Below are 163,292 nucleotides of genomic sequence, written 5' to 3'. Positions count from 1 at the left end.
CACCCCCTCCTCGCGGTTCTGGGCGACTCTCACGACATCGTCGCGGAACTCCTTCGGGTATGGCTTCGGCACAGCAACATCCTTCCAGGCCCACCCCGAGGGCAAGCCAGATCAGATGTCACCGAACCGTGCAGCAGCCCCAAAGCGTGCGCGTCACATAGGATCGGCGGAGTGTCCAAGGCTTGTGAACCCGCAGTGGTATCCCGTTGTGGAGAGCAGATGACGAAGCCGGAATCGGTTTCCGTCTTGTGCGTCGGGGACACCGACACGCGCCTGAAGTGGACGTCGACGATCGCCCAGTCTCTGATCGGATCGCTACCTGGTTCGTCCGTTCGGTACATCGCAGCTGGTAACGCCGCGCCGACGCCGATGCAACTTGCGTCGGTTGGTTTGCACGGACCGGTTGTTCGGGTCGCCGACCGGGAGTTTGCAGCGTCGCTCGGAGACTGCGAGGTGATCGTCGTGTGCATGCGGATGTATCGACTGCATGCCGTCCTCGAACACGTCAGGTCGGTTCAGGCGAGTGGGCAGCGACGCCCGATCGTCATCACCGGGTACGCCGGCGTGGTGTACGAAGGACACGAGATGGGAGCGCTGTGGCGGGCCGGTGCCGACGTCGTGTGCTGCAATTCCGAACGCGACTTTCGGCTCTTCGAAGATCTTTACGACGAGTTAGGCCTCGATCCAGGCGTGCTGGTTCGGTCAGGTGTCGGGGTGATGGCGCAAGATCGCATGACGATCGACTCGATCATCGATCGATGCCGGACCCTCGACGAGCCGACCAACGTGGTCTTCGCTGTTCAGCCAGATGTCCCGCGCAGCCGCGCCGAACGGGTTGTCGTCCTGGATGCACTCGTCGCCTATGCGGAGCGTTGGCCTGAGCGAGTGGTCACCATCAAGCTTCGGTCTCGACCAGGCGAGACGACAACTCACCCGGAGGCGCATCACTATCAAGATCTCGCCGACACCCACCTCGATGTGATCCCTGCGAACCTGCGGTTCAGCTACGGGTTGATGTCCGCTGTTCTCGAGGAGACCGACCTCCTGATCACGGTCAGTTCGACGGCGGCCCTCGAGGCGCTGTCCTACGGGGTGCCGGCTGCAATCCTCACCGACTTCGGAGTCAGGGCCAACTATGGCACCCCGTTCTTCCTGCGTTCGGGTCTGCTTCGCTCGATGGCGCAGTTGACGGACGGTGATCTACCGGTGCCCAACGCTGAATGGCTGGAGCAGAACGGGTTTTCCGTGTCCGATAACCCGGTCGCGGTCGTCGAACGGCTTGAGGAACTCTTGGAGATGACCGATCTCCCCGCCCCACCGCCCAGGTTCATGGACGAGGCGAACACACCCTTTCTGGTCGGGCAGGCGATGGGCTGGGTGGGAGCCGAGGCGACTTGCCGGTCGTCGATGCGGCACCGCCTCCGGCGATTACTCAATGGCCCATTGCGCCGCTCCTATGTCCGCTTCGACGGCTGGTTGCGGCGATGACGGTGACAGCGGTGATTCCCGCTCGCGGCGGGTCCAAAGGTGTGCCTGGAAAGAACCTCCGCCGTGTGGGTGGGCGAACCCTCGTGGACCGTGCGATCCTGGCGTCGAAACGCTCGGGGGAGGTCGACCATGTTCTGGTCTCCACCGACGACTCAGCCATCGCCGATGAAGCGGTCCGGTCCGGTGCGAAGGTCGTCCGACGACCCCCGGCGCTGGCGACGGACACGGCGTCTTCAGAAGCAGCCCTTCGTCATGCGATCGAAGCCCGTCCGAAGATGCTCGCTGCGCCGGACGACGTCCTGGTCTTCATCCAGTGCACCAGCCCGTTCATCGACCCCGAACTATTGGGCGAATCGATCCGGCGAGTCCGTGATGGCTTGTGCGACGTATCGTTTTCGTGCATCCGATCCCACGGTTTCCTCTGGAAGGATTCTCCAGACGGCGCCCGCGGAATCAATCACGATCATCGAGAGCGGCTCCGCCGACAGGATCGCCCACCCGAGTACCTCGAGACCGGCGCCTTCTACGTCATGCGCTCACAGGCGTTCGTCGAGGTCGGTCACCGCTTCTTCGGCAGGATCGATCCTCAGGTCATCGATCCTCTCCACGCGATCGAGATCGACGACCCGTCCGACCTCTCGATCTCCCAACGGCTGGCGAGCCTGGTCGACCCTCTCGGCGTCGCCGGTCTGGATTCGGTGGCGGTCGACGGGCTCGTGATGGACTTCGACGGAGTCCACACCGACAACACGGCGATCGTCACCCAGGACGGGGACGAGGCAGCTCGGGTCAACCGATCCGACGGGATGGGTGTCTCGATTGCTCGGCGCGCGGGTCTCCCGATGCTGATCCTTTCCACCGAAGTCAATCCGATCGTTCGACATCGAGCGGCGAAGCTGGGCGTCGAGTGCATCGCCGGATGTGATGACAAGCTTCCAGCTCTCAAGGAGTGGGCCGAGAGAAACGGCCTCGGTGCCGATCGAATCGCCTTCGTGGGCAACGACGTCAATGACCGGGAGTGTCTGGAATGGGTCGGAGTTCCGATTATCGTGTCGGACGCACACGAGTCGCTTCTCGACACGGGCGCCATCGTCACGTCTGCTAGAGGCGGCTCCGGAGCTGTCAGAGAAATCATCGACATGCTCATGCCTACGAACCCAGAGGCCGTCGCGACGGCAGGAAGAGATCGACAATGAATGAGCTCAGTATCGGTGGACGTCCCGTCGGAGAAGGCCAACCCGTCTACGTCATCGCCGAGATCGGAATCAACCACAACGGCGATGTCGACATCGCCAAGCAGTTGATCGACGTCGCTGCAGACGCCGGTTGCGACTCCGTCAAGTTCCAGAAGCGCACGCCAGAGATCTGTGTTCCGATGGATCAACGCTCCAAGATTCGTCAGACCCCCTGGGGGGAGATGACCTACATGGAGTACAAGGAACGCACCGAGTTCTGGGAAGACGAATACCAGGCAATCGCTGACCACGCCTCTAGCCGTGGCCTGCAGTGGTTTGCATCGCCGTGGGACGTTCCGTCAGTCGACTTTCTTGAGAAGTTCGACGTGCCCACCCACAAGGTGGCGTCCGCAAGCATCACCGACGAGCCGTTGCTCGAAGCGTTGAGAGCGACCGGAAAGCCATTGATCGTCTCGACGGGCATGTCGACGATCGAGGAAATCGACCGAGCCGTCGAGATTCTCGATAGCTCACCGATCGTCTTGCTCCACTCGACATCGACGTATCCGTGTCCCCCCGAGGAATCCAACTTGCGAACCATCGCCACGCTTCGCGAGCGCTACGACGTCCCGGTCGGCTACTCCGGGCACGAAAAGGGATTGCAAGTCAGTCTTGGAGCGGTCGCGCTCGGCGCCGTAGCCGTGGAACGGCACATCACGCTCGATCGGACGATGTGGGGTTCGGATCATGCCGCCAGCGTCGAGCCGGGCGGGTTGACCCATCTCGTTCGCGACATTCGGATCCTCGAAGAAGCGCTCGGTGACGGAGTCAAGCGAGTGTTCCCCGGAGAAGAGGAGCCGCGCCGTCGGCTTCGTGTTAGCTGAACCGGCGACGGGTTGCTTCGAGCTCCCGTTTCACGGATGGTGTCGACCCACCGCAGCGAGGTAATTGTCCTCGTCGCTGGAGAGTATCGACTCGAGCCTGTCGTCCACCTCGATGGTCCCTCTCCGGGCCAGTGCCTTCAGCCAGCGATGATCTTCCCGGACGTCGTGGCCGTAACCGATGAGTTGTTCTTCGAGAACGTCGGATGAGTCCGGTGAGCTCCGGTATCCAGCGTCATACGACCTTCCGCTCGTGAACAGATCGGTGTTGAAGACTTGGACCCGTTGCGGGCCGTACCGCAACACATCGTAGATCGCACGTGGCACGGCGTACGGGGTGGCTTCGAGAAGCGAGGCGTCTTCACTCGGGCAGAATCGAACGTCCGAGCGGTGCCGAAGGTCGGTTGGAACATGGCGACGCGCAGTCGGGCGGGCGACGAGAAGGTCGATGACCCCTTCATCGAGAAGTCCACAGAGTTCTGCTGCGAACCGAACGACGCTGGTGTTGGCGACGTACGCAATCTTCGTCTGGTCAGTGCGGTCGAGGTGATCAGGCATGTGGCCGTCGGCGATGCCCGTCGACAGCGTTGTCACGATGACATCGGCCCGTGCGATCTCGCGATTATTTCCAGTTGTGTTGCGCGGTCCGACGACTGCGATGTGTCGGCCTTCGACGAGTTGACGAAATCGCCGTTCGGCTTCACCGAGATCCGGATGTTCGGTCGGGTTGTGCAGCGGAGGACCGGAGGTCGTCGTCTCCGGAGGGCACAGAGGACCCAGATCATTGTGGAGTTTCGACAAGACCGCTTCGTGTCGCCGGTCCACCGAAAGGCTGATCTGATGAGAGAGCATCTTTCTGGCTTCTTCTGGACGGTTCAAGCATCTCAATGCACGGGCACGGCCAACGTGGGCGTTGAGCGTCTGGGAGGGTGCGCTTCCGGCGAGCAGTGCGCTTGCGTGTGCGTCCTTCGCTGCGAAGGCCTCGGTGGCGAAACCGTTCGCCATCAGTTGCCAGTACGCCACGAGCCAAAGATCCATGTCAGGAGGATTCGGACGACTCGTTGCCTGCGCTGCCAAGTCGCGTATCGATGCGGCCGAAGACGGGGTGATTCGAGCCGACATCATTTCTTCGAGGTGGCTCGTCGCTCCCTCAGGCCGAGACGCAACCTTGATCGCCGTCGACCAATCGGCTGCCCGGAGCGCAACACGGATGAGGTGATACGTGGCGTCTCCGTGGCCCGGCTGGAGTTCGAGAACGCGTTGAAGACATCGCCGATGATGATCGAACTCTGTTTGACGAAACCCGCCGCGTCGAGATGCTGTCGCGGCATGTGTTCGGGCGAGCTGAAACCAGGATGACGCCGAGGCCGGGTCAGCAAAGACGGCACGCTCAAACGCCTGCTGAGCCGCAGGAATGTCGTGGAGAGCGGCCATGCTCAAGCCGAGTTCGTGAAGGGCTCGAGAATTCTCGCCGCCGATTTGAACGGCATAGTTCGCTGCGGAGGCGGCAGCGTGAGCGTCACCGGTTCGTCCGGTAGTGAGGCCCAGCACGGGATCCTCGGAGAGCCCAGTGACGCCGGCGAAACGCAAAACCCGACTCGCGTTGATCCACCCCTCGACCGAGCGAGGGCTCATTCGCAGCGAAATGTCGGTCAGCAGCAGACCTGACGGCCACTGCCGCTGCTGAGCGAGAAACAATGACAACGGTCCCAGTATCCGGGCGGGAGTGTCCGATGACCGTGGGGCAAGGTCTCGATGTCCACGCGTCAAGAAAGGTGGTCGGCGATATTTGTAGTCATCCGTGGGTTCCAGCCAGTCTCGAAATCGGTAGGCGAGGCGGCTCAGCGGTCTTGCGACGAACCGAGCATGGATCACAAATCGGGGCGAGCGCCGCCGGAACCGGATCCAGCCCTGCGGATTACTGGTCTTCGTATTGGTCGATGACATCGTTTGTAGGCCCATCGGCCATCTTCACCCCCTGATCGAGCCACACGGCGCGGGAACAGGTTTCGCGGATCTCGTTGAGGTTGTGGGTCACCATGATCACGGTGCCGGCTGTTGCTTGGATCTCTCGGACCTTCTGCAGGCTCCTCTCGCGGAACTCCTTGTCGCCGACGGCGAGAGCCTCGTCGATCAGCAAGATGTCGGGGATCCGCAGCGTGGCGATCGAGAAGGTCAGGCGGGCCCGCATGCCCGACGAGTACGTCTGCATCGGTCGCGCCATCGCGTCGCCGAGCCCGGAGAACTCGACGATGTCGTCCATCTTCTCGTCGACCTCGGCGCGACTCAGCCCCATCGCCAATCCACCGAGCACGACGTTCCGGAAGCCGGAGAGCGTCGGCTTCAGCGCAGCGCCCACGCCGAGCAGGCCGACGTCTCCGCGTACCCGGATCTTGCCGGACTCGAGCGACTGCAGGCCTGCGATCGCTCGCAGCAACGTCGACTTGCCCGACCCGTTCGATCCGACAATCCCGAGCGCCTCGCCCACTGCGACGTCGAAGCTGACGTCCTTCACGGCGTGGACCTCGGTCGACTCGCGACCTCGGAACCCGCGACCGACCAGCTCCCTCGCGCTCAGGTGGCGCTCGGCGTAGACGCGATACCGGATGTCGGCGTGGTCGATCTCGACCGCGTTGAGCGGCGTGCCCAGGAGCGCGCCGATCGGCTGTTCGACCGGTCGCTGATCAGTCACGGGCATACCGTTCCTCGGCGGCACGGAACCAGAGGAACCCGCCCACGAGCGACACGACGCTCCACGCGAACGCCGAGACCAGGAGGTCGGTCTGCAGGTTGCCCGCCGAGATCGACCAGCGCGCCAGCGTGATGAAGCAGTAGTACGGATTGAGCGTGAACAGCGTGTTGGCGAGCGGATTGTCCTCCACGTACGCATCCACGCTGAAGATGACGCCGGACATGTAGAGCGCCAGGCGGAAGATGAACGGCAGGATCTGCGTGGTGTCCGCGAAGTGGGTCGTGAGGCGGGCGGCGACCATCGCCGTCCCGACGTTGAACAGCGTCATCAGCAGCAACAGCGGTGGCAGCATCAGCCAACGCCACGTGATGTCCGTCCCCGACACGAGCGCGACGATGTAGGCGACGACGAAGGTCGGGATGGACGCCAGCGCCTCGGTCACGGTGGAACTGATCGGCAGCAGAGCCCGCGGGAAGCGGACCGCCTTGATCAGCCCCTTGTTGTTGATGATCGAGCGTGACCCGTCGATGGTCGACTTCTGCCCGAACTGGAACACGAAGAGGCCGATGGTCAAGAAGAGCAGGAAGTCGTCGACGCCGCGATCGGTCTTGATCACGACCCCGAAGATGATGAAGTACACGCCGATCGTGAGCGCCGGGTTCAACAGGTGCCAGAAACTGCCGAGCACACTCGTGATCTGGCGACTCCGCAACTCGTTGAACGCCACGTGGCGGATGTAGCTCCGACGCTCCCACAGTTCCCGCAGGTAGGGAACGAGCTTGGCCGACTCGTGGGCGTCTCTCAGATCCGCGCCCGCGCGAGCCACCACGTGTGCCGACATCGAGACGAGCCTATCGACCGGGGCGGTGCCGGAGTCGGTCATGCAGCGCCTCCGGATGAGGGGTGGCGCACAGTAGGTTCGACTCGTGACCGACGCAGAGACCGGTGACGACGTGCGCATCGGATGGGTCGTCCTGACCATGGGGGACCGGCCTGCCGCCCTCGACGCCGCGACCGCGTCGCTCCCGTCGGGCTCGTGTCTCGTGGTCTCCAACGGCGCCGGGCCGGTCACGACGGGTTCGGCGACGGCGACACTCGAGCTCGCGGAGAACGTCGGCATCCCGGCCGGCCGCCACGCGGGACTCCGCCACGGCAGCGCCCCGATCGTCGGATTCCTGGACGACGATGCCGTCCTGCTGGGCGATCCCGACGCGATCGCCGCGGCCTTCCGCGCCGATCCGCAGCTCGGCGCCGTGGCGCTGCGGCTGGTGGACGAGGACGGCGGCACGGCACGCCGCCATGTTCCACGTCTGGGCGGACGCGATCCGGACGTGTCGGGCGACGTCGCTCTGTTCCTCGGCGGGGCATGTGCGGTGCGGCGCACGGCATACGACCAGGTCGGGGGGTACTTCACCGAGCTGTTCTACGGCCACGAGGAGGTCGAACTGTGCTGGCGGCTGGTCGACGCCGGCTGGTCCGTCCGGTACCTCGCCGACGTGCAGGTGTTCCATCCGCGATCGACCATCGAGCGTCACGCGGACGGCTGGGAGTCGACCGGGCGCAACCGCGTCCTCATCGCCCGCCGGACGCTGCCGTGGCCCGTGGCGATCGTCCACGTGACCGTGTGGCTGGTACTCGGCCTTCGCCGGGCTCCGTCGGCCGAACTCCGACGTCGCTACCTGGCGGGGTGGCGGAACGGCTGGAGACCGGACGTCGACCGTGTGCCGATCTCCTGGCGGGGTGTGTGGCGCCTCACTCGCCTGCGCCGTCCTCCGATCGTCTGAACCAGCCGTCGGACCGCACCGTTAGTCTCGTCGCCATGTCGCGGCTGGAGAGAGGGCGAAAGCTCGTGCGGCGATACCGCATCGACCGCCGCCTCCCACCGCCCGTCCTCGACCTGTACCGGACGTCGTCGAGTCTGCGCTCGGCCGACGCCGTGGCCCGCACCGCCGCCGAATCCCGCGGGGTGATCGGGCATCCGACCACCGGGGGAGTCGACGTCGCCCGTCTCGGATCCCGCCGGATGCACACGGCGGGGGACCTGTCGATGTCGACGCACGAACTGGGAGGTCGTACGTCGGCCGTCGTGAGCTCGACGCTCGACGACGCGGGGATCGCCCACTTCGTGGCCGACCGGCGCGGCGACGGTCTCGTGTTCGGCGTCGAGTTGTCCGATCGGAGTGCGGCACTGGAAGCGCTCACCGCGATCGACGAATCGGCGTGGTACCTCGAATGGTCCGACGGGTCGGGAACCGGGATCGAAGCGCTCTCCGACGCTGCGGCCAGCCGTCGCGTGCGTCGAGCGCGATCGTGGAACGTGTTCCGGGCGTACCGGTGGGGTGACCGCGTCGTGGGACCGGAACAGGGAGCGGACGTGACCTTCTGGGACCCTGGTGCGTCCGGACTGCTGGAGAAGATCGGCTCACGCGGCCAGGACCGATTCGACCCGTCGAGCCCGTCCACCACCGAGACCATCGGTGGCCGCACGTACCCCGGCCGCACCGCGTTCCCGGTCGGATCGAACTTCGAGTTCGTCGACGACCCGATCGATCTGGTGTACACGTGGGTGGACGGAGCGGACCCCGACTGGGCCGCAGCGTTCCGCACGACCGCGCAGAGCGCGGGCAGGACTCTCGACGAGACGGCGCTCGACCCCGCCCGGTACCGGAGTCGGGACGAGCTCCGGTACTCGCTGAGATCGGCGTGGGCCCACTGTGGTTGGGCACGCACGATCTGGATCGTCACCGCAGGTCAACGGCCCGACTGGCTCGTCGACGACCCGCGGGTCCGCATCGTCGACCACGCCGACATCCTCCCGCCGGACGCGTTGCCGACCTTCAACTCCCACGCCATCGAGGCGTCGCTGCACCACATCGACGGTCTCGCCGATCAGTTCGTCTACTTCAACGACGACATGTTCATCGCTCGACCGATCCGACCCGAACTGTTCTTCACGCCCAATGGCCTCGCCCGCGTGTTCCAGAGCGACGCACGCCCGCCCGGTGTCGAGGACGACGACACGCTGGCGGTCGACACGGGCGCGCTGCGCGGTCGCGAACTCCTGGCGCAGCGGTTCGGCCGGGTGGTCACCGCCAAGCCGTACCACTCGCCGTATCCGCTGTTGCGATCCGTCATGGAGGAGATGGAGTCCGAGTTCGCCGACATCGTCACGAGAACCCAGCGCAGCCGGTTCCGTTCCCCGACCGACCTGAGCACTGCCGCGTCGTTCGCTCAGCACTACGCACTCGCCACGCGACGCGGGGTGCTCGGCGACGTGTCGACCGAGTACGTCCACGTCGAGTCGGGCCGGCTCCGACGACACCTCGACCGGATCCGACTCGGACGCGACCTCGACACATTCTGCATCAACGAGACGAGCGACACCGGCGGATCCCACGAGGAACGCGAAACGCTCATCGCCGACTTCTTCACCTCGATGTTCCCGATCGCCGCACCGTGGGAAGCTTCCGGCGCATGAAGGTCGACGACGTCGTGCGACGGGGATGGAAGGAGTACGCCGAGTTGCGCCGCCGGATCACCCGGAGTGGCTCGGCCGACGCAGCGCTGCGTCACTTCGACGACGTCGACCGCAGCGACATCGACGCATGGAACCGGGTCACCGCCGAGCGCCACGAGGAGTACCGGGCGGCGCAGTCGATGCCCGAGGGGGCGGTGGCGGTGATCTGCGTCACGAACCGACCCGGGTACATCGCCGACGTCGTCGACAACGTGATGCGTCAGTCCCGCCACCCCGAGCACGTCGGCGTGGTCGTCAACCTCGACGAAGCCGACGCAGACCTCGCAGCGGTCGACGCACGCCTCGAGGACGTCCGCCGCGCCGGGATCGACGTGACGCTGTCGGCGAGATCCGCGGTGACGTCGCTCGGCTCCTGTCTGAACGGAGCCATGGCAGCCACCGACGCCCGGTTCGTGGCCAAGTTCGACGACGACGACCGGTACGGGGCGCACTACCTGGCGGACGCCCTGCGTGCGCACGGCTACGCCGGTGCCGGCATCGTCGGCAAGCACACCACCTATGCCCGACTCGCAGAGACCGACGACACCATCCTGCGGTTCCCCGGGCGGGAGTTCGTCTACACGTCGACGCTCGCAGGACCCACGCTCGTGATCGACCGCGCACGAGTCGGCGATCTGCGGTTCCGCGACCTCTCGCTCGGCGAGGATCGGGCGATCATCACCGACTGCAACCGGCGCGGCATCGCCACGTTCGCCGCGGACCGCTTCAACTTCCTGTACCGCCGGTCCATCGGGAGCGCATGGGGGCAGTCGAACGAGGAGTTCGTCCGCAAATCCGTCCCGGTCGCCGCCGACCGGATCCTCGACGAGATCGACCGATGAGCGCCTGACGGTGACGTACCGCATCCCACTTCCCGTCGGCGGACGACTCGCCACGCTCGACATCGTGGACCCGTCCACGAGCGGGGTCCAGCGCCAGTTGCGACGATCGGGTCTGGCGTCGTACGAGCCCTCCACCGCCGCGGCCCTCCTCGCTCTGTTCGAGGTTGCCGGCGACGGTTTCGTGTTCTTCGACGTCGGTGCGAACATCGGCTTCTACGCATCGATGGCCGCGGCACTCTTCGAGCCTGCGTCCGTGGTTGCGTTCGAGCCGATGCCCGCCATCGCGGACATCGCGTCGGCGATCGCCGTCGCGAACGGCCTGCACGTCCGAGTCGAGCGCAGCGCGGCATCCGACACCGTGGGTTTCGCCGATCTCCACGTCTCGCCGTTGGCAGACACGTCGAATTCACTCGACGCGTCGTTCCGCAACGGATCCGAGACGGTACGCGTCCCGCTGGTACGACTCGACGACTTCACTGCGACGTCGTCGGGCCCTCAGGTCATCAAGATCGACGTGGAGACCCACGAAGCGGCTGTGCTCCGAGGAGCCCGCCAGACGATCGGGACGTACCGGCCGGCGCTGGTCGTCGAAGTACTGAGTTCACGACGGGGACGGGACTTCGCATCTGAGATCAGCAGCGCACTCGATGGGCTCGGCTACTCGATGTACGAACTCCTCGAACAGCCGACGTTCCGTGCCGAGACCGCATTGCGAGCGTCGGTCGGCGGCACACGGGACTGGCTGTTGACACCCACACCGATCGGGGACGACTTCGCGATCCGTTGGGAGACGTGGTCCCGACGCCTCGCCGAATGCACCGCGGATCGCAACTCCAGAGCCCCGCTCGGTCCTGCGGTGCGACGCGCCTGGAACCGCGGAGGGACGGGGGAGATCGTGGCGACGATGCGCCGAGAGATCAGCCGTCGGCTCGAAGGGCGCCGCCGCCGGCGGACCGACACCTCGGCGCGTGCACGGCGGTCAGTATGACGTCGATCGGTGGAGACCAACTCGGCTCGCGGCATCGGTCGCTGCCGACCCACGTCCGTCGGTGGGTGCTGGGGTCCACCGGTGCGGTCGCCGCGGTGATGGTGCTCTTCGTGGCGACCACCGCATCGAACCGTGTGGTGGAGACCGCCGAGTTGAAGCAGATGTTCGACATCGGTCGCGAATCCAATGTGCCGACGCTCGTGAACACGGTGCTGTTGGTCACCGTTGCGGCGTTGGCTGCGGGTCTCGCCCTGCTGCGACGCGACGACCGCAAGCTCCGCCGCTCGGTGTGGTGGGTCGCAGCCATCGTCACGTTGCTCGCCGTGGACGAGGCGACGGGGCTGCACGAACGCTTCGGCGGGCCCGCCGGACGCTGGTTGGAGCGCGTCGGCATCGACTGGCCGACCTACGCCTGGCTGGTGCCCGGGATCGCCGTCGTGTGCGTGGGCGGGGTCGTCTCGTGGCGGGTCGGCCGACACCTTCCACGAGTCCTCGGGCGCCGGCTGACCATCGCCGCAGGGATCTTCTTCGCCGGCGCGATCGGGATGGAGGGCGTGAACGGATGGCTCCGTGACCGCCCGAACCGACCGGGATACTTCGTCGGCACGATGGTCGAGGAGATCCTCGAGATGATGGCCTGCGTGTACGCCGGGGTCGCCCTGTTGCGCATGGTCGCCGTCGATGCGTCCAGGGGCCGCATCACGATCACCGCCGCCGACGCCGACCGTGAGGCGCAGCGTCTCCCGCGTCACTGACCCCGACGCTGCCGCAGCCATCCTGCGGTGATCCCTGCGGTCCACGAGACGTGCGTCGTCGACAGCACGACGGCGGTCCGCCACGGGCTTCGTGTCGAGCGCGCTGCCGCTCCGACGGCGGCGACGTATGCGAGGGGAACGAGGAGAGCCGGCCGCCACCGCGAACCGATGATCGACCCGAGCAACACCCCGGCGATACCCACCGGCGGAATCAGTTGGCGCAGTCTCAGCGACGAGGGGTGCCTGCGCAGCACGACGGACTTCCACCATCCGTACTCGTAGTACTGGCGCGCGAGCTTCGCCCACGTCGGCCGCGGTCGGTACCCGACCGACAGTGCGGGATCGAACCACACCACCCCGCCCGCAGCGCGGAGTCGGATGTTCAGTTCGTAGTCCTGGTTGCGGATCAACGACTCGTCGAACAGCCCGAGCGACTCGATCGACGCCCGGTCGAACACACCGAGGTACACCGTGTCGGTCGAGTGCGCCTCGGTGCCGACCTTGTACGACGCCCCGCCCGTGCCGAGCCACGACGACGTCGCGTCGGCGACCGCTCGCTCGAACGGCGTGGTCGGCTCGGGACGCTGTGTGCCACCGACGTTGGCGGCGCCGGTCTCGCGCAGGGTCTCGACGGCACGCTGCACGTACCCGTCGGAGAGAACGGAGTGCCCGTCCACACGCACGACCACCGGCGCCGACCCGGCACGGATGGCCCGGTTCAGCGCCGACGGTGTGCGCCCCGACGGGTTCGTCACGACCACGACGTCGTCGGAATGGTCCGCGATCGTGGCGGCGAGTGCCTCAGTGCCGTCGTCGCTGGGTCCCACACCGAGGATGATCCGCATCTCGCCGGGATACGCCTGTGCGCGCACCGATGCGATCGCCGCCTCCAGGTGCGCGGCCTCGTTGCGGATCGGCATCACGACGTCCACGGCGGGCCACGCCGGGTCCGCACGCCAGGCGGTGTCAGACACGTCGCGACAACACGACCCAGACCGTGCGCAGCAGGATCTGCACGTCGACCACCAGCGACCAGTTGACGAGGTACTGGATGTCGTAGCCCAACTTGAACTCGGCATCGGTGCCGTAGCGGCCCTCGACCTGGGCGAGCCCGGTCAGGCCGGGAGGCAACTCGTTGCGGCGGACGTACCCGGGAACACGACGTGAGATCTCCGCGACGAGTTCGGGGCGTTCCGGTCGCGGTCCGACCAGGGACATCTCGCCGCGGATCACGTTCCAGAGTTGCGGCAGTTCGTCGGCGCGCATCGACCGCATCCACTTCAGTGCCGGAACGATGCGGTCGTCGTCGAGCGTGGCGAGACGGGCACGCCCGTCCTCCTCGGCGTTCTCGACCATCGTGCGGAACTTCAGGCACTCGAACGGGACCCCGTTGCGTCCGACCCTGGTCTGGCGGTACAGCACGGGACCTCCCGCAGCGACGCGGACGTAGAGCGCGATCAGAGCGACGAGCGGCAACCAGAGCGCAGCGAACACGACGATCAGCGACAGGTCGAAGACGCGCTTCAGCCGGACCTTGTGCGCCGGCACGGTGTGTGAACGCAGGGCGACGAACGGCATCCCGCCGATCTCGCGCACCGACCGCAACCCCAGCAGGGTCTCGCGAGCGCTGACCCGTTGGAGGAAGCCCACGCCGGCGAGTTCGAGCGAATTCAGTGGCTCCGGGTACACCGACCCGAACGCCGTGACGTCGAGCAGCAACACGTCGGTCGCATCGGATTCGACGACCGCATCGACCAGTCGGTGGGGGTGATGGACCCGGCCGGCGACGACCGCATCGCGGTCGCTGACCGCGAGGTGTTGCAGCGCGAGGTCGATCGATGCGTCGTCGCCGGACAGGACCACGCGAGCTGGCCCCTGTCGACGCAGCGCGAGACGACGTGACAACCCCCGGTTGAGCACCAGAACGAACGACGCCAGCATCAGGAAGATCGCGAGATTCCATCGCGGCATCAGGTAGCGGTCGAGCACGACGAAGGCGACACCCTGTACGCCGACCCCGACCCCCGTGGCGATGATCGCCCGGGGGAGCAACGGCTTGCGCCCGAGGCGGGGTTCACGCTCGTAGAGGCCGGTGAAGTAGTTGACGCTCACGTGGATCGCCGTGGCCATCGTGAACCCGATGACGTAGTGGCCGGTGGGGTAGGTCGCCCACCCCGGATCGAAGATCGAGCGCACGAGGCTGATGGCCGTCATCAAGGAGAGAAGCGCAACCGCGTCGAGCACGCCGAGCATGCGGAACCCCCGGTCCCACAGCCACGACAAGGGACGGGCGAAGATCCGCACGACCCACTCCGCCCACGCCGGAAACGGGCGCGACGTGGTCACGGCCTCGGGCTCCGATGCATGTGACGTGAGGGCCATGACACGCCACAGGCTATTGCATCGGCGGGCTGGCGGACCGGGCATCGGTCTCGTTCGGTGCACGGCTGTGGGGCTTCATGCCGACCCGGGGTGACCAGGTGTCAGTCGGCTGTGGCCGCGTAGAGTCCTGTCGATGATCGAGGAGCCGCAGAGCGAGCAACGATGCCTGTCGGTCGTCGTTCCCTGTTTCAACGAGGCCGACACGATCGGCGAGATCCTGAACCGTGTGCTGGCATCGCCTCATGTCGGCGAGGTGATCGTCGTGGACGATGCGTCGACGGACGGAACTCTCGACATCGCTCGCCGAGTGGTCGACGAACGCGTGCGGATCGTGGCGGTGGAGCAGAACCGAGGGAAGGGTGCTGCTCTGCGTGAAGGCTTCCGGCACGCGACGATGGAGTTCGTCATCGTCCAGGACGCCGATCTCGAGTACAACCCCGATGAATACGGCCGCATCCTTCGACCCCTGTTGGCCGGAGACGCCGACGTCGTCTACGGGTCGCGATTCAAGGGAAGCAACGAACAGCGCGTCCTGTACTTCTGGCACTCACTCGGGAATCGGCTCCTCACCCTGGCGTCGAACGTCGCGACCAACCTGAACCTCACCGACATGGAGACGTGTTACAAGGCCTTCCGTCGGGAGGTGATCCAGGCGATCGAGCTCGAAGAGGACCGGTTCGGGTTCGAACCGGAGGTCACGGCGAAGTTGGCCGCCCGGCGCGTCAGGATCTTCGAGGTGGGGATCAGCTACCACGGTCGGACCTACGAGGAGGGCAAGAAGGTCGGATGGCGCGATGGCGTCCGTGCGGGGTACTGCATCCTGGCGTACTCCCCACTGGGAGGAGTCCTGCGGATCCGCCGACTCCACCGCGTGCTCGAGGTGCTCACCGGGGCCTGAGCGGCTGTCGAGGCGCGACCCCCCGCTGCACGCCGTCCGACGCACCCCGGACCGGTCCACGCCCGGTTCGGGGTTGCTCTCAGCCGAGTTCGATGTCGGGGCTGACGCCGTCGCCCGTCCACGACCACGTCGGGCGGAGCGTGACGAGTCCGTTGGTCTCGGCCGAGTCCCCGGCCATCACGTCGAACGTGCGGGCGTGGTGCAGGTGGTCGTAGATGTGCTTCAGACCCCAGCCGGTCACGGCGGTGTGCACGACGTACGGTCCGGGCATCAGGGGAATGTCGGCCATCGAGATGTCGACGTGGCCCTTCCCGCTGATCTGCTTCGGGACGGCGTCGGCATCACGACTCGACGGTGCGGTCACCCCGATGCCGTCGAGTCGGGCGAGCGTGATCGTGAACACCGGGTTCGGGACGGGTTCGTCGGCCTCGAAGTGGAGGCGGAAGGTGACGTCGTCGCCGGTGCGGATCCGGTCGACCCGGTTGCCGTCCACGAGGATGTCCACCTTGTCGACGTGGATCTTGCCGTCACCTCGGCGTGACGAGCCGTCGGCACCCTCCTCGGAGCCGAGCATGTACTCGGTGTACTCGTCGATCACGTCGGCGGGTCGGCCTTCGGTGCGGATGACTCCCTTGTCGAGCCAGATCGCCCGATCGCAGAAGTGACGCACGCTGCTCGTGTCGTGGGTGACCAGGACGAGGGTGCGGCCCTGCTCGCGGAACTCGACGAACTTCTCCATGCACCGCTGCTGGAACGTGACGTCGCCCACCGCGAGGATCTCGTCGATCAGCAACAGTTCGGGGTCGACGTTGATCGCCACGGCGAACGCCAGGCGGACGTACATGCCCGACGAATACGTCTTGACCGGCGCGTCGATGAACTGCTCGAGACCGGAGAAGCGGACGATCTCGTCGAAGCGCAGCGCGATCTCCTGACGGGCCATTCCGAGGATCGCCGCGTTGAGGAACACGTTGTCGCGGCCCGAGAGCTCGGGGTGGAAGCCGGCGCCGAGTTCGAGCAGTGCGGCCATGCGCTTGTTGACCGTGATCGTGCCCGACTTCGGGGTGAGGATCTTGGCCATGCACTTGAGCAGCGTCGACTTGCCCGACCCGTTGTGGCCGATGATGCCGACGGCTTCGCCGACCTTCACGTCGAGCGAGACGCCGTTCAGCGCCGTGAACTCCTCGTACCGGTTGCGGCCGCCGCTGGCGATGAACTGCTTGAGCGACGACGCCCGCTCGGAATGGATCTTGAACGTCTTGGTGACCGAGTCGACCGACAGGGCGATCTCCGTCGACCGGTCGCGGCTCTGCGACCTCGTGCCCATCTCCGAGTCGTTCAACTCGTCGTCACTCATCGCATCGATGCTCACAGTTCCTCCGCGAACCGCGGCGACAAGCGGTTGAAGGCCCATGCGCCGACGCCGAACATCACGAGCGAGTACATCGCGACTTGCGCCCAGCGGGCAAGACCCGGCCACTGCCCGTCGTAGAGGATCTCCTGGGATGCACGCACGAAGGCGCCCGTCGGTCCGAAGTTGACGATCAGCCGGAGCCACTCGTACTGGATCTCCTCGAGCACGAAGATGATCGGCGACGTGTAGAAGAGGAGTTGCGACACGATCCCCCACAGGTAGTTGACGTCGTGGAAGAACACGTTGGCGGCCGACAACAGGAGGGCCACGCCGGTGGTGAACAGCGTGACGAACACCATCAGGAGGATCATCGGGAACAGCCACGGCAGGACCATGTGCCCGAAGATCAGGAACGCCACCGAGAGCACGGCCAGTTCGATCGCGAACGTGACGAGTTGGGCGATGATGATCGACAACACGAGTTGCTCGTGGGGGAACGCGACCTTCTTGATCAGGCTCGCACCGCCCTGGACCGACCCGATCGACGCCGAGACCGAGATGGTGAAGAACTGGAACGGCAGGAGCCCGGCGAGGAAGTACAGGGGGAAGGTCTGGAGGCCGCTCGGATCGCCGACGGGGGCGGGGCGATTGAACACGTAGAGGAAGATGACCGAGAAGATCACCATCTGGCTCAACGGGTTGAGCAGGCTCCACGCCCACCCGAGCACCGACTTGCGGTACCGGGTGCGCAACTCCTTCAGCGACAGGAGGTAGAGGAGGTTGCGGTGCGCGACCGCAGTCCGGAGCGACATGCGATCCACGACGCTAACGCGCTGGCTAGCCTCTCCCACGTGACCGATGAACCGGCGACAGAAGCCGTTCGTCGCGTCGACGGCGACTCGCGCCCGACACTCGCCGGTCCATTCGAGGAAGGGGCTCCTTCCGTCTGGGATCGCACGGATTGGTGGGCCGTCGGCGCCCTGTTCCTCGTCTCGCTGATCCTCGTCGGTCTCCACGTCCGGGCGTACACCCAGTTGTCGCCGATCGACGAGCTCCAACACATCGACTACGTGATCAAGGCAGGTGACTTCGAGCCGCCGCACGTCAACGACCCGGTCGGGTTCGAGGCGATGGCGGAGGCCGCGTGCCGCAGCGTCGACGCTCCCGGCTACATCGGCCCGCCCTGTGGGCTCGACCGGTACGACCCGGAGGACTTCCAGGAGAACGGTGTGAACACCGCAGCTCGTCAGTTCCCCGTCTACTACACCATCACCGGTGTCATCAGCCGGTTCGTCGTCGCAACGGGCGCGATCGGCAGCCAGGTCACCGCGGCGCGCCTGGTCGGTGGGCTGTGGGCGGGTGCAGCGTGGTCGATGATGTGGTACGTGCTGGCGCTGCTGCGCATCGGCCGGGCGCGCCGGGTCGTCGCACTGGCCGCCCTCATCGCCACGCCGTTCACCCTGTTCCACGCGGCGACCGTCAACGCCGACGGACTGCTGATGTTCACCGGGAGCCTCTCTCTGGTCGCCACGCTGAAGTTCGAGGCGCGGCGCCTCAACGGCTGGCTGCTCCTGGTGTTCTTCGCAGCGCTCTACTTCTTGGAGGCGACCAACATCCTCGCGATCGCCACGTGCGCCGCCTACCTGGCCGTTCGCGTGTCGCGCTCGGCCGACGCTCCTGCACTTCGCCGGATCCTTCCCGCCGTCGCGATCGCGATGGTGCTGGTCTTCCGGCTGCGCGTGGCCGCCGCCGTCCAGCGGTTCCTGTTCCCGGCATCGCCGCGCACGCTGAGCGCCACGATGTTCACCGACAATGCTGCACCCGACGGCGTGGTGTGGGACCGCGTGCTCGCCCAACTCGACACGCTCTTCACCCCCGTGAACTACGCCTACGTCCCGTCGTTCCTGCAGAGCCAACGCACCTACGCCCTCCAGGAGGTCGTGAACTGGCTGCTGATCGGTGCGATGTTCGCCGTGGCGATCGGGGTGACGAGCGTTCGGTCGGCGTGGGCTCCCGGCCGACACGACGTACAGGGCGGTCCGGTCGCCGACGACCGCAACGCGGACCTCGCCGACGACCGCTCCGGAGATCCTGCCGGGGACGTGACCGTGCCGGTCGGTGGTTCCTCCGCGGACGACGACGTCGCTGACGGGATCGCCGACGAGCAGAGCCGGTGGCTGACCCGCTTCGGGATGGTGGCGCTCATCGCCGCGGGCCCGTTCTACACCTTCTCGTTCGCGTACTTCAGCGACGCCGACTTCCCGTCGCAGGCACGCTTCGCCCTCCCGCTGGTGACACTCCTCGTGGTCGGCCTCGCATCGGCGCTCACGACGAGATGGGCGATGGGGATCGCGTCGGTGGTCGTGACGCTCTCGAGTGCGAACCTGCTGTGGCTGCTGCTCACGCCCTGAGCACCGACCGAGAGTCGTGGCGTTCGGGGATGGATACCGTTGACGCGATGAACGATCGGGCGTCCGAGAGCGACATCGAGCGTCGGTTGACCGCTCTCGAAGCTGCGTCCGACGCCCGCCGCGCGGAGCTGCGCGCCGTGCTCGACGATCTGCCCGCTGCGCTGAGTCGCCGTGCTCTCGTGCGGGCTGCGGCGGTCGACCTCCGGCGCGCACCGGGAAAGGTCGACGTGGTGCGTCGGGGAGCGAACAAGGTCGCGCGGACCGTCCGGGCCGGTGTGGTGCGACGCCCGTCCACCGACCGATGACCTCCACTCCGGCCGCGCCTGCCGTGAACGTCTTCGTCTCGCCCGACGGCAACGCGTTCATGGCCGACATCGCCGCCTGGCTGGTCGACGCGGCGACGACGTGCGGTCGCACCGCCCGACTCGTCACGGACCGACTGCCCGAGCCCGACGGATCGGTCAACCTCGTCGTGGCTCCCCACGAGTTCTACGTCCTGCGGTCCGACACCGATGCCGAGGTCCGCGCTGCGGCCCGGTGCAGCATCCCGATCTGCACCGAGCAGCCCGGTACGCCGTGGTTCCGACTGACCGCAGGACTGTGCGAGGGCAGCCCGATGGTCGTCGACATCAACGAGGTCGGTGCCGACGCACTGCGCGACCAGGGCTTCCACGTGCACCGGCTCCGGTTGGGTGCGACCCCCACGATGCTCCATCCGTCGGGTGCCGGCCGCCGTGACGTCGACCTGCTCTTCCTCGGGGGTTCGACGCCGCGACGTGACCGGGTGCTCGCCTCGCTGGCGCCGGTGCTGTGGGACCGCTCGAGCGAGATCCGCACGTTCAGCTTCAGCCGACCCGTCACCGGCGACGAGCCCGGCCTCGTGTTCGGCGACGACAAGTACGCGCTGCTGGGACGGTCGACGATCCTCGTCAACGTCCATCGCGGCGGCGAGGACGGCACCGACGACGAGGTCGAGTACTTCGAGTGGGCACGGATGGTCGAGGCGATGGCCAACGGCTGCCTCGTCGTGACCGAACCGTCGACGGGTCACGAGCCGCTCGTGGCCGGCGAGCACTTCGTCGAGTGCGCCGCGGATGACCTCGCCGACACGGTGGTCGCCCTGTTGGCCGACACCGAGCGGCGAGATCGCATCGTCGAGGCCGCCCGAACAGCGGTGACCGGGTCGCTGGCGCTCGACCGAGCGGTGTCCGACCTGCTGGCTCTCGCCGACCCGGTCGCACAGCGGTTGTCGGGACGCGATGCGGACGAGCGGGTCGGCGTCGATGCCGAGGGAGTGGCGACCGATCGTCCGGGTCTCGGGTGGAGCCGTCGCCTCCGTGATCGCGTCGGTCGGTCGGGTCGCCGCGGCGGTGGATCCGTCCGGCCGGTGGTGCGGACGGCGCCGCCCCCGCTGCTCCCGGTCTTCGCGCCGTACCGAGGTCTGCGGCGAGACGTGTACGACCAGTTGCTCGCCGAGATCGCCCACCGTCGCGAACTCGGTCGATTCCGTTCGCTGCTCGATCACGGCGACCCCGACCACGTGGGCCGTACGCCGACCCCGGCGTGGGGACGCACCACGGATCCCCACGCGACCCGGACCGCCACCGATGCGGTCACCGCCGGCCCGGGCGGGGTGACGGACGCAGCCGACACCGTTGCGGACCGTGCATCGACTGCGGAGGTGAGCGTCGTGGTCACCGTGTTCGACTACGCCGACGTGGTCGTGGACACGCTGGACTCGATCGTCGCATCGCACGACGTGGACGTGGAGATCGTGATCGTCGACGACGCGTCGCGCGACGATTCGGTGGCGGTCGTGCGGGACTGGATGGGCCGTCACCCCGACACGCCGGTGCTGCTGCTCACGCGTGCGGCCAACCAGGGTCTGACACGGGCACGCAACCTGGCCATCGGCCATGCCCGGGCCGACCTCGTGATGATCATGGACGCCGACAACCTCGTGTACCCCACCTGTCTTCGTCGTCTCGCCGACGCGCTGTCCGACGACCCCGATGCCGCGTTCGCCTACTCCACGCTCGAAGCGTTCGGTGCCGACCCGGGCCTGCGCAGCGCGCAGGGGTGGTACGTCCCGTGGCTGTGCGACGCCAACTACATCGACGCGCAGGCGATGATCCGCAGATCCACACTCGACCGCTTCGACGGGTATCGGGTCGACGACACGATGTACGGCTGGGAGGACTGGGACCTCTGGCTGCGCATCGCGGCGGCCGGCGAGCACGGCGTCCACGTGCCCCAGATGCTGGGTCGCTACCGCACGCAGTCCGGATCGATGGTGTCACTCACCAACCTCGCCGCCGCCGACCTCCGAGCGGACCTGGTCGCCCGCTACCCGGACCTGCCGTGGCCCCCCACCGACCGGCCCTGACGCCCACCCCCGTCGCGCCCGGACCCGGTACACCAGCTCGGCCGAACCGTTCCTGTCAGCACATGTGGGCGAACATCCCCGTTGGGCTGGCAGGAACTCGGAGGTCGGATCTTCCGTCAGCGCAAGTCGGCCGATGGGCGAGATGCGCTGACAGGAAGAGCGGGACCGGGAGGAGGTGCTGGGAGTTGCGCAGGGCAGCTCTTACGATGCGGCCGATGGATGAGGTGGCTGGCGAACTCGAACGACTGCGTGAGCTGGTGGGCCCGTCGGAGACGTCGTACGCGTCGCTGCGCGAGGACCGGGACGAGGCCGTGCGGGTCGCCAAGGAGGCGATGGCCGACGCCGGCGAGTTGCGCGGTCACATCGTCGACCTGAGCGTGCAACTGTCGCGAGCCCGCCAGGAGCAGGAGTACCAGGAGGTCAGCGCTGCGATGACCCCGGCGGAGCGCGTGGTCTACCGGGCCCGCCGACGCTGGGCCACGTCGGCCACGCCGCGCCTCGCCGCCGCGTACCGTCGCGTCGAGCAGGCGTTGAACCGGTGACGGATCGGACCGGGCAGCCGGGTCCCGAGGCGGTGGTCGGGGAGCCGGATGACGACGACGTGACCGCGCCGATCGAGCGGCCGGGATGGGGCGCGGTGACCGTGCACACGCCGCGCTTCAGCGTCGTCACGACGGTGTTCGATCCGGAGCCCGAGCACCTCCTGGCGTGCATCGCGTCGGTCGATGCGCAGGCGGCCGATCCCGCCGTGGCCGCCTCCGGGATCGAGCACGTGCTCGTCGACGACCGGTCCACGCGGCCGGAGGTGGCCGCCGTTCTCCGAGGGGCCGCCTCGACGTCGCACCCGGTGACCCGCGCCGTGATCCGTCGTGATCACAACGGCGGCATCGTCGCTGCATCCAACGACGCACTCGCCGCCGCGACCGGCGACTTCGTGGTGTTGCTCGACCACGACGACGTGCTCGCCGACGGTGCGCTCGCCTCGGTCGCCGCCGTCCTGGACGCCGACGACTCGATCGACGTGGTGTACAGCGACCACGACCTGATGCGTCCCGACGGCCGGTGTGCCTGGCCGATGTACAAGCCCGACTTCTCGCTCGAACGTCTGCGACACCACAACTACATCACCCACCTCGTCGTGGCCCGACGCTCTCTGGTCGACGAGGTCGGAGGGTTCACCCCCGGTACCGACGGCGCCCAGGACCACGACCTGCTGCTGCGCCTCGCGGAGGTGGCGGCACCGTTCCATCACGTTCCCGAGATCCTCCTCCATTGGCGCCAGGCGCCGAACAGTTCGGCGCTCGACAGTCGCAACAAGCCGGCCGCGATCAGCGCGGAGGTCCGTGCCGTGGCGGCGCATCTCGAACGGTGCGGCATCGACGCCGAGGTCACCGAGACCGGCCGGCCCGGTGTGGTGCGGACCCGTCGTCGCATCGTCGGGCGACCGCTCGTGTCGGTCGTGATCCCCACCCGTGGCAGTCGGGGAAGGGTGTGGGGTGCGGAGCGGATCTTCGTCCACGACGCGGTCTCGTCGATCGTGGGTCGTGAGCCCGACGTCGATCTCGAGTTCGTCGTCGTCCTCGACGCCGGGAGCGAACCCGTGGTCGAACGAGGGCTGCGGCGGATCGCGGGCGACGCGCTGCGCATCGTCCACTACGACCGACCGTTCAACTTCTCCGACAAGATCAACGAAGGCGTCTCGGCGGCAGCGGGGGAGTACGTACTGCTGCTGAACGACGACACCGAGATGATCGAGCCGGGCAGCATCGCCGAGATGGTCGGCCTCGCACAGCAGCCCGACGTCGGCATGGTCGGCTCGAAGTTGCTCTTCGACGACGGCACCCTCCAGCACGGCGGGCACCTGTACCACGGCACCATCACGCACTCGCTGCTCGGGTGGGCGTCGACGCACCCGGGTCCGTACAACATGGCCAACGTGGTGCGCGAGTGCGTCGGGGCGACCGCAGCCGGGTCGCTGATGCGACGCGACGTGTTCCTGCGCGTCGGCGGGATGAACACCGACTTCCCCGCCAACTACAACGACGTCGACCTGTCGATGACCGTGCGCCACGCGGGCTACCGCATCCTGTGGACGCCCGAGGCGAGCTGGTACCACTTCGAGAGCCGCAGCTTCTCCCACCCGATCGACCCGGCCGAGACGGCGCTGATCGAACAGCGGTGGGGGCGCGAGCTGTACGTCGATCCGTACTCCAACCCGAACCTCACTCCGGGACGCAACGACTGGCTCGAGCTACCCGGTCGATCCGGCGCGCCGCCCTACGAAGACCTCCCCGACGGTCGCCGCTCCTGGGGCTGACACCGAGCAGAGTCGCGCCCACGCGGCCGGATCGGGTCCGACCCACTGGGGATTCGTTCAGAGGCGGCGCCTGATCGCTCCGGAGATGCGGCGGGTCTGGTCGCTCACTCGTCGAGCGAGAGGAGTGTCGGCGAGTCGCTGGTCGTCGTCGAGGTTCCAGCACCGGAAGCCGACGGTGACCTCCACCGAGCGCACGGTCGGGGCCAGAGCGGGGTCGATGTCGAGCAGGAGGTGACCGCCGGGCCGGTGTGCGAACCGGCTCCGGTCGATCGGGTGCGCATCGACCCACGTCAGGTCGTCGTCATCGAGTTCGACGAGGCGGGTTCCCTCGTCGAAGGTCCGCGTCGTCGTCAACCTGACCGCGAAGTGGGCGACCTGGACGAGTGCCGCATGTTCCCCTGCGTCGAAGCGCAGGCTGCGCAGCGATCCGACGTCACCGACGAGGCGGATCACCGACCAGCCCGCCGGAGCGACGTGGACGGCGCGTGCGATCTGCACCTCGGCCAGGTCGGATCCGACCTCGAACGCCGCCAGGCGTGCCACGCCCGACTCGCTCTCCGGTGCCAACCGGTCGAGTGGCACGCCGGCCTGCTGGGCGGCCAGTTGGGCGGTCAGCGACGGGTTCACCGCTCCCGCCAGTCCGGCGATCCAACTGCGGCCGTGGGGGTCGAGCAGGTCGACGTCACGTGCCGTGGCGTACTTCGTCGCAGCGGCGAGATCGCCCCCGGCGATCGACTGGAAGGAGGTGCCGGCGACGTCGTCGTGCGGCCACGCACCGAGCGCTTCGGCGAGATGCGGGCTCGGGGCCGTGACCGAATCCGACAGGAGGTGCGCGAACGCGGCCCGGAGATCGGAGTCGAACCAGTGGTCGTCGGTGAGGTCGCTGAGCCCGGTGGTGCGGTCGGCGAGACGGTCGACGACGAGACGCATCGCTCGCTGAGCGGACTGCAACGTCGGAGGGATCGGGTCGTGATCGACCGGTCGGCTCACGGGTTCGCCGGCCTCGTCGACGTCGATGAGGGTGCCGATGGCCGGGGTCATGATCCGCTCGATCGTGTCGGCGTGGTGAGCCACGGCTCGGCTGTACACCGATGCCGGAGCGTCGTCGGTGACGTTGGGCAGGTACGACAGCATCCGTGCGCCGCGTGCGAGACGTTCCTCGCCCGGCGCGGACAGAGCGAGGTACAGGCCGATCACCTCGTGGTCGATCCCACCGGCGCGCAGGATGCGGGTCAGCCCCTCCTGGATCGTGCCGCCCCAGCCCACGTCGGCAACGACCAGAGGGCCGTCGCCGAGCACGAGTCGCTCCCGGAGGTACGTGAGCACACGGGAGCGCAACTCGGCTGCGTGTTCGACGATCTGCGCGCGCAGCACGCTGTCCGCGGCCAGCGCTTCGTAGGCCTCGGCGATGTGGTCGGGGTCGGCCGCATCACCACCGAAGGCCGCCCGGACGCGTTCGGGGTCGCAGTCGAACGCCCGCACGACGTGGTCGACCGTCAGCCCGGATCGTCGAGCCAGCGCCGTGGACAACTCCTCGGGCGTCGCCTCGATCACGGCGGCGCGCATCGTCACCCATCGCGACACGTGGATCGGCACGGGCGTCGGTTCGGTGACGCGCCCCGTCGCCGTTGCGTCGAGCAGGTCGACGATCGTGGCTCCCTCGCGCAACATGCAGTGCACGTGCGTCGCGCCGAGATCGTGGGTGGTGGCGGCGACCCAACGGGTGAACCCGGTCAGCACGGGGCCGACCACGGCCGCGCCGAACTGGAACGACGGATCCCGCCCGAAGCGACCCGCGCCGACGAGTACCGCACGGGTGGCCGCCGAGATCCCGAGGTCGGTCCCCGACGCGGCGGACCACGTACGGATCGGGAGTGGCGGCAGGTCGACGTGGTGGTGTGACCACGGGATCTCGACGTGCACCGGGTGGGCTCCGAGCTTCGTCGCGGTCTCGGCATCGGCGATCTCGTTGTCGCCGACGTGCGCGACTCGATCGCGATCGACACCACGTCCATCGATGATCCGGGCGAGCAGACCGTGGGCCTTGCCGAGACGGTGGTCGGCGGACGTGACCACCTCGTCGACGAGGCTCATGTCGACACCCGCTGCGGCCAGGACCGTCTCGAGCTGGGGTGACGTGAAGTAGATGTCGCTCACGAGCACGACGGGCACACCCGCATCCTTCGCCCGCCGCAGGGCGTCGACGGCTTCGGGGATCGGCTGGAGCAGCTCGGATTCGAGCGCCAGTTCCGCCTCCCGCATGACCGTGCGGTCACCCCACGTCGCAGGCATCCGGTCCCAGATCTCGTCGAGCGTCACCTCGGGCGCGGCCACCTGTGGATCCACGATCAACTGAGCTTCGGTGATGTCGGACGACCCCTCGACCAGCTGCCGGCGACGCCGCTCGGACCAGTCCTGACGCGCCCTGCGCTCGGCCGCCCGACGCGCCGAGGCGAACACCGCCGGGGTGACGTGGTCCGGGAGCTGGATCCGGTGTGCAAGGCAGACGAAGACGTCGCCGGGCGTGGCGGCCGGGCGCGTGACGAGCGTGTCGAACACGTCGGAGGTGACGAGATCGACGCGGCCACCCGCGAGGAGGTCGGCGAGGCGCTCGAGGACGGTCGGCTCGCTCCACGCGGAGTGCGACGTGCCCAGCACGTCGAAGCGTTCGACCCATGCGTCGGGGTGGGTGCCCCGCGCCCGCGCGATGTCGTGCTGGTGCTCACGGCCGTCGGCAGGCTCGTGTTCGACACCTGGTTGGTCGCCGGAACCGAGTTCGGGCGGAGCGTCCGCCGGCACACGCAGCACGACGTCCGGACGGACGATCGCAGGGCGACCGTCGGCTGCGAGGCGTGCGCACAGGTCGGCGACGGCGACGTCGATCGACACGCCGGTGAGGAGCCCACCGGCCGCTTCGAACGTGGACCGCCGGATCGTGAACCCGGCAGGGGCGAGCGCCGACACCTCGCGGGCGACGAAGAACGCTCCCCACGGGCCGGGCGCGTCGCCGGGTTCGCCGACGAGACGATCATCCAAGGTCGGCTGGACGACCCGACCGATGCTCACCAGACGATCGTTCGAGTCGACGATCTTCGGCCCGGCGGCGCCCACGCCGTCGTCGAGCACTTCGACCGCGAGCGCCATGGCCCACTCGGCGTCGTCGCGTGCGTCGGGGTGCGTGTCGGGAGCGAGGAGACAGATCACGTCGGCTTCGGACGCGATGACCGCAGCGTTGACGTCGTCGACCGACGACTCGGCAACGATCCTGACGACGTCGATCGACGGCTCGTCGACGGTGTCGAGCGGCCCGAGGAGGACCGATGTGGTGGGTGTGCCGTCATGGATCACCGTCGTGGCCGTGCGGGCGATCCCCCTCCGGTCGAGTGCGGCCTGCGCGCACCGGCGCACTGCGTCGCACATCTCGGGCTTCTCGTTCGCGTCGAGGGCGCTCGAGCCGCTGATCGCCCGCCACGAGTAGAGGACTCGTGGAATGTGCCCCACGCGTCGGCCCGCGGCCTCCGAGCGCTCGATCACCCGCAGCCAGAAGTCGTAGTCCTGGGACGGCTCGAACTCGCGCTGCACCCGAATGTCGCCGATGGCGTCGCGCCGACCGGCCACGAGGTGGGCCAGGTAGTGATGACCCAGGTGACGACGCGGGCTGTAGTCGGGCTTGGGATAGTCGGCGAGCACCACACCGTCGGCGTCGATCAGTTGTTCGTCGGTGTAGACGACGTCGTGATCGGGGTGATCCCGGAAGTGCCGGACCAGCGCGTCGACGGCATCGGCGTGGACGACGTCGTCGTGGTCGCAGATCGTGACGATCGACCCGCTCGCGGCATCGATGCCGTCGTTGGTCGCGACGGAGATCCCACCGTTCACCGGGCGACGGATCAGCCGGCGGTTCGATGCGAGACCGACCCACTCCTCGAGCAGCGCGACCACCACGGGATCCGTCGAGGCGTCGTCCACCGCGATGCACTCCCAGTCCGACGACGTCTGTCCGGCGATCGCATCGAGCTGTGCGACGAGGACTGCAGGTGGTGGGTCGTACACGGCCAGCACGATCGACACCGTCGCATCGGCGGTCGGCGCGACCGCCCGGATCCGGGACGTGCCGGAGCGTTCGAGAGGTCGTCGTGGCACGCCGAGATGCTACCGAGGTCGCCCGGACCGCTTCCGGACCCGCATCGGGCGCCCGTCGGGACCGGTGCGTTCCGCGCCTGACGGAAACGTGTGCGACCGGACTCGGCCAGCGGCCTCGGGCGCACGAGTTTCGGCACGGAAGCGACGGCACGGCGGTGACATCGGCGAGCCGGACCGAGGGTCGGAGTGTCACCACGGGAGGACGGGCGGTCCCGACGACGCAGGAATGCGTCTCTACACTCGCCCGGATGTCCATCACCCGTGTCGACGTCGTCGTGCTGACGTTCGACCCTTCGCCGGGGATGCTCGAGGACGCGATCCGATCGCTGCTCGATCACACGCCGTCGGGTGGCGACACGGCGGTACGCATCCACGTCGTCGACAACGGGCGACGCGGAGCCGACCTGCTCGCGGCTGCCACGTGGGACGGACGTCCGCTCGACGAGATGGTCGACGTGACGGTCACCGATCACAACGGTGGCTATGCGGGTGGGATGAACGTCGGGATCGACGCAGCGGTCGACGACGACGCCGACGTGATCGTGCTGCTCAACGATGACGTGATCGTGACCGACGGATGGCTCACTGCGATCCTCGCCGAGTTCTCCGCGGACGATGTCGGAGCAGTGCAGCCACTGCTGGTCACCCCGGGCGGCACCGAGATCAACAGCGCAGGCGTCGTCCTCGACCGTTTCGGTGCCGGTCGTGATCGTCTGCGGGGCGACGCGGTCGCCGCAGCGGGTCTCGACGCCGTCGACATCGACGTGTTCACCGGAGGGGCGCTCGCCCTGTCGCGTGCGTTCGTCGACGACGTCGGCCGGTTCGACGAGCGGTTCTTCCTCTACTACGAGGACGTCGACCTGGCGCTCCGGGGCCGTCGTTCCGGGTGGCGGTACCGGCTCGCGCCGACATCGCTCGTGGAGCACCGGGGGAGCGCGACCACGGCCGATCTCGGCGACCGGGTCGTGTTCCTGCGCGAGCGCAACCGCCTCTGGTCGGTGGCGATGCACGGCCCGGCCTCCCAGATCGCTCGTGCGTCGTGGCTGTCGGTCCGCCGCCTCCGGCACGCCCCGCAGCGGGTCCATGCTCGCGCGCTCCTCCACGGAGTCGTCGGCGGGGGGCGGCGACTCGGCGAGCGTGCCGTCGCCCGGGCGACCGAACGTGCGGTCGGCCGACCGGCGTCGGACGTCGAGCCGGAGCCCGACGGCGGTCGGACGGACACGGGATCGACGGTCGGTCGCACTCCGATCACTGGGTTGCCGCGCCGGGTCGTCGCGAGCCGGCGCACTCGATCCGACGGCCGACGGGCGCGGCGCGTCGTCGGCACCCCCGGCGTCAACATCGTCGGCTACCACCACATCAGCAGTGGTCTCGGGAGCTGCGCCCGGCTGATGTACGCTTCGCTGCAGGCGGCGGGCGTCCCGGTCGTCGAGATCGACAACGACCTCTCCTCGAGCCCGCGACGCCGACCGGCTCGTCCGGTCCCCGTCGACCTCCACGACACCACGATCGCGATCGTCACGGCCTTCGAGTTCGACCACTTCGTCGAACGTTTCCCGCAACTCGTGGGACCCGGCAAGCGGATGATCGCCTGTTGGCTGTGGGAGCTCGAGGAGATCCCACAGCAGCACGTCGATGCAGCACGCCACACCCACGAGGTGTGGGCCACCACGACGTTCGTCCGCGACGCCTACGACGCCGTGATCGGCGACGAGGTCCAGGTCCGACTGGCACCGTTCCCGCTCGAGACCCCGACGCCCTCGACCGGCGGGGTCACGGCCTGGCGCAGGCAGTGGGGCGACGACACCGTGTTCGTGGTCAGCTTCGACTACCTGAGCATCGTCGAGCGCAAGAACCCGATCGGAGCGATCCGGGCGTTCCGAACCGCGTTCGACGAGACCGATGTGGCGGTGCGACTCGTCGTGAAGTCCATCAACGGCCACCATCGACCCGACGACGTCGATCGGGTCGCCGCGGAGTGCGCAGGCGACCCCCGGATCGAACTCGTCGACGAGCATCTCGACGACGACCGCCACCACGGCCTGCTCGCCGCCGCCGACGTTCTGGTGTCGTTGCACCGCAGCGAGGGGTACGGCCTGCATCCCGCCATCGCCATGTGGTTGGGCACCCCGGCCGTGGCCACGCGCTACTCCGGCGTGGTCGACTTCATGGACGACGACGTCGCCGCGATGGTCGACCACGAGTTGGTGGCCGTGACCAACGGCCAGGGCATCTACCCCGAGTCGGCGGTGTGGGCCGAGCCCGACCTCGCCGATGCGGCGCGCCAGATGCGTCGACTCGCCGATGACGCCGACCTGCGCCGGAGGCTCGGTCGCGCCGGCCATCGACGCATCGCCGACCAGCCGACACCGTCCCAGTTCGGCGAGGGCTACGCCGCCCTGCTGCGCTCGCCCGGACGCACGTCCGCCGATGCGCCCGACGCCTTCTTCACCGGACTCGACGCCGCCCGGTCCGCGTACGCGACCCGGATCCGCCAACGCCTCCGCGGCCTCGCCTGGCCCGACACCGCACGCCGTTAGGGTCACCCCGATGAGGGCCGGAACGATCGTCGCATCGAACTACCTGGCCATGGCCCGGGTGCTCGGCGAGTCATTTCTCGAACACCACCCCGACTCGACGTTCTGCGTGCTCGTGGTGGACGACGGCCCCGCCGACCTGCCCGAGAGCATCGGTGTCGTACGCCTGGGTGACCTCGACCTCGCACCCGCCGACGAACGCATGATGCGCACGGTCTACGACGTGATGGAGTTCTCCACGGCGGTCAAGCCGGCGTTCCTGCGCCACCTGCTCGCGGCCGGGCCGCAGACCGAAGCGGCCTGTTACCTCGATCCCGACATCCAGGTGTTCGCGTCGTTCGATGCGCAGGTCGACGCCGCCCTCGAACACGGCATCGTGCTCACGCCACACGTGCTCGCGCCCGTCCCGCGAGACGGCATGCGCGTGGACGAGGAGACGATCATGCAGTCGGGCATGTACAACTGCGGGTTCCTCGCAGTCGGTCCGTCGGCCGGTCCGTTCCTCGACTGGTGGGACGAACGGCTGCGTTTCGACGCCCTGGTCGACTTCGGGCGTGCGCGATTCACGGACCAACGGTGGGTCGACTGGGTGCCGTCGCTGTTCGACTTCACCATCGAGCGCGACCCCGGGATGAACGTCGCGTGGTGGAACATCCACGACCGTCCCATCGATCTCGCCGAGTCGGGTCCGATCGTCCAGGGCGTCCCGCTGCGCTTCGTCCACTTCAGCGGCTACGACCCGCAGCAGCCAGGCCTGCTGTCCAAGCACCAGATGCCGCGGCCGCGCACCGACCACGCGATCGGTACCGGGATCCGCACACTCGCCGACGCCTACGGCGCGCGTCTGATCGAACTCGGGCACGTGGTGAGCCGGCGGCGCGAGTACCCGTGGAACCGTTCGCACGACGGGGTGGAGTTGACCACCGACCTGCGGCGTGTCGTGCGCGACGCAGCGCTCGACGAGATCGACCGCCTCGGCGAGGTCCGGACCGTTCCGGACGCCTTCGACCCCACATCCGATTTCGCCGCGTGGGTCGCGGCCCGCACCGGCCATCGGGCCGCGCCGGCCTCCACCACCGACTCCACCACACCCGGCATCACCCGCACCGCCCCGAAGGTGGTGCATGGGTCGAAAGTGGTGCGGGGGTCAGACACCCGCACCACCGACACCCGCGACAACACGGTCGGTGATGAGGACGAGCGGAGGAACTACGACGTCGAGTTCGAATGGACCGACGCACACGGCCACGCCGTGCGACTGCTGCTCGATCACTGCGAGCCCGGCGTCGTCGTCGACCTCGGATGCGGCTACGCCCCACACGCCGAGGTCCTGCGCGATGCCGGATTCGAATTCGTCGGCCTCGACGTCGACGAGACGTCGTTGCAGGGCCTCGCCGATCGTGGCTTCGTCGCGCGCCGTGCCGACCTCGGTCGACCGGATCAGCTCGAGGAGATCATCGCGGCCGGACTCGCCGACCTCGGGAGTCGCTCGGACGTGGTCGCCGTGATGGCGCTCGACGTGCTCGAACACCTGGTCGAGCCCGAACTCCTGCTGGCGATGCTGTCGGACTGGATGCGACAGTTCGACACGGCGGTGTTGGTGACGAGCGTGCCGAACGTGGCCCACCGCGACATCGCCGCCAAGCTCCTGGCGGGACGCTGGGACGTCACCCAGACCGGGCTGCTCGACCACACCCATCTGCGTTTCTTCACCGATTCCTCGATCACGGAGGTGATGGCGTCGGCCGGCTTCGCCGAGGCGATGCGCAACGATCGCACCGCGTTCCGTTCCGACCAGCGGTGGCCCGCCGGGTCTCCCTTCACCAGCCCGCACACGCCGCTGGCATCGACCGTCGCTGCGATCCGCGACCTCGCCGACGCTCACGGGGACACCTATCAACTGATCCGCGGCTACCGGGTCGACGCAGGCCCGTCGGCTCCCACGCTGATGGTGGCCGATCCGAGTCCGGCGGGCGTCGCGCTCACCGTGATCGCCGATCCGGGCCTCGACGCCGACGGCCTCGCCGCGTTGCGGGTCCAACTCGACGCACAGACCGCTGCGGACTGGGAACTCCTGGCCGTCGAGCGTCCGGTCACGGGCGGCGCCGAACGAATCCTGGCGCTCGACTCGCTCCTCGCCGAGGTGTCGGGTGCGTACGTGGCGTTCGTGGAACGCGGTGAACGGGTCGACCCGCGGTGGGTCGAGCAGTTCGTCGCAGCGATGACCGTCACGGTGGCGGGCGGCGCGCTCGACGCCGACGTGAGCGGCCGCGTCCTGCGCTGTGCCCTCGAGGCGTCCGACTCCGGGTCGGAGGATCCCGACGCTCCCGTCGCCGTGTCGCCTGCGTCGGCCGCGTTCGCGTTCCCGACGTCCGCTGTTCGCTCGCTCGGCGGTGGATTCGACGGCCTCGCGCATCCGGCGCTCCGCCTGCGCGGCGAACTGGTTCCGTACTGCGGAGAGACGGCCACGGACGTCGCGGCGGTCACGGCGTCGGACGCAACTCCGGAGGGAGACGACGGTCCGGCCGACACCGCCAGAGCTCTCGACTCGTCGCCGGTCGCCGCGATGCTGCGATCGGCCGCCGAACTCCCCGGCGTCGTCGAGGCGTTGCACGCCGAGATCGACCACCTCCGTGCTGCGAACATGCGACTGACGGAACACCGGGACCGGCTCGTCCGCGACAACGAATGGCTCAACTCCGAGTTGGCGCCCGTCCCCGTCCGCGTCGTCCGCCGGGTCCTGCGACGCAACGCCTCCCCCGACTGAACCCGACGGCATCGGGCACATCCCCGGTCTGCGTGACACTTCCGGTCGCCCGGACGCCCGAAAGTGTCACGCAAACGGGTGGTGGAGCAGGGTGCCGATGGTGGCGACCATGTCTGCTTCGTCGGGACGTGCGGCCATCCGTGATCGGGCGGCGGCGCCGAGCGCCCGCCGTCGATCGTCGTCGCCGACCAGTTCGCGCAACGCGGTGACCGCGTCGTCGAGGTCGGGGTCGGCCCACTGCGTTCCCGTCGGATAGATGGTTCCGCCGTCGGCGGCATCGATCATCGAGAACCCGACGAGGCGCGCACAGGTGTCGTTCATGAAGTCGAGGTTGCCGGAGTAGCCGGTGGCGATGCACGGCACTCCCATCCACATCGCCTCGGCAAGATGGGCGCCGAAGCCTTCGCCGCGATGCAACGACACGAGCACGTCGAGGTGGGAGAGGAACGCGAACTGGTCGGAGCGGGACAGGTGTGCGTCCCAGACGCGGATGTCGCGGCGCCCGGCAGCCCGCTCGAGCAGATGCCCGTGTGGCTCGGGGTGCATCTCGGCGTTGAGCGTCTTGATCACGAGGATCGGACCCTCGTCCTCGGTGAACGCCTGTACGAACGCGTCGATCGTGGCGAGCGGGTTCTTGCGTTCGAGGACGCTGAAGTGGTCGAACGTGACGCCGACCACGGTGCGATCGCCGGTGTCGGCGAGCGGTTCGAACGACGACCGGGCCCGCGACGAGGGAACCGGCTCGGCGATCGGGAGCGGGACCCGCCGGACCGGCACGGTGCCGACCCGCTCGAATGCGTCGCGGACGAAGTCGGTCGCGACCCACACCTCGTCGACCAGATCGAGCCCACGGACACCGGCGTCGGACAGCTGCGACATCTCCCAGAAGCAGTACGCGATCATCCGGTCCGTCGCCTCGAACAGTTCGGGGTGCCACTCCTGCAGCACCGGGAGCTGGTCGGCGGCGACGACGGCCAGCGTCGTCCGGTGAGCGATGACCTCGTCGGTGGGGAACGGCGGATCGACCGCCGGGCTCGGGGCGCCCGAGAAGGCCAGCGACGACGAGTCCACGCCGTGTTCGGGGATCGCACGCGCCATCAGGCGACCGATGTCGCCGAGTGCCAGCTGTTTGCCCAGGTAGCCGACGACGTTCACGCCGTCGCCGAGCGTGGCCTCCACCGGCCAGGCCGGCACGGGCGACGTAGCCGACGTGATCCGGTCATCGACGACGTCGGACGGGTTCTCGTCCGGTTCCTGCCGCGGGGGATCGGGGCGGGGGGCCGTGTCGTGCGGCCGAGCGGATCGCCTCGCGCGCACACGACGGACGACGGGACGGAGGAGGTCCTTGCATCTCGACACGGCCGACACCGAGCGGACCGTAGCGGCGAGACGACCTCGAGTCGGGCGCGATGCCATGTGGAGCACCCTCCTGCGACCACGATGCCCAGCGTCCGACCCTGCGGCCGCTGCCCTGCGTGACCGGCGGTTCACTGTCCGGTTCCGGTCCTGGTACTCCCTGAGTAACGTCCTCGGCGTGGAATCCGAGTCGACCTCAGTGATCGAACGCGGTCGTGCACTGGTGCGCGACGCGACACGGTCGGCCCGACGTCGGATCGCCGAGCGGACGTCGCTGATCGATCCGCCCGAGGTCGATCACGCCCGTCGGAACGCAGCATTCGGGGCCCACCGCAGGATCGGCGTCGTCCACATCCCCAAGTCGGCCGGCAGCTCGGTGTCGGCTGCGCTGGAGGAGGCTCTCGCCGACCGGACGTGGTCGCCGTGGGACTTCGACCCGGCGATGTTCGGCCCACTGCGAGACGAGCCCGTCCCCCCGACCGAGATCCCCCGCGTCATCCCGGACCCGGCGAGACTGCGAGAGTTCGACGCCGCGTCCGGGCACTTCGCTCTGTCCACGATGCTCGCCGGCTTCGATGCCGCCGACCTCGTCATGCTGCTGCGTGAACCGCGCAGCCGGTTGCTGTCGCACTACGAATACTGGCGGGGCCTCCCGGCGAACCTGCGCAGCGAGGACAGCACGTGGTCGGTCACCGCGTACGCCCGGGAACTCGATTTCGACGAGTGGCTCGTCGACCCGCGTACGGCGTACCAGACCGACAACGTCGTCGTACGGACCCTCCTCGACGGTCATGCGGCGATCCCGGACGACGATTTCATCGACCGGCGCGACCTCGCGTCGTTGACCGCACAGGCCGTGCGCACCGCGGCGTCGATCGGGTGGGTCGACGTCGTCGAGAGGGGACCCGCGATGTGGGACGGTCTGGCTGAGCGGATCGACCGGCCGCTCGACCGGCCGCAGGTGAACACGACCGAACGTCGTGCGGATCTGCCCACGAATGTCTCGGCCATGTTGTCGGATCGTGCCGTCACCGCGCTGCACCACAGCACGTCGGGGGACCGGGCGATCTGGACCGCTGTGGCACGCCGTCGTGGGATCGACGACCCCGACCTGCTCGCGGAGACCGCCTGGTACCGCAGGATGGGCACCACCCTCGACGCCCAGTCGACAGCTCCGGCACTCCTCGATCGGTCGGACTGAGCGCCGAGGTTCAAGATCGCGTCGGTTCGTGCCGATCAACGAGCGTGACGTCATTCGAACCACCGTCGCCTTTCGCGCCTCCCGCCCCCTTCGTCCCAGTCGACCCGGAGCCGATGGTCGCCCCGGTGTTCTCGCCTCCTGCGGCGATCGAGATCGTCGACGTCGGCGTCGCGCTGTCCACCCTCGACCCGAGCTGGACCGTGTACACCACGCCACGGATCGGCCTCGATCGGCCCGACTTCCTCGCGGTCCACGACCGCTTCGGCGTGTGCATCATCCACGTCCTCGACTGGACTCCGGACACCACGTGCGTCCTCCCCGACGGGCGCATCGGTCGACTGGGTGTCGACAACCAGTGGGCCCCGATCCCGCTCGACCCGCGCATCCCCGCCGCACGCAGCCGCTCGTCGATCTTCGACCAGTTCTACGCGATGCCCGAACACGGCGGCTCACCCACGGCGGCGATCCGCAGCGTGCTGATCCTCCCGGCCTTCACCACCGCTGCGGCCGGCGGCGTGTTCCCCCGATCGGACAACGATCGCCTCGCCCTCGTAGGCATCTCGGGTGGCGACGCCGTTGCGTTCGACATCGGCGAGGTGGTCCGCGGGTTCGGCTGCCAACCTCCGCCTGCACCCTCGATCGAGAAGCTGCGCCGCCACGTCGCCGCAGTTCCCGACTCCGTTCGACGCTCGTCGTGGGACCCGACCACCCCGCAGTCGATCATCGACATCGCGGAGAATCCTTCACAGCATCAGCACCGCCGGATCGACGGTGCGGCCGGCGCGGGGAAGTCGTCGGCCCTCGCGGCGCGTGCGGCCCGCCTCGCATCGGACGGCAAGCGGGTCCTCGCGCTGTCGTTCAACGTCACGTTCGCCAACGGGCTGCGCTCGATGGTCGACGGCTACTGCCGCCAGATCGGTGCCGATCCGACGCTCGTCACGTGCGCCAACTTCCACTCGTTCTGCACCCGCGTCGTGTCCGACGCGGAGTTGACCGGTGGCCACCTCGAAGCAACACGCGGCGCGCCGTGGACCGTCGCGATCGTCGAGAAGGCCGCACAGGCGTACGTCCAGGGTCGGGGTCCCCTGTTCGACGCCGTGATGATCGACGAGGGTCAGGACTTCACCGACGCGTGGTGGGACCTGCTCCACGACCACGTCCTCGTCGCCGGCGGCGAGACGTTGCTCGCCGTCGATCGGACGCAGGACATCTACGGGCGAACCGAGTGGCTGGACGACCCGCGACGATCCGACGCGCTCGGCGTCGAGACCGTGGGTCTGTCGACGACGATGCGACTCCCCGACGACCTGCTCGCGCTCACCAACGAGTTCGCGACCTCGAAGCTCGACGGGTCGTTGCAGTTGCCGACCCCGTCGATGGACACGTCCGCCGATCACGGATCGGTGCGGCGATGGGGCGACGTCGCCCGCGTCAACGACATCGGAACGGCGATCGGGCAGGAGGTCGTCGAACTCCTCGCATCGGACCCGACGTTGCGCCCGAGGGACATCGCGTTCGTGTGCGACTACCACCACGACGGCGTGCGCGCCGCCGCCGTGATCGAGCGCGCGGGCATCGCCGTGCACCACATCTTCAGTCGCGACCCCGACGATCCCCGTCGTCGCCGCAAGCACCGGTTCTGGACCGACGCCGACGCCGTGAAGGGGTGTACCGCCCACAGCATCAAGGGATGGGACTCCACCGCCGTGGTGTTGGGCATCGGTGCCGACGATCGCGCCAAACGCCTCGCGTACGTGGCGATGACACGGGTGCGCCGGTCGCCGGATCGTCCGTCGATCGTGTCCGTCGTCAACGCCGACGCAGCGCTGCGACCCTTCGGAGAACGTTTCGTCGCCGGGACGGCATCGCTCGGCGCTGCCTCCTCGACCCATGCGTCACCCCCGCCGCCACCACCACCGCCTCCGGTCACCGTGCAGCCGCCGCCTGCGCCACCCGCACCGAACCAGTCGGCGCCGTCACCGATGCGGGCGCCGTCACCGTCGTCGCCGTCACCGATGCGTGCGCCCGAACCGAACCAGACGACGCCGCCTCCGCCCGCTCTGGTGCCGCCCGCGCCGGCTCCGTTCGCACTCGTCGAGCCGGCGATGATCGCGACCGCCTCGGGGCTGGACGCCCCGGCGCCGGCGTTCGCCCCGCCACCGCAGCACTGACGCCCCGAGACCCGATCGTCGGGTACTCCGGCGGCCCGATCCCATCACCCGCCTGCGACCGAGCGGGTGTCAGGATGCCGAGGGACCGTCGACGATCGGGTTGTCCTGCTTGTCCTTCTTCGCGGCCTTCTGGGCCTTCTTCCACTCCCGCACCGCTGCGAGCGACGCCTCGTCGTGGATGTCGGCCACCGAGCGGGGAACGTCGTCGCCGAACTTGCCCGCTGCGTCTCGCCAGTCGTCGGGCTGCACACCCTGCGTCTTCGCGAGGATGGCCACGAAGATCTTCGACTTCTCGTCGCCGTACCCGGGGAGCGCTCTCAGCCGCCGATGGATCTCGCGTCCCGACTCGGCGTCGCGCCAGATGTTGCCCGCATCGCCCTCGTAGTCCTCGACGAGTGCGATGCACACCTGGTGGATCCGCTTGCCCATCGACCCCGGGAAGCGATGGATCGCCGGCTTGTCGCAGCACACGGCGACGAAGTCGTCGACGTCCATCGCGGCGATGCGAACCGGGTCGAGGTGCCCGAGTCGGGTCCGCAACGTCGAGGGACCCATGAACGCCCACTCCATCGGCACCTGCTGGTCGAGCAACATCCCGATCAGCAGTGCGTTCGCGTCGGTGTTCAGCAGCCCGTCCGCCGCCTCGTCACCGGTGATGTACAGCGATCCCGTCACACTCAGAACGTACTCCGGCCACCCCGTCACGGTGAGCCTGCGCCGGGCCGGGGGCGACCGAGACTCACCGGACCGACGGGACCTGCACGAACCCGGTTGGTCGGTGAGTCTGCGTCGGGCCTGGAGCGACCGAGACTCACCGGACCGATGCGATCCGTACGAACCTGGCTGGGCGGTGAGTCTGCGTCGGGCTGGGAGCGACGCAGACTCACCGAACCGAATGGCTCTTACGCGGTGAAGGAGTTCCAGGGATCGATGGCGTCGGGGTCGATGTCGTAGCGACGCATCGCGTCCTCGACGGTCCCGGCGTCGACCCTGCCGTCGGCGAGGAGACCCGAGAGGGTGGCGACGACGACGTGGCCGGTGTCGATCTCGAAGAAACGACGCAGTGCCTCGCGGGTGTCGGAGCGACCCATCCCGTCGGTGCCCAACGTGGTGAAGGTGCGGTGACCGTCACCACCCGAGGGCAGGAACTGACGGATCTGGTCGGGCACGATGGACATGAAGTCGGTGACCGCCGTGATCGGGCCCGACGACTCGGCGAGTCGCCGAGCGACGAGCGGGACGTGTGCCTCGCCGCTCGGGTGGAGACGGTTGTGCCGCTCGGCGGCCAGCCCGTTCTCGCGCAGCGCCTTGTACGAGGTGACCGACCACAGTTCGGCGCGCACGCCGTAGTGCTCGGCCAGTTCGTTCGCCGCCGCACGGGCAGCGCCCTGCGCCGACCCGGAGAACAGGATCGTGGCCCGCTTCGCGTCCTGGTCGGCGCCCTCGATCACGGGAGCCTCCGCGAACCGGTAGATGCCCTCGACGATCTGCTGCTTCAGGCCCGGCTGACCCTCGACGTCGCCCGGCAACGTCGGCATCTCGTAGTTCTCGTTGTAGAGCGTGATGTAGTAGATCACGTCGGTCCAGTTGGCGTCGAGGCTCCCGCCGTACATCCGCTCGATGCCCGCCTCGACGATCGCGCCGACCTCGTAGGCGTACGCCGGGTCGTAGGCCTGCACCGTCGGCATGGTGGAGGCGAGCACCAGGCTGTGGCCGTCCTGGTGTTGCAACCCCTCGCCCATCAGCGTCGTGCGTCCCGCCGTGGCCGCCATGAGGAAACCGCGGGCGCGGATGTCGGCCGCCTGCCAGATCAGGTCGCCGACCCGCTGGAAACCGAACATCGAGTAGAAGGTGTAGAACGGCACCATCGGCACGCCGCGCGTGGAGTACGACGATCCGGCGGCGATGAAGCTCGACATCGCACCGGCCTCGGTGATGCCCTCCTCGAGGATCTGGCCCTGCTTGGACTCCGAGTAGGAGAGCAGCAGGTCGTGATCGACCGACTCGTACTTCTGGCCCTGCGACGCATAGATCTCGATCTCCTTGAACAAGCCGTCCATGCCGAAGGTTCGGGCCTCGTCGGGGATGATCGGCACGATCCGCTCGCCGACGTTGGCGTCACGTGTCAGGTTCCGCAGCAGCCGGGTGAAGCCCATCGTCGTCGACACCTCCTGGCCACCCGAACCACCCCACATCTCGGCGTAGGCCTTCGCATCGGGCATCGACATCGCCTTGCGGACCCGCGTGCTGCGGCGCGGGATCGATCCGTCGAGCGCACGGCGACGCTCCATCATGTACTGGTACTCGACGGAGTCCTCGGCAGGCTTGAAGTACGGCGGATCGTCCGCCTCGATCGAATCGGCGGGGATCTCGTCGTGGAGATGCAGGCGGTCGCGCAGGGCGACGATCTGCTTCTTGGTCATCTTCTTGATCTGGTGCGTCGAGTTGCGACCCTCGAAGCCCTCGCCGAGCGTCCAGCCCTTGACCGTCTTCGCGAGGATCACCGTCGGGCGACCCGATCCGAGGTTGTCGACGGCCGCCTTGTACGCGGCGTACAGCTTGCGGTAGTCGTGGCCACCACGCGGCAGGTTGCGCAGGTCGTCGTCGGACAGGTGCGACACCATCTGACGCAGCCGGTCGTCGGGCCCGAAGAAGTGGTCGCGGACGTAGCCGCCGTCCTCGATCGCGTAGCGCTGGTACTCACCGTCGACCGTGCTGTTCATCTTGTTCAGCAGTACGCCGTCCTTGTCCTGGGCGAGCAGGGGATCCCACTTCGAACCCCACACGACTTTGATGACGTTCCAGCCGGCGCCGCGGAACGTGGCCTCCAACTCCTGGATGACCTTGCCGTTGCCGCGCACCGGGCCGTCGAGGCGCTGCAGGTTGCAGTTGACGACGAACACCAGGTTGTCGAGGTTCTCGCGCGACGCGAGGGAGATCGCACCGAGGGTCTCGGGCTCGTCGCACTCGCCGTCACCGAGGAACGCCCACACCCGGCTGTTCGACGTGTCGTCGATCTGGCGGTTGTGGAGGTAGCGGTTGTAGCGGGCGTGGTAGAGCGAGGTGATCGGGCCGAGGCCCATCGACACCGTCGGGAACTCCCAGAACTCGGGCATCAGCCGCGGGTGCGGATACGACGACAGGCCGCGACCGCCACGACCGATCTCTCGCCGGAAGTGGTCGAGGTCGTCGGCCGTGAGTCGACCCTCCATGAACGCCCGGGCATAGACGCCGGGCGCGGCGTGACCCTGGAAGTACACGTGGTCGCCGGGCGTGCCGTCCTCGTTGCCGCGGAAGAAGTGGTTGAACCCGATCTCGTACAGCGCCGCCGACGAGGCGAACGTGGACAGGTGCCCACCGATGCCGTCGGCCATCTTGTTCGCCTTGACCACCATCATCGCGGCGTTCCAGCGCACGAAGGCCCGGATCCGGCGCTCGATGTGCTCGTCGCCCGGGAACCAGGGCTCCTGCTCGAGGGGAATCGTGTTGACGTACGGCGTGGACACCGTGGCCGGGAACGACACCTGGGACTCGTTGGCCCGATTCATCAGCCGCGTCAGCAGATAGCGCGCACGGGTCTTTCCGTGCGTTTCGACGACGGCATCGAGGCTGTCCAACCACTCATCGGTCTCGGTCGGGTCGATGTCGGGCAGCTGGTGCGCGTATCCGTCGAAGATCATGTCGGTCATTCTTGCAGCGTTCTCCACAGTGACCGGTCGGTAACTTCTCCGACCACCCCATCGCCTCGCACGAGGTGTGGAGTGGGTCAGACCCCTGCCACACCCAGGTGGTGTGGAGTGGGTCAGACCCCTGCCACACCGCGTGTCGCCCGTCGGGTCGGGCCGTGTCGTGGCGCGCCGAACCCGTCAGGCGTCGATCCACCAGCCGTTGGTGTCGAACACGGTCTGGGCACGCGCCGAGGACGTGAGACACATCCGGCCGTTCGTGACCGACGTGGTGACCGAGTTCGCACCGATCACGCCTGCGCCCGCGTTCGCCGACGACGTGGGCGGCGCGCCGACGCAGCCGAACGCGGTCGCGAAACCCGTCGAGACGGGACGGACCAGCGTGAGCGTCCCGGTCACGGCGGCGGCCGTCGACGGGGCGACGCCGACGTCGAGCGTCTGATCGGCACCGTGCACCGGTGCCCAGCCGCCGGTGCCGTCGCGGGTGTCCAACGTGCGCGTGGCGACGATCGGGACGTAGGCCAGGTCGCCGTCGCGGCCGAACCCGGCGGTCAGGTCGACGACGATGTCGGTCCCGATGCTCGCGTCGACGCAGAACGTGCCGTCCGCCCCGACCGGTACGAACGCCGACGACGACACCGGCGCCCCGGGCGCGAAGTTCAGGGCAGCGGTTCCGGGAGGGTCGTCGCAGCGCGAGGCGGTCAGGAACCCGATGCCGTCGGGACCGACGGAGGTGAGATTCACGGCGACGGCGTCGACCGGTCCGGCCAGCGCCGCTGCGGCGTCGACGACGACGCGCTGCAACCTCCCCGTTCGTCGGGTGTCGTGCAGGCGCGACGGTGTCTCCAGCGGAGACATCCGCTCGCCTGCGGAGCCGGCCACGAACACCCCCTGCAGGTCGACGACGACGTCGGTGTCCTCGCTCGCGAACACGCACACCGTCCGATCGTCACCGATCGGGGTGACGGTGGGAGCGCCGATCGGTCGTCCGGAGCGGAAGTTCAACGTGGCGCCGCTCGGCGGAGCGTCACACGGACCGGTCGACAGGTGCCCGTCGCCGGTGGCGCGCGCCGAGGTGACGTGGAGCGCCACGGCGGTCGCGTCGTCGGGAACACCGTCGGGAACATCATCGGCGACGTCGTCGAGATCGATGCGGAGTCGGGATCCGGCGCGGACCGGGCCGGTGGTCGCCACACGCGTGTCGACGAGTCGCTGCGGTGTTCGCACCACGAAGGTGCTCGCATCGGTCGTCGGGGTCGGGAGTGCCACGTCGCCACCGGTTCGTCGGGCGACGGAGAACCGTTCGGTGAACTCGGTCGCCATCCGGTCCGACCGCCGCCGGTAGCCGTCGGGGTCGAGGTGCACCTGGTCGCCCGATCGGTATCCGCCTGCGTCGAACTCGGCGAGCCAGTCCCAGACGTGCACGTCGTCTCGCTCGGCATCGACGACGCGTAACGCTCGGTTGAACGTGTCGCGGGCCGACGTCGACGACTTGGTGATGGTCGGCCACCAGATCTCGTGGCCCGGACCGATCGACTCGACGACGTGCATGATGCTGTCGACGGCACAGGCGAGGTCGGTGCCGCAGAAGCCGGAGTCGTTCACGCCGAGGTTCACGATCACGTGGCGTGGGTCCCACCCTTGCGATTGCCACCGGTCGATCCAGAACGACGAGCGGTACTCGTCGGCCACCGGGAACTTGCCCGAGGTCGCGCTCCCGGCGGCGCGGAACCGGATCGGTCCCCACCCTCTCGCGGACAGTTGATCGGGCAGCGTCGGCCCGTACAGGCCGGCGCCGAGCAGGACCGAGTCACCGATCACCGTGACGGGTCCGAGGGGGCCGGCCCGGTCGACGGTGATCTCCGTCGCGGCCTCGACGCCCTCGTGGGAACCGCCGACGACGAGGCCGACGCACAGCAGCGTCGTCGCCGTGAGCTTCGACATCGATCGGAGCATCCGACGCCCGGGACGGGTCATCGGGTGCGGCTGTCGACGAGTCGCTGCGGCGGTCGAGGCGCGAAGCCGGCGCCCGTCGTGGCGAGGAGGTCGAACACGATGTGGGCGTTCCCGGTGTTGGAGATGCACAACTTCCCATCGGCGTCGGGCTGGAGCACGACGGCGTTGGCGATGGTCTGGCCCGCCCGGTAGTTGATGTTCGACGTGCTGGGTCGCCCCGACGCGCACGGGTACGCCGTGGCGAAGCCGTCGGTCGCCGGAGCGACGATCGTCAGGTTTCCGATGACGCCAACCGCATCGGCGGGGGTGTGGTCGTCCGACTCGGGAATCCGGATCACGACCGTCGCGTCGACGACACGACCGGCTCCGGTCCTCGTGTCGAGGAGTCGATCGGCGGTGCCGGCGGTGATCGTGGTGTCCTGACCGAACGTCGCGAGGACGTCGACCACCACGTGGGCGTCGCGGTCGGCGGTGAGACACACCCGTCCGGCGGCATCGGTGGGGGCGAACACCAGGTTCGGCGACGGAAGCCACGCACCGAAGTTGACGTTCGACGTGTTCGGCGCCTCGACGCCGCACCGGTGGACGGTCAGGAACCCGGGGCCGTCGGCGCGCGTGACGGTGACGTTGAGCGCCACGACACCTGCGGCCGATGAACCGGGGACCGCGACCACCTCGCGCGCCACCCCCGCCGGTTGGCGGGTTCCGTCTCGCGTGTCGAGCACGCGGGTGGGCTCGTCGCTCGTGATGTCGGCGTCGTGTCCGAACGTGCCGAACCCGTCCACGATGACGTGTCCCGCCCGCTCGTTGAACACGCAGACGTCGCCGGAGGCGCCGAGCGGAACCACCGCAGCAGCGGCGATCACCTGATCGCGCACGTGGTTCAGGTTGCTCGACGGACTCGAGCCCTGTTCGCACGGGAACGCCGACAGGTATCCGCCGAGTCGGCCGCGCACACTCGTGAGGTTCACCGCGGCCGCCACCACGTCGCCCGACGCCACCTGCGCCGGCGTCGCCACGTTCACCCGGGTGATCCCGCCGTTGTCGGGTCGGGTGCGCGCATCGGCCACCGCCCGGGTGATCAGCGACGTGTACAACTCGGCACCCGTCCGGTTCAGGTGGATCGCGTCGTAGGTCACGTCGCTGCGGTCGGCGGCCGCCGCCCAGTCGACCAGCGTCAGTTCGGGGTGCCGGTCGAGGGCGCGCACCAGGTGTTCGTTCACGGTCGGGAAGTACCAGGAATAGGGCTGCACCTGTCGCCAGGCGGCGGGCGTGACGTACTGCTGCTTCACGTCGCGCAGGGTCACCCAGTACACATGCTTGACACCGGCACCGGTGAGCGTGTCGATGATCGAGTCGACACTGCGTTCGAAGCGAGCCGGGTCCCAGAATGGATAGTTGTAGCCGCCGGCGATGACGACGTGGTCGCCTGTGCGGAACAGGTTCGGCCGGACGAAGTTCGACTCGAGTTGCTCGACGAATCGGGCCGGTTCCCCGACCACCACGGCCTCCCAGCCCGGCGGGAACGCGGTCTCGAACACGCCTCGGGTGCCGAGCCCGACGGAGTCGGTGACGAGCATCACCCGCTGGTCGCGCGGCGCCGTTGCCCCCACAGGCGCCCCGCCCGTCGACGCGGTCGCCGTGACGGCAGCGGCGACGGTCGCCATGGCGACCAGGGAACGCGCGATGCGGGAACGTGTGACGAGAGAGCGTGTCGCGAGGGGACGTGACACCGGGCTGCAGGAGGCATGTGCGCAGGAACTCGGGGTCACGGCACCCACCAACCGGTCGTGTCGAAGAGCGTGTGGCCTGCGGTCGATGCCGTGAGGCACAGGCGTCCCGCGCCCGTGACGCCGACCGTCACCGAGTTGGCGATCACCGCCCCCTGGCCTGCGTTGGCCGACGACGTCGCGGTCGACCCGGCGCACGGCTCGGCGCTGACGAAACTGCTGTCGAACGGGTTGACGATCGTGAGGGTCCCCGTCACCGCAGAGGCATCCGGTGGGGCGACCCGGATGTCGAACGTCTGACCGGCGCCGTGGATCGGACCCCACCCGCCCGTCGCGTCGCGGGTGTCGATGGCACGCGTCGGCGCCACGGGCACGAACCGGAGTCCCGGTCCCGTCCCGAAGGTTCCGGTGATGTCGACGGCGATGTCCGTCGACACGTTCGCCCGGACGCAGATCGTGTCGTCGTCGGACACCTGCACGATGGCCGAGGCCGCCCACGCTCCGCCGGTGCGGAAGTTGAGGTTGGCGGCCTCCGTGGGCGTGCCGCACGGGTAGGCGCTGAGGAAACCGTTCTCGGACGCCCGAACCGCCGTGAGGTTCACGGCGACCGCCGACGCCCCTGCGGGGACCGCCACGACGAGTTCGGCGGGTCGAGCGGCACCGCGGGTGTCGACCAGGCGTCGCGGTGTGCCGAGTGGCGTGAGCGTGAGGCCGTCGGGGCTGCCGGTGAACGCACCCTGCAGGTCGACCACGAGATCCGACGCTCCGGAGCTGGACACGCACACGTCGTCGCCCGTGCCGAGGGCGACGATCGTCGGCGCCCCGATCGGTGTCGACGTGCGGTAGTTCACCGTGGATGCGTCGGACGTCTCCCCGCACGGTGTGGCCGTGAAGAACCCGTTCGTGGTGGCTCGCGCCGAGCCGAGGTAGAGCGCGACGGCGGTCGTGCCGTCGGGCACCGCGTCGGCGAAGTCCACGCGACGCGTGGTTCCCGGCGCCAGCGGACCCGAGCCGTCGGACCTCGTGTCGACGATGCGCGTCGACGGCAGCGACACGAACGTGCTGGGAGACCGTCCCGCAGACGGCAGTACGGCGTCGCCCCCCACCCGGGTGCCCCGGGCCATGTCCCTCGTGAACACCTCGGCCATGCGGACCGACCGGGCCCGGTACCCGTCGGGGCTCAGGTGCGTCCCGTCGGGCGACGGGTACTGCGAGAGCTCCGCCGGCCAGTCCCACGTGGTGAAGTCGCTGCGCTCGTCGGCGAACTGGCGCAGGGCTCGGTTCCAGTTCTCCTGCTCCGGGAACTTCGTGTAGAAGCGGGTGATCTGTGGCCACCAGATGCGGTGGCCGGGCCCGATCTCGTCGATCACCCGCTGGATGCTCGTGCGCGCGCACGCGAAGTCCGTGACGCAGATTCCCGAGTCGTTCGCACCCAGGTTGACCAGGACGTTCGGTGCGTCCCAGCCCTCCGCGCGCCAGCGACGGAACCAGTTCCCGGCGCTGAAGTCGCCAGTGCTGCGCGTGTTGTAGCCCTCGCCGGCGCGGAACCTGATCGGCCCCCAGCCGCGCTCGGCGAGACGGTCGGGCAGGGTCGGCCCGTACAGCGCCGAGCCGAGCAGGACCGAGTCACCGAAGACGGTGACCGCTCCGAGGGGGCCCGGAGCGGGGATGTCGATCGCCACCGGCGCGGCCTCGGCCACGCCGTCGCTCGATGCCGCTCCGATCGCCACGGCCGCTGCGGGAACCAGCAGCGTCACAGCGAGGAATCCGTGCGCGAGACGACGCCCGAGGTCGCGCCGTCGTTCCATGATCCTCTCGGTCCCCATCGCGCCGATCGTAGTGGGGGTCGTGAGGTCGGGCGGGTGCCCATGTGGACACTTCGGAGTGGTCGTCGCGGCGATGATCGGCCGTGGCGACCCGAGGTGGCAGGGATCGAACGGGGCGCCAGACCTACACTCGGTCCGAGTGGACGGCGTGACGCAGGACGGCGACTCAGTGTCCCGACGACACGACGGAGCGCAACGCTCGACGTCGGTGATCGCGTACCAACCAGCGCTCGACGGGGTGCGGGCCCTGGCCGTCGCCGCCGTGTTGCTCTTCCACGCCGAGGTCGCAGGTTTCGGAGGCGGATATCTGGGCGTGTCGGTGTTCTTCACGCTGTCCGGATTCCTCATCACCAGCCTGCTCGCCGCGGAGGTCGACACGAAGGGATCCGTCCGCCTCGGAGCGTTCTACGCCCGACGCGCCCGACGTCTCCTCCCGGCCAGCGTCCTGCTCGTGGTGCTGGTGATGGTCGCGTCGGTCACGACCGACTGGTTCGAGGGCGTGACCGACCTGCGGGCGCACATCGTGGGCAGCCTGCTGCAGGTCGCGAACTGGGTGTTCCTCCTCGGTGGCGGTTCGTATCAGGAACTGCTGCAGCAGGCGGCGGGAGCGGCATCACCACTCGAGCACTACTGGTCGCTCGCGATCGAGGAACAGTTCTACTGGCTGTGGCCGGTCGCGTTCGTCGGGATCTGGAAGCTCGGTCGGACGATGCGCGGCCGACTCTGGCTGCTGGGTGCGGTGACCGCCGTCTTCGTCGTGGCCGCGCCGGTGACCGCTGCCGTGTGGGGGAGTGACGCCGCCTACTGGGCGTCACCGGCCCGAGCCGCGGAGATCCTGCTCGGAGCGTTCCTCGCGTTGGCGATCGCCGGCCGGACGGTCCCGTCCGGGTGGTGGGTGCTCGCACCCATCGCACTCACCGTGCTCCTCGTGTGCATCGTCGTGTTCCCCACGTCGGGCGGACCGGCCTACGCCGGATGGTTGCCTGCGATCGGTGTCGCGTCGTCGGCGTTGCTGCTCGGTCTCCAGGCCGCCTCGCCCGTGCGGACCGCCCTGTCGGTGTCGCCGCTGGTGTGGCTCGGCAAGGTCAGCTACGGCGTCTACCTCTTCCACTGGCCGATCTTCGTCGTGCTCAACTCCGATCGGGTCGGCGTCGACGGCCCGCTGCTGTTCGTCCTGCGGATCGCCGTGACCCTCGGCGTGGCACAGGTGTCGTTCACGTTCTTCGAACAGCCGATCCGGCGTGCGTCGAGCGTCGGCATCCGCCCGACGATGGGCTATGCAGCTGCCGCGACCGTGGCCGTGATCGTCGCCGCGGTCGTCGTGGTTCCCGGCGCCGACAGCGACTACTGGTCCACCAGCGACGAGGTCACCGAGGCCGCAGCTCTCGAGATCGACGACACCCCGCTGCTCGCCGATCCTGCGTCCGACCCCGCTTCCACCGGCCCGGCCGCGTCCGAGCCGTCCGACCCGTCGCCCGGGGACCAGGGATCGTCGACGACCGCGACGGCGACCGCGACGGAGTCGCCGACCAGCGGCGCCCCCGCAACGCCCGACCCGACACCTGATTCGGCACCCGACCCGACACTCGATTCGGCACCCGACCCGACGACGAGCACCTCGACCAGCAGCACGACGACCACGAGCACGGTGCCCGCGATCCCGGCGTTGGCGCGACCGGTGCGGATGATCGTGGCCGGCGACTCGACCGCCGAGGCCTACGGCAACGGCGTCGTGGCGTGGGCGGCGGCCTCGCCGGACGTGGCGCAGGCGGAACTGAACGTGCGTCGTGGCTGTGGGTTCCTGCGTGGCGGGCAGTACCGCCTGGAAGTCGAGTGGCTCGACATCCGCGAGGACTGCGACGAGTGGCTCGACGCCGACCTCGTCGACCGCGTCGCCGAGGCCACGCCCGACGTCGTGCTGATGGTCACCACGTCGTGGGACGTGCTCGATCGTCGCTGGGACGACGGCGACGGACTCGCCACGGACTCCGACGAGGTGAGAGCGCGGCTGCGCACCGACTTCGGCTCGATCACCGACCGACTCCTCGAGGCGGGCGCCGGCGCCGTGGTCTGGGTGGAGGCACCGATCCCCGACCCACTGTGGTTCTCCCGGGGCACACCGCAGGAGCAGCCGGCACGCCACGACGTGCTCCACGAGGTGATGGAGGAACTCGCAGCCGAGCGTCCCGGTGACGTGTACACCACCGACCTCCTCGGCTACTTCGACGAGGTGGGGATCACGACCGACGTCGACACCCGCCCCGACGGCGTCCACGTCACTCCCGAGGCAGCCCGGTCGATCGCCGACGACTACCTCGGTGAACAGATGCTCCGCGCCGCCCTCGACCTCTTCTGACCGCCATCGCGGTGTCGGGTGAGCGCGGCCGGGCGGTCCGCTCGTCGAGGGTCAGCGCGGTGTCGCCGCGACGGCGAGTCGATCGGCCAGGTCGTTCATCGGGTGGCCGCTGTGACCCTTCACCCACGTGAACTCCACGTCGCTGTTGCGCACCGCGTCGATCAGCGGCTTCCACAGGTCGGTGTTGGCGACGGGCTGCTTCTTCGCGTTCTTCCAGCCGTTCTTCTCCCACTTGACCCACCACCGGTCCTTGAAGCAGTTGACGACGTAGGTGGAGTCCGAGACGATCTCGATCGGCGTGCCGTCGGCGCCGAGCGTGCGGATCGCGTCGAGCACGGCGTACACTTCCATGCGCTGGTTGGTGGTGGCGGCCTCGCCGCCCGAACCATGCGGTTCGCCGTTCGGGGACACCGCCCAACCCCATCCGCCGGGGCCCGGATTCCCGCTGCACGCTCCGTCGGTGTACACGACCACTCGTTCCATCGGGGCGAACCTACCGGGGCGCCACTCCGGGGCCGTTCGTCACGGTGGTCTCCAGGTCGTGGCAGGAATTCCTCAAGACCGCAGCACGACGTGCCGATGAAAGCCTCATGCTGAACTCGAGACTGCGCGCCCCGAGGTTACGGTTCGGTGACATGGGACCCCGTCGGCGCAGTGCGCGCATCCTCCTCGCCGGCGCGACCGCATGCACGGCATTCGTCGTGGCACCGGGTGCGGGGCCGGACCCCGTCGCCGAGGCTGCTCCCGACGACATCGTCGCCATCGTGATCGACGGTGTCGGCAACGGCCACGGACGTGGCATGAGTCAGTGGGGCGCGTACGGCTACTCGGTCGATCACGGTTGGGACTGGAATCAGATCCTCGCCCACTACTACGGCGGCACGGTCTCGGCCACCACGTCGGCGGGTCAACGAATCAGCGTGCGTCTCACCAAGTACGACGGGATGAGCGAAGTCGGTGTGATCTCGCACGGGTCGCCGGTTCGCTGGGGTTCGGCGTCGGGCCGGTCGATGCGTGCCGTCGAGACCACGCAGGGAACGTTCGACATCTACGCCTCGTCGCAGATCGCCTGCCCCGGCGGCACGTCGATCACGGTGCCAAACGGACCCGTCGTCCAGTCCGGCAGCTTCAGCGCGGGGGCCCAGCAGGTCCAGCAGTTCCTCGACCGGTACCACGACTCGGCCATCGCGGTCGACGGCTACTTCGGAAACCAGACCGTCGGATTCCTCGCCTCCTGGCAGCAGGCCCAGGGCCTGCCCGTGAACGGTGCGCGCTGGGACCAGGACGACGCGACCCGGGCGCGCCAGATCATCGGATCGGCCACGGGATCGGTGTCGTGGAACAAGGTCGGCACCCACGTCCAGTCGGCGGGTAACCCCGTGCGCTTCACGTCGATCGACGGCGAGAGCGGCTCGACCGACCGGGGTGACGTGCTGGGCGTGTGCTCCTCGGGCGGTGCCGTCACCCACTATCGCGGGGCCGTCGAGGTCCTGAGTTCGTCCGACGGCAACCGCGTCGTGAGCGACGTCGGCGTCGAGGGCTACGTCCGGGGTGTGATCCCGAAGGAGATCGCCGCCTCCTGGGCCTACGCGAACGACGGAGCGGGCGCGAACGCCGTTCGGGCCCAGGCGGTCGCCGCACGTTCGTACGGCCTCTCGCAGAATCGCTCGTACACCTACCCGGGCTCGTCGACGCGGTATGCGTCGACCTGCGACACCACGTCCTGTCAGGTCTACGGTGGTTCGGCCACGCGCAGCTCGGCGAACGGCTCGGTGACGAACGTCGAACACGTGGCCACCGATGCAGCCGTCCTGGCCACCGCGAACGTCGTGCGCAGGTGGCCCGCAGGTCACCCGAGCGCCGGCCAGATCGTGTCGACCGAGTTCTCCGCGTCGAACGGTCCGCGCACCGCCGGCGGAGCGTTCCCGCCCGTCGACGACATCGGCGACGACACCCCGTCGAACCCGCTTCATCGCTGGACTCGGATCATCGATGCCGACACATTTGCAGCCCAGAACGGCCTCGGATCGATCACCGGTGCGTCGATGGAGCCGACCACCGCATCGAACTACCAGGGCTTCGACGGCGTCTGGTTCGACGACATCGTCATCACCGGCACGTCCGGCACGTACCGCAAGCAGGCGTGGGACTTCCGCAATGCGATGGGATACAGCTCACCTGGGATGACCGTGAGGGTCATCCGGGAGAGCACGACATCGTCGTCGATGGCCTTCATCGGCGATTCCGTCGGCAACGGCATCACCGCCGACAACGGTGCCTTCCGCAAACTCACGGACGGCACGTTCACCTCCCAGACCATCGACGCCGTGGACAGTCGGTGCACGACGAAGGACTCGTGCCCCGGCACCAGCGGCGTCCAAGCGGCGAACGCACTCCCGAGCGGGCTCGACCTCGTCGTGGTCGAACTCGGCTACAACGACAACCCGGCCACGTTCGGTTCCGACGTCGATGCGATGATGACCGCCCTCACCGCCAAGGGCGTGAAGCGGGTGGCGTGGGTCAACATGGCCGACATCCGCCGGTCCAACGGCAACCTCGTCTACACACCGGCCAACGCCGCTCTCTCGGCCGCGACCTCGCGGTGGGGAAACCTCGCAGTGCTCGACTGGAATGCGTCGAGCAACACACCCGAACGCTCGCGCTGGTTCAACAGCGACGGCGTCCACCTGACCGCCACCGGTTCGGCGGAGTTCTCCCTCTTCCTGCGTGACCAACTCGTCGGTCTGGCGCCGAGCAGCTATCTCTCACCGCCACGTCGGATCGAGTTGCCGGTGGTCGGTTCCACGATGACGGCACCCGACGGTCGGACCGTCACCATCCCCGCCGATGCCGCCGGAGTCTCGCTGAACGTCACGATGGTGCGCCCTGCGTCCGGCGGGTTCGCCACGGTCTGGCCCTGTCAGCAGGAACGACCCGAGGTGTCGAGCCTGAACGCACGGTCCGGCGAGATCGTGGCCAACAACGTGATCGCTCCGATCAGCGCAACCGGCACCGTGTGCTTCTACTCCTCGGTCGGCACGAACTTCCTCGTCGACATCGCCGGATGGTTCGCGGGTGCGTCGAGCTCCGACTCGACCGCGCCGTTCGTCGGCCTCCTGCCCCAACGCCGGGTCGACACCCGATCGGGCATCGGGCGCACCACGCAGGTCACGCCGTCGTCTCCGCTGGTGGTTCCGGTGACCGGGCTCGCCGCTCAGCTTCCCGACGGCACCGCCGTCACCGTGCCGTCCGATGCCGCGGCCGTGGCCGTCAACGTCACGATCGCCCGGGCAACGGCCGGGGGATTTGCGACCGTGTGGCCGTGCGGCACGACCCGACCGCTGGCCTCGAACGTCAACTTCGAGGCGGGCAACCCGACCGGCAACGGCGTCGTCGCCCCCGTCGGCGCCGACGGAACCATCTGCGTCCACACCAGTGCGACCGCCGACGTGATCGTCGACCTCGCCGGGTACTTCGACGGCTCGGCTCCCGACGGAGCCGACGCCACCGCACTCGCCGGTGCCACGGCGTTCACGCCGGCCACACCGACCCGACTGGTCGACACACGCGACGGGACCGGCGCGGCGGACGGACGCGTCGAGCCCGGCACGACACTGCGTGTCGGCGTGCGCGGGGCGTCGCTCGACGTCGACGAGTCGACGGGCGGTTCCTCCACGCTGACCGTGCCCGCCGATGCCGCCGCCGTGGCGATGAACGTCACGGTCGCCGCTCCGTCGGGCAGGGGATTCGCCGCGGTCTGGCCGTGCGGTTCGCCGCAACCCACCGCATCGAACCTCAACTACGTCGCAGGTCAGAACCGTGCCAACTCGGTCATCGCCCCGATCGGCGCCGACGGCGACGTGTGCATCAGTGTCTCGGCGTCGGCCAACGTGATCGTCGACGTCGCCGGATGGTTCCGAGGCGGCAGCGCCGCCAGCTTCGTCGGTGCCGTTCCCGAACGCCTCGTCGACACACGCATCGCCCTCGGCCCCGTGCCGGCCTGACCACGGGCCGGGTCGGGGCGACGGCTGCGTCGCCGGCATCGGTCGTCGCGGCGCACCTCGGCCATCCGTGCCGCGCACCGGACCAGCGCGTACCCGATTGCGTGGCGCGACGGTGTGCGTTCTAGGTTCTGGGACATGGACATCAATGGTGCAAGTGCAATCGTCACGGGTGGTGCCTCCGGTATCGGAGCGGCATCGGCCCGAATGCTCGCCGAGCGTGGAGCCAAGGTCGTCATCGCCGACCTCAACGAGGAGGCCGGCAACGCGCTGGCCGACGAGATCGGCGGCGCGTTCGTCAAGGTCGACGTCACCAACACCGACGACCTGATCGAGGCCGTCGAGATGGCGAAGTCGATGGGACCGGTCCGCGTACTGGTCAACTCCGCCGGGATCGGCTGGGCGCAGCGCACGATCGGTCGTGACGGCACGCTCGAATCGGCAGCCAACCTCGACGCCTTCAAGAAGGTCGTCGCGATCAACCTGATCGGCTCGTTCGACGCGATCCGCGTCGCCGCGACCGCGATGAGCACGACCGAGCCGCTCGAGCACGGCGAGCGCGGTGCGATCGTCAACATCGCCTCCGTCGCAGCGTTCGACGGCCAGATCGGTCAGGCCAGCTATTCGGCCTCCAAGGGCGGCGTCGTCGGCATGACGCTCCCGATCGCCCGTGACCTGTCGGCGGCAGGCATCCGCATCAACACGGTCGCCCCCGGCCTGATCGACACGCCGATCTACGGCGAGGGCGAAGCGAGCGAGGCGTTCAAGGAGAACCTCCAGAAGGGCGTCCTGTTCCCGAAGCGCCTCGGCGACCCCGAGCAGCTCGCGTCGATGGTCGTGGAATGCATCACCAACAGCTACATGAATGCCGAATCGATCCGGGTCGACGGCGGCATCCGCATGCCCCCGAAGTAGTCGCCTCTCGCCCGATCCGCCGAACCGGCGGATCGGGCCCGGGGAACATCTCGGGGCGGGATCCGGTTGTGGAACCGCATGAGAGCAACGTTCAACGGTCAGGTCATCGCAGAGTCCGACGAGACGGTCGTCGTGGAGGGAAATCACTACTTCCCGCCCGCATCGGTGAACATGGACTACTTCTCCGATCCCACGGGTCGGTCCACCCATTGCCCGTGGAAGGGCGACGCCTCGTACCGCGACATCACCGTCGACGGCGAGACGGCTTCGAACGCGGCGTGGTTCTACCCCGAGCCGAAGGAGAAGGCGGCCGAGATCAAGGACCACATCGCCTTCTACGGCGTCGTCGACGTCAGCTGACGAGCGCGTCAGCTGAGACGCGCGACCGGCGACACCAGCGCAGCGGCGGTGGGCGTGTCTGCTGTCGGTCCGGCTCGGTCGCGGATACGGCTCACGTCAGCAACGGGATGGTGTTCGGTCGGCGGTCCATTGTTTGGCCGTCGTAGTGGATGGTGCCGTCGGGTCGGGTCCAGGTGGCGACACGGTCGGGGGCCATGGTGAGGGACCAGCGACCTTCGTGCACCAAGTGGTGGTGTGGCTCGCAGACCGGCAGGAGATTCTCGATGTCGGTGGTGCCGTGGTGTTGCCACCAGAACCGGACGTGATGGATGCGGCACGCGTCGAACGGCACGTCGCACGACGGGAATGCGCAGGTGGAGTGCATCGCCGAGAGTGCTCGGCGTTGTTCGCGGTCGGCCGTGCGAATGCTGCGCCCTTGGTCGAGGACGACACCGTCGGCGCCGAGCACGACCGGGAACACGTCTGCGTCGCAGCACATCCGTCGTACGGTCGACACCGGAATCGGCACACCGGCGTCCGTTTCACAGATCAGGCCGACACTGGTGGCGAGCCCGCTGAGGAGTGCCCAGTCGACCAGAACTGCGATCTCGGGGACACGCGCCGCCGACGCGCAAGCACCGACCCGTGGAGCGGGCGTGCTGCCAGGCAACGTGACGGTTGTGTCGGTGCCGGGTCGGGTGTCGGGCGTGGTGGCGATCGCGTCGACGAAGGCTTGGGCTTGGAGCTGATCGAAGCTCGACCGGTCGCCGGGAGCCTCGCCGTGTTGGCGCTGGCGCAGTGACGCCGTGCGGGCGTTGACGGCCTTCCAGAGTTGGCTGTCGCGGACGGGATCGAGCGAGAGCAGTGTGTGGCGCATGCCCGTGTGTCGATCGGGCCCAGCGTTTCACGGTCGACGCAACGCGTTGGCGGTCGAGTTCGCTGGTCTCGGCGGTCTGGTCGTGCTGCGCGGTGACGAACCGGGCGAGATCGCGGCACTCGCGTTCGAACTGATCGACGTCGAGCCGGGCAGCCCGTTCGATGAGGTCGGTGGCGTGGCTGGCGAACTCGGCGACCACGTCGTCTCCTTCGAGTCGGCCGATCGCGGTTGCCACGGCGTCGAGGTGCCCGCCGGTCAACGTCCCATCTGCGAGCGCCGCCTGGAGACCGGGTGCGGCATCGCACGCAGTGTTGCGGGCGGCTGCACGGCGTGCGTCACGTGCGGACCGACCGGTCTCGTTGACCAGAAGTGCTTCGACGGGTTCGCTGCGACCGGTATCGGCAAGCTTCCGCGTGCGGGCGGTCACATCGAGCTCGACAGCGTCACACAACGAACGAACCACCTGCAACGCCCTCAACACCGCACCGAGTTCGCTGCGGTCCATCCTCGACGGATCCGCATCCACGACCGAACGCCACGCGACGGTCGCAGTGGGAGTGAAACGCATGGATTGATCCTCCGATCTTCGGTCGAGACGAGTCGAACATCAGGGGGAGTCGGTAGGTCGAACAGTACCGCACGAGACAGACGAACACAACACATGTTCGATCATTCATCCCGTCGATGTGACGCGCAGGATTCGAGACGGCGGCGACACGGCGCAGGCGAGACGACGACGGCTACGTCGTGTAGTCGGCGTTGAAGCGGACGTAGGTGTCCGACAGGTCGCAGCCGTAGACCGTCGCTCGGTCCGAGCCCGTCGAGAGCGACACGTGGATCACGACGTGCTCGCCCTTCATGTAGCCCGACAGCGCGGCCAGATCGTCGTCGTCCAACAGCCGCGGGTACACCTCGGTCTCGCCGAAGCGGATCACCACGACGTCCTGATCGATGTCGGTGTCGTCGGAGCACTTCCCGATGGCCATGGCCACGCGTCCCCAGTTCGGATCGCCTCCGTGGACCGCAGTCTTCACGAGCGGTGAGTTGACGATCGCCTTGGCCACACGCTTGGCCTGCGCGTCGTCGCGAGCGTCGTCGACGATCACCTCGATCAGCGAGTTCGCACCTTCGCCGTCGCGGGCGATCTGCTTGGTCAGGTCGAGACACACGGCGTGGAGTGCAGCCTCGAACGCATCGGCGTCGACGCCGCCTGCCGCGCCCGACGCCAGGATCACCGACGTGTCGCTGGTCGAGGTGTCGGTGTCGACCGACACACAGTTGAACGTGCGGTCGACGACGCGACGGAACGCAGCATCGAGGTCGTCCGACGAGATGTCGGCATCGGTGAACACGAGCGAGATGTGGGTGGCCATGTCGGGCTCGATCATCCCGACGCCCTTGGCCATCCCGACGACGCGTGCCCCGCTGCCGGCGACGGTCGCCTCGGCGACCTTGGCCACGGTGTCGGTGGTCATCATCCCGGTCGCCGGTGACAGCGCGTCGCGTCCGGTGGGCGACGCCGGAAGTGTGTCGATGCCGGCGCGGACCCGGTCCATCGGGTAGCGACGCCCGATCACGCCGGTCGATGTCACGAGGACGTCGGTGGCGGCGGCACCCAGACGTGATGCGACCGAGGCAGCGACCTCGCGAGCGTCGCGCATGCCCGCTGCACCGGTGGCGACGTTGGAGTTCTTGGAGATGACCACGACGGCCTGAGCCAGCCCGTCGGCCACGTGCTCGCGGCTGACGATCACGCTCGCCCCGGCGAACCTGCTCTTCGTGAACATCGCCGCACAGGGAACGGGTCGATCGGCGGTGATCACGACGAAATCCTCGGTGTCGTCCTTGATCCCGATGTTGGCGACGTGGTGCGTGAAGCCGCGTGGCAGGTCGATCACGAGTGACGCCGGTTCAGCAGTCGGTGTCGCCGGCGGCCGATTCGGCTGCCAACCCGGCGCCGATCGCGGTGAAGATCGACGCCATGGCACTGACCTGTTCGGCGTCGAGTCGGTCGAAGATGTGCCGCCGAACGCTGGCCACGTGGTGTGGTGCGATGTCGGTCAGCAGTGCCTGGCCGGCCGGGGTGAGCACGGCCATCATGACGCGACGGTCCTCGGTCGACGGTTCGCGCACGACGTGGCCACTCTTGACGAGGCCGTCGAGGCGACGGGTCAACCCGCTGGGTGACAGCTGCAGGATCTCGGCGAGGTCACGCATCCGCATCGAGTGGTCGTCGGCTTCGGACAGATACACCAGGACCTGGTAGTCACCAAGGGTGACCCCGTGCGGGGTAAGGTCTCGCTCCAAGGCCGTCGCCAGGTCACCGGAGGTCTCGATGTACGCGCGCCACGCACCCATCTGTGCGTCGGTCAACCAGATCGTGTCCATCTTCGGCCACTCTATGTGGTGACGGTCTTCGAGTCACTACTGGGTGATGTGTTCACCCGTTCGGGGTGCCGAATTGGTCCGCGAGTCGGGTGAGGGTCTTCTCGATCGCAGCAGCGTTGTCGGCGGGAGCGCCGATCAACTTCAGGGCCGGTGGAAAGATCGCCGTGCGCCAGTCGAACTCCTCGGTGACCTTCGTTCCTCCGCCGTCGAGGGCCTCGAGGCGGTAGCGCCACACGTGCTTGCCGAGGTGGCGCCAGGCGATCAACTCGTCCTCCACGAAGTCGACGACGGTGTTGGTGATCGTGTACGGCACGCCGTACTTCATCTTCATCCCGAACTTCGCGCCGGGCGACAACCGTTCCGGAGCCGACAGGCCGGCCTCTCGAACCGTGCCCGAGCCGTCGATCTCGTGATGTCGGCGCGGGTCGGCGAGGAGGTCGAACACCTCGCTCGGCGTGGCATTCACGACCACGCTGCGGCGTTCCACGCGATCCGGGGCTTCTTCGACGATCACGTCACTCATGGTTTCTCCACTTCGGTCGGTCCGCGACGATCCGTGTCGGGCACGGCGTCGTCGTCGGGTGGCTTCATCACATCATGTCCGTCGGGCGAGCGAGGCGACGACAGCGTCGGCGCAACGCCGTCCGGAGTACAGCGCGCCCTGGATCGAGGCGGTGTCGCGATGATCGCCGCACACGAATCGGCCGTCGGTGAGGGCCACCGACTGCTTGGGTGAGAACGGAGGTGTCTGGGTGGGCTGTCCGTGTGAGATGCGGTACGTCGCGAGGTGATCCCAGCTGTCGACCTGGCGGCCCCACCACGAGCGGAGTTGCGTGCGCGCGACCGTTTCGAGGTCGCCGTCGGCGACCGCGGGGAGCGCCGCCGCCACGAGGTGGCGTCCGGCCGGGGCGTACGACGGTGCGATGTTGCTCATCACGGCGACGTTGAGCACCGGGCCGTCACCCGTGCCGTCGAGGACCACGCACTTCGATTCCGTCGGCGCCGCATCCGCCGCGAAGTACACGCAACCGGCAGCCTTCGAACCGACGGGCTCCAGGCCGAGCATCGCCGCTGCCGCCGGGCCCTCCGTCGCGACGACGACGGCAGCGGCCGAGACCTCGGTGCCGTCGACGCGGACCGACGTGGCGGTGGCCGACTCGACCCGTGAATCGAGATGGACGACGTCGGCGGGGAGTCGAGCGGCGAGCTGGTCGGGAATCGCCTGCATCCCGGCGGCGGGGACAGCCGAATCGCCGTCGGACAGCATGCGGAAGATGATGTCGAACATCCGGCGACTGTCCTGCAGATCCGGATCGAGTTGGATCCCGCCGACGAGCGGCCGGAAGAACCGCCGGATGATCGTGTCGGAGAAGCCCGCGGCCCGCAGCGCCTCGTGGGTGGTGATGTCGTCACCGCGCAGCAGATTCGAGGCGTGACCGCGCCGCAGCGAGGTCCGGAGCCAAGCGATGCGCGCCTTGTCGAGGACGTTGCCGATCGGTGCGAGTGCGGTCGACAGGACCGTGGTCGGCTTGCGGAACGGGTCGGACACCTCGGAGCCCTTGCCGTTGCGCCACACCAGGGCTCCCGGGTCGAACGCCTGCAGGTCGAGCGCGTCCATGTCGAGTTGCCGGTGCATCTCGGGGTAGGCGGTCAGCGCGACCTGGAAGCCGCGGTCGAGCGTGAACCCGTCGACCACGTCGCTCCGGACGCGTCCGCCCACGCCGTCGGATGCCTCGAACACCCGCACCGGGACACCGGCCGCGTCCAGGGTCGTGGCACATGCCAGACCGGCCAGGCCTGCGCCGACCACGACGACCGGCTCGCCACTCACGTCGCGCTCCGGATCGGCACCGACGCCTCCGCTCGCTTCGCCCTCACGCTGCGGTCGATCACTTCTTCAGCAGGTCGCGGAGAGCGCCGTCGAGCGTCGGGTGTTGGAACGTGAAGCCGTCGTTCTCGAGTGCAGCGGGCACGACGTTCTGACCCGTGAAGAGCAGGTTGTCGGCCAACTCCCCTCCGAGCAGCAGCTTCGGACCGAACTTCGGGATCGGCAGGAACGTGGGGCGCCCGAGCACGTCACCCAGCGCGTCGGCGAAGCCCGCCTGCGGGACGGGGTTCGGCGCGGTGAGGTTGACGGGTCCTGCGACCTCGCTCGTGAGCAGGTGGACGATCGCGCCCACCTCGTCGTCGATGTGGATCCAACTCTGCCACTGATCGCCGGTGCCCATCTTCCCGCCGAGGCCCAGCTTGAAGAGCGGGAGCTGCTTCTTCAGCGCCCCGCCCTTCGCCGAGAGGACGATGCCGGTGCGCAGCAACACGACGCGCGTCCCGTCGACCTGTGCCGGTGCTGCGGCGGCTTCCCACGCCTCGCACACGTCGGCGAGGAACCCGGTGCCTGCCGGTGAGGTCTCGTCGAAGGTCTGGGTGGGGCTCGAGCCGTAGTAGCCGACGGCCGATCCCGACAGCAGGACCTTCGGGCCGTTCGTCGCCTCGTTGACGGCCTGGGCCACCAAGGCCGTGCCGACGGTCCGGCTCTCGAGGATCTCGCGCTTGTAGTCGTCGGTCCACCGCTTGTCGCCGATGCCCGCACCGGCGAGGTGGACGACGGCGTCGATGCCGTCGAATGCTCCTGCGTCGATCCGCTTGTCGTCGATCGACCAGCCGATCTCGTCGTCGCCCGGTGCACGTCGTACCACGGCGACGGTTTCGTGACCGTCTGTCTGCAGACGGGAGGAGAGGGCGGAGCCGACGAGGCCGGAGGCCCCAGTGATCGCGATGCGCATGATGTCAGGGTAGGCCCGATCCCGCCGGCCCGAACCACGGAGCACGGAGGCGCCGACAGGCCGTGCGCTCCACCGGCGCCGTCACGTCCTGCGCAGCGGATCAGGCCTCGGAGAGGATCTGGTCGAGCAGGGTCTCGTCGAGGGCTCCGGCGACCGTCTCGGTGGAGCCGTCGGCCTTGACGATCACGAAGGCGGGCTGGAACGCGACATCGAAGCGAGCGAAGACGTCGCCCGAGTCGTCCTGGATCTGCGGGAAGGTCAGGCCGTGCTCGTCGACGAAGCCCTGATAGCTCTCGTCGCTGCCGGTCCACGCGACACCGACGAAGTTGACCGTGTCAGCGAATTTCCGTGCTGCCGCCTCGACCGAGGGGGCTTCTCGATTGCACGTCACTCAAGTGGGAGCCCAGAACCAGAAGGCGGTGGGCTTGTCGGCCAACCGTTCGCCGGAGATGTCGCCACCCCCGACCAGTGGTGCGGTGAACTGGAGGAGTGACGGGACCGCCCCATCGGTCCGGACGCCGGACTCGCCGACCTCGGCGACCTGTGCGGTGGCACCCGGAGCGGACTCGGCGGCCGGTTGCGATCCGCCCTGTCCGTCGCTCGAGCCGCCACAGGCGACACCTGCCAGGGCCGCTGCACATGCGAAGGCGGAAATGCGGAACGACCGCGACGGGACCATGGGCGTCAACGTACTCGTGACGGGTTCGGAGATCGCCCCATCGGGTGAACGTTTCGGCCCCGTTCAGGGTTTCCCGGAACGGGGCCGGGTGAGCGCCGAGTCGGGCGTCGTAGCCTGGCGACGTATGGAGAACGTGGTCACCGCATGAAGACACGGACGCTCCTGCTCCTGTCCGTCGGCACGGCACTGATGATCCTGGTCGCCGGTGGCGTGCTGCTGTTCCAACTCTCGAGCCAGGAGGCGACGACGCGCACCACGCCGCTCGGCACACGGGTGCAGGTCGGCGATGCCGAGATCGTGGTCTCGGGGAGTTCGCTCGACGGTGCCGTCCTGCGCGTCGACGTGGAAGTCGGAGGGGTCGCCGACGAGCAGGGGATCGAGACCTTCGCCCTGGTCACCGGCGACCAACGACTCGACCCACTCTCCACTCGGTCGCCGGGACGCTGCACCACGATCACGATCGAGGCGCAGACGTGTTCGATCGACTTCGACGTGAGCGCGTCGGAGGGGACGAGCCGTGTTCTCGTGGTCCGCCGCGGTGAGGAGCAGGCCACCTGGCGGCTGACGTGACCGGCGGGCGACGGCGCGGGCAGCACGTCGCCGACCGGCTGCCGACGCCGCCGACGGCGTCACCGATCGGGCCCCCGATCGCGGTGACGCCGGTCATGGTGTCGGGGCCACCGGTTACCGGCCGGTCACTTCGACCCGACCGGCCACGACCAGGCCGCGGAGCGCTACGGTGAGCCCCGTGAGCGAACGATCTGACCACTTCGATCTCGTCGTCATCGGCGGCGGACCCGGCGGATACTGCGCCGCCCTCTACGGGGCATCGGCCGGCCTGAACGTGGCCCTGGTGGAGAAGGATGCGCTCGGCGGCACGTGCCTCAACCGCGGGTGCATCCCGGCCAAGGCGTTCCTCGAGACGGCTGCGGTGAAGCGACACGTCGACCACGCAGCGGACTTCGGCATCGAGACCGGAGCACCCGAAGGGAGCGCCGCGAGCGTCGCGTTCGCCCGGACGCAGGAGCGCAAGCAGGGCATCGTCCGACAGCTCGTCGGGGGCATCGGCGCGATGTGCAAGAACCGCAACGTCGAGGTGTTCAACGGCACCGGCTCGTTGTCGGCGGGTCGCACGGTCCAGGTGGCCATGGGCGACGGAGGCTCGGCAACGATCACGGGCGACTTCGTCATGCTCGCATCGGGGTCGGTGCCACGCCTCATCCCCGGGTTCGAGCGTGGCGGGCCGATCATGACCAGCGACGAGGTGCTCGACCTCGACACGCTGCCCGCCCGGGTGGCGGTGATCGGCGGCGGAGCGATCGGCTGTGAGTTCGCTTCCACGTTCGCCGACCTCGGCTCCGAGGTCACGATCCTCGAGGGCCTCCCCAAGATCCTCCCCGGCCTCGACAACGACGTCGCGAACGTCGTCGTCAAGTCGTTCAGGAAGAAGAACATCGCGATCAAGACCGGCGTCATGGTCAACGGCCACACGCCCGACGGCAACGGTGCGACCACGGTCGCCTTCGGCGACGGCGAATCGGTCGTGGTCGACGCCGTGGTCGTGTCCGTGGGCCGCCGACCCTTCGCCGACGAACTCGGCCTGGACGGCACCGGGGTGCAGGTCGACGAGCGCGGCTTCGTCGTCGTCGACGAGTTCTGCCAGACCGGCGAGAGCGGCGTCTACGCAGTCGGCGACCTCATCAACACCCCGCAACTCGCTCACGTCGCCTACGCCGAGGCGATCCTCGTCGTCAAGCACCTGCTCGGTGAGAACCCGATGCCGGTCATGTACGACCGGGTGCCGTGGGCGATCTACTGCCACCCCGAAGTCGCGTGGGCGGGGCCCGACGAACAGCAGGCCAAGGACGCCGGTCACGATGTCGTGGTCGCCAAGCACCCGTTCAAGTTCAACAGCCGAGCGATGATCCTCGGCGAGACCGAGGGTCTCGTGAAGGTCATCGCCAAGAAGCGCGCCGACGGCACCGCCGGACAGGTGCTGGGCGTCCACATGGTGGGCCCCTGGGTCACCGAGCAACTCTCGGGCGGCTACCTCGCCGTCAACTGGGAGGCGACGGTCGACGAGATCGCCGAGTTCATCCAGCCGCACCCGAGTCTCAGCGAGCTGTTCGGCGAGACCGTGCTCTCGCTCACCGGCCGCAACTTCAACGGCTGACCCGGCCGGCCACCCGCAACCGAATCACCGCAACCCCGAATCACCGCACCAAGGACACCATCGACATGGCAGACGTCACCCTCCCGCAGCTCGGCGAAACCGTCACCGAAGGCACGATCACGCAGTGGTTCAAGGCCGTCGGTGACACGGTCGCCGAGGACGAGCCCCTGTTCGAGGTGTCCACGGACAAGGTCGACACCGAGGTGCCGTCGCCCGTGTCGGGCACGCTCACCGAGATCCGCGTCCAGGAAGGCGACACCGTCGAGGTCGGCACCGTGATCGCCGTGGTCGGCGACGCCGACGGCGCGCCCGCCGATGCACCGGCACCCGCCGCCGAGGAGGCGCCGGCACCGCAGGCCGAGGAGGCGCCTGCGGCCGCTCCGGAGCCCGACGCCGCTCCTGCGCCCGAGCCGGCCGCCGAGGCCGCTCCCGCTGCGCAACCGGCGCCCGAGCCGTCGCCGGCTCCCGCTGCCGAGCAGCCGGCACCGGAGCCGACCGCTCCGGCCGGCGACAACCGGCTCCTGTCACCGGTCGTGCGCCGCCTCGTCAACGAGCACTCGCTCGACCCCGATCAGATCACCGGCACGGGCCCGGGCGGTCGCATCACGCGTGACGACGTCCTCGACCACATCGATGCCAGCGGGGCCACCAAGCAAGCCGACGCGGCCGTGCCCGAGGGTGGGCCCCAGGCGTCGGCGCAGCAACCGACCGATGCCGCCGCAGGAGCGGTCAAGCCGGATCCCGGCTCGTCGTCACCGGCCGATGCGTCGTCGCCCGCGTCCGAGCAATCCACGGCACCGGCACCGGCCGCTCCGAAGCCCGCCGCGTCGGCTCCGTCCGTCAAGGTCGGTGAACGCGATTCGGCGATCCGGCTGTCGAAGATCCGTCAGCTCACAGGCGACCACATGGTGATGAGCAAGGCGGTCAGCCCGCATGCGTTCAGCGTCGTGGAGGTCGACTTCGCCAACGTCGACGTCGTGCGGTCCGCCAGGAAGGCGGAGTGGAAGGCACAGCACGGCTTCAGCCTCACCTACCTGCCGTTCATCTCCCGGGCGATCATCGACGCACTCGGCGAGTTCCCGCACCTCAACGCGAGCCTGTCCGACGACCAACTGATCGTGCACGACTACATCGACCTCGGCATCGCCGTCGACCTCGACTACGAGGGCCTGCTCGCCCCCGTGATCCGTGACGCCGAGACCAAGCGCCTCGGAGCGATCGCGTCGGAGATCTCCGACCTCGCCGACCGCGCCCGCAACCGGCGGCTCGCACCCGACGAGATCTCGGGCGGCACGTTCACCATCTCGAACAACGGCTCGGCCGGCTCGGTGCTCACCATGCCGATCATCAACCAGCCCCAGGTCGGGATCATCTCGACCGACGCGATCGTCCGCAAGCCCGTCGTCATCGGCGAGGGCGGATCGGAAGCCATCGCGATCCATCCGGTCGGCAACCTCTCCATGGCGTGGGACCATCGCGCATTCGACGGTGCCTACGCCGCGGGCTTCCTCAAGAAGGTGAAGGAGCTGCTCGAGACGAAGGACTGGGCCGGGGAGTTGTGACCTCGCCTTCCGCGTCGACGCCGGTAACGGCCACCGGCCGGGACGCGCTCGCCGTCCGCTGGCTCGGCACGGTGCCGTACCGCGAGGCGCTGGCCGTGCAGCAGTCGCTGTTCGATCACGGTTCGGGGCAGCACCTGCTGCTGCTCGAACATCCGCACGTGTTCACCCACGGCCGCACCGCCGACCTGGCGAACAACCTGCGGTGCGAGCCCGCCGCGGTCGGAGCCGAACTCGTCGCCGTGAAGCGCGGCGGCGACATCACCTACCACGGCCCCGGTCAACTCGTCGGCTACCCGATCCTGAACGTCGAGAACAGCCTCGGAGCGTCGGATCACGTGTGCGGAGTCGAAGGCCTGGTCATCGACGTCCTCCACGAACTCGGCCTGGCCACCGCGGGTCGACTCGACGGGTTCGCCGGAGTGTGGCTCGATCCGGGCACGCCTCGGGAACGCAAGATCTGTGCCATCGGTGTGCGGCTGCGTCGCGGTCGCACGATGCACGGGTTCGCCCTCAACGTCACGACCGACCTCACGTACATGCGCGAGCACATCGTGCCGTGCGGGATCGGTGACAAGCCGGTCACGTCGCTCGCCGAGGAGGGCGTCGACGTGTCGATGCGTCACGTCGCCGAGATCGTCGCCCGACTCGCTGCCGAACGGTGGGCCGACGGAGCGATCGAGCGTCAGGACGTCGCGTGGACCCATGCGGCCGACGGCCGCGATCTCACCGCATTCAGCCGAGGCGAGGGCCCGGGCGAACAGGTGAAGCTCGTGTCGTCCCGCGCCGCTGCCCGTCTGGAGGCCGCCGGCGTCACCGACGGCCTGTCGATCGAGACCCGCAAGCCCGACTGGCTGCGCCCCAAGGTCGATCTGGGCCCCGAGGTGATGGAGCTGAAGAAGACGATCCGCTCCCTCGATCTGGTCACGGTGTGCGAGGACGCCGGTTGCCCGAACCTGTCCGACTGCTGGTCCGACGGCACGGCCACGTTCATGGTGCTCGGTGAGCGGTGCACGCGCGCGTGCGGCTTCTGCCTCGTCGACACCCGCAAGCCACTCGGTCCGGCCGCCGACGAACCCGAGCGGGTCGCCGAGGCCATCGACCGGATGGAACTCGACCACGCCGTGCTCACGATGGTCGCCCGCGACGACCTCGCCGACGGTGGCATGGCCCACGTGGCGGCGTGCGTCGACGCGATCCGATTCCGTCGACCGCGCGCACGGATCGAGACGTTGATCTCCGACGCGAAGGGCGACGACGCATCGCTCGACCTGCTGTTCGCATCGCGTCCCGACGTGATGAACCACAACGTCGAGACGGTCGCCCGACTCCAACGGGCCGTTCGCCCCTCGGCCGGATACGCCCGCTCGCTCGGCGTGCTCGCTCGTGCGAAGGCCGCTGGGTTGGTCACCAAGACCGGGTTCATGGCGGGTCTCGGGGAGACCGACGAGGAGATCGTCGGCCTGCTCGGCGACCTCGCCGACCTCGGCGTCGACATCGTGACCATCGGTCAGTACCTGCGGCCCACGTCGCACCACCTCCCGGTCGTCCGTTATGCCGAGCCCGCCGAGTTCGACCGGTGGAAGCGGATCGGCGAGTCGTTCGGCATCGGCCACGTCGAGGCCAGCCCGCTCACCAGGTCCAGCTACCACGCCAAACAGGCCTCCGACGCCGTGAGCGGTCACCGAGTCGCCGTCGCCCTCTCGTCGCGCTGACGTCCACCCCGTGCGTGACCCGACGGGACGGGCGGAAACCGGGGCATCGATCACGCGGTGGATGCGACACACTTCGTCGATGACCGTTCCGCCGTTCGACTCGTTGAGGACCGAGCGCCTCGTCGTGCGGATCGTGCGACCCGACGACGTCGATCCCCTGTGGGAGCGTCGCAACGACCCGTCGACCGCAGAGTTCCAGAACTGGTCCCTTCCATATCCGCGTGACATGGCCCGGGAGGTGATCGAGATGAGCGTGTCGTGCGGCTCCGCCCCTCCGGCGAACGGATGGATGCAACTGGCGATCGACGACGTCGCGACCGGCTCGCCGGTCGGGGACCTCGCGCTCGGCCTGACGTTCGACGGGCGATGTGCCGAGATCGGCTGGACGGTCGACGCTGCGCACCGCGGGCGCGGCATCGCCCAGGAAGCCGCGACGGCACTGACGCGCTGGCTGTTCGACACGGTCGGGGTGGCGCGGGTGCAGGCGACGATGCACCCCGAGAACCTGGCATCGGTCCGCGTCGCCGAGCAGCTCGGCATGGTCGTCGAAGGGCACACGCGGAACTCCTTCTGGGTCGGCGACGTGAACTCCGACGACTGGATCCTCGCGATGACGGTCGACGACTGGCGAGCCTGGATCGCCCGCCCGGACCATCGACCCGAGGAGGTCGCCCTGGTCGAGATCACCGAGGCGAACCTGCGCCGCGTGTTCCGACTGGCGACACATCGCAGCCAGGAGCGCTTCGTGGCACCCGTGGCCGCCTCGTTGGCGGCGGCACTGGTACCCGGGACACACGACGGTGAGGACGTCGTGCCGTGGTACCGGGCGATCGAGGCCGATGGTGAGATCGTCGGCTTCGTGATGACGGCCGAGCCGACAGCCGGCGAACCCGTTCCGTACCTCTGGCGGTTCCTGATCGACCGGATGCACCAGCGCCGGGGGATCGGCTCGATGGCGCTCGACCTCGTGATCGATCGGGCGCGGGCGATGGGCGCCACCGCGCTCGACCTGAGTTGGTCGGAGGGCCGAGGATCGCCCGAGGCGTTCTACCTCGCGCGCGGCTTCGTCCCGACCGGCGAGATCGAGGACGACGAGATCGTGGCCCGCCTCGACCTGACCAGGTGACCGCGGCGGTCAGACGCCGGCGGGATCGCTCGCGAGCGTCGGCGTCGTGACGTCGGCCACCAGCGCCAGATGATCGCTCGGCCACACGTCGGCGTCACCGCCGTGGCCGACGAGCCGAGCTCGGATCGGATTGCCGACGGGTTTGGGTCGTGGCCAGGAGACGAGCAGGTAGTCGAGGCGTCGGTTCGGCCAGGCCGAGACGCGCGAGTGGGGGTTCTCGCGGAGCCACGTCGCACCCGGCCCGTCACCGACCTGTTCCCACACGTCGGAGAACACGATTCCCTCGACCCCTGCGGTGCGACCCGTCGCCATCCGTACCTCCTCGGTGTCGGCCACTGCGTTGAGGTCGGCACCGATGATCACCGGCAGATCGACCGTCGGATCACCCCGCCAGCGGATCGCGGACTCCATCAGATGGCGGATCTGGGCAGAGCGGTCCGCCGACCGGTCGAAACGGTGGTCGAGATGTGTCGACGCGATCGGCCACCGACCGAACGGCGTGTCGACCATCGCGGCCACGACACGCCGGTGACTCGCCTTGCCGTCGGCGCGTGGCAGCCGTTCGTCGGCCAGGCGATCCACCGGCCAGCGTGACATCACGGCGTTGCCGAACGACTGGCCGTCGTAGAACACCGGATCGGTGCGCACCGCGTACATCTCGAGAGCGTCGGCGAGGTGATCGAGTTGGTCGTCGTCCTCGTCGGACCACACCTCCTGCAGGCACACGACGTCCGGCGCGGCAGCGAGCAGAGCATCGACGATCAGCGCCTGGCGTTGCTCCCACGGTCCGAAGTGCCACCACAGGTTCCACGTCATCACCCGCATCGACATCGCTCCATCATGTCTCGCCCGCCGCAGGTCGGAGAAGATGCGGCGGGTCGCCGGACCATCGGCCGATCGCTCCGGCGCGTGCACCTCCGCGTGGCCGCACGTGGGTACGGTCATCACGGTGAGGTGGTCGGTCGAACAGGTCGAGTCGGTGGCGCCGTCACCCTCCGCCGTCACCGCTGCGCAACCGTTGGCCACGCCGCAGCGGTGGAGCGGACTCGGTGCCGACGACCGGGGCATCTGGGGATCGTGCCAGGGGAGTGGCGCCGAGCCGTACGACACGGCGGTCGACCACGTCGGCGTCGGCTTCCGTTGCTCGTGCCCGAGCCGCAGGACGCCGTGCAAGCATGCCCTCGCACTGCTCCTGCTCTGGGCGCGCGATCAGGTGCCCGCCGGCGTGCCCGCTCCGTCCACCGAGGTCTGGATCGCCCGACGCATCACGACGAGAGCGGCATCCGCGGCGTCGACGCCCGAATCCGCCGACTCGACGTCGGGCGGAACGGCGGAGTCGACATCGGGCGACGGATCCGCTGGGTCCGATGGACCCGGTCGGCGGTCGGGTGGAGCAGGCGGAGGCGACTCCGACGACGGCACGGCCACCGAACCGCCGCCCGAACACGAGCGCAACGACGCCCGTGACGAACGTGTCGAGCGGATGTTCGCCGGGCTGACCGAACTCGACCGGTGGCTCGACGACCGCATCCGCACCGGTCTGGCCGACCCCGCGCTCGCCCGCTACGCGACGTGGGACGACCTCGCGGCGCGCCTCGTCGACGCGCAGGCCGGCAGCCTCGCCAACCGGGTCCGGCGTCTCGCCGGGCTGGTGGGAGCATCGGTCACGTGGCACGACGACGTCCTCGGCGAACTGGGCGTGCTGCACCTGCTCTCCCAGGCCGGTCGTCGCCTCGGCTCGCTGCCCGATCCGCTCGCCGACGCCGTGGCCACCACGGTGGGCTGGCAGGTGCGCAAGGCCGACGTGTTGGGTGGGGTTCCCGACACCGACCACTGGGTGGTCGCCGGGCGCAGCGACCAGCGCGAGGACCGGATCGAAGTGCGTCGGCACTGGCTGCGAGGCGAGTCCAGCGGCCGTTGGGCGCTGCTGCTGTCGTTCGCCGCCTACCAGCAGAGCCTCGACGACACCCTCGAGGTCGGCACCGCCGTGCACGCCGACCTCCACCGGTACCCCGGGCCCGCGCTGCGCGCCCTGCTGGGCACCCGTCACCCCGATCCGGTCGACCTGATCTTCCCGAACGAACCGGGCGCCGGCCCGCCTGCCGGGCGTCCGCCGGGCCAGACGATCGCCGCGGCCTGCGACGAGATCGGGCGGATGCTCGTCGGTGAGCCGTGGCTCGATCGTCTCCCTGCGTCGGTCACCGCTGCGGTGGCGCGATCCGGCAACGGATGGAGCCTGAACGATCACACCGGCTCGCTCCCGTTGCTCGGGTCGTCCGAGAGGAGCGGACGTTCTGGCGAGCACGGGCTGGCCGCCCTGCTCGCCGCGTCGGCCGGTGCGGAGGTCGATCTGACGATCGAGTGGACGCCGCACGGCGTGGTCCCACTCGCGATCCACGTCGACGACCGCTCGATCGACATCGGCCCGCGTGCGGAGGAGTCGTTCGTCGGGTCGGGAGGTGAGCGGTGACGATCGACGAACTGTGGCGAGGACTCGTGACCACGGCGCTGCTCGGCACCGATCGTCGCGATCCGCCGTCGGCGCAGGGCGAACTCGGCGACCTCGTCGCCGACTCGGTGCGCGCCGACCCGTCGTCGCGCATGCTGGCCCAGGTCGCGGCGTGCACCGCGGTCCGGCGCGCCGGCGTGCTCCCCGGGCCACCGCTCATGCCGCTCGCACCCCCGGTCGCCGACGATCGGCCGCCATGTCCCCGAGCGGCCGTCGACCGGTGGCGACACATCACCACGTCGTGGCCGGTCCTCGAGGACGAGTGGATGCTCACGCTGATCGAGCAGGGATGGCGGCTCGCGCCGGAACTCGTGCCGCAGGTGCTGCGGCGCCAACGTCGTGACCCCGTGCGTCGCATCCGCGTCCTGGTGGCGGCAGGCCCACTCGCTGCGTGGCTCGGCGAACATCTGCCCGAACTCGACTCGGCGTCCACACGCCGGCCGACGGGCGTGGAGATGGAACGGATGGCCGTCCTGCCCGACCTCCCGGTCCCGCCCGATCTCGTTGCGCTGCTCACCGCCGGCGGCGCCGAGATCGGCGGAACCATCGCGATCGGGCTCGAGGAACGGACGCTCGGCGAGGCCCATCGGGCCGTGTTGATCAACGTGATCGCCCGGTGTCGGACCGATGCGCTCGTCGACGTGGCCGACGTCCTCGACTCCGTCGACCCGTCGTCACCCGGGCGAGGGCTGGCGTCGGTGCTCGCCGATCTCGCGACCACCCGCCATCGCATGCTCGACGAACTGACGGCGAGATGACCGACGACGCGACACGACGAACCACTCCACAGGTCGGCGCTCGCCCGCCGTCAGGTCCCGACAAGTCCGCCGCCGGTGGCGTGCGGATCTGACATGATCGAGGTCGTGAGGGCCCTGACGATCGTCGACCAGTCGTCGTCGCGACGATGACGTTCGAGATCGAGGGGTTCACGCCGCTGGGCGTGATCGGCCAGGCGGGTTCGGCACGGTGCACCGGGCCGCGGACGACGCGCACGGACGCGAGGTCGCCGTCAAGATCCTCGCCCGGATCCACGACGACTCGGCCCGCCGCCGCTTCGATCGCGAGCGGCGTGCGATGGGCATCCTGTCGGGCCACCCGACGATCGGCATCGTCTACACGTCGGGCTTCACGGCGAACCAGGAGCCGTACATCGTGATGGAGATGATCCGTGGCGGCTCGCTCGCCGACCGGCTCGCACGCGAGGGTCCGCTTCCGGCCGCCGACGTGGTCGGACTGGGCGCCACCCTGGCCGAGGCGCTCCACCACGCCCACGAGGGCGGAGTGCTCCACCTCGACCTGAAGCCCGAGAACATCCTGATCTCACGGTTCGGGCAACCCAAGATCGTCGATTTCGGCATCGCGGCGCTCGTCGACGACGAGTCGGTCACGTCAACGATCCGGGCGACACCGTCGTACGCCGACCCTCAGGTCCTCGACGGCAAGCCGGGCACGGAGCAGTCCGACGTGTACGGCCTGGCGGCCACGCTGTTCACGCTGCTCGACGGGTCGCCGCCCTACTCCGGGGAGCCGAGCGGGCTGTACCGGGTGATGCAGCGGGTGGCGCTCGACCCGGTTCCGAGGATCGAGCGCAGCGACGTCTCGCCGGAACTGGCCGACCTCCTGCACCGCGCGATGGCCAAGGACGCCGCCGATCGACCGGAGTCGATGGGCGAGTTCGCCCACCTGCTCCACGAGGTCGATGCCGAACCGGTCACGAGGAGCCGCGCGAAGCGGCGTCGTGTCGACCGGTCGTCGGTGACCCCACCTGCGCCGGACCGGCAGAGCCCGGACCAGCAGAGCCCGGCGGGCGCGACTCCCCGGGTCGACGAGGACAGCGGAGCGGTCGACGACTGGCCGGGGGAGGGCGAGCGGCCGCGTCTGCCCGGCGCCGTCGACCAGTCGAACCCGGTGCCGATCGTCGATCCGACGCCGCCACACCAGCCGTCGGTCGCGTCGTCCCAGCCCCTCGGTCCGCAGACGTCCGGTCCCCAGCCGCTCGGTCCGCGAACGTCGGCCCCCCAGCCCCAGGTGGCGCGTCCGCCGGCGGGCCCACCGCCGCCTTCGCCGGGTGGCTCGTCCGTCTCGACACCGGCGAGGCCCGCTCCTCCCGTCCCGTCACGGGCGTGGGCCCCGGCGGGTCCGTCGGTCGGCGGCCCGCCTGCCTCGTCCGGCTTCGTGCCGGGTTCGGTGACCTCGTCGGGTGACCTGCCCCAGGGTGGAGTCTTCCCGGCCACTGCGTCGGAGCAGTCGATCAGCCACCGCAACCACCAGCGGGCCGTCGCAGTACTGGCCGCCCTCGCCGTGATCCTCGCGGTCGTGCTCGCCTTCGTGGTGATCCGTCGCGGCGACGGGGGCGATTCGGCCGACTCCGGGGCTGCCTCGACCCGGAGCGAATCGACCGGGAACGAGTCGAGCACGTCGATCGACGTGGCCGCTCTCGCGACCGACGACGGCTCGCTCCCCGACGTGGTCGGCCTGCGAACCGCCGACGCTCGTGCCGTGCTCGACGCGTCGGGGTTCGGCGTGGCGATCCCGTCGCACTGCTTCGACACCGTCGAGTCCCAGACCCCCGAGTCCGGTGCCGTCGCCGACGCATCGACGACGGTTGCGCTGCAGTACGCGCCGTGCGTCGTTCCCGACTTCGTCGGACTCCGGCTGCCCGAGGCCGAACGCATCGTCGAGGAGGAGTTCGTCGTCGGCCTGCTGATCTCCTGGCCGTCGCACTGCGACGACCTCGTCGTCGAACAGAGCGTCGAGTCCGGCAGCGTCGTCGAACCCGGGACCGAGGTCGAGCTGACTCTCGCTGACGACTGTGCAGGCTGACCCGCCCCGAACCCGGTGACGCGGATCATCGGGGGTGAGCTTCGGTAGCGTCGACGCCGATGAGCGAGTCGCCCGCCACTGCCGTGCTGCGGCCCCACGCCGAGGACGAGTACGCGCACGAGTTGGCCGCCATCGCCGCTGCCGACGACCGACCCCGCCCACCCGGGTGGAAGCTGTCGCCCTGGGCCGTCGTGCGCTATCTGATGGGTGGGACGCTCGCCGACGGCACGGTCGTCGTCCCCAAGTACGTCGGCTCACGTCGTCTCATCGAGATCGCCACCGCCACGCTCGCCACCGATCGGGCCGTGCTCCTGCTCGGCGTACCGGGAACCGCCAAGACCTGGGTCGGAGAACACCTCGCTGCGGCGATCAGTGGCGACTCCACACTGCTCATCCAGGGAACGGCCGGCACGACCGAGGAGACGTTGCGGTACGGCTGGAACTACGCCCGCCTCCTCGCCGAAGGACCCACCCCCGACGCACTCGTGCCCAGCCCGATCCACCGCGGCATGGCGCGCGGGGCGATCGTGCGCGTCGAGGAACTCACCCGGATGCCGCCCGAAGTCCAGGACGCACTCGTCACGGTGCTCTCCGAGAAGGTCCTGCCGATCCCCGAACTCGACACCGAACTCTCCGCGGTGCAGGGCTTCAACCTGATCGCCACCGCGAACGACCGCGACCGCGGGGTGAACGACATGTCGTCGGCACTGCGACGCCGCTTCAACACCGTCGTCCTGCCGCTGCCGGCCACGGTCGAGGAGGAGATCTCGATCGTGTCGCAGCGCGTCGCCGAACTCGGGCGTGCACTGGCACTGCCCGAGGTGCCTGCGGCCGCCGACGAGATCCGTCGGGTCGTCACGATCTTCCGCGAACTGCGTTCGGGTGTCACGGTCGACGAGCGCACCGCGCTGAAGGTTCCCAGCGGCACGCTGTCCACTGCCGAGGCGATCTCGGTCATCACGAACGGCACGGCACTCGCGGCGCACTTCGGCGACGGGACGCTCGGGCCGGTCGACGTGGCGGCTGGCATCGTCGGTGCGGTGATCAGCGACCCGATCCACGACGCCGTCGCGTGGCGCGAGTATCTCGAAGGTGTCGTGCGCGAACGGCCGGACTGGGGCGAGTTCTACGAAGCCTGCCGTGACCTCGACGCCTGATCACGTGGCGGCGCAGGCACCGCCGCCTGCGCCGTCCGCGTCGCAGAACGCGGGTCCACGTTGACCGTTCGTCTCCTGGGCGTCCGTCACCACGGGCCCGGCTCGGCGCGGTCCGTCCTCACGGCACTCGACGAGTTGCGGCCCGACGTGGTGTTGGTCGAGGCACCCGCCGACGTGGAGTCGGCGTTGCGCTGGGTCGGCGACCCCGGTCTGGTGCCCCCCGTCGCGCTGCTCGGCTACGTGGCCAACGAACCCGGGCGCGCGATCTTCGCCCCGTTCGCATCGTTCAGCCCGGAGTGGCAGGCGATCCGGTGGGCGAACGCCCGCGGCATCCCCGTCCGGGCGATCGACCTCCCGATGGCGGTCACGTTCGCCGCCCGGCCCGACGACGAGTTGCTCACCCACGCGACTCCCGGAGGTGGGGCACCGCCCGACCCACTCCGAGCGCTCGCCGCAGCAGCCGGGGATCCCGATCCCGAGCGGTGGTGGGAGGACGTGATCGAACACCGCGGGGACGGGACTCCGGCGTTCGACGCGGTCGCCGAAGCGATGGGCGCAGCCCGTGCGGGCACCTTCTCCTCGGCGGGAGAGGAACGGCGCGAAGCGCACATGCGTCGCGCCATCCGCCAGGCGATCAAGGACGGGCACGACGACATCGCCGTCGTGTGCGGAGCGTGGCACGTCCCGGCGCTCGACCTCGACGTGCCGGGCGCACCGACCGCATCGGCCGATGCCGCGACGCTGCGCGGCCTGGCTCGGATCAAGGTCGCAGCGGCGTGGGTGCCGTGGACGCATCGACGCCTCACCAGCGCATCGGGGTACGGCGCCGGCGTCGACAGCCCGGGCTGGTACCGCCACGTGTTCGAGCACCCGGGGTCCGACGGCGTCGCCCGTTTCCTGGTCGACGGTGCCCGACTGCTGCGCGACCGTGGGCTCTCGGCGTCGCCCGACCACCTGATCGCAGGGACCCGGCTGGCCGATGCGCTCGCCACGATGCGCGGGCGCCCTCGGCCCGGTCTGCGTGAGGTGTTGGATGCCGCCGACGCCGTGATGGGCGGTGTCGACGTCGTCCGATCCGAACTCGTCGTCGGCGATGCGCTGGGGACCGTTCCCGACGGTGCGCCCCAGGTGCCGCTCGCCCGCGACCTCGCCCGCCTGCAGAAGTCGGCGCGCCTCCAGCCCGTCGCCGCGACGAAGACCGTCGAGATCGACCTGCGCACGCCGACCGGCCGACGCAAGTCCCACCTGTTGCATCGCCTCCTCGCTCTCGGCGTGCCGTGGGGCGTCCCCGAGGAGGGTCGCGGATCGTCCGGCACGTTCCGTGAGACGTGGAGGGTGGCGTGGGAACCGGAACTGTCGGTCCGGCTCGTCGAGCGATCGGGCTACGGGAGCACCGTCGAGACGGCAGCCTCCGCCCGACTCGTGGAACGTGCGAACGAGGCGACGGGGCTCGCGGAACTGATCGGCGTCCTCGAGGCCGGACTGTTCGCCGACCTCCCTGCCGCCGTCGCACCGAGCGTCCGGCGTCTGGCCGACCGAGCGGCGACCGACCCCGATGTGGGCCACCTGATGGACGTCGTCGTCCCGCTCGCCACCGCGCTGCGCTACGGCGACGTGCGCGGCACCGACGCAGCAGCGCTCGGCGGCGTGTTCGACGGCATCGTCGTACGCGTGCTCGCCGGCCTCGTGCCCGCCTGTGCGTCACTCGACGACGACGCTGCCGCCCGGATGGTCGAGCGGCTCACCGCGGTGCAGACGTCGCTGGCGATGCTCGACCACGACGCCCGTCGGACCGCATACCCCGCGGTGCTCGCGCAACTCGCCGACCGGCACGCGATGCGCCACGGTCTGATCTCGGGGAGGGCGACCCGTCTGCTGCACGACGCCGGGACGTGGGATGCCGGCCACGTGGAGCGCCGATTCTCCCAGGCGCTCAGCGCGGGGACCCCGCCGGCCGTCGGTGCCTCGTTCGTCGAAGGTTTCCTCGCCGGCTCGGGCACCGTGCTGGTCCACGACGTGGACCTGCTGGGCGTGGTCGACCGGTGGCTGTCGTCGCTCACGATCGATTCCTTCGATGCCGTGGTCGCGCTCCTGCGCCGGACCTTCGGTGCGTTCGAGCCGGCCGAACGCCGCCAGATCATGAACCTGCTGATGGGTGGGGCCACGCGACGGTCGGCGGGCTTCGGTGCCGGTGTCGACGCAGATCGGGCGCACGACGTCCTGGTGACGGTCCGCCACCTGCTCGGCATCCCGATCACCGCGGACGTTCGTCCGTGAGCGACCTGCAGGTGTCCGACGCGGAGCGGCGTCGACGGTGGAGGTTGGTCCTCGGGGGCGCAGCCGACGACGCCGACGGGGACGACACCGCCGGGGCGGCCGGTGACGGCGACTCCGTGTCGGACGGGGCGGGTGACGCTGACGGTGGTGACGATCGAGGTGGTGACGATCCAGGTGGCGGCGATCCAGGTGGCGGCGATCGGGGTGGCGACGCGGCAGCGTCCGGAGATCGGGACGGTGGTGGGCGACTGACGGGTGACGACGCGCGTATCGATGCAGCGCTCGGCGCTCTCTACGACCGTGAACAGACCGACGGCGGGCGACGCTCGGGCGGGTCGCGTGCGGGCGGTCTCGGCCGCTCCCGACCCGGCGTCGTGCGGTGGCTCGGCGACATCCGCACCTACTTCCCGAAGCCGATCGTCCAGGTGTTGCAACGAGATGCGGTCGAACGGCTCGACCTCCGTCAGATGTTGCTCGAACCCGAACTGCTCGACGCGGTCGAACCCGACATCGGCCTGGTGACGATGCTGGTGGAACTCAACCGGGTGCTGCCCGACGAGACGCGGGCATCGGCCCGCCAGGTCATCGCACGAGTTCTCGCCGATGTCGAGGCGCGCCTCTCCGATCAGACCCGCCAGGCGGTGCGTGGAGCGCTCGCCCGGGCCACACGGACACGCCGTCCGCGACCCGGGGACATCGACTGGCCGCGCACGATCCAGGCGAACCTGCGCCACTGGCTCCCCGAGCACTCCACGCTCGTACCCGAGCAGTTGATCGGACACGGACGTCGCCAGCAGAGCCTGGCGCGCGACGTCGTCATCGCCGTCGACCAGTCGGGTTCGATGGCCGACTCGGTCGTCTATGCGTCGCTGTTCGCCGGGGTGTTGGCGCAGCTCCCGACGCTGCGGACCACGTTCCTCGCATTCGACACGTCGATCACCGACCTCACACCGTTCCTCCACGACCCGGTGGAGGTGCTGTTCGGTGTGCAACTCGGCGGGGGCACCGACATCGCCGGCGTGCTCGCGCACTGCTCCCGGGTGATCGAGCGGCCCCGCCGGTCGGTCCTGTTCCTGATCTCGGACCTCTTCGAAGGCGGCAACGGCACCGTGATGCGCCAGCGGGTCGGCGAACTGATCCACTCGGGCGTGACCGTCGTCGTGCTGCTCGCCCTGAGTGACGAAGGCACGCCGGCACACGACCACGAACACGCGGCGGCGCTCGCAGCACTCGGGGCGACCGTGATGTCCACCACACCCGACGGCTTCCCCGAGATCCTGGCGCGCTCGCTCGAACGCACGTGACCACGTCGACATCAGGTCGCGCTCGGCTCCGCGTGCCGCAGCGGCAGGGGCGAGCGTTCGGGGCCTGCGGAGCTCGACCCGGTAGTCTTGCTGCCGCATGGGTCAGTTGGTCGCCGTCACCGAGAAGCCGAGTACCTCGCCGGGCGTCGTCCGCTTCGAACTCAACCGCACGCTGTCGGGGCAGGGTCACGAACGATTCGCCACCGTCGCCGACGCCGCTGGGGTCACCCCGTCCGACGAACTCGCCCGTCTGCTCTTCGGCACCGGCAAGGTCGCCGGCGTGCACGTGTACGCGAACATCGTCACGGTCGATCTCGAGAAGGGATTCGACTCCGATGGACTCGCCGACCTGGTTCGCAACATGTACCAGTACTGGCGCGAAGGCGTGGAGCCGCCCACGTTCGAGGACCTCGCCCCCGAGGAGGCCGAGAGCGGTGGCGACGACGCCGCTGCCGCAGGTGGCGATGCGGCGATGACCGAAGCGGCCAAGCGGGTGCCGATGCACCTGCTGGTGCGCGGTCGCGAAGCCCGCGAGCGTTGGACCGCCAAGCAGGGCTGAGCCTCCATCGGTCCGCCGGCAGGGAATGTCGGCGCGTGATCGTGCACAGTCGGGTCGGCGTCGCGGCGGAGCCGTACTGTGACCGGGACTCTTCACGAGGTCCCGACATGATCCCGCCGACGTTCACGCTCCAAGAAGCTGCCGATGAACTCGGCGTGCACTACATGACCGCGTACCGGTACGTGCGACTGGGCCAGTTGGATGCATCGAAGGTGTCGGGGGTGTGGCAGGTGACCGATCAGGCGATCGCCGACTTCCGCAACGGTGCGGCTGCGGGCCCGGTGGCGCGCGGGAAGCGCGCACCGTGGGCGGCCCGCCTCGAGGACCGCCTCGTCGAAGGTGACGCCCAAGGTGCATGGAGCGTCATCGAGGCCGCCATGGCATCGGGGGCCGACGTCCGCTCGGTGTATCTCGATCTGTTGTCGCCTGCGATGGTCCAGATCGGTGCCCGATGGGCGAGCGGCGAGTTCGACATCGCCGTCGAGCACCAGGCGACCGGCATCGTGATGCGGATCATCGGCCGGCTCGGTCCCCGCTGCATCCGGCGCGGTCGATCACTCGGCAACGTCGTGCTCGGTGCGCCGGCGGGGGAGTCGCACGGGCTGCCGACAGCGATGCTCGGCGACCTGCTCCGACTGCACGGGTGGGAGGTGACCGATCTCGGCCCCAACACACCCACGGCGTCGTTCCTGCACGCGGTCCGTCACGGAACGGAGGTGAAGGCGGTGGGCCTCTCGGTGACGCACCCGGTGCACCTGATCGACGCCGAGGCGTGTTGTCGCGCGATCAAGAAGGAGCAGCCCGACGTGTTCGTCGTGGTCGGCGGCAGCGGTGTGAGCGGCGTCAGCGTGAGCGATCTCGGAGCCGACGCTCAGGCCACGAGCGCCGACCAGTTGCACGAATTGCTCCGGGCCCGCTGACGCCGCGGCGTCCTCACATCGGTGTCAGCTCGTCCGACATCGACGAGTCGTCGTACGCGCTCGTGTCCGTTTCGGTCGCGTGGACTCGTCGAATTCCGCTGACGTGAGCCGTGCGGTGGTCGTGAGCAGCCCACTGTCGAAGTATCGACCTCGATCTTGTGTTCTCGAACAGGTGTTCGATATCGTTCGGACGATGGAACTCGCTGTCGATCATCGTACGCCGTTGCTCTCCGCTGCACCATCGCGGTCCGATGTCGCCCGCCGCACCCGTTCCGGCCAGTCGGAGGCACTCCAGCAGGTACTCGCTGAGCTGGGGGAACGTGTCAAACCGATCACCCTGGCCCGGGAGCGGACGCTGCCCGTCGCCGCTCCTTTCGACCGGTTGCTCCCCGACGAGGGCCTGGTCCGCGGTCGGGTGCTGTCCTGTCGGGGTGTCGCCGACACGTCCCTGGCGTTCGGACTGATCCGGGATGCTCTGGCGCAGGGAGCGTGGGGCGCACTGGTCGACGTGTCCACGTTCGGAGCCGACGCCGCGAGCGAGTTCGGCATCCCGCTCGAACGGATCGTCCGTGTCGAGACCGGGGCTGCCGAGGCCGAGTCCACCGCTGGCGTCGGCGCCGTGGCCTCCTGGATCGACGTGATGGGTGCAGCAGTCGACGGTTTCGACGTGGTCGTCACCACGGTGCCGGCCGAGGTGCGCAGCGCGAGGAGCCCGGCGGCGGTCCGCAAACTCGCCACGCGTGTCCAACAGAAGGGGGCGATCGTCGTGGTTCTGGGCGAGTCCGGGGCGCTGACCAGCGATCTCGTGTTCTCGACCGAACGGACCGAGTGGAGCGGGGTGACCGAGGGTGCCGGTCACCTGCGTTCACGGATCATCCACGTGGTGGCGGGAGGTCGCCGACTCCCGGTCTCGCGGAATGTCTCGTTGCTCGTCGACGCCACGTCGGGTCGTGCGGTCTGCTCACTCGCTCCCGCTCCGACCATCGGTTCCGTTTCCGGCACCCGTGCCACGGTCGACATCGTCGACATGGCGGAGGAGTCGAGCGAGCGTGACCCACAGGCCGAACTGCTCGCCGAGATGGCCGACAGCCTCGCTGCCACGACGGATCCGGACGCCGGTCTCCGCGGTCTCGATTCCGACGCTTCCGACCGTCGCCTCGCCGGCTGACCATGGCCACTCGACACCCGTCCGGTGATGATCCGGCTCCGGATGGTCCGGCTCCGGATGGCCCGTCCATGGATCCGGTGCGGATGGTGACGGTGTGGTGCCCTGACTGGCCGGTCACCGCTGCGGGGTGTCGTCACGACGTGCCTGCTGCGGTGATGCGCAATCACCGGGTCGTGGCGCGTACGGCTGCGGCGGCTGACGACGGCGTGGTGATCGGCCAACGCCGTCGACAGGCGCAGCAGCGATGCCCGCACATCGTGTTGCTCGACGACGATCCCGCACGTGATGCCCGCGAGTTCGAGTCGATCGTGCGGGCGGTCGCCGAGATCGCACCGAGGGTCGATCTCGTCGAACCCGGCTGGTTGAGCGTGGCGGCCCGCGGGCCGTCGCGGTACTTCGGCGGTGACGCCGCTCTGGCCGAGCATCTCCGCCGCATCGTCCAGCAGTGCATCGCTTCAAATCGCACCGGAGTCGATCGTGACGTCGACGACCGTGGCATCGACGCAGGAGGAGACGCGGGTGTGGGTGTGGGCGTGGGTGTGGGTGTGGCCGACGGTCGGTTCGCTGCGAGCATCGCGGCACGCCTCGCTGTCCGACGTCGGCACTCGGTCGTGGTCGAGGCATCGGGGTCGCCCGCGTTCTGTGCCTCGCTTCCGATCGGGTGGTTGCAGACGCTCGGTGAGGTCGATGGAGACCTGGTCGACCTCTTCACCCGCCTCGGCATCCGTCGCCTCGGCGACTTCGCTGCACTCGCGCCGTCCGACGTGCTGGGCAGGTTCGGTCCGGTCGGCCTCCACGCTCACCGTCTCGCATCGGGCATCGACATCCGCCCGGCCAACACGACCGACCCGGCTCCCGAACGCCGTCTCGCGAAGGTGCTCGACGACCCGGCGGCCCAGACCGACGCCGTCGTGTTCGTCGCGAAACAACTGGCCGACGAACTCGCCGGACGACTGGGCGCCGATGGTCGGGTCTGCACCCGGTTGGTCGTGCTGCTGGAGACCGAGCACGGCGAGCGGTCCGAACGATCGTGGTACCGGTCGGGCGGTCTGTCGGCTCCGGCGATGGTCGAACGGGTGCGCTGGCAGCTCGATGCCTGGATCAACCTGCCGCGGGGAAGTGAGCACGAGATCACCGGAGGTGTTGCGTCGGTGCGCCTCTCACCGGAGGAGGTGCGCGCCGACGAGGGTGTGCAGCTCGGTCTGTGGGGTGGCCAGTCCGACGCCGATCGGCGAGCGATCCGTGCCGTTGCGCGACTGACCTCGCTCACGTCGGAACAGGCGGTGACCGTTGCGGTGTGGCACGGCGGGAGGCTGCCGAGCGATCGGTACCAGTGGATGTCGGCCACGCTGGTCGACCTCGACCAGCGCGAGCGGGCGGTGTCACGGACGTCGACGGGCGCCGGGATCGACGGACGTTCGGGCCCATGGCCCGGTTGCCTCCCGGCGCCATCTCCGACGACGGTCTTCGACGAGCCGTTGCCGCTCGACGTACTCGACGTCGACGGGGACGTGGTCGAGGTCAGCGGGCGTGGGATGGTGTCGAGCGCGCCGGCTGCGATCCGGTTGTTGATCGGGAGCGAGGCCGAAGGCTGGCGGCGCGGCGCAGTGCGTCGGGTCCGGTCGTGGGCGGGGCCGTGGCCGATCGATCAACGATGGTGGGAGCCGGGTCGACATCGACGACTCGCACGATTCCAGATCGTGGTCGACGACGACACGGCCGGTCAGCAGGCCCACCTCGTCATCGCGGAACACCGGAGGTGGTTCCTCCTGGCGACCTATCGCTGAGATGAGTGCTCGGACAGTGCGACCACTCTCCATCGGCGGCCGACGCCGCAAGCCCGAGTGATCGCTGGATGCCGCTCGCATCCGTGGTGATCAGGCCGCGAGCGTGGGTGTTCGCTGACGCTTCTTGTTCCAACGCCTCGCGCCTTCCTCGTCGTCCAGTGCCGGGACCGTGCCGCTGAGCTGCTCGCATCGACGACATCGGTCAGGACTGGGGATGCCGTCCAGGGGAGCGAATCGGAGATGACTGAAACGCGAGGGGGTGTCGATCGACATGCGGCCGAAGGCGCCGCACGCGGTGATGCCGCGACCGATCGAATCGCGGCGTCCGCTCGACACGTCGACGAACTCGCGGATTGCGTGCACCCGATCGCGCGTGGTCGCCCGGATCGGTCGAGGGTCTCGATGCGCCGTCATGGGATGTTGACGGCGACTGACACAGCGCAGTCGGTACGCACGTTGCCGGCAGGCGTTCGTGCAGTAGACGCGATGCCGGCCGGCCCGCGGAAGGCGCGGAACCGGCGTGCTGCAGACCGGGCAGCTCCAGATCGCTGTCGTCCGAGTGTGCGGGTACGGGGAATCGGCGAGACGACGCCGTGCTTCGTGCCCCAGCTGCCATTCGATGACGGGGACGCAGGACCGTTGCCGGTTCGCATCGAGGGTGGCCTCGCGTGGTGGAGGTGGTGGCACGTAGAGGCCGAATCCGAATTGTTGCATGACGTCATCATGCGCATGGGGGTGTCGCAGAGTTGTCGGAGGTGCCGCGAGCACGATCTGGGTGCCACAGGGGAGGCCCCTCCCGAGGGCCCACGGCCGTGCGTCACGAATCGTCTCGTCCGGCGTTCTCGATCCGCGTCACGAATCGTCTCACCGCCCGGCGTGACGATTCGTGACGCGGATCCGGTGAGGGTGCGTGACGATTCGGAACGGCCTGATACGAGGCGGACCGTGACGATTCACCGACAGCCGGTGACGGCAGCAGGGAGGTGTCCGAACGCACACGACGGCACCGGGACCGGCCGGCAGCGACGGAGCGTCGGGCGGCGCTTCCAGCGGTCGGGTTCAGCCGAGGACGGCGAGCGCTGCGGTGGGGATCTCCAACGCATCGGTCACGTCGTTGGCCAGGCGGAAGCCGACCCCGCGAACGGTGTGGATCACCTTCGTGTCCGGTGCGGCCTTGTCGAGCTTGCGGCGCAGGTTGGAGAGATGGACGTCGACGACGTGGCTGTCGCCGACCCACTTCGGGCCCCAGACCGCATCGAGCAGATCCTCGCGAGTGCACACCTCCGTCGGTCGCCGACAGAGTTGCTCGAGCAGCGAGAACTCGATCCTGGTCGTCTGGACCTCCTCCTCTTCCACGCGGACCTCGCGTCGACCGAGATCGATGACGAGCGGACCGAGTGTGAGCGTCGACGACATCACGGTGTCCGGGCGATTGTGGATCTGACGCGGACGGCGAAGCAGTGCGTGGCAGCGGGCAGCCAGTTCGCCGGCGTGGATCGGAGCCGAGATCGCATCGTCGGCGCCGCTGTGCAGGACCGAGGTCCGTACCTGGTGACCATCGTCGGTGACGCAGAGCAGGTACTGCTCGGATGATTCGCGGAGTCGTTCGTAGAGCGGGCGGCCGTCGGGGGACGGCAGGTAGGAGTCGACGATCAGGACATCCGGTGAGAACGACTCGGCCAGCATGACCGCCGCCTCGCCGTCCGTCGGAGCGCTCACGCAGAATCCTGCGGCGCGCAGACCGGCGACGCTGATGCGCCGCAGATCGGGATCTCGAACTGCGATCAGGATTCGGTGGGAAATGCTCGTGTCGTTGTCCATGCGTTCTTCCTCCGGTTCCGCCGAACCGGATTCGTCTGCTCTGTCGGCCGGGCGGCCTTGCGCATCATGTATCGGTCCTCGTGTGGCTGAACTGAAACGAAACTCTGGACATCGACAAGATGGCGACACGGCTGTCAACACGTGGGCCTCGCGCACGCCCTCGCCACACGCGCCGCGCCCGGCTGCTACAACGGCGTCATGACGGTTGAACGACTGCGATCCGACGTCGCTGCACGCACGCCGCTCGACGATCGAGAACGCAGATCGATCGAGCGGTTCCTGACAGCGCTGGACGGGTTGGCGCACCCTCTCGACGAGCATGCCGATCCGACACATGTGACGGGTTCCGCGATCGTCGTCGGGCCCCGTGGTGTGTTGCTGCTCAAGCACAAGCGCCTCGGCATCTGGCTCCAACCGGGCGGTCACGTCGATGCGAACGAGACGCCGTGGGATGCGGCATTGCGCGAAGCGCGTGAGGAAACCGGTCTCGAGGTCTCCTTCGCCGGACCGCTCGACGACGACGGCGTTCCCGAACTGATCCACGTCGACGTCCACGAGGGCGGCCGCGGTCATACACATCTCGACACCCGATACCTGCTCGACGGTGGCGACGCCGACCCGTCCCCGTCCGCCGACGAGAGCCAGGAGATCGGATGGTTCTCCTGGGACGAGGCGATCGACCTCGCCGACGACGGGGTGCGCTCGATCCTCGATCATCTGCGATCGACACGGTCGTCCACGACGCTCGACCGGCGGTGACGACGACCGGGGTCAGCAGGGCGGGTCGAGTCGGTCGGTGGCTCGGGCCGCCGGTTCGGGCGTCGTGTCGCGTGATGTGTCGGCGGAGCAGGCAGTTGTGCTTGAATTCAGTTTTCCACGCCATTCGACAACACCAGGGAGACAGACATGCTGCAGGAATTCAAAGACTTCGTGATGAAGGGCAACATCCTCGAGATCGCCGTCGGTCTCGTGATGGCGTTGTACTTCCAACAGGTCGTCGACGCCTTCCTGGACTCCGTCCTGTACCCCCTGATCGCCGGAATCGTCGGTCAACCGAGCTTCTCGAGCATCGGCTTCTCGATCGGTGACGTGGACCCCGAAACCGGAGTTCGTCCGTTCGTGAGCATCGGGAACGTCATCGATGCGATCATCAGCTTCGTCATCGTGGCCTTCGTTCTCTTCATCATCCTGAAGGCTGCGGCGAAGGTGCAGAAGCCGAAGGAAGAAGTGGCGGGTGGGCCGTCGGAGGTCGAACTCCTCATCGAGATCCGCGACCAGCTGCGCGCCAACAACGGCTGAACCGGTTCGACGGAGGGCGCCGGCGCGTCCGGCGCCCTCCGTCGCGTCCGGACTCGTGTCGATACCCGGATCTGCCCGCCGGGACCCGTGTCGGGTGCCGGAGCGATGTGACGTGACTTGCGTGCCGCGACGCGGTTGAATGTCGACATGTTCCGCCGCTGCTCCGTCGCTCTCGCGTTCGTGCTCGGCGCCTGCGGAACCGCCGGGGCGGTCGACACCGAGGAGTCGACGCCGCCCACGGCCATTCCGACGGTTCCCGGCGTCGGCAACCTTCCCGACACCATCCCGATCCCGGTGTTCGACGACGACGAGGTCGACGAGCCTCCGATCTCGGTCGTCGTCACCCGGCCCGTCGACGAGGACGGAGTGGTCGTGGAGTCGGTGGCCGAACGGGTCAACGGCAACCGACTGCTCGTGATCGGCGATTCGATCCTCGCGTCGACGGCGACGCGCTACGGCGGAGAGCTCTGCGAAGCGCTGAACCCGATCGGCTGGACCGTCGAGGTCGACGCCGAACCCGGCCGGTTCGTGTCGTTCGGCAACGAGGTCGCACGCGCTCGGATCGATGTCGGTGGCGAGGAGGAGGACTTCGACGCCGTGGTGATCCATCTGGGCAGCAACTACGGCCGCGATCGAGATGCGTACTACGAGGAGCTCAGTGAGCTCCTGTATCGGGCCGCGCCACGACCCACGTTGCTGATGACGGTCACCGAGTACCGGCCGCAGTGGCGCGAGGCGAACGAGGTGATCCGCGAGCTCGCAGCGCTCTACGACAACGTGACCATCGTGGACTGGGAGAAGATCGCGCGTGCGCCGGGGGTGCTCAGCCGGGACGGCCTGCATCCCGGCAGTCAGGGTGAAGCCGTGCTGGTGGAGCAGATCGCCGTCGCACTCGGCGAGTTGAACGCCGGCGAGGGGGAGTGCCTGAGCTCGTCGTTCACCGATGACTCCGCCGTTCGAGGAAACGGCGGATCGGCATCGGGTGGTGCGAGCACGGGCGGGTCGTCGACCGGTGGTTCCTCGTCCGGTGGATCGTCGTCCGGTGGTTCGTCGTCGGGCGGGAGCACGGGCGGGTCGTCGTCGGGTGGTTCGTCGTCGGGCGGGGGTTCGGGCGGGAGCAGTACGGGAGGCACGACGGGTGGGACGACCGGTTCGTCCGGCACGACGGGTTCCACGTCGGGCACCACGACCGGTTCGACGTCGGACGGCACGACCGGCGGCACGACGGGTTCGACCACCGGCATCACCGACACGACGGGTGGGACCACGGGAGGAACCGACACGACGGGTGAGACCACGGGCGGCACGACCGGATCGACGGATGGCTCGACGACGGGCGATCCGACGACGGGCGGTTCGACCGGGACGACCGACGGGGGCACGAGCGGATCGACGGGTGGTTCCACCACGGGTTCGACGTCCGGTGGCTCGACGACCGGGACGACGGACGGTTCGACGACGGGCGGTTCGACGACGGGTGGTTCGACGACCGGGACGACGGGTGGAACGTCGGGTGGTGCAGCCACGACCGGAGCAGCGACCGGTGGAGACAACGAGTCCACCGGAGCCGACGGCTGACGCCGACACGTTCGGACGGATCAGCCGGGAGGCGTCGGATCCACGGGTCCCCTCGGCGCCGGCCGACTCGTCTCGCGTCCGTCTCGTCACGGGCCCACGGTCACGTCCGACGGCACCGCTGACTTCGTAGCCTGTTGCGATGCTCCAGGCACAGGCGATCTCGGTGGAAGTGGGTGGCAAGCTCCTCGTCGAGCGCGCCAGCTTCACCGTCATGGCCAAGGACAAGGTCGGCATCGTCGGTCGCAACGGAGCGGGCAAGACCAGCCTCTTCAAGGTGCTGGGCGGAGCGAACGAGCCGGCAGCCGGGCGCGTGATGCGCAAGGGTGGCTTCGGCTACCTCCCTCAGGACCCGAAGATCGAAGGCGATCTCGACGGGCGAACCAGCGTCACGCACATCCTGTCCGGCAAGGGCATCGACGAGGACATTATCCGGATGGAGAAGCTCCGGATCGCGATGGAGGAGAACCCCGACGAGCGCAACGTCACCCGCTACGTCAACGCCGAGGAGTCGTTCCGCACCAACGGTGGATACGCCGCCGACTCCGAGGCACGCGCCATGGCCGTCGGTCTCGGCCTCCCTGATGACCGCCTCGAACTCCCGCTGAGCGTGCTCTCGGGTGGTGAGCGTCGTCGGGTGGAACTGGCACGCATCCTCTACGCCGGCACGGACATCCTGTGTCTCGACGAACCGACGAACCATCTCGACATCGACGCGAAGACGTGGTTGCTGCAGTACATGCGCGAGTACAAGGGCGCTCTCCTCGTGATCAGCCACGACCTCGACCTGCTCGACGAGGCGATCACCCGCGTCCTGCACCTCGACCGCAGCGGTGAGGACGAGGTCGGTGACGTGATCGAGTACCGCGGCACCTACTCGCAGTACAAGCGGTCGCGTGCCGAGGACGAGGCACGCCTCACCAAGAAGGCCGCGCAGCAGGCCAAGGAGATCGACCGGATGCAGGGTGTGGTCGACCGCTTCGGGGCCAAGGCCACGAAAGCGGCGATGGCGCACTCGATGGAGAAGAAGATCGCCCGCCTCGAATCCACGAAGGTCAAGGCGCCGAAGAACACCAAGACGTTCAACGTGCGGTTCCCGCCGCCCCCACCGTGCGGTCAGACCGTGATCACCGCCGAGTCGATGTGCAAGGGCTACGGCGGCGTGACGGTGTTCGAGGACATCGACTTCGACCTCGGTCGTGGCGAGCGACTGCTCGTCCTCGGTCTGAACGGAGCGGGCAAGACGAGCCTGCTGCGGATCCTCGCCGAGGAGACCGAAGCCGACCTCGGCGACTTCGAGTTCGGGTACCAGGTCCAGGCCGGCTACTACGCCCAGGAACACGACAACCTCGAAGTCCACGAGACGTTGCTGACCAACCTGCGCAACTCGATTCCGCCGGGCGTGGAGATGACCGACACGCACCTGCGTGGGCTGCTCGGCATGTTCGGCATCTCCGGCGACAAGGTCTTCCAGGACTCAGGGACGCTGTCGGGCGGCGAGAAGACGAAGCTCGCGCTGGCGATGCTGATGACGGGCAAGAACAACCTGCTGCTGCTCGACGAGCCGACCAACAACCTCGACCCGCCCTCGCGTGACGCCGTGGCGAGTGCGCTGATCGACTGGCCCGGTGCGATCATCTTCGTGAGTCACGACGAGGACTTCGTGCGCGAGCTCGCCCCGACGAAGGTGCTGCTGATGCCCGACGGCGACGTCGACTACTTCAACGAGGACTGGCTGGATCTCGTGTCGATGGCCTGAACCCTGTGCCCGGGCGCGTCGCCGAGGGCGTGAGGTTCGAGTCCGGTGCCGGGCCGGGCGCGAGGTACCTTCGGCACATGCGCATCGGATACTTCGGCGGGACGGTCAACGACGGGACGATCGACGACGTCGTCGCCGAGGCGAAGCAGGTGGAGGCCGACGGATTCGCCGCCTACTGGGCGCCGAACATCTTCGGTCACGATGCCCTGACGGCGCTGGCGATCGTCGGGCGCGAGGTCCCGCGGATCGAACTCGGCACCTCGGTCGTGCCGACGTACCCCCGCCACCCGATGGCGATCGCACAGCAGTGCCACACCGTGAACGCCGTGTCCGGCGGCCGCCTCACCCTCGGAATCGGGCTGAGTCACAAGGTCGTCATCGAGAACATGATGGGGATGAGCTACGCCACGCCGATCCGCCACATCCGCGACTACATGCACATCCTCGGTCCGCTGTCGCGCAACGAGCAGGTCTCCTACGCCGGCGAGGACTACACGACCCACGGCGGCATCCAGGCCCCCGGGATGTCGCCGTTCGGCACCGTCATCGCGGCGCTCGGCCCGCAGATGCTGAAGGTCGCGGCCGAACTGGCCGACGGGACGCTCACCTGGTGCACCGGTCCGAAGACGCTCGGCGACCACATCGTGCCCACGATCAACGCCGCTGCCGACGCGGCCGACCGGCCCGCGCCCCGTGTGATCGCCGCGCTGCCCGTCTGCGTGACCGACGACTTCGAGGCATCGAAGGCACGCGCCGCGAAGGTGTTCGAGATCTACGGGTCCCTGCCCAGCTACCGGGCGATGCTCGACCGCGAGGGCGCAGCGGGACCCGAGGACATCGCGATCACGGGCACCGCCGACGAGGTCGTCGCACGGATCGGTGCACTGGCCGACGTCGGTGTCACCGACTTCGCCGCCGTCGAGTTCCCGGGGACCCCGGACGAAGCCGCCGCCACACGCGCCGCGTTGAAACAGTTGCTCTGACACGCAGCACGGGCGCTCGTCGGCCAGACTCGGGGTCGATGACCTCGTTCCACACCGATCTCGACGCTCGTGGCGTCGCCGTCGTCACCATCGACGGCCCACCGGTCAACCTGATGACGGTGGCGATGTTCCTCGAGCTCGCCACCGAGTTCGAGCGCCTCGCGGGAGACCGCGCCGTGCGTGTGGTCGTGATCCGTTCGGCGAACCCGGAGTGGTTCATCGCCCACTTCGACGTCGAGGCGATCCTCGGGTTTCCGACCGATCACCCACCGGCCGCCGAGCTCAACGGCTTCCACCGGATGTGCGAGACGCTGAGGACGATGCCGAAGCCGACGATCGCCGAGATCGCCGGCCGCGTCGGCGGAGGTGGCAGTGAACTGGCCCTGAGCTGCGACATGAGGTTCGCGGCGCCTGCGGCGATCTTCAGTCAACCCGAGGTGGCGCTCGGCATCCTTCCCGGCGGCAGCGGGACGGTGCGCCTCCCGCGCCTCGTCGGCCGGAGTCGCGCACTCGAAGCGATCCTCGGGTGTGACGACATCGACGCCACCACCGCCGAACGGTGGGGGTGGATCAATCGGGTCGTGCCGGCCGACGAACTGCGGCCCTTCGTCGATCGCCTCGCGGCGCGCATCGCGTCGTTCCCCGCCCACGCTGTTGCGGCTGCCAAGGCGAGGGTCGTGGCAGCGGAGGGAACGTTGACCGACGACCTGCTCGCCGAAGGCGATGCGTTCAACGCCACGCTCGGCGGCGCGGGGACACAGGCGGCCATGCGCCGTTTCCTCGAACTCGGTGGGCAGACGCCCGACGGAGAGCGACGTCTCGGCGAACTCGCCGGACAGGTGAGCGGCGCGCCACACGTCGGCGTCGACGGTGAGTCGAACCCGTCGTGACGCGTCACCGTCGATGGGCCGCTCTGGCGATCGCCTGCGTGGCGGTCACGGCCGCGTGCAGTGATGCACCACCGGTGGCCGTCGAACGGTCCGACCGGTCGGGAGTCGGACCGGTCGTGCCCGACGGTCAGGCGGGCATGCCACCCGGTGGACCGCCCACGATTCCGGCACAGGACACGGATCTCCCGGTCGTGGACACGCCGGCGTCGACGATCGAGTGGGGTGACTGTTCTCCGTTCGGGATCCCGTCGGTCGACCGGCTGGGAACGTCGGGATGGGAATGCGGAACCCTCACCGCCGACATGGACCCGTTCGGCGACAGTGGAAGCGACGCAACGGTGGAACTGGCGCTGACTCGACACCCGGCGACGGGGGAGCGGCGCGGGTCGATCCTGATCAATCCCGGCGGGCCCGGAGGCGCCGGGCTGCCGACCGCGTGGAGCGTGCGCGGAGGGATGCCCGCCGAACTCCTGCGAGCCTTCGACATCGTGTCGTGGGACCCGCGTGGCGTCGGGCAGTCCGTTCCGAAGATCGACTGCGACGACGAGGTCCCGCCCGGAGACGCCGAGTTCATCGCGGCCTGTGTCGCCGCGACCGGTCCGCTCGCGGGCTTCCTCACGGCGCCGTACTCGGCGGCCGACATCGAGGCGATCCGGGTCGCACTCGGCGAGGACACGCTGAACTACCTCGGCTATTCCTACGGCTCGATCCTCGGGGCCACCTACGCGGCGGCCCATCCGGAACGGGTCGGCGCATTCGTGCTCGACGGCGTCACCGACCCGTTGGCCGGATCCGCCGAAGGCCCCTTCGAGGACGGCTTCGCCGTGCTGGCCGACGACGGCACTCCCGCCGCGCTCGACCGCTTCGCCGAACTCTGCGACGCGACCGACCGCTGCCTGTTCAGCCTCGACGCAAACACGGTGATCGGCGACCTCGCGACGCAGGTGCCGTTCCTCCCGACCGGCGACTTCGCCGGCGCGCCCGACGTGGTCGACGCCGAGGGGTACCGGCAGCTCCTCGAGTCGTCGATGACCTACGCAGGCGACTGGGAACTCCTCGCGACTGCGCTCGAGGACGCCGATCGGGGTGACGCATCGTCGCTCGCCGCGCTGATCAACGGCGACGCCGCCCGAGAGGCGGGCGAAGGATCGGGCGACGAGCCGCAGAACGACGGTCCCGGTGGCGAGAGCGACTTCGCCGAGGCGAACTACATGATCTACTGCGCCGACCTGGGTCCGTGGATCACGGAATGGTCGTTCTGCGACGATCGCCTCGACGCCGCCCGCCCGATGCAACCCGTGCAGAGCGTCGACGTCGAGCGCGACATCCTCGTGATCGGCACGGAGTTCGATCCGTTGACGCCCGGCTACCACGCCCCGGAGTTCGCCGACGCCCTCGGCGACGCCGTCCACATCATCTGGGAGGGCGTCGGCCACACGGCGTTCCCCGGGTGGACTCCGTGCATCGACGACGTGGTCGCCGACCAGTTCCTGGCACGAGCGCTTCCCGAGGACGGTCTACGCTGCTCGTTCCTCGACGGGGTGGAGGACGACACGACGTTGGGCGACGACCTGTTCGGACACGGTGACATCGAGTCGAGGAATCTCCTCGAACGCACGCTCGCCGTTCGCGACGGCGACCCCGATGCGGCGTGCATTGCCGATGCCGTCAACCAGTCACCGGACCGCGTGATCAGTCACGTCGTGCTCGACATCACCTCCGACGACGCCGGCAGCGCTCTCGACGCCGCCCGCTCCTCCTGCTGACCGTCACCTCCGGCGGACCGACCCCCGGACGTGTCGATCAGGCGTCGGGTGCGGCGTTCTCGTCGCCGAAGTGGGCGGTCTCCTCGTCCGCCGAGCGCGCCGGCTGGGTGATCCCGACCGGCATCGCCGCCTGGGCGCGGACCTGGGCGTAGAAGTCGTTGCCCTTGTCGTCGACCACGACGAACGCCGGGAAGTCCTCGACCTCGATCTTCCAGATCGCCTCCATCCCCAACTCGGGGTACTCGAGGACGTCGACCTTGCGGATGTTGTCGAGCGCCAACCGAGCGGCCGGCCCGCCGATCGATCCCAGGTAGAAGCCACCGTTGTCCTGGCACGAGTCGGTGACCTGCTGGGACCGGTTGCCCTTGGCGAGCATCACCATCGATCCGCCGGCGGCCTGGAACTCGGTGACGTAGGAGTCCATGCGGCCTGCCGTGGTCGGCCCGAACGAACCCGACGCATAGCCGTCGGGGGTCTTGGCCGGCCCGGCGTAGTACACGGCGTGGTCCTTCCAGGACTGCGGCATCTCCTCACCGGCGTCGAGACGTTCCTTGATCTTGGCGTGCGCGATGTCGCGAGCGACGATCATCGGCCCCGTGAGCATCACCTGCGTGGTCACGGGGAGCTCGGACAGCGTGGCGAGGATCTCCTCCATCGGGCGGTTCAGGTCGATGCGGACCGGTTCGGCGTCGGAGAGTTGCTCGGACCCCACGGCGGGAAGGAACCGGGCCGGGTCGGTCTCGAGTTGTTCGAGGAACAGACCCTCGGCGGTGATCTTGCCCAGGGCCTGGCGATCGGCCGAGCACGACACGGCCATGCCGACCGGGCACGATGCTCCATGGCGCGGGAGGCGGATGATCCGCACGTCGTGGCAGAAGTACTTGCCGCCGAACTGCGCACCCACACCGGTGCGCTGCGCGAGTTCGAGGACCTTGGCTTCCAGATCGAGATCGCGGAATGCGTGGCCGGAAGGCGACCCCGACGTGGGCAGCGAGTCGAGGTAGTGCGTGCTCGCGAGCTTGGCCGTCTCGACGGACAGCTCGGCCGATGTGCCGCCGATCACGATCGCGAGGTGATACGGGGGGCATGCGGACGTGCCGATGGCCTGGATCTTCTCGAAGATCCAGGGCAGCAGCGTGGCTTCGTTGAGCAGCGCCTTGGTCTCCTGGAACAGGAAGCTCTTGTTCGCCGAACCGCCGCCCTTGGCGATGAACAGGAACTTGTAGGCGTCGCCGTCGATGGCGGTGATCTTGATCTCGGCGGGCAGGTTCGTGCCGGTGTTCTTCTCGGTGTACATGTCGAGCGGCGCCATCTGGCTGTAGCGCAGGTTCGTCGTGAGGTAGGTGTCGGCGATGCCGCGGGCGATCTGCTCCTCGTCGCCCCCGCCCGTGAACACGTACTGGCCCTTCTTCGCCTTGACGATCGCCGTCCCGGTGTCCTGACACATCGGCAGCACTCCGCCGGCGGCGATCGCGGCGTTCTTCAGCAGGTCGAGCGCGACGAACCGGTCGTTGTCCGACGCCTCGGGGTCGTCGAGGATCTTGCGGAGCTGCTCGAGGTGACCGGTCCGCAGGAAGTGGGCGATGTCGTGCATCGCCTCGGCCGTGAGCCGACGGATCGCCTCGGGCTCGACCTTCAGGAACGTACCCTCGGGGGTGTCGAACGTGGACACACCCTCGGTCGACACGAGGCGGTAGGTCGTGTCGTCGGGACCGAGCGGGAACATCTCGGTGTAGTCGATGTCATCGGGCACCTGTGCAGCATCGTCGGCCATGAAATCGAGCCTACGGCCCGGGCATGGTGCGCACCGCGTGGGAGCGGGACCGTTGCGCCACTACGGTCGAGAGCGATGACATCCAGCGCGGACTCGACCGAACGCCCGGCGTGGCGGGGGCGGATGCACGCCGCCGCGTTCTTCGTCGCGATCCCTGCAGGCATCGCCCTCGTGTTCGTGTCCGAGCGCACCGTCGCGCGCACCGCAGCCTCCATCTATGCCCTCTCGCTCCTCGTGATGCTCGGCATGTCGGCCGCCTACCACCGCCTTGCCCGTTCACCTGCCGCTCGCAGGTGGATGCAGCGGCTCGACCATGCGGGGATCTACGTCCTGATCGCCGGCACCTACGTCCCGATGACGATCGTGGCGATGCCGCTGGTCTGGGGGATCCCGGTCCTCAGTGTCATCGCCGGTGCAGCACTGCTCGGGATCGTCGTCAAACTGACCGGTTTCCGACGGCTGCAGAGGACCGCATACATCCTGTACCCGGCGATGGGCTGGGCGGTGGTCATCGCCCTCCCGGTGTTGTTCGAGAGCCTGACGGGCATCCAGTTCGCACTCGTGGTGGCCGGCGGACTCGTGTACACGATGGGCATCCCCGTCCTGGTCTTCAAGCGCCCCGACCCGTGGCCACGCGTCTTCGGCTACCACGAGGTGTGGCACACCTTCGTCGTGGTGGCGGCTGCGCTGCACTTCGCCGCGGTGGCGAGCGTCCTGGCCTGACGAGGCGCCGGGCCGGCCGAGCCCGACCCGGTTCGCGCCGTGCGGATCGGCGTGCGTGGCTCTCCGTGTTCGTAGGATCGCCCGATGCGCCGGATCGGGATACCGAGCATCGTCCAGAATCCGGCGCAGTTGGTGCTGCTGGCGTTCGCGATGTTGATCGGTCTGGGCACCGCGTTGCTCACCCTGCCGGTCGCCGCCGACGGTCCGGACGGCGTCGGCCTCGAGAACGCCCTGTTCCTCTCCACGTCGGCGACGACCGTGACCGGTCTGTCGACCGTCGACATCGCCGACTTCAGCCTGTTCGGCGAACTGGTGATCCTGGCGCTGATCCAGGTGGGCGGGTTCGGGATCATGACGATCGGTTCCGTGGTCGCACTCCTGACGTTCCAGCGGATCGGTCTGCGTCAGCGGATGCTGGCCCAGGCCGAGATCGGCAACGTCGACATCGGCGAACTCTCCGGGTTGCTCGGGGTGATCTTCCGGATCACCGTCGCGGTCGAGGGCACGCTCGCGGCGGTCCTGTTCGTCCGACTCTGGCAGGGCGGGTACGAGGACGGGCCGATCGACGCGGCCTATTCGGCGATCTTCCACTCGGTCGCAGCGTTCAACAACGCCGGCATCTCGCTCTACTCGGACAACCTCGCGGGTTTCGCCGGTGATCCGCTCGTGTCGATCCCGATCACCATCGGGTTCATCGTGGGCGGGTTGGGCTTCCCCGTCTACGTCGAGTTCCTGCGACGCTGGAGGCACGAGCGCGAGTCGCGACGCGGCGACGACTCGTCGGCACGACGCGACCGTGCGCGGCCGTGGAGCCTGCACGCCCGGATCACCGTCGGCGCGACCGTCGTGCTGCTGGTGGTGGGGCCGGTCATGGTGCTCGCCTTCGAGTGGGCCAACCCCGGGACCCTCGGGCCCATGGGGTGGTTCGACAAGCTGGTCAACGCCTGGTTCCAGGGCGTGTCGCCGCGTACCGCCGGCTTCAACCTGGTCGACAACGGTGCCCTGAAGGAGACCACGCTGCTCGGCACGAGCGTGCTGATGTTCATCGGCGCCGGGCCGGCATCGACCAGTGGCGGCATCAAGGTGACCACGTTCGCCGTGCTCGCCTGTGTGATCTGGGCCGAGGTGCGCGGCGACAGCGACGTCAACGTCTTCCGGCGTCGACTGCCGACCCCGATGATCCGCCAGGCGGTGGCGATCGCACTGCTGTCGGTCGGCTTCGTCGTGGCGACCTCACTGTTCCTGATGACCAGCGACGGTCTCTCGCTCATCGACGCGCTCTTCGAGTCGACCTCGGCATTCGGCACGGTCGGGCTGTCGACCGGGGTGACCGGGTCGATCAGCACGGTGGGCCACGTGCTGCTCGTCGGTGTGATGCTCTGTGGCCGTGTCGGCCCACTGACCTTCGCGACGGCGTTCGCGCTCAGGGAGCGGGCACGCCTCTATCGTCATCCCGAGGAGCGACCGATCATTGGCTGAGAAATTCATTCACAACATGTTCCGCGGGCTCGGCCCCGAGATCGAACACCGCGGGGAGATCGTCGTGATCGGCCTCGGGCGGTTCGGCTCCTCGCTGTCGCGCACGCTCGTCGACATGGGCCACGAGGTGATGGGCGTCGACCTCGACTCCGCCAACGTCCAGGCGCACGCCGGCGTCCTCACCCACGTCGCGGAGGCCGACACCACCAACGAGCAGGTACTCCGCCAACTCGGTGTCGCCGAGGCCACCACGGTGGCGGTGTGCATCGGGGCCGACATCGAGGCCAGCGTGCTGACCGCGGTCGCCCTGTCCGACCTCGGTGTGCCGAACATCTGGGCCAAGGCGATGACCGAGCCCCACGGGCGGATCCTGAGTCGCGTCGGCGCGCACAACGTCGTGTTCCCCGAAGCCGAGATGGGTCAGCGCGTCGCCCACCTGATCACGGGCGGCGTGCTCGAGTACGTCGCGCTCGACGAGGACTTCGTGCTCGCCGAGATGACGGCCCCGGCGTCCCTCGTGGGGGTGCCGCTCGGCGAGTCCAACCTGCGCCGCGATCACCGCGTCACCATCGTGTGCCACAAGCCGGATTCGGGCCGTTTCACCCACACCGACCGCGACACGGTGCTCAGCCCGCAGGACCTGATCGTGATCGCCGGTCGCCGCAAGGACGTCGACTCCTTCGGTCCGTCCCGCCGCTGACCTCCGTTCAGCTCACCTTGGAGTCGAAGATCACGTCCTCGGGGATCTCGGTGTCGTCCGGGGTGACCATCTCCCCGCCGGCGAAGATCGAGTCGAGGAACGACACGGCGAACGTGTTCGTGAGTTCCTTGACACGCTCGATGGGCATGTCGTCGGGTGAGCAGCCCTCGCCGGCCACGGCGTCGATCGCCGCGATGACCGCTTCGGACGGTGGCGGGTCGAGTGTCGGGAAGAAGTCGAGGTAGTCGCACACGTCGGTGAAGCTCTGGTGCTCACCGGCGACCAACTCCACCCGGTACAGCGGATCGCTGGTCGTGAGGTCGAAGGCGCGGGTGACGTTCGGGACGACGGGCGTGGTCACGTCGTCGGTGCCGACCATGACGAGTTGGGGAACGTCGACGGTCGAGAGGGCCTCGTCGGAGAGCAACGACTGTTCCGACGTGCCGTCGCCCACCGCCGGGGCGAGCGGGATGATCGCGTCGATGCGGTCGTCGGCGGGCGAGGATCCGAGTTCGTTCTCGTAGCCGGACACCACGGCGTAGGTGGTGAATCCGCCGAAGCTGTGGCCGGTGACGGCGACCTGTTCGGGGTCGACCGATCCGACGAAGCCCACGGTCTCGGTGCTCTCCGGGTTCAGCATCGCGTCGATCACGGCGATCACGTCGAGGGGACGGTCGAGCGCGACACGCGAGCGGTCGATCTCGACTCCCGACACGCGCTCGATGGCGGTGTTGCCGGTGTGGTCGGGGGCCACGACGATGTACCCGTGGCTGGCGATGGTCTCGGTGTAGTCCGAGGCGATGTAGCGCTGACCGCCCGAACCGTGCGAGTAGACCACGAGTGGGAAGGGACCGTCGGGGGAGATCAGGTCGGGCGTGGCCGAGATCGCTCGGGGAGATTCGTAGTAGTCACCCGTGACGAACGTGTAGCGGTGCGGGTCGCCCTGTGAATCGGCGGCGAGCGGGAACCACACGTCGGTGGTGAGCGGCCGTTCACGGGCCGGGTCGGTGATGGTGATCGTGGCGACGCCGACGTCGTACTCGCCGGTTCCGATCGGTGCGAAGGCGGCCAGGTCGGTCGCCGGCGGATCGGTCGCGGGCGGGTCGCTGGCGGGTGGATCGGTCGCGGGTGGGTCGGTCGCCGGGGCTTGCGTGGACGCTGGTTCGGTGTCGGCGGGTTCGGTGGCCGGCGGGTCGGTCGGCTCCGGGTCCGTCGCGCCCGTGGTGACGGCCGGCTCGGTGGCCGGGCTGGACTCGGGTGCGGTGGTGGCGTCCCCGTCGCTGCTGCCTCCGCAGGCGACGACCAGGAGGGAACCCACGAACAGGACGGTCAGACGACGCATCACGAGATCATCGCAGAACGGCCCGACTCCACCACATCCGTGCCCGCCGCACCGGTCGGACCGGCCTCGCTGACGACGGTCAGCGATCCTTCATGCGCTTGGGCACGGCGGTGGCTGGGTCGTCGGGCCACCGGTGCTTCGGGTATCGGCCCGCCATCTCCTTCTTGACGTCGGCCCACGTGCCCTGCCAGAAGCCGGGGAGGTCGGCGGTGACCTGGATCGGGCGGTCGGCGGGGGAGAGCAGTTCGAGTCGGATCGGAGCACCGCCCGCGGTGGGGTGCTCGGTCACGCCGAAGAGGTCCTGGACGCGAACCGCGGCCGAGGGGACGTCGCCCGAGTAGTCGACCTCGACGGAGCGTCCGGTCGGCAACTCGAGGCGACCCGGCACGACGGACTCGAGGTCGGCGCCCTGGGGCCACGGCAGTTGCGACCGCAGCACCATCTCGACGTCGAGTCCGTCGAGGTCACGGCGGCCGACGGCACCGGGGAGGTACGGCGCGAGCCAGTGGTCGACGTGGTCCACCAGTGAGTCGATCGACCAGTCGGGCCACGGGTCGCCGACCGTGCGGTGGAGGAACTCGACGCGTTGGCGGAGTCGGGTCGCGGCTCCGGACCAGCCGAGAACGGCGAGGCGCGTGTCGCGGACGCGCTTCATCAGGGCGGCCGTGGTCTCCTCCGACGCCGAGGGACGTTCCTCGCGCCTCCCGAGTCGGATCGCGCCGAGGCGCCGTTCCACGATCTCGACCAGTTCGTCCCGGTCGGCGTCCCACACGAGGGTCCGCTGGTCCTTGACGTCCTCGCCTCCCGAGCGGATGACGTCGTCGCCGTCGACGGCCGCAGCGAGGCGGATCCGCGCCCGATCCGCCTTGCCGTCGAGGTCGGCAGCGACCACGAAGAGTTCCTCGGCCAGCGGATCACCCTCCCGGATGAACGCACCGCTGCCGTTGCGCATCGTGAACTGGCCGGGTCGGCGGCGGCCGGCGAGCCGGTCGGGGAAGGCGAGCAGCAGCAGGGCACCCGTGCGGTCGTGGTCGATCGACCGGCGGTCGAAGCCGATGCCGAGCCGTCGAGCCAACTCCTCCGCACGCTCGCGCAGCCGATGCACCGCACCTCGGTCGGCAGCGTCGTGGCCGGCCGCTCCCGAGACGACCGCGACCCGCAGGGAGAGGTCGACCGGGAGGTCGTCGGGGCGTCCGCGGAACACGTCGCGTTCGTCGACCAGCGTGGCGATCACACACGCGAGGGCGGACCGGTCGAGTGCGACCATCCGGGCCAGGCGCGGGTGCACCGGGAGTGCCAACATGTCGCGCCCGAGTGAGGTGAGGGTCCCGGTGGCGGGGTCGAGCGCGTGGAGATCGCCGAGCAGTTCGCGCGCCTGGCGCAGCGCCGCCGTCGGCGGCTCGTCGATGAACGTCAGTGCGCCGGTGGGTGCGTCGGGGTCGTTGCCCACCCCCCAGGACGCGAGCTCCAGCGCGAACCCTGCGAGGTCGGCCTGCAGGATCTCGGGGGATCGGTGCTTGGGCCGCGTGCCGTGTTCGAGCTTGCTCCACAGGCGGTACGCCGCCCCGGGCTCGGTGCGCCCCGCGCGGCCGGCGCGCTGTTCGGCCGAGGCTCGACTCGTGGCCACCGTCGTCAGACGGGTCATGCCCGATCGCGGGTCGAATCGCGGCTCGCGAGCGAGGCCGGCGTCGACGACGATCTTCACGCCGTCGACGGTGAGCGACGTCTCGGCGATGTCGGTGCTGAGCACAACGCGACGCCGACCCGCCGGCGACGGTCGGAGCGCGAGATCCTGGTCCTCCTGGCTGAGGGCGCCGGCCAGTGGATAGACGTCGATGCCGTCGCCGAGCACCTGTTCGAGTTGTCGTTGCGTGCGGCGGATCTCCCCGATGCCGGGAAGGAACACGAGGACGTCGCCGTCGTGTTCGCCGAGCGCCTGGAGGACGGCGGCCACGACGGCCGGCTCGATGCGGTCGGGCCCGTTCGGGCGACGAGGTCCACGGCTCCTGCGGCCCGCGCCGCCCTTGTTCGCTGCGCCGGTCGACCGGGGCAGCCAGTGCATCTCGATGTCGAACGTGCGACCCTCGCTCGTGATCACGGGGGCGCCGAGCGCACGCACGAGTCCATCGGTGTCCGGCGTGGCCGACATCGCCAGGATCCGCAGGTCGGGCCGGATCGAGTCGGCGGCGTCGAGCGCCAGCGCCAGTCCGATGTCGGTCGGCAGGTTCCGTTCGTGGACTTCGTCGAACACGATCGCACCGACGCCCGGCAGCTCCGGGTCCCGCTGCAGCCGGCGCGTGAGGATGCCTTCGGTCAGCACTTCGATCCGCGTCTGGGGTCCGATGTGGCGCTCGTCGCGTGTCTGGTAGCCGACGAGCCCTCCGACCCGGGTCCCGGTCAGGTCGGCGATGCGTCGGGCTGCGGCGCGGGTCGCGAGACGCCTGGGTTCGAGCATCACGATCTTCTGGTCGCCGAGCCAGTCGGCGTCGAGCAACGCAATCGGAAGCACCGTCGTCTTGCCCGCGCCGGGTGGGGCGACGAGGATGGCCCGACCGACGTCGGCGAGTGCGGCCTCCACGGCCGGGATCGCCTCGAGGACCGGCAGGTCGGGCAGCGGTCGTCGAGTGCTCATCGGTCAGCGCCCCGCTGGGTGTCGGACACCGGGAGGGACGCCGTTGCGGTCCTGGTCAGCCCAGTGCGGGCGAGCCGCTGAACGGCACCGGGTCGCCTGAGGAGGGGAGTTCGATCGACGACCACTTGGTGATCTCGGCGATCGCGTCGCAGACCTTCTCCCACGTGCGAGGGTCCCACCCCTCGGCCTTGGCACCGATCACGCCGTCGACCTGGGTGAGCACGAACGCCGGGAGTTCGGTGAGGCCCATCGCCTTCACCGCAGCGCGGTCGGGGTCGCAGAACACCAGGAACTTGTCGGCGAGCGGTCCGAGGAACGCCGAGGCGTCGGCCGGGCCGGCGGTGACGATCATGTTGATCCGCACGTCGCACCCACGGAACTCCTCGAGCACCCGCGACGCGGTGCGCAGGATCCACGAGGACTCGTTCGTGTACGGGTCGAGCACCACCGAGGCGAGGTGGAACGTCGTGAGCCACTCCATCACCGGGCGGCCCTTCCCGGCGGCGCCCTTCACCAGCGGGGTGAGGACGAGGTCGGTGGGAAGCTTCAGGTCGGTTGCGGCCACGCAGTGAGGATAGCGGTGACCAGGTCGGACCGAGAAGAGCACCGTGGCTGCGGTGCGGAACCCCAGCGAGTCGGCTGCGGCGTCCGGGTCCCGTGCAGCGCTGTCCACTCGTGCGCCCGGTGGCGTACGGTCGCGTCGTGCACCCGATCGAACACCTCCGCTACGTCGCTCGCGCCCACGGGGTCGACCCGGCGGCGCTGGTCGAGGAGACGGCGCATGCGCTCGGCTCGCTGCACTTCGACCCCGCCGGCCTCGTGGTCGCATGCCGACGGATCGTCGAGCGGCACCCGTTCACCGGTGCGCTGTGGTGGCTGTGTTCCAACGTCACCACGTCGGCGGAGCCGTTCGAGGCGGTCTGGGAGTTGGCCGAGCAGATCCGTTCGGACCGTACGGCGTCCGAGCTCGCTGCCGAGCTGCCCGACGAGTCGACGGTGGTCACGATCGGCGACCCGTCCGTGATCGGTCACGGCCTCGCCCGACGTGGCGACGTGCGTGTGCTCGCTCTCGACGTCGATCATTCCGCCACGTCCTTCGTGCGGCGTCTCGAGCGCTACGACGTCGACTACGAACCGGTCGATGCCGGCGCGGCGGGTGCCGCCACCCGCGTCGCCGACGTGGTGTTGGTCGAGGCGTTGGCGCTCGACGAGTCCCGCGTCGTCGTGCCGTCGGGATCGTCCACGGTCGCGGCCGCAGCGTCGGCGTGGGGAACCCCGGTCTGGCTCGTGGCCGGTGTCGGGCGCCGCCTCCCGACTGCGTACATCGACGCGATGGAAGCGCGCCGTGCCGAGATCGCTGCCGAGGTCGACGACTGGTCGGTCGACGTCGAGATCCTGCCGACCCGGCTCGTCACCGACGTCGTCGGCCCTCACGGTCGCATGCCGATGGGCCCACCGGCGGCCCGCCCCGAGTGCCCCGTCGCCGCCGAACTCCTCACCCGCCCCGCCATGTGACCCGCCCACCCGCCCCCGCCCCACCCGCTCCATTCCCGTTTGCGTGACAGTTCCGGGGGTCGGGGCGACGAAAGGTGTCACGCAAGCCGGTTCGGGGTGGATCGGAGTCGGCGGATCAGGTCGGTTCGGACCCAGTTCGGGTGGTTCCAGATCTGTGTCGAGGTGTACTCGATGACCACGAAGCCGAGGTCCTGCAGTTCGTTGCGCCGCTGAGCGTCCCGTGATCGTTCCGCATCCGACACGTGCCCCAGCCGTCCGGTGACCTCGACCACCATGCGGTGTTCCGCGAACAGGAAGTCGACCCGTGCGACGTGGCGGCCCGTGGTCGAGCGTTGGACCGATTGGGTGACGGGTCGGGGGAGCTCGGCTTCGCGCACGATGCGCAGGAACGTCCGCTCCAGCGGCGAGTGTCCGCCCGAATCGGGCAGGATTCGCTCGATCAGGGCGACACCCCACCTCCCCGATCCCCGCAGGGTCGCAAGCCGGCTCGCAAGCACCTGCGGATGCGACAGTCCCATGCGAACTGCGCTGTCGAACGCGGCTTCGACCCGCTGCCGGGTCGCTCGCGCGTGCGCGAGATCGAGCACCGTCCGAGTCGCCGACGTCACCCGGAAGCCGTCGACGACGACCGTGTCGTTGGCGGCGACGAACTTGGTCGTGTGGACCTGCCAGGGAAGTCGCGTCGGGCGTCTGCCCCGTTCGATGGTGAACTCCACGGCGTCGGGGTCGGAGCGATCCATCCCGTGCAGGGTCGCCGCCGCCTCGTAGCTGACCCAGCTCCGCACGCCGAGGCTGAGGAGGCCGATGGTCAGACGCTGTTCACGGGTGTCGGGACTCCCCGAGATCCGGTACACGCGGGGCGCGACCCGCTGCAGGCGACCCGAGTCGAGTTGCCACCGTCGCTGCGACTCGCCGAGCCCGGCGTCCGTGAGGTCCTGCTGGGAGACGACGCCGTGTTGGCCGGCCGCCCGCTCGTGCAACGCCCACCGTGCGTCGCGGCTCTGATCGTCGATGTCGGATTCGTCCACACCCCGCCGTGGGTCGCCAGACGAGCGAAAGGGAAAACCAGGTCTGCGTCACGCTTCTCGCGGTCCTGGCAACAGAAGGCGTCACGCAAACGGGAGGGAGGTCACAGGGGGCGGTGTCTCGGGGGGTGGCCCAGGATCTCCTCGATGATCGCAGTCGCTTCGACGAGTCGGTCCTCCGTGACGAAGATGCGTGCCATCGGCTCGCGGCTGTACATCGTCATGTTCAGGTTGAAGTCGTCGGTGACCACGGCGGGGATGCCCGATGCGACGAGTTCGTCGGTGATCATCCGGCTCTGCCACAGCGGGAGCCAGGCCGCCTCGGCACTCCGGCCGGCATCGGGCGTGTCCTCGTCGTCCTTGCGCCAGAGGTAGTCCCAGAACTGGCCCCACACGCCTCGTGGCGGTCGGTCGGCGGGTTCGTGTCGGTTCATGCGGTGGCTGCCGTGGCGATCGCGTCGACGATGCGGTCGAGGTCGGTCCGGGCGTTGCCGAGACTGATGCGGATGTGGTTCGACGGGTCGGACGCATCGACGCGGAACGGTGCACCCGGTGCGACGCCGATCCCGGCGAGCGCCAACGCCAGCACCGAGCGCTGTTCGTTGGCCACCGGTACCCACAGGTTGAGGCCGGCGGAACTGCACACGGTGATGCCGTGTTCGGCGAGACCCGCAGACACGGCGCGGCGCCGCGTGTCGTAGATGGCGGCGGCGTGTCGGACGAGACCGTCGACGTCGGGATCCTCGAGCAGCGTGAGCAGGATGTGCTGGATCAGACGACTCGTCCAGGACGGACCGAGGCGTCGCCGGTCGACCACGGCGGCGATCGGCTCGGCGGCACCGGTGACCGAGGCGATCCGCAGATCGGGTCCGTGCGACTTGGAGAAGCTGTGGATGTGGACCACGCGATGGGGGAGGTGGACGCCGATCGATGCGACGGGGCCGGCGACGAGGTCCCCGGCGTGGTGGTCCTCGACGATCCACGTGTCGGGAGCGAGTTCGGCGAAGACCGATGCGACGGCGTCGACGCGCGAGCGGCTCATCGAGCGGCCGGTCGGGTTGTGCGCGGCGAGTTGGAGGATGGCGAGCACGGCCCCGCCGCCCCGTCCCGTGCGCAGCGCTCCGGCGAGCCGGGAGGGATCGACGCCCTCGTCGTCGATCGGGACGCCGACGACCACCGCTCCCGCTCGCTCCAGCATGTCGAGGATCGGCGGGAAGGTCGGGTCCTCCACGACGACGGCGTCGCCGAACCGCACGAGCGCGGAGATGAGCCGGTCGAGAGCGTCGAGCGAGCCGTCGAGCACGGTGACGGCCTCGGGTGGGAACGGAGCGCGGGCACGCAGCACGACGTCGAGTTCCTCCAACACCGGTCGATCGATGTACGAGGTGATCGCGACGTCGGCGTGCAGTCCGCCGAGCATCGAGGCGATCGTCGGGAGCAGTTCGGTGTCGGGCGTGCCGGTGCTGAGGTCGAGGATCGACGGGCTGCCGTGTGCAGGAACGGTGGCGGGGACGCGCCAGAAGCGACCGGTCATCTCGGTTCGGGCCGCCCGGATGGTCGTGCCGTTGCGGCGGGCGGTCTCGATCAGTCCGTGGTGACCCAGGATCCGCCACGCTTCGGCCACCGTGCTCGAACTCACCCCGGCGCGGCGTGCGAGCTGGCGCACGGTCGGCAACCGGTCGCCGTGGCCGAGGTCGCCCTGACGCACCATCGAGCCGATCGACGTGGCGATGCCGTCGGCGGTGAGAGCGCCACACCGCGACACGATCCGATCTGCCAGCGTCGGGCCGGCCGCTGGGGACGAGTCGGTGGGGTGAGGCGTCACGGCATGTCGAACGCGTTCGGGGGCCGGGTTCGAGACGAGGGCGGGGACAGCAGTCGCGTCCGAGCGGTTGGTGGTGGTGGCCGAAGGTTCGATTCCTTTGTCTACAACAAAGGTCCCCTTGTGTCGATTCGCGCCGACCAATACTGTCGGCGCGATGACGTCGACCGCCGAACTCGCCCAGCGCTACCGGGCGGTGTTCCCGTCCTGGCTCGGTCCGCTGCACGGCGAGAATCCGATCTCGATCGACCACGGCGACGGCGGCTACGTGTGGGACCTCGAGGGCAACCGCTACCTCGACTTCTTCGGTGGGGTCCTCACGACGATGATCGGCCACAACCAGCCCGACGTCACCGCAGCGGTCCAGGCGCAGGCCGCGAAGGTGATGCACTCCTCGACGCTGTATCTCAACGAGGAGATGGTCGCACTCGCCGAGGAGATCGCCGCGGTGTCCGGCATCCCCGACGCACGCGTGTTCTTCACCGCATCGGGCAGCGAGGCGAACGACACCGCACTGCTGCTCGCCACGTCGTACCGACGGTCGAACCAGGTGCTCGCGATGCGCAACAGCTACCACGGTCGCTCGTTCACCACGCAGGCGATCACCTCGCACTCGTCGTGGCGGTCGAGCAGCATCTCGGGTCTCGACGTCACGTTCGTGCAGGGCGGGTACCGACTGCGCAGCCCGTTCCGCGACCTCGACGACGATGCCTACACGCAGGCCTGTTGCGACGATCTGGAACAGATCCTCGACATGACCTCGGCGGGTGGAGCGGGGAGCGGTGTGGCGTGCCTGATCGCCGAGCCGATCCAGGGGGTCGGAGGGTTCGCCACCCCACCCGACGGTTTCTTCGGGCAGATGCACAAGATCCTCGAAGGCCGCGACATCCTGTTCATCTCCGACGAGGTGCAGACCGGGTGGGGCCGCACCGGAGAGCACTTCTGGGGCTATCAGGCGCACGGGGTCACGCCCGACATGCTCACGTTCGCGAAGGGCGTCGGCAACGGTGTCGGCCTCGCCGGCGTGGTCGCTCGTGCCGAGGTGATGGACACCATCAAGGTCACCTCCTTCTCCACGTTCGGCGGCAACCCGCTCGCGGCGGCAGCCGGTCGGGCGACCCTCAAGCACGTCCTCGACCACGACCTCCAGGGCAACGCCTTGCGCATGGGCGAACGCTTCCGTCGACGCCTGGATCCGTTGATCGCCGACGTGGCGTGGATCGCCGAGGTACGCGGACGCGGGCTGATGATCGCCATCGAGACCGTGCAGGACGACAGCCTCCATCCCGATCCGGCCAAGGCCGTCGCGGTCGCCGACGGCTGCAAGGAACGCGGCCTCCTCGTCGGCAAGGGGGGCCTGTATGGCAACGTGGTGCGCATCGCACCGATGCTCAACGTGTCGGAATCCGAGATCGACGAAGCCGTCGACATCATCGCCGCCACGGTGGCGGCGATCGGCTGACGAGACCAGAGCGACGAGATCGAACGCAATCAACCCACCACACGCCCGAAACCGACCGGCAACACATCATCGCCACACTCACCGGCGCCGCACTCGTGGAACGGCGAGATCACCGCACTCACCGACCAGCAACCACACCGCTCAGGCGGCAATCAGCAACAGGGGACACCATGTCACGAATCGTGAAGGCCGCACTGCTCCAGACCGACTGGACGGGCGACAAGGAATCGATGATCGTCAAGCACGAGGAGCAGGCGCGCGAGGCAGCGGCCCAGGGCGCTCAGATCATGTGCTTCCAGGAACTCTTCTACGGGCCCTACTTCTGCCAGGTGCAGGACGAGCAGTACTACGAGTACACCGAGTACATCCCCGACGGCCCGACCACGAAGCGGTTCCAGGAACTCGCCAAGGAACTGAACATGGTGATGGTGCTGCCGATGTACGAGATCGAGCAGCCGGGCGTGTACTACAACACCGCTGCGGTGATCGACGCCGACGGCACGTACCTCGGCAAGTACCGCAAGCAGCACATCCCGCAGGTGAAGGGCTTCTGGGAGAAGTTCTACTTCAAGCCTGGCAACGGCGGCTACCCGATCTTCGACACCGCCGTCGGCAAGGTCGGCGTGTACATCTGCTACGACCGTCACTTCCCCGAGGGCTGGCGTGCACTCGGCCTGAACGGCGCCGAGATCGTGTTCAACCCGTCGGCCACGCACCGCGGCCTGAGCGAGTACCTGTGGAGCATCGAACAGCCGGCTGCTGCCTGCGCGAACATGTACTACGTGGGTGCGATCAACCGTGTCGGCATCGAGGAACTCGGTGAGAACGACTTCTACGGGCAGAGTTACTTCGTCAACCCGCGCGGCCAGTACGTCGAGGACAAGGGCGATCCCCACGAACCCGAACTGATCGTGCGCGACCTCGATCTCGACCTGATCACCGAGGTCCGGAACGGTTGGCAGTTCTACCGCGACCGCCGCCCCGACGCCTACGGCGAACTGGTCGAAGGCTGACGGCGAAGCGACACGGTTCAGCCGTCCATCCGGTGCCAGGCACCGGTTGACGGACCGACGACACGAAGGGACATTCCGATGGCAACGACACTGATCTCAGGGGGAACGGTCGTCTCGGCGATCGGTCGGCGTGAGGCCGACGTACTGATCGACGGCGAGTCGATCGCCGCGATCCTCGCGCCCGGCCACGCCGCGGCGTACGGAATCGAACCCGACACGACGATCGACGCAACCGGAAAGTACGTCGTGCCCGGTGGCGTCGACGCACACGTCCACATGTCGCTGCCGTTCGGTGGAACGGTCTCCGCCGACGACTTCGACACCGGTTCGCGCGCCGCCGCCTGGGGTGGCGTCACCACGATCGTCGACTTCGCCTCCCAGACCGTCGGCCTCGACGTGCGCGAAACCCTGGCCGCCCGTCACGAGGAGGCTGCGGGCGAATGCCATGTGGACTATGCGTTCCACCAGATCATCGGTGACGTCAACGAGACGTCCCTGGAGGCGATGACGCACCTCGTCGAGAACGAGGGCGTCACCAGCTTCAAGATGTTCATGGCCTATCCCGGCGTCTTCTACTCCGACGACGGCCAGATCCTGCGGGCGATGCAGAACGCCTCGGAATCGGGCGCGTTGATGATGATGCACGCCGAGAACGGCATCGCGATCGACGTCCTGGTCGCGCAGTCGCTGGCTGCCGGTGACACCGACCCGAAGTTCCACTCCTACACCCGACCCGAGGAACTCGAGTCCGAGGCCACCCACCGGGCGATCAAGCTCTCTCGGGTGGCGGGCAACGTACCGCTGTACATCGTGCACATGTCGGCATCCGAAGCGCTCGAAGAGGTGTCACGAGCGCAGCACATGGGGCTCAACGTGTTCGCCGAGACCTGCCCGCAGTACCTGTACCTGTCGATCGAGGACCACCTCGCGCAGCCCGGGTTCGAAGGGGCGAAGTGGGTGTGCTCCACACCGCTGCGGTCCAAGCACGAGCACCACCACAGGGACCTGTGGAAGGGCCTGCGGATGAACGAGCTGGCGGTCGTGTCGACCGACCACTGCCCGTTCTGCATGAAGGACCAGAAGGAACTCGGCCTCGGCGACTTCTCGAAGATCCCGAACGGCATGGGCGGCGTGGAACACCGGATGGAGCTGATCTACCAGGGTGTGGTGATGGGGGAGATGACCCTGGAACGCTGGGTCGAGACGTGCTGTACCACCCCGGCCCGGATGTTCGGCCTGGACAAGAAGGGCGTGCTGGAACCGGGCGCCGATGCCGACGTCCTCGTGTGGGACCCGAACTCGAAGACCAGGATCGGCATCGACGACAAGCACCACATGGCGATGGACCACTCGTCGTACGAGGGCTTCGAGGTCGACGGCAAGGTCGACACGGTGATCTCCCGCGGCCGGGTCGTCGTGCAGAACGACACGTACCTCGGGGCGAAGGGGCACGGCAAGTTCGTCAAGCGTGGCCTCAACCGGTACATCCACTAGTCGGAGCGACCGGTCGCTCGACGGATCACGAACCACAGCAAGGTGAACTCATGAATCGCATCTCACATTGGATCGACGGCAAGGTCGTGGAGTCGACGTCGGGCAACTCGGCGCCCGTGTACGACCCGGCGAGCGGCGAGCAGACGGCCACCGTCGATCTGGCGTCCGTGGACGAGGTCGACGCAGCGGTCGCGGCGGCGACGGCGGCGTTCCCGGAATGGCGATCGACGTCGCTGTCCAAGCGCGCCGAGGTGATGTTCCGGATGCGCGAGCTCGTCGACGCGAACCGTAAGGAGATCGCGTCCTTGCTCACCGCCGAGCACGGCAAGGTGTTGTCCGACTCGTTGGGTGAGGTCGCACGCGGCCTGGAGAACATCGAGTTCGCCTGCGGCATCCCGCAGCTGATCAAGGGCGAGTACTCCGAGCAGGCGGCGACCGGGATCGACGTGTACTCGATCCGTCAGCCGCTCGGTGTGGTCGCCGGGATCACGCCGTTCAACTTCCCCGCGATGGTTCCGATGTGGATGTTCGCGAACGCACTCGCCTGCGGCAACACCTTCGTGTTGAAGCCGAGCGAGAAGGACCCGTCGGTCACGATGTTCCTCGCTGAACTGCTCGCCACGGCCGGGCTTCCCGACGGCTGTTTCAACATCGTGCAGGGCGACAAGGTCGCCGTCGACCGGATCCTGCACCACGACGACGTGGCTGCGGTCAGCTTCGTCGGCTCCACGCCGATCGCGAAGTACATCTACGAGACCGGCACCGCCAACGGCAAGCGCGTCCAGGCGCTCGGCGGCGCCAAGAACCACATGCTGGTCCTCAACGACGCCGACGTGGCCATGGCTGCGGATGCTGCGGTCGGTGCGGCGTTCGGTTCGGCGGGGGAGCGGTGCATGGCGATCAGCGTCGTGCTCGCTGCGGAGGGGATCGCGGACGAACTGGTGAGCAAGATCGCGCAGCGGATCCCCGACATCAAGGTCGGCGCCGGCAACGAGCCCGGCAACGAGATGGGCCCGCTGATCACCGCCGAGTCCCGCGACCGGGTGACCGGCTACATCGACGGTGCACCCGGCGAAGGGGCCACCATCGTGGTCGACGGCCGGGAGAACCTCCCGGCCGACGGCTACTTCGTCAACCCGACCCTGCTCGACAACCTCACGACCGACATGGCCTGCTACACCGACGAGATCTTCGGTCCGGTCCTCGGGGTGATGCGTGTGTCCGGCTACCAGGAGGGCATCGACACGATCAATGCGAACCCGTACGCGAACGGGACGGCGATCTTCACCCGCGACGGAGGTGCCGCCCGCCAGTTCCAGTTCGACGTGCAGGTCGGGATGGTGGGCGTGAACGTGCCGGTGCCGGTGCCGGTGAGCTACTACAGCTTCGGCGGCTGGAAGGCCAGCCTGTTCGGCGACACCCACATGTACGGGCCCGAGGGGATCAACTTCTACACCCGCGGCAAGGTCGTCACCAGTCGGTGGCCCGATCCGGCCACCAGCTCGGTCGACCTGGGCTTCCCGGAAACGCGTTAGATGTCGCCGCACACGCCGTCAGCGCTCGCAGGCCGGCGCCGGTCGGCGACGACACCGCACGACATCGCCTGCTCGCACGTCTCGGGGCGGCAGCTCGGTCGGACAACGAAGGGAACGTGACCAGCATGGACATCGGAGTGGTACTGCAGACGACGCCACCGGCGTCGCGAACGATCGACCTCGCGAGGCGAGCCGAGACCTACGGCTTCAGCCACGTGTGGACCTTCGACAGCCACATCCTGTGGCAGGAGCCCTACGTCATCTACTCCCAGATCCTGGCCGAGACGCGCAACGTCGTCGTCGGGCCCATGGTCACCAACCCGGCCACCCGTGACTGGACGGTCACGGCGTCGACGTATGCGACGCTGAACGAGATGTACGGCAACCGCACCGTCTGCGGCATCGGCCGCGGAGACTCCGCCGTGCGCGTCACCAACGGCAAGCCGACCACCCTGGCCACGATGCGCGAATCGGTCCACGTGATCCGCGAGCTCGCCAACGGACGCGGTGTCGAGTACAACGACTCCACGATCACGCTGCCGTGGGCGTCCCGGAGTCGCCTCGAGGTGTGGGGAGCGGGCTACGGGCCCAAGGCGTTGAAGATGATCGGCGAGACGTGCGACGGGTTCATCCTGCAACTCGCCGACCCACAACTCGTGGCGTGGATGATCGACGCCGTGAAGTCGGCGGCATCCGATGCCGGGCGCGACCCCGACGACCTCACGATGTGCATCGCGGCGCCCGCCTACGTCACCGACGGCAGCGACGCCGGCCTGGAGCACGCACGGAACCAGACGCGTTGGTTCGGTGGCATGGTCGGCAACCACGTCGCCGACATCGTCGACCGCTACGGGGCCGATGCCGGTGTGCCGCAGGCGCTCACCGACTACATCAAGGGTCGCCAGGCGTACGACTACAACCAGCACGGCAGCGCCTCGAGCGAGCACGTCGACTTTGTTCCCGACGACGTGATCGACCGGTTCTGTCTGCTCGGCCCGGTCGAGTCCCAGATCGAACGGCTGAACGAGTTGAAGTCACTCGGCGTGGATCAGTTCGCGATCTACCTGCAGCACGACGCGAAGGACCACACGCTCGCCCAGTACGGCGAGAAGGTCATCCCCGTCATGACCGAGCACGCACTCGCGAAGCAGTGACTCCGTGCGCCCCACCGATCTCGATCACGCGAACTGATGGACAACGAATCGCCAGCTCTCGAGCTGCGCAACATCAGCAAATCGTTCCCGGGGGCGCGTGCCCTCGACGACGTGAGTCTCACGGTTGCGTCAGGTGAGGTCCACGCGCTGGTCGGCGAGAACGGCGCCGGCAAGTCGACGCTGATCAAGATCGCCTCCGGTGTGATCGCCCCCGACTCCGGCACAGTCAGCGTCGGTGGCGAGGTCGTCAGGCAGAGCAATCGACGCGTCTTCCAGGACCTCGGCGTGCGCGTCATCTATCAGGAACGTCAGATCGCGCCCGACCTCACCGTCGGCGAGAACGTGCTTCTCGACCGCCTGCCCGGGGGTCGATTGAGCGTGTCGTGGCGACGCATGATGAGCGACGCATCGGAGCGCCTCGGCGCCGTCGGGCTCGATCTCGATCCGAGATCGAGTGTTCGCAGCCTCCCAGTGGCCAAGTGGCAGCTGATCGAGCTGGCTCGCGCCGTCGACTTCGGCGCACGGTTGATCATCATGGACGAGCCGACCGCGTCGCTGAGTCGCAGCGAGGTCGAGCAACTCTTCGAGGTGGTCGCCCGGCTGCGCGAGCGCGGCGTTGCCGTGCTCTACATCTCCCACCACCTGGACGAGATCTTCCAGATCGCCGAGACCGTCACCGTGCTGCGTGACGGTGAGCAGGTCTTCACCGGACGGGTCGAGGGACTCACCGCTGACGCCCTGGTCGAGACCATGTTCGGTCAGGTGGTCCACCACGTCGACCGTGAACGACGTGAGCGGGACCCGCGCATGGCGATCGAACTCGACCATGTGTCGGCCGGTACCCGGTTGCGCGACGTGTCGTGTCGCATCGACGTCGGCGAGGTCGTCGGGTTCACGGGTGGGATCGGATCGGGCGTGTCCGAGCTCGCTTCGGTGATCGTCGGCGCCTCGGCAACGACCGGAGGGTCCGTGCGGCTGGCAGGCGGTCGCACCGTGTCGAGCCGCACTCGCGCTGCGAACTCGATCGCGTACCTCCCTGCCGACCGCAAGCGTCGAGCACTGCTCCTCGACCGGTCGACGGCGGACAACCTGAATCTCGCTCAGTTGGCCGTCAGCGGACCCCCGCTCGTGAGACCCGGACGCGGCCGGAGGATCGCACACGACCTGATGATGCGGGCGGGCGTCAAGTCGGATTCCGCCGAGCGGGGTGTGCGGACACTCTCCGGCGGCAATCAGCAGAAGGTGGTCATCGGTCGATGGCTCGACGTCGGCTGTGACGTGCTGGTCTTCGACGAACCCACGGCCGGGATCGACATTCCGTCGAAGCTGGAGATCTACCGGACGCTGCGACGACTCGCCGACGAAGGCGCCGCCGTGGTGGTGTGTTCGACCGACTTCCAGGAGATCGGCCTCGTGTCGGATCGGGTCCTGGTTCTTCGTGACGGTCGGGTCGTGGGCGAAGTCGACGGCGCCGATGCCACCGAACAACGATTGATCGATCTGGAGATGAGTACATGAGCGTGTTGCGACGGATGCTGTCGGGTGAGCAACTTCGGGTCTTCCTGCCGCTCATCGCAGCGGTGGTCGGGCTTGCCTGGTACACCGAATATCACAGGGACAACTTCGTTGCCTGGACCAATCTCGAGAACATCCTCCTGCAGACGTCGGTGCTCGGCATCGTCGCCGTCGGGCAGACATTCCTGATCGCAACGGGCGAACTGGATCTGTCGGTCGGCACGTTTGCCGGATTCAGTGCGGTGCTCGCGGCCACCCAGGTCGTCGATGGCCGGTCGGAGTTCATATCGGTCGTCGTGGTCCTGATCGTCGGTGCTGTGGTCGGAGCGGTGTGGGGTGTGGTGGTCACCGCCTTGCGTGTTCCGTCGTTCATCCTGACGCTCGGCGGTCTGAGCGTGTTCCAGTCGTTGGCGCTGGTGCGGGCGAAGAACTCACCGGTCCCTGTCCGGGGATACTTCGAGTGGCTGCGCACCGGCGACGTCCTGGGGTTGCGCACCCCGATCATCCTGCTCATCGCCGTGACGGTGGCAGCGTCGCTGGTCTTGCGGTACACCCGATTCGGGCGCCAGGTGTACGCAACCGGGTCATCCGAGGAAGTCGCCTATCTTGCTGGTCTGCCCACTGCTCGCGTGAAGATCGTCGCCTACGTGATCAGCAGCGTGCTCGCGGCGATCGGGGGGTTGGTCCTGATGGCCCGCATCGGGTCGGGTGACCCGCGTTCGGGCGGGGGACTCGAGTTGAGAGCCATCGCCGCAGTCGTGCTCGGTGGAGCTTCGCTGGCCGGCGGACGCGGATCGGCGATGGGGACCGTCCTCGGAGTGTTCGTGCTCGGTGTCGTCCAGGCAGCACTGACGTTCCTCGACGTGAACGACTCGTGGAGCGACTCGGTCTTCGGTGGGGTGCTGATCGTTGCCGTGCTGCTGACTGCGATCAGTGACCTCCAGCGGGGATCGAACGCCCGACCGAACGCCCTGACAGCATTGTTCCAACGTCGACGCACGCCAGAAACACGCTCTTCATCCACAGCACCAACGTCGGAAACCTGACGTCGGCAGAGTTCGCAATTCACTAACAAGGGGAGAACATCATGCAAGGAACATCAGGATTCTCGTCGGGCCGTCCGTTCGGGCGGCGCCGCTTCATCCACGGAGCAGCAAGCATCGGACTGGGAGCCGCTGCGCTCGCCGCATGCGGCAGCGACACCGACGAGGCGACCGACGATGTCACCGACGCAACGGAAGGCACCGACGCACCGGAGGGCACCGACGCTTCGGCGACGACCGATGCAACGGAGCCTGCGACCGAAACTGCCTCGACCGACGCGGCAGCGGTCGGAGCCAGCATCACCAGCGGACTGATCGGGCTCACCCTCAACGGTTTGAACGACTACACGCGCGGTGTCGTCACGGGTGTCTACAAGGCCTTCGAAGGCACCGACTTCGAAGTCGCAGCAGTGCAGGCCAACTACAGCGCCGAGACCGAGTTGAGCAACATCGAGAACTTCCTCGCACAGGGTGCAGTCGGCGTCGTGATCCAGCCGAACACCGCCGAATCCGCCGGCGCGGGCGCCAAGGCGGCATTCGACAAGGGTGTGCCGGTCGGCAACTGCATCTGGCCCGGTCCGAGCGATGCCGACGAATTCTTCAACGGTGTCGCCGAGATCGATTCGGTCGAGGGTGGGCGCATCATCGGCCGGTACCTGCTCGAGCAGCTCCCCGACGGCGGCAAGATCGTCGTCGTCCAAGGTGTCGTCGGCCAGGGTTTCTCGGAGCGGATCGACGAAGGACTCGACGAGGTTCTCGAGGGTTCGAATCTCGAGATCGTCGTGCGTGAGCAGGGCTTCTTCGACCGTGTGGGTGCTGTCGAGGTCGTGCAGAACGCCTTCCAGGCAAATCCCGACATCGTCGCGATCGTCGACTATGCAGCAGCGATGAGCAATGGCATCTGCCAGTGGATGGAGGACGAAGGCATCGAGGACGTGCTGCATGTGACCTCCGATGCCGATGCCGAGATGGTCACCTGGTTCGGAACGCCGTACCTCGCAGCCACCCGCTACTACAGCTCGGCCCAGACCGGTCTCATCGCAGGCCAAGCGGTCCTCAACGCGCTTCGTGGCGAGCCCGTCGAATTTCGTACGGTGATCGCGCAGGAGTTGGTCACTGCCGACAACGTCGAGGCCGTCGTGGCGGAGAACCCGTTCTTCTTCGACGAGTACGCCGACAAGACCGAGAACCTCTGAACCGACCGTCCCCGACCCGACCGACCGAATCAACGGAGCACACCATGACCACCGACCTCGTCCCCGTCATCGACGTCAGCGGCTTCTTCACCGGCGATCCGGTGAAGATGCAGGCTGTCGCGGATCAGATCGCGGAGGCCTGCGAGTTCTCCGGTTTCTTCCAGATCGTGGGTCACGGTGTGGACGAAGAATTCATCTCCTCCGTCTACGACGTGAGCCGTGAGTTCTTCGACCTGCCCGAGGAGGCGAAGGCGAAATGCGCCCAACCGTCCCCGGATCAGGTGCGTGGTTGGTCGGGAGTCGCCAAGGAGAGCCTGTCGAGTTCGCTCGGAGAGGCATCACCCGGCGACCTGAAGGAGAAGATGGACATCGGGCCGAGCAACGTGCCCGACGACCCGTACTACTCGATGGATCTCGCCGGGCCACACTTCGCTCCGAACTTGTGGCCCGACGAGCCGTCGGAGTTCCGCCCCCTCTGGGAGCGGTACTTCACGGAGTTGAGTGAGCTGTCCGCATCGCTGATGCGGATGTTCGCACTCGGACTCTCGCTGCCGGTCGACTTCTTCGACGACAAGATCGACAAGCACATCTCCATGATGCGTGTGCTGAACTACCCGGACCAGGCCGAGGCGCCGCTCGATGGTCAACTCCGCGCGGGTGCGCACTCCGATTACGGCAGCCTCACGTTGCTCCGACAGGAGGACCGACCGGGCGGGCTCCAGGTCCGGAACAAGGCAGGCGAGTGGATCGACGTGCCTGCGGTTCCCGGCGGTCTCGTCGTGAACATCGGAGATCTGATGGCGGAGTGGACCAACGATCGTTGGGTCTCCACGATGCATCGGGTCGTCAATCCGCCTCGAGACGCAGCGCATGACTCGCGGCGGATCTCGATCGTGCTCTTCCATCAGCCGAACTACGACGCGATCATCGAGTGCCTCCCCAGTTGTCTGCCCGAGGACGGCGTCCCGAAGTACGAGCCGACCACCTCGGGTGACCACTTGTTCAACAAGTTCACCGCCCAGACCTCGATCGCGGCGTCGTGAACATCACGATCTCGCTGGCGAGTTTCATCAGCGAGGAGTTCGTCGCGTTATTCGAGTTCTACTCGACCACGTTCGAACTCGCCGAGGTCGAAGAACTCCACTCGGACATCTTCCGCGGCGCCCACGTCGGGGACATGACGCTCGGATTCTCCGCGCCCGTCGTGTACGAGATGTTGGCGATCCAGGAATGGAGCGATCCGAAAGGAACCACCCAGTACCTCACGTTCGAAGCGGCATCGGACGACGAGGTCTCGACGTTGACCGAGCGAGCGGTGGTCAACGGTGCTCGGCTGCTGCACGATCCGTACGAGACCTACTACGGCGCATTCCAGTCGGTGCTCGCCGATCCCGACGGGAACGTGTTCAGGATCAATCACTTCCGTTGACGTGCACGACCACGAGGTCGCTCCGCGAGGACGGCGCGAGGTCGAGCGTCTACGTTGCCCGTATGGGACAGATGATCGAATTCGCCGCCGGAGACATCGACGCACGGGGATACCTCGCGACACCCGAGTCGGGATCCGGTCCCGGCGTGATCGTGGTGCAGGAGTGGTGGGGCCTCGACTCGGGAATCAAGGGCATGGCCGATCGACTCGCCGACAACGGGTTCGTCGCGCTGGCTCCCGACCTCTACCACGGCGAACTCGCCGAGCACACCGAGATGGACAAGGCCGGCGAGCTCATGAACTCGATGCCGCCGGAACGCGCGGCCGCCGACATGAGTGGCGCGGTCGACGCACTGCTCGCCCGATCCGAGACCACGGGCGACGGCGTCGGGGTCGTCGGGTTCTGCATGGGCGGAATGCTCACCTTCCTGCTCGCCGCGACCCGACCGGATGCGGTGAAGGCCGCCGTCCCGTTCTACGGCTACCCGTCGGGCGACGACGGACCCGACGTGTCGAAGATCGAGGCCCGGATCCAGGGCCACTTCGCCGAAACCGACGACTTCTTCGGTCCCGAGGGCGTCCGAGAGCTCGAGCAGAAGCTGCAGGACATGGGCAAGCAGGTCACCCTCACCGTCCACCAGGGCACGGGCCACGCGTTCATGTCACCGCACGACGCGCTCGACACCTACGACGAGCAGCTCGCCGAGACGATCTGGCCGCAGTTCACCGGTTTCCTCCACGAGATCCTCGATTGATCGATCGAACGAGCCCGGATGATCGCACGACGGAGAAGCCGATCACGCTCCGCTCACAGAGCACCCGTATGTTCGCCGTCGTGAACACTTCATCGATCTCCAGGACCAACGTCGCATCGATCCTCATCGGCGCCTCGCTGCTCTTCGCAGGCTGTGGCGGCAGCGATTCGGCGAGCGACTCGGGCTCGTCCGACGGCGGATCGTCGGCCGGCGTGTGCGCCTCGGTGCAGGCGATTGCCGACGCTTCGGCGGCGCTCGACGAGACGGAATCGGCGGAGGACAGCGTTGCCGCACTCCGGGACCTGTCGGATGCGCTCGACGGGTTCGCTGCGGTCGCGCCCGATTCGGTGAAGGCCGACGCCGAGCAAGTGGCCGAGTCGACATCCATCCTGTCGGAGATCGACCCGGAGGCGGGCCCGACCGACGAGCAGCAGGCTGTCGTGGACGACGAGGCGACGGACGAGTCCGCAGAAGCGATCGAGGACTTCGCTCGATCCGAGTGCGACATCGATCTCGGCAGCTGATGACGAGCCCCCGCACCGCCTCCGTCGGCCGTCGCTTCGACGCCGTGATCTTCGATGCAGGCGGTGTGCTGGTGCTTCCCGACCCCACGGTGCTCGCACCGCTGTTGGCGTACTTCGGCGGTGACACGGACATCGAGGCACACCGTCGCGCCCACTACGCCGGGATGAAGGCCAAGTCGGATGTCGCCGCCGACGAAGCCACCTGGGGTGGCTACGACGACGCGTACGTCTCGTCGATCGGAGTGCCCCGCAGTGAGCGCGCCGAGGCCGCCGACGTGCTGGGACGCACCCGGTACCACCACACGTGGCGGTGGGTCATCCCCGAATCACGCGCCGCCCTCGAACGGCTCGCCGGCGCCGGGGTGCCGATGGGCGTGGTGTCCAACGCGAGCGGTCAGATCGCGTCGATGCTCGCTCGTGGCGTGGCACAGGTGGGTGCCGGTGAGCACGTCGAGATGCGGGTGATCGTCGACAGCCACGTGGTCGGCGTGGCCAAGCCCGATCCGGCGATCTTCGACCATGCGTTGCCCGCGTTCGCGGAGTTCGAACCGGACCGGATCGCGTACGTCGGCGACTCGGTCACGATGGACATCGCCGCGTCGGTGGCGGCAGGTCTGCATCCGATCCTGCTCGACCCCTACGACGACCACGCCGGCGCCGACTTCGAACGGATCGCCTCGCTGCACGACATCGCCGACGAACTCGCCTGACGATTCGTCGACGCGTGAGCGAGGCCCCGTCCTGGGGCGGGGTGATCCGCACGTCGAGAAGCCGGCCGATGGCGCTCCGAGGGGGTGTTTGGGTTGTGTCCTCGTGCGGCACCATGGATCGATGTCGTCTCCACGCATCCGTACTGCCCTGCGGCCTCTGGCCGTCCTCTCGGTGATCGGTCTGTCCGTGGTCGGCTGTGGCGGTTCCGACAGCGAGGACCCGCTCGACGACGGTGATCCGTCGACGCCAGTCGATCAGGGCACGGTCGTCCCGCCGGTCAGCGTCGGCGTCGACGGCGGCGAACCGGTCGACAACCTGAACGATGGCGAGTCTCAACAGCCGGCGCAGGGTGGCAGCGACTCGGACCTCGAGTCGAACAACGGCGGCTGAGGCCCGACCGAGTCGCCGGATCGAACTGCGGACGCCGATCGAACACCAGGGCGTCCTCCGGCGTCACGAGAGAGCGACCACGGACGGCACAGCGCATGATCCCGCCGTCGACATCGGCGGACACGGCTCCGCTGCGGGTGGCCATCCGGAGCGCGATGACACGGAGACGCACGAGCAGCCGGGCTCGTTCGTGGCATGGTCACCTCCCGAGCGGGACTCTCCCCGAGATCGTGGTGCCACGGCTCCGGTGCGAACTCACCTGGAGACGTCCACCGACCGCGCCGAGCCGGTCGGCCGTGTTCTCGAGCCCGACCCCTGTCGCCGAGCGTTCGTCGAATCCGATGCCGTCGTCGCTCACCGTGAACGCCAGTTCGTCGGCATCGACGGTGAGCCCGACGACGACGAGCGAGGCCGATGCGTGGCGGTTCGCGTTCTGGAGCGCTTCGAGGATGCAGAAGTAGATCGCCGCCTCGACGTCGGCGTGGTGGCGTCCGACTCCTCGTCACCTGCTGACGGGGTGACCTCCTGGGTCGGCGCCGTGGCGCCCTCCCGCGGAGTGTCGTGGTGCGGGCCCGCCGGAACTTCCCGGCGGGCAAACCCACGCACTCAGGCGGCGGTGCTGGCGGCGATCAACTGGCGGGCGATGACCTTGAGGCAGAGCGTCTCGTCGGCGCCTTCGAAGATCGACAGCACGCGTGCGTCGACGAAGAGGCGGCTCACGGGGAACTCCTCGGCGTACCCCATGCCGCCGTGGATCTGCATCGCCTCACGGGTGACCCATTCGGCTGCCTTGCACACGTAGGCCTTGACCATCGACGCTTCCATCGCGCCTTGGCCCTTGGCCATCAGCGTGGCGACGGCGTAGCTGAACTGGCGTCCGGCCTGGGTGAGCACGGCGATGCGGCCGAGCTTCGCCTGGATCAACTGGTACTCGCTGATCGAGCTGCCGAACACCTTGCGGTTCTCGGCGTAGTCGAGCGCTTGCTCGTAGGCGGCCTGCATCACTCCGACGGCGCGAGCGGCGGTCTGCAGACGGCCGTTCTCGAAGCCGGCCATCTGGTAGTAGAAGCCCTTGCCGAGCCCCTCCTCCATTCCGATCTGGTTCTCGGCGGGGACCCACCAGTCCTCGAGAGCGATCTCGTAGCTGTGCATCCCGCGGTAGCCGATCGTGTCGATCGGGCTGCCGTCCATCCTGCCGCCCGTCTCGACCGGACCGTCGGGCGTGTCGATCTCCTGCGTCAGGTTGAACCCGTGTGAATCGCCGCGCGGCTTGGGCACGATGAAGAGGCTCAGGCCACGGTGGGTCTTGGACCGGTCGGGGTCGGTGCGGGCCAGCAAAGTCAGTGCATCGGCGCGGGCACCGAACGTGCACCACGTCTTGACACCGTTGATCACCCAGCCGGGTTCACCGTTCGGGCCGTCCTTCGGTGTCGCCGTCACCTTGATGCCGGCGACGTCGGAGCCGTAGTCGGGCTCGGTGACCGCGACCGCGGGCATCACCTCGGCGGTGGCGAGCAACGGCAGCCACTTCTTCTTCTGCTCCTCGGTGCCGCCCTTGACGAGTGCCCGGGTGAGGATCTCGGGCCGCGTGATCAGCGAGCCGCCGATCCCGAGGCTCGCCTTCGACAGCGCTTCGGTCGCGGCGACCATCGCCGTGTACTCCTCGTCGCCGCCCTCGCTGTAGCCGCCGTACTCGGCCGGCACCGACAGGCCGAACGCACCGAGCTCGGCCATTCCGGTGACGATCTCCTCGGGGACGTCGCCGTTGGTGCGGTGGACGTGCTCGGCGTGCGGAGCGATGACGTTCTGGGCGAACGCACCGAACGTGTCGGCGACCATCGTCATGTCGTCGGAGAGGTGTAACGGGCCGGCGGTGGTGGCGAGCGACGCCATGAACTCCGCCGCACGGTAGGTCGTCATGAACGCATGTGCGTTGGCGAGCGCGTCGCGTTCGACGCCCCAGTCCGCTTCGCGTCCGAGGATCTTCGACGCCAGGTCGTGGACCATGTCGGCGGTGAACGCGCAGGTGATCCTGCCTTCGACGTCGCCCTTGTTGCCGTAGTCGATCAGCGACTTCGCCGTGGCGACACCCGCCGCCGCGTGGGCGATCTCGTAGGCGAGGACCTGGTGCTCGTCGGGACCACCCTCGAGAGACGCCAGGCGTCGCACCGCCTTGCCGACGACCCGGTCGGCGAGATCGATCACGTCGGCGGCTGCGGGAAGATCGGGGGCTACGTCGGTCGTCATGGCCCGCGAGATTACCGATCGGTAACCCGGCAGGCCATTTCTACGACCGGCTGACAGGATGTGACCTGTGACAACCGCGGACGACGATCAACGCACGACCCCCGACGACGGCGTCCGTCGCGACACCGCCGTCACCGGGATCGATCGTGGCGGCCGAGACCGAACGGGTGCGTCGGCGAGCCGGTCGATCGCCGTGTTCTGCGGGTCGAGTGCCGGTCGGTCGCCGACCTACCGGTCGGTGGCGGAGGCGGTGGGCGTCGCGCTCGCCGAGCGGGGATGCCGACTGGTGTACGGCGGGGGCCATGTCGGGCTGATGGGTGCGGTCGCCGACGCCACGCTGTCTGCCGGGGGGTCCGTGACCGGCGTGATCACCGAGCAACTCCTCGCTCTCGAGGTCGCGCACCAGGGGCTGACCGAACTGGAGGTCGTGGCCGACATGCACCTCCGCAAGGCACGCATGGCCGAACTCGCTGACGGCGTGATCGTGCTGCCCGGCGGCTTCGGCACGTTCGAGGAGATGTTCGAGATCCTCACCTGGAACCAACTCGGCATCCTGTCGATGCCGGTGGTGCTGCTCGACGTCGACGGCTTCTACACCCCACTGGTCGAGTTGGTGGCGGGAGCCGTGCAGGCCGGCTTCATGCGTCCCGACCACGGAGCGCTCCTCGTGCGCGTCGAGGACCCGGCCGACGCCGTCGATGCCGCACTCGCTCCCGCGGCCGCATACGTCCCCAAATGGGTCGGCTCGCGGTGACCGTGGCGGGCGCCCACGGGTCGATACCTTTCGGTGCATGTCGAAGCATGTCGCCGCTCGGAGCGGTCCACGGGTCGCGCGCAGGTCGCAGGTCGCCGGAACGTCGCTCGTCCTCGTCGCGGCGCTGATCGCTGCGAGCTGCTCGGGCGGATCGGACTCCGACGGGACCGACTCCGAGGGGTCCGGCTCGACGCAGGTGTCGGCGCCGGCCACGTCGGCGCAGGGCGCCGGTGAGGACACGGCAGCGGAGGAGGAGGGCCTCGGCACCCTCGACTGGGTCCCGTGCGAGGAGACGTCGGCGATCGCGCCCGACAAGGAGTGCGCCACGCTGCAGGTGCCGCTCGACCACACCGACCCCGACGGTGAGAGCATCGACATCGCGGTCGCCCGCATCGCGACCAGCGGTGACGACAGGATCGGCTCGCTCGTCTTCAACCCCGGAGGCCCGGGAGGATCGGGGGTCGAGTTCCTGGACCAGGCGACGGCCATCGTCCCGACCGCGGTCGCCGAACGCTTCGACCTCGTCGCATTCGATCCGCGTGGCGTGGGTGCCAGCACCGCACTCGACTGCGACGTCGAGATCGACGACAACGTCACGCTCCTCGAGGCGGGCGACGACGCCGGTTGGGACCGCCTCCTCGCCGACGCCGACGACCTGGCCACGGACTGCACCGCGGACACGCTCGAACTCGCCCGGTACGTCGGGACGAACAACGCCGCACGCGACCTCGACCTCCTGCGCGAGGCGCTCGGCGACGACGGTCTCACCTATGTCGGCTATTCCTACGGGACGCGCCTCGGCGCCACGTATGCCGAACTCTTCCCCGACCGGGTGAGGGCGCTGGTGCTCGACGCCGCCGTGAAGCCCACCGACGACTCCCACGAACTCGACCTCGGGCAGGCCGAGGGGTTCGACCGGGCGCTCGAGAACTTCGCCGCGGCGTGCGACGCCGACGAGGACTGCATCCTCCAGGATGTGGGTCCGACACTCGAGGTGCTCGACGGTCTGCGGACCGAGATCGCCGAGGTCGGCGAATTCGAGACCGACGACCCCGACCGAGTGCTCACCCCCGGCGAACTCGAACTCGGCATCATCGCGTCGCTGTACAGCAAGGAGACCTGGCCGTTCCTCGCCCAGGCGATCTTCGTGGCCGAGGCCGAGCAGGACGGCAGCCTGTTCCAGGTGCTCGGCGACCAGTACGCAGGTCGTCGGATCGACGGCACCTACGACAACTCCCAGGTGGCCAACGGGTTCATCAACTGCGCCGACGACCCTGCACGCCCCGATGCCGACGAGACGCGGCGTCTGGCCGACGAGACGGCGGCGCTGTCGGACCTCTTCGACGACGTCCTGCGTGCGTCGACGGGCTGCCTGGGGATCGAGCCGGCACTCGATCCGCTGATCCTCGGGCCTGCCGAGGGGGCGCCGCCGATCCTGGTGATCGGCAACTCGGGCGACCCGGCGACGCCGTTCGAATGGTCCGAAGCGATGGCCGAGGCGCTCGCCAGCGCCGTGCTGTTCACGGTCGATGCCGAAGGCCACACGGCGTACGGCTCGATCGAGTGCGTGACCGCACCGGTGAACGCGTACCTGATCGACCTCGAGGTCCCCGAGGTCGGTGCGTCGTGTTCGGACAACACCGATGCCGACTTCTTCGTCCCCGCCGGCGACAGCGAGGTCGACCTGATCATCACCCTGTTCGACTGCCTGCGTGACAACGGCCTCGACATCCCACCGATCGGCACGGCCGACATCCTCGCCGATCCGAGCGGGGAGGGGTTCACCGAGTTCCTCGACCCGACCGATCCGGCGTTCGCCGCAGCGATCGGCGAGTGCGAGGACGCGCTCCTGGCGCTCCAGGGCGCCTGATCGACCGGGTCGCCGGCGAGCCGGGGCCGTGTGGTCGCCGGTGCCGGTGTCGGTGCCGGTGCCGGTGTCGATGTCGGTGTCGGCGACGGTGTCGGTGTCGGGGAGATCGCTGCGCGTGCTCCACAACCTCCCACCGGTTGTCCACAGACGGTTCCACACGAATCGACGACTAATTCACACGCTTGGCCCTCTGGCACCCCACAGGCCGATGTCGCGAAGATCGTGGCATGGCAACCACCACCATCGGATCTCGCACGGGCGGATCTCGCACGGGATCTCGACACGCCGTGGCTCCGCGTCGTCGCGATGCCCGTCGCCAACCGTTCGACCGACGTGAACTCGAACGGCGCGGCTGGCGCACGACGCTCGAGTACCGGGAGAACCACCGGCGTGACCCGTCGGGCCTGCTCGTCACGGTCGACGCCGAATGGTGTGCCGAGGGCGAGCGGACCGGTGCCGACGGCGGCGTCGTCGCGGTGATGTCGAGCGGTCCGAGCCCCGCCGCCGCGTGGCGTCGGCTCCGCGTCGCCGCCGAATCGACGTCGGCGACGGGGTCTCCTCGTGCGGATCAACACGTCGCGAGGCGCTGACCTGCTGGTTCGCGACAGCATCGAGATTTCTCGATGAAACTGCGCCGATGGGCTTGCGCGCGGCGAACGACGCTGCTGTAATTACACCTCCGCCATGACACGACATGTGGTGGTCATGACCGGGGATACACACCAGAGAACACCAGATGTGGTGGTTGGGGCACACCGTCCGAACTGCTCCCATCGCGGGCCCGAACCGGCCCAGAGCACCCGAGTCCGAACACCAGAACACAACACACGACGACAACGCCGGAGAAGCCCCCGACCACGTGGGGTGACCGCAGCGGCCAGATGGAGCAGCAGTGACATTGATCGAGACAGACCAGACCGACACGGTGCCGAGCGCAGGCCGAGCCACGCTCACCGATGCGTCGCGGACGGGAGCCACGATGCCCGTGGCCACGGCCGAGGCAGGCCCGACCGGCATGCGCGTCACCAAGCGCAACGGCGCCGTCGAACCGGTCGATCTGAACAAGATCGTCAACGCCATCGCCCGGGCATCGGAAGGTTTGCTCGGCGTCGACCCGATGCGTGTCGCCACCCGCACCATCTCGGCGCTCGCCGACGGTGCCACCACCGGTGAGCTCGACAACCTGTCGATCCGCACCGCTGCGGGCCTCATCGTCGACGAGCCGAACTACTCCAAGCTCGCCTCGCGGCTGCTCGCCACGGTGATCGACAAAGAGGTCCGCAACCAGAACATCCCGTGGTTCTCCGAGTCGATCAAGGTCGCCCACGCCGAAGGCATCGTGAGCCAGGAGGTGTTCGACTTCGTCGAGGCGAACGCTCCCGAACTGAACGCAGCCATCAACTCCGACCGGAACCGCCACTTCGAGTTCTTCGGTCTGCGGACCGTGTACGACCGGTACCTCCTGCGCCATCCCGAGCGTCGTGACGTCATCGAGACGCCGCAGTACTTCTTCCTCCGTGTCGCGTGCGGCCTGGTGGCCACCCAGAACACCCCGGGTGCCGTGGACGACGCCGTCAAGTTCTACGACCTGATGTCGTCGCTGGCCTACCTGCCGTCGAGCCCGACGCTGTTCAACTCGGGCACCACGCACAGCCAGATGTCGTCGTGCTACCTGCTCGACTCGCCCGAGGACAGCCTCGAAGGCATCTACAAGCGCTACACCGACATCGCCAAACTGTCGAAGTTCGCCGGCGGCATCGGCGTCGCCTGGCACCGCATCCGGTCCAAGGGCAGCCTGATCACCGGCACGAACGGCCTGTCGAACGGCATCGTCCCGTGGTTGCGCACCCTCGACTCGTCCGTCGCGGCCGTCAACCAGGGTGGCCGTCGCAAGGGTGCGGCGTGCGTGTACCTCGAGTCGTGGCACGCCGACATCGAGGACTTCCTCGAACTGCGTGACAACACCGGTGACCACGCTCGCCGGACGCACAACCTGAACATCGCCAACTGGGTTCCCGACCTGTTCATGGAACGTGTCGAGAAGGACTGGCAGTGGAGCCTGTTCGACCCGAAGCAGGCACCCCAGCTCACCGACCTGTACGGCACCGAGTTCGAAGCCGAGTACCTCCGGCTCGAGGAAGCGGGTTCGTTCGTCAAGCAGATCCCGGCCCGCCAGCTGTACTCGAAGATGATGCGCACGCTGGCTCAGACCGGCAACGGGTGGATGACCTTCAAGGATCCGTCGAACCTGAAGTGCAACCAGACCGGTGGCGTCAACGCCGACGGCACGCCGCGGGTGGTCCACCTGTCGAACCTGTGCACCGAGATCCTCGAGATCACCGATCAGGACAACACCGCGGTGTGCAACCTCGGGTCGCTCAACCTCGGCTCGTACGTCAACGCTCCCGATGCGTCGGGACACGCCGAGTTCGACTTCGATCGTCTCGGTCGGGTCGTGCGCCAGGTGGTGCCGTTCCTCGACCGCGTGATCGACATCAACTTCTACCCGACGCCCGAGGCCGAGCACTCGAACAACGTGTGGCGCCCCGTCGGCCTGGGGTTGATGGGTCTGCAGGACGTGTTCTTCAAGCAGGGTCTCGCCTTCGACTCGCCGGACGCGAAGGACCTCAGCCGTCGCATCAGCGCCCACATCTACTTCCACGCGCTGTGGGCGTCGACCGACCTCGCCGAGGCCCACGGGCCACACGAGGCGTTCGAGAGCACCCGCGCCTCACAGGGTGAACTGCAGTTCGACCTGTGGCACGCACAGGGCCGCTCCGGCGCCATGGGCGTCACGCCCCCCGCCGAGTTGGACTGGGACGCACTGCGGGCCCGCATCGCCGACGTCGGTCTGCGCAACTCGCTGCTCATCGCGATCGCCCCCACCGCAACGATCGCCTCGATCGCCGGGTGCTACGAGTGCATCGAGCCCCAGGTCTCGAACCTGTTCAAGCGCGAGACGCTCTCGGGCGAGTTCATGCAGATCAACCGCTACCTCGTGAGCGAGCTGCAGGCCCGTGGCCTGTGGGACGAAGCGATGATCGCCGAGATCAAGCAGGCCGAGGGATCGGTCCAGAACGTCGAGCGGATCCCGGCCGAACTCCGCGAGGTGTATCGCACCGCCTGGGAGATCCCGATGCGCCAGCTGATCGACATGGGTGCCGAGCGTGGCGCCTTCATCGACCAGAGCCAGTCGCTGAACCTGTTCATGGAGACCCCGACGATCGGCAAGCTCTCCTCGATGTACCTGCACGCATGGAAGTCCGGTCTCAAGACCACGTACTACCTGCGCAGCCGTGCCGCCACGAAGATCAACAAGAGCACGACCGCCGCACCCGCGGCAACCGCTCCTGCGACACCTCCGACCAACGGTGGCGAGCCCGCCATCGATCCGACACCGAAGAAGACGTTCACCGAGGAAGAGGCACTGGCCTGCTCGCTCGAGAACCCCGAGCACTGCGAGGCATGCGACTGATGGCACTCATCGACCCGATCTACACCGACGCCGAACTGGCCGCCGATGCCGACGAGGCGCCCGTCACCGAGAACCTCTCGACGATCGTGCCGGTGGGCAACGCCCGCCCGACGAACATCCTCGACCCCGGCTTCGACCTGACGCTGCGGCCGATGCGCTACCCGCAGTTCTTCGACATGTACAAGGACTCGATCAAGAACACCTGGACGGTGGACGAGATCGACTTCTCCGACGACCTCGTCGATCTCGATCGCAAGTTGCTGCCGGCCGAGAAGCACATGGTCAGCCGCCTCGTGGCGTTCTTCGCCACGGGCGACTCGATCGTCGCGAACAACCTCGTGCTCAACCTGTACAAGCACATCAACAGCCCCGAGGCGCGGATGTTCCTCTCGCGTCAGCTGTACGAGGAGGCCCTGCACGTCCAGTTCTACCTCACGCTGCTCGACAACTACATCCCCGACATGGCCGAGCGCGAAGCCGCCTTCGCCGCCGTGGAGAACATCCCGTCGATCAAGGCCAAGGCCGAGTTCTGCTTCAAGTGGATGGACTCCGTCGACGAACTCGACGCGATCACCACCCAGGACGAGCGTCGTCGGTTCGTGATGAACCTGATCTGCTTCGCCACCTGCATCGAGGGGCTGTTCTTCTTCGCAGCGTTCGCGTACGTGTACTTCCTGCGTTCGAAGGGCTTGCTGAACGGCCTCGCCGACGGCACCAACTGGGTGTTCCGCGACGAGTCCTGCCACATGAACTTCGCGCTCGAGGTGGTGAACACCGTGCGCAAGGAAGAGCCCGAGCTGTTCGACGACCGGATGGAGGCCGACATCCGCGCCATGCTGCGTGACGCCGTTGACTGCGAGTACCTGTTCGCCGCCGACGTGCTCGCCGACGGCGTTCCGGGGATGAGCCTGGGCGACACCCGCGAGTACCTGCGGTACGTGGCCGACACGCGGTTGCACCTGCTCGGCTACCAGAGCGAGTTCGGGTCGAAGAACCCGTTCAGCTTCATGGAACTCCAGGACGTGCAGGGCTTGTCGAACTTCTTCGAGCGCACCGTGTCGAGCTACCAGACCGGCATCGAAGGCAACGTCAGCTTCGACGAGGACTTCTGACCGAACGCCGACAACTGGAGCACCATCCCCCCAACGGGTGACGGTGCGTGCGACGATCTCGACTCGTGGGAGTCAGCGGGGTCTTCGTCATCGTCTGGTGGTCCATTGCATCGATCGTCGCGGTGGGTGCGTGGAACGTAGCGAAGCTGGTCGTGACGAGGCCACGTCGCCCGGATTCCTCGAAGAGCTTGGTCACGCCGCTGGCGCCGCCAGGCCCCCGGCGGTCGGTCGACGCCGCCTGACTCGGTTTGCCGAGTCGCCTGACACCTCCCGGCGCACGGACTCCGGTGACACCATTCGACGACGAGCGACTCGGACCTGCAGCGCGAGAGCAAGTCGCCGCCGACGGATCCGAGGCTCGACGAGCCGGCGCACACATACGCCTGTCGTCCCTGGAGTGCCTGACAAGCGACCGACAGATCCTTGCGTCCGAGTTGCTCGCCTCGACGCCGCCGCTGAGCAGCGAAAGTGAGCGCGCCTCGCAGTTCGGTACCGTGTGGGTGTGAGTGACGCGGGCTGGTTGACCAGTGCACACGTGATGGTCGTGGCCGGAAAGGGCGGCGTCGGATCGTCGACGGTTGCGGCTGCCGTCGCTCTGGCCGCGGCCCGGGACGGCGCCGATGTCCTGTTCGTCTCGGTCGACGGTCGGCCCGGCATGGGTCCGCTGCTCGGTGGCAGGGAGATCAACGACCGCGAGCAGACCCTGCAACGACTCGACGGCGGTGGCAGGATCCGTGCCCGCACGATCCCGGCCGACCAGGCGTTCGGCGACTACCTCGAACTGAAGGGCGTCGGCGGTCTGCTGCGCCGCGCGGCGTCGGCGGCTTCGCTCCCGATGATCGCCGCTGCCACACCCGGCCTCGAACACCTGCTGGTGCTCGGCAAGATCAAGGAGTTGGAGAAGCAGCGCAACGCCGACCTGATCGTGGTCGACGCACCGCCCGCCGGCCATGCTGCGCCCTTCCTGCGCTCGGCGTCCGGTCTGTCCGACGTGGTGAAGTCGGGCCCCGTGCTCGACCAGGCGGGCGAGGTGTCCGAGATGCTCGCCGACTCGGCGAGATGTGCAGCGCTCCTCGTTGCCTTGCCCGAGGAGACGCCGATCACCGAGGTGATCGAACTCGCCGTCGACCTCGGCGACGATCTCGGGATGGCGCTGTTGCCGCTCGTCGTGAACGCCTGCTGGCCCGATCGTCCCGGACTGGAGAAGTCGCCGGCGATGGCCGCTCGGTCCCACAAGATCAAACTCACCGACACCGCGAAGGCGTCGCTCGAATCCGCCGCCGCGTTCGGACGCAGCCGACTCGCGCAACAACGCGAACAGTTGCAACGACTGCGGGAATCGCGCAGCGAGCCGATCCTGACGCTGCCGCGCCTCGCCACACCTCGGATCGGCGCCGAGCATCTTGCTCGACTGGCTGATGTGTTGGTCGCCGACCAGGAGGTGGCGTCGTGAGCGGCGTGGAACAACGCAGCGACGTCCAGGGGATCCATTCACTCGCCGACGTGGTCGAGCACAGCGAACTGATCCTCACGTGCGGACCCGGCGGCGTCGGCAAGACCACCACGGCTGCGGCGCTCGGTGTGGCGGCGGCGCGATCGGGTCGCAAGGTCGTCGTGGTCACCGTCGACCCGGCGCGACGGCTGGCCGACGCCCTCGGACTCGACGACTCGGCCGAGGCCGACGAACCGCACCTCGTGCCCGGAGTGACCAAGCGGGCCACCGACGGCGAGTTGTGGGCGCTGATGCTCGACGCCGAACAGACCTTCGACCGACTCGTCCGCGAACAGGCCGGCTCGCGCAAACAAGCCGACGCCGTGCTCAACAACCCCGTCTACCAGGCCATCTCCGGCTCGCTGTCGGGTGCGCAGGAGTACATGGCGGTCGAGCGTCTGCATCAGCTGCACGTCAGCGGGGAGTGGGACCTCGTCATCGTCGACACGCCGCCGAGTCGCCATGCAATCGACCTCCTCGAGGCGCCGGATCGCCTCGTCGGGTTCCTCAGTCATCCGGTGTACCGGGCGCTCACGGTCGGCCAGCGCACGTTCGCGAAGATCACCGACGCGGCCTCGTCGATGTTCCTCTGGGCGGTCAAGCGCCTGGCCGGCCCGCAGATCGTGGAGGACACGGTCCAGTTCTTCCGGTCGCTCGCGAACATCGAGGGCGGCCTGCGCCAGCGTGCCAAGGAGGTCTCGCGTCTGCTGCGCGGTGACCGGACCTCGTTCGTCGTGGTGTGCAGCCCCCGCGCCGAGGCCGTGGGCGAAGCGGAGCACCTCCTCGATGCCATCGCCGCCAAGCACTTCCCGCTCGGTGGGCTCGTGGTCAACCTGATCCATCCGCTGCCCGACCCGTTGAGCGACGCCGACGTCGAACTGCTCGCCGACATCGGCGAGGGGCCGCTGGCCGAACAGGTCGAATGGCATCGCGAACTCACCCGGCTCGCCACGGCCGAACGCAACGAACTCGTGGCTCTCGAGAAACTCGCCGGCGACGCGCCGATCGTGGAACTCCCTCTGCTCGACGTCGACATCCACGACGTCCCGGGTCTCATCGGACTCGCTGCCCGACTCGTCTGACCGGCGCTCGCCCGCAAGCCCGCCCGCTCGGCCGGCCGTCGAGCAGGCTGCGCCATCCGAGCGGTGAGTCTCCGTCGCCCACGCGCCGACCCAGACTCACCGGGCCGGGTGCGGTGTCCGGTGGTGTGTCTCGGTCGTGCACGCGGCGACGCAGACTCACCGGGCCGGGTGCGGTATCCGGTGGTGTGTCTCGGTCGTGCACGGGGCGACGAAGACTCACCGGGCCGGGTGCGCCAACTCGTGTGGTGAGTCTGGGTCGTGCACGGGGCGACGCAGACTCACCGGGCCGGGGCCTGAGGATGTTCGGAAACCGTGCGTGCACGTGGTCTCGGGCCGCCGTGCCTCCGCCCTCCGACCGTTCGGCGGCGATGCTCGACGTCGTCGTCGAACACGTCGGTTCCTTCGGTCGCCGGGGGAGTACGTGGGAGCGCGTGCCTCCGCTTCCGGGTGGATTCGTCTCGATAGTGTCACGCCTCATGGCCACCCACGCAGCCGAGGTGATCCTCGAGGAGATGTTCACGAGGTCGCCCGACCTCGGCGTCTCGCTGGCATTCGTCGCTCGCCGCGGCGGAGAGGTCGTGGCCGAGCGGTACGGCGTCCAGGCGGCCAACGACTTCGAGCCCGAGATCGCGATCACGGCCGAGTCGACCCTGCTGTCGTGGAGCATGGCCAAGTCGGTCACGCACGCGGCGATCGGGGTGCTGGTCGCCGACGGGATGATCGACGTCGACGCGCCTGCGCCGGTCCGTCAGTGGGTCGGCACGGCGAAGGGCGCGATCACCACGCTGCAGTTGCTGGAGATGCGGTCCGGGCTGCGCTTCGTCGAGGACTACGTCGACGGCGAGGCGTCGAACTGCATCGAGATGCTGTTCGGTGGAACCGATCCGAGCTTCGCTCACTACGCGGCGTCGCAACCGTTGGTCGCGGAGCCGGGCTCGGTGTTCAACTACTCGTCGGGCACGACGAACATCCTGTGCCGGATCATCGGCGACATCGTCTCCGGTTCGGCCGGTGGTGACGCGGGCGACCGGAGCGCCGCCGTCGGCGAGTTCCTCCGGACCAGGCTGTTCGACCCGGCCGGCATGACCAGCGCCACGCCGAAGTTCGACGACGCCGGCGACTTCGTGGGATCGTCGTACCTCTACGCGACCGCCGGCGACTTCGCCCGTTTCGGCGAGTTGTACCTCCACGACGGCGTTGCCGATCAGGGCAGGGGCGAACGGCTGCTGCCGACGGGATGGACCGACCACGCACGTACCTGGTCGGGCCACGACGACGGCTCGGGGCTCGACTACGGGCGCCACTGGTGGCTGTGGCCGGCCTTCCCCGGCAGCCTCGCCTGCCACGGATACGAAGGCCAGTTCATCGTGGTGTTCCCGGACCGCGACCTGGTGATCGCACATCTCGGCAAGACGGGGATCGCCCACAACCCGGGTCTGTCGATGCGGTTGGCCCGGCTCGCCGAGGCGTTGTGAGCGAATCCGACGCGCACGACGCGACGTTCGAGATGGACCGCGACGTCCTGCCGACCGGGGAGTTGCCGCTGCTCCTGCGCACGCCGTCGGTGGTCAAACCGCGTATCCGCCCGGTCCGGTTCGGCATCAAGATCATGCTCTTCGCGTTGGTGCTGTACTACGCGATCGCTCTGATCCCACAGTTCGTCACCGCCGCGCAGGAACTCCGCGACGTCAATCCGATCCTGATCGGCGTCGGATTCGCGCTCGAACTCGGTGCGCTGTTCTTCTACTCCCTGCTGACCCGGGCGTCGCTCGGCGAAGCGGCCGATCCGCTGTCCGCGATGCGGATGTTCCGGATCCAGTTGGGCACCAAGGCGCTCACCAACGTGGTCCCGGGTGGCAACGCAGCGGGTTCGGCGCTCGGCTACCGCCTGCTCACCCTGTCGGGGATCAAGGGGCCCGATGCCGGCTTCGCGCTCGCCACCGCCGGCATCGGCTCCGCCGTGGTGCTCAACCTCGTCTTCTGGCTCGGCCTCGTGGTGTCGGTCCCGCGACGCGGTGTCAACCCGTACTACGGAGGCGCCGCCCTGGCGGGCATCATCATCATCGGGATCGCCGGGTTCCTCGTCGTGGGGATCATGGAGGGCCAGGGTCGCGCCGAGCGGGTCATCCGCTGGGTCGCACGACGCCTGCGGGCCGACGAGGACCGCACGGCCGACGCTCTCCGCCAGATCGCCACGCGGCTCGAGGAGTTGATCAGCGACCGGACTCTGCTCAAGCGGGTGGTGGTCTACGCGATGCTGAACTGGCTGGTCGATGCGGCGGCGCTGTGGGTGTTCCTCCGCGCCTTCGGCGGCTCGCTCGACATCGACGCACTCATCGTGGCGTTCGGCCTCGCGAACCTCCTCGCGGCGATCCCGATCACGCCGGGTGGGCTCGGGTACGTCGACGCCGCCTACGTGCTCACGCTGGTCGGCTTCGGCCTCACCCGTGACACGGCCACGCTCGGCGTGGCCGCGTACCGCTTCGCCCAGTTCTTCTTCCCGATCTTCCTCGGAGCGGTCGCGTACGCCTCGCTGCGCGTCGGTCCGTGGAAGATCGAGAAGCGCGACCGCCTGTCGAGACTGCGCGAGCTCGCCCGCACGGAGCCCGCCAAGGGTGAGTCGCGGATCGACTTCGCGTTGCGCTTCGGCCAGCGCGAACGAGCCGCGCCCGCCGATCCCGACTCCTCGATCGGCGACGCTGCCGCGGAGGGGACGACGGACGACGGCACGACCGCCGACGGCAACATCGAGGGAGCAGAGCGCCCCTGACGTTGCGTTGGTCGACGCCTCCCGCCGCGGGTACCTTGCGGGCATGACGACCCACGAGCGCCCGTTCGGCAAGTACCTCGAAGACTTCACCCCTGGCGACATCCTGAAGCACTGGCCGGGCAAGACGATCACCGAGTACGACGATCATCTGTTCTGCATGATCACCATGAACCATCATCCGTTACACACCAACGACTGGTTCGCCGCCGAGTCGGTGCAGGGTCGCAACGTCGTCGTCGGCAACCTGGTGTACTCCCTCGTCCTGGGGATGAGCGTGCCGGACGTGTCCGGAGCGGCGATCGCCAACCTCGAGGTCGAGACGCTCCAGCACAAGTTCCCGACCTTCCACGGCGACACGATCCACGCCGAGACCCGCGTGCTCGAGGTGAAGGAGTCGCAGTCGAAGCCCGATCGTGGCATCGTCACCGTGGAGACGAAGGGCTTCAACCAGGACGGCAAGGAGGTCTGCTACTTCAAGCGCAAGGTGCTGATCTGGAAGAAGGACGCAGCCCCCGAACGCAAGCGTCCGTACGACGGCACCGACGTCTGGGCCGACTGAGCTGCAGCCGACCTGCTCCGGTGTTCCCGGCGTGAGCGGCGTCGACCCGGTGGCGGTGTTGGCCTGGGGCGTGCCGCGGATGCGTGATCTGCCGTGGCGTCGAGATCGCGACCCCTGGCGGATCCTCGCCGCCGAGGTGATGCTGCAGCAGACCCGCGTCGACCGGGTGATCCCGAAATGGCAGGCCTTCCTCGCCGCCTTTCCCGATCCCGCGTCCTGCGCAGCAGCGTCGCTCGGCGACGTCCTGCGGCTGTGGCACGGCCTCGGGTACCCCCGTCGGGCCAGGAACCTGCGCACGACGGCCACGATCGTGGTCGACGAGCACGCTGGTCGACTTCCCAACGACCTCGATGCTCTGCTCGCCCTGCCCGGGATCGGTCCTTACACCGCCCGTGCCGTACTGGCGTTCGCCTACGAGCGTGATGTCGCCGTCGTCGACACCAACATCGCACGGATCCTCGCTCGCACTGCGGGCGAGCGACTGACACCGAAGCGCGCACAGGCGCTGGCCGATGACGTCGTCCCGGTCGGGGAGGGGTGGACCTGGAACCAGGTCGTGATGGACCTCGGCGCACTCGTCTGTCGACCGACTCCGCACTGCGACGAGTGCCCGCTCGCGACGTCGTGCTCCTGGAACGTCGCCGGGCGTCCCGACCCCGATCCAGCGGTCGGATCGGCGGGGGTGTCGACGAAGCAGGCGCCGTTCGAAGGGAGCGATCGCCAGCGACGCGGCATGGTGATGGCAGCGCTCGGCTCCGGCTCTCGCTTGGCCGCGGATTTCGACGCCGAGATCCTCGCCGGGCTGGTCGCCGACGGACTCGTCGTCGTCGACGGGATTCGGCTCACGCTTCCCGACTGAACAGACCGCCACCGCTCAGGCATCGACGTCTTCGAGCCAGCGTGCCGGGTCCGGCGCGTCGTCGAAACGGCGGTGCTCGACGAACGGGCTCGGTGTCACGTCAAGCCCAGCGGCGTCCGCAAAGGCGCCGATGCCGATGACGACGCCGTCCTTGCACGTCCAGTCAATACCTCCGCAGTCGGTCCCGGCCGGAGCCTGCGACTCGAGCGCGCCGGTCCAGTAGAGCGTCGCGTCGACGTCGGGGTCCGGCTCGCAGTTCTCGGTCGCCGTGTCGGTGACCGGGTCGTCGATGACGACGCCGACGAGACGACCGCCGAACGTTTCGGCGTCGCAGTACAGCCGGGCGGCGAACGATGCGCCGTTCGAGAATCCGTGGATCGCCACCGAGTCGCACGCATCGTCTTCGATCGACCCGGCGACGATCGAGACGGCCGCAGCGTACGAGTCGTCGTCGAGGTAGTTCCACTGCCGACCTCCCCATCCTTCGTCGTTGCCTCGTGGGCCGAGCAGCGTCAACCCGCCGCTCGTCTCGGTCGGTGTCGCGTCGCCGCCCTTTCCGTGGAGGGACACGATGCACGGTGTCGACTCGTCCTGCGACGCCGAACCGATGACCTCGTCGCCGCCGGTCTCCGGCGGAGCGCCCGCGCCACCGGAAGTGCACCCTGCCAGCGCCGCGACGGCTCCCGCGGTCACGGCCATCGTCGACCGCATCCGGCGGAATCGAGTGGTGGGGCCACCGGCGTCGAGCCGAGGCGATGGGGGCCGTGCTGCGCTCGCCATCGGCTCATCGTAGGTCGCGCCGTCGGGTCCATCAGGGCGACTCGGCTCGGACGGTGGGTCTCTTCCGCCGCACGGATTGCTGCCCAGTGAGCGTCGCGACCTAGCGTTCGAGGTGATGCGTCCCGCCAGAGACTTCTTCCGCCCGCTCGCCGTCGGAGCACCCCCTCCGCCCGCGGAGATCCCGTTCCCACCGAGCCGGATGATCCACTTCTTCCCACCGTCGAACGAGAAGATGCGCAGCAAGGTGCCGGCGATCGCGCCGACCGTCGACATCCTCCTCGCCAATCTCGAAGACGGGGTGCCGGCGGATCAGAAGGAATCAGCACGGGCGGGGATGATCGAGGTCGCACGCGACGTCGACTTCGGTGACACCCAGTTCTGGACACGCGTCAACAGCCTCGACTCGCCGTGGTGCCTCGATGATCTCACCGCTGCGGTGCTCGAGTGCGGTGACGCGCTCGACGTGATCATGATCCCCAAGGTCGAGGGGCCCGAGGACATCCACTACGTCGACCGTCTGCTCGCGCAACTCGAAGCCAAGGTCGGCCGCTCCGAGCCGCTGTTCATCCACGCGATCCTCGAGACGGCACGCGGCATGGCCAACGTCGAGGCCATCTGCGCAGCGTCACCACGCATGCAGGGCCTGTCGCTGGGTCCGGCCGACCTCGCTGCGAACCGCCGGATGAAGACCACCCGCGTCGGTGGCGGCCACCCGGGCTACCTCGTGCGCAAAGATCCGCCCGTCGGAGACGACGGTGAGACCGACATCCACGCCGACCGCTTCGCCTACCAGCAGGACCTGTGGCACTACACGATCGCTCGGATGGTGGACGCCTGCGTGATGAACGGGATCCTCCCGTTCTACGGTCCCTTCGGCGACATCAAGGACGTCGTGGCGTGCGAAGACCAGTTCCGCAACGCATACCTTCTGGGCTGCGTCGGCGCATGGAGCCTGCACCCTGCTCAGATCGACGTCGCCAAGAAGGTGTTCAGTCCGGACCCGAAGGACGTCGCCCACGCACAACGTGTGATCGAGGCGATGGGAGACGGCACCGGTGCGCTGATGCTCGACGGCAAGATGGAGGACGACGCCTCGGTGAAGCAGTGCCACGTCGTCGTCGAACTCGCCAAGGCGCTGTCCGAACGCGACCCCGAGCTCGCCGCCACCTACGGCTTCTGACGACTGGAATGGCGTGGCTGCATCCCGATGGGGTGTTTCCTGATGGAAAACCCGGACGCAAAGACCCCAACGACACCTAGACACCCCGACGACACGCAAACACCCGATGGGAACGAGTGACTGACATGAACGATGACCTGAGACCGCGCCGGTCCGTGCTGTACATGCCCGCTGCCAACGATCGGGCACTGGAGAAGGCGAAGACCATTCCCGCCGACGCGATCATCTTCGACCTCGAGGACGCCGTGGCACCCGACGCGAAACCCGACGCCCGTGTCGCGGCGGTCGCCGCCGTTCGATCCGGTGAATACGGGAGCCGCGAGCTGACCATCCGCTGCAACGGACTGGACACGGCATGGGGAGCTGCGGACGTGGCCGCAGCCGGTGCGGCCGGACCGTCGGCGGTCGTGATCCCGAAGGTCGATTCCGTCGACATGGTGAACGACGTCGCGGCGCTGCTCGACGAAGCCGGAGCGCCGTCGACCACCACGATCTGGCCGATGATCGAGACGCCCGCTGCGATCTTCGACGTGCGTGGCATCGCCGGCCATCCTCGCGTGGCGGTGTTGATCATGGGCACCAACGACCTGGCCAAGGAACTGCGCTCGCCGATCGTTCCCGGTCGCCATCCACTGGTCCCCCACCTCGCCACGTCGCTCCTCGCGGCGCGCGAGGCCGGCAAGGTGATCATCGACGGCGTCTACAACGACGTGACGGACGCGGACGGATTCCTCGCAGAGTGCGTGCAGGGGATGGAGATGGGCTTCGACGGCAAGACGCTGATCCACCCGAGTCAGGTCGAGCCGTGCAACGAGACGTGGGCACCGTCCGCCGACGAAATCGAGTACGCCGGTCGTGTCATCGACGCGTTCGACGAGGGCGTCGCGGCGGGCAAGGGCGTGGTGACGGTCGACGGTCGCATGATCGAGAACCTCCACGTCGACAACGCTCGTCGCGTCCTCGCCGTCGCCGCCGCCATCGACGCACTCGGCTGAGGACGGCGCCCAACCTACCGCGGACGTCCGGTCCGTCTACGCAGCGCCGCGTCCGGTGAGTACGACGCCGATCGTTCGCAGGCAGATCTCCACGTCGTGGAGCAGCGACCAGTTGTCGACGTAGTACAGGTCCATGCGCTTGTACGTCTCGAAGGATGCGTCCGATCGACCTGACACCTGCCACATACCGGTCAGTCCGGGAAGTACCCGGAGGCGGTCGCGGACCTCGTCGTCCCATTGTTCGAACTCGCTCGGAAGGGCCGGACGCGGGCCGACCATGCTCATCGAACCGATCAGGATGCAGAACAACTGCGGGAGCTCGTCGATCGACAGTTTGCGCAGGATCCGACCAACCGGGGTGATGCGAGGGTCGTTCTGCATCTTGAAGAGGGGTCCGTCGGCTTCGTTGCAATGGACCAGTTCCGCCTTTCGATCCTCGGCGTCCTTGTACATCGTTCGGAACTTCAGGACCTCGAAGAGTTGTCCGTCCATGCCAACGCGAATCTGTCGGAAGAACACGGGTCCGCTCGAACTCACGCCGATCGCGACCGCGGCCAGGATCTGCACGGGAAGGGTGACGATCATGATCGTCGACGCCAGCACGATGTCGAACACGCGCTTCGCGGCCCCGCGCCACCCATTTCGCAGGATCGGTTCGACGTAGATCATCGTGCGGCCGTCGAACGTCTGTGGTCGGAGTCGACTGACATCGATGTCGCGTAGGCTCGACGACAGAGCGACGTGATACCCGCCGTCGGTCAATCGACGCGTGAGCAGGTTGACCTCGTTGGAGTCGACCGATGACAGCGACACCACGACGCCCACCGCATCGTGTGTTTCGAGGACGTTGCGGATGTCGTCGATGGCTCCGAGCACCTTGACCCCGCCGCGCTCGCCGAGGTCGTCGTCACCGGCGAATCCGACCACCTTGTAGCCCAGTGCGGGGTTGCGGTCGTACGCGTGCATCAGGCCGATGGCGTGCGCATCGGTACCGACGATGACGATGCGACGTTGCAACCTGCCCTCCCGGCGTAACCGGGCGAAGACGGCGCGAGCGATCCGGCGTTCCACGAGCATGGCGATCGTGACGGTGAACCCGAGCACCAGTACCCAGAGCCGCGACAGTTGTGAGTACTGGATCGCGAGAGCGATGAGCAGGATGCCACTCATGCCGAATCCGACGGTCTTGATGACGTTGCGGGCCTCTTCGAGCCGGCGCTCGTTCGCTCGCGCTTGATAGAGGTGGTTGAACGCAGCACCGAGGACGAAGCCCGGCAAGCTCGCGACCACCAACAGCAGGTGGTCCGACATGACGAAGCGCGGAACGGGCCGGAGCACGGCCTGGATCGCGAACGCCGCGATCACACCGAAGCCGAGTGCCACAGCGTCTGCGAGTACGAGACGGGTCTTGACAGAGAAGGGTCCGTGAATCGCCGAGATTCGAGAACTAGGGTCGAGGTGGACGCTCGTCAACTCGCGATCGTCCGAGCCGAAGTTGGCCAGGCCATCGTGGTTTCGTACATCGTGCGCGGTCGTCCGCCGCTTCTCTTGCTGTCCGCTCATGCTCGCCTCCGTTAAGAGACAGTTGTAGCACCTGTCGAACCACTCGTGACGAAAATTAGACGAATCACGGTCGACGAAACCGACCCTTCATCTTCGGACGTCGGACAGCGCGATTCCGACCACCACCTGTGGTGACGCGCCGACGTCGCAACGCTTCTCCTCGTCCGGATCGGAACGTGTGATACGCAGGTCAGCCGTTTCAGGCGGCTCCCCTTCCGCGGAGGACCACCGCGACCGTACGCGAACAGATCTGCAGGTCGTGGAAGAGGGACCAGTTGTCGACGTAGTAGAGGTCCATGCGCTTGTACGTTTCGAAGCTGCTGTCCGATCGTCCGGAGACCTGCCACATTCCCGTCAGGCCGGGCAACGCACGAAGTCGCTCGCTCACCTCATCGTCCCATTGTTCGACCTCCTCGGGCAGTGCGGGGCGGGGGCCGACCATGCTCATGGTGCCGACGAGGACGCAGAACAACTGGGGGAGTTCGTCGATGGACAGTTTGCGCAGGATCCGACCGACCGGTGTGACTCGCGGGTCGGACTTCATCTTGAACAGTGGACCGTCCGCCTCGTTGAGCGACATGAGTTCGGCCTTGCGCTCCTCGGCGTCGATGACCATCGTGCGGTACTTGACGACTTCGAACAGTTCGCCGTCCTTGCCCACGCGCACCTGACGGAAGAAGATCGGCCCGCGAGAGGTGGACTTGATCGCCGCCGCAGCGACCAACTGCAGGGGCAGGCTGGCGAGGAGAATCGCCGATGCCAGCACCAGGTCGAACACCCGCTTCGCGATGCCGCGCCAACCGTTGCGAATGATCGGTTCGACGTAGATCAGGGTGCGCCCGTCCATCGACTGCGGGCGGAGCCGGGAGACGTCGATGTCGCGCAAGCTCGAGGACAGCGCGACGTGGTATCCCTCGTCGGTGAGGCGGCGTGTGAGCGTGTTGACCCGAGCGGACGGCACCGACGCAAGAGACACCACGACGCCGACGGCGTCGTGGTCATCGAGCACCCGGGACAAATCGTCGACGGTGCCGAGGGGCTCGACCTCGTCGCACGAAGGGGCGCCGTCGACCGCGGCCAGTCCGATCACTTCGTAACCGAGCGACGGGTTGCGTTGGTAGTCGTGCATCAGTGCGATCGCATGTTCGTCGGTTCCGACGATGACGATGCGACGTCGGAGCCGACCGTCGGAACGGAGCCGCCGGAAGACGGAACGGGCGATGCGGCGCTCGACGAGCAGACAACCGGTGACGCCGATGCCAACGAGCGCCACCCACAGCCGCGACAGTTCCTGGTACTGGACTCCCAGTGAGACGAGCAGCAACCAACTCATGCCTGTGCCGACGGCCTTGAAGATGTTGACCGCCTCTTCGAGCGGACGCTCGTTGGCACGCGAGTGATACAGGCGGCTCATGCCGGCGCCGAGGGCGAACGCCGGGGCGCTACTTGCTGCGAGCCAGAGATGGTCGACGATCACGAACGTGGGGACGGGTCTGACGATCGCCTGAGTCGCGAACGCGAGTGCCACACCCACCACGAGAGCCGCCACGTCCGCAAGCACGAGGCTCACCTTGGGGCTCGGCGGCTTCCTCCGAGAGCGTCGCACACGGGAGGCAGGAGGCTCGCGACATGGCAGCGGTCGAGCATCGCTGCCCGGGTCACGAACCGGTGACGGGACTGGAGGCGGGTTCGTGTGGACGACACGAATCTCCGCGTTCACTGCGCGATCGGAGGTGTCCGCCATATCTCTTCATCGGCCTGCTACGCCGGGTGCTGAAGAAATCTTTGGAATCGGCGGGCGGTAGTTGTGCATCAGCCACCATCGGTGACACCATCGCTTGATCTCGCCACCGAAAGTGACCAACCGGCCCTGGTTGGCGGATGATCGTCATGGGCGACGCGCTACCGGTCGCCAGCAGCCGAAGCGTGCACTGCGACGAGTTGCGCGAGCCCGTGAATCCGCCCGAGATCGACCTGCTCGAGCCCGACGAATTCGACGAGTCGATCGTCGAGGGCTGCGAGGCGCGAGACGGTGGCGATCTCGTGAGCGATGCCATTCGTCGGTGTGCCGGCCTTGGCGAGGTCGACGACGATCTCGGGTCCGCTCGTCGAATCGACGCTCACGGTGCCGCCCTCCGACGTTGCTCGTCCGACCCTGGCCTGACGAACGAGTGCGGGCCCGAACACCCGGAAGTCCCGGGCATACCGGCCCACGAGACGACGGGGGTCGGTGGCGGCCCTATGGAGCCATTCCAGGCCGGTCCGCTGCATCCACCGGGGTGCGCGTCGTTGTTCGCCGACGAGGAAGTCGAGGCTTCCGCCGACGCCGATCATCAGCGGGATCGAGAGCTCCGACGCGAATCGTTCGATGAAGAGGTCCTGCTTGGGGTGACCGAAGGCGAAGCAACCGATGTCGGCGTCGAGCGTGCGCAGGTGTTCGATGTCGGCTTGTGTCACATCGTCGAGATGATGGAACGACGGCCCCTGTGTCGCAATGATGTCGAGTCCTGGCGAGCGCTCTCGGAGGAGTGAGGCTGCTCGATCTGCGACTCCCGGACCTGCCCCGATCAAGGCGATCCTCGTCCCGTCCTGTGCGGCTCGCTCGCACATCAACGGGACGAGGTCGGCACCGGCGACTCTCGTGCGCAATCGCCCTCCGAGAAGTCGCACGCCCCAGACGAGCGGCATCCCATCAGGGATCGACAGTGCAGTCGAACGCAGCACTCGGGCGACCACCGGATCAAGAATGGCGTTCACGACGAAGTCGACGTTGACGGTGGCGACCTGGAACGTGCGCTGTTGCGCCCGGCCGCGTCGAACGAACTCCCATATCTCGTCCATCGCCTGGTCCATGTCGACGTCGTCGACCGGGACGCCGGCGATGAGGAGCGAACCGGCTCGTCGCTCCGTATCCGGATGCGTCGCCGTCACGACGATTGTCCCAGGGACGGGTCGTACCGGTCGAGAAGCGGCGCGAGTCGATTCCACATCGTGGCGACGTTGGGTTGGACGAACATGGTGTGATGATCGCCGGGAACGGCGATCACATCGAGTTTCCCCGCGACGTGCTGCCGCCAGTGGTAATCCCACGGCTGGTAGGGCCAGACGAGGTCGGCCTTCATCAAGATGACGTCGAACCCGTACGTCGGCATCGCATAGTCGAGAGAGATCTCTGCGAAGTGGTCGAACAGGTCGACGAAACCCTCCTGCTCGCGCTCGACGAGCCAGAACGGTGCCTCCTCGTTGTCGTTGGCCGCATCATCGCCGAGGTACCTCAGAACACGACCGCCGAGTCGGTCCTTGACATACGCTCGCATCGGCCTCGAGCCGTATCGCGCCAGGTTCTTCGCAAAGTTGCGACGTGAGGTCCACGTCGGCGGATACGCGAGGCCGGCAGGGATGCTGTCGAACAGCACCACGCAGGGCACATCTGCTCCTGCTGACCGGAGCTGGTGACCCATTTCGAGCGCAACGATGCCCCCTCCGGAATATCCGCCGATGAGGTAGGGGTCTGGCCCCGCGTCCGTGAGCGCCGCGACGTAGCGCGCAGCCATCTCCGGCACGGTCGAATCGGGCGGATCTTCGCTGTCGATACCAATCGCTTGGATGCCATTGAGCGGGCGCTGACCCTTCATCAGGCGCGCGAGTTGCGAGAGGAACAACACGTTTCCTCCTGCACCGTGCACGATCGAGAACGGCAGCGCGTTCCCTTCACGATTGAGCGGGATGAGCGTCCTCTTGGCAGTGATCGCTGGTCGGGCCGGCAGCGTCGCCTGGGTGGCAACCGGCGCAATTTCCTTCGCCTTGTCGGAGGATGTGGTCTTGTCGAAGTCGTCGTCGATGTCGGGTCGGTGAGTTCGAAGCAACACCGCGAGTTCGTCGACAGTCGATGCCTCGAAGAGGACGGAGAGTTGCAGTTTGACGCCGAGCTCGCGATGGATTCGTGCGATGAGTCGGATCGCGATCAACGAGTGGCCGCCCAGTTCGAAGAAGTCAGCGTCTGATTCGACTGTGACGCCGAGCAACTCGCTCCACATCGCCTGGAGGGCACCTTCGAGGCCGGGTGCGACGTCTGCAGCCGCCGCATGAGCGTCGGGGTCGGGTCGTAGCGGTGACACGAGGTCGTCGAGTTCGACGGAGGACACGACGAGACGCTGAACGCGGCTTCCGACGACTCGCTCGAGGATGTGTCCGGCATCAGACCGACGCAGCCCAGCGCCTTCGGCGAGTTCGACGAAGACCCCCGCAGACGGCAGCGCTCGCGGGCGTTCGATTGCGTGGCGGTCTGCGCCGAGCGCGATGCCGTCGCCGAGAGCGCGAAGTTCGAGGCCCACGATGTCGAGGACCAGCTGGCCGTCTTCGTCGAGGAGCCGCACGTCAGCGACGAGTGAGTTCTCCGACGTCGACGTGCAGACCGCGGCGACCTGCACGGTTGCGGGCACGCCCCCCAGTCGGCGAATCGACTCGACCGCGACCGGTGCCATCAGCGAGTCGAATCGGTCGCTGCGCAGCGTGATGGCCACACCGATTGCGGCGTCGACGAGAGCGGGATGGGCGCTCCAGGCGGTGACCTCGTCGGCGACGTCGGCGGGAAGTGCAAGGCGGGCGTCGGCCCGCTCGGCGGTGACGTCGGCAGAGTCGACGGACGCCCAACGGCGGCCGAGCCGAAGCGTGCGACGTTGCGCTGCAAGGGGATCGACTGCTCGCCCCGTGCCGGGTTCCGGATCCGTCCAGCGCTCGGGTGGTCCTGTGGATGGAGCGACGAGCCGACCCTCGGAATGGACGTGCCATGTCAGTCCCTTGCCGTGGTCGCTTTCGATCCGTACGGCTCGGGTGCCGTCCGAATCCGGTTCATCGACGACGACCTGGACGATCACCTCGTCACCGTCGGGAACGATGAGCGGCTCGATCAGCAGGACGTCCTTCACCATGAGGTCGTCGTCGGGAGCCACGAAAGCCGCTGCGGCCAAGATCAGCTCGATGTGGCCGGTTCCCGGAAGCAACGCCGTGCCGTCCGAGATGCGGTGTTCGTCGACGACCCAGTCGTCGGCGGTGGTCAGTCGACCAGCGAACCGGGTCGTTGCAGTGCTCGTGATGCGTTCGGACAGAACGGGATGCCGTACTGGAGTGCCATCGCCCAACTCGAGACGTAGCCGACGAACGAGGTCGGCCGCCATTCCGATGCCGGCCCATGCGCCGGAGTTGAGCGTGACGACTCTGAGGCCCGACCGGTCGAATCCGGCGAGTTCGTCGAGGAACGCGTTCGACGCGACGTACGAGACCTGGCCCTCGGCGCCGAGGAACGAACTCGTCGACGAGATGAGGAGCAGAAGCGAAGCCCCGCGTCGCGAGAGTTCCTGGGCGAGTACGGCTGCGCCGCCCGCCTTTGCACCGATTGCCACGTCGTGGTCGCGCCGTTCGGAGAGTTCGATGAGTCCGTCGCGCAGACGACCGGCCGCATGGATCGCCCCGTCGAGCGGCCCCAGGTGCGCTTCGGCTCGGTCGATCGCAGCCGTGAGCGACCCGGCGTCGGCGGCATCGCCGTGGACGACGACGACACGGGTGCCCAGGGCCTCCAGTTGCTCGATCCGCCGGATTCGTCGGCTCGTCGGATCGTCGGAGCCGTGAGTACGTGTCCACAGGATACGTTCCTCGGTGGTCGAAGGGATCGGCGACGACGACAGAATCGCGAGCTGTGCTCCGTGCGTCGATGCGAGGTGAGTCGCCATCGCATGCCCGACGTCGCCGAGACCGCCGGTCACCAGATAGTTGCCGCCGCTGACGAATGCCGATCGTGCAGGATCGACCTCGTCGATGGGACGCCGCTGCATTTCGACGACCATCCGCCGGTCGCCACGGAGCGCGATCACGTCGTCGGCGGAGTCCGCCAGGAGTTCGGTGACGATCTGGCCCGCCGTCGTGGCGTGGTCGACGTCGAGGTGCACTGTGTGCAGCCCGGGGTATTCCTTGGCGGCGACGAGCACAGGGCCGCGTGCGAGCGCGTCGACGGGTCGTTCTGCCCTTTCGAGCGCACCGCTCGCGAGTCGGGTCACCGCAGCGAACGTCGAGCCGGGCTCGGGGAGGGCTCCGACGGCGCGGACGGCTGCGAGCCCCACGCCGAGCCACAGGTCGGTAGCGGCCGCGATGTCGGTGGACTCGGCACCGCTCGGTCCGATGACACACACGGACTGCGTGCTGATCTGGGAGAGATCGGCATCGGCATCTGCGACGTCGACGTGTCGGCCGTGTCGTCGGAGTTCATCGGCGATCTCGCTGACGAGTTCGTCGTCGGTATCGCCGACGACGGTCCAGGTGGTCGGGGGTCTGGACCTTCGGTCGTCGAGCGGGGCGTCCCGCCAGGTCGGCTCCCAGAACCAGTCGCGCATGTCGTCCAGCCGCTGGATGGGTGGTGCTGCGGCCGTCGAGATCGCAGTGGAAAAAATCGGCGCTCCAGTCGACCCCTCACCCGGCTCGATCCAGTGGCGGTCGCCCTGGAACGGGTACGTGGGCAGGACGAGGCGGCGGGTGCGATCGCCGGCGAACTGACGGATGTCGACAGCGACACCGTTCGCCCACAGCCCGGCGAAGGCCTGCAGGGTGTGGACCGTGTCCGGTGAAGCATCGTTCGGGTGGCGAAGTGCCGGCAGCGATGCCACGGGTGCCGTCGGTTGCATCCGTGCGTACGCCGAGAGCGCTTGGCCGGGGCCGAGTTCCGACAGCACCATCGGAGCGCCGTCCAGGACCGTGGCGAGGCAGTCGGCGAAGCGAACGGTGCCGCGGAGGTGATCGACCCAGTACTGCGGGTCGGTCGCCCGGTCCGCGGTGATCCACGTGCCGGTGAGGTTCGACGGATACCTCATCGTCGGGTCGTTCAGCGTCACGGTGCGGACGAACTGCCCGAACTCTTCGAGGACCGGATCGAGGATCGAGCTGTGTGCCGCAGCGGACAACTTCAACAACGATGCCTGGATGTCGTCGGCCTCGAGTTCTGCGGCGAGCCGCTCCACCGCGTCGAGTGGCCCTGCGACGACACAATCTTCAGCGGTGTTCACGACGGCCATCGAAATGTCGTCGGAGAGACGCTCTGCAAGGGCGGCCTCGGCGAGCGAGACGGCGAGCATCCCGACCGGTCGCCCGGCACTCGCGTTCGCCATGAGTCGGCTTCGGCTGACCACCAGCGCGATCGCGTCGTCCAGGCTGAGCACGCCGGCGAGATGTGCGGCGACGTACTCGCCGAGGCTGTGCCCGACGAGGGCATCTGGTTGGGCTCCCCACGCCATCCACTGGCGGGCGAGGGCGACCGAGGTGATGAAGACGGACGGAAGCGACACGTCCGCCTGGCGAAGAACTGCCGGATCGCCGTCGGGCGCCATCAGCGGTGCCAGCGACGGGCCGCCTGCAGCCTCGACGCGACGCATCGAATCGCTCATGGAATCGTGGAACACCTCGAAACGGTGGTCGAGTCCCGAACCCATCCCGGTGTACTGCGATCCCCCACCGGGGAACATGAACGCGAGACGCGGGGGATGCTCCCCTGAGAAGCCGCTGATAGATCGCGAACGATCGGCGTCGCGCAGCTGCTGCGGAGCGGCTGCGGTGTCGGTGATGGTCATCACTCGGCGTTGCCGCATGTGTCGTCTGCCCACTGCAAGTGTGTGGGCCACGTCGGCCAGTTCAGCCTCCGGGCTCCGGTCCAAGTGCGTCGCGAGTCGCTGCACGGAGGCGTCGACGGCAGCGATCGACATGCCCGACAGGCACAGCACCTGTTCCGGCGTCGAAGGCGGAGATGGCTGCGCTGTCGGTGCTTCTTCGAGAATCACGTGGGCGTTCGTTCCTCCGACCCCCAGAGAACTCACGCCAGCGCGCCGCACCGCGTCGCCGGGCCATTCGACGGCTTCGCCGGAGAGCTCGAACGGGGACCGCCCCACGTCGAGCAGAGCGCTGGGTCGCTCGAAGTTCGCCAGGGGCGGAAGCGTGCGATGACGCAGCGCCTGGACGACCTTGATCACGCTGGCCACGCCCGCTGCGGTGTCGAGGTGACCGATGTTGGGCTTCGTCGACGTCAATCGGCAGAAGCCGGTGTCATCGGTGGTCGACCGGAACGCTTCGGTCAGTGCAGCGAACTCGATCGGGTCGCCGACCGGCGTGCCAGTGCCGTGGGCGTCGACGAGTTGGATGTCGCGAGCACTCAACCCGGCGACGGCGAGGGCCTCCTTGACCACGTCAGCGTGTCCGTCGACGCTGGGCGCGAGGTAGCTGACCTTGCGGGCGCCGTCGTTGTTCACTGCGGACGCGCGAAGGATGGCCAGCACCGGGTCGCCGTCCTCGATGGCGTCAGCGAGCCGTCGCAGCGACACCACACCGGTTCCGCTCGTGAGCACGGTGCCCGCTGACCTGGCCTCGAACGCTCGGCAATGACCATCGGGGGAGAGGATCTCGCCTTCCTGGAACGTGTAGCCGACGCCGTGTGGGACCTCGATGGTCGAACCTCCTGCGAGTGCCAGGTCGCATTCGAACGACAGCAGGCTCTGTGCAGCGAGGTGTATTGCGACGAGCGATGTCGAGCACGCCGTCTGCACGCTGACCGACGGACCGCGGAGATCGAGCTTGTACGAGGTGAACGTCGGCAGGAAGTCCTTGTCGTTGCTCGTGTGACGCAGCAGGAACCATCCGACCTGGTCGACGAGTTTCTGGTTCGTGACGAGGTTGTTGATGAGGTACGTGTCCATGCCGCACCCGGCAAAAACTCCGATCGCTCCATCGAAGGTCTCGGGGACGTGGCCACCTGACTCGAGGGCCTCCCACGAACACTCGAGGAAGTGGCGGTGCTGGGGGTCCATGATCGATGCGTCGCGTGCTCCGATACCGAAGAACTCGGCGTCGAAACGGTCGACGCCCTCCAGGATCCCCGCACGTGGTACATAGTTCGGTTGGTTCACGATCGATGCCGGCAGCCCGGCCTGGATGAGCAACGCAGGGTTGAGGTCGACGAGGCAGTCGTCACCTGCGACGACGCGCTCCCACAATCGGTTCACGTCAGGGGCGCCGGGAAAGCGTCCTGACATGCCGACGATCGCAACCGCCGATTCGTCGGTCTCGCTCACGTCGGTCCTCCGCCTCGCCGCGCCATGGCGCGTCGACGCTTTTCTCCTCGCGCCGAGCCCGTGGCCACGGCGGGGCCGTCGTCCGCCGCTTCGGTGCCGGCACCGTCGAGTGACTCGATGTGGGCCGCGAGCGTTCGAACGGTCGGGAACCGGAACAGGTCGGTGAGCGCAATCGTTGCGCCGGTGTCGACGAGCGTCCGGAACACGCTCACTGCAAGCAGTGAATGCCCGCCGATCTCGAAAAAGTTGTCGTCGCGGCCGACCGGTCGCCCGAGCGCCTCGGCCCAGACAGCCGCAATCCGCCGCTCGCCGTCGTCCGTTGGTGCCGTTGCAGACGTCTCGTCGTGTGCCCGGCGAATCTCGAAGGGCAGTGCATTCCGGTCCACCTTCCCGTTCGGAGTGAGCGGAAAGGCCGCAAGTGGCACGATCGCCGAGGGCACCATCACGGACGGCAAGTCGGCGCCGATGTGGTCGCGCAGTTCCTGCTCGTCGAGTTCTCCGGTTGCGACGACGAACGCCACGAGGAACGGGTCGGTGCCGACGCCGCGCGGTACGACGACAGACTGCACGACGCTCGGATGGGCATCGAGCACCGATTCGATCTCACCGAGTTCGATGCGGTGGCCTCGGATCTTCAGCTGGTTGTCCGAGCGTCCCCCGAATTCGACGTGGCCCGACGGGTGCACACGAACCACGTCACCCGTCGCGTACAGGCGACCCATCGAGTTGTGATCCACGAAGCGTTCGGCCGTCAGGTCGGGACGGTCGTGGTATCCGCGGGCGACTCCTTCGCCGCCGATGAACAACTCGCCGAACGATCCGATCGGCACGCGATGCCCGCCGTCGTCGAGCACGAGGATGGTCGTGTTGGCGATCGGGCGTCCGATCGGCACGCTCGCACCATCGATCGACTCGATTTCCTCGGTCAGCGACCAGATCGTCGTCTCGGTCGGCCCGTACATGTTCGTGAACCGGTCGGGCAGAATCCCGCGTAGCTCGTTGGCCATTGCGACGGGCAGTGCCTCGCCACCGAGCATCAGGTGCCGGATCGATCCCAGTGCGGCACGATCGGACGGGTTTGCGACCAACATCGCCGCCAGTGACGGCGTGCACTGCATGTGCGTCACGTCGTGACGTTCGATCAGTGCAGCGACGGTTTCGTCGTGGACGGCATCGTTGATCGAAGGAGTGGCGCCGCCCGGCGTCGCTGATGTTGTGGGAGCTGCGATCGGGTCGGCGTCGATCTGCTGCTTGGTGGCTTTCAGCAGCGGGAAGGAGCCGAGCACGCGGTCGACGTCGACCCCGAAGTCGACGAGGCAAGCGACCTCGTCGACGCCGAGTTCGCCGACCGTTGCGATGGTCGCGGCTGCGTCGTCGGCGGTGCCGAAGAGACCGCTTGTGTCCAGATAGCGGGAGGCAGCCATTTCCAGGAGTTGATCGAGTTCGTCCTCGGTGAGCGACGCAAACGCTTCATCGGCGTCCTTGCCGGATCCGGCGAAGGTCGGGAACGACGACGCCATGTTCTTGATGAGGCCCACTGCGGTACCGAGGTAGGCCTTCATCGGCCCGCGAGCATGCTCCTTCGCAGTATCGGCATCTTCGTCGAGGAAGGTGTGCAGCATCAGCGTGACGTGGCCTTCACCGTCGTGTCCGGCCTCGGTCCAGGCGGTCCGATAGCGGACGATGTTGGCCGCGAGGTCGTCGTGCGACTGACCGAGCAGGTGCGTCAGCACGTTGACGCCCGATCGCCCGGCCTGCTCGAACGTGGCCGGCGTGCCGGCTGAGGTCAACCAGATCGGCAGCTCCGCTTGTACCGGTCGAGGCAGGGTGCTGACGCTGACCATCTCTGCGTCGTGGCCGGGCATGACGACCGACTCGCCGCGCCACAGCCGCTTGACGACGTCGATCAACCCGGGCAGTTCACTTCGGGCGCGCCCGTAGGTCGCCGGGTTGAGCACGAAGTCGTTCGGCTGCCATCCGGGAGCGAACGAGATTCCGACGCGCCCATTCGACAGGTTGTCGACGACCGCCCATTCCTCGGCGACGCGTACGGGGGAGTGCAGCGGTAACACAACGCTGCCGGCGCGAATGGCGACGTTCTTCGTCGTGGCCGCGATCGCGGCGCTGATCACGCTCGGGTTCGGGTACGCCCCACCGAAGGGGTGGAAGTGCCGTTCCGGACTCCAGATCGCTTCGAATCCGTTCTCATCGGCGAACTTGGCGCCTTCGAGGAGAAGCCGGTATCCATCGCCCTCTGACGCCTGCGCCGCCGCGAAGTAGAAGAGGCTCATCGACACGGGCCGTGTCCGCACCGCAGGAACGGTGACGGCAGGTGAGGTGTCGGCGCTCGTGCCGGCCGTCGTGCCGAAGCCGCTCTCGGCCTTGAGGACGACGTGGAAACCTCGACTCAGCGTCCAGAGCAGTTCGAGAACGGAGATGTCGAACGACAGGCTGGTCACGGCGAGCCAGACGCCGGGTTCGTCGTGGTCGATGACCGCGTCCATCCCGACGAAGAAGTTGGCGACGTTGCGGTGTTCGAGCATCACTCCCTTCGGCTTACCGGTCGATCCGGAGGTGTAGATCACGTAGGCGAGATCGGCCGCATCGTGGGCTGACTCGGTGGACGCGTGATCGGTTCTCGCTGCGGCGGACGAGTCGATCTCGGCAGGATCCAGCAGCGTCAGGTCGGCACGGGCGAGATCACGGGCGACCTTGTCTCGAGCGAGCAGGACGGCGATACCGGCATCGTCGACCATGTACTGCAGTCGCTCCGCTGGATACGCGGGGTCGAGCGGCACGTAGGCCGCACCGAGTCGGATCGTGGCGAGCACGCCGACGAGCATGTCGAGTCCGCGCGGCACGGCGATGCCCACGCGGTCGCCGCGTCCGATTCCTGCAGCGGCGAGGTCCGAAGCGAACCTTTCTGCGCGCTGAGCGAGTTCGGTGTAGGTCAAGGTCGTGTCGCCGAACGACACCGCTGGAGCATCCGGCGACCGTTCGACCTGGCGCCAGATCCCAGCGTCGACGGTCAACTTGCGGTCGTGATCGACGGCGGTGGCGTTGAGCGCATCGAGTCGGGAGCGCTCCTGCGTGGAGAGGATGTCGACATCACCGATTTCGGTGTCGGTGTCGAGTGCGGTCAGGACGGCTGTGAGCTGATCGGCAAGGCGTGAGGCCAGTTCGGGTCCGACGACACTCGTGTGGTGGAACACGGTGACCGTGCCGTCCTGGACCGCGAGCACGAGTTGTGATTCGTCGACATCGGCGAAACTGGGCTCGTCGTCGACGAAGATGGTGACGGCTGCTGACGTACCGATCGTCTTCAAAGCCGGGGTGCGACCGATGAGATCGTGAGCGAATGGACCCCGACGACTCATGTCGGCAAGTTCGGTTCCGACAGATCCGACGAGTGCTGCCGTGCCGAGATCGTCGTGGACCTCCACCAGCGCGATCGGCGGACGGAGGATGCGGCCGAGACGATGCATCGTCTCGGCCGTTGCGGTGTCGATGACTGCGAAGGCGGCGTGGCCCGTGCCGTTGAGCCGGGCGAGCCACAACGAGATGGCGGCCACAGCGGTGGTGGTGTCGGTTGATCCGGTGGCGACCTGCACCGAGATCCAGTCGCCCGCTGCGGCGACGTCGTCGTCATCGACGGGGGTCGACGACAACGTCGTGGTGGCCAGGCGATGCGTCCAGAAGCTCTCGTGAGCAGCCAATCGGGGATCGACTTCGGCGAGGGCGGCGACGGTCTCCGAAGGGGGAGGAGTGAGACGCGCGCCGACGGCAAGGTCGGCTCCTGCGAGCACCTCGGTCGGCTGGGCGATCGATCCGTCGGCACGCGCGAGCTCGAGGCGGAGATCGCCGTCGGCCGTCGTCACGATCAGCGAGCGATCGTCGGCGTCGACGATCGTGCCCGGTTCCCCGCCGCTCGAGCCGTCGGTCGCGGCAGCGGTCGCTGCGAGGACCTGGTTGCCCACCAGCAGCAGCGGGACACCGATCGAATTGGATGACAGGTGGCCCAGGTCGAGCGCACGGACGAGGCGGCCGAGTCCGTCCGCAGAGTCCGACGAGAGATCGAGCAGTCGTGACGGGCGATCGCCGCGGCGGTACAGGTGCCCCTCGGTATCGGGCTGTGCCGTTGTGGTCACGCGTCCCGACGCGAGCGCGTCGGCGACGCGCGGAAACGAAGCGAGCGCCGCCTCGTAGCAGCGGGCGTTCAGCGAGAAGGCAGTGTCGTCGGGACTGATCGAGAACGTTTCCGTTGCCACGATCTCGCCGGCATCGACGTCGCTGGTCATCACGTGCCACGTCACGGCGTGTTCGCTCTCGCCGTTCAGGATTGCCCACGTCGTGACGTTGAGGCCGGCGTATCCCGGGAGCGGACCGTCGTGGAAGTTGACGGCCATGTCGGCGCGATCGAGGAGCGCATCGGGCAGGATTCGGAGGTTGGCGATGCTGAGGAGGATGTCGAAGTCGATCGAGCCGAGCGAGGTCACGAGATCGGCGTCGGAGCGAGTCGTCGTGATCTGGAGTTGATCTGCGTGTTGCTCGACCTGCGCATTCACCGTTGCAACCGCCACGACGCTCAAACCCGCTGCATGTGCGAGATCGATGCACTGCGCGGCGAGCGGCTCGTCACCGATGACGAGGCAGCGCTTCCCGGATATCGTTGCGTACGTCATACCCATCCCTCGTCAACTTGTGGTCTCCGCTTGAATAGTGACAGTAGTCATTCGGCATTGGGTACCGTTCGACTTTCTGGCCAGCGCCTCAAGGTCGGGGCACGGCCTGCCGAAGTTGCTCACGGCGCTCGATTCGTCGACGTTTCGACGGAGAGCTGTCGAGCGATGCGCTCGTAGGAGACGCTCAATGGACAACCGAGAGTCGATCGGCAGTCGCACGTTCGACGTCACCGACCAGGAGCAATTCGCATCGATGAGCGGCGACGTCAATCCGATGCATGTCGATCCTGTCGCAGCGCGCCGCACGATGTTCGGCCGACCCGTTGTGCACGGAGTACACGTCGTGTTGTGGGCGCTCGATGTGTGGTGCTCGGAGTTTCAGTCCTCGACCCTGGGCATCGCGAAGCTGACGGCCGACTTCGTCAAGCCGGTCTTCGTCGATGATGTCGTGGCCCTGTCGATCGTCGGCACCGATGACCGGACCGCCCGACTGAGGGTGACGATCGACGATGTGGTCGTGACGACGGTGCGTGTCGAACTCCATTCGGGGCAAGCGTCGACCCCTGGCAACGGGTGGGACGCGCTCGGCGCTCACCGCACGCCGAGCGGGCTGCGGTCACCTCGAGATCGTGACCTCGACGACCTTGCAGGCGACACGGGCACCGTGATTGCTCCCGGGCCACTCGACGGCTGGAACGAGCGATTCCCGGCACTGGCCGTGCGGCTCGGCCCGGATTGCGTCGCTGCCATCGCCGCACTGTCGACGATCGTGGGCATGGAGTGTCCTGGTCTCCACTCGTTGTTCGGCGGGTTCGCAGTTCGCCTGGCTTCTCGACCGGATCCAGACTGGGTGTCCGATGCGGGTGAGAGAGAAGTTCATCCGTCAGGAGTGGACTATCGGGTGTCACAGGTGAACGCGAAGTTCTCGACGGTGAAACTTGCGGTGCGCGGGCTGGTGCTCGACGGAGAGGTTCGGGCGTTCGTTCGGCCACGACCGACGGTTCAGCGGGCGACCGGGGAACTCAGCACGATGGTGCAGCCGCAGGAGTTCTGCGATGTGAACGCCTTGATCGTTGGAGGGTCGAGGGGCCTCGGCGAGGTCGCGGCCAAACTGATCGCGGCGGGCGGCGGCCACTCCACGCTGTCGTGGCATCGCGGTCGAGCAGAGGCCGAACGAGTGGTGGCCGATATTCGCGCGGCCGGCTTCGCCGCCGAATCGACACAGTTGGACGTGAACGATGTCGACGTCGAACTGCACCCCGACGTGCCGTACACACACCTGCTCTACTTCGCGAGTCCGCGCATCTCCGCCCGACGTCTGCGTCGGTTCGATCGGGACCTCTTCGATCGCTTGGTCGACGCCTACGTGGACGGCTTCTTGCGGATCGCAGATGCGGTGATCGCCCACTCGACGCAGCTCGTGGTGCTGTACCCCTCGAGCATCTACGTCACTGATGGCGGACCCGACTTCCTGGAGTATGCCGCCGCCAAGGCCGCCGGCGAAGTTGCTGCGGAGATGTGGGCAGCGGCCCACGGCGGAGCCGTCGTCCACATCGAACGCCTCGAAGCACTCGCAACGGACCAGACGGTTGCGTTGATCTCGGTCGGAGCGTCGGACGCTGCCGAGCCGGTGGTTCGGATGCTGCGTGCGATGCACGGCGTTGCAGCAGGTCAACAACACTAGGTGAGTAGTCCCAAGGGGTTCGCGCTCTCCGTGCAATGATCCGCCATCGAGCTCACGAGGGTGTCCAAGATCAGGGGCCCACACACAGCCTCTATCGAAGCCGGCGTTTCACTACACATGGACGGGAAGCACTAGGTTCGCATTTCCGAACTCGCGTGATCGGCATGAGTTCACGATTGGAGGACCAAGCTGGTGGATCCGCAGGCGTTGATCAAAAGGTGGCTTCGAAAGATCGGGGTGGAGGTTGGCAGAACGAACCCACAAGTGACACTTGAGTTGCTGCTTCCAAGATTGATGTTTGAGTTCGACGTGACGTGCCTCGCCGACGTCGGCGCAAACGACGGCCGGACTACGGCTGGTCTCCGTAAGGGTGGCTACAGCGGCGAAATCGTATCCTTCGAACCGGACCCCGCTGCCTTCTCGGTGCTCGCCAGCAGAGCTGCGACCGATCTTCTTTGGCGAACACACCAGACGGCGATCGGACGGGAAAGGAACGAGAAGTCGCTGATTCTTTCGGCCGGGCCGACACTTGGTTCGTTTCTTCCACCGGACGAGAATGCGATTCGCCACTGGAATTTCGTTTCTGAGCCCTTGAACTCGATAACGGTTCCGGTTCAACGGCTCGACTCAATCCTCCCGGAATTGGTCGATTTGTCCGTGCTGGACAGGATCTTCCTGAAGATGGATATTCAAGGGTGGGACCTCGAGGCCTTCGCTGGAGCGACAGGACTGTTGGAAAAGATCGTGATTATTCAGACAAACCTTTCGCTCAAAACGATCTATGATGGCCAGCCGACGTATCGGGAGCAGCTCGACGTCTTCGAAGCCGCAGGTTTCGAACCCGCTGGATTCTTTCCATGGCCCATCATGGATCACAACTGGGCCCTTATCGACGTACGTACTGTCTTCGTGAGACAGGGACTTCGTTCGAATTCGAAAGGTACTGACGTGAAATCGCTAGCGTGAGCGGACACTCCGATTGGCGCTACAACTGGGCTCAACCGATAGAACGTGCGCTAAAGCCCTCCTTCACGAGAAGCAGGCACGTGGTGTTCGAGGTGTCCGGCGGTCGCGCCGTACTGATGGACACCGCAGGGCCCGAGATGTTGACGCTGAATCGGCCGATCTCGTGACGCTCGGCCGTCGATCTCGTCGACCAATGCGCGGCACACTTCGAGTTCGTCTCCAGCGTGTCGGTCACGAATTGTTCGGCGAGGTCGTCGCCACTTCGGCATCGTTGCCGGATTGCACGCGACCTTTGGCGGCGATCTGTTTGCCCATCAACTCGACGGGACTCGCGTCGCCCGCACAATCAGCAGCGCTTCGCCAAACCGTGCGCACCCACGTCTCGACGCGCCTAACCATTGAGATGTCGACGTTCGTTCCCGGCGAGCGTGATCTCACCGGCAGGTCGGCCATGACGTTCCCTTGGATGCTGGCAGTGGCACCAGCAAGAACGCGAGCCGAACAGCAGAAATCCGGACTCAACAATGAATCGAGGCAACAACCGGAAACGGGCATCCGAGGAGCGGCTTCGGGATGGGAGCGTTGGCGCCGCAGCCGGATGCCGAGCGTCACGCTCAACGCGGTACTTGGCGATCGCCCGCCGAGAAGTCGCCTCCCGTGGGGACGCCAGCTGGCCAACTATGCTGCGACCGTGACCCCGACGATCGTGAGAGATGGGCTTCGTTGTGCGACGAGATCGTCGCCTTAGTGTGCGCCGACATCCAAGGTCCTGGTGGGCGATGACGGTCCGATCATGGCGCACATGATCGAGCCCGAGCCCGAGCCCGAGCACGTCAAACGGCGCCATGGTCATCGACGTGGACGTGTTGCGAACCGATTCGGGCATCGTGAGAGATGTTCGACTTGCACGCTGTCGCCACGCAGGCCGGATGGATCACCTCGATGCCCGGGCGCACCGATCCGATGACGGTTGCCTTCCTGATCGAGTGCACGTTGAGCGCAGCACGGCTGCAAGGCCGCTTCCCGTGAAGGTCATCGTGCTCACGCCCTTCTATCGACCCGGCGTCGGCGGCAGCGGCCAGCTCATCGACGACATCTCCCAGGCGCTTGCGCAACGTGGCGACGACGTTGCTGTGCTCACGTATTCCTTCGACATCGACGCCGAGGCCGATTTCGATACCCGGCAGCCGTTTCCGATCCATCGCATCGCCGCGTGGCACTGGCGCAGATCAGGATCGGCGCAATCAGCCGTTGCCCTGCTGCGGCTGTGCTTCACGTTCCGCCCCGATGTCATCGTGTGCGGTGCTGCGTTCCCTACGGCGCTGATAGCGATGGTCGCCCGGTTCACGTTCGGAACTCCTTACGTCGTGTACACCCACGGTGAGGACGTCTCGTTCCGATCATCGCAGCGGATCGCACCGCGACTCAGCGGCATGGCCCTGGCCCGGGCCGCCGCAGTGATTGCAAACAGCTCCTTCAGCGCTCAGCAGTCGAAATCGCTGATGCGGCGTCCGAGGCCGGTCGACGTCGTGCACCCGTGGATCGATGTCTCGGCATTCGCGCCAGCCGACGACGATCACGTCGACACGGTTCGAAGAAGGCACGGACTTGGGGGGCAGCGCCTGATCCTGACGGTCGCACGGATGGAACTCCGCAAAGGACACGACCGCGTCGTCCAGGCCCTGCCGGAGATCGCCGCGAGCTTTCCCGACGTCAGGTACATGATCATCGGCAAGGGCGACGCAGGCCGCATCATGGGAATCGCCGCCGAAGTCGGGGTCGCGGACCGGATGCTCATTCTCGACTACGTGTCGCCGGACGACCTCCCGGCGTACTATCGCCTTGCCGAGGTGTACACCATGGTTCCGCGCTGCGACCCCGACACCGGATTCGTCGAAGGGTTCGGGATGGTGTTCGTCGAGGCGGCAGCCGCTGGCCGGCCGACGGTCGCCAGCAGCGAAGGAGGTTGCCGCGACGCAGTCGTCGATGGAGAAACCGGACTCCTCGTTGACCCTGACGACGCCCACGCCGTCGCCGAGGCCGTGATTTGTCTCCTCGGCGACCCCGACCGTGCCGCACAGATGGGTGCCAGAGGTTTCGATCGGGCCAAGCAATTCTCGAGCGACCGCCAGCTGGCGCGGATTGCCGAACGGATCACGTCGGCCGTGGCGAACCGAAGGCAGTGGCGGGACCGGCTTCGGCGGTTTTGATGCAACGGGCTGCCCCTTACCTTGGTCGTAGGCCGTGAGGCAGACTTGCGGCTGACCGCTCGACACGGCGGGTAGGGCTTTGCGCCCCTGTCACTTCGATGGCCTCGGGGGGTGTTGCCGCTCGTCGTGTTCGGGTCCGGTTGACTTCTGACAGGAACATGCGCTTCAGGGCCGATTCGTAAGGTGGTTGACGGCAGCCAGGCCCGGAGTCGGACGGTCGAATCCAGACAGAGATCCGAGCCCAAGGAGGATGTGATGGAATCATCCGAGATCGGAGTGTTCGTTGCGCGGAGCTCGCGCACGAGGTCCTTAGCAAGTTCCTTGCGGGTGCGTTCCGCCGACGATGCGGGACGAATCGATCGGAGCAACGTGGACGCCGGCTTCGCAGTGATCGCGATTGCTGCGCCGCCGGGGGTCACGTCGAGCAGCACTACGCGCAGAACCTCTGTTGAACCAGACCGCCACCGGTCGCTGGCCGGGCGGCAAACCCTGGGAGAGCCAACCCGAAGGTTGCAGGCGCTTCACTAAACAACCCGACCAACGATCCACCAGACGCTACGAACCTGAACCCGCCGCGACCGGCACCTCACACACACGAGTCGGCGATTCACAATCTGATCTGAGGTCACGGTGGTGATTCCTTCGTGGGTCTCAGGATCCACCACGCGGGCTCACCTCACGGCGGAAGTGTCACCTCTGCACCTGGACAGGAGCACTAAGATTCACGCCTATGGCCGTGGATCAGATCCTCTCTGTTGACGCGGCACCGAAGGAGCTCCGTGAGGCGGTCGACTCCGCAATCGAAGCTGGTGACCAGGCGAGTGCACGGCTGATCCTCCAGCATTTGTGGGCGCACCACGGCGGTCCAGCTCAAGCGGGTTTCGTGACCGGTCGGTGGCGACGCGCGGCCGACTCGCGCGTTCCAGCCCGGCCGTTCCAGCTGACGGTCCTCAGGTCATTCACGCTCGAACCCGTTGTTCCCATCGTGCGCGCCGGCGGTCTGCTCACCGGGCTCGACGTCGACGTCACCGTCGCGGACTTCAACACGTACGCTCGGGACATCCTCGATTCGGAGAGCACGCTGTACGGAGCAGCGGCTCCGGACGCGGTGGTGCTGGCGGTGCACACCCGCGACGTCGCACCAGCACTGTGGTCCGGCACCGCAACCGACTCCGAGAGCCGACGGCTCGTTGCCGACGAGACCGTCGACGGCCTCTGTGGGCTGGTGAGAGCGTTCCGCGAGCGATCCTCCGTCCCTCTGATCGTCCACGGGCTCGAAACGCCGGGTGACCTGTCGTTGGGGGTCGCAGATCGGCGCGAGCAATTCGGTCAGCATGCAGCGGTCGAACACGTGAACCGTGAACTGGAGTCTGTGACGGGTGAGATGACCGACGTCCACTTCCTGGATTGGAACGCGTTGGTGGCGTCGGTAGGGCGACGCGAGTTCTGCGATGAGCGCAAATGGAACAGCATGCGGATGCCGCTCGGAGCCGCTGCACTGACTGCCGTCGCCCAAGGATGGCTTCGGATCCTTCATCCGGTCTCGGGGCGACTCGCCAAGGCGATCGTCGTCGATCTCGACAACACGATGTGGGGCGGAGTGCTGGGGGAGGAGGGGCTCGATCGGCTCGCGTTGGACTCAGAAGGGCCTGGAGCCGCATTCATCGATCTCCAGCGCACGCTGCGAGAGCTACGCGAACGCGGGGTTCTGCTTGCGATCTCGAGCAAGAACGATCACGATGACGCCCTTGCAGCGATCGACGGACATCCTGAGATGCTTCTGCGCAGCGACGACTTCCATGCAACTCGCATCGGTTGGATGGACAAGGCGACCGGGCTGCGCGACATCGCAGCGGAGTTGAACATCGGTCTCGATGCACTGGCATTCCTCGACGACAATCCCGCCGAGCGGCTTCTCATCGCGACAGAACTTCCCGAGGTGGCCGTGCTCTCCGTCACGACCGATCCGTGCAGTATGGCCGCGGCCGTACGCGGCTGCCCGCTGTTCGAACGTCTCGAGCTGACTCCCGAAGATCGACAGCGGTCGGACTACTACGTGCGCGAGCGAAAACGCTCACAGAGCCAGGCAGGGGCGACGAGTCTCGAGGGATACCTGCGGTCATTGGGTACCGAGGTGCAGGTGGCACCCGCCGAGCAATGGGAACTCGCTCGCGTCGCGCAGTTGACGCAGAAGACGAATCAGTTCAACATGACGACCCGTCGCTACAGCGAGCAGCAGATCATCGAACTCGCCGAGCACCCGGCGTGGTCGGTCTATGCCTTGAGCGCATCGGACCGCTTCGGTGATCACGGACTCGTCGCAACGGCGCTCGTCGAACAGCTGCCTGATCGATGGCGGATCGACACCCTCCTGATGAGCTGCCGAGTGATCGGGAGAGACGTCGAGGCGGCACTGCTCCAGTCGATCAGCAAAGCGGCGCGTGCCGCAGAGGTCACCGAACTCGTCGGCGAATTCGTACCGACGGCGAAGAACCTGCCTGCGCGCGGCTTCTACGGGCGCCACGGCTTCTCCGAACGCATCTCCTCGTCCGACGTCGAAACCTGGGTACTCGACGTCGGTTCGACGACGATCGATCTGCCGGAATGGCTCACGCTCGTGCGAGACTCGCCACTTTCCGAAGGAGCAACATGACCGATGAGACGACCGACCTGATCCTGACGCTGGTGTCGGAAGCGCTCGACGTCGATCCGGCCGAGTTGGACACGGATGCCGAGCTCGCCGACGTCGAGGGATGGGACTCACTGCGCCAACTCAACGTCATGATCGCCATCGAGGAATCGACCGGTGTGGCCATGGAGCCGGACGACCTGCGGGAGATGACGACGCTGGGGCGAATCGCGCAGCTCGTCGTTGCGCGACAGGGTCGTTGACCAGAGCGATGTCGGGCGCCGCTCGTCCATCCCTCTCGTCGACGCTCCAAAGAGTCCGTATCATTCTCGTGGACGAACTCTTGCCGATCAGACCGTGGACGCGATCCACCTCCTGGCTGATCGGGCTGCTCCCGTCGATCGCATTCATCAGAGCGCGAACTCGTCTGCTGGGGTTCGTCGGATGGAATATCAGTCCCGATGCTGCGCTCTTCGGTGTGCCTCGGCTCTACGGCGCCGGACGGATTCAGACCCGCTTGACGATCGGACCGCGAGCCATGCTCAACGTGGATTGCACGCTGGAGCTCAACGACTGCGTCACGATCGGCGCCGATGCCGCACTGGGTCACGGCGTCATGGTCCTCACGAGTTCCCACGACCTGGGCAGACATACGCGGCGTGCCGGGCGACTCCACCGTCGACCGGTGACGATCGGTGCCGGCGCGTGGATCGGAGCAAACAGCGTGATCCTGCCAGGCGTCACGGTGGGCGATGGTGCGGTCGTGATGTCGAACTCTGTGGTGAACGACGATGTTCCGGCCGACTCGTTGGTGGCCGGAGCGCCGGCGACGATCGTCGTCAGGCGGCTACCGAAGTGACCGACCCGCCTGTCACGGCCTGACGATCAGGTTGTCCCAGTGCCAGGTGAACGTGATGTTGCTCGGTTGTTCCTTCGTCGGTGTGTAGTTGTGGTCTTCGAAGATGACTCGGGCGTTGCGTGGGAAGGTGCCGGGTACTTGGCGGACGTATGTGGATGTTCCTTGGTCGATGCGGACCTCGATGGTTCCGTTGCCGAGGTCGGTGATGCAGTGTTGCCGG

124 protein-coding genes and 2 pseudogenes are annotated in these 163,292 nt (G+C 68.0%); 84 read left to right on the top strand and 42 right to left on the bottom strand.

Annotated elements, in window-relative coordinates:
• Nucleotides 1–219 precede the first annotated feature (219 nt).
• The 4 genes and pseudogenes from ABJK40_RS11755 (at nucleotide 220) to ABJK40_RS11740 (ending at nucleotide 3,547) form a co-directional block, all read left to right on the top strand.
• Nucleotides 220–1,488, top strand: coding sequence for a DUF6716 putative glycosyltransferase (locus ABJK40_RS11755; protein ID WP_348480820.1), 1,269 nt, complete (start codon nucleotides 220–222; stop codon nucleotides 1,486–1,488).
• Nucleotides 1,485–1,820: pseudogene (locus tag ABJK40_RS11750) on the top strand (NTP transferase domain-containing protein); the annotation flags it as partial. The gene ABJK40_RS11755 and the pseudogene ABJK40_RS11750, both read left to right, overlap by 4 nt.
• A gap of 387 nt (nucleotides 1,821–2,207) precedes the next feature.
• Nucleotides 2,208–2,684 (top strand): HAD hydrolase family protein, encoded by a 477-nt coding sequence (locus ABJK40_RS11745; RefSeq protein ID WP_348510272.1) that lies wholly within the window; start codon nucleotides 2,208–2,210, stop codon nucleotides 2,682–2,684.
• Nucleotides 2,681–3,547 (top strand): N-acetylneuraminate synthase family protein, encoded by an 867-nt coding sequence (locus ABJK40_RS11740; protein WP_348480821.1) that lies wholly within the window; start codon nucleotides 2,681–2,683, stop codon nucleotides 3,545–3,547. Before ABJK40_RS11745 ends, ABJK40_RS11740 begins: the two co-directional genes overlap by 4 nt.
• A gap of 30 nt (nucleotides 3,548–3,577) precedes the next feature.
• Here ABJK40_RS11740 and ABJK40_RS11735 read toward each other — a convergent pair whose 3' ends face one another.
• The 3 genes from ABJK40_RS11735 to ABJK40_RS11725 form a co-directional block, all read right to left on the bottom strand.
• Nucleotides 3,578–5,248 carry a hypothetical protein gene (locus tag ABJK40_RS11735; protein WP_348480822.1) on the bottom strand — a complete coding sequence of 557 codons (1,671 nt, stop codon included), beginning with the start codon at nucleotides 5,246–5,248 and terminating at the stop codon, nucleotides 3,578–3,580.
• 214 nt (nucleotides 5,249–5,462) lie between these two features.
• Complete coding sequence (locus ABJK40_RS11730) at nucleotides 5,463–6,242, bottom strand: ABC transporter ATP-binding protein (RefSeq protein ID WP_348480823.1); 780 nt, start codon at nucleotides 6,240–6,242, stop codon at nucleotides 5,463–5,465.
• Nucleotides 6,229–7,077 carry an ABC transporter permease gene (locus tag ABJK40_RS11725; RefSeq protein WP_348480824.1) on the bottom strand — a complete coding sequence of 283 codons (849 nt, stop codon included), beginning with the start codon at nucleotides 7,075–7,077 and terminating at the stop codon, nucleotides 6,229–6,231. Before ABJK40_RS11725 ends, ABJK40_RS11730 begins: the two co-directional genes overlap by 14 nt.
• 85 nt (nucleotides 7,078–7,162) lie before the next feature.
• Here ABJK40_RS11725 and ABJK40_RS11720 point away from each other — a divergent pair, with 85 nt between their 5' ends.
• From ABJK40_RS11720 to ABJK40_RS11700, 5 genes are read left to right on the top strand one after another with little or no spacing between them, the layout of a single operon-like run.
• The gene (locus ABJK40_RS11720) at nucleotides 7,163–8,020 is read left to right on the top strand and encodes a glycosyltransferase family 2 protein (protein WP_348480825.1); all 858 of its coding nucleotides are present in this window, start codon (nucleotides 7,163–7,165) and stop codon (nucleotides 8,018–8,020) included.
• 35 nt (nucleotides 8,021–8,055) lie between these two features.
• Nucleotides 8,056–9,714 (top strand): stealth family protein, encoded by a 1,659-nt coding sequence (locus ABJK40_RS11715; protein WP_348480826.1) that lies wholly within the window; start codon nucleotides 8,056–8,058, stop codon nucleotides 9,712–9,714.
• Nucleotides 9,711–10,595 (top strand): glycosyltransferase, encoded by an 885-nt coding sequence (locus ABJK40_RS11710; protein WP_348480827.1) that lies wholly within the window; start codon nucleotides 9,711–9,713, stop codon nucleotides 10,593–10,595. Before ABJK40_RS11715 ends, ABJK40_RS11710 begins: the two co-directional genes overlap by 4 nt.
• Nucleotides 10,596–10,605: 10 nt before the next feature.
• Complete coding sequence (locus ABJK40_RS11705) at nucleotides 10,606–11,583, top strand: FkbM family methyltransferase (protein WP_348480828.1); 978 nt, start codon at nucleotides 10,606–10,608, stop codon at nucleotides 11,581–11,583.
• Nucleotides 11,580–12,338: a hypothetical protein gene (locus tag ABJK40_RS11700; RefSeq protein WP_348480829.1), complete on the top strand. Its 759-nt coding sequence runs from the start codon at nucleotides 11,580–11,582 to the stop codon at nucleotides 12,336–12,338. Before ABJK40_RS11705 ends, ABJK40_RS11700 begins: the two co-directional genes overlap by 4 nt.
• Here ABJK40_RS11700 and ABJK40_RS11695 read toward each other — a convergent pair.
• The gene (locus tag ABJK40_RS11695) at nucleotides 12,332–13,312 is read right to left on the bottom strand and encodes a glycosyltransferase family 2 protein (RefSeq protein WP_348480830.1); all 981 of its coding nucleotides are present in this window, start codon (nucleotides 13,310–13,312) and stop codon (nucleotides 12,332–12,334) included. The genes ABJK40_RS11700 and ABJK40_RS11695 overlap by 7 nt on opposite strands.
• On the bottom strand, nucleotides 13,305–14,720 hold the full coding sequence (locus ABJK40_RS11690) for an exopolysaccharide biosynthesis polyprenyl glycosylphosphotransferase (RefSeq protein WP_348480831.1): 1,416 nt from the start codon (nucleotides 14,718–14,720) through the stop codon (nucleotides 13,305–13,307). Before ABJK40_RS11690 ends, ABJK40_RS11695 begins: the two co-directional genes overlap by 8 nt.
• Before the next feature lie 133 nt (nucleotides 14,721–14,853).
• Here ABJK40_RS11690 and ABJK40_RS11685 point away from each other — a divergent pair, with 133 nt between their 5' ends.
• On the top strand, nucleotides 14,854–15,618 hold the full coding sequence (locus tag ABJK40_RS11685) for a glycosyltransferase family 2 protein (RefSeq protein ID WP_348480832.1): 765 nt from the start codon (nucleotides 14,854–14,856) through the stop codon (nucleotides 15,616–15,618).
• Between the two features lie 79 nt (nucleotides 15,619–15,697).
• Here the strand turns inward: ABJK40_RS11685 and ABJK40_RS11680 are convergent, their stop codons facing one another.
• Both ABJK40_RS11680 and ABJK40_RS11675 read right to left on the bottom strand, forming a co-directional pair.
• The gene (locus tag ABJK40_RS11680; RefSeq protein ID WP_348480833.1) at nucleotides 15,698–16,975 is read right to left on the bottom strand and encodes an ABC transporter ATP-binding protein; all 1,278 of its coding nucleotides are present in this window, start codon (nucleotides 16,973–16,975) and stop codon (nucleotides 15,698–15,700) included.
• An 11-nt stretch (nucleotides 16,976–16,986) separates the two neighbouring features.
• A complete protein-coding gene (locus ABJK40_RS11675; RefSeq protein WP_348480834.1) occupies nucleotides 16,987–17,784 on the bottom strand; it encodes an ABC transporter permease in 798 nt (265 codons plus the stop codon).
• Nucleotides 17,785–17,823: 39 nt separating this feature from the next.
• Here ABJK40_RS11675 and ABJK40_RS11670 point away from each other — a divergent pair, with 39 nt between their 5' ends.
• From ABJK40_RS11670 to ABJK40_RS11650, 5 genes are all read left to right on the top strand, one after another.
• Entirely contained in the window at nucleotides 17,824–19,383 is a 1,560-nt protein-coding gene (locus ABJK40_RS11670; protein WP_348480835.1) for a hypothetical protein, read from the top strand.
• Nucleotides 19,384–19,430: 47 nt separating this feature from the next.
• Nucleotides 19,431–19,688 carry a hypothetical protein gene (locus tag ABJK40_RS11665; RefSeq protein ID WP_348480836.1) on the top strand — a complete coding sequence of 86 codons (258 nt, stop codon included), beginning with the start codon at nucleotides 19,431–19,433 and terminating at the stop codon, nucleotides 19,686–19,688.
• Nucleotides 19,685–21,769: a glycosyltransferase gene (locus ABJK40_RS11660; protein WP_348480837.1), complete on the top strand. Its 2,085-nt coding sequence runs from the start codon at nucleotides 19,685–19,687 to the stop codon at nucleotides 21,767–21,769. The genes ABJK40_RS11665 and ABJK40_RS11660 overlap by 4 nt, the downstream gene beginning before the upstream one ends.
• Before the next feature lie 215 nt (nucleotides 21,770–21,984).
• On the top strand, nucleotides 21,985–22,311 hold the full coding sequence (locus tag ABJK40_RS11655; RefSeq protein ID WP_348480838.1) for a hypothetical protein: 327 nt from the start codon (nucleotides 21,985–21,987) through the stop codon (nucleotides 22,309–22,311).
• On the top strand, nucleotides 22,308–24,086 hold the full coding sequence (locus ABJK40_RS11650; RefSeq protein ID WP_348480839.1) for a glycosyltransferase: 1,779 nt from the start codon (nucleotides 22,308–22,310) through the stop codon (nucleotides 24,084–24,086). The genes ABJK40_RS11655 and ABJK40_RS11650 overlap by 4 nt, the downstream gene beginning before the upstream one ends.
• A gap of 57 nt (nucleotides 24,087–24,143) precedes the next feature.
• On the opposite strand, the gene ABJK40_RS11645 is transcribed toward ABJK40_RS11650, so the two are convergent.
• Nucleotides 24,144–28,229: a glycosyltransferase gene (locus ABJK40_RS11645; RefSeq protein WP_348480840.1), complete on the bottom strand. Its 4,086-nt coding sequence runs from the start codon at nucleotides 28,227–28,229 to the stop codon at nucleotides 24,144–24,146.
• Between the two features lie 248 nt (nucleotides 28,230–28,477).
• On the opposite strand from ABJK40_RS11645, the gene ABJK40_RS11640 reads away from it, so the two are divergent.
• Nucleotides 28,478–30,769 carry a glycosyltransferase gene (locus ABJK40_RS11640; protein ID WP_348480841.1) on the top strand — a complete coding sequence of 764 codons (2,292 nt, stop codon included), beginning with the start codon at nucleotides 28,478–28,480 and terminating at the stop codon, nucleotides 30,767–30,769.
• 10 nt (nucleotides 30,770–30,779) lie between these two features.
• Nucleotides 30,780–33,533, top strand: a complete 2,754-nt coding sequence (locus ABJK40_RS11635) for a methyltransferase domain-containing protein (protein ID WP_348480842.1) — start codon at nucleotides 30,780–30,782, stop codon at nucleotides 33,531–33,533.
• 66 nt (nucleotides 33,534–33,599) lie between these two features.
• Here ABJK40_RS11635 and ABJK40_RS11630 read toward each other — a convergent pair whose 3' ends face one another.
• Nucleotides 33,600–34,727: a glycosyltransferase gene (locus tag ABJK40_RS11630; protein ID WP_348480843.1), complete on the bottom strand. Its 1,128-nt coding sequence runs from the start codon at nucleotides 34,725–34,727 to the stop codon at nucleotides 33,600–33,602.
• A 340-nt stretch (nucleotides 34,728–35,067) separates the two neighbouring features.
• On the opposite strand from ABJK40_RS11630, the gene ABJK40_RS11625 reads away from it, so the two are divergent.
• On the top strand, nucleotides 35,068–36,090 hold the full coding sequence (locus ABJK40_RS11625; RefSeq protein ID WP_348480844.1) for a hypothetical protein: 1,023 nt from the start codon (nucleotides 35,068–35,070) through the stop codon (nucleotides 36,088–36,090).
• 125 nt (nucleotides 36,091–36,215) lie between these two features.
• Entirely contained in the window at nucleotides 36,216–38,261 is a 2,046-nt protein-coding gene (locus ABJK40_RS11620; RefSeq protein WP_348480845.1) for a hypothetical protein, read from the top strand.
• Nucleotides 38,262–38,330: 69 nt separating this feature from the next.
• Here the strand turns inward: ABJK40_RS11620 and ABJK40_RS11615 are convergent, their stop codons facing one another.
• From ABJK40_RS11615 to ABJK40_RS11595, 5 genes are all read right to left on the bottom strand, one after another.
• Nucleotides 38,331–38,936 carry an HhH-GPD-type base excision DNA repair protein gene (locus tag ABJK40_RS11615; protein ID WP_348480846.1) on the bottom strand — a complete coding sequence of 202 codons (606 nt, stop codon included), beginning with the start codon at nucleotides 38,934–38,936 and terminating at the stop codon, nucleotides 38,331–38,333.
• A gap of 227 nt (nucleotides 38,937–39,163) precedes the next feature.
• A complete protein-coding gene (aceE, locus tag ABJK40_RS11610; protein WP_348480848.1) occupies nucleotides 39,164–41,941 on the bottom strand; it encodes a pyruvate dehydrogenase (acetyl-transferring), homodimeric type in 2,778 nt (925 codons plus the stop codon).
• A 186-nt stretch (nucleotides 41,942–42,127) separates the two neighbouring features.
• Complete coding sequence (locus ABJK40_RS11605; RefSeq protein ID WP_348510271.1) at nucleotides 42,128–43,891, bottom strand: SGNH/GDSL hydrolase family protein; 1,764 nt, start codon at nucleotides 43,889–43,891, stop codon at nucleotides 42,128–42,130.
• Between the two features lie 29 nt (nucleotides 43,892–43,920).
• Nucleotides 43,921–45,570 (bottom strand): hypothetical protein, encoded by a 1,650-nt coding sequence (locus ABJK40_RS11600; RefSeq protein ID WP_348482529.1) that lies wholly within the window; start codon nucleotides 45,568–45,570, stop codon nucleotides 43,921–43,923.
• Nucleotides 45,571–45,671: 101 nt separating this feature from the next.
• Nucleotides 45,672–47,459 (bottom strand): SGNH/GDSL hydrolase family protein, encoded by a 1,788-nt coding sequence (locus ABJK40_RS11595; protein ID WP_348482527.1) that lies wholly within the window; start codon nucleotides 47,457–47,459, stop codon nucleotides 45,672–45,674.
• Between the two features lie 139 nt (nucleotides 47,460–47,598).
• On the opposite strand from ABJK40_RS11595, the gene ABJK40_RS11590 reads away from it, so the two are divergent.
• Nucleotides 47,599–49,815, top strand: coding sequence for an acyltransferase family protein (locus ABJK40_RS11590; RefSeq protein WP_348482525.1), 2,217 nt, complete (start codon nucleotides 47,599–47,601; stop codon nucleotides 49,813–49,815).
• A 51-nt stretch (nucleotides 49,816–49,866) separates the two neighbouring features.
• Here the strand turns inward: ABJK40_RS11590 and ABJK40_RS11585 are convergent, their stop codons facing one another.
• The gene (locus tag ABJK40_RS11585) at nucleotides 49,867–50,298 is read right to left on the bottom strand and encodes a ribonuclease H (protein ID WP_348482523.1); all 432 of its coding nucleotides are present in this window, start codon (nucleotides 50,296–50,298) and stop codon (nucleotides 49,867–49,869) included.
• A 152-nt stretch (nucleotides 50,299–50,450) separates the two neighbouring features.
• On the opposite strand from ABJK40_RS11585, the gene ABJK40_RS11580 reads away from it, so the two are divergent.
• The 3 genes from ABJK40_RS11580 to ABJK40_RS11570 all read left to right on the top strand — a co-directional run bounded on the left by ABJK40_RS11580 (nucleotide 50,451) and on the right by ABJK40_RS11570 (nucleotide 55,091).
• A complete protein-coding gene (locus ABJK40_RS11580; protein WP_348482522.1) occupies nucleotides 50,451–53,819 on the top strand; it encodes a SpoIID/LytB domain-containing protein in 3,369 nt (1,122 codons plus the stop codon).
• 135 nt (nucleotides 53,820–53,954) lie between these two features.
• The gene (locus tag ABJK40_RS11575; protein WP_348482520.1) at nucleotides 53,955–54,731 is read left to right on the top strand and encodes an SDR family NAD(P)-dependent oxidoreductase; all 777 of its coding nucleotides are present in this window, start codon (nucleotides 53,955–53,957) and stop codon (nucleotides 54,729–54,731) included.
• A gap of 78 nt (nucleotides 54,732–54,809) precedes the next feature.
• A complete protein-coding gene (locus ABJK40_RS11570; protein WP_348482518.1) occupies nucleotides 54,810–55,091 on the top strand; it encodes a DUF427 domain-containing protein in 282 nt (93 codons plus the stop codon).
• Between the two features lie 91 nt (nucleotides 55,092–55,182).
• Here ABJK40_RS11570 and ABJK40_RS11565 read toward each other — a convergent pair whose 3' ends face one another.
• The 8 genes from ABJK40_RS11565 to ABJK40_RS11530 all read right to left on the bottom strand — a co-directional run bounded on the left by ABJK40_RS11565 (nucleotide 55,183) and on the right by ABJK40_RS11530 (nucleotide 61,797).
• Nucleotides 55,183–55,947: a DUF222 domain-containing protein gene (locus tag ABJK40_RS11565; protein WP_348482516.1), complete on the bottom strand. Its 765-nt coding sequence runs from the start codon at nucleotides 55,945–55,947 to the stop codon at nucleotides 55,183–55,185.
• Between the two features lie 740 nt (nucleotides 55,948–56,687).
• Nucleotides 56,688–57,845, bottom strand: coding sequence for a bifunctional glutamate N-acetyltransferase/amino-acid acetyltransferase ArgJ (gene argJ / locus ABJK40_RS11560; RefSeq protein WP_348482515.1), 1,158 nt, complete (start codon nucleotides 57,843–57,845; stop codon nucleotides 56,688–56,690).
• A gap of 13 nt (nucleotides 57,846–57,858) precedes the next feature.
• Nucleotides 57,859–58,335 carry a MarR family transcriptional regulator gene (locus ABJK40_RS11555; protein WP_348482513.1) on the bottom strand — a complete coding sequence of 159 codons (477 nt, stop codon included), beginning with the start codon at nucleotides 58,333–58,335 and terminating at the stop codon, nucleotides 57,859–57,861.
• Nucleotides 58,336–58,387: 52 nt separating this feature from the next.
• Nucleotides 58,388–58,858 carry an SRPBCC family protein gene (locus ABJK40_RS11550; RefSeq protein WP_348482511.1) on the bottom strand — a complete coding sequence of 157 codons (471 nt, stop codon included), beginning with the start codon at nucleotides 58,856–58,858 and terminating at the stop codon, nucleotides 58,388–58,390.
• A gap of 72 nt (nucleotides 58,859–58,930) precedes the next feature.
• Nucleotides 58,931–60,166, bottom strand: coding sequence for an NAD(P)/FAD-dependent oxidoreductase (locus ABJK40_RS11545; protein ID WP_348482509.1), 1,236 nt, complete (start codon nucleotides 60,164–60,166; stop codon nucleotides 58,931–58,933).
• 58 nt (nucleotides 60,167–60,224) lie between these two features.
• The gene (locus ABJK40_RS11540; protein ID WP_348482507.1) at nucleotides 60,225–61,118 is read right to left on the bottom strand and encodes a TIGR01777 family oxidoreductase; all 894 of its coding nucleotides are present in this window, start codon (nucleotides 61,116–61,118) and stop codon (nucleotides 60,225–60,227) included.
• A 100-nt stretch (nucleotides 61,119–61,218) separates the two neighbouring features.
• A complete protein-coding gene (locus tag ABJK40_RS11535; RefSeq protein ID WP_348482505.1) occupies nucleotides 61,219–61,509 on the bottom strand; it encodes a redoxin domain-containing protein in 291 nt (96 codons plus the stop codon).
• Nucleotides 61,510–61,797 (bottom strand): hypothetical protein, encoded by a 288-nt coding sequence (locus tag ABJK40_RS11530; RefSeq protein ID WP_348482503.1) that lies wholly within the window; start codon nucleotides 61,795–61,797, stop codon nucleotides 61,510–61,512.
• 144 nt (nucleotides 61,798–61,941) lie between these two features.
• Between ABJK40_RS11530 and ABJK40_RS11525 the strand changes: the two genes are divergently transcribed.
• The 5 genes from ABJK40_RS11525 (at nucleotide 61,942) to ABJK40_RS11505 (ending at nucleotide 68,370) form a co-directional block, all read left to right on the top strand.
• Nucleotides 61,942–62,367, top strand: coding sequence for a hypothetical protein (locus ABJK40_RS11525; protein WP_348482501.1), 426 nt, complete (start codon nucleotides 61,942–61,944; stop codon nucleotides 62,365–62,367).
• 178 nt (nucleotides 62,368–62,545) lie between these two features.
• Nucleotides 62,546–63,970, top strand: coding sequence for a dihydrolipoyl dehydrogenase (gene lpdA / locus ABJK40_RS11520; RefSeq protein ID WP_348482500.1), 1,425 nt, complete (start codon nucleotides 62,546–62,548; stop codon nucleotides 63,968–63,970).
• 65 nt (nucleotides 63,971–64,035) lie between these two features.
• A complete protein-coding gene (locus ABJK40_RS11515; RefSeq protein WP_348510270.1) occupies nucleotides 64,036–65,532 on the top strand; it encodes a dihydrolipoamide acetyltransferase family protein in 1,497 nt (498 codons plus the stop codon).
• Complete coding sequence (lipA, locus tag ABJK40_RS11510) at nucleotides 65,529–67,244, top strand: lipoyl synthase (protein WP_348482496.1); 1,716 nt, start codon at nucleotides 65,529–65,531, stop codon at nucleotides 67,242–67,244. The genes ABJK40_RS11515 and lipA overlap by 4 nt, the downstream gene beginning before the upstream one ends.
• A gap of 79 nt (nucleotides 67,245–67,323) precedes the next feature.
• Nucleotides 67,324–68,370: a GNAT family N-acetyltransferase gene (locus ABJK40_RS11505; protein WP_348482495.1), complete on the top strand. Its 1,047-nt coding sequence runs from the start codon at nucleotides 67,324–67,326 to the stop codon at nucleotides 68,368–68,370.
• A gap of 9 nt (nucleotides 68,371–68,379) precedes the next feature.
• Here ABJK40_RS11505 and ABJK40_RS11500 read toward each other — a convergent pair whose 3' ends face one another.
• Nucleotides 68,380–69,201: an endonuclease/exonuclease/phosphatase family protein gene (locus tag ABJK40_RS11500; RefSeq protein ID WP_348482493.1), complete on the bottom strand. Its 822-nt coding sequence runs from the start codon at nucleotides 69,199–69,201 to the stop codon at nucleotides 68,380–68,382.
• Between the two features lie 118 nt (nucleotides 69,202–69,319).
• On the opposite strand from ABJK40_RS11500, the gene ABJK40_RS11495 reads away from it, so the two are divergent.
• The 11 genes and pseudogenes from ABJK40_RS11495 (at nucleotide 69,320) to ABJK40_RS11445 (ending at nucleotide 82,874) form a co-directional block, all read left to right on the top strand.
• Complete coding sequence (locus tag ABJK40_RS11495; RefSeq protein WP_348482491.1) at nucleotides 69,320–70,840, top strand: SWIM zinc finger family protein; 1,521 nt, start codon at nucleotides 69,320–69,322, stop codon at nucleotides 70,838–70,840.
• Entirely contained in the window at nucleotides 70,837–71,637 is an 801-nt protein-coding gene (locus tag ABJK40_RS11490) for a hypothetical protein (RefSeq protein WP_348482489.1), read from the top strand. The genes ABJK40_RS11495 and ABJK40_RS11490 overlap by 4 nt, the downstream gene beginning before the upstream one ends.
• 205 nt (nucleotides 71,638–71,842) lie before the next feature.
• Nucleotides 71,843–72,532, top strand: a pseudogene (locus ABJK40_RS11485) (serine/threonine-protein kinase); the annotation flags it as partial.
• Nucleotides 72,512–73,702, top strand: a complete 1,191-nt coding sequence (locus tag ABJK40_RS11480; protein ID WP_348482533.1) for a PASTA domain-containing protein — start codon at nucleotides 72,512–72,514, stop codon at nucleotides 73,700–73,702. The pseudogene ABJK40_RS11485 and the gene ABJK40_RS11480, both read left to right, overlap by 21 nt.
• A gap of 59 nt (nucleotides 73,703–73,761) precedes the next feature.
• The gene (locus ABJK40_RS11475) at nucleotides 73,762–74,859 is read left to right on the top strand and encodes an AAA family ATPase (RefSeq protein ID WP_348482488.1); all 1,098 of its coding nucleotides are present in this window, start codon (nucleotides 73,762–73,764) and stop codon (nucleotides 74,857–74,859) included.
• A gap of 60 nt (nucleotides 74,860–74,919) precedes the next feature.
• The gene (locus ABJK40_RS11470; RefSeq protein ID WP_348482486.1) at nucleotides 74,920–77,136 is read left to right on the top strand and encodes a DUF5682 family protein; all 2,217 of its coding nucleotides are present in this window, start codon (nucleotides 74,920–74,922) and stop codon (nucleotides 77,134–77,136) included.
• Entirely contained in the window at nucleotides 77,133–78,440 is a 1,308-nt protein-coding gene (locus ABJK40_RS11465; protein ID WP_348510269.1) for a VWA domain-containing protein, read from the top strand. The genes ABJK40_RS11470 and ABJK40_RS11465 overlap by 4 nt, the downstream gene beginning before the upstream one ends.
• Before the next feature lie 97 nt (nucleotides 78,441–78,537).
• A complete protein-coding gene (locus tag ABJK40_RS11460; RefSeq protein ID WP_348480814.1) occupies nucleotides 78,538–78,999 on the top strand; it encodes a hypothetical protein in 462 nt (153 codons plus the stop codon).
• A gap of 107 nt (nucleotides 79,000–79,106) precedes the next feature.
• Nucleotides 79,107–79,919: a B12-binding domain-containing protein gene (locus tag ABJK40_RS11455; RefSeq protein WP_348480813.1), complete on the top strand. Its 813-nt coding sequence runs from the start codon at nucleotides 79,107–79,109 to the stop codon at nucleotides 79,917–79,919.
• Nucleotides 79,920–80,112: 193 nt separating this feature from the next.
• Entirely contained in the window at nucleotides 80,113–81,087 is a 975-nt protein-coding gene (locus tag ABJK40_RS11450; protein WP_348480812.1) for a hypothetical protein, read from the top strand.
• Between the two features lie 68 nt (nucleotides 81,088–81,155).
• A complete protein-coding gene (locus ABJK40_RS11445) occupies nucleotides 81,156–82,874 on the top strand; it encodes a DNA polymerase Y family protein (RefSeq protein WP_348480811.1) in 1,719 nt (572 codons plus the stop codon).
• Between the two features lie 90 nt (nucleotides 82,875–82,964).
• Here ABJK40_RS11445 and ABJK40_RS11440 read toward each other — a convergent pair whose 3' ends face one another.
• Entirely contained in the window at nucleotides 82,965–83,237 is a 273-nt protein-coding gene (locus ABJK40_RS11440) for a hypothetical protein (protein WP_348480810.1), read from the bottom strand.
• Nucleotides 83,238–83,933: 696 nt separating this feature from the next.
• Nucleotides 83,934–84,695 (bottom strand): response regulator transcription factor, encoded by a 762-nt coding sequence (locus tag ABJK40_RS11435; RefSeq protein ID WP_348480809.1) that lies wholly within the window; start codon nucleotides 84,693–84,695, stop codon nucleotides 83,934–83,936.
• Between the two features lie 198 nt (nucleotides 84,696–84,893).
• Between ABJK40_RS11435 and ABJK40_RS11430 the strand changes: the two genes are divergently transcribed.
• The 7 genes from ABJK40_RS11430 to ABJK40_RS11400 all read left to right on the top strand — a co-directional run bounded on the left by ABJK40_RS11430 (nucleotide 84,894) and on the right by ABJK40_RS11400 (nucleotide 92,967).
• Nucleotides 84,894–85,454 (top strand): NUDIX domain-containing protein, encoded by a 561-nt coding sequence (locus ABJK40_RS11430; protein WP_348480808.1) that lies wholly within the window; start codon nucleotides 84,894–84,896, stop codon nucleotides 85,452–85,454.
• A gap of 147 nt (nucleotides 85,455–85,601) precedes the next feature.
• Nucleotides 85,602–85,994 (top strand): large conductance mechanosensitive channel protein MscL, encoded by a 393-nt coding sequence (gene mscL / locus ABJK40_RS11425; protein ID WP_348480807.1) that lies wholly within the window; start codon nucleotides 85,602–85,604, stop codon nucleotides 85,992–85,994.
• 147 nt (nucleotides 85,995–86,141) lie between these two features.
• Nucleotides 86,142–87,572 carry a hypothetical protein gene (locus tag ABJK40_RS11420; protein WP_348480806.1) on the top strand — a complete coding sequence of 477 codons (1,431 nt, stop codon included), beginning with the start codon at nucleotides 86,142–86,144 and terminating at the stop codon, nucleotides 87,570–87,572.
• A 139-nt stretch (nucleotides 87,573–87,711) separates the two neighbouring features.
• Nucleotides 87,712–89,328, top strand: coding sequence for an ABC-F family ATP-binding cassette domain-containing protein (locus ABJK40_RS11415; protein WP_348480805.1), 1,617 nt, complete (start codon nucleotides 87,712–87,714; stop codon nucleotides 89,326–89,328).
• A 77-nt stretch (nucleotides 89,329–89,405) separates the two neighbouring features.
• Nucleotides 89,406–90,311 carry a TIGR03564 family F420-dependent LLM class oxidoreductase gene (locus ABJK40_RS11410; RefSeq protein ID WP_348480804.1) on the top strand — a complete coding sequence of 302 codons (906 nt, stop codon included), beginning with the start codon at nucleotides 89,406–89,408 and terminating at the stop codon, nucleotides 90,309–90,311.
• A gap of 38 nt (nucleotides 90,312–90,349) precedes the next feature.
• Nucleotides 90,350–91,201 (top strand): enoyl-CoA hydratase/isomerase family protein, encoded by an 852-nt coding sequence (locus ABJK40_RS11405; RefSeq protein ID WP_348480803.1) that lies wholly within the window; start codon nucleotides 90,350–90,352, stop codon nucleotides 91,199–91,201.
• A 74-nt stretch (nucleotides 91,202–91,275) separates the two neighbouring features.
• The gene (locus ABJK40_RS11400; RefSeq protein WP_348480802.1) at nucleotides 91,276–92,967 is read left to right on the top strand and encodes an alpha/beta fold hydrolase; all 1,692 of its coding nucleotides are present in this window, start codon (nucleotides 91,276–91,278) and stop codon (nucleotides 92,965–92,967) included.
• Between the two features lie 37 nt (nucleotides 92,968–93,004).
• Here the strand turns inward: ABJK40_RS11400 and ABJK40_RS11395 are convergent, their stop codons facing one another.
• Nucleotides 93,005–94,741 carry a fumarate hydratase gene (locus ABJK40_RS11395; RefSeq protein ID WP_348480801.1) on the bottom strand — a complete coding sequence of 579 codons (1,737 nt, stop codon included), beginning with the start codon at nucleotides 94,739–94,741 and terminating at the stop codon, nucleotides 93,005–93,007.
• A 75-nt stretch (nucleotides 94,742–94,816) separates the two neighbouring features.
• Here ABJK40_RS11395 and ABJK40_RS11390 point away from each other — a divergent pair, with 75 nt between their 5' ends.
• The 3 genes from ABJK40_RS11390 (at nucleotide 94,817) to ABJK40_RS11380 (ending at nucleotide 97,643) form a co-directional block, all read left to right on the top strand.
• Complete coding sequence (locus ABJK40_RS11390) at nucleotides 94,817–95,464, top strand: hemolysin III family protein (protein ID WP_348480800.1); 648 nt, start codon at nucleotides 94,817–94,819, stop codon at nucleotides 95,462–95,464.
• 84 nt (nucleotides 95,465–95,548) lie between these two features.
• The gene (locus tag ABJK40_RS11385; protein ID WP_348480799.1) at nucleotides 95,549–96,943 is read left to right on the top strand and encodes a potassium transporter TrkG; all 1,395 of its coding nucleotides are present in this window, start codon (nucleotides 95,549–95,551) and stop codon (nucleotides 96,941–96,943) included.
• Between the two features lie 16 nt (nucleotides 96,944–96,959).
• Nucleotides 96,960–97,643: a TrkA family potassium uptake protein gene (locus ABJK40_RS11380; RefSeq protein ID WP_348480798.1), complete on the top strand. Its 684-nt coding sequence runs from the start codon at nucleotides 96,960–96,962 to the stop codon at nucleotides 97,641–97,643.
• Between the two features lie 7 nt (nucleotides 97,644–97,650).
• Here ABJK40_RS11380 and ABJK40_RS11375 read toward each other — a convergent pair whose 3' ends face one another.
• The 3 genes from ABJK40_RS11375 to ABJK40_RS11365 all read right to left on the bottom strand — a co-directional run bounded on the left by ABJK40_RS11375 (nucleotide 97,651) and on the right by ABJK40_RS11365 (nucleotide 102,182).
• Nucleotides 97,651–98,985 carry a hypothetical protein gene (locus tag ABJK40_RS11375; protein WP_348480797.1) on the bottom strand — a complete coding sequence of 445 codons (1,335 nt, stop codon included), beginning with the start codon at nucleotides 98,983–98,985 and terminating at the stop codon, nucleotides 97,651–97,653.
• A gap of 79 nt (nucleotides 98,986–99,064) precedes the next feature.
• Nucleotides 99,065–101,617: an ATP-dependent helicase HrpB gene (gene hrpB, locus ABJK40_RS11370; RefSeq protein WP_348480796.1), complete on the bottom strand. Its 2,553-nt coding sequence runs from the start codon at nucleotides 101,615–101,617 to the stop codon at nucleotides 99,065–99,067.
• A gap of 55 nt (nucleotides 101,618–101,672) precedes the next feature.
• A complete protein-coding gene (locus tag ABJK40_RS11365) occupies nucleotides 101,673–102,182 on the bottom strand; it encodes a hypothetical protein (RefSeq protein ID WP_348480795.1) in 510 nt (169 codons plus the stop codon).
• Between the two features lie 137 nt (nucleotides 102,183–102,319).
• Between ABJK40_RS11365 and ABJK40_RS11360 the strand changes: the two genes are divergently transcribed.
• On the top strand, nucleotides 102,320–103,132 hold the full coding sequence (locus ABJK40_RS11360; protein WP_348480794.1) for a hypothetical protein: 813 nt from the start codon (nucleotides 102,320–102,322) through the stop codon (nucleotides 103,130–103,132).
• Nucleotides 103,133–103,209: 77 nt separating this feature from the next.
• Here ABJK40_RS11360 and ABJK40_RS11355 read toward each other — a convergent pair whose 3' ends face one another.
• The 3 genes from ABJK40_RS11355 to ABJK40_RS11345 form a co-directional block, all read right to left on the bottom strand.
• Nucleotides 103,210–104,160 (bottom strand): DUF559 domain-containing protein, encoded by a 951-nt coding sequence (locus ABJK40_RS11355; RefSeq protein ID WP_348480793.1) that lies wholly within the window; start codon nucleotides 104,158–104,160, stop codon nucleotides 103,210–103,212.
• A 101-nt stretch (nucleotides 104,161–104,261) separates the two neighbouring features.
• On the bottom strand, nucleotides 104,262–104,591 hold the full coding sequence (locus ABJK40_RS11350) for a hypothetical protein (protein ID WP_348480792.1): 330 nt from the start codon (nucleotides 104,589–104,591) through the stop codon (nucleotides 104,262–104,264).
• Nucleotides 104,588–105,922 carry a PLP-dependent aminotransferase family protein gene (locus tag ABJK40_RS11345; RefSeq protein WP_348480791.1) on the bottom strand — a complete coding sequence of 445 codons (1,335 nt, stop codon included), beginning with the start codon at nucleotides 105,920–105,922 and terminating at the stop codon, nucleotides 104,588–104,590. The genes ABJK40_RS11350 and ABJK40_RS11345 overlap by 4 nt, the downstream gene beginning before the upstream one ends.
• A gap of 214 nt (nucleotides 105,923–106,136) precedes the next feature.
• On the opposite strand from ABJK40_RS11345, the gene ABJK40_RS11340 reads away from it, so the two are divergent.
• The 14 genes from ABJK40_RS11340 (at nucleotide 106,137) to ABJK40_RS11275 (ending at nucleotide 120,200) form a co-directional block, all read left to right on the top strand.
• Entirely contained in the window at nucleotides 106,137–107,441 is a 1,305-nt protein-coding gene (locus tag ABJK40_RS11340; protein ID WP_348480790.1) for an aspartate aminotransferase family protein, read from the top strand.
• Nucleotides 107,442–107,611: 170 nt separating this feature from the next.
• Nucleotides 107,612–108,454 carry a nitrilase-related carbon-nitrogen hydrolase gene (locus ABJK40_RS11335; RefSeq protein ID WP_348416273.1) on the top strand — a complete coding sequence of 281 codons (843 nt, stop codon included), beginning with the start codon at nucleotides 107,612–107,614 and terminating at the stop codon, nucleotides 108,452–108,454.
• A 78-nt stretch (nucleotides 108,455–108,532) separates the two neighbouring features.
• On the top strand, nucleotides 108,533–109,948 hold the full coding sequence (gene hydA, locus ABJK40_RS11330) for a dihydropyrimidinase (RefSeq protein ID WP_348480789.1): 1,416 nt from the start codon (nucleotides 108,533–108,535) through the stop codon (nucleotides 109,946–109,948).
• 50 nt (nucleotides 109,949–109,998) lie between these two features.
• Complete coding sequence (locus ABJK40_RS11325) at nucleotides 109,999–111,483, top strand: CoA-acylating methylmalonate-semialdehyde dehydrogenase (RefSeq protein WP_348480788.1); 1,485 nt, start codon at nucleotides 109,999–110,001, stop codon at nucleotides 111,481–111,483.
• Between the two features lie 125 nt (nucleotides 111,484–111,608).
• A complete protein-coding gene (locus ABJK40_RS11320; RefSeq protein WP_348480819.1) occupies nucleotides 111,609–112,637 on the top strand; it encodes a TIGR03842 family LLM class F420-dependent oxidoreductase in 1,029 nt (342 codons plus the stop codon).
• Between the two features lie 36 nt (nucleotides 112,638–112,673).
• Nucleotides 112,674–114,155 carry a sugar ABC transporter ATP-binding protein gene (locus tag ABJK40_RS11315; RefSeq protein WP_348480787.1) on the top strand — a complete coding sequence of 494 codons (1,482 nt, stop codon included), beginning with the start codon at nucleotides 112,674–112,676 and terminating at the stop codon, nucleotides 114,153–114,155.
• On the top strand, nucleotides 114,152–115,198 hold the full coding sequence (locus ABJK40_RS11310) for an ABC transporter permease (protein WP_348480786.1): 1,047 nt from the start codon (nucleotides 114,152–114,154) through the stop codon (nucleotides 115,196–115,198). The genes ABJK40_RS11315 and ABJK40_RS11310 overlap by 4 nt, the downstream gene beginning before the upstream one ends.
• Nucleotides 115,199–115,239: 41 nt before the next feature.
• Nucleotides 115,240–116,391, top strand: a complete 1,152-nt coding sequence (locus ABJK40_RS11305) for a sugar ABC transporter substrate-binding protein (RefSeq protein WP_348480785.1) — start codon at nucleotides 115,240–115,242, stop codon at nucleotides 116,389–116,391.
• Nucleotides 116,392–116,435: 44 nt separating this feature from the next.
• On the top strand, nucleotides 116,436–117,434 hold the full coding sequence (locus ABJK40_RS11300) for a 2-oxoglutarate and iron-dependent oxygenase domain-containing protein (protein ID WP_348480784.1): 999 nt from the start codon (nucleotides 116,436–116,438) through the stop codon (nucleotides 117,432–117,434).
• Nucleotides 117,431–117,820: a VOC family protein gene (locus tag ABJK40_RS11295; RefSeq protein ID WP_348480783.1), complete on the top strand. Its 390-nt coding sequence runs from the start codon at nucleotides 117,431–117,433 to the stop codon at nucleotides 117,818–117,820. The genes ABJK40_RS11300 and ABJK40_RS11295 overlap by 4 nt, the downstream gene beginning before the upstream one ends.
• 62 nt (nucleotides 117,821–117,882) lie before the next feature.
• Entirely contained in the window at nucleotides 117,883–118,575 is a 693-nt protein-coding gene (locus tag ABJK40_RS11290) for a dienelactone hydrolase family protein (protein WP_348480782.1), read from the top strand.
• A gap of 80 nt (nucleotides 118,576–118,655) precedes the next feature.
• On the top strand, nucleotides 118,656–119,099 hold the full coding sequence (locus tag ABJK40_RS11285; RefSeq protein ID WP_348480781.1) for a hypothetical protein: 444 nt from the start codon (nucleotides 118,656–118,658) through the stop codon (nucleotides 119,097–119,099).
• Entirely contained in the window at nucleotides 119,099–119,809 is a 711-nt protein-coding gene (locus ABJK40_RS11280; protein WP_348480780.1) for an HAD family hydrolase, read from the top strand. Before ABJK40_RS11285 ends, ABJK40_RS11280 begins: the two co-directional genes overlap by 1 nt.
• Nucleotides 119,810–119,930: 121 nt before the next feature.
• Nucleotides 119,931–120,200 carry a hypothetical protein gene (locus ABJK40_RS11275; protein ID WP_348480779.1) on the top strand — a complete coding sequence of 90 codons (270 nt, stop codon included), beginning with the start codon at nucleotides 119,931–119,933 and terminating at the stop codon, nucleotides 120,198–120,200.
• A 606-nt stretch (nucleotides 120,201–120,806) separates the two neighbouring features.
• Here ABJK40_RS11275 and ABJK40_RS11270 read toward each other — a convergent pair.
• Nucleotides 120,807–122,447 (bottom strand): acyl-CoA dehydrogenase family protein, encoded by a 1,641-nt coding sequence (locus ABJK40_RS11270; RefSeq protein WP_348480778.1) that lies wholly within the window; start codon nucleotides 122,445–122,447, stop codon nucleotides 120,807–120,809.
• Nucleotides 122,448–122,586: 139 nt separating this feature from the next.
• Here ABJK40_RS11270 and ABJK40_RS11265 point away from each other — a divergent pair, with 139 nt between their 5' ends.
• The 11 genes from ABJK40_RS11265 to ABJK40_RS11215 all read left to right on the top strand — a co-directional run bounded on the left by ABJK40_RS11265 (nucleotide 122,587) and on the right by ABJK40_RS11215 (nucleotide 136,420).
• On the top strand, nucleotides 122,587–123,201 hold the full coding sequence (locus ABJK40_RS11265) for a TIGR00730 family Rossman fold protein (protein WP_348480818.1): 615 nt from the start codon (nucleotides 122,587–122,589) through the stop codon (nucleotides 123,199–123,201).
• A 37-nt stretch (nucleotides 123,202–123,238) separates the two neighbouring features.
• A complete protein-coding gene (locus tag ABJK40_RS11260; RefSeq protein WP_348480777.1) occupies nucleotides 123,239–125,071 on the top strand; it encodes an alpha/beta hydrolase in 1,833 nt (610 codons plus the stop codon).
• A 227-nt stretch (nucleotides 125,072–125,298) separates the two neighbouring features.
• Nucleotides 125,299–125,661, top strand: a complete 363-nt coding sequence (locus tag ABJK40_RS11255) for a hypothetical protein (protein WP_348480776.1) — start codon at nucleotides 125,299–125,301, stop codon at nucleotides 125,659–125,661.
• Nucleotides 125,662–126,050: 389 nt separating this feature from the next.
• Nucleotides 126,051–128,546, top strand: a complete 2,496-nt coding sequence (locus ABJK40_RS11250) for a ribonucleoside-diphosphate reductase subunit alpha (RefSeq protein WP_348480817.1) — start codon at nucleotides 126,051–126,053, stop codon at nucleotides 128,544–128,546.
• 152 nt (nucleotides 128,547–128,698) lie between these two features.
• Nucleotides 128,699–129,658, top strand: coding sequence for a ribonucleotide-diphosphate reductase subunit beta (locus ABJK40_RS11245; protein WP_348480816.1), 960 nt, complete (start codon nucleotides 128,699–128,701; stop codon nucleotides 129,656–129,658).
• A 502-nt stretch (nucleotides 129,659–130,160) separates the two neighbouring features.
• Entirely contained in the window at nucleotides 130,161–131,111 is a 951-nt protein-coding gene (locus tag ABJK40_RS11240; protein ID WP_348480775.1) for an ArsA-related P-loop ATPase, read from the top strand.
• A complete protein-coding gene (locus tag ABJK40_RS11235) occupies nucleotides 131,108–132,232 on the top strand; it encodes an ArsA-related P-loop ATPase (protein ID WP_348480774.1) in 1,125 nt (374 codons plus the stop codon). Before ABJK40_RS11240 ends, ABJK40_RS11235 begins: the two co-directional genes overlap by 4 nt.
• Before the next feature lie 476 nt (nucleotides 132,233–132,708).
• Complete coding sequence (locus ABJK40_RS11230; RefSeq protein ID WP_348480773.1) at nucleotides 132,709–133,707, top strand: serine hydrolase; 999 nt, start codon at nucleotides 132,709–132,711, stop codon at nucleotides 133,705–133,707.
• Nucleotides 133,704–135,002: a lysylphosphatidylglycerol synthase transmembrane domain-containing protein gene (locus tag ABJK40_RS11225; protein ID WP_348480772.1), complete on the top strand. Its 1,299-nt coding sequence runs from the start codon at nucleotides 133,704–133,706 to the stop codon at nucleotides 135,000–135,002. Before ABJK40_RS11230 ends, ABJK40_RS11225 begins: the two co-directional genes overlap by 4 nt.
• Nucleotides 135,003–135,045: 43 nt before the next feature.
• Entirely contained in the window at nucleotides 135,046–135,561 is a 516-nt protein-coding gene (locus ABJK40_RS11220) for a MaoC family dehydratase (protein WP_348480771.1), read from the top strand.
• Between the two features lie 31 nt (nucleotides 135,562–135,592).
• Entirely contained in the window at nucleotides 135,593–136,420 is an 828-nt protein-coding gene (locus ABJK40_RS11215; protein WP_348480770.1) for an A/G-specific adenine glycosylase, read from the top strand.
• Nucleotides 136,421–136,435: 15 nt separating this feature from the next.
• On the opposite strand, the gene ABJK40_RS11210 is transcribed toward ABJK40_RS11215, so the two are convergent.
• A complete protein-coding gene (locus tag ABJK40_RS11210) occupies nucleotides 136,436–137,200 on the bottom strand; it encodes a hypothetical protein (protein WP_348480769.1) in 765 nt (254 codons plus the stop codon).
• A 115-nt stretch (nucleotides 137,201–137,315) separates the two neighbouring features.
• Here ABJK40_RS11210 and ABJK40_RS11205 point away from each other — a divergent pair, with 115 nt between their 5' ends.
• Together ABJK40_RS11205 and ABJK40_RS11200 are read left to right on the top strand one after the other, a co-directional pair.
• Nucleotides 137,316–138,380 (top strand): CoA ester lyase, encoded by a 1,065-nt coding sequence (locus ABJK40_RS11205; protein WP_348480768.1) that lies wholly within the window; start codon nucleotides 137,316–137,318, stop codon nucleotides 138,378–138,380.
• A gap of 125 nt (nucleotides 138,381–138,505) precedes the next feature.
• Complete coding sequence (locus tag ABJK40_RS11200; RefSeq protein WP_348480767.1) at nucleotides 138,506–139,375, top strand: CoA ester lyase; 870 nt, start codon at nucleotides 138,506–138,508, stop codon at nucleotides 139,373–139,375.
• Nucleotides 139,376–139,411: 36 nt separating this feature from the next.
• Here ABJK40_RS11200 and ABJK40_RS11195 read toward each other — a convergent pair whose 3' ends face one another.
• From ABJK40_RS11195 to ABJK40_RS11175, 5 genes are all read right to left on the bottom strand, one after another.
• The gene (locus tag ABJK40_RS11195; protein WP_348480766.1) at nucleotides 139,412–140,938 is read right to left on the bottom strand and encodes a sugar transferase; all 1,527 of its coding nucleotides are present in this window, start codon (nucleotides 140,936–140,938) and stop codon (nucleotides 139,412–139,414) included.
• 199 nt (nucleotides 140,939–141,137) lie between these two features.
• Nucleotides 141,138–142,499, bottom strand: coding sequence for a sugar transferase (locus tag ABJK40_RS11190; RefSeq protein ID WP_348480765.1), 1,362 nt, complete (start codon nucleotides 142,497–142,499; stop codon nucleotides 141,138–141,140).
• 341 nt (nucleotides 142,500–142,840) lie between these two features.
• On the bottom strand, nucleotides 142,841–143,869 hold the full coding sequence (locus ABJK40_RS11185) for a WecB/TagA/CpsF family glycosyltransferase (RefSeq protein WP_348480764.1): 1,029 nt from the start codon (nucleotides 143,867–143,869) through the stop codon (nucleotides 142,841–142,843).
• Nucleotides 143,866–150,042, bottom strand: coding sequence for an SDR family NAD(P)-dependent oxidoreductase (locus ABJK40_RS11180; RefSeq protein WP_348480763.1), 6,177 nt, complete (start codon nucleotides 150,040–150,042; stop codon nucleotides 143,866–143,868). The genes ABJK40_RS11185 and ABJK40_RS11180 overlap by 4 nt, the downstream gene beginning before the upstream one ends.
• A complete protein-coding gene (locus ABJK40_RS11175; protein WP_348480762.1) occupies nucleotides 150,039–154,724 on the bottom strand; it encodes a MupA/Atu3671 family FMN-dependent luciferase-like monooxygenase in 4,686 nt (1,561 codons plus the stop codon). The genes ABJK40_RS11180 and ABJK40_RS11175 overlap by 4 nt, the downstream gene beginning before the upstream one ends.
• A 187-nt stretch (nucleotides 154,725–154,911) precedes the next feature.
• On the opposite strand from ABJK40_RS11175, the gene ABJK40_RS11170 reads away from it, so the two are divergent.
• Nucleotides 154,912–156,408, top strand: a complete 1,497-nt coding sequence (locus ABJK40_RS11170; protein WP_348480761.1) for an SDR family NAD(P)-dependent oxidoreductase — start codon at nucleotides 154,912–154,914, stop codon at nucleotides 156,406–156,408.
• A 192-nt stretch (nucleotides 156,409–156,600) separates the two neighbouring features.
• Nucleotides 156,601–157,374 (top strand): FkbM family methyltransferase, encoded by a 774-nt coding sequence (locus ABJK40_RS11165; protein WP_348480760.1) that lies wholly within the window; start codon nucleotides 156,601–156,603, stop codon nucleotides 157,372–157,374.
• A 231-nt stretch (nucleotides 157,375–157,605) separates the two neighbouring features.
• On the opposite strand, the gene ABJK40_RS11160 is transcribed toward ABJK40_RS11165, so the two are convergent.
• Nucleotides 157,606–157,986 carry a hypothetical protein gene (locus ABJK40_RS11160; RefSeq protein WP_348480759.1) on the bottom strand — a complete coding sequence of 127 codons (381 nt, stop codon included), beginning with the start codon at nucleotides 157,984–157,986 and terminating at the stop codon, nucleotides 157,606–157,608.
• 282 nt (nucleotides 157,987–158,268) lie between these two features.
• Here ABJK40_RS11160 and ABJK40_RS11155 point away from each other — a divergent pair, with 282 nt between their 5' ends.
• The 5 genes from ABJK40_RS11155 to ABJK40_RS11135 all read left to right on the top strand — a co-directional run bounded on the left by ABJK40_RS11155 (nucleotide 158,269) and on the right by ABJK40_RS11135 (nucleotide 163,072).
• On the top strand, nucleotides 158,269–158,403 hold the full coding sequence (locus ABJK40_RS11155; protein ID WP_348480758.1) for a hypothetical protein: 135 nt from the start codon (nucleotides 158,269–158,271) through the stop codon (nucleotides 158,401–158,403).
• Nucleotides 158,400–159,584, top strand: a complete 1,185-nt coding sequence (locus tag ABJK40_RS11150) for a glycosyltransferase family 4 protein (protein ID WP_348480757.1) — start codon at nucleotides 158,400–158,402, stop codon at nucleotides 159,582–159,584. The genes ABJK40_RS11155 and ABJK40_RS11150 overlap by 4 nt, the downstream gene beginning before the upstream one ends.
• Nucleotides 159,585–160,569: 985 nt before the next feature.
• Nucleotides 160,570–162,237, top strand: a complete 1,668-nt coding sequence (locus ABJK40_RS11145) for an HAD-IIIC family phosphatase (RefSeq protein WP_348480756.1) — start codon at nucleotides 160,570–160,572, stop codon at nucleotides 162,235–162,237.
• Nucleotides 162,234–162,476: an acyl carrier protein gene (locus ABJK40_RS11140; protein WP_348480755.1), complete on the top strand. Its 243-nt coding sequence runs from the start codon at nucleotides 162,234–162,236 to the stop codon at nucleotides 162,474–162,476. Before ABJK40_RS11145 ends, ABJK40_RS11140 begins: the two co-directional genes overlap by 4 nt.
• Before the next feature lie 275 nt (nucleotides 162,477–162,751).
• Nucleotides 162,752–163,072, top strand: a complete 321-nt coding sequence (locus tag ABJK40_RS11135) for a DapH/DapD/GlmU-related protein (protein ID WP_348480754.1) — start codon at nucleotides 162,752–162,754, stop codon at nucleotides 163,070–163,072.
• A 12-nt stretch (nucleotides 163,073–163,084) separates the two neighbouring features.
• Here the strand turns inward: ABJK40_RS11135 and ABJK40_RS11130 are convergent.
• Nucleotides 163,085–163,292 (bottom strand): hypothetical protein (locus ABJK40_RS11130; RefSeq protein WP_348480753.1); only part of this gene is annotated, 208 nt, incomplete at its 5' end.

This window comes from Ilumatobacter sp. (genome assembly GCF_039969435.1).
Lineage (GTDB): Bacteria > Actinomycetota > Acidimicrobiia > Acidimicrobiales > Ilumatobacteraceae > Ilumatobacter_A.
Note: the sequence above shows the minus strand (reverse complement) of the source record. Positions and strands in the feature narration are given on the sequence as shown.

What these genes read in the sequence shown, in the direction of transcription:
- ABJK40_RS11755 (WP_348480820.1), top strand. Translation starts at nt 220, where the DNA reads ATGACGAAGCCGGAATCGGTTTCCGTCTTGTGCGTCGGGGACACCGAC.
- ABJK40_RS11745 (WP_348510272.1), top strand. Translation starts at nt 2,208, where the DNA reads ATGGACTTCGACGGAGTCCACACCGACAACACGGCGATCGTCACCCAG.
- ABJK40_RS11740 (WP_348480821.1), top strand. Translation starts at nt 2,681, where the DNA reads ATGAATGAGCTCAGTATCGGTGGACGTCCCGTCGGAGAAGGCCAACCC.
- ABJK40_RS11730 (WP_348480823.1), bottom strand. Translation starts at nt 6,242, where the DNA reads ATGCCCGTGACTGATCAGCGACCGGTCGAACAGCCGATCGGCGCGCTC.
- ABJK40_RS11725 (WP_348480824.1), bottom strand. Translation starts at nt 7,077, where the DNA reads ATGTCGGCACACGTGGTGGCTCGCGCGGGCGCGGATCTGAGAGACGCC.
- ABJK40_RS11715 (WP_348480826.1), top strand. Translation starts at nt 8,056, where the DNA reads ATGTCGCGGCTGGAGAGAGGGCGAAAGCTCGTGCGGCGATACCGCATC.
- ABJK40_RS11710 (WP_348480827.1), top strand. Translation starts at nt 9,711, where the DNA reads ATGAAGGTCGACGACGTCGTGCGACGGGGATGGAAGGAGTACGCCGAG.
- ABJK40_RS11700 (WP_348480829.1), top strand. Translation starts at nt 11,580, where the DNA reads ATGACGTCGATCGGTGGAGACCAACTCGGCTCGCGGCATCGGTCGCTG.
- ABJK40_RS11690 (WP_348480831.1), bottom strand. Translation starts at nt 14,720, where the DNA reads ATGGCCCTCACGTCACATGCATCGGAGCCCGAGGCCGTGACCACGTCG.
- ABJK40_RS11685 (WP_348480832.1), top strand. Translation starts at nt 14,854, where the DNA reads ATGATCGAGGAGCCGCAGAGCGAGCAACGATGCCTGTCGGTCGTCGTT.
- ABJK40_RS11680 (WP_348480833.1), bottom strand. Translation starts at nt 16,975, where the DNA reads ATGAGTGACGACGAGTTGAACGACTCGGAGATGGGCACGAGGTCGCAG.
- ABJK40_RS11675 (WP_348480834.1), bottom strand. Translation starts at nt 17,784, where the DNA reads ATGTCGCTCCGGACTGCGGTCGCGCACCGCAACCTCCTCTACCTCCTG.
- ABJK40_RS11665 (WP_348480836.1), top strand. Translation starts at nt 19,431, where the DNA reads ATGAACGATCGGGCGTCCGAGAGCGACATCGAGCGTCGGTTGACCGCT.
- ABJK40_RS11660 (WP_348480837.1), top strand. Translation starts at nt 19,685, where the DNA reads ATGACCTCCACTCCGGCCGCGCCTGCCGTGAACGTCTTCGTCTCGCCC.
- ABJK40_RS11655 (WP_348480838.1), top strand. Translation starts at nt 21,985, where the DNA reads ATGGATGAGGTGGCTGGCGAACTCGAACGACTGCGTGAGCTGGTGGGC.
- ABJK40_RS11640 (WP_348480841.1), top strand. Translation starts at nt 28,478, where the DNA reads ATGTCCATCACCCGTGTCGACGTCGTCGTGCTGACGTTCGACCCTTCG.
- ABJK40_RS11635 (WP_348480842.1), top strand. Translation starts at nt 30,780, where the DNA reads ATGAGGGCCGGAACGATCGTCGCATCGAACTACCTGGCCATGGCCCGG.
- aceE (WP_348480848.1), bottom strand. Translation starts at nt 41,941, where the DNA reads ATGATCTTCGACGGATACGCGCACCAGCTGCCCGACATCGACCCGACC.
- ABJK40_RS11605 (WP_348510271.1), bottom strand. Translation starts at nt 43,891, where the DNA reads ATGTCGAAGCTCACGGCGACGACGCTGCTGTGCGTCGGCCTCGTCGTC.
- ABJK40_RS11600 (WP_348482529.1), bottom strand. Translation starts at nt 45,570, where the DNA reads ATGGCGACCGTCGCCGCTGCCGTCACGGCGACCGCGTCGACGGGCGGG.
- ABJK40_RS11595 (WP_348482527.1), bottom strand. Translation starts at nt 47,459, where the DNA reads ATGGGGACCGAGAGGATCATGGAACGACGGCGCGACCTCGGGCGTCGT.
- ABJK40_RS11585 (WP_348482523.1), bottom strand. Translation starts at nt 50,298, where the DNA reads ATGGAACGAGTGGTCGTGTACACCGACGGAGCGTGCAGCGGGAATCCG.
- ABJK40_RS11580 (WP_348482522.1), top strand. Translation starts at nt 50,451, where the DNA reads ATGGGACCCCGTCGGCGCAGTGCGCGCATCCTCCTCGCCGGCGCGACC.
- ABJK40_RS11575 (WP_348482520.1), top strand. Translation starts at nt 53,955, where the DNA reads ATGGACATCAATGGTGCAAGTGCAATCGTCACGGGTGGTGCCTCCGGT.
- ABJK40_RS11570 (WP_348482518.1), top strand. Translation starts at nt 54,810, where the DNA reads ATGAGAGCAACGTTCAACGGTCAGGTCATCGCAGAGTCCGACGAGACG.
- ABJK40_RS11565 (WP_348482516.1), bottom strand. Translation starts at nt 55,947, where the DNA reads ATGCGCCACACACTGCTCTCGCTCGATCCCGTCCGCGACAGCCAACTC.
- ABJK40_RS11555 (WP_348482513.1), bottom strand. Translation starts at nt 58,335, where the DNA reads ATGGACACGATCTGGTTGACCGACGCACAGATGGGTGCGTGGCGCGCG.
- ABJK40_RS11550 (WP_348482511.1), bottom strand. Translation starts at nt 58,858, where the DNA reads ATGAGTGACGTGATCGTCGAAGAAGCCCCGGATCGCGTGGAACGCCGC.
- ABJK40_RS11540 (WP_348482507.1), bottom strand. Translation starts at nt 61,118, where the DNA reads ATGCGCATCGCGATCACTGGGGCCTCCGGCCTCGTCGGCTCCGCCCTC.
- ABJK40_RS11530 (WP_348482503.1), bottom strand. Translation starts at nt 61,797, where the DNA reads ATGGTCCCGTCGCGGTCGTTCCGCATTTCCGCCTTCGCATGTGCAGCG.
- ABJK40_RS11525 (WP_348482501.1), top strand. Translation starts at nt 61,942, where the DNA reads ATGAAGACACGGACGCTCCTGCTCCTGTCCGTCGGCACGGCACTGATG.
- ABJK40_RS11515 (WP_348510270.1), top strand. Translation starts at nt 64,036, where the DNA reads ATGGCAGACGTCACCCTCCCGCAGCTCGGCGAAACCGTCACCGAAGGC.
- ABJK40_RS11505 (WP_348482495.1), top strand. Translation starts at nt 67,324, where the DNA reads ATGACCGTTCCGCCGTTCGACTCGTTGAGGACCGAGCGCCTCGTCGTG.
- ABJK40_RS11500 (WP_348482493.1), bottom strand. Translation starts at nt 69,201, where the DNA reads ATGTCGATGCGGGTGATGACGTGGAACCTGTGGTGGCACTTCGGACCG.
- ABJK40_RS11480 (WP_348482533.1), top strand. Translation starts at nt 72,512, where the DNA reads ATGGCCAAGGACGCCGCCGATCGACCGGAGTCGATGGGCGAGTTCGCC.
- ABJK40_RS11475 (WP_348482488.1), top strand. Translation starts at nt 73,762, where the DNA reads ATGAGCGAGTCGCCCGCCACTGCCGTGCTGCGGCCCCACGCCGAGGAC.
- ABJK40_RS11460 (WP_348480814.1), top strand. Translation starts at nt 78,538, where the DNA reads ATGGGTCAGTTGGTCGCCGTCACCGAGAAGCCGAGTACCTCGCCGGGC.
- ABJK40_RS11455 (WP_348480813.1), top strand. Translation starts at nt 79,107, where the DNA reads ATGATCCCGCCGACGTTCACGCTCCAAGAAGCTGCCGATGAACTCGGC.
- ABJK40_RS11450 (WP_348480812.1), top strand. Translation starts at nt 80,113, where the DNA reads ATGGAACTCGCTGTCGATCATCGTACGCCGTTGCTCTCCGCTGCACCA.
- ABJK40_RS11445 (WP_348480811.1), top strand. Translation starts at nt 81,156, where the DNA reads ATGGATCCGGTGCGGATGGTGACGGTGTGGTGCCCTGACTGGCCGGTC.
- ABJK40_RS11435 (WP_348480809.1), bottom strand. Translation starts at nt 84,695, where the DNA reads ATGGACAACGACACGAGCATTTCCCACCGAATCCTGATCGCAGTTCGA.
- ABJK40_RS11430 (WP_348480808.1), top strand. Translation starts at nt 84,894, where the DNA reads ATGACGGTTGAACGACTGCGATCCGACGTCGCTGCACGCACGCCGCTC.
- mscL (WP_348480807.1), top strand. Translation starts at nt 85,602, where the DNA reads ATGCTGCAGGAATTCAAAGACTTCGTGATGAAGGGCAACATCCTCGAG.
- ABJK40_RS11420 (WP_348480806.1), top strand. Translation starts at nt 86,142, where the DNA reads ATGTTCCGCCGCTGCTCCGTCGCTCTCGCGTTCGTGCTCGGCGCCTGC.
- ABJK40_RS11415 (WP_348480805.1), top strand. Translation starts at nt 87,712, where the DNA reads ATGCTCCAGGCACAGGCGATCTCGGTGGAAGTGGGTGGCAAGCTCCTC.
- ABJK40_RS11410 (WP_348480804.1), top strand. Translation starts at nt 89,406, where the DNA reads ATGCGCATCGGATACTTCGGCGGGACGGTCAACGACGGGACGATCGAC.
- ABJK40_RS11405 (WP_348480803.1), top strand. Translation starts at nt 90,350, where the DNA reads ATGACCTCGTTCCACACCGATCTCGACGCTCGTGGCGTCGCCGTCGTC.
- ABJK40_RS11395 (WP_348480801.1), bottom strand. Translation starts at nt 94,741, where the DNA reads ATGGCCGACGATGCTGCACAGGTGCCCGATGACATCGACTACACCGAG.
- ABJK40_RS11390 (WP_348480800.1), top strand. Translation starts at nt 94,817, where the DNA reads ATGACATCCAGCGCGGACTCGACCGAACGCCCGGCGTGGCGGGGGCGG.
- ABJK40_RS11385 (WP_348480799.1), top strand. Translation starts at nt 95,549, where the DNA reads ATGCGCCGGATCGGGATACCGAGCATCGTCCAGAATCCGGCGCAGTTG.
- ABJK40_RS11380 (WP_348480798.1), top strand. Translation starts at nt 96,960, where the DNA reads ATGTTCCGCGGGCTCGGCCCCGAGATCGAACACCGCGGGGAGATCGTC.
- ABJK40_RS11375 (WP_348480797.1), bottom strand. Translation starts at nt 98,985, where the DNA reads ATGCGTCGTCTGACCGTCCTGTTCGTGGGTTCCCTCCTGGTCGTCGCC.
- hrpB (WP_348480796.1), bottom strand. Translation starts at nt 101,617, where the DNA reads ATGAGCACTCGACGACCGCTGCCCGACCTGCCGGTCCTCGAGGCGATC.
- ABJK40_RS11350 (WP_348480792.1), bottom strand. Translation starts at nt 104,591, where the DNA reads ATGAACCGACACGAACCCGCCGACCGACCGCCACGAGGCGTGTGGGGC.
- ABJK40_RS11340 (WP_348480790.1), top strand. Translation starts at nt 106,137, where the DNA reads ATGACGTCGACCGCCGAACTCGCCCAGCGCTACCGGGCGGTGTTCCCG.
- ABJK40_RS11335 (WP_348416273.1), top strand. Translation starts at nt 107,612, where the DNA reads ATGTCACGAATCGTGAAGGCCGCACTGCTCCAGACCGACTGGACGGGC.
- hydA (WP_348480789.1), top strand. Translation starts at nt 108,533, where the DNA reads ATGGCAACGACACTGATCTCAGGGGGAACGGTCGTCTCGGCGATCGGT.
- ABJK40_RS11325 (WP_348480788.1), top strand. Translation starts at nt 109,999, where the DNA reads ATGAATCGCATCTCACATTGGATCGACGGCAAGGTCGTGGAGTCGACG.
- ABJK40_RS11320 (WP_348480819.1), top strand. Translation starts at nt 111,609, where the DNA reads ATGGACATCGGAGTGGTACTGCAGACGACGCCACCGGCGTCGCGAACG.
- ABJK40_RS11315 (WP_348480787.1), top strand. Translation starts at nt 112,674, where the DNA reads ATGGACAACGAATCGCCAGCTCTCGAGCTGCGCAACATCAGCAAATCG.
- ABJK40_RS11310 (WP_348480786.1), top strand. Translation starts at nt 114,152, where the DNA reads ATGAGCGTGTTGCGACGGATGCTGTCGGGTGAGCAACTTCGGGTCTTC.
- ABJK40_RS11305 (WP_348480785.1), top strand. Translation starts at nt 115,240, where the DNA reads ATGCAAGGAACATCAGGATTCTCGTCGGGCCGTCCGTTCGGGCGGCGC.
- ABJK40_RS11300 (WP_348480784.1), top strand. Translation starts at nt 116,436, where the DNA reads ATGACCACCGACCTCGTCCCCGTCATCGACGTCAGCGGCTTCTTCACC.
- ABJK40_RS11290 (WP_348480782.1), top strand. Translation starts at nt 117,883, where the DNA reads ATGGGACAGATGATCGAATTCGCCGCCGGAGACATCGACGCACGGGGA.
- ABJK40_RS11280 (WP_348480780.1), top strand. Translation starts at nt 119,099, where the DNA reads ATGACGAGCCCCCGCACCGCCTCCGTCGGCCGTCGCTTCGACGCCGTG.
- ABJK40_RS11275 (WP_348480779.1), top strand. Translation starts at nt 119,931, where the DNA reads ATGTCGTCTCCACGCATCCGTACTGCCCTGCGGCCTCTGGCCGTCCTC.
- ABJK40_RS11270 (WP_348480778.1), bottom strand. Translation starts at nt 122,447, where the DNA reads ATGACGACCGACGTAGCCCCCGATCTTCCCGCAGCCGCCGACGTGATC.
- ABJK40_RS11260 (WP_348480777.1), top strand. Translation starts at nt 123,239, where the DNA reads ATGTCGAAGCATGTCGCCGCTCGGAGCGGTCCACGGGTCGCGCGCAGG.
- ABJK40_RS11255 (WP_348480776.1), top strand. Translation starts at nt 125,299, where the DNA reads ATGGCAACCACCACCATCGGATCTCGCACGGGCGGATCTCGCACGGGA.
- ABJK40_RS11250 (WP_348480817.1), top strand. Translation starts at nt 126,051, where the DNA reads ATGCCCGTGGCCACGGCCGAGGCAGGCCCGACCGGCATGCGCGTCACC.
- ABJK40_RS11245 (WP_348480816.1), top strand. Translation starts at nt 128,699, where the DNA reads ATGCGCTACCCGCAGTTCTTCGACATGTACAAGGACTCGATCAAGAAC.
- ABJK40_RS11230 (WP_348480773.1), top strand. Translation starts at nt 132,709, where the DNA reads ATGGCCACCCACGCAGCCGAGGTGATCCTCGAGGAGATGTTCACGAGG.
- ABJK40_RS11220 (WP_348480771.1), top strand. Translation starts at nt 135,046, where the DNA reads ATGACGACCCACGAGCGCCCGTTCGGCAAGTACCTCGAAGACTTCACC.
- ABJK40_RS11210 (WP_348480769.1), bottom strand. Translation starts at nt 137,200, where the DNA reads ATGGCGAGCGCAGCACGGCCCCCATCGCCTCGGCTCGACGCCGGTGGC.
- ABJK40_RS11205 (WP_348480768.1), top strand. Translation starts at nt 137,316, where the DNA reads ATGCGTCCCGCCAGAGACTTCTTCCGCCCGCTCGCCGTCGGAGCACCC.
- ABJK40_RS11200 (WP_348480767.1), top strand. Translation starts at nt 138,506, where the DNA reads ATGAACGATGACCTGAGACCGCGCCGGTCCGTGCTGTACATGCCCGCT.
- ABJK40_RS11195 (WP_348480766.1), bottom strand. Translation starts at nt 140,938, where the DNA reads ATGAGCGGACAGCAAGAGAAGCGGCGGACGACCGCGCACGATGTACGA.
- ABJK40_RS11175 (WP_348480762.1), bottom strand. Translation starts at nt 154,724, where the DNA reads ATGACGTACGCAACGATATCCGGGAAGCGCTGCCTCGTCATCGGTGAC.
- ABJK40_RS11170 (WP_348480761.1), top strand. Translation starts at nt 154,912, where the DNA reads ATGGACAACCGAGAGTCGATCGGCAGTCGCACGTTCGACGTCACCGAC.
- ABJK40_RS11155 (WP_348480758.1), top strand. Translation starts at nt 158,269, where the DNA reads ATGTTCGACTTGCACGCTGTCGCCACGCAGGCCGGATGGATCACCTCG.
- ABJK40_RS11140 (WP_348480755.1), top strand. Translation starts at nt 162,234, where the DNA reads ATGACCGATGAGACGACCGACCTGATCCTGACGCTGGTGTCGGAAGCG.
- ABJK40_RS11135 (WP_348480754.1), top strand. Translation starts at nt 162,752, where the DNA reads ATGCTCAACGTGGATTGCACGCTGGAGCTCAACGACTGCGTCACGATC.